At 38.4% G+C, this 226,028-nt stretch carries 255 protein-coding genes, 20 tRNA genes, 1 rRNA gene, 2 other RNA genes and 6 pseudogenes (2 of these 284 running past the window's edge); 150 read left to right on the top strand and 134 right to left on the bottom strand.

All coding sequences use genetic code 11. From position 1 onward, the window contains the following. The 14 genes from IC007_RS07825 to IC007_RS07890 form a co-directional block, all read right to left on the bottom strand. A protein-coding gene (locus tag IC007_RS07825) for an elongation factor EF-2 (RefSeq protein ID WP_054844941.1) crosses the window boundary here: on the bottom strand, positions 1-935 show its start. Its footprint begins 1,279 nt before the window's first position; the window shows 935 of its 2,214 coding nt (coding positions 1-935); its start codon is at positions 933-935; the stop codon falls past the left edge of the window. 89 nt (positions 936-1,024) lie between these two features. Beyond that, complete coding sequence (gene xpf / locus IC007_RS07830) at positions 1,025-1,726, bottom strand: 3'-flap repair endonuclease Xpf (RefSeq protein WP_054844940.1); 702 nt, start codon at positions 1,724-1,726, stop codon at positions 1,025-1,027. A 35-nt stretch (positions 1,727-1,761) separates the two neighbouring features. Continuing rightward, entirely contained in the window at positions 1,762-2,142 is a 381-nt protein-coding gene (locus tag IC007_RS07835) for a prefoldin subunit beta (protein WP_054844939.1), read from the bottom strand. Next, positions 2,120-2,374 (bottom strand): KEOPS complex subunit Pcc1, encoded by a 255-nt coding sequence (locus IC007_RS07840; RefSeq protein WP_054844938.1) that lies wholly within the window; start codon positions 2,372-2,374, stop codon positions 2,120-2,122. Before IC007_RS07840 ends, IC007_RS07835 begins: the two co-directional genes overlap by 23 nt. A gap of 494 nt (positions 2,375-2,868) precedes the next feature. After that, positions 2,869-3,081 (bottom strand): 50S ribosomal protein L37ae, encoded by a 213-nt coding sequence (locus IC007_RS07845; RefSeq protein ID WP_054844937.1) that lies wholly within the window; start codon positions 3,079-3,081, stop codon positions 2,869-2,871. Then, positions 3,074-3,925 carry an exosome complex protein Rrp42 gene (gene rrp42 / locus IC007_RS07850; protein ID WP_054844936.1) on the bottom strand — a complete coding sequence of 284 codons (852 nt, stop codon included), beginning with the start codon at positions 3,923-3,925 and terminating at the stop codon, positions 3,074-3,076. The genes IC007_RS07845 and rrp42 overlap by 8 nt, the downstream gene beginning before the upstream one ends. A gap of 1 nt (position 3,926) precedes the next feature. After that, positions 3,927-4,664: an exosome complex exonuclease Rrp41 gene (gene rrp41, locus IC007_RS07855; protein WP_149528590.1), complete on the bottom strand. Its 738-nt coding sequence runs from the start codon at positions 4,662-4,664 to the stop codon at positions 3,927-3,929. Beyond that, positions 4,630-5,373, bottom strand: a complete 744-nt coding sequence (rrp4, locus tag IC007_RS07860; protein WP_054844935.1) for an exosome complex RNA-binding protein Rrp4 — start codon at positions 5,371-5,373, stop codon at positions 4,630-4,632. The genes rrp41 and rrp4 overlap by 35 nt, the downstream gene beginning before the upstream one ends. Before the next feature lie 6 nt (positions 5,374-5,379). Beyond that, positions 5,380-6,078 carry a ribosome assembly factor SBDS gene (locus IC007_RS07865; RefSeq protein ID WP_054844934.1) on the bottom strand — a complete coding sequence of 233 codons (699 nt, stop codon included), beginning with the start codon at positions 6,076-6,078 and terminating at the stop codon, positions 5,380-5,382. A 9-nt stretch (positions 6,079-6,087) separates the two neighbouring features. Further along, complete coding sequence (gene psmA, locus IC007_RS07870; RefSeq protein ID WP_054844933.1) at positions 6,088-6,816, bottom strand: archaeal proteasome endopeptidase complex subunit alpha; 729 nt, start codon at positions 6,814-6,816, stop codon at positions 6,088-6,090. Between the two features lie 148 nt (positions 6,817-6,964). Continuing rightward, positions 6,965-7,411, bottom strand: a complete 447-nt coding sequence (locus IC007_RS07875; protein WP_054844932.1) for an Rpp14/Pop5 family protein — start codon at positions 7,409-7,411, stop codon at positions 6,965-6,967. Then, positions 7,408-7,962, bottom strand: coding sequence for a hypothetical protein (locus IC007_RS07880; RefSeq protein WP_054844931.1), 555 nt, complete (start codon positions 7,960-7,962; stop codon positions 7,408-7,410). Before IC007_RS07880 ends, IC007_RS07875 begins: the two co-directional genes overlap by 4 nt. After that, positions 7,910-8,374 carry an RNA-binding domain-containing protein gene (locus tag IC007_RS07885; protein ID WP_162204960.1) on the bottom strand — a complete coding sequence of 155 codons (465 nt, stop codon included), beginning with the start codon at positions 8,372-8,374 and terminating at the stop codon, positions 7,910-7,912. Before IC007_RS07885 ends, IC007_RS07880 begins: the two co-directional genes overlap by 53 nt. Before the next feature lie 4 nt (positions 8,375-8,378). Beyond that, positions 8,379-9,026 (bottom strand): 50S ribosomal protein L15e, encoded by a 648-nt coding sequence (locus IC007_RS07890; protein ID WP_149528591.1) that lies wholly within the window; start codon positions 9,024-9,026, stop codon positions 8,379-8,381. A 63-nt stretch (positions 9,027-9,089) separates the two neighbouring features. Between IC007_RS07890 and IC007_RS07895 the strand changes: the two genes are divergently transcribed. Continuing rightward, positions 9,090-10,292 (top strand): redox-regulated ATPase YchF, encoded by a 1,203-nt coding sequence (locus IC007_RS07895; protein ID WP_149528592.1) that lies wholly within the window; start codon positions 9,090-9,092, stop codon positions 10,290-10,292. On the opposite strand, the gene spn is transcribed toward IC007_RS07895, so the two are convergent. From spn to IC007_RS07990, 18 genes are all read right to left on the bottom strand, one after another. After that, positions 10,276-11,481 (bottom strand): bifunctional sugar-1-phosphate nucleotidylyltransferase/acetyltransferase, encoded by a 1,206-nt coding sequence (gene spn / locus IC007_RS07900; RefSeq protein WP_054844929.1) that lies wholly within the window; start codon positions 11,479-11,481, stop codon positions 10,276-10,278. The genes IC007_RS07895 and spn overlap by 17 nt on opposite strands. Beyond that, entirely contained in the window at positions 11,453-12,079 is a 627-nt protein-coding gene (locus IC007_RS07905; RefSeq protein WP_054844928.1) for a 30S ribosomal protein S3ae, read from the bottom strand. The genes spn and IC007_RS07905 overlap by 29 nt, the downstream gene beginning before the upstream one ends. Before the next feature lie 9 nt (positions 12,080-12,088). Further along, positions 12,089-12,787, bottom strand: coding sequence for a tRNA (cytidine-2'-O-)-methyltransferase TrmJ (gene trmJ, locus IC007_RS07910; RefSeq protein WP_149528593.1), 699 nt, complete (start codon positions 12,785-12,787; stop codon positions 12,089-12,091). Next, positions 12,781-13,359 (bottom strand): HemK2/MTQ2 family protein methyltransferase, encoded by a 579-nt coding sequence (locus IC007_RS07915; protein ID WP_054844927.1) that lies wholly within the window; start codon positions 13,357-13,359, stop codon positions 12,781-12,783. Before IC007_RS07915 ends, trmJ begins: the two co-directional genes overlap by 7 nt. Beyond that, complete coding sequence (locus tag IC007_RS07920) at positions 13,323-13,922, bottom strand: 16S ribosomal RNA methyltransferase A (protein ID WP_054844926.1); 600 nt, start codon at positions 13,920-13,922, stop codon at positions 13,323-13,325. The genes IC007_RS07915 and IC007_RS07920 overlap by 37 nt, the downstream gene beginning before the upstream one ends. Before the next feature lie 44 nt (positions 13,923-13,966). After that, positions 13,967-14,617 carry a DUF655 domain-containing protein gene (locus IC007_RS07925; RefSeq protein WP_054844925.1) on the bottom strand — a complete coding sequence of 217 codons (651 nt, stop codon included), beginning with the start codon at positions 14,615-14,617 and terminating at the stop codon, positions 13,967-13,969. 42 nt (positions 14,618-14,659) lie between these two features. Then, on the bottom strand, positions 14,660-15,001 hold the full coding sequence (locus IC007_RS07930) for an Rpb4 family DNA-directed RNA polymerase subunit (protein WP_054845193.1): 342 nt from the start codon (positions 14,999-15,001) through the stop codon (positions 14,660-14,662). 13 nt (positions 15,002-15,014) lie between these two features. Beyond that, positions 15,015-15,326 (bottom strand): 50S ribosomal protein L21e, encoded by a 312-nt coding sequence (locus IC007_RS07935; protein WP_054844924.1) that lies wholly within the window; start codon positions 15,324-15,326, stop codon positions 15,015-15,017. Positions 15,327-15,595: 269 nt separating this feature from the next. Further along, positions 15,596-15,695: transfer RNA gene (locus IC007_RS07940), tRNA-Leu, on the bottom strand. Positions 15,696-16,208: 513 nt separating this feature from the next. After that, a tRNA-Leu gene (locus IC007_RS07945) sits at positions 16,209-16,293 on the bottom strand. A gap of 36 nt (positions 16,294-16,329) precedes the next feature. Next, positions 16,330-16,439 (bottom strand) — tRNA-Ser (locus tag IC007_RS07950). Between the two features lie 39 nt (positions 16,440-16,478). Next, the gene (locus IC007_RS07955; protein ID WP_149528925.1) at positions 16,479-17,390 is read right to left on the bottom strand and encodes a spermine/spermidine synthase domain-containing protein; all 912 of its coding nucleotides are present in this window, start codon (positions 17,388-17,390) and stop codon (positions 16,479-16,481) included. Further along, positions 17,387-17,572 (bottom strand): 50S ribosomal protein L37e, encoded by a 186-nt coding sequence (locus IC007_RS07960; RefSeq protein WP_084739562.1) that lies wholly within the window; start codon positions 17,570-17,572, stop codon positions 17,387-17,389. The genes IC007_RS07955 and IC007_RS07960 overlap by 4 nt, the downstream gene beginning before the upstream one ends. Positions 17,573-17,578: 6 nt before the next feature. Beyond that, positions 17,579-17,803, bottom strand: coding sequence for an LSM domain-containing protein (locus IC007_RS07965; protein WP_054838660.1), 225 nt, complete (start codon positions 17,801-17,803; stop codon positions 17,579-17,581). A 55-nt stretch (positions 17,804-17,858) separates the two neighbouring features. Beyond that, positions 17,859-17,945, bottom strand: a tRNA-Tyr gene (locus IC007_RS07970). A gap of 53 nt (positions 17,946-17,998) precedes the next feature. Then, a complete protein-coding gene (locus tag IC007_RS07975) occupies positions 17,999-18,457 on the bottom strand; it encodes a zinc ribbon domain-containing protein (RefSeq protein ID WP_054845192.1) in 459 nt (152 codons plus the stop codon). 327 nt (positions 18,458-18,784) lie between these two features. Continuing rightward, a tRNA-Ile gene (locus IC007_RS07985) sits at positions 18,785-18,858 on the bottom strand. Positions 18,859-19,248: 390 nt separating this feature from the next. Then, on the bottom strand, positions 19,249-19,944 hold the full coding sequence (locus IC007_RS07990; RefSeq protein ID WP_054844923.1) for an FKBP-type peptidyl-prolyl cis-trans isomerase: 696 nt from the start codon (positions 19,942-19,944) through the stop codon (positions 19,249-19,251). 246 nt (positions 19,945-20,190) lie between these two features. Here IC007_RS07990 and ahcY point away from each other — a divergent pair, with 246 nt between their 5' ends. Then, positions 20,191-21,432, top strand: coding sequence for an adenosylhomocysteinase (gene ahcY, locus IC007_RS07995; protein WP_054844922.1), 1,242 nt, complete (start codon positions 20,191-20,193; stop codon positions 21,430-21,432). Between the two features lie 280 nt (positions 21,433-21,712). Beyond that, positions 21,713-21,880: pseudogene (locus tag IC007_RS08000) on the top strand (putative integrase); the annotation flags it as partial. 21 nt (positions 21,881-21,901) lie between these two features. Here IC007_RS08000 and IC007_RS08005 read toward each other — a convergent pair. Beyond that, positions 21,902-21,974: transfer RNA gene (locus IC007_RS08005), tRNA-Val, on the bottom strand. Between the two features lie 33 nt (positions 21,975-22,007). Beyond that, positions 22,008-23,927, bottom strand: coding sequence for a beta-CASP ribonuclease aCPSF1 (locus IC007_RS08010; RefSeq protein ID WP_149528594.1), 1,920 nt, complete (start codon positions 23,925-23,927; stop codon positions 22,008-22,010). Positions 23,928-24,003: 76 nt separating this feature from the next. Between IC007_RS08010 and IC007_RS08015 the strand changes: the two genes are divergently transcribed. Both IC007_RS08015 and IC007_RS13835 read left to right on the top strand, forming a co-directional pair. Next, positions 24,004-25,059: an NAD(P)-dependent glycerol-1-phosphate dehydrogenase gene (locus tag IC007_RS08015; protein ID WP_054844921.1), complete on the top strand. Its 1,056-nt coding sequence runs from the start codon at positions 24,004-24,006 to the stop codon at positions 25,057-25,059. 124 nt (positions 25,060-25,183) lie between these two features. Further along, positions 25,184-25,339: pseudogene (locus IC007_RS13835) on the top strand (putative integrase); the annotation flags it as partial. Positions 25,340-25,375: 36 nt separating this feature from the next. Here IC007_RS13835 and IC007_RS08025 read toward each other — a convergent pair. From IC007_RS08025 to IC007_RS08055, 7 genes are all read right to left on the bottom strand, one after another. Beyond that, positions 25,376-25,450 (bottom strand) — tRNA-Val (locus IC007_RS08025). 88 nt (positions 25,451-25,538) lie between these two features. After that, positions 25,539-26,006, bottom strand: coding sequence for a RecB-family nuclease (locus IC007_RS08030; RefSeq protein ID WP_054844920.1), 468 nt, complete (start codon positions 26,004-26,006; stop codon positions 25,539-25,541). Next, on the bottom strand, positions 25,999-26,952 hold the full coding sequence (locus IC007_RS08035) for a DNA cytosine methyltransferase (RefSeq protein WP_054844919.1): 954 nt from the start codon (positions 26,950-26,952) through the stop codon (positions 25,999-26,001). Before IC007_RS08035 ends, IC007_RS08030 begins: the two co-directional genes overlap by 8 nt. After that, positions 26,933-27,466: a transcription factor gene (locus tag IC007_RS08040; RefSeq protein WP_149528595.1), complete on the bottom strand. Its 534-nt coding sequence runs from the start codon at positions 27,464-27,466 to the stop codon at positions 26,933-26,935. The genes IC007_RS08035 and IC007_RS08040 overlap by 20 nt, the downstream gene beginning before the upstream one ends. Next, the gene (locus IC007_RS08045) at positions 27,459-27,995 is read right to left on the bottom strand and encodes a tRNA methyltransferase (protein ID WP_149528596.1); all 537 of its coding nucleotides are present in this window, start codon (positions 27,993-27,995) and stop codon (positions 27,459-27,461) included. The genes IC007_RS08040 and IC007_RS08045 overlap by 8 nt, the downstream gene beginning before the upstream one ends. Then, on the bottom strand, positions 27,992-29,059 hold the full coding sequence (locus IC007_RS08050; protein WP_054844918.1) for a GTPase: 1,068 nt from the start codon (positions 29,057-29,059) through the stop codon (positions 27,992-27,994). The genes IC007_RS08045 and IC007_RS08050 overlap by 4 nt, the downstream gene beginning before the upstream one ends. Beyond that, positions 29,056-29,556 (bottom strand): multiprotein bridging factor aMBF1, encoded by a 501-nt coding sequence (locus tag IC007_RS08055; RefSeq protein ID WP_054844917.1) that lies wholly within the window; start codon positions 29,554-29,556, stop codon positions 29,056-29,058. Before IC007_RS08055 ends, IC007_RS08050 begins: the two co-directional genes overlap by 4 nt. A 73-nt stretch (positions 29,557-29,629) precedes the next feature. Here IC007_RS08055 and IC007_RS08060 point away from each other — a divergent pair, with 73 nt between their 5' ends. Genes IC007_RS08060 through IC007_RS08070 form a run of 3 tightly spaced genes read left to right on the top strand, consistent with a single transcriptional unit; the run spans position 29,630 to position 32,041 of the window. Continuing rightward, positions 29,630-30,817 carry a proteasome-activating nucleotidase gene (locus tag IC007_RS08060; RefSeq protein ID WP_149528597.1) on the top strand — a complete coding sequence of 396 codons (1,188 nt, stop codon included), beginning with the start codon at positions 29,630-29,632 and terminating at the stop codon, positions 30,815-30,817. Next, positions 30,814-31,326: a PUA domain-containing protein gene (locus tag IC007_RS08065; protein ID WP_084739558.1), complete on the top strand. Its 513-nt coding sequence runs from the start codon at positions 30,814-30,816 to the stop codon at positions 31,324-31,326. Before IC007_RS08060 ends, IC007_RS08065 begins: the two co-directional genes overlap by 4 nt. Beyond that, entirely contained in the window at positions 31,316-32,041 is a 726-nt protein-coding gene (locus IC007_RS08070) for a proteasome assembly chaperone family protein (protein WP_054844916.1), read from the top strand. Before IC007_RS08065 ends, IC007_RS08070 begins: the two co-directional genes overlap by 11 nt. Here IC007_RS08070 and tgtA read toward each other — a convergent pair. Then, the gene (gene tgtA / locus IC007_RS08075) at positions 32,003-33,499 is read right to left on the bottom strand and encodes a tRNA guanosine(15) transglycosylase TgtA (protein WP_054844915.1); all 1,497 of its coding nucleotides are present in this window, start codon (positions 33,497-33,499) and stop codon (positions 32,003-32,005) included. The two genes, IC007_RS08070 and tgtA, sit on opposite strands and share 39 nt — an antisense overlap. Further along, a complete protein-coding gene (locus IC007_RS08080; RefSeq protein WP_054845190.1) occupies positions 33,496-33,933 on the bottom strand; it encodes an Lsm family RNA-binding protein in 438 nt (145 codons plus the stop codon). Before IC007_RS08080 ends, tgtA begins: the two co-directional genes overlap by 4 nt. Positions 33,934-33,988: 55 nt before the next feature. Between IC007_RS08080 and IC007_RS08085 the strand changes: the two genes are divergently transcribed. Next, positions 33,989-34,372 (top strand): DNA-directed RNA polymerase subunit G, encoded by a 384-nt coding sequence (locus IC007_RS08085; protein WP_054844914.1) that lies wholly within the window; start codon positions 33,989-33,991, stop codon positions 34,370-34,372. 16 nt (positions 34,373-34,388) lie between these two features. Here IC007_RS08085 and psmB read toward each other — a convergent pair whose 3' ends face one another. The 3 genes from psmB to IC007_RS08100 are packed head-to-tail and all read right to left on the bottom strand — an operon-like array spanning position 34,389 to position 36,666. Beyond that, on the bottom strand, positions 34,389-34,976 hold the full coding sequence (psmB, locus tag IC007_RS08090) for an archaeal proteasome endopeptidase complex subunit beta (RefSeq protein ID WP_149528598.1): 588 nt from the start codon (positions 34,974-34,976) through the stop codon (positions 34,389-34,391). Positions 34,977-35,009: 33 nt separating this feature from the next. Beyond that, positions 35,010-36,284, bottom strand: coding sequence for a histidine--tRNA ligase (gene hisS / locus IC007_RS08095; protein WP_054844913.1), 1,275 nt, complete (start codon positions 36,282-36,284; stop codon positions 35,010-35,012). A gap of 4 nt (positions 36,285-36,288) precedes the next feature. After that, complete coding sequence (locus tag IC007_RS08100) at positions 36,289-36,666, bottom strand: hypothetical protein (RefSeq protein WP_054844912.1); 378 nt, start codon at positions 36,664-36,666, stop codon at positions 36,289-36,291. A gap of 57 nt (positions 36,667-36,723) precedes the next feature. On the opposite strand from IC007_RS08100, the gene IC007_RS08105 reads away from it, so the two are divergent. Then, positions 36,724-37,227 (top strand): TFIIB-type zinc ribbon-containing protein, encoded by a 504-nt coding sequence (locus IC007_RS08105; protein WP_054844911.1) that lies wholly within the window; start codon positions 36,724-36,726, stop codon positions 37,225-37,227. 353 nt (positions 37,228-37,580) lie between these two features. Beyond that, a complete protein-coding gene (gene thsB / locus IC007_RS08110; RefSeq protein WP_054844910.1) occupies positions 37,581-39,233 on the top strand; it encodes a thermosome subunit beta in 1,653 nt (550 codons plus the stop codon). Positions 39,234-39,255: 22 nt separating this feature from the next. Here thsB and cedD read toward each other — a convergent pair whose 3' ends face one another. The 7 genes from cedD to IC007_RS08150 form a co-directional block, all read right to left on the bottom strand. Then, on the bottom strand, positions 39,256-40,875 hold the full coding sequence (cedD, locus tag IC007_RS08115; protein ID WP_054844909.1) for a DNA-translocating ATPase CedD: 1,620 nt from the start codon (positions 40,873-40,875) through the stop codon (positions 39,256-39,258). 32 nt (positions 40,876-40,907) lie between these two features. Then, positions 40,908-41,288 (bottom strand): hypothetical protein, encoded by a 381-nt coding sequence (locus tag IC007_RS08120; RefSeq protein WP_149528599.1) that lies wholly within the window; start codon positions 41,286-41,288, stop codon positions 40,908-40,910. Positions 41,289-41,290: 2 nt separating this feature from the next. Further along, a complete protein-coding gene (gene urm1, locus IC007_RS08125; RefSeq protein WP_162302174.1) occupies positions 41,291-41,572 on the bottom strand; it encodes a Urm1-like protein in 282 nt (93 codons plus the stop codon). Further along, positions 41,541-41,783: a 30S ribosomal protein S17e gene (locus IC007_RS08130; protein ID WP_149528927.1), complete on the bottom strand. Its 243-nt coding sequence runs from the start codon at positions 41,781-41,783 to the stop codon at positions 41,541-41,543. Before IC007_RS08130 ends, urm1 begins: the two co-directional genes overlap by 32 nt. A gap of 10 nt (positions 41,784-41,793) precedes the next feature. Beyond that, entirely contained in the window at positions 41,794-42,942 is a 1,149-nt protein-coding gene (fbp, locus tag IC007_RS08135; protein ID WP_149528600.1) for a fructose-1,6-bisphosphate aldolase/phosphatase, read from the bottom strand. A gap of 42 nt (positions 42,943-42,984) precedes the next feature. Then, entirely contained in the window at positions 42,985-44,787 is a 1,803-nt protein-coding gene (locus IC007_RS08140) for a ribosome biogenesis/translation initiation ATPase RLI (protein WP_054844905.1), read from the bottom strand. A 482-nt stretch (positions 44,788-45,269) separates the two neighbouring features. Further along, positions 45,270-45,344, bottom strand: a tRNA-Arg gene (locus IC007_RS08150). Between the two features lie 41 nt (positions 45,345-45,385). On the opposite strand from IC007_RS08150, the gene rpiA reads away from it, so the two are divergent. The 6 genes from rpiA (at position 45,386) to rnpB (ending at position 48,087) form a co-directional block, all read left to right on the top strand. Next, positions 45,386-46,093 carry a ribose 5-phosphate isomerase A gene (gene rpiA, locus IC007_RS08155; protein ID WP_084739554.1) on the top strand — a complete coding sequence of 236 codons (708 nt, stop codon included), beginning with the start codon at positions 45,386-45,388 and terminating at the stop codon, positions 46,091-46,093. Further along, positions 46,068-46,409, top strand: a complete 342-nt coding sequence (locus IC007_RS08160) for an SWIM zinc finger family protein (protein ID WP_054844904.1) — start codon at positions 46,068-46,070, stop codon at positions 46,407-46,409. Before rpiA ends, IC007_RS08160 begins: the two co-directional genes overlap by 26 nt. Before the next feature lie 145 nt (positions 46,410-46,554). Continuing rightward, positions 46,555-46,869 (top strand): transcription elongation factor, encoded by a 315-nt coding sequence (locus IC007_RS08165; protein WP_054844903.1) that lies wholly within the window; start codon positions 46,555-46,557, stop codon positions 46,867-46,869. Further along, positions 46,835-47,593, top strand: coding sequence for a phosphoglycerol geranylgeranyltransferase (locus IC007_RS08170; RefSeq protein ID WP_054844902.1), 759 nt, complete (start codon positions 46,835-46,837; stop codon positions 47,591-47,593). The genes IC007_RS08165 and IC007_RS08170 overlap by 35 nt, the downstream gene beginning before the upstream one ends. A 6-nt stretch (positions 47,594-47,599) precedes the next feature. Next, positions 47,600-47,776: a preprotein translocase subunit Sec61beta gene (locus IC007_RS08175; RefSeq protein WP_054844901.1), complete on the top strand. Its 177-nt coding sequence runs from the start codon at positions 47,600-47,602 to the stop codon at positions 47,774-47,776. A 9-nt stretch (positions 47,777-47,785) separates the two neighbouring features. Continuing rightward, an RNA gene (rnpB, locus tag IC007_RS08180) (RNase P RNA component) lies at positions 47,786-48,087 on the top strand. Here rnpB and IC007_RS08185 read toward each other — a convergent pair. Continuing rightward, entirely contained in the window at positions 48,076-48,585 is a 510-nt protein-coding gene (locus tag IC007_RS08185) for a DUF367 family protein (protein WP_054844900.1), read from the bottom strand. The two genes, rnpB and IC007_RS08185, sit on opposite strands and share 12 nt — an antisense overlap. A 52-nt stretch (positions 48,586-48,637) precedes the next feature. Here IC007_RS08185 and IC007_RS08190 point away from each other — a divergent pair, with 52 nt between their 5' ends. Together IC007_RS08190 and IC007_RS08195 are read left to right on the top strand one after the other, a co-directional pair. Further along, positions 48,638-48,889, top strand: a complete 252-nt coding sequence (locus IC007_RS08190) for an Lrp/AsnC family transcriptional regulator (protein ID WP_054844899.1) — start codon at positions 48,638-48,640, stop codon at positions 48,887-48,889. 6 nt (positions 48,890-48,895) lie between these two features. Beyond that, complete coding sequence (locus tag IC007_RS08195) at positions 48,896-50,227, top strand: tRNA(Ile)(2)-agmatinylcytidine synthase (RefSeq protein WP_149528601.1); 1,332 nt, start codon at positions 48,896-48,898, stop codon at positions 50,225-50,227. A gap of 6 nt (positions 50,228-50,233) precedes the next feature. On the opposite strand, the gene IC007_RS08200 is transcribed toward IC007_RS08195, so the two are convergent. Then, entirely contained in the window at positions 50,234-51,184 is a 951-nt protein-coding gene (locus IC007_RS08200; protein WP_232048877.1) for an alpha/beta hydrolase-fold protein, read from the bottom strand. Positions 51,185-51,338: 154 nt separating this feature from the next. On the opposite strand from IC007_RS08200, the gene IC007_RS08205 reads away from it, so the two are divergent. Further along, a tRNA-Ala gene (locus IC007_RS08205) sits at positions 51,339-51,412 on the top strand. A 9-nt stretch (positions 51,413-51,421) separates the two neighbouring features. On the opposite strand, the pseudogene IC007_RS13840 reads toward IC007_RS08205, so the two are convergent. After that, positions 51,422-51,514: pseudogene (locus tag IC007_RS13840) on the bottom strand (putative integrase); the annotation flags it as partial. 608 nt (positions 51,515-52,122) lie between these two features. Between IC007_RS13840 and IC007_RS08215 the strand changes: the two are divergent. Together IC007_RS08215 and IC007_RS08220 are read left to right on the top strand one after the other, a co-directional pair. After that, positions 52,123-53,307: a Cdc6/Cdc18 family protein gene (locus IC007_RS08215; RefSeq protein ID WP_054844897.1), complete on the top strand. Its 1,185-nt coding sequence runs from the start codon at positions 52,123-52,125 to the stop codon at positions 53,305-53,307. Continuing rightward, complete coding sequence (locus IC007_RS08220) at positions 53,285-53,812, top strand: endonuclease dU (protein WP_054844896.1); 528 nt, start codon at positions 53,285-53,287, stop codon at positions 53,810-53,812. The genes IC007_RS08215 and IC007_RS08220 overlap by 23 nt, the downstream gene beginning before the upstream one ends. Here IC007_RS08220 and IC007_RS08225 read toward each other — a convergent pair. The 4 genes from IC007_RS08225 to cyaB are packed head-to-tail and all read right to left on the bottom strand — an operon-like array spanning position 53,788 to position 56,561. After that, on the bottom strand, positions 53,788-54,720 hold the full coding sequence (locus IC007_RS08225; RefSeq protein ID WP_054844895.1) for an acyl-CoA thioesterase: 933 nt from the start codon (positions 54,718-54,720) through the stop codon (positions 53,788-53,790). The two genes, IC007_RS08220 and IC007_RS08225, sit on opposite strands and share 25 nt — an antisense overlap. Positions 54,721-54,731: 11 nt before the next feature. Then, on the bottom strand, positions 54,732-55,250 hold the full coding sequence (locus IC007_RS08230) for a nicotinamide-nucleotide adenylyltransferase (protein ID WP_054844894.1): 519 nt from the start codon (positions 55,248-55,250) through the stop codon (positions 54,732-54,734). Then, positions 55,205-56,035, bottom strand: a complete 831-nt coding sequence (locus IC007_RS08235) for an SAM hydrolase/SAM-dependent halogenase family protein (protein ID WP_054844893.1) — start codon at positions 56,033-56,035, stop codon at positions 55,205-55,207. The genes IC007_RS08230 and IC007_RS08235 overlap by 46 nt, the downstream gene beginning before the upstream one ends. Continuing rightward, positions 56,019-56,561, bottom strand: coding sequence for a class IV adenylate cyclase (cyaB, locus tag IC007_RS08240; RefSeq protein ID WP_054844892.1), 543 nt, complete (start codon positions 56,559-56,561; stop codon positions 56,019-56,021). Before cyaB ends, IC007_RS08235 begins: the two co-directional genes overlap by 17 nt. 2 nt (positions 56,562-56,563) lie before the next feature. Between cyaB and IC007_RS08245 the strand changes: the two genes are divergently transcribed. The 6 genes from IC007_RS08245 (at position 56,564) to IC007_RS08270 (ending at position 61,732) form a co-directional block, all read left to right on the top strand. Then, positions 56,564-57,580 carry an NOL1/NOP2/sun family putative RNA methylase gene (locus IC007_RS08245; protein ID WP_054844891.1) on the top strand — a complete coding sequence of 339 codons (1,017 nt, stop codon included), beginning with the start codon at positions 56,564-56,566 and terminating at the stop codon, positions 57,578-57,580. Next, positions 57,559-58,092 (top strand): hypothetical protein, encoded by a 534-nt coding sequence (locus tag IC007_RS08250; protein ID WP_054844890.1) that lies wholly within the window; start codon positions 57,559-57,561, stop codon positions 58,090-58,092. The genes IC007_RS08245 and IC007_RS08250 overlap by 22 nt, the downstream gene beginning before the upstream one ends. Before the next feature lie 55 nt (positions 58,093-58,147). Then, the gene (gene radA, locus IC007_RS08255) at positions 58,148-59,128 is read left to right on the top strand and encodes a DNA repair and recombination protein RadA (RefSeq protein ID WP_149528602.1); all 981 of its coding nucleotides are present in this window, start codon (positions 58,148-58,150) and stop codon (positions 59,126-59,128) included. A gap of 72 nt (positions 59,129-59,200) precedes the next feature. Further along, positions 59,201-59,695 (top strand): HIT family protein, encoded by a 495-nt coding sequence (locus IC007_RS08260; RefSeq protein ID WP_054844889.1) that lies wholly within the window; start codon positions 59,201-59,203, stop codon positions 59,693-59,695. Between the two features lie 5 nt (positions 59,696-59,700). Then, the gene (gene ilvA / locus IC007_RS08265; protein ID WP_149528603.1) at positions 59,701-60,918 is read left to right on the top strand and encodes a threonine ammonia-lyase; all 1,218 of its coding nucleotides are present in this window, start codon (positions 59,701-59,703) and stop codon (positions 60,916-60,918) included. A gap of 16 nt (positions 60,919-60,934) precedes the next feature. Next, positions 60,935-61,732 (top strand): prephenate dehydratase, encoded by a 798-nt coding sequence (locus IC007_RS08270; protein ID WP_232048878.1) that lies wholly within the window; start codon positions 60,935-60,937, stop codon positions 61,730-61,732. Here the strand turns inward: IC007_RS08270 and IC007_RS08275 are convergent. The 5 genes from IC007_RS08275 to IC007_RS08295 all read right to left on the bottom strand — a co-directional run bounded on the left by IC007_RS08275 (position 61,709) and on the right by IC007_RS08295 (position 67,326). Further along, positions 61,709-62,686, bottom strand: coding sequence for an Lrp/AsnC family transcriptional regulator (locus tag IC007_RS08275; protein WP_054844887.1), 978 nt, complete (start codon positions 62,684-62,686; stop codon positions 61,709-61,711). The genes IC007_RS08270 and IC007_RS08275 overlap by 24 nt on opposite strands. 42 nt (positions 62,687-62,728) lie before the next feature. After that, entirely contained in the window at positions 62,729-64,135 is a 1,407-nt protein-coding gene (locus IC007_RS08280) for an NAD(P)/FAD-dependent oxidoreductase (RefSeq protein ID WP_149528604.1), read from the bottom strand. Position 64,136: 1 nt separating this feature from the next. Then, complete coding sequence (locus tag IC007_RS08285; RefSeq protein WP_054844886.1) at positions 64,137-65,150, bottom strand: adenylosuccinate synthetase; 1,014 nt, start codon at positions 65,148-65,150, stop codon at positions 64,137-64,139. A gap of 125 nt (positions 65,151-65,275) precedes the next feature. Beyond that, positions 65,276-66,325: a formate--phosphoribosylaminoimidazolecarboxamide ligase family protein gene (locus IC007_RS08290; RefSeq protein ID WP_149528605.1), complete on the bottom strand. Its 1,050-nt coding sequence runs from the start codon at positions 66,323-66,325 to the stop codon at positions 65,276-65,278. Next, a complete protein-coding gene (locus tag IC007_RS08295) occupies positions 66,322-67,326 on the bottom strand; it encodes a formate--phosphoribosylaminoimidazolecarboxamide ligase (RefSeq protein WP_149528606.1) in 1,005 nt (334 codons plus the stop codon). Before IC007_RS08295 ends, IC007_RS08290 begins: the two co-directional genes overlap by 4 nt. Positions 67,327-67,394: 68 nt before the next feature. Here IC007_RS08295 and purB point away from each other — a divergent pair, with 68 nt between their 5' ends. The 4 genes from purB (at position 67,395) to tes (ending at position 71,647) form a co-directional block, all read left to right on the top strand. Further along, positions 67,395-68,747: an adenylosuccinate lyase gene (gene purB / locus IC007_RS08300; protein ID WP_149528607.1), complete on the top strand. Its 1,353-nt coding sequence runs from the start codon at positions 67,395-67,397 to the stop codon at positions 68,745-68,747. Positions 68,748-68,770: 23 nt separating this feature from the next. Further along, positions 68,771-68,844 (top strand) — tRNA-Thr (locus IC007_RS08305). Between the two features lie 22 nt (positions 68,845-68,866). Next, entirely contained in the window at positions 68,867-69,820 is a 954-nt protein-coding gene (locus IC007_RS08310; RefSeq protein ID WP_054844885.1) for a thiamine-phosphate kinase, read from the top strand. A gap of 69 nt (positions 69,821-69,889) precedes the next feature. Then, positions 69,890-71,647, top strand: a complete 1,758-nt coding sequence (gene tes / locus IC007_RS08315; RefSeq protein WP_054844884.1) for a tetraether lipid synthase Tes — start codon at positions 69,890-69,892, stop codon at positions 71,645-71,647. An 18-nt stretch (positions 71,648-71,665) separates the two neighbouring features. Here the strand turns inward: tes and IC007_RS08320 are convergent, their stop codons facing one another. From IC007_RS08320 to IC007_RS08350, 7 genes are all read right to left on the bottom strand, one after another. Next, positions 71,666-72,298, bottom strand: coding sequence for a dihydrofolate reductase family protein (locus IC007_RS08320; protein ID WP_054844883.1), 633 nt, complete (start codon positions 72,296-72,298; stop codon positions 71,666-71,668). 204 nt (positions 72,299-72,502) lie between these two features. Continuing rightward, a complete protein-coding gene (locus IC007_RS08325; RefSeq protein ID WP_054844882.1) occupies positions 72,503-73,021 on the bottom strand; it encodes a hypothetical protein in 519 nt (172 codons plus the stop codon). 74 nt (positions 73,022-73,095) lie between these two features. Then, the gene (gene agl16 / locus IC007_RS08330) at positions 73,096-74,163 is read right to left on the bottom strand and encodes a glycosylation protein Agl16 (protein WP_084739552.1); all 1,068 of its coding nucleotides are present in this window, start codon (positions 74,161-74,163) and stop codon (positions 73,096-73,098) included. Positions 74,164-74,565: 402 nt separating this feature from the next. Further along, on the bottom strand, positions 74,566-75,279 hold the full coding sequence (locus IC007_RS08335) for a phosphoribosyltransferase family protein (protein ID WP_054845188.1): 714 nt from the start codon (positions 75,277-75,279) through the stop codon (positions 74,566-74,568). A gap of 81 nt (positions 75,280-75,360) precedes the next feature. Then, the gene (gene gatB, locus IC007_RS08340; RefSeq protein ID WP_149528608.1) at positions 75,361-76,779 is read right to left on the bottom strand and encodes an Asp-tRNA(Asn)/Glu-tRNA(Gln) amidotransferase subunit GatB; all 1,419 of its coding nucleotides are present in this window, start codon (positions 76,777-76,779) and stop codon (positions 75,361-75,363) included. 5 nt (positions 76,780-76,784) lie between these two features. Further along, positions 76,785-77,435, bottom strand: a complete 651-nt coding sequence (gene upp, locus IC007_RS08345) for a uracil phosphoribosyltransferase (protein ID WP_054844880.1) — start codon at positions 77,433-77,435, stop codon at positions 76,785-76,787. A 3-nt stretch (positions 77,436-77,438) separates the two neighbouring features. Further along, positions 77,439-77,681, bottom strand: a complete 243-nt coding sequence (locus tag IC007_RS08350; protein ID WP_054844879.1) for a 30S ribosomal protein S28e — start codon at positions 77,679-77,681, stop codon at positions 77,439-77,441. 68 nt (positions 77,682-77,749) lie between these two features. Between IC007_RS08350 and IC007_RS08355 the strand changes: the two genes are divergently transcribed. After that, positions 77,750-77,923, top strand: a complete 174-nt coding sequence (locus IC007_RS08355) for a 50S ribosomal protein L24e (protein ID WP_084739550.1) — start codon at positions 77,750-77,752, stop codon at positions 77,921-77,923. Between the two features lie 8 nt (positions 77,924-77,931). Then, the gene (gene ndk, locus IC007_RS08360; RefSeq protein WP_054845187.1) at positions 77,932-78,354 is read left to right on the top strand and encodes a nucleoside-diphosphate kinase; all 423 of its coding nucleotides are present in this window, start codon (positions 77,932-77,934) and stop codon (positions 78,352-78,354) included. 126 nt (positions 78,355-78,480) lie between these two features. Here ndk and infB read toward each other — a convergent pair whose 3' ends face one another. Continuing rightward, positions 78,481-80,280 (bottom strand): translation initiation factor IF-2, encoded by a 1,800-nt coding sequence (infB, locus tag IC007_RS08365; RefSeq protein ID WP_149528609.1) that lies wholly within the window; start codon positions 80,278-80,280, stop codon positions 78,481-78,483. A 102-nt stretch (positions 80,281-80,382) separates the two neighbouring features. On the opposite strand from infB, the gene IC007_RS08370 reads away from it, so the two are divergent. From IC007_RS08370 to IC007_RS08405, 8 genes are read left to right on the top strand one after another with little or no spacing between them, the layout of a single operon-like run. Continuing rightward, entirely contained in the window at positions 80,383-81,660 is a 1,278-nt protein-coding gene (locus IC007_RS08370) for an NAD(P)-dependent malic enzyme (protein WP_054844877.1), read from the top strand. A 53-nt stretch (positions 81,661-81,713) separates the two neighbouring features. Continuing rightward, positions 81,714-81,968: a DNA-directed RNA polymerase subunit H gene (locus IC007_RS08375; protein ID WP_054844876.1), complete on the top strand. Its 255-nt coding sequence runs from the start codon at positions 81,714-81,716 to the stop codon at positions 81,966-81,968. Further along, positions 81,965-85,357 (top strand): DNA-directed RNA polymerase subunit B, encoded by a 3,393-nt coding sequence (locus IC007_RS08380; protein WP_149528610.1) that lies wholly within the window; start codon positions 81,965-81,967, stop codon positions 85,355-85,357. Before IC007_RS08375 ends, IC007_RS08380 begins: the two co-directional genes overlap by 4 nt. Beyond that, positions 85,350-87,998 (top strand): DNA-directed RNA polymerase subunit A', encoded by a 2,649-nt coding sequence (rpoA1, locus tag IC007_RS08385; protein ID WP_149528611.1) that lies wholly within the window; start codon positions 85,350-85,352, stop codon positions 87,996-87,998. Before IC007_RS08380 ends, rpoA1 begins: the two co-directional genes overlap by 8 nt. Before the next feature lie 2 nt (positions 87,999-88,000). Further along, positions 88,001-89,176, top strand: a complete 1,176-nt coding sequence (gene rpoA2, locus IC007_RS08390; protein WP_054845186.1) for a DNA-directed RNA polymerase subunit A'' — start codon at positions 88,001-88,003, stop codon at positions 89,174-89,176. Between the two features lie 6 nt (positions 89,177-89,182). Next, positions 89,183-89,500 carry a 50S ribosomal protein L30e gene (locus IC007_RS08395; protein ID WP_054844875.1) on the top strand — a complete coding sequence of 106 codons (318 nt, stop codon included), beginning with the start codon at positions 89,183-89,185 and terminating at the stop codon, positions 89,498-89,500. Position 89,501: 1 nt separating this feature from the next. Next, positions 89,502-89,933, top strand: coding sequence for a NusA-like transcription termination signal-binding factor (locus IC007_RS08400; protein ID WP_054845185.1), 432 nt, complete (start codon positions 89,502-89,504; stop codon positions 89,931-89,933). Between the two features lie 10 nt (positions 89,934-89,943). Then, the gene (locus IC007_RS08405; RefSeq protein ID WP_054844874.1) at positions 89,944-90,387 is read left to right on the top strand and encodes a 30S ribosomal protein S12; all 444 of its coding nucleotides are present in this window, start codon (positions 89,944-89,946) and stop codon (positions 90,385-90,387) included. A 2-nt stretch (positions 90,388-90,389) separates the two neighbouring features. On the opposite strand, the gene IC007_RS08410 is transcribed toward IC007_RS08405, so the two are convergent. Next, a complete protein-coding gene (locus IC007_RS08410) occupies positions 90,390-90,845 on the bottom strand; it encodes a bifunctional nuclease family protein (RefSeq protein ID WP_054845184.1) in 456 nt (151 codons plus the stop codon). A 73-nt stretch (positions 90,846-90,918) separates the two neighbouring features. On the opposite strand from IC007_RS08410, the gene IC007_RS08415 reads away from it, so the two are divergent. From IC007_RS08415 to IC007_RS08435, 5 genes are all read left to right on the top strand, one after another. Then, the gene (locus IC007_RS08415) at positions 90,919-91,503 is read left to right on the top strand and encodes a 30S ribosomal protein S7 (protein ID WP_054844873.1); all 585 of its coding nucleotides are present in this window, start codon (positions 90,919-90,921) and stop codon (positions 91,501-91,503) included. Positions 91,504-91,547: 44 nt separating this feature from the next. Then, on the top strand, positions 91,548-92,855 hold the full coding sequence (tuf, locus tag IC007_RS08420; protein ID WP_054844872.1) for a translation elongation factor EF-1 subunit alpha: 1,308 nt from the start codon (positions 91,548-91,550) through the stop codon (positions 92,853-92,855). A gap of 53 nt (positions 92,856-92,908) precedes the next feature. Then, on the top strand, positions 92,909-93,217 hold the full coding sequence (gene rpsJ / locus IC007_RS08425; protein ID WP_054844871.1) for a 30S ribosomal protein S10: 309 nt from the start codon (positions 92,909-92,911) through the stop codon (positions 93,215-93,217). Between the two features lie 38 nt (positions 93,218-93,255). Further along, positions 93,256-93,338, top strand: a tRNA-Ser gene (locus IC007_RS08430). A gap of 51 nt (positions 93,339-93,389) precedes the next feature. Then, positions 93,390-93,466: transfer RNA gene (locus IC007_RS08435), tRNA-Met, on the top strand. A 2-nt stretch (positions 93,467-93,468) separates the two neighbouring features. Here the strand turns inward: IC007_RS08435 and IC007_RS13845 are convergent. Both IC007_RS13845 and treZ read right to left on the bottom strand, forming a co-directional pair. Further along, entirely contained in the window at positions 93,469-93,627 is a 159-nt protein-coding gene (locus tag IC007_RS13845; RefSeq protein ID WP_232048880.1) for a hypothetical protein, read from the bottom strand. Continuing rightward, a pseudogene (treZ, locus tag IC007_RS08440) lies at positions 93,624-95,159 on the bottom strand (malto-oligosyltrehalose trehalohydrolase); the annotation flags it as partial. The gene IC007_RS13845 and the pseudogene treZ, both read right to left, overlap by 4 nt. Positions 95,160-95,256: 97 nt before the next feature. On the opposite strand from treZ, the gene IC007_RS08445 reads away from it, so the two are divergent. From IC007_RS08445 to IC007_RS08460, 4 genes are read left to right on the top strand one after another with little or no spacing between them, the layout of a single operon-like run. After that, on the top strand, positions 95,257-96,192 hold the full coding sequence (locus tag IC007_RS08445) for a DUF1464 family protein (RefSeq protein ID WP_232048881.1): 936 nt from the start codon (positions 95,257-95,259) through the stop codon (positions 96,190-96,192). After that, a complete protein-coding gene (locus IC007_RS08450; RefSeq protein WP_054844869.1) occupies positions 96,174-97,067 on the top strand; it encodes a nucleotidyltransferase domain-containing protein in 894 nt (297 codons plus the stop codon). The genes IC007_RS08445 and IC007_RS08450 overlap by 19 nt, the downstream gene beginning before the upstream one ends. Beyond that, positions 97,027-97,953 (top strand): triphosphoribosyl-dephospho-CoA synthase, encoded by a 927-nt coding sequence (locus IC007_RS08455; RefSeq protein WP_054844868.1) that lies wholly within the window; start codon positions 97,027-97,029, stop codon positions 97,951-97,953. Before IC007_RS08450 ends, IC007_RS08455 begins: the two co-directional genes overlap by 41 nt. A 1-nt stretch (position 97,954) precedes the next feature. Further along, entirely contained in the window at positions 97,955-98,386 is a 432-nt protein-coding gene (locus IC007_RS08460) for a metallophosphoesterase family protein (RefSeq protein WP_084739548.1), read from the top strand. A 13-nt stretch (positions 98,387-98,399) separates the two neighbouring features. Here IC007_RS08460 and rimI read toward each other — a convergent pair whose 3' ends face one another. After that, positions 98,400-98,906, bottom strand: coding sequence for a ribosomal protein S18-alanine N-acetyltransferase (gene rimI, locus IC007_RS08465; RefSeq protein WP_054844867.1), 507 nt, complete (start codon positions 98,904-98,906; stop codon positions 98,400-98,402). 44 nt (positions 98,907-98,950) lie between these two features. On the opposite strand from rimI, the gene coaBC reads away from it, so the two are divergent. Continuing rightward, positions 98,951-100,177 (top strand): bifunctional phosphopantothenoylcysteine decarboxylase/phosphopantothenate--cysteine ligase CoaBC, encoded by a 1,227-nt coding sequence (gene coaBC, locus IC007_RS08470; RefSeq protein WP_054844866.1) that lies wholly within the window; start codon positions 98,951-98,953, stop codon positions 100,175-100,177. Between the two features lie 31 nt (positions 100,178-100,208). Then, a tRNA-His gene (locus tag IC007_RS08475) sits at positions 100,209-100,282 on the top strand. Between the two features lie 30 nt (positions 100,283-100,312). On the opposite strand, the pseudogene IC007_RS08480 reads toward IC007_RS08475, so the two are convergent. Then, positions 100,313-100,474, bottom strand: a pseudogene (locus IC007_RS08480) (putative integrase); the annotation flags it as partial. A 395-nt stretch (positions 100,475-100,869) separates the two neighbouring features. On the opposite strand from IC007_RS08480, the gene glmM reads away from it, so the two are divergent. From glmM to IC007_RS08495, 3 genes are all read left to right on the top strand, one after another. Then, positions 100,870-102,234 (top strand): phosphoglucosamine mutase, encoded by a 1,365-nt coding sequence (gene glmM, locus IC007_RS08485; RefSeq protein WP_149528614.1) that lies wholly within the window; start codon positions 100,870-100,872, stop codon positions 102,232-102,234. Position 102,235: 1 nt separating this feature from the next. Continuing rightward, entirely contained in the window at positions 102,236-102,619 is a 384-nt protein-coding gene (locus tag IC007_RS08490) for a Trm112 family protein (protein ID WP_054845182.1), read from the top strand. Between the two features lie 67 nt (positions 102,620-102,686). After that, entirely contained in the window at positions 102,687-103,109 is a 423-nt protein-coding gene (locus tag IC007_RS08495; protein WP_054845181.1) for a DUF2153 domain-containing protein, read from the top strand. 52 nt (positions 103,110-103,161) lie between these two features. Here IC007_RS08495 and IC007_RS08500 read toward each other — a convergent pair whose 3' ends face one another. Continuing rightward, positions 103,162-103,635 carry a hypothetical protein gene (locus IC007_RS08500; RefSeq protein WP_054844865.1) on the bottom strand — a complete coding sequence of 158 codons (474 nt, stop codon included), beginning with the start codon at positions 103,633-103,635 and terminating at the stop codon, positions 103,162-103,164. A gap of 16 nt (positions 103,636-103,651) precedes the next feature. After that, entirely contained in the window at positions 103,652-104,335 is a 684-nt protein-coding gene (locus tag IC007_RS08505; RefSeq protein ID WP_054844864.1) for an orotidine 5'-phosphate decarboxylase / HUMPS family protein, read from the bottom strand. A 92-nt stretch (positions 104,336-104,427) separates the two neighbouring features. Here IC007_RS08505 and pyrG point away from each other — a divergent pair, with 92 nt between their 5' ends. After that, positions 104,428-106,026, top strand: coding sequence for a CTP synthase (gene pyrG / locus IC007_RS08510; RefSeq protein WP_054844863.1), 1,599 nt, complete (start codon positions 104,428-104,430; stop codon positions 106,024-106,026). On the opposite strand, the gene IC007_RS08515 is transcribed toward pyrG, so the two are convergent. Then, positions 106,010-106,285 (bottom strand): ArsR/SmtB family transcription factor, encoded by a 276-nt coding sequence (locus tag IC007_RS08515; protein WP_054844862.1) that lies wholly within the window; start codon positions 106,283-106,285, stop codon positions 106,010-106,012. The genes pyrG and IC007_RS08515 overlap by 17 nt on opposite strands. Before the next feature lie 144 nt (positions 106,286-106,429). Here IC007_RS08515 and IC007_RS08520 point away from each other — a divergent pair, with 144 nt between their 5' ends. Together IC007_RS08520 and IC007_RS08525 are read left to right on the top strand one after the other, a co-directional pair. Next, positions 106,430-106,693: a U6 snRNA-associated Sm-like protein LSm6 gene (locus IC007_RS08520; protein ID WP_054844861.1), complete on the top strand. Its 264-nt coding sequence runs from the start codon at positions 106,430-106,432 to the stop codon at positions 106,691-106,693. A 32-nt stretch (positions 106,694-106,725) separates the two neighbouring features. After that, positions 106,726-107,940, top strand: a complete 1,215-nt coding sequence (locus IC007_RS08525; protein ID WP_054844860.1) for a methionine adenosyltransferase — start codon at positions 106,726-106,728, stop codon at positions 107,938-107,940. On the opposite strand, the gene IC007_RS08530 is transcribed toward IC007_RS08525, so the two are convergent. From IC007_RS08530 to IC007_RS08540, 4 genes and pseudogenes are all read right to left on the bottom strand, one after another. Beyond that, positions 107,914-109,734 carry a DUF460 domain-containing protein gene (locus IC007_RS08530; RefSeq protein ID WP_149528615.1) on the bottom strand — a complete coding sequence of 607 codons (1,821 nt, stop codon included), beginning with the start codon at positions 109,732-109,734 and terminating at the stop codon, positions 107,914-107,916. The genes IC007_RS08525 and IC007_RS08530 overlap by 27 nt on opposite strands. Before the next feature lie 2 nt (positions 109,735-109,736). Continuing rightward, positions 109,737-110,330 (bottom strand): RIO1 family regulatory kinase/ATPase domain-containing protein, encoded by a 594-nt coding sequence (locus IC007_RS08535; protein WP_232048882.1) that lies wholly within the window; start codon positions 110,328-110,330, stop codon positions 109,737-109,739. A gap of 15 nt (positions 110,331-110,345) precedes the next feature. Then, a pseudogene (locus tag IC007_RS14205) lies at positions 110,346-110,603 on the bottom strand (hypothetical protein); the annotation flags it as partial. A gap of 30 nt (positions 110,604-110,633) precedes the next feature. Further along, on the bottom strand, positions 110,634-112,358 hold the full coding sequence (locus IC007_RS08540) for an Rqc2 family fibronectin-binding protein (protein ID WP_054844858.1): 1,725 nt from the start codon (positions 112,356-112,358) through the stop codon (positions 110,634-110,636). A gap of 312 nt (positions 112,359-112,670) precedes the next feature. Between IC007_RS08540 and IC007_RS08545 the strand changes: the two genes are divergently transcribed. The 4 genes from IC007_RS08545 to IC007_RS08560 all read left to right on the top strand — a co-directional run bounded on the left by IC007_RS08545 (position 112,671) and on the right by IC007_RS08560 (position 115,266). Further along, positions 112,671-113,168, top strand: coding sequence for a Mut7-C RNAse domain-containing protein (locus tag IC007_RS08545; RefSeq protein WP_054845180.1), 498 nt, complete (start codon positions 112,671-112,673; stop codon positions 113,166-113,168). Beyond that, entirely contained in the window at positions 113,107-113,748 is a 642-nt protein-coding gene (locus tag IC007_RS08550) for a TIGR00296 family protein (RefSeq protein WP_054844857.1), read from the top strand. The genes IC007_RS08545 and IC007_RS08550 overlap by 62 nt, the downstream gene beginning before the upstream one ends. 73 nt (positions 113,749-113,821) lie before the next feature. Then, positions 113,822-114,517, top strand: coding sequence for a protein disulfide oxidoreductase (pdo, locus tag IC007_RS08555; protein WP_054844856.1), 696 nt, complete (start codon positions 113,822-113,824; stop codon positions 114,515-114,517). Positions 114,518-114,585: 68 nt separating this feature from the next. Then, positions 114,586-115,266: a hypothetical protein gene (locus IC007_RS08560; protein WP_054844855.1), complete on the top strand. Its 681-nt coding sequence runs from the start codon at positions 114,586-114,588 to the stop codon at positions 115,264-115,266. On the opposite strand, the gene dcd is transcribed toward IC007_RS08560, so the two are convergent. Continuing rightward, complete coding sequence (gene dcd, locus IC007_RS08565; RefSeq protein WP_054844854.1) at positions 115,250-115,768, bottom strand: dCTP deaminase; 519 nt, start codon at positions 115,766-115,768, stop codon at positions 115,250-115,252. The two genes, IC007_RS08560 and dcd, sit on opposite strands and share 17 nt — an antisense overlap. A gap of 123 nt (positions 115,769-115,891) precedes the next feature. On the opposite strand from dcd, the gene IC007_RS08570 reads away from it, so the two are divergent. Continuing rightward, the gene (locus tag IC007_RS08570; protein WP_054844853.1) at positions 115,892-117,673 is read left to right on the top strand and encodes an ATP-dependent DNA ligase; all 1,782 of its coding nucleotides are present in this window, start codon (positions 115,892-115,894) and stop codon (positions 117,671-117,673) included. A 37-nt stretch (positions 117,674-117,710) separates the two neighbouring features. Beyond that, on the top strand, positions 117,711-118,691 hold the full coding sequence (locus IC007_RS08575; protein WP_054844852.1) for an MBL fold metallo-hydrolase: 981 nt from the start codon (positions 117,711-117,713) through the stop codon (positions 118,689-118,691). Here IC007_RS08575 and IC007_RS08580 read toward each other — a convergent pair. From IC007_RS08580 to IC007_RS08640, 13 genes are all read right to left on the bottom strand, one after another. Then, positions 118,679-120,295 carry an alkaline phosphatase family protein gene (locus IC007_RS08580; protein ID WP_256202463.1) on the bottom strand — a complete coding sequence of 539 codons (1,617 nt, stop codon included), beginning with the start codon at positions 120,293-120,295 and terminating at the stop codon, positions 118,679-118,681. The genes IC007_RS08575 and IC007_RS08580 overlap by 13 nt on opposite strands. A 10-nt stretch (positions 120,296-120,305) precedes the next feature. Then, positions 120,306-120,563: a hypothetical protein gene (locus IC007_RS08585; RefSeq protein WP_149528617.1), complete on the bottom strand. Its 258-nt coding sequence runs from the start codon at positions 120,561-120,563 to the stop codon at positions 120,306-120,308. 7 nt (positions 120,564-120,570) lie between these two features. Continuing rightward, a complete protein-coding gene (locus IC007_RS08590) occupies positions 120,571-121,257 on the bottom strand; it encodes a uroporphyrinogen-III synthase (protein WP_162204956.1) in 687 nt (228 codons plus the stop codon). Continuing rightward, positions 121,202-122,089 carry a hydroxymethylbilane synthase gene (gene hemC, locus IC007_RS08595; protein ID WP_054844850.1) on the bottom strand — a complete coding sequence of 296 codons (888 nt, stop codon included), beginning with the start codon at positions 122,087-122,089 and terminating at the stop codon, positions 121,202-121,204. The genes IC007_RS08590 and hemC overlap by 56 nt, the downstream gene beginning before the upstream one ends. Beyond that, entirely contained in the window at positions 122,086-123,339 is a 1,254-nt protein-coding gene (hemL, locus tag IC007_RS08600) for a glutamate-1-semialdehyde 2,1-aminomutase (RefSeq protein ID WP_149528618.1), read from the bottom strand. The genes hemC and hemL overlap by 4 nt, the downstream gene beginning before the upstream one ends. Continuing rightward, the gene (gene hemB / locus IC007_RS08605; protein ID WP_149528619.1) at positions 123,336-124,346 is read right to left on the bottom strand and encodes a porphobilinogen synthase; all 1,011 of its coding nucleotides are present in this window, start codon (positions 124,344-124,346) and stop codon (positions 123,336-123,338) included. The genes hemL and hemB overlap by 4 nt, the downstream gene beginning before the upstream one ends. Further along, positions 124,276-125,571 carry a glutamyl-tRNA reductase gene (locus IC007_RS08610; protein WP_149528620.1) on the bottom strand — a complete coding sequence of 432 codons (1,296 nt, stop codon included), beginning with the start codon at positions 125,569-125,571 and terminating at the stop codon, positions 124,276-124,278. Before IC007_RS08610 ends, hemB begins: the two co-directional genes overlap by 71 nt. Beyond that, positions 125,534-126,226, bottom strand: coding sequence for a precorrin-2 dehydrogenase/sirohydrochlorin ferrochelatase family protein (locus IC007_RS08615; RefSeq protein WP_054844847.1), 693 nt, complete (start codon positions 126,224-126,226; stop codon positions 125,534-125,536). Before IC007_RS08615 ends, IC007_RS08610 begins: the two co-directional genes overlap by 38 nt. A 36-nt stretch (positions 126,227-126,262) precedes the next feature. Then, entirely contained in the window at positions 126,263-127,315 is a 1,053-nt protein-coding gene (fen, locus tag IC007_RS08620) for a flap endonuclease-1 (protein ID WP_084739544.1), read from the bottom strand. Continuing rightward, the gene (locus IC007_RS08625) at positions 127,306-127,542 is read right to left on the bottom strand and encodes a hypothetical protein (RefSeq protein WP_054844846.1); all 237 of its coding nucleotides are present in this window, start codon (positions 127,540-127,542) and stop codon (positions 127,306-127,308) included. The genes fen and IC007_RS08625 overlap by 10 nt, the downstream gene beginning before the upstream one ends. A gap of 4 nt (positions 127,543-127,546) precedes the next feature. Further along, complete coding sequence (locus IC007_RS08630) at positions 127,547-129,841, bottom strand: CDC48 family AAA ATPase (RefSeq protein WP_149528621.1); 2,295 nt, start codon at positions 129,839-129,841, stop codon at positions 127,547-127,549. 64 nt (positions 129,842-129,905) lie between these two features. Further along, on the bottom strand, positions 129,906-130,181 hold the full coding sequence (locus tag IC007_RS08635; RefSeq protein ID WP_054845177.1) for an elongation factor 1-beta: 276 nt from the start codon (positions 130,179-130,181) through the stop codon (positions 129,906-129,908). Positions 130,182-130,191: 10 nt separating this feature from the next. Continuing rightward, positions 130,192-130,392, bottom strand: a complete 201-nt coding sequence (locus IC007_RS08640) for a zinc finger domain-containing protein (RefSeq protein ID WP_084739542.1) — start codon at positions 130,390-130,392, stop codon at positions 130,192-130,194. Between the two features lie 58 nt (positions 130,393-130,450). On the opposite strand from IC007_RS08640, the gene pth2 reads away from it, so the two are divergent. Then, complete coding sequence (pth2, locus tag IC007_RS08645) at positions 130,451-130,813, top strand: peptidyl-tRNA hydrolase Pth2 (RefSeq protein ID WP_054844844.1); 363 nt, start codon at positions 130,451-130,453, stop codon at positions 130,811-130,813. Continuing rightward, positions 130,810-131,955, top strand: coding sequence for a tRNA pseudouridine(13) synthase TruD (gene truD / locus IC007_RS08650; protein ID WP_054844843.1), 1,146 nt, complete (start codon positions 130,810-130,812; stop codon positions 131,953-131,955). The genes pth2 and truD overlap by 4 nt, the downstream gene beginning before the upstream one ends. 6 nt (positions 131,956-131,961) lie before the next feature. Here the strand turns inward: truD and aspS are convergent, their stop codons facing one another. Together aspS and IC007_RS08660 are read right to left on the bottom strand one after the other, a co-directional pair. Then, on the bottom strand, positions 131,962-133,251 hold the full coding sequence (aspS, locus tag IC007_RS08655) for an aspartate--tRNA(Asn) ligase (protein WP_149528622.1): 1,290 nt from the start codon (positions 133,249-133,251) through the stop codon (positions 131,962-131,964). 4 nt (positions 133,252-133,255) lie between these two features. After that, positions 133,256-133,768, bottom strand: coding sequence for a transcription elongation factor NusA (locus tag IC007_RS08660; RefSeq protein ID WP_173569897.1), 513 nt, complete (start codon positions 133,766-133,768; stop codon positions 133,256-133,258). A 60-nt stretch (positions 133,769-133,828) separates the two neighbouring features. Here IC007_RS08660 and IC007_RS08665 point away from each other — a divergent pair, with 60 nt between their 5' ends. Next, on the top strand, positions 133,829-133,999 hold the full coding sequence (locus IC007_RS08665; protein WP_084739538.1) for a 50S ribosomal protein L40e: 171 nt from the start codon (positions 133,829-133,831) through the stop codon (positions 133,997-133,999). Here IC007_RS08665 and IC007_RS08670 read toward each other — a convergent pair. Further along, positions 133,996-134,556 carry a nucleotidyltransferase gene (locus IC007_RS08670; RefSeq protein WP_054844841.1) on the bottom strand — a complete coding sequence of 187 codons (561 nt, stop codon included), beginning with the start codon at positions 134,554-134,556 and terminating at the stop codon, positions 133,996-133,998. The genes IC007_RS08665 and IC007_RS08670 overlap by 4 nt on opposite strands. A gap of 54 nt (positions 134,557-134,610) precedes the next feature. On the opposite strand from IC007_RS08670, the gene IC007_RS08675 reads away from it, so the two are divergent. From IC007_RS08675 to IC007_RS08700, 6 genes are all read left to right on the top strand, one after another. Continuing rightward, positions 134,611-134,717: transfer RNA gene (locus tag IC007_RS08675), tRNA-Cys, on the top strand. 38 nt (positions 134,718-134,755) lie between these two features. After that, complete coding sequence (locus IC007_RS08680) at positions 134,756-136,387, top strand: thiamine pyrophosphate-binding protein (RefSeq protein WP_054845176.1); 1,632 nt, start codon at positions 134,756-134,758, stop codon at positions 136,385-136,387. A 238-nt stretch (positions 136,388-136,625) separates the two neighbouring features. Next, positions 136,626-137,420: an Lrp/AsnC family transcriptional regulator gene (locus IC007_RS08685; RefSeq protein ID WP_054844840.1), complete on the top strand. Its 795-nt coding sequence runs from the start codon at positions 136,626-136,628 to the stop codon at positions 137,418-137,420. Positions 137,421-137,982: 562 nt separating this feature from the next. After that, entirely contained in the window at positions 137,983-139,578 is a 1,596-nt protein-coding gene (locus IC007_RS08690; RefSeq protein WP_370685806.1) for an MMPL family transporter, read from the top strand. A gap of 64 nt (positions 139,579-139,642) precedes the next feature. Continuing rightward, on the top strand, positions 139,643-139,906 hold the full coding sequence (locus tag IC007_RS13850; protein WP_370685235.1) for a hypothetical protein: 264 nt from the start codon (positions 139,643-139,645) through the stop codon (positions 139,904-139,906). A gap of 249 nt (positions 139,907-140,155) precedes the next feature. Continuing rightward, a complete protein-coding gene (locus IC007_RS08700; protein ID WP_084739598.1) occupies positions 140,156-140,386 on the top strand; it encodes a putative integrase in 231 nt (76 codons plus the stop codon). Here IC007_RS08700 and IC007_RS08705 read toward each other — a convergent pair. Together IC007_RS08705 and IC007_RS13340 are read right to left on the bottom strand one after the other, a co-directional pair. Further along, a tRNA-Val gene (locus IC007_RS08705) sits at positions 140,346-140,418 on the bottom strand. The two genes, IC007_RS08700 and IC007_RS08705, sit on opposite strands and share 41 nt — an antisense overlap. A gap of 35 nt (positions 140,419-140,453) precedes the next feature. Beyond that, positions 140,454-140,618, bottom strand: a complete 165-nt coding sequence (locus IC007_RS13340) for a hypothetical protein (RefSeq protein WP_162302126.1) — start codon at positions 140,616-140,618, stop codon at positions 140,454-140,456. Positions 140,619-140,751: 133 nt separating this feature from the next. Between IC007_RS13340 and IC007_RS08710 the strand changes: the two genes are divergently transcribed. Together IC007_RS08710 and IC007_RS08715 are read left to right on the top strand one after the other, a co-directional pair. After that, positions 140,752-141,063, top strand: coding sequence for a hypothetical protein (locus tag IC007_RS08710; RefSeq protein ID WP_054844839.1), 312 nt, complete (start codon positions 140,752-140,754; stop codon positions 141,061-141,063). Positions 141,064-141,090: 27 nt separating this feature from the next. Next, entirely contained in the window at positions 141,091-141,987 is an 897-nt protein-coding gene (locus tag IC007_RS08715) for an NAD(P)-binding protein (protein WP_054844838.1), read from the top strand. Here IC007_RS08715 and IC007_RS08720 read toward each other — a convergent pair. Both IC007_RS08720 and IC007_RS08725 read right to left on the bottom strand, forming a co-directional pair. Further along, the gene (locus IC007_RS08720; protein ID WP_149528623.1) at positions 141,950-142,741 is read right to left on the bottom strand and encodes a carbohydrate kinase family protein; all 792 of its coding nucleotides are present in this window, start codon (positions 142,739-142,741) and stop codon (positions 141,950-141,952) included. The two genes, IC007_RS08715 and IC007_RS08720, sit on opposite strands and share 38 nt — an antisense overlap. Next, positions 142,719-143,003 carry a hypothetical protein gene (locus IC007_RS08725; protein WP_054844836.1) on the bottom strand — a complete coding sequence of 95 codons (285 nt, stop codon included), beginning with the start codon at positions 143,001-143,003 and terminating at the stop codon, positions 142,719-142,721. Before IC007_RS08725 ends, IC007_RS08720 begins: the two co-directional genes overlap by 23 nt. A gap of 140 nt (positions 143,004-143,143) precedes the next feature. Here IC007_RS08725 and hxlB point away from each other — a divergent pair, with 140 nt between their 5' ends. Next, entirely contained in the window at positions 143,144-143,731 is a 588-nt protein-coding gene (gene hxlB, locus IC007_RS08730; protein WP_370685209.1) for a 6-phospho-3-hexuloisomerase, read from the top strand. A gap of 127 nt (positions 143,732-143,858) precedes the next feature. Beyond that, positions 143,859-145,649: a DNA import protein CedB gene (cedB, locus tag IC007_RS08735; RefSeq protein ID WP_054844834.1), complete on the top strand. Its 1,791-nt coding sequence runs from the start codon at positions 143,859-143,861 to the stop codon at positions 145,647-145,649. Here the strand turns inward: cedB and IC007_RS08740 are convergent. Continuing rightward, positions 145,643-146,071 carry an ATP synthase mitochondrial F1 complex assembly factor 1 gene (locus IC007_RS08740; protein ID WP_054844833.1) on the bottom strand — a complete coding sequence of 143 codons (429 nt, stop codon included), beginning with the start codon at positions 146,069-146,071 and terminating at the stop codon, positions 145,643-145,645. The genes cedB and IC007_RS08740 overlap by 7 nt on opposite strands. 50 nt (positions 146,072-146,121) lie before the next feature. On the opposite strand from IC007_RS08740, the gene argC reads away from it, so the two are divergent. The 16 genes from argC (at position 146,122) to IC007_RS08820 (ending at position 157,404) form a co-directional block, all read left to right on the top strand. Then, positions 146,122-147,174: an N-acetyl-gamma-glutamyl-phosphate reductase gene (argC, locus tag IC007_RS08745; protein ID WP_054844832.1), complete on the top strand. Its 1,053-nt coding sequence runs from the start codon at positions 146,122-146,124 to the stop codon at positions 147,172-147,174. A 1-nt stretch (position 147,175) separates the two neighbouring features. Next, complete coding sequence (locus IC007_RS08750) at positions 147,176-147,970, top strand: [LysW]-aminoadipate/[LysW]-glutamate kinase (RefSeq protein WP_149528624.1); 795 nt, start codon at positions 147,176-147,178, stop codon at positions 147,968-147,970. Next, positions 147,963-148,385 (top strand): HTH-type transcriptional regulator LysM, encoded by a 423-nt coding sequence (gene lysM, locus IC007_RS08755; protein ID WP_054844831.1) that lies wholly within the window; start codon positions 147,963-147,965, stop codon positions 148,383-148,385. Before IC007_RS08750 ends, lysM begins: the two co-directional genes overlap by 8 nt. Positions 148,386-148,450: 65 nt before the next feature. Then, positions 148,451-148,621: an alpha-aminoadipate/glutamate carrier protein LysW gene (gene lysW/argW, locus IC007_RS08760; RefSeq protein WP_054844830.1), complete on the top strand. Its 171-nt coding sequence runs from the start codon at positions 148,451-148,453 to the stop codon at positions 148,619-148,621. Beyond that, a complete protein-coding gene (gene lysX / locus IC007_RS08765) occupies positions 148,618-149,466 on the top strand; it encodes a lysine biosynthesis protein LysX (protein WP_149528625.1) in 849 nt (282 codons plus the stop codon). Before lysW/argW ends, lysX begins: the two co-directional genes overlap by 4 nt. Then, positions 149,463-150,629: a [LysW]-aminoadipate semialdehyde/glutamate semialdehyde transaminase gene (lysJ, locus tag IC007_RS08770; RefSeq protein WP_054844829.1), complete on the top strand. Its 1,167-nt coding sequence runs from the start codon at positions 149,463-149,465 to the stop codon at positions 150,627-150,629. Before lysX ends, lysJ begins: the two co-directional genes overlap by 4 nt. Further along, a complete protein-coding gene (locus tag IC007_RS08775; RefSeq protein WP_054844828.1) occupies positions 150,577-151,623 on the top strand; it encodes an N-acetyl-lysine deacetylase in 1,047 nt (348 codons plus the stop codon). Before lysJ ends, IC007_RS08775 begins: the two co-directional genes overlap by 53 nt. After that, on the top strand, positions 151,599-152,384 hold the full coding sequence (uppS, locus tag IC007_RS08780) for a polyprenyl diphosphate synthase (protein ID WP_054844827.1): 786 nt from the start codon (positions 151,599-151,601) through the stop codon (positions 152,382-152,384). The genes IC007_RS08775 and uppS overlap by 25 nt, the downstream gene beginning before the upstream one ends. Positions 152,385-152,421: 37 nt before the next feature. Then, positions 152,422-152,808, top strand: coding sequence for a 30S ribosomal protein S8e (locus IC007_RS08785; protein WP_054844826.1), 387 nt, complete (start codon positions 152,422-152,424; stop codon positions 152,806-152,808). Further along, on the top strand, positions 152,805-153,077 hold the full coding sequence (locus IC007_RS08790; protein WP_054844825.1) for a signal recognition particle subunit SRP19/SEC65 family protein: 273 nt from the start codon (positions 152,805-152,807) through the stop codon (positions 153,075-153,077). The genes IC007_RS08785 and IC007_RS08790 overlap by 4 nt, the downstream gene beginning before the upstream one ends. Before the next feature lie 42 nt (positions 153,078-153,119). After that, positions 153,120-153,222: transfer RNA gene (locus tag IC007_RS08795), tRNA-Lys, on the top strand. Between the two features lie 183 nt (positions 153,223-153,405). Then, positions 153,406-154,539, top strand: coding sequence for an acyl-CoA dehydrogenase family protein (locus tag IC007_RS08800; RefSeq protein ID WP_054844824.1), 1,134 nt, complete (start codon positions 153,406-153,408; stop codon positions 154,537-154,539). Positions 154,540-154,667: 128 nt separating this feature from the next. Next, positions 154,668-154,756: transfer RNA gene (locus tag IC007_RS08805), tRNA-Lys, on the top strand. Between the two features lie 151 nt (positions 154,757-154,907). Beyond that, positions 154,908-155,630, top strand: coding sequence for an A24 family peptidase C-terminal domain-containing protein (locus IC007_RS08810; RefSeq protein ID WP_054845175.1), 723 nt, complete (start codon positions 154,908-154,910; stop codon positions 155,628-155,630). A 75-nt stretch (positions 155,631-155,705) separates the two neighbouring features. Next, positions 155,706-156,581, top strand: a complete 876-nt coding sequence (locus tag IC007_RS08815) for a hypothetical protein (protein WP_149528626.1) — start codon at positions 155,706-155,708, stop codon at positions 156,579-156,581. A 10-nt stretch (positions 156,582-156,591) separates the two neighbouring features. Continuing rightward, positions 156,592-157,404 carry an ABC transporter substrate-binding protein gene (locus IC007_RS08820; protein ID WP_054844821.1) on the top strand — a complete coding sequence of 271 codons (813 nt, stop codon included), beginning with the start codon at positions 156,592-156,594 and terminating at the stop codon, positions 157,402-157,404. On the opposite strand, the gene IC007_RS08825 is transcribed toward IC007_RS08820, so the two are convergent. Next, positions 157,384-157,935 (bottom strand): hypothetical protein, encoded by a 552-nt coding sequence (locus tag IC007_RS08825; RefSeq protein ID WP_149528627.1) that lies wholly within the window; start codon positions 157,933-157,935, stop codon positions 157,384-157,386. The genes IC007_RS08820 and IC007_RS08825 overlap by 21 nt on opposite strands. On the opposite strand from IC007_RS08825, the gene cimA reads away from it, so the two are divergent. Both cimA and IC007_RS08835 read left to right on the top strand, forming a co-directional pair. Then, on the top strand, positions 157,922-159,538 hold the full coding sequence (gene cimA, locus IC007_RS08830) for a citramalate synthase (protein ID WP_054844819.1): 1,617 nt from the start codon (positions 157,922-157,924) through the stop codon (positions 159,536-159,538). The two genes, IC007_RS08825 and cimA, sit on opposite strands and share 14 nt — an antisense overlap. Next, a complete protein-coding gene (locus IC007_RS08835) occupies positions 159,535-160,440 on the top strand; it encodes a 4-hydroxybenzoate octaprenyltransferase (RefSeq protein ID WP_054844818.1) in 906 nt (301 codons plus the stop codon). Before cimA ends, IC007_RS08835 begins: the two co-directional genes overlap by 4 nt. Positions 160,441-160,699: 259 nt before the next feature. Here the strand turns inward: IC007_RS08835 and IC007_RS08840 are convergent, their stop codons facing one another. Beyond that, a complete protein-coding gene (locus IC007_RS08840) occupies positions 160,700-161,632 on the bottom strand; it encodes an NAD(P)/FAD-dependent oxidoreductase (protein WP_054844817.1) in 933 nt (310 codons plus the stop codon). On the opposite strand from IC007_RS08840, the gene IC007_RS08845 reads away from it, so the two are divergent. Further along, entirely contained in the window at positions 161,627-162,289 is a 663-nt protein-coding gene (locus tag IC007_RS08845; RefSeq protein WP_054844816.1) for a type 2 periplasmic-binding domain-containing protein, read from the top strand. The two genes, IC007_RS08840 and IC007_RS08845, sit on opposite strands and share 6 nt — an antisense overlap. Here IC007_RS08845 and IC007_RS13345 read toward each other — a convergent pair. Further along, positions 162,286-162,426, bottom strand: a complete 141-nt coding sequence (locus IC007_RS13345) for a hypothetical protein (protein WP_156303704.1) — start codon at positions 162,424-162,426, stop codon at positions 162,286-162,288. The two genes, IC007_RS08845 and IC007_RS13345, sit on opposite strands and share 4 nt — an antisense overlap. 93 nt (positions 162,427-162,519) lie before the next feature. Between IC007_RS13345 and IC007_RS08850 the strand changes: the two genes are divergently transcribed. The 6 genes from IC007_RS08850 (at position 162,520) to upsB (ending at position 169,532) form a co-directional block, all read left to right on the top strand. Further along, a complete protein-coding gene (locus tag IC007_RS08850; RefSeq protein WP_149528628.1) occupies positions 162,520-163,626 on the top strand; it encodes an RsmB/NOP family class I SAM-dependent RNA methyltransferase in 1,107 nt (368 codons plus the stop codon). Positions 163,627-163,891: 265 nt separating this feature from the next. Beyond that, entirely contained in the window at positions 163,892-165,766 is a 1,875-nt protein-coding gene (gene upsX, locus IC007_RS08855; RefSeq protein ID WP_149528629.1) for a protein UpsX, read from the top strand. A gap of 25 nt (positions 165,767-165,791) precedes the next feature. Beyond that, on the top strand, positions 165,792-167,192 hold the full coding sequence (locus tag IC007_RS08860) for a type II/IV secretion system ATPase subunit (RefSeq protein ID WP_054844812.1): 1,401 nt from the start codon (positions 165,792-165,794) through the stop codon (positions 167,190-167,192). Beyond that, the gene (gene upsF / locus IC007_RS08865; RefSeq protein ID WP_370685798.1) at positions 167,182-168,669 is read left to right on the top strand and encodes a membrane pilin protein UpsF; all 1,488 of its coding nucleotides are present in this window, start codon (positions 167,182-167,184) and stop codon (positions 168,667-168,669) included. Before IC007_RS08860 ends, upsF begins: the two co-directional genes overlap by 11 nt. 26 nt (positions 168,670-168,695) lie before the next feature. Beyond that, positions 168,696-169,130 carry a pilin subunit UpsA gene (gene upsA / locus IC007_RS08870; protein WP_149528631.1) on the top strand — a complete coding sequence of 145 codons (435 nt, stop codon included), beginning with the start codon at positions 168,696-168,698 and terminating at the stop codon, positions 169,128-169,130. Positions 169,131-169,133: 3 nt separating this feature from the next. Further along, entirely contained in the window at positions 169,134-169,532 is a 399-nt protein-coding gene (upsB, locus tag IC007_RS14210; protein ID WP_084739533.1) for a pilin subunit UpsB, read from the top strand. Positions 169,533-169,536: 4 nt separating this feature from the next. Here upsB and IC007_RS08880 read toward each other — a convergent pair whose 3' ends face one another. Next, entirely contained in the window at positions 169,537-169,821 is a 285-nt protein-coding gene (locus tag IC007_RS08880) for an SSO5209 family protein (RefSeq protein ID WP_054844807.1), read from the bottom strand. A 141-nt stretch (positions 169,822-169,962) separates the two neighbouring features. Between IC007_RS08880 and IC007_RS08885 the strand changes: the two genes are divergently transcribed. The 4 genes from IC007_RS08885 (at position 169,963) to IC007_RS08900 (ending at position 175,261) form a co-directional block, all read left to right on the top strand. Further along, entirely contained in the window at positions 169,963-170,670 is a 708-nt protein-coding gene (locus IC007_RS08885) for an endonuclease III domain-containing protein (protein ID WP_054844806.1), read from the top strand. Then, the gene (locus tag IC007_RS08890; protein ID WP_054844805.1) at positions 170,618-171,208 is read left to right on the top strand and encodes a ParB N-terminal domain-containing protein; all 591 of its coding nucleotides are present in this window, start codon (positions 170,618-170,620) and stop codon (positions 171,206-171,208) included. The genes IC007_RS08885 and IC007_RS08890 overlap by 53 nt, the downstream gene beginning before the upstream one ends. 89 nt (positions 171,209-171,297) lie before the next feature. Further along, positions 171,298-172,599, top strand: a complete 1,302-nt coding sequence (locus tag IC007_RS08895) for a glycosyltransferase family 2 protein (RefSeq protein ID WP_232048885.1) — start codon at positions 171,298-171,300, stop codon at positions 172,597-172,599. Positions 172,600-172,639: 40 nt separating this feature from the next. Next, entirely contained in the window at positions 172,640-175,261 is a 2,622-nt protein-coding gene (locus IC007_RS08900; protein ID WP_370685211.1) for an ATP-dependent helicase, read from the top strand. On the opposite strand, the gene IC007_RS08905 is transcribed toward IC007_RS08900, so the two are convergent. The 3 genes from IC007_RS08905 to IC007_RS08915 form a co-directional block, all read right to left on the bottom strand. Further along, positions 175,178-175,525: a hypothetical protein gene (locus IC007_RS08905; protein WP_149528634.1), complete on the bottom strand. Its 348-nt coding sequence runs from the start codon at positions 175,523-175,525 to the stop codon at positions 175,178-175,180. The two genes, IC007_RS08900 and IC007_RS08905, sit on opposite strands and share 84 nt — an antisense overlap. Positions 175,526-175,762: 237 nt before the next feature. Continuing rightward, positions 175,763-176,665 carry a CBS domain-containing protein gene (locus tag IC007_RS08910; protein ID WP_054844801.1) on the bottom strand — a complete coding sequence of 301 codons (903 nt, stop codon included), beginning with the start codon at positions 176,663-176,665 and terminating at the stop codon, positions 175,763-175,765. A gap of 24 nt (positions 176,666-176,689) precedes the next feature. Next, entirely contained in the window at positions 176,690-177,400 is a 711-nt protein-coding gene (locus IC007_RS08915; protein WP_054844800.1) for a DUF2192 domain-containing protein, read from the bottom strand. Between the two features lie 59 nt (positions 177,401-177,459). Here IC007_RS08915 and IC007_RS08920 point away from each other — a divergent pair, with 59 nt between their 5' ends. Beyond that, complete coding sequence (locus tag IC007_RS08920; RefSeq protein ID WP_054844799.1) at positions 177,460-177,852, top strand: hypothetical protein; 393 nt, start codon at positions 177,460-177,462, stop codon at positions 177,850-177,852. Here IC007_RS08920 and IC007_RS08925 read toward each other — a convergent pair. Beyond that, positions 177,826-178,194, bottom strand: coding sequence for a helix-turn-helix domain-containing protein (locus tag IC007_RS08925; RefSeq protein WP_084739527.1), 369 nt, complete (start codon positions 178,192-178,194; stop codon positions 177,826-177,828). The two genes, IC007_RS08920 and IC007_RS08925, sit on opposite strands and share 27 nt — an antisense overlap. A gap of 51 nt (positions 178,195-178,245) precedes the next feature. On the opposite strand from IC007_RS08925, the gene IC007_RS08930 reads away from it, so the two are divergent. Next, positions 178,246-179,127, top strand: a complete 882-nt coding sequence (locus IC007_RS08930) for an MDR/zinc-dependent alcohol dehydrogenase-like family protein (protein WP_054844798.1) — start codon at positions 178,246-178,248, stop codon at positions 179,125-179,127. Here the strand turns inward: IC007_RS08930 and IC007_RS08935 are convergent. Next, positions 179,102-180,319 carry an aminotransferase-like domain-containing protein gene (locus tag IC007_RS08935; protein ID WP_054844797.1) on the bottom strand — a complete coding sequence of 406 codons (1,218 nt, stop codon included), beginning with the start codon at positions 180,317-180,319 and terminating at the stop codon, positions 179,102-179,104. The genes IC007_RS08930 and IC007_RS08935 overlap by 26 nt on opposite strands. Before the next feature lie 35 nt (positions 180,320-180,354). Here IC007_RS08935 and IC007_RS08940 point away from each other — a divergent pair, with 35 nt between their 5' ends. Continuing rightward, on the top strand, positions 180,355-181,137 hold the full coding sequence (locus IC007_RS08940; protein WP_054844796.1) for a nicotinamide mononucleotide deamidase-related protein: 783 nt from the start codon (positions 180,355-180,357) through the stop codon (positions 181,135-181,137). A 64-nt stretch (positions 181,138-181,201) separates the two neighbouring features. Here the strand turns inward: IC007_RS08940 and pheT are convergent, their stop codons facing one another. Genes pheT through IC007_RS08955 form a run of 3 tightly spaced genes read right to left on the bottom strand, consistent with a single transcriptional unit; the run spans position 181,202 to position 184,900 of the window. Continuing rightward, positions 181,202-182,818: a phenylalanine--tRNA ligase subunit beta gene (gene pheT, locus IC007_RS08945; RefSeq protein ID WP_054844795.1), complete on the bottom strand. Its 1,617-nt coding sequence runs from the start codon at positions 182,816-182,818 to the stop codon at positions 181,202-181,204. Next, positions 182,812-184,215 (bottom strand): phenylalanine--tRNA ligase subunit alpha, encoded by a 1,404-nt coding sequence (pheS, locus tag IC007_RS08950; RefSeq protein ID WP_149528635.1) that lies wholly within the window; start codon positions 184,213-184,215, stop codon positions 182,812-182,814. Before pheS ends, pheT begins: the two co-directional genes overlap by 7 nt. A 4-nt stretch (positions 184,216-184,219) precedes the next feature. Next, a complete protein-coding gene (locus IC007_RS08955) occupies positions 184,220-184,900 on the bottom strand; it encodes a metal-dependent hydrolase (protein WP_054844794.1) in 681 nt (226 codons plus the stop codon). Between the two features lie 55 nt (positions 184,901-184,955). On the opposite strand from IC007_RS08955, the gene map reads away from it, so the two are divergent. The 8 genes from map to rpl7ae all read left to right on the top strand — a co-directional run bounded on the left by map (position 184,956) and on the right by rpl7ae (position 191,415). Then, the gene (gene map, locus IC007_RS08960) at positions 184,956-185,864 is read left to right on the top strand and encodes a type II methionyl aminopeptidase (RefSeq protein WP_149528636.1); all 909 of its coding nucleotides are present in this window, start codon (positions 184,956-184,958) and stop codon (positions 185,862-185,864) included. Positions 185,865-185,908: 44 nt separating this feature from the next. Continuing rightward, the gene (locus IC007_RS08965; protein WP_054845174.1) at positions 185,909-187,045 is read left to right on the top strand and encodes a DUF1512 domain-containing protein; all 1,137 of its coding nucleotides are present in this window, start codon (positions 185,909-185,911) and stop codon (positions 187,043-187,045) included. Continuing rightward, positions 187,045-187,239, top strand: a complete 195-nt coding sequence (locus IC007_RS08970) for a hypothetical protein (protein WP_054844793.1) — start codon at positions 187,045-187,047, stop codon at positions 187,237-187,239. Before IC007_RS08965 ends, IC007_RS08970 begins: the two co-directional genes overlap by 1 nt. A 31-nt stretch (positions 187,240-187,270) precedes the next feature. After that, positions 187,271-187,364, top strand: a 5S ribosomal RNA gene (rrf, locus tag IC007_RS08975). Positions 187,365-187,422: 58 nt separating this feature from the next. Continuing rightward, positions 187,423-188,595 carry an HD domain-containing protein gene (locus tag IC007_RS08980; protein WP_149528637.1) on the top strand — a complete coding sequence of 391 codons (1,173 nt, stop codon included), beginning with the start codon at positions 187,423-187,425 and terminating at the stop codon, positions 188,593-188,595. Continuing rightward, positions 188,592-189,287 carry a phosphoglycolate phosphatase gene (locus IC007_RS08985; RefSeq protein WP_149528638.1) on the top strand — a complete coding sequence of 232 codons (696 nt, stop codon included), beginning with the start codon at positions 188,592-188,594 and terminating at the stop codon, positions 189,285-189,287. The genes IC007_RS08980 and IC007_RS08985 overlap by 4 nt, the downstream gene beginning before the upstream one ends. Beyond that, the gene (locus tag IC007_RS08990; RefSeq protein WP_149528639.1) at positions 189,259-190,974 is read left to right on the top strand and encodes a glutamate--tRNA ligase; all 1,716 of its coding nucleotides are present in this window, start codon (positions 189,259-189,261) and stop codon (positions 190,972-190,974) included. Before IC007_RS08985 ends, IC007_RS08990 begins: the two co-directional genes overlap by 29 nt. Positions 190,975-191,037: 63 nt before the next feature. Beyond that, positions 191,038-191,415 carry a 50S ribosomal protein L7Ae gene (rpl7ae, locus tag IC007_RS08995; RefSeq protein ID WP_054845173.1) on the top strand — a complete coding sequence of 126 codons (378 nt, stop codon included), beginning with the start codon at positions 191,038-191,040 and terminating at the stop codon, positions 191,413-191,415. Between the two features lie 233 nt (positions 191,416-191,648). Here the strand turns inward: rpl7ae and IC007_RS09000 are convergent. Continuing rightward, positions 191,649-191,778, bottom strand: a tRNA-Trp gene (locus tag IC007_RS09000). Positions 191,779-192,100: 322 nt separating this feature from the next. Between IC007_RS09000 and lysS the strand changes: the two genes are divergently transcribed. Beyond that, positions 192,101-193,582 carry a lysine--tRNA ligase gene (lysS, locus tag IC007_RS09005; protein ID WP_149528640.1) on the top strand — a complete coding sequence of 494 codons (1,482 nt, stop codon included), beginning with the start codon at positions 192,101-192,103 and terminating at the stop codon, positions 193,580-193,582. Here the strand turns inward: lysS and IC007_RS09010 are convergent. Next, on the bottom strand, positions 193,563-194,654 hold the full coding sequence (locus tag IC007_RS09010; RefSeq protein WP_054844792.1) for a site-2 protease family protein: 1,092 nt from the start codon (positions 194,652-194,654) through the stop codon (positions 193,563-193,565). The two genes, lysS and IC007_RS09010, sit on opposite strands and share 20 nt — an antisense overlap. 98 nt (positions 194,655-194,752) lie before the next feature. Between IC007_RS09010 and IC007_RS09015 the strand changes: the two genes are divergently transcribed. Beyond that, positions 194,753-195,301, top strand: coding sequence for a DUF1122 family protein (locus IC007_RS09015; protein WP_054844791.1), 549 nt, complete (start codon positions 194,753-194,755; stop codon positions 195,299-195,301). After that, on the top strand, positions 195,264-196,313 hold the full coding sequence (locus IC007_RS09020) for a radical SAM protein (protein ID WP_054844790.1): 1,050 nt from the start codon (positions 195,264-195,266) through the stop codon (positions 196,311-196,313). The genes IC007_RS09015 and IC007_RS09020 overlap by 38 nt, the downstream gene beginning before the upstream one ends. On the opposite strand, the gene IC007_RS09025 is transcribed toward IC007_RS09020, so the two are convergent. Further along, complete coding sequence (locus IC007_RS09025) at positions 196,272-197,288, bottom strand: mRNA surveillance protein pelota (RefSeq protein WP_054844789.1); 1,017 nt, start codon at positions 197,286-197,288, stop codon at positions 196,272-196,274. The genes IC007_RS09020 and IC007_RS09025 overlap by 42 nt on opposite strands. A 19-nt stretch (positions 197,289-197,307) precedes the next feature. Between IC007_RS09025 and IC007_RS09030 the strand changes: the two genes are divergently transcribed. Together IC007_RS09030 and IC007_RS09035 are read left to right on the top strand one after the other, a co-directional pair. Continuing rightward, positions 197,308-197,766 carry a GNAT family N-acetyltransferase gene (locus IC007_RS09030; protein ID WP_054844788.1) on the top strand — a complete coding sequence of 153 codons (459 nt, stop codon included), beginning with the start codon at positions 197,308-197,310 and terminating at the stop codon, positions 197,764-197,766. A gap of 265 nt (positions 197,767-198,031) precedes the next feature. Beyond that, positions 198,032-200,101, top strand: coding sequence for a 3'-5' exonuclease (locus IC007_RS09035; protein WP_162204948.1), 2,070 nt, complete (start codon positions 198,032-198,034; stop codon positions 200,099-200,101). Here the strand turns inward: IC007_RS09035 and dnaG are convergent. From dnaG to IC007_RS09055, 4 genes are all read right to left on the bottom strand, one after another. Continuing rightward, on the bottom strand, positions 200,091-201,299 hold the full coding sequence (dnaG, locus tag IC007_RS09040) for a DNA primase DnaG (protein ID WP_054845172.1): 1,209 nt from the start codon (positions 201,297-201,299) through the stop codon (positions 200,091-200,093). The genes IC007_RS09035 and dnaG overlap by 11 nt on opposite strands. Positions 201,300-201,304: 5 nt before the next feature. After that, positions 201,305-202,384, bottom strand: a complete 1,080-nt coding sequence (locus IC007_RS09045) for a tyrosine--tRNA ligase (protein ID WP_149528641.1) — start codon at positions 202,382-202,384, stop codon at positions 201,305-201,307. Between the two features lie 52 nt (positions 202,385-202,436). Further along, on the bottom strand, positions 202,437-202,676 hold the full coding sequence (locus IC007_RS09050) for a hypothetical protein (protein ID WP_232048886.1): 240 nt from the start codon (positions 202,674-202,676) through the stop codon (positions 202,437-202,439). A gap of 118 nt (positions 202,677-202,794) precedes the next feature. Further along, positions 202,795-203,196, bottom strand: a complete 402-nt coding sequence (locus IC007_RS09055; protein WP_054844785.1) for a secondary thiamine-phosphate synthase enzyme YjbQ — start codon at positions 203,194-203,196, stop codon at positions 202,795-202,797. Between the two features lie 51 nt (positions 203,197-203,247). Here IC007_RS09055 and IC007_RS09060 point away from each other — a divergent pair, with 51 nt between their 5' ends. The 16 genes from IC007_RS09060 to IC007_RS09135 are packed head-to-tail and all read left to right on the top strand — an operon-like array spanning position 203,248 to position 214,166. Then, positions 203,248-204,540: an AIR synthase related protein gene (locus tag IC007_RS09060; RefSeq protein WP_054845171.1), complete on the top strand. Its 1,293-nt coding sequence runs from the start codon at positions 203,248-203,250 to the stop codon at positions 204,538-204,540. 10 nt (positions 204,541-204,550) lie between these two features. Beyond that, a complete protein-coding gene (locus IC007_RS09065; protein WP_054844784.1) occupies positions 204,551-205,039 on the top strand; it encodes a 30S ribosomal protein S13 in 489 nt (162 codons plus the stop codon). A gap of 5 nt (positions 205,040-205,044) precedes the next feature. Continuing rightward, positions 205,045-205,602: a 30S ribosomal protein S4 gene (locus IC007_RS09070; RefSeq protein ID WP_054845170.1), complete on the top strand. Its 558-nt coding sequence runs from the start codon at positions 205,045-205,047 to the stop codon at positions 205,600-205,602. Then, a complete protein-coding gene (locus tag IC007_RS09075) occupies positions 205,586-205,984 on the top strand; it encodes a 30S ribosomal protein S11 (protein WP_054844783.1) in 399 nt (132 codons plus the stop codon). Before IC007_RS09070 ends, IC007_RS09075 begins: the two co-directional genes overlap by 17 nt. 27 nt (positions 205,985-206,011) lie before the next feature. Next, positions 206,012-206,812 (top strand): DNA-directed RNA polymerase subunit D, encoded by an 801-nt coding sequence (locus IC007_RS09080; protein ID WP_054844782.1) that lies wholly within the window; start codon positions 206,012-206,014, stop codon positions 206,810-206,812. Further along, entirely contained in the window at positions 206,809-207,165 is a 357-nt protein-coding gene (locus tag IC007_RS09085) for a 50S ribosomal protein L18e (RefSeq protein ID WP_054844781.1), read from the top strand. Before IC007_RS09080 ends, IC007_RS09085 begins: the two co-directional genes overlap by 4 nt. After that, complete coding sequence (locus IC007_RS09090; RefSeq protein ID WP_149528642.1) at positions 207,165-207,626, top strand: 50S ribosomal protein L13; 462 nt, start codon at positions 207,165-207,167, stop codon at positions 207,624-207,626. The genes IC007_RS09085 and IC007_RS09090 overlap by 1 nt, the downstream gene beginning before the upstream one ends. Then, entirely contained in the window at positions 207,623-208,033 is a 411-nt protein-coding gene (locus tag IC007_RS09095; protein ID WP_054845169.1) for a 30S ribosomal protein S9, read from the top strand. The genes IC007_RS09090 and IC007_RS09095 overlap by 4 nt, the downstream gene beginning before the upstream one ends. Positions 208,034-208,039: 6 nt before the next feature. After that, a complete protein-coding gene (locus IC007_RS09100) occupies positions 208,040-208,240 on the top strand; it encodes a DNA-directed RNA polymerase subunit N (protein WP_054844779.1) in 201 nt (66 codons plus the stop codon). 11 nt (positions 208,241-208,251) lie between these two features. Beyond that, the gene (gene rpsB, locus IC007_RS09105) at positions 208,252-208,932 is read left to right on the top strand and encodes a 30S ribosomal protein S2 (RefSeq protein ID WP_054845168.1); all 681 of its coding nucleotides are present in this window, start codon (positions 208,252-208,254) and stop codon (positions 208,930-208,932) included. Beyond that, positions 208,929-209,777, top strand: a complete 849-nt coding sequence (amrB, locus tag IC007_RS09110) for an AmmeMemoRadiSam system protein B (RefSeq protein ID WP_054844778.1) — start codon at positions 208,929-208,931, stop codon at positions 209,775-209,777. The genes rpsB and amrB overlap by 4 nt, the downstream gene beginning before the upstream one ends. After that, entirely contained in the window at positions 209,758-210,432 is a 675-nt protein-coding gene (locus tag IC007_RS09115; protein WP_149528643.1) for a hypothetical protein, read from the top strand. The genes amrB and IC007_RS09115 overlap by 20 nt, the downstream gene beginning before the upstream one ends. Next, positions 210,390-211,082 (top strand): amino acid kinase family protein, encoded by a 693-nt coding sequence (locus tag IC007_RS09120; RefSeq protein ID WP_162302127.1) that lies wholly within the window; start codon positions 210,390-210,392, stop codon positions 211,080-211,082. The genes IC007_RS09115 and IC007_RS09120 overlap by 43 nt, the downstream gene beginning before the upstream one ends. Continuing rightward, positions 211,075-212,196 (top strand): type 2 isopentenyl-diphosphate Delta-isomerase, encoded by a 1,122-nt coding sequence (gene fni, locus IC007_RS09125; protein WP_084739524.1) that lies wholly within the window; start codon positions 211,075-211,077, stop codon positions 212,194-212,196. The genes IC007_RS09120 and fni overlap by 8 nt, the downstream gene beginning before the upstream one ends. Further along, positions 212,196-213,191 carry a geranylgeranyl diphosphate synthase gene (gene gds / locus IC007_RS09130; protein ID WP_054844774.1) on the top strand — a complete coding sequence of 332 codons (996 nt, stop codon included), beginning with the start codon at positions 212,196-212,198 and terminating at the stop codon, positions 213,189-213,191. The genes fni and gds overlap by 1 nt, the downstream gene beginning before the upstream one ends. A 21-nt stretch (positions 213,192-213,212) precedes the next feature. After that, complete coding sequence (locus IC007_RS09135; protein ID WP_370685236.1) at positions 213,213-214,166, top strand: MraY family glycosyltransferase; 954 nt, start codon at positions 213,213-213,215, stop codon at positions 214,164-214,166. A 3-nt stretch (positions 214,167-214,169) separates the two neighbouring features. Here the strand turns inward: IC007_RS09135 and IC007_RS09140 are convergent. Beyond that, a tRNA-Ser gene (locus IC007_RS09140) sits at positions 214,170-214,253 on the bottom strand. Positions 214,254-214,468: 215 nt separating this feature from the next. After that, positions 214,469-214,775, bottom strand: an RNA gene (ffs, locus tag IC007_RS09145) — signal recognition particle sRNA. A gap of 202 nt (positions 214,776-214,977) precedes the next feature. Between ffs and IC007_RS09150 the strand changes: the two genes are divergently transcribed. Further along, positions 214,978-215,050 (top strand) — tRNA-Asn (locus IC007_RS09150). On the opposite strand, the gene IC007_RS14215 is transcribed toward IC007_RS09150, so the two are convergent. Beyond that, on the bottom strand, positions 215,012-215,197 hold the full coding sequence (locus IC007_RS14215; protein WP_149528930.1) for a putative integrase: 186 nt from the start codon (positions 215,195-215,197) through the stop codon (positions 215,012-215,014). The two genes, IC007_RS09150 and IC007_RS14215, sit on opposite strands and share 39 nt — an antisense overlap. 356 nt (positions 215,198-215,553) lie before the next feature. Here IC007_RS14215 and IC007_RS09160 point away from each other — a divergent pair, with 356 nt between their 5' ends. From IC007_RS09160 to IC007_RS09170, 3 genes are read left to right on the top strand one after another with little or no spacing between them, the layout of a single operon-like run. Next, a complete protein-coding gene (locus tag IC007_RS09160) occupies positions 215,554-217,335 on the top strand; it encodes a cbb3-type cytochrome c oxidase subunit I (RefSeq protein ID WP_054844771.1) in 1,782 nt (593 codons plus the stop codon). Between the two features lie 48 nt (positions 217,336-217,383). Continuing rightward, positions 217,384-218,430, top strand: coding sequence for a hypothetical protein (locus tag IC007_RS09165; protein WP_054844770.1), 1,047 nt, complete (start codon positions 217,384-217,386; stop codon positions 218,428-218,430). A gap of 9 nt (positions 218,431-218,439) precedes the next feature. Continuing rightward, positions 218,440-218,625, top strand: a complete 186-nt coding sequence (locus IC007_RS09170; protein ID WP_054845166.1) for a hypothetical protein — start codon at positions 218,440-218,442, stop codon at positions 218,623-218,625. A gap of 73 nt (positions 218,626-218,698) precedes the next feature. Here the strand turns inward: IC007_RS09170 and IC007_RS09175 are convergent, their stop codons facing one another. Together IC007_RS09175 and IC007_RS09180 are read right to left on the bottom strand one after the other, a co-directional pair. Next, positions 218,699-219,436, bottom strand: a complete 738-nt coding sequence (locus IC007_RS09175; protein ID WP_054844769.1) for a TatD family hydrolase — start codon at positions 219,434-219,436, stop codon at positions 218,699-218,701. A gap of 50 nt (positions 219,437-219,486) precedes the next feature. Beyond that, a complete protein-coding gene (locus tag IC007_RS09180) occupies positions 219,487-219,651 on the bottom strand; it encodes an AbrB/MazE/SpoVT family DNA-binding domain-containing protein (RefSeq protein WP_054837654.1) in 165 nt (54 codons plus the stop codon). A 249-nt stretch (positions 219,652-219,900) separates the two neighbouring features. On the opposite strand from IC007_RS09180, the gene lrs14 reads away from it, so the two are divergent. Together lrs14 and IC007_RS09190 are read left to right on the top strand one after the other, a co-directional pair. Next, complete coding sequence (gene lrs14, locus IC007_RS09185; RefSeq protein ID WP_054846903.1) at positions 219,901-220,290, top strand: Lrs14 family HTH-type transcriptional regulator; 390 nt, start codon at positions 219,901-219,903, stop codon at positions 220,288-220,290. A 42-nt stretch (positions 220,291-220,332) separates the two neighbouring features. Then, positions 220,333-220,725 (top strand): PadR family transcriptional regulator, encoded by a 393-nt coding sequence (locus IC007_RS09190; protein ID WP_054846902.1) that lies wholly within the window; start codon positions 220,333-220,335, stop codon positions 220,723-220,725. On the opposite strand, the gene IC007_RS09195 is transcribed toward IC007_RS09190, so the two are convergent. Continuing rightward, positions 220,722-221,069, bottom strand: a complete 348-nt coding sequence (locus tag IC007_RS09195; protein WP_054846901.1) for a hypothetical protein — start codon at positions 221,067-221,069, stop codon at positions 220,722-220,724. The genes IC007_RS09190 and IC007_RS09195 overlap by 4 nt on opposite strands. Before the next feature lie 133 nt (positions 221,070-221,202). Here IC007_RS09195 and IC007_RS09200 point away from each other — a divergent pair, with 133 nt between their 5' ends. Continuing rightward, positions 221,203-221,454, top strand: a complete 252-nt coding sequence (locus IC007_RS09200; protein ID WP_054846900.1) for a SelT/SelW/SelH family protein — start codon at positions 221,203-221,205, stop codon at positions 221,452-221,454. Between the two features lie 200 nt (positions 221,455-221,654). Further along, positions 221,655-222,419 (top strand): enoyl-CoA hydratase/isomerase family protein, encoded by a 765-nt coding sequence (locus tag IC007_RS09205; RefSeq protein WP_149528645.1) that lies wholly within the window; start codon positions 221,655-221,657, stop codon positions 222,417-222,419. On the opposite strand, the gene IC007_RS09210 is transcribed toward IC007_RS09205, so the two are convergent. Continuing rightward, complete coding sequence (locus IC007_RS09210) at positions 222,420-223,439, bottom strand: ABC transporter permease (protein WP_054846899.1); 1,020 nt, start codon at positions 223,437-223,439, stop codon at positions 222,420-222,422. Then, entirely contained in the window at positions 223,432-224,163 is a 732-nt protein-coding gene (locus IC007_RS09215; RefSeq protein WP_149528646.1) for an ABC transporter ATP-binding protein, read from the bottom strand. Before IC007_RS09215 ends, IC007_RS09210 begins: the two co-directional genes overlap by 8 nt. A gap of 398 nt (positions 224,164-224,561) precedes the next feature. On the opposite strand from IC007_RS09215, the gene IC007_RS09220 reads away from it, so the two are divergent. The 3 genes in view from IC007_RS09220 to IC007_RS09230 are tightly spaced (at most 32 nt apart) and all read left to right on the top strand, a layout consistent with a single transcriptional unit that may run on beyond the window. Further along, positions 224,562-225,047 (top strand): NTP transferase domain-containing protein, encoded by a 486-nt coding sequence (locus tag IC007_RS09220; protein ID WP_232049053.1) that lies wholly within the window; start codon positions 224,562-224,564, stop codon positions 225,045-225,047. Between the two features lie 15 nt (positions 225,048-225,062). Next, positions 225,063-225,815, top strand: coding sequence for a DUF1614 domain-containing protein (locus IC007_RS09225; RefSeq protein ID WP_054845948.1), 753 nt, complete (start codon positions 225,063-225,065; stop codon positions 225,813-225,815). 32 nt (positions 225,816-225,847) lie between these two features. Continuing rightward, a protein-coding gene (locus IC007_RS09230; protein WP_149528648.1) for a thiamine-phosphate synthase family protein crosses the window boundary here: on the top strand, positions 225,848-226,028 show its start. Its footprint extends 374 nt past the window's final position; only the first 181 of its 555 coding nucleotides appear in the window; the start codon lies at positions 225,848-225,850; the stop codon falls past the right edge of the window.

Raw genomic sequence — 226,028 nt, forward strand, 5'->3', positions numbered from 1 at the left:
GTAGCTACAAGACCGGCGTGAGGATCTACCTTCATGTCAGTTATCATCAACACAAGTGGACCATTGGGATCAGCGTTAAGCATTGCCTTAGCTATTTCGTTATCTAAATCTCCTTTCCATATCTTGGGAATTCTGTACTTTTGGGCTTCTATTGGATTAGGTACGAATTGAATTACAGTATCCAAGAGAGCGTCATGAATTGGAGAAACCGAAGCTAGTTCCTGCAGTTTAGATTTATCAGGAGCTGTGTAGGCATCATAGACAGTCTTGAAATTAACTCCTTTCTTCTGAGCCATTGGCAAGGAGAATCCCCATTTATCTTTTGCAGAACCGAAAACTACTGTTCCTTTAGCAGGATCCACAGTCCACTTTTCCTTATACTCTGGTTCAGCGTAGCTACTTATCATGTTATTTACTTCTGCTATGATGCTAGTTAGCTTTGGAACCATTTCGTCCTTTCCGAGCTTAAGTTCTTTTATTAACCTGTCTATCTTATTGACGAAGAGTATTGGTCTTACTCTTTCCTCTAGACTCTGTCTGAGCACTGTTTCTGTTTGGGTCATAACTCCTTCTACTGCATCAACTACGACTATTGAACCATCTAGTACTCTGAGACTCCTGGTAACCCTCCCGCTGAAGTCTACGTGTCCAGGGGTATCAATCAGGTTAATGACGTAGCCTTTATTGTCCATCTCGTGGTAGAGGCTGACGTTAGCTGCTTTTACCGTAATCCCTCTCTGCTGTTCTACACTTAGATAGTCTAACGCTAATGCTTCTCCTGCAACCTTAGGTGATATTATTCCCGAAGCCGCCAGTAGAGTGTCGCTTGTAGTGGTCTTCCCGTGATCAACGTGAGCTATTATACCTATATTCCTAACCCTTGTCCTATCCTTCATTAGGCCTAGGACTTGGTCTGCTGTCTTATAACGTGGCAAAACATCTCACCACAATTTCTGGGTAGATTTAAGTTGTCTTATATTAAAATGTAGTGGTAAAAATCATCAACAACTTTGCCGTTAGGTCTTCACATGAAATCAAACAAAGATTTACTTTGATTGTCTTCTCCTAGATTATCTCCATTTTTCTTAAATTTTTTATGTATTATCGAGTACATCATTTCCGCTCTTTTTCTACTCCCTAAGGCTTTCTCTAGCTCTGATATAGAAGCATTACATACTTCTTCTATCGAGTTAAATCTTTCCATAATCTTCTTTGCCATACTGTTCCCTACGTTCGGAAATGACTCTAATACGTATTCCTGAAAGTCTTCTAACGATGATAATTTCCTTTTATCATGGATAGTAATGCTGCGAGAATTCAGTTGTTCCTCCTGTAATTTCTTGGCTATCTTTATTAATATTTCAGCAGTTTCTTCCTTTGATGCAGAATAAATAACATTTAGTTTGAAATCAATAATTGAAGATACAACAGCCCCGTTTATGGCCTTCCACTTTTCTGTCACTTGCTTTACTCTTTCTAGACTCCCTTCAACTAGAAGGAAGGACGTAGGATAAGTCTGGGTCAGCCTCTTTATCTGGTCGAAGAATCTTTTGTCGAATATAGAATTTATGAGATCCATTGCGGCTTTTCTTTCAACTGCTACGCCGTCTGCTACTACATAGTCACCTACAGTTAGTTGTTGCAGTATTACCATAACGCCTTTCTCCTTAAGTAAAGAAGGAATACCACTTTGAATTTCTCTCTCATCAACGTAAATTCTTAACATTAAAAATAATTAAGGGTTTAGAGTAGATATAAAGGTTAGGCTTTAGTTACTCCTCCACCGGATTGAGGATAATACCTTGACAACATATCATTTATCTTTGATTGAAGGTCCTCCAGCTGCTTTCTAAGTAGACCTTCTTGTTTTTGATAGGCCTTAGATCTTAATTCTAATAGATCCTTGCGGTCGTTCAGCTCAGACTCAACTTTAGCTTTCTCTGTTTTTACGAAAATGTTTCCTACTATCTTGTATAAGGTAGCGTCAGCAGGCAAAGACGATAGCTCTTCCAGCACCTTATTAATCTCTTTCAATTCTCCCTCAACTACAGCTTTCTCCTGTAGCAATTTATCTAATTGATCCTTTAATTGCTGAAACTTTCCTAACTGAGTTTGCAGTTCAGGGGGTAATTTCTCTGTCATTTTTTTCTACCTCTTCTAAAGACTGAAGTATCGTATACAACCATAGTATATAAGAGTTGAGTATGGCTCTTGACCGGGTTATTGTATCCGCGTCTATCCTAATAGTCAAGCCTTTGTTCAATGATAATTCGACCAGCCCTTTATCGATTTCTTCTTGATTGATCGCCTTATACAAGAGTTCTGCCATATTTGGATCTATCTGCCTCAAAGAAATTTCAATCCTTGGTCCCATAATCACTCTACCTTAGTGTCAAACTCATTATCGTCTTGGATTCGTCTTCATTAAATCTTACTATACAATCGTCATCCTCTTTATGTACCTTTACTTTGACAGATGCGCTTTCACATAATACAGAAGCACCCATATCTATCATAAACCATTTTACACGTTCACATCCGTCTTCTATGCTATCTATGCATACACCTCGGTAATTGTAATGAGGACTTCTTTCATTTCTATCTGATAGAAGAGAAAGCCCGGCGATATCAAAAAAGTACTTCAACTCAAAATTATCTAAGGAAAAAAGTTTCAATGCGGATGGGTTTCCCATCTTGCTCTCTATTATGCAAAGAAAGTTGGCACCTAGGCGTTGAGAAGTTCGCATTATCGACTCTAAACTTGACCTTCCCCTGTTTAGTTTTATTGAATCAGGGAATATCAAAGACAAATAGTTCTCTAAAGACCTGACTCTACTCCCTGCGTCCCTGGAGGTAGTAAAAATTAGTTTAATACGGTGTGTATGCAAGACCAGCCCATTTGGTACCGCATTTCTTGCAAATCCAAATTCCTGATGCAACTCTCTTTACGCTTCCGGTAGTCTTACAGTAAGGGCATTGATGGTCTTCATACCTCTTCTCCATTATGGCATTCCAAGATTTCCTCAAGCTCGCCCCATACTTGGGACCAAACCTTCCCGCTATCCTACTATCCTTACCCATGTTTCATCTCACCAAAGTCTATTCCTAATAGGTTTTTAAGTTCTCCGAATAGCTTTTCGGCCGTTGATCTAGCCATATTTTCTGCATTATTAATTTCATCAACCGAAAAGGTTCCATTTCCGCTTTTCTGCATTCCGACTATCCTGAAATCAGGAGTATAAGAGATAGATATCTTTGCATCAGCTATGCTTTCCTCCTCCAAGTTAGGATCTACAACAAGGAACTTGCCTATTTTGGCAACTGTCACTGAAACTACTGGATAATTGAGCGGAAACTTCTCGTTTTTCTCTTCCTTATTTATCGATATCCCGTTATCGCCTTGTATTATTGAAGGTAGTTTCGTATCATAAAGTGCACAGATAGAAGCTAAAGTACTAGCATCTAAGACATTACCGCTATAATTAAGGATGTATATATCGACCCAGGCTGTCCATATCTGTTTACCAGGGACTAAAACCAACCTCGTTAGATCCACAGCCTTGGAGTCTCTCAAACTTCTATCAACAACTCTAGCTAACTCTATTGCATTTTCATCTGGAGGACCTGGTTCGAAGGTTTCATATGCTAATGGAAGAAGTTCTACATTAACTACCAGATTACCTTGATTGGGTGTATCTTGGAACGGTTCTTCTGTTTCTAGCTTGACTCCTGCTAGAACCATCGTTTCCCCCAATTTAAGGAGGCATGACCCATCAGCCTTCTTAGCATATCCTAATGAAGCTTGGATGTTCCTATAATCTCCTAGTTTCCTTCCGTCAGTTCTGCTTCCATGCTCCAATATGTTTAAGATTGATTCTCTCTTTATTGCAGGTATTATGTTCTGATTTGAAGGAGTTATTGACATTTCATTCACCTTCTTCCTTATACTCTGAGAACCTGCTCCTCAGCGCATTTTTCTCCATTTCATAAATCTGATTTATTCCTTTTATAGCGAGATCTAATCCGCTCTTAAACTCTGACGGAGTCATATTCCCGTTGATCTGAAGTAGGGTTATCTGACCTAAAGACGGCATCATAGCTACAGGCATGTCTGCTTCTCCCCACATGTCCTCGGGTTCATTTAAGTCTAGAACTAACTGGCCGTCAGCCTTTCCTACAGCTACACCTGCTATAATGTCTTTAACGGGTATTCCAGCATCCGCAACTGCAAGAGACGAAGCCATCAAAGCAACTAGTCGGGTACCAGCGTCAGCTTGTAGAACCTCAGCGAAAACATCTATAACTGACCTTGGAAATTGCTCAACTAAAATGGACGCTTCTAGTGATTCCCTTATTACCTTAGATAATTCAATTTCTCTCCTGCTAGGAGCAGGATTCTTCCTTTCATCTGTAGAAAACGGGGTCATATGATATCTAACTCTGAGGACAGCCCTATCTGGGAGTGCGAGATGCCTTGGATGCATCTCGCGCGGACCGAAAACTGCAGCTATTATCTTCGTATTCCCCATTTGAACTATCGCAGAACCATCAGCGTTCTTTAAAACGCCTAGCTCTATAGATACGGGTCTCATTTCATCAAATTTCCTTCCGTCAGTTCGTCTTCCGTCCTCAAGAATTAACTTTGGTTTCTGCATTTGAAGCACTCATACCACCTGCCTTTTCTCGTATTAATTGCTTTATCTTATCTGTAAGACCTTTAATATGTGACTCTGCCTCTATTGTTCTAATCGCAAAGATCAACAACTCTTCGGATACTTTCGAGGGACATTTAGCGAGAAGTCTACCGTTTTGTGTCACGAAAATGTTACAACCGGTTTCGGATGACAAAGTATCAATCATATTGCGACCCTTGCCTATAATTCTGGCTACTTTATTAGGCATGAAGTCAATTACTATCCCTGAATTTATCCTTCCCAATTCCTTTCCACCCTTAACCGAGAGAATTGGATCAGTAGTTCTATCGAATTCTTCTACCTTAGCTATCACATAGTCTCCTACATCCATGAATTTCCTTATCTCCTCTCCTGAATTAACTGGGCGACCTAGAAGAGAAGAAGCTGGAAGATAAGCCGAATATGGCGCCTTTATATCGGTCGTCCAACCATATGGCTCTATATCTTTCACTAGGGCTATTACTATGTCACCTACCTTTGGATAGTAAAAAGATCCTTCTAATGGAATTACCTCAAAAGAGTTCTCTTTGACGTTCACCATGCCTACTACTGTAGAAATGAACTTCTCTCCTACTTTCAGAAAATAAGGAGACCAGCTTAACCTGAAGTCCCCCTCAGCTATGACGTCCCCTGGAACAACTATAGACCTGCTTTCTACTAGAATTTTCTGTTGGCTCAAATCCTTTCACCTAAATTGTAGCACTTTTACTTCTACATCTCCTTTGGTTAAAGAATTCAACTTATCAATAACTTCCTGTTGCGCCCCTGCAGGTATCTCTAGTTCAGCTATAAGAGTACCATCTCCTAACCATTGTGTCTTCTTTACGTCGCCTAAAGATGAAAGAGAGGACTTCACCTTAGCGCCATACTGAGAAGGAACGCTAATTTGAAGCAATGCTCTAGCAATCTTTATAGGAATTACCTTAGTTATCTCTTTAACTATTTGCATTGCTTGAGCTTCAATCTCTTTATCCATGTCTATATGTACCTTAGCTTGCTCCATTGCGGCTTCTATTCTATTTGGAGGGATAGGCAATCCAGTCTTTGGATCGACTGCGTTCCTATGGATGAAGTCTATCACTTGTTTCCTCTTTGTCTCTAAAAGCTCCTTTCTTTGTTCTGATGTAACTGGAATTTCCCCTTTACGCAGTATTTCCTTTATAATAGTATCGTAGTCTAACGTTCCAAACACTTTCTTGAGAGAAGAAGGAGAAGCTTTCTGACCTTTCTTAATATCTTTATAAACTGTATCAGAAACTACTATATCAGAAATACTTATAGATTTTCCGTTACGAAAATCAAAAGCTTCTTTTGGTTTAACCAAAATTTCGAATTTCTCACCGTGAGATTCATATCTCACCGTTACAAGGTTCTCTTTTGTCATAAATGTTTATCACCCAAGCTTCTGGATGTATGATTGTCTTTCCTCGAAACTACTCTTCCTAAAAGTCCCTGTATCTGCAGAAGCTATACCCAACTCTACTGTATTTGGTGTTAGCTTCTCTCCTGGCTTCTGAACTACTTGTAAAGCCCTGAGTGCTAAGATCACCGAGTCCTCAAGGTTTAAATCTGGCTTGTAATTTTTCTCTAGATATTCAGTTGCAGCTGCATCTCCTTGGCCTATAGCTATAGCTTGATAAGGAGTAAATTGACCACTTGGTTCGGTTAAATAGAGTTTTGGAACAGTCTTATCTATGCCTGCAATCAGAAGTGCAACACCGAAAGGCCTCACTCCTCCATGCTGAGTATATGCTTGTTTAACGTCTGATATTAATTTAGTTAAATACGCTACGCTTATCGGTTCATCATAGACTAGCCTATGCTGTAACGCGTTGGTCCTTGCATAGTCTATGAGTATTCTCCCATCCGAAGCTAATCCAGCGAAGCTACAGCCTATATGATCATCAATGATGAAAACCTTCTCTATGTTGTCTAAATCCAGTAGTCTCGACTCCTTTTTTTTCTCACTAGCTATAACAACTCCACTATTTGTCTTTATTCCTAAAGTAGTCCAACCTTTCTTTACAGCCCCAAAGGCGTAATCGACTTGGTAAAGAGATCCGTCTGGAGAGAATATTGTTATAGCTCTATCATATCCCATTGCTGCTGGGCCTAAAGCCAAACCATTAACACCGAGTTCTAATATAAGTCCGCTTTTTAAAAATCTTGTTCAGAGAGCACTCACCAAAGATTCTGATTTAGTACTTACATAAATTTGACGGGGTCAGATCGTCGCAGAGGTCATCATTCTGCAGTCTGGAGCGGTGTCATCACTTAATCCCAATGATATATTTCGCCTTTTTTAAACTTCCCGTAGTCTTTGTAGGGATTAATAGAACTTTTGATTCTCCTATCCTTTTTATTAAAGGAAGGCTTGCAATAACTGCCTTGTATCCAGTTCTAGTAGTGGAGATTATTCCTTCTCTTTTATTAATCGAAAAGAAGATGACTCGTGGGTTAGCAATATCTAACCAAACATTACCTAATAAATCCTTCAGTGATGATCTTACCGCCTGCTCTATATCACCAGATGATATAGGCTCACCTTCAATCACGATATTGAAAACAATATATCTCTTAGCTTTAACCAATTCTTTGCCGTTTGGAATGTTTACCATTTCGAACGTGTATCTTCTATTATTCCTAAATTTTAAGATTAAAACTGTGATTGACAGTAGCCAGATAGTAAAAGCTATGTCTAAAATCGTCTGTATCATTCATCCTTCAAGAACAGTTTAAATGGCTCAATTAAAACCCATCTGTAAGCCATAGTCTCAGAAGCTCCATGAAGTATAAGATAATCTATTTTAGATAGAACTGGCCAAAGTTCGTTGAACTCGTTTGCATATGAAGAGAAAATCATTGGAAAGCTCCATCTATATCCCCAAGAGATTGCTCTGTTTATGACAAATGAGCTGGACTTCAACGATATTTCTAAAATTTTATTATTAATATTTATTAAATTAAGCATGGCCTTTCTAAAAATTCTTATATTACTGTCATCTATGCTAATCGCTTTTATATCAGATTCTAAGATGGAAAATCTTAACGTATCTATATCATGTGGTTTAGAGAACAAAATTATGTTTTTATCCCTCTTCAAAATATTTCTAAAATTTTTTATATCATTCTTCATTAATGTATATCTTCTTTTAACATGATCAGGTATATTTTTACCTCTTTCTTCGACTATACCAGCGTTATACCCTGCAATTTTAAGATAACTTAGCAGTTCCTGTCTCCTTATGTAAGGCTCTATTGCTAGCAATTTGCTTCAACTCTTTGGTTACCTCTTTAAACGGTTCATTGAAAGAGACTATGACCCTCACAACGTCATTCCCTTCTTTAAGAGTAATCTCCTTTCTCCCTACGAGGTACTGTTTATCGAAACGCAAGTAAAGTTTGGACTTATCCATCCTTGTCGACAAAGTTGTTACTATAACTATCATGTCTGTAGAAGAAATTTTACTTACAATCTCTTCGAATATCGTACTAGCTGAGGATTTTCCAAATTTGTATTCCAAAAGGGTAATGTAGTTTCCAAAATGGCCTTTTACCTTCTCTAACCTCACATCTGCTTCTTTCACTGACGGAAAAAGATCTTCTATTGAAGTTTTTATTTTATCTAGATCCTCAGTTTCATGACAGAAAACTGATATCGTTAGTGAAGATATTTTCATTTCCTCACTTTCCAGGTATCTTGTATCTCTGTATTCTGTTGAATTTGCTACCCTCATGTCCCTTTCTTTCTTCACGTTCTTCCTGCTTTCTCTTCCACTTATAATTCACTGTACCTCTTATTCCTCTTGTTTTCCTCAAACCTCTAGCTTTCTTACCCGCTGAGGTTAAACCTCTAAACACCCTCCCTCTGTTTGCGGGATTCTGGAGCCATGATAGATTAGGATCTGCCTTTATCACTGGATGATCTGGATCTACAGCTATTACCTCGTAATACTTATAAAGAGCGTCTTTAGCTACAAGATAGCTTCCTAGGATCTCAAGGTTAGGATACTTTCTAGCTACTTTCTCTTCGGCTATCCACCTATATCCTTTGGAAGGAGAATATCCATAAACACCCATTCTCTTAGGCCTTCTTCCAGAATTTGGTCTAATTTTGTTCGATCCTCCCCTTCTGACCTTAACTCTAACTGCTACAAAGCCTTGTTTTGCTTTATACCCTAGTGACCTAGCTCTATTAAGCCTGGTAGGATGGTCTATCCTTAGAATCGAGGGTTGTCTTCTCCATTCTATAAGCCTTTTCTTCACAACGTCTTTTTGCCAGCTCTCTCCTTGCCATGTGTTCTCTATGAAACTGTAAAACGATGAAACCATCTTCCTCTACCTAGCAACTTCACCACATCTAATTAATAAAGGTGTCCTCTATCTGAGTCTTTAATGATAACCATTGGATTAGTCGGGAAAACCAACGTAGGTAAGAGTACTTTCTTCTCTGCATCAACAATGGTAGATGTAGAAATTGCCAATAGGCCGTTCGTAACTATCGATCCTAACGTGGGAATGGGATACGTTAAATCTAAATGCGTCCACATGGAATTCGGGGTTAAGTGTAATCCAAGAAATTCTATTTGTATAGATGACTTCAGATTTGTTCCAGTTAAAATCGTAGACGTTGCAGGACTAATTCCTGGAGCTCATGAAGGAAGAGGCCTAGGGAATAAATTCCTTGACGATTTGAGGAAGGCTGACGTTCTAATCCACGTCATAGACGCTAGTGGTTCCACAAGTGAAGAAGGCTCTCCAGTAGAACCAGGTTCTAGAAACCCAGAAGACGACATATTATTTATAGAAAACGAACTGGATGAATGGTTCTTTTCAATAGTTAACAAGGACTGGAACAAGTTCGCTAGAACAGCGGATTTGTCGGGAAAGGATTACGTTGACTCACTTCTATCTAAACTTTCAGGTCTTTCTATAAATAAATTACAAATAATTGAAACTTTGAAAAAGGCTAATCTAGAGAACCTCAAGTTAATGCAGTGGTCAGATGAGGATATAAGGAGGTTCAGCAAGACCTTAAGGCTTATTTCGAAACCTATAGTAATTGCTGCAAACAAGGCAGATATTCCTATTGCAAAGGAAAACATTTCTAAGCTAAAAGAAAAACATGAGTTGGTAATTCCAGTCAGCGCCAACTCAGAATTAGCATTGAGGAAAGCATCAAAAAACGGTGTAATAAAATATATACCAGGAGAGAAGGACTTTGAAATAATTGGAAATATAACTCAAAAGCAGAAAGAAGCACTAGAGTTCATAAAAAATAAGGTAATGGATCCCTACGGTAGCACTGGTGTTCAGGATTCCATAAACGCTGCAGTTTTCATTGCTCTGAAGATGATTTTGGTTTATCCAGTGGAGGACGAAAGGAAACTTACAGACAAGAACGGAAACATCTTACCTGATGCACTCTTGATTAAGGATGGATCTACGCCACGCGATTTAGCAGGAGAGATCCACAGTGACCTAGCTAAGGGGTTCTTATTTGCAATAGATGCCAGAAAGAAAATGAGAGTAAGCGAAGATTACAAGCTAAAGATGAACGATGTAATGAAAATAGTTTCAACTATGGCCAAGGCTTGAAGAACTCTCCTTTCTGAACGTCCCTGTTCACAATTGCACCAGGATAAATTCTAGCGTAAGATCCTATTTTTACTCCAGGGAGGATAGTTACGTTTATGCCAGTTCTAGCGTGACCGCCTATTATAGTACCCAGTTTCTTTCTGCCTGAAGTTTCCATCTTTCCTTTTATACTCATTTTAACGTCATTCTCATCAAATCTTAGATTTGCTATTAAGGTTCCTGCTCCCAGATTCACATCTTCACAGATTACGCTGTCTCCAACGTAGCTTAGGTGAGGTACCTTAGTTCCTTCCATTATTACAGACCCCTTTATTTCGACGGAAGCCCCAGCTTTTGTGCCGCTGCCCATAACTGTTCCTTCTCTAAGGTAAGAATGCGGTCCTATAACTGAGTTTTTCCCTATGTATACAGGACCTTCAATGTATGTTCCTGATTTCACTACAGCTCCTTTCTCTATTACGACCTTACCTTTTATTATAACGTTGTTTTCTATCTCTCCATCAATTCTGGTTTCTATTCTCTCAAGTGCAAGACGGTTTGCTTCTATAACATGCCAGGGTTTTCCTATATCTATCCAGAAATCGTCGTACTTGATCACCTCCATCTTAAGACCATCCTTCACCGCAGTGTTGACCACATCGGTAAACTCCATCTCTCCTCTGGACGATGGAGATATTTTATCGACATAGTAAAATATCTGTTTAGATAGTTTATAAATGCCAGCATTTATTAATCTAGATGGAGGGTTTTCTGGCTTCTCAATTATCGATAATAGAAAACTATCATTAATTGAAAGAACTCCGAATTCGCTTGGATTATTTACTTCCTTCCCGACTATAGCATTATCGAAATTAGCTAATTTTTGTAATAATGAAGGATTATAAAAAACGTCTCCGTAAACGAGAATGAAATCTTCCATTGTGGGAAGGGATGAAAAGGCCGTAGCTGTACCTCCTATACCGTCTTTTTGCTCTATGACGTGAACATTATAGCCATTTAGAAGTGAAGATACCATCTCTTTATCCTGACTTCTCACTACAACATACAATTCGTCTGCAACACGTTGAAGGTTTTCAACGTGCCAAAGAAGAAGAGGCTTATCTAAAATAGGGACTAGTGGCTTTGGCCTAGTTTCTGTTATGGGGTGTAGCCTTTCACCTTTACCCGCTGCTAGCAATACTGCTTTCATTTACCAAAGATTGTTTATCAGGAACTTTAAGGAGTTTCGTTTTCTCAATTTCTACTTTCCTTAACGGATATATTTTCTTGCATGCGTCGAATAGATCGTTAGCCATCTTACCAAACACCACAGACTGAACCAGATCATCGAAGGTCATCTCAGAGGCCTCCTTTACTATTAAGTCAGCCATTATTTTCCTTATTGCACTCATCTGAGAACGATGACACTTATATGTAGTCAACGCAAGACCCTTAATCCTCATCTGATATCCGTCCTTTGTCGTTACATCTACTATAGCGTTAACCTTGGAGCTTTTTCTCCTTATTAAAGACCTAGTATAGTCCCTGGATAACTCATGCCCATAAAATCTGGAAAAGACCTTATCTCCGTTCACAGTTGCAGCTTGGAAGTAGACGTGAATGTGAACTAAGCTGAAGTCTCCAGTAAGATCATAGAGAGTAGTCTCCACTTTCCTTTTCGGCACATATCCTGCTTCTGTGGCAGGTGTTGATCCTAAAGGTACTTCTCCGAACATTTTAGGAGCTATTATAGTGAACCATTTCTTCATTTTCCATTTATCTTTAACTGCTGTTCCCTTCGAAGACATTTCATTCCCCTATTTATCCTCACCACTATACACTAGGGTAACATAAAGTTTTCTCAGAAAATGGACCACTGCTCTAGCTTGATCATTATCCCTTATACCTCCCACTAGTGTCCTTTTCATTGCAACGTACATTTCTGTGCTTTCATCCGAAGGCTTTATAAGCTCATAGATTGTCCTGACGTATCTGTCAATAAGTCGTATATATTTACCATTTACTACAGATACAGATTCCCTTTTCCCATGGTTGTAGATCTCATATAGCACAATTCCTACTGCATGAGAGAGATTAAGAACAGGGTAATCTGGGTTTGCAGGTATGTGGAGAAGCATATCAGCTTTCATAATTTCGTCCCTAGTTAGACCTACACTTTCTCTACCAAATATAATCGCTGTATTTTTAATATTTGATAGAAAGTCATGTATCTCCCATGGCTTCACAGATCTTCTTAGCATGTCTTTCTCAGTATCTGCAATACTAGACGTTGCTATTCGAAGATCTAAGTCTTTCAATGCTTCGTCATAGGAATTGACTATTCTCGTTTTCCTTTCTAGGTAGTCTACCCCTTTAGCTGCAAACGGTTTAGCGTTCTCAACGCTTGCTAACGGGTTAACCAGGACTAGTTCATCAACCTCAAAGTTCTTGCAAAGCCTTGCTATAAACCCTAAATTATAGTCTCCTTCTGGTTCTACAACCACTATTCTCAGCATTTCACAAGCTCTAAACCGTAAAGTGTCTCCAAACCTATTTGTTTTTCACGTTTAGATTTAACCCTGAGACCTCTCTCCTTGATCTTAGACATAATCAAATCTTCGTCAGACAAAGACGAAAAAATTATATAAAGTCTAGATGCATCTATTTCAAGGAATCTGAGTAAGGGCTCTGCTCCACTCTTGCCTCCAGACCAGCTGAATTGGATCCAAGTATCGTATTCCTCAAAAGGTAAGTACGGAGGATTGAAGATAGCGACGTCGAATTTGCCTTCTCTTAAAGGAGAAAACATGTCTCCGTTGATTACGTCTATATCGACATTATTAAGCCCTGCAGAACAAAGAGTAGACTCAGCAGCGAAAGGATTTACATCTACTGCAATTACCTTACCTCCACTTTTAGCAGCAAATATAGATAGAATTCCTGTTCCTGAACCGATCTCAATAACTTTCTCTCCTTTCTCCACTTGGATCAAACTGAGAATGAGTTCCGTGTCCTCTGCAGGTTCGTAAACTTGGTCGTCAAGACACAGTCTTATCTTATTAAATTCAATAATTCTTCTACCTGCCATGGCTTAAATTCCCTTACGTGAAGTTCTGAAGTTGACGTTTTATTGCATAAAGATGATGCTTTCCTTAATGTTTTATTCCTGAACCTACCAACGCAATTCAAGATCCTAGTGACTTCATCGTCATTCTTCCTTACCCTGGTGAACACTGTGATTACTGAGTACACCCTCGGTGCGGGCGTGAAGGCATTGGGAGGAATTACCTCCTTTTCTTCTATGACAAAGTAGTAGTTAGAAATTAGTGAAATGCTATTCGTGTAGTTGATCAACTTGTCTGCAAAGTCCTTCTGAAGTATCATCACAGCCCTCTGGAACTCCAAAGATGAGATCTCAAGGAGAAAGTCTCTGCTTATATAGTAAGGAAGCGAAGCCACTATTTCTCCCCTTCTAACAGGAACGTCCCTAGCATCTGCAATAACAAGGTTGTTGTTCTTCAGATCTTGTATAAACCTCTCATCTATCTCCAGGCAGATGTCTGGATTAATCAGCCTTGAGATCCTTCCATCACCGCACCCGACTTCCAACAATGGGCGCGCGTTAGAAATATAAGAAGTGAATTTTCTCATGAAATACTCTGAAGAGAGAAATACTTGCGAATCCTTTATTTCCCTTACCTTACTCTCTTTTCAATATATCCCACGTATTTCACTTGTTGCTCTGGGTTCCTTTTATTCTCATCTGAAGGAATCGCAAACGGATATACGAATAAATAGTATTTCTCTTCACCCTGCATTTCTTTTATTATCCTCTCAACTAGCAACCCTTTGACGTCTTTGATCCCGGTTCTATCTTCTATGTCTTTATAGCTCTCAAACGGTTTTCTCTTTCGTTCCTCTAGGAAAGTCCTTAACGTTTTCTTACCTATAGAGGGTATCAATTCAAGTGAATGTAACCTCAATGTTAAAGGCCCCGCGTTATTGAAGAACGTGACTATTTCCTGTTCCTTGTCAGTTAGTATGGTGGGCAACACTCTCTTCAACGAGTCCCTAGCTACTGTAGTTAAGTCGTCATAACTTATATTTAGGTCGAATAGAACTCCGTTGTCTTCCCTCAAATCTATCATCTGCTCTATCTGAATTTCCTTGCTAATATCCTGAACTAGGATTTCAGAAAGCGTAAAGAAGTCCCTTCCTACTGCTTGTATTATAGGCTTATTTGAGTGAAATTTATGTTTATCAAGAGGATTTCCTTCTCTCATGTAGTCTAACACATATACTATAACGTCCTTAGGACCCTCCTTGTGATACCTTCTTCTCTGCAATTTAAGTACCCAATTACAGAAATGAATTTTAAAAGTAAAAACTCAACTCTTCAAATGCTTCTTAACTAACTCTATGATTTTCTCCACTTGTTCCGTGGTGTAAGTCTTTGAACTATCGATAGATAAAATGCTTCGTACTTCGTCCGTTGACAGCGGACATATACTTGCTATCATAGCCCTCAAATCTTCCCTACTAACGACTTCACTAAGTTCATTAACCAAGGCCTCCGCTTCTTCTGCTTCACATTTTTCAACATGAGAAAGATAACTAACAGTTCTTTGAAGAAGGTTAGAAGGTTCCTGCATATTTTCCAGTGCTTGAGAAAGCAACTTTTTAGCTACAGAATATGGAATAAAGTGCTCCTCTAATATGTGAGAAGACAAAAAACGCACCTCCTCAATTCTTCATAACTCCCTTGAAAGTTTCGAGGTGTTCGGGTCTCACAATTATTAGTTTCTCTTTGTCACCTAGATTCACTTTCACTTCATATGCCCTACCACGTTTGCCAGCTATTACCCCTACTTTCCCATGATATCTACGATGGGGCATACCGTAGTGGAAAGAGGGATTTATCTTTATAGAAACATATTCACCCTCGGTATATTTCTTCATTATTTTGCTGAGAGGTGGTATAGATCCCTTTTCCTTTATATTCTTCTTTAGGAGCTTCCTAGTCCTAGTCCTGTAACCCTTAGAGTGCTTAACCATAACTTTTCACCTGATATGATGAATGCAACTCACAATTAAGATTTTTGGAGAAAGAGCGTGTTGGTATTTAAGAAGTTTGCCTTCAACGATATCTAGAAAATAGATAATATATTTTTAAAAAAACAAATATAAATTCATTTCTAAGCTGATTGTCATCCTTGCACTCCTCTAGATTTCTAATAACCTAAGTAGCTCAAATCCCTAGAAGGGATGGATAGTTTTGCTAAATTCTAATGGAAATTAATAGTAACAACATACAATTATTTTCATGCGGGGGGTGGGATTTGGACCCACGCAGGCCTTCGCCAGCGGATCTCTTATAAGGGGATCTTAAGTCCGCCCCCTTTGACCAGACTCGGGAACCCCCGCTCATCATAAAAATGTTTAGTGACGTTTAAATGTCTTTTCCTCTAAACCGATTAACGCTGATCCTCAATTTCGAGACTGATCCAAGTCATGGTATAAGGCTAGCGTCAAAGACTAACAGAAAGGTCGAAGGGATGAGCGCCTTTGTGAGATTATATGCTTAGAGGCTCATGTCAACTATGACTGTCCACGAGCCCCGAGGTGGAATCCTTATGTGGGCTTTACTCATAAGAAATCCCTCAGTTTAATTCATGGCATTCTTGTTAACTGATTGTAATTTTGTCTAGTAGGTCAATCAACGCGTTTGTCTTGGAACGAATGTCTGTCTCATCATCCATCAAATTATCTTCCTAGGAAACTTTGCCTCTGACTCATGAAGAGTTTTGGTAATGCTTTACGCTAAGTAAAGGCGTAAAAGTGACCTTAATAACCTAAGTAGCTCAAATCCCTAGAAGGGATGGATAGTTTTGCTAAATTCTAATGGAAATTAATAGTAACAACATACAATTATTTTCATGCGGGGGGTGGGATTTGGACCCACGCAGGCCTTCGCCAATAGGGCCTGAACCTATCCCCTTTGGCCTAACTCGGGCACCCCCGCCCATCATTAATAAGAGCGATGTAAATAAAAATGTAACGCCGGGGACGGGATTCGAACCCGTGTGCCTCGTAGAGGCAGTAGGTCGCTTGCTTTCCTAACGCTGGAGGTCTCGAGCCTACCCCCTTAAACCGCTCGGGCACCCCGGCACATCTATTAAATCTTCTCAAATCTTTTTATTATTAACCTTATGCAGGAACATATATAGGATCGGCTTCCGTGGAGATTCTGGTATTTTCTGCCACACTCTTCCTTATATTTTTAGGAAGGGAGAACAACGAAATGTGGGTATCCGAGTCGTACCACCTCAATGGAGAGTTTATCCTCGACTTGATTCTGTTCTCTATTTCAGCCTTAGAAAGGGATGAAGGATCAGCATCGTCTGAAGCGTAAACGAACCCCCAAAGCCCATCAAAAGATGCTATATAAGTATATGAAGCAGAAACTTTGGAAAACACTTGTTTCAACGTAGTGTAAATAGCGGAGTACACTTCTAAGGAAAAGGAAGGAGAGGTAGCCTGAGTTACTATCCCTCCGCGCTTGTTCATGACTTTCTTTAAATCTTCATAGAACTCTTTCGTATAGAGTTTATAAGACGTTGATCCTTTTAGTGGATCGGTTAGATCTAAAATTACTAGATCGAATTTTTGGTTTGTCTTCTTAATGTAATCTAAACCATCTCCTATGATGAGTTCCGTACGATTGTCATCAAATGAGCCCATGTGCCACTCTTTCAGTTCGTTCTTTGCGAATTCTATAACTTTCTCGTCTAAGTCTACCATGACCGCTTTTTCTACGCTGTTATACTTTAATGCTTCCCTAAGAGTAGCTCCTTCTCCACCTCCCAGTATCAGAACAGATTTTGGAGATGGATCCAAAGAGATGCCTATTGGATGAACTAGGCTTTCATGGTAAACGTGCTCATCATATATGGTGGATTGCACTTTACCGTCTATTATCAGACCTTTGCCGAACCTAGTGAATTCTACAAGCATGACAGATTGATATTGCGTCTTTTCCTCTGCTATGACTCTCTTTATCTCATGACCATGAAACTCGTAAGGGGTCTGCCATTCTATAAGCCAATGCCAACTCATTATACTAACCTTATGCCGTTTACCTTCTTGTTCTGCCAACTATAGCGTCTTATTCTTTTGCTCTTTCCGAAACCACATGCTGAACAGTAATGTTTTTGCGGGTTATACGAATTCCTTCCACATCGTCTGCATCTTATATGTGAAGCTCCTCTATTCATTTTACCGAAAGATGGAGTACCTTTCATTGCAGATCACTGTAAAGGTGATATGAGAATAACGTTATCTCCTCTTATTACCATAGTGCCCAGTTTCCTTCCGCTACCATCAGGCTGTATCTCCTCTGAATCAGATAGAACTAAATTCATGTGCTGATCATAGCTTTTCAGTGTTCCCCTTACCTTCTTATCGCCCTTCAGTTTTACCAGTACTACATTGTTCAAGGATTCTGCCAATACCTTATGAGCTGTTTCTGCCAAAAACATACACCTAAATGAGTTGATTAAACATTAACTTAAAAGTTAATCTGTGAAGTCCCGCCGCGGGGGCTTGAACCCCGGACCACCCGGTTCCTACAATCCATCTACAGCCGGGCGCTCTACCAGGCTGAGCTACAGCGGGACTAAGTGATAATCATGTTCATCTTATAAAAAAATTTTCCTTTAACTTTAGCTCTACATGAGTTTAGCTCCGCAGGAGCTACAGAACCTAGATCCAGGAGGAAGTGGGGCTCCACACTGAGGGCACTTAGCCTGAGTCTGCGGTTGGGGCATCATTGGTTGAGTCTGTTGGGGCATCATTGGCATGTCGAATAGCCCGTCATTTATTTCCTTATCTACTGTCTTCAACAATTTTCTATCGAGCAATTCGCGCCCTAAAGCGCCCATATGCTCTTCCTCAATTACAAGCCTGAAGTCATTAGGAGTTCCGGCTACCCTTACTATCGCTTCTTCTACGTGATGCATATGACCCTTCTTAGTTGCCCTTATCATATAGTCTGCATATTGACCTGCCTGCATTGCTGGCATCATAGGCTGAACCATTGATTCCCATCCTTCTGCAACGAAGATCGAGTTTATCTCCTGTGCTAGACTTGCTAGATTTACGTAACGACCAGAATAGACTTTCTCCATAACAAAATTGTTACGGAATTCATTAAAAAGCTTAAACAGTTGGTCCATATAATTGATTAAAATAATATTATACTTTCTAAATATAATAAAATGCTCTTTAACAACTGACGCAAATTATAAGTTTTTAAAACAACTTACTGATAACAAGGTCGTAAGCAATAAGACTTTCACATTTAATGAAATCAAAATAAGGGAGATCAAGGGGAAGTATTATGTTTACACAAAAGAGTAATAGAAAAAAGTGATATAGATAGGGATCACTACTTATATCCTTTAGACGAGATCGCGAAAACATTAGTAGGGACTTTAGGAGCTATTTCCCTAATATGGGCCCGCGGGGGTTCGGACCCCGGACCACCCGGTTATGAGCCGGGCGCTCTACCTGGCTGAGCTACGGGCCCACGAAACTTACATACATTTTCATCTTTTTTAAAAGTTACGCCTTCTAATGCTTTATGTATAGCTTCCTTTTCAGACGTTAAATCTAGGCGTTCACATTAAAATTCTAAATTAGTAATTTAGCTAAAAGAAAGCTTTGCGCAGACCTTGACAAGAATTGAAGCAGCTAACAAATCAGCCTCCTAGTTCTCCATGTCTCCTAGACTCTTATATAATTAAGAAAGACTATTTATAAAAAAGCAGCTTGGAAAAGGAATTAATTTTCCCAATTATTTTAAATGTTATAGAGAAGATTCCATAATCATAAAGAAGTGACGAAACACTGCTACAAAAAGCTTATTATAACAAAATATATTTACAATTCAATAGATTAAATATTACCTTTTAAGAAATTATTTTAAGATTGAAGAGTCAAACTCTTCTTCATACAACACTGCGTGTTCTGGTAGGACAAATTTAACTATGTCCTTCGCTGCGACATATTTTAGTAGTTGTATATTTTCTACTAGAAGTAACTCCTTTGGCATAGTTAGCTTGACTTTCTTCTCTGTGGACATATCTACCCCGATCTTCTCACCTGACTTTTTGAACCATTTACCTAGAATTGCTTTTACCTTATCCTCCTGGGACTCTATCAGTTTCTCTACTTTAAAATTGTATATTATTGTTTTATCTGCAAGAGGATGATTTAGATCCAGTATAACTCTACCTCCACTTACGCTCTTAACTGTAGCCAGTCCACCTTCATTCAACCTCAAGACCATGTTAGGATAAGGATTTATACCTTGCCTCTTTAGTTCGGAAAGCGAAACGATCTTTATTTTAGTTGGATCTCTGGTTCCATATGCTTTCTCTGGAGGAACCTCTATTGTTTTCTCTGCTCCAACTTCTGCATTATATAAAGCTTCCTCTAACCCCTTAACTACGTCTCCTTGACCCAGAATTATTAAGGTAGGACCATAAGTCTTATCTTCTCTATATATACCTTCCTTTTTTGCTTCCTCCTCGTTTGTTGTATCTATCACTTCACCACTATCCTTTACCTTTTCAGTATAGTCGATGAGAAGAAAATCTTTATCCTTAAACATTAAAACCCCTTTCACAACTATAGGGTGTGAATTTAAAGTTTGAGCTATTTATGTCTTAAACCAGTACTTTATAATTATCTATTTATCTCATAAAAAGGAAAGTTAAGATAGAAATTATTTTACTTATTAGATATTGTATAATTAACTATTATAAGATCTACTCATCAGACATAAAATAAGTTAACAAACGCGAGGCAGAACGTAAATTTACGCAAATTTTTATCCATAGATAACCTTTACGGTACCATGTACAAAGTAAAAGACATAAGCTTAGCGGAACAAGGATCTAGACAAATAGAATGGGCAGAACTACACATGCAGACCTTAATGAAAATAAGGGAAAGGATGTCTAAGGAAAAACCTCTCTTGGGAATCAAAATATCTGCAGTTCTTCATGTTACGAAAGAGACCGCAGTGTTGATGAGAACGCTTCATAATGCTGGAGCAGAAGTGTATCTAGCAGGAAGTAACCCACTTTCCACTCAGGATGATGTAGCAGCTGCCCTAGCTCAGGACGGAATAAACGTGTTCGCTTGGAAGGGAGAAAACGAAAAAGAGTACTATGATGCTATCGAGACCGTAGCTAAGATTTCTCCAAATTTAGTAATGGATGATGGAGGGGATCTCCATGCCTTGATTCATGATAAGTTCTACTCTCCTAACATAATAGGAGGGACCGAGGAGACAACAACCGGAGTGGTAAGGCTAAAGGCTATGGAAGAGAGCGGTGTCCTAAAGTACCCCGTTATCGCAGTAAATAATGCGTTCACTAAGTACCTCTTCGACAATAGGTTCGGAACAGGTCAGAGCGCAATAGACGGAATATTGAGGGCAACAAACATAATGATAGCCGGAAAGGTTGTGGTGGTTTCAGGCTACGGGTGGGTCGGAAGAGGAATAGCGAGCAGGATGAGAGGTATGGGAGCTAGAGTCATAGTTACAGAAGTGAGCCCAGTGAGAGCCTTAGAAGCAGTGATGGAAGGATTCGAAGTCATGCCTATCAGAGAAGCATCCAAGATAGGGGATATTTTCGTCACTACTACAGGAAATATTAATGTTATCTCTGTAGACGATATAATGCAAATGAAAGACGGTGCGATTCTAGCGAATGCAGGACATTTCAACGTCGAGATCGATGTAGAAGGTCTTAAAAGGGCAAGCAAAAATGTAAGGAACATCAGACCTTTCACAGACGAATATTTATTGCCTAACGGGAAACGTGTATATCTTTTAGCAGATGGAAGGTTAGTTAATCTGGCCGCTGCAGAAGGACATCCAAGCGAGGTAATGGATCTCAGCTTTGCCAACCAAGCACTCTCAGCTGAATATATCGTCAGAAATAGGAATCTCAAGAAAGCAGTGTATAACGTCCCTGATGAGATAGACAACCAAGTCGCAGAACTAAAACTTTCAGTTATGGGAATAAAAATTGATCAGATGACACAACAACAGAAGGAGTACTCAAAGCAGTGGAAATACGGCACATAATTAGCATAAATGAAAACATCCTTCTTTTATTTTTTTCTATATGGATTTAAAAATAGCTTACCAAAGGTTAAAAAGGAAAACATTTCTTTCATACTCATATAATAATTAGAAACACAGTTCTTCCAGTAATACAATATATACTATACAGTTATTATTTATTACATTCAAGATATCTTAATTAATAAAAAAATAAATATTCTCCAAAAAAGCTTAGCACTATTAAGTTAACATATTATTAATTCTTTTTAAATGTGTTCTGGCAACCGTAGTACTAGGCAAAATGAGGGAAAAACAACGCCATTATAAGTTCGGGGATTACATCTTGAGGGAAAGGAAAGGTAGGTATTACGTTTACAAGCTAGAGTATGAAGACGGTAACGCAAAGGAACGTTACGTAGGTCCTTTAGCCGACGTGGTGAAATCATACGAAGAATCAAAGAGGAGTGGGGGTGTGGGGGTATCCCCCACATGGGCCCGCCGAGATTTGAACTCGGGATCACCGCCGTGTCAGGGCGGCGTCCTAACCACTAGACTACGGGCCCAGTGAAATAGAGTAGAAGACTTCATATTAAAAATTAAGCTACCCTGAGACTGTCGAGTATACTTGGAGTATAGACATTAGGTCTATAACCTATTCTCCCTCTATCTGAACGTATAAAACTGCTAAATCTAGAGATTGACTCTGCCTCTCCATGGTTTAGTATAACATTTCTTGGTCTAGGATTTATATTCCTCAGAAAAGAGACTAATTGGTTTCTATCCGAATGACCTGAAAATCCGTCAATAACTTTCCTCTCCATTCTAACTTCTATATTCTCCACACGTCCATCTCTATTTATTATACTGACAGGAGACTGACCATCTCTGACCTTTCTACCTAGTGTGCCTTGAGCCTGATAACTGACAAAGATTATGGTGTTCTTAGGATCTGGAGCCATTGTCTTAAAGAACTCTACCGCAGGACCTCCGTTCAGCATGCCAGATGTAGCTAATATTATTGAAGGCTCACCAGTTGCTATATCTTCCTTGAATCCATCTATTCTCTTAAAGAGCTCTGAGGTGAACGGATTTTCATCTTTATAAAGTATCTCTTCTCTCACTTCTCTGCTTAACATCTCAGGGTATGCGTTATGTATTGCGGTAACTTCATCAACGAGTCCTGTGACATAGATAGGAGCTTGCTGTATCATTTTGTTTTTCATCATATAATTAATTATAAGCATGATTTCCTGTCCTCTTCCAACAGCAAGTACGGGTATTAGGACTCTGCCGCCTCTGCTGAGGGTATTATTTATCACATTCATGAGTTGAGCTTCTGACTCTTCCCTATTCGACTGTTCCTGAACTCCATATGTCGTTTCCATAATTAGTGTGTCGACCTTAGGAAAATCGGAATTAGCTCTATCTAAAAGTCTGGTCCTAGCGTACTTGAAATCACCAGAATACACTATGTTATGAGTTCCATCTCCTATGTGGAGATGTGCCATTGCGGAGCCGAGTATATGCCCTGCGTTATAGAAAGTTAACCTTATGTCAGGGGCAATATCCGTCACTTCTTCATAATCGAGAGTAATCGTATGAAGTAGCTCTTTCCTTACCTCTTTTGCAGAGTAAGGTCCAGGTCTACCTTCCTTCTCAGCTATGTCTAACCCATCTAACTGCATTAAAGCCATAATATCTCTAGTTGGCGATGTGGTGTAAACAGGACCTTCGTAACCGTATTTAAAGAGATATGGTATCATCCCGCTATGGTCCATATGAGCATGGGTTATCACTACCGCATCTATGTCCTCTAGATCAACCTGATCGATATCAAGTTTTGGGAATAACTTCTCTCCTCCATTTACACTAGGGTTCAAACCTACGTCAAGAAGGACTTTACTTTCCGGAGTCTCCACTAGAACAGCTGATCTTCCAACCTCCATAAATCCGCCCAGCGCTGTGATTCTAACATATCTGTCCTTGAACAGAAGTTCTCTATGTATTCTTTCTCCAAATGAGTGTAGTATATCGGATCTATATTCAGTTTCACTATATAAATGCTCCATAATATTATCTAGAATCCTTGATCTGATGGGTGGTTCCCTAATTATCACTGCTCTCCAGAAAGTGTCAGAAAATATTCTCTGCTGTATGGAACCGCCTTTCCCTATTACGAGCCCAGGTTTCTTAGCCTTAATCAGAACTTCTCCAAGGTCGTCATCGAACTTGATGTCAGATATTTGAGCCTCTTGTGGGACTTCGTTCTTTATTATTTCCTTAGTCTCATCTTTATCCTTTCTAACAGAAGGGTCTGCCTTTATTACTAGCCTTTTTTTAAGCTCTTTTGCTATTTTCCTAACCAGGTCGATCTTTTCTTGTGCCATTGCGGGTTTCTTTACGTATATTGCTATCTCAGGACCTTCAAACTCAATCCTAGATATCTCGAGCTCTTTAAGCCCTTCATATATAGTTGATATTATCCTTATTCTGTTGCTTGAAGCCAACTTATTCACCAACTACAAGAAGTAGAATTCTTCTTCCAAAGATCTGTAACTTTTAATATTTAAAATCTTCCTTTAAATGCGAGAGATGGATCTAAAGGAACATATCATCAATCTTCCCAGAAAGGTTTACATAGGCAACAACATACTAGAAGAGCTTAGCACATACTTCGCCCAGCTGAATTTAGGTTCTCCCTTCCTTTTCGTTACTGGACCTTATGTAGGAAAATCTATCACGAAAAAAGTATTGGAAAGCATACCGCAGAATAAGGAATTCGAAGTTATGACAGTGGACAACGCTACTTTAGACGATGTTTACAACACCGAGGAAACTGCGAAGAGAATTGGTGCTAAAGTAATAATAGGGATAGGAGGAGGGAAAAGCATAGACGTAGCGAAATACGCAGCGTATAAAATTAACTCAGAGTTCATGAGTATTCCTACAGCTCCTTCTCACGACGGAATAACTTCTCCTTTCGCCTCAATAAAAGGTCTAGGAAAGGCTGTCTCTGTGAAGGCTAAAGAGCCCGTAGCAATAGTTTCGGATATCGAGATAATTAGCTCAGCTCCCAGACGTCTCATAAATGCTGGAATAGGCGATACTGTTGGAAAAATGGTAGCTGTGAAAGATTGGAAACTCGCCTCCAAGTTAAGGGGGGAGTATTACGGGGATTATACGGCATCTTTAGCTCTCATGTCTGCTAAACATGCTCTCATGTGTACTAAGATAATTGAAAAGGATGTACAATCTGGAGTGAGAATACTGATGGAAGCCTTGATAACTAGTGGTGTTGCCATGGGTATGGCGGGGAGCACTAGACCTGCTAGCGGTTCTGAACACCTATTTGCGCATGCTATAGAAATGATGAAACCAGACATAGCACTTCATGGAGAGCTAGTAGGCATAGGAACGATAATGATGGCGTATCTGCACGGGATAAGATGGAAGAAGATAAAGAGAGCACTAATGTCGATCGGTTTCCCGGTTAGAGCTAGGGATTTGGGAATTCCAGATGAGATGATAGTCAAGGCATTGACAATAGCACACTCCATAAGGCCAGAAAGGTATACCATCCTGGGAGATAGGGGCTTAACGTGGAGATCTGCAGAGAAAATAGCACAAGTAACTGGAGTTATAGACTAATTTTAATAATAAATTCTATAATATAAAAATTTTTCACTTTAATGTGTATATAGTCATTTATTTTAAATTTAACGTGTTACCAAGCCTTATAAACGCGTTGTAATAACATAATACAAACCTGAAAATGAGGGAAAAACAACGCCGTTATAAGTTCGGGGATTACATCTTGAGGGAAAGGAAAGGTAGGTATTACGTTTACAAGCTAGAGAATGGAGGCGGTGACGCAAGGGAAACTTACGTAGGACCTTTAACTGACGTGCTGAAATCATACGAAGAATTAAAGAGGAGTGGAGATAGTAGGGGGTACCCCCTACAGTGGGCCCGTCGGGAGTTGAACCCGAGACCTCCGCCTTGTAAGGGCGGCGTCCTAACCAGGCTAGACCACGGGCCCTCAACTACATTCTATCTAACTGTCTTTTAATATTAATGGTATTTATGAGTTACGTAGCTAAACACCGTGTTTAGCGATTAAAGAAATATTATTGAATTTTCAATATCCCTGCTGCAATAGAAGAATAGATAAAGGCTATGAAAAGACCAGTAGGTCCTATGTCGGATTTAACATAGGGTATTTTTACGTGATTGCCTATAGCCTGCTCAGTTTTCTGAAAATCGTTTTCTATCCCATTAAATATTAATAAAACTCTCTTACCTTCCATTAGTTCGCTTTGATTAATTTCTTTTTCAGCAAAAGATGATATTAGTAATATTTTATCAGGCTTAATTAGTTCTATTACGTCTTTAAGATCTGGTAAGACCATTACAGTCTTACCTTGTTTATATGATATTTTCATTACCTCAGGGATTCCAGCTTGAGCCGCAGTACCGCCTACTTTACTCATTACCAACCCGCTAATTGGAGGAGAGAAAGCATAGACTGCCTTAGCGAAGTCTATTAGTTTTTGTACACTTGCTACGTTATGTATACAGACATACAATTCATCCATTCAATGCACCCAACACTTCCTGTGCAATCAGAGATGATAAGACTACTGGAACGGCTTCTCCGACCTGATTGTACTGATCGTCCCTGCTTCCAACGAACACATGGTTATCTGGATATGTCATGAGTCTGGCTTGTTCCCTAACCGTAAGAAATCTATTCAAAAAGGGATGAACAAACCTAGAGTTACCCATTACTGTTGGTGCAGGCTCGTATGGGTTTAACCTTATTTTCGTTGGAATACTCCTTCCGTTACTTCCTCTAAACATAGTCATATAGTCATCGAAATCTAATTTGCTTATTTCCTTTAGCTTCTTTTCGTCCAGTTCTTGGATCTCATGATTTGGAACATCATGCCTGTTTTCTAAGTCTCCTATAGCTTCCCAAACTGTAACTTTTCTCGATAATTTAGGCTTAATTGGTATATTAGAGATGAACACACGTGAACGTCTAGACGGACTTCCTAATTTATCTGCCTCTAGTAAGTTAAGGTAAACGTCTTTAAACCCTGCCTTCATAAATTCGTTGAGTATTGCTTCCTTCAAAGACGGAGTTCCTATAATTGCTTGTACATTCTCCATAACGAAAATTTTAGGAGATAGACCTTCTACTAGCCTGATAAATTCTAGTGTTAGAGAACCTTGCTGATCCTCATATAATCTGTCTAAAGGATTTGTCATTCTCATAGGATTAGCTGCAGTAAAGGGCTCGCAGGGAGGGCTGCCTATCACAACGTCTGGGTTACCCCCTATAAGATATCTTATATCACTAGCTGAGATATCCCTTATGTCCTCTTGTAGAACTACAGCATCAGGAAAGTTCAAAGAGTAAGTTTTTGATGCTGAAGAGTTTATCTCTACAGCCAACTTTATCTCGAAACCTGATGATAATCTAAATCCTTCTGCAAAGCCCCCAGCACCAGAAAATAAATCAACTATCTTGAGTACCATTCTTAGTCTCTTCGTTGATTTCCTTCTCAATTGCCTTTATTTTTTCTGATAGAAACTGTTTCACTTTGTCTGAGTCATAATATTCAAGCGGAGTTCCACACCTAGGGCACTTAAATTCGTTCTCAAATGCTTCCTCAAAGGAATATCTGTTCATATCCCTACTGCATATGTAGAAAGTGTTACTACTTTCATATTCTAGTCTACTTTGCAACTTGTTAAGTATTTGCCTTTTCCTCTCCATGAGGATTTCGTTTATGTGATCTAAGTTTGGCTTCCAGAAGTAAATATACCAGCCTTTTTCTTTCTCTCTAGTTCTCCTTGAAACTACAAATCCTTGTTCCGAAAGGGAGTAAAGTCTTTTTCTTACATCATTGACTTTCATATTTAGCTTACTTGCTATCTCGTCGTCAGTCATCTCAACTCCTTCTTCTAATAGAAGTCTAAGAACAGAAACTACGTCATCTCCTAATAGGCTTTCAGCCAAATCTATAAATAAATCTTCACTATCAACCATTTTTCACCACCTTTTTGCCAACCTCTTGAGGAATAATCTTTAGCCTAGAATCCTCAAATGTATTATATAACTCCCGCCCTTTATATAATCTATCTAAAAACAACGCTAACGCTGCTATCTCCGAGTGAGGCTGGTTCCCTACAGCTAAATTATAGTCAACGTTGTGATAATACCATCCGTCTACCTTCTCTGAACCTACTATGACTAACATAGGTTTTTCTATTTTCGATATTTCATCAATTCTTTTACATATATGCATTCCATACATTGTCAAATGAATTACCAAACCTCCTTTCTCCCTCCATAGATCCACCACTGACTTTCCGTCTTTCACTGTTTCAACTTTGAAATATGATTTCCCTCCCCAAATTTCTATTGCTTTATCCACGGATGAAATTAAGTTAGGATCTTCTCCTTCTATGTATACCCCTTTCGCTCCGAAGGCCCTGGCAACTAAGACAACGTGAGTTGTGACACGTTTGTCTCTAGCAGGTCTATGACTCAGCCTAAGTACATAAATATCTTTCAGCGGAAGGTTAGTTTGAATATCTCATCCCTCAGTTTATTCAAGTTCATTCCTTTTAGAGCTGAAACAGGAATTATTGATTCGATTGGACAATAAATCTCACTCGCAACCTTTACTATTATCTCTTCCTTGTTTTGAAGGTCCTTATCCATCAGCTTATCTATCTTATTTAAAACAACTAACATAGGCTTGCCTGATATACCTATTTCTCTCAATGTATAAATGGAGGATCTAAGGTATTCTATGAGGAGAGACTCTTCTAGGGTAGAGTCCATCACTAGCATGAGAGAATTAGCGTTCTTAGCCTCGGAAAGCGTGACAAAGAACGCATCGACAATTTGTGGTGGGATAGCTCTGATGAAGCCGACCGTATCTACTAATATTACCTTCTTCCCATCTCTCGATATCGAATATCTTTTAGGACTCATGGTAGTGAACATAGTAGAGTCAACTTTCTGTAATAGTCCCGTCAATGAATTGAACAACGTAGTTTTACCTGCATTTGTATACCCAACTATTGCCATACTTGGGATACCAATATTCTTTCCTTTCTGAATTAAAGACTCTTTGAATTTTTTAAGTGATTCCAAATCTTTTGTTATTTTTACAGCTCTTCTATTATAAAGTTTTATTAATGACTCAACTCCATAAGTTCCAGCACCCAATGGACCTTGCTGCTCAGTGATTTTAGTTTTCGTATATGACTCTTTGAGAATAGGTAACTCATATTTTATCCTGGCTAACTCGATCTGAAGTTTAGCTTCTTTAGATCCAGCATGCTGAGCGAATATTTCGAGTAAGAGCAATGTCTTATCTAATACTTCCTTCTCTCCAAGTTCCCTTTTCAAGTTAATGAAATTTCTAGGCTTTAGGAGATCGAAAACTATCACTGCATCGATGTTTTCGTCCTGCTTAATGGAGCATAACTTATCCTGTTGTATGAAATATTTGGGATTTGGACGCTTGGGTAACTTGTACTTATCAAGGACAAGAAATCCAGCTCCTTCAGCTAGATCTTCTGCTTCGTCTTGGAAATCCGGATCTGAGAAGATTACAGCTTTTTTCACTTCCTCCCCTCTCTAATCCTCACGATGTCGCCCAATGTTAATTCGTCTTCTCTGTCACCCTCAGCTCCATTATTCTCTACTGGAACAATTAATTTGACACCTAAAATTTTTTCTATTGACTTTGCTTGATCTATAGTAGGCTTTAGTTTTCCAAGCTCGAACCTTTTTACTATGTTTTCAGACACCTTTAGTTTCTGAGCCAACTGAAACTGGGTCATTTTCATTCTCTCTCTAGCTTGCTTGATTAATTTGTAATAATCATCAACTATTTCTATATCCTCACTCAAATTATATTTTGGCTTAGATACAAACGCGTTGGATACAAACTGTTTTGGTTTGCGGACTTCCTGCTTCTGCGCAGGCTTGGAGTATTTCCTTATCTTAGAGTAACAAGAATCACATACGGTAATAATGCTCCCTTCATAAAGCACGGTAGTACCTTTGCCTCTTATTGGTTCTCCACATAGCTCACAGTATTCCCTATCAGAGGTTTCCATATAGTAAGTAATGGAAAACCTTACTATTAAACGTTTTTAGGGGAACGATGACAATAATCTTTATTGGTTGAAGTTGTCAGGATATATTGATGTGATAAAGGAAACTCGAAACAATCATAACGTTAACGATGAAACTTTGGATAGACTATTACAAGAGAAGATAAACTCTTTGCAAATAGAAATTGAGAGCCTTAGGAAGGAACTAAATTACTACAAGGCTGAAATGGAGAAATTACTAAGCCCTCCTTTAATAGAAGCTACGGTATTAGACGTAATGGATAATAACAGAGTTCTGGTTAGGAGCTCTTCCGGACCTAACCTTTTAGTAAATTTATCCAATAACATAAAGTCCTCTGATATAAAACCTGGAATGAGCGTCGCCCTTAATCAACGTGGCTCCACCATAATAGAATTGCTAAAACAGAGGGATGACCCTTACGTTAAGTCGATGGAAATAATAGATAAACCTAATGTTACCTATGAAGAGATAGGAGGCTTAGAAGACCAAATAAGAGAACTGAGAGAGGTGGTGGAACTTCCAATAAGAAAGCCAGAGCTTTTCAAAGAAATAGGAATAGAGCCTCCAAAAGGTGTATTATTGTTCGGACCTCCAGGTACTGGAAAGACTATGCTAGCTAAAGCAGTAGCAAATGAGAGCAACGCCACATTCATCCACGTAGTTGCATCAGAGTTTGCACAAAAATTTGTAGGAGAGGGAGCTAGAATAGTAAAGGAAGTATTTGAGATGGCAAAAAAGAAGGCTCCCTCAATAGTTTTCATTGATGAGATTGACGCAATAGGAGCTAAGAGGATTGAACTAGGAACAAGTGGAGAAAGGGAAATACAACGCACATTAATGCAACTATTATCAGAGATTGATGGATTTAAGGCACTTGATAACGTTAAGATAATAGCTGCTACTAACAGGATAGACATTCTAGATCCGGCTCTACTTAGACCTGGAAGGTTTGATAGATTAGTTGAAGTTCCCCTACCTAATAAGGAAGGGAGAAAAGACATATTTAAAATTTACACACAGAAGATGAAGATAGAAAATGATATCGACGTTGATGTGCTAGCAAGCTTGACGGAAGGATTCAGTGGTGCAGATGTTAAGAACTCCTGTGTAGAGGCGGGGTATATTGCTATACGTAATGATAGAAATACAGTTACAATGAACGACATGTTGGAAGCGATAGAGAAAATACAAAAGAAAAAATCTATAAACAAGGGTAGCGAACGAAAAGAGAAATTCATATGAGGGAATTTCTTACACCGCCTGAAAGACCATCGAAGTTTGACTTAAATTACATCAAAGGAATAGCAGAATACCAGTTCGGTCATGTTGCTTCTAATTTGCTTTTTCAAAAAAATAGTTTTTTTATTAGAAGATCTATAAACACACAGAAAATAAGGGAAGTTTTAACTGATTCGTATGAGCTTTTCCTTGTGCTTAGAGCACAGACTTCACTATTTTCATTAACCACGGTAAGTGCTAGGGTTCTGTTAGATGGACTTCAAAGACCCAGATTTAGAGTGGTGGTCATGAACAGCGTCAAGGATTACATTAAAGTTGGTCAAAATGTCTTTTGTAAACATATAATAAGCGCAGATCCGGGTATAAGAAGCGGAGATGAGGCAATAGTGGTCGATGAGGAAGATGAACTGATAGGAGTAGGAAGAGCTAAAGTATCCGGATTAGAAATGAATCAGATAAGAAGAGGAATGGCGGTAAGCATGAAAAGAGGTGTAATAAGAGATGAAGACTAAGATTCTATTAAAGAAAGTGGATCCTAGAACTCTAAGAGAAAGCGTTTTCATAACCGGTTTTAGAACCATTGGAGAAGTGGGATATCTAGCTACTAGACATTTAGTCTTAAAATTAGGGATGAAAAGGATAGGTTACATAATAACTCCACGTTATAAGGATGTAGCGTTTTTAGATGATTATGGAGTAGCAACTCCTTTTGAACTGTTTTTTGATGAACAAAACAAGATCATAGTACAGTTAAATCATTTCCTACCATCTCAAAGAGAATGGTCAGACTTCACGCGATCCACAATAAAGTGGTTGAAAGAAATAGGAGTTAAAGACTCCATTGTTATAGGAGGCTTAGACAAAAGATACAAGACCGGTCAGGATACTTTTAGATGGCTAAAGACGTCTTCGAGCAAGAATCAGCTTGATTCCCCCCTGATAGAAAAACAGCTCCTCATGGTAGGTCCGTTGGCTCTGTTCACTGCTTACTCTGAGGTAGAAGATTTTCCTACCACCGTGATATTACCTTATGCTGAAAGGGATATAACTGATCCCGCTGCTGCAGCAGTAGCGATAGAGGCAATAAATAGCTTATATGGCCTCCATGTTGAAGTTGATGAATTATATGAAGAAGCTAAAAGGATAGAGGAGGATATAAAGAAACAGCTAGAGGCTTTCCAGAGAGAGTCAGGTAGAGGAAAGAGCACCGATAGACTCTATATGTAACTCATCACAGTTTACCACGTTAATTTTCTTGTATTTTTTGTTAGAAAGAAACCTCTCTAATTTCTGTAACATGTCCCTCTTTACCTCATCGTCTATTGGTTCAGTCATCTCAAACTGAGCTAAAGGATACGAATCAGACCAATATATAGGAATTACACCAAAAAATGGAACTATAATGAAAATATCTTTGCTTTCCCTCAATGATGAAGAGATGTATTTCCTCACCGTTTGGTCTTCCAAAAAGGGTCTTTCCAATCCGTTATAACATATTAAAACTGCCTGGTCACTTCTTGGCTCATAAGAATCTAAGTTTCTCTGGTAGCGGAGTATCTCAGGCCTTTTGACAGAGTCGATATCAAAGAGAAATATTCCTTTACCAGTAGGTTTTATTCCGTTATCATACATCTCCAAAATATCATGATGCATTAATATTTCCTTGAAAGCTGAATACAAAGCGGGATGACTTCTAGACTTCTCTTGAAGATACTCAAACAATCTACCTTCCTTTATAGCTTGTTTAGTTGAATTTATCTCAGATTTTATAGTATATAAATTATGAATAGCCAATAGCCTAGTTCTCTCTTCTTCATCCATCTCCAGCAAATCCTTTGGAGTATATCTTGAACAGACTTCACAATTACACAAAAAGTAGTCCATTTCTTCTAATTTCAATACTCTATCTCTTGTAATATACCTATTATCTCTAGCATAAAGTATATACGACGCTGAATCAAAGGAATCTACACCTAACGCAACTGCAAATGGTATCATATGAGGAACTCCACCTCCAAAGAGATGAAGAGGGTAACCTCTGTCCAATACTTTCCTGGCTGACATTATCATTGCGACTACAGTTTTATAATCATAGTCTTGTAATAATACTGTAGGACTACCTAAAGCCACGAACTTAAACTTGTCCTTAAATTGAAAGTGAATTGACGCGGATCTCTCAATGAGATCTAGATATTTACCACCCTGAATTGGGTAAGTCCAAATAATATTGTCATTTACTTCTTTATAGGCTTCTTTTGCTCTCTTTATAGTTTCTTCCACCGATGTTTCGGCTTCTTGTCTGTCATCCGTATCTCCAGTAGGAACGTCGAGGATAACTCCTATATCTGGATTTATATGATTCTCAAACTTAATTATGGAATTATTATCAGCTTCAATGTCTCCATATTGCAATATTTGGTACGCCCCACTATCAGTCATTATTACTCCGTCAAAATTAAACTCTGTATGAATATTATTTATATTATTCTTATATTTATAAAGAAGATATGCATTTGTAATGAAATTATTAAAACCTATTTTCTTTAATGTTTCTATATCTATATCTACTCTAATTGGATGAATTACAGGAAAGAACACAGGCGTTTCAAGTTTTCCATGCTTAGTTTCCAATTTTCCTATCCTTCCGGCTAGGTCTTCCTCCTTTATTTCAAAATCTCCTATCATTGACTAACCTCCTTCTTTCTTTTCGAGATATAGTCGTTATAGATCTCATAAACTCTTTGAGCTAGAGGCCCAGTTCCTTCTACTCCAACCTCGCTCACTTTTATTCTATCCATTACTGTTAAAATTCCTACATCTTCATAAATTTTAACGTCGCCTGGTCTCAGATTCAGATCTTTCTCTAATTTTTGGCCGAACTCTTTGACATCAAATGTTGGAGGATTCTTTATTTGAATTTCTTCTATAACATTTCCATTTATAATTATTTTATAAAAGCTATTTTTTTCCGAGTCTTTGGCATCTATAAGAGTAATCAGAAAAGGATTCAATTCAAATGAATAAAAGGTACCCGTATATGTTTTAGAGTTAGTTAACCTGACTGTGACAGTTTTATCTAATATAGAATTGAACTCTGATAGTATCCTTCTAGCAGACATTGATCTTCCCACTAACGTTAATAATTACCAGCTATTTATAATGAGATGATCCACGTTGCTGAGCGAAGCTGATAGCATCAATGAAGAATGTAAAGTAGTTTCAGTAAATAAGACCGGCTTAAAGGGGAATTTAGTAGTAGAGCTATCATGCGATAATAAAAAAATCCTTTTTGATATAATAGAAAGTATAAACAATTTTAAGCCAGACGAGAAAGTAAAAGCTATAATTAGCAAGAATAGACCTGAATTTGGAGCTGAAGATTTTTGCGGACATGGATATATAGTAACACAAAAGAAAAATGAGGAATCATTAATTACTATAATATCTTTGTTTGGCTTATTGATAAAGGTAATTGAAGATAAAAACTCTAATTTTATGAAAAAAGTAAACTTAAATATAATGGATCATATATATTTCTGCGTTAGAAAGGAAAAATAGATAAGAAAAATAATTGTTACTGATTCACAAATTTTTCTGTAAATCCTTTACTGTCTATTGCTAGTATATCAATTCCGTCTCCTGATGTTATATCTCTCTCTATAGAAGCCCTAACTGCCTTCTCTGCTATTTCTATTGCTTGTTGAGTAGAGATCCCTTTGGAGTAATTCGATTCTAGCACACCCACAGCAGTCCTTGCTCCGGATCCTACGGCTGCATAGTCGTCCTCTATCAAGCTTCCTACAGGGTCCATAATAAATAGTTGAGGTCCGTTTTCATCTATTCCGCCAAATATTATCTCTGAAATAAACGGCATCATTTTATACTGATAAAGTAATGTAGACAAAAGTTTAGCTGCGGATTTTACAGAAATTTTTCTATTATTGGATAGCTCATAGTATTTTATTTCTACGTTCATTATTCTTGTCAACGATTGTAGGTCTCCATATATTCCAGCTCCAGCAATTCCGAATTGACCTACTTTGGCTATCTTCTTAGCTTCCCTGCTAAGCACATATCCGCCGTAGCTTAACCTTCTTTCAGAAGCTAATACTACTCCATCTGAAGCTTTCAGCCCTATCGCAGTTGAAGGTAATTCTTCCATTTAGAACACTCTCATTCTACTTCTCTTTGCCTTTTATAACATTTGTTTTAATACCTCGATTAGTCTGGTCACGTCTATCGTGCTTTGGGTTTTCTTAGCTAAATCTCTTATTGTTACCTTATTTTCTTGTAACTCTTTCTCTCCTATAATAATCATAAAATTAAATCCTTGTTCTATATAGAAAGGTATTGCCTTAGTTAATGTTAGTCCTTTTATGTCAATATCTACTATATAATTTTCTTTTCTAAGAAGAGATGCTATTTTTATGGAGAATTCAAAAGACTTATTATTTATATTAAAGATAATTATTTTAGGTTTTTCTGGTATTTTTATATAATTTCTTCCAGCTAGAATTGTCCTTTCAATTCCTACCGCAAATCCTACAGCTGGAGTTTTTGAACCACCATAAAGTTCTATAAGCTTGTCATATCTTCCACCTCCTGCTATGCTAAAGGTTACGTCAGGAGATTTCACCTCGAATATTATCCCTGTGTAATAGGCTAGCCCTCTAACTAAGCCCATGTTTAGTTTAACCGGTATTCCCAAAGACTTGCAGTTAGAATATATTGAGCTCAGATATGAGAAATCGTCTGAGAACTGATGATACGTTTTCACCATTTCTTCAAGTTTGGACTCTGATATTTCACCAGCACTGAGGATATCAAATATTATATCTGCATTTTCTTTGTATTTCGATGCGCTTTTGTTGATTTCTTTTAGTGCATCATCTAGAAATCCTTTATCTATCAAATGTAATATATGTTCTTGTGCTTCTTCTGGAACTTCCATGCTTTCTAAAATCCGTCTTATTAATCTAATATTGTTAAGATTTATAGAAATTATTTTATTCATACCTATCTTATCATAAAAGTTGTAAAGATCATTTATTACTAAAATATCTGCGTATGACCCTTCTGCTCCTAATACCTCCACTCCCGCTTGCCTAAATTCTCTATACCTTCCATACTGGGGTTCATCATATCTATATACGGTACCTATATAGTAAAGTTTCACCGGTTTTGGCAACGATTGGAGTCTATCGAGATAAACTCTCGCTATTGCAGGAGTTATCTCAGGTCTAAGTGTAAGCTCTCTGTCTGCCTTATCTTTAAAGGTATACATGGTCTTTCTGAGCTCTTCTCCTCCCTTTATCGAGAAAAGTGAGAAGTCTTCTATTACCGGAGATATTACTTCAGTGTAATTTGCAGACTCCATGACCTCCCTGAAGAAATTTTCAAGATATACTATTTCCTTTGCCTCATTACCTACATAGTCTTTCATTCCACGAACTGGCTCTGTCTTTATCATACGGTTATCTAATTAGCCTTGCCTCGCTTATATTATAATAAGTGATATCTCCGTATTTATCCACGAGTGCGACTAGTACTTCTAGGTTTAGAGACTTAGACCTCGAGATAACATCTAAAAGTTTTGTTGGAGATATTTTCTCCGCCTCGTTTATCACAAGTATTATCGCTTTGCTCTTACCTTCAATTTTCCTATCTTTAATTATAAGGGTCGAATCATCATACCCTTTACAAACAACCTTTCCTTTCTGTTTAAGATCTACGTAGACCGCTAGTCTATCCCAGTTTATCCCTGAGATATCCTCTGCCCTAATTTCTTTCCTGTTTATAAGTTTTTGAAAGATGTCTTCCTCTCTTTTTACATTTTCGATATGGTCACTCACACTAGATCACGTTATATATCTTTACAGTTATATCTAGTTAAGGTCTCCTATAGAAACATGGATATCGACAAATGCAACTTCTGTGGTTCAAATAAACTGAGATGGGATTATAAAAACGGAATAATAGTATGTGAGGACTGTGGTACCGTGATTGACGACAAAATCTTCGATGGTACGTCCCCGTTCTTGGAAACAAAGATCAAGCCTTCAAATTACCTTGAGAAAAGTAAGGAAAGGGAATTGAAACAAAGAACTATTAGAAGTTATGAATATATTAATAGCAGAAAGAGTATAAATAAAGTTGATAATTTATACTTAAAATCTCTCTTTAATTTTGATAGAGAGCTTTATTTCACTTATCTCAAACTATTAGAGAATGGGATATTAAGCGGTAAAAAAATAAAAACTAGAATAATTATCACAATTTTCTTTTCTAATAGGAGAGAAGAATATGAGAAATATTTGAGGTATTTCAATATTACAGAAAAGGAGTACAAGGATACTCTCTCACATTTAAAATTAAAGGCAAAAATAAAGATAATAGATAAATTAGTTCTATAATAAAAATTTCATATCCTGAACATAAAATATATTAGCATAAAAGTAATCTAGTGTTTTTACGGCTAGGTGGCATTCCAGGCGATTCAGGTTTCCATTGCAAATTATAATTATGGTAAAAATAGATTAAATAAAGGAAATTGTCAAGCATGAATCCTTACCCAGCTCGCATGAGAGCGTTCAATTAAATTTATTCTGTTTCGATAAATAGACTGAATTCACAATTGGCGTATGAATGGTCGGGATTTCGGGTATTTCGTTTTCGTTCCGTTAGAGCAGACCTTAAACTAGCGCCTATATCAAGAACAAACTTTTTATATAAGCATTTTCTAAGGATGTGTGGAAGGTGACATAAAATGGCAACTGCTACAGTAGCTCAAACCCCTGAAGGAATTCCAGTTATAATTTTAAAGGAAGGATCAAGCAGAACTTATGGAAAAGAAGCATTAAGGATAAACATAGCCGCGATTAAGGCTGTACAGGAGGCACTAAAGAGCACTTACGGTCCACGTGGAATGGACAAGATGTTAGTAGACAGTCTAGGTGACATCACAATTACTAACGACGGAGCAACTATAATGGACAAGATGGATTTGCAACATCCCGCAGCTAAACTCCTAGTACAGATAGCTAAAGGACAGGATGAGGAAACTGCAGATGGAACTAAGACCGCAGTAATTTTCGCAGGTGAATTAGTTAAGAAGGCTGAGGATTTATTGTATAAAGAGATACATCCGACTATAATAGTGAGCGGATATAAGAAGGCAGAAGAGATAGCATTAAACACTATACAAGAGCTCTCTGAGAAGATATCAGTAAATGACACTGATGCTTTAAAGAAGGTAGCTATGACTTCGTTAGGAAGCAAGGCAGTAGCTGGAGCTAGAGATTACCTTGCAGATGTCGTAACTAAAGCTGTAACACAAGTTGCAGAATTAAGAGGAGATAAATGGTACGTAGATCTAGATAACGTTCAAATAGTAAAGAAGCACGGAGGTAGTATAAACGATACACAAATGGTATATGGAATAGTAGTAGACAAGGAGGTAGTACATCCTGGAATGCCTAAGAGAGTTGAAAACGCTAAGATAGCATTACTAGATGCGTCTCTAGAGGTAGAAAAGCCAGAATTGGATGCCGAAATAAGGATAAATGATCCAACTCAAATGAAGAACTTCTTAGATGAAGAGGAGAAATTACTAAAGGAGAAGGTCGACAAAATAGTTAGTACTGGTGCAAATGTTGTAATATGCCAGAAAGGGATAGACGAAGTAGCCCAACACTACCTTGCTAAGAAAGGAATCCTAGCAGTAAGAAGAGCTAAGAAGAGCGATCTAGAGAAGCTAGCTAGAGCAACTGGAGGAAGAGTAGTTTCAAATGTAGATGAACTCTCAGAGCAGGATCTAGGTTTCGCAGCATTGGTAGAAGAAAGAAAAGTCGGAGAGGATAAAATGGTATTTGTAGAAGGTGCTAAGAATCCTAAAGCAATAAGCCTACTCATCAGAGGAGGATTGGAGCGTGTAGTTGACGAAACCGAGAGGGCTCTAAGAGACGCTCTAGGTACGGTTGCAGACGTAATAAGAGATGGAAAGGCCGTAGCCGGTGGAGGAGCAGTAGAAATAGAGGTAGCTAAGAGGCTTAGAAAATATGCTCCTCAAGTAGGCGGAAAAGAACAACTGGCAATAGAAGCATACGCTAATGCAATAGAAGGATTAGTCATGATACTAGCTGAAAACGCAGGGCTAGACCCTATAGACAACCTAGTAAAGCTAAGAAGCCTCCATGAAAACGAGTCTAACAAATGGTATGGTCTCAACTTCACTGCTGGAGCCCCAGACAACATGTGGAACGTGGGAGTTATAGAGCCAGCTATGGTGAAAAGCAATGCTATAAAGGCAGCTACTGAGGCTGTTACTCTGATACTCAGAATAGATGATATAGTAGCTGCAGGAAAGAAGACAGGCGGTTCTGATAACAAGAAAGGAGAAGAACACCACGAAGAGGACTAAAATTTTTACTCTTTGACTTTTTCTATCTATTACAGTTACTCTCTATTTTTATTATAATAGGATTCTTAATATTTGGGGCTGATAGTATAGCTTCTCCTACATCTAATTTATCTAAGGATGAAATCATCTTATCATCTAAAGACAGAGAATCCTTTATCGACTTCTTATCAATGTCTGATTTTATAGAGTGAATTATCTTAATATTTGTATTTTTCATAATTTCACTCGATAATGAAGATGGAGATTGTGAGATCACACAAAGGGAAACTCCGTATTTACGAATCTCAGATATTAACCTATCAGTAAAATCATTTTTATCTGCAAAGTAATTATGAGCTTCATCTATCACTACCATTGTCATCTTTGTAGTCTTCGCTTCGATGTAAAAGTCTGAAATTAGTTTCATAATTAGAAGTCCATAGAGTTTCCTTAACCTCATGTTCCTAATGAAACTGAGGTCCACTATTGTAAGTCCGTTGAAGAAATTACCTAAATTGTCTACCGTTAAACCGTCATGAGAAAAAATTTCTCTACCCTCCTTACCTAACAGAATGAAGAATTTTCTAGCCAATGCGTATTTCACGTCCCTTATCCAGTTTGACGTTTCCTCTATGCTTCTTAGGATTTCTATTAAATTTTTAAAGTTTAACTCTGGAGACTTTTTCAATTTATTAAGAACAGTATACAGTAAAAATCTTTGAGGATCCGTAAGTTGCATAGTATCCCCAAAGATTTCTACAGCGTCATTAATATCTTTGGAAATTATTGAATTTAAGTCTATTCTAAGGACTTTATTTGCATTATAAAGAGTGTAACTTACATTGTTTGGTATGGATCTTGAATACTCACCATGCCAGTCTAGAATAACTACATCTACATTTTTCTTGAGAACTTGAAGAGACAGATGACATGCAGTGGTGCTCTTACCAGACCCTGTTGTTCCGAATATTCCTATATGACGAGTTACATCCTTAAGATTTATACCTGTATTGCTAGCAAGATCATTTTGCACTCTACCTAGAGGTATATCATAGTCGAAAACTAAAGGCTCATTTGACACAGCACTAAATGTCTTTTCTGGAGCATAGAGGTATGGCACATTTCCGAACAAGGAAGGAAGAGGTACCGGAGTGGAAGATATTGACGTAGGAATAAGTTCTAAATGCGGTGATATGGCTTTTGCTATATTCTTTATGTCAGTAACCTCTTTCTCGATTTGATCCTTTTCTAGTTTAGGTTTACATGACTTAAAAACAATTAATGCAGACCCCATTTTGCCGTTCGATATAGAAGTTGTGAAGACATAATGAAAGTCTCCTTGCCTTCTAGCCAGGGACATCCCCAGCTTTCTAATTTCGTCTTCAACTAGACTTCTTGAAGAGAGATCTGTTTTACCAATTATCCTCAGAACTTCTCCACAAAAACGATCGTCTTGAGTAATTAAATCAAATATATTTGAGTTTATACTAATACTATTTAGTCTAATAACTCTTCTATTCAGTATAATAGCAATAGGAATAAGAAATAGAAGAGGAATTATAATGTATACAAAATATTTTGGAAATAAATTAGTATATCGATATACAAGGATCATAATAGATAGGGATATAAGAACTAGTGGAAATATCCTTCCTTTTTCCATAATGTGGATGTATAATAATAATCTAGCTACAGTTAAGCGAAAGTTATTGCATTTAAAGTCAGACGTATCCTATCTTCTCGAGTCAACGGTGAAACTCCATCCTGATCGCAGCTTAACCTACAGGAATTACACTTTATCAGATAGTTCTCGCCTGGTATATTTATTTTGGACGATGAGATTGCGTCCTTAATCTGCGGTGAAGAGGTAAGGAGCATTAGGAAAAACATTTCAGGACTTCTAACTCTCATCCTGTTTAGATATTGAATAGATCTAAAAAATATATAGCATGACTGTGCTAAAATTATGTCACTAGGTAAGTAACCTAAAACCTGAGATACGTTTTTCCCATCATACGTCGATAAGGAAGAGATCTCTTCCTTCCTGTTTATTTTTACCTTTGAAATAGAAATCATTATCATCCACCGTGGTTTACGGGAATAAATCTAACTTCATCGTTACCAGAAAGGATTTTTTCATTTAAGGTTTTGCCAAAAAGCCTGATATCCTTACCATTTAGTAATACCAAGATGCCCGGTCTTATTCTTCCAGAAGAATCTAAAATAACTTTAGATTTATCCAATCTTGATAATATTTCAAAAAGAGATCCATCTTCTGCAATAAGAGATTTCCCGAAAAAAGAAACTAAAGGACCTTCAAATACAAATTTAGGCATAGCTTTCTGTTTCCTCCTCTTCAATTGACTCTTGAGCTGCAGCCTTGTTCTTGGCTTTACTATAATACCTAGTTAAATATCCAGCTAGTCTATTTCTTACTACTTTAGATTCAACTGTTACTACTTTCTTAACCAATTCTTTGTTTTTCTGGTAATCGCTCGTCACATCTTCTGTATATTTCTCATATATTAATTCTGCCATATGCTTTATATCCTTAGTATAGACTGTGCCTATAGCCCAACACCTATTCATTACTTTCAGTAGATGTATATATGCTTGCCTTAGCCTTTTTAGATCCTTCTTCCTTGGTAAATCTGCCCTTTAATCTCTCCATGACCTTTGGAAGGGTCGTGTACTCCATTACTTGTGGCTCTAACCTATGAGGCATGAATGGACCGTGTCTGCGCATGTAATCAGCTATAATATTAGCGTTTCTTCTCACCTCGTCGAATGCAGGGTCATCAAATAGATCTGATGGTCCTACTAATCTTCCATTCTTTAGGTTAAAGCCAAGTCCTACTAGTCTGGGTGGTCCATCAAATCTTGTCGCTCTAGCATCTTTCTGAGATACAGGCATCAATGGACCGTAATGACTACCTCTCATCCATCCAGCAACTAGATAGGGAACTGTAAATGCTTCTAAAGTCTCTCCTAACGCCGGTAGACCATGCTGAACTCTCACTATCATTGCAGGGTCGTCCTTTCCAACATATTTACCTGCTATCAAGTTCAATCTCTCCGTAGTTACTACTGCAGCAAGCATGTTGTCTTGCTTTCTATAGATTCTTCTTACAATGTATCTATCGGGAGTCCCTATTAATGCCAACAAATCGTATGATTCTTCTGGTGTGTTAAGTGCAATTGATTCTCCTTCATAGACATCCAGAACTTCAAATTTGAATCCGTCATGCAATGCTGGATCTATGACTAAGCCTGCAGTATTAAACGGGTCAGCGAACATCTTATATAGAGGTAAATTGAATGCTCCAGGCTCAGTTTTGTCAGCCATGAAAACTACGAAGGGTTCTGAAGGTCTTTCTTCTATTTCCATTTCAGCTATTCCAGGTCCCATACCTTTTAAATTGCCAGAGAAAGAATCTGAAAGAAGATCTTGACCAGCAGCGTATAGACCTAATTCCTTTGCCTTGTTAGCAGCCTCCTTTAAAGCATTCCATACAAGCTCATGTACTTTTTGATCTAGTTCACCTCTATTATGTGAGATTATAAACTCCATATCATCCCCAACGAAAGTAGGATAGAAGTCGTTTATTATGCCTTGCTTCTTTCCCTCGGATAGAACCTTAGTCGCAACCGCAATTGTATCAGGGTGAACCATGTGATGGCCTGCTAGAGAGCCAATATCGGCTTTTAACACGCTGATAGTAGATTTCATCTTGAATAAAGGATGAGAATTATAATCTAAAAACTTTTGCTCTTATGAGGAAACTTTAGCTATAGAGTAATATTCTCCTTTTTCCTTCTGTAAACGATCTAAGTAACTGTCGAGTTTATTAACACGAGGCCTTCCGGTTTCAGCGTCTCTTCTGAAAGTTATACCAAGCTCTTTGAGGAAAATATTCATTCCCTCTTTAATAGAGAAGGGCCCTTTCGCTTCTCCTTCAATTGAAGGCGTTCCAGAAAATACTAATATCCTATCTGCAATATAATCATGAATCGATAGATCGTGTTCTACCACAAATGTAACTGACTTTCTTTCTCTTGTAATTTTCTTTATAGCTTTTGCTACAACATATCTCTCTTCTACGTCAAGGTAAGAGGAAGGCTCGTCGAAGACGTATACATCAGCGTCTCTCGCTAACGCAGCGGCTATGAGAAGCTTTTGGAGTTCCCCTCCGCTGAGATTGTTGACAACTGATTCGAGTAATCTATGTAATCCTAATCTTCTTATCACTTCTACATAAAACCATGATGAATTAGAAAGAACGTCCTTACTTACATTCTCAAGATAATCCTTAACCGTTAGATCACTATTCGGAGATATAACTTGGGGCTTATATGAAAGTCTTAATTCGTCAGGTATGACTTCTCCTACATCCGGCTTGTATTCTCCTACTAATATTTTTACAAATGTGGTTTTACCTATTCCGTTAGGTCCTACTATTCCTATTATCTCTCCCTCTCTAGCCTTACCACTGTTAATTTTAAGCTTGAAGCCTGAATTGTCCTTATAAATATCACTCCATATTATTTTTTCTTTAACTCCTTTAGCAAAATCTAATTCAGATAATTCCTTTATCACAAAATCTATTTTGTCTTGTCTTATTTTCATATTTTCTGCTGGAAGGAAGCCATTCAAGAAATTGTTTATACCAACCCTTGCAGAATAGACTTTAGAGACTTTACCATAAATACTACCTTCTCCATAAACAATATTTAGAAAGTCTGCAAGAAAATCTAAAACTACCAGATCATGTTCCACCAAGACTACATATTTGTTCTTAGTCAATTCTCTTATTGCTTTGGCCATGTTTGTTCTTTCTCTTACGTCAAGGTAAGAGGAAGGCTCGTCGAAGACGTATACATCAGCGTCTCTCGCTAACGCAGCGGCTATGAGAAGCTTTTGGAGTTCCCCTCCGCTGAGGACTTTGCAATCTTTATTCCAAAAACGTTCCATTGAAAGAAGGGTTTTTATTTCATCTACCTTACCTCTTTGGTCAACCTTCGTTAAAACTTCTGCTACAGTACCTTTAAGAAACCTCCCAGCGTATTCTACATATTGTATTTTATGAACTACTCTTATCTCCTTTGAATAAAGATCCTTAAAATATGAATACATCTCTTTTCCTTTAAATCGTCTTAAAACTTCTTCTTGACTGGAGGGACCTTGAGTATCACCAAAATTAGGAATAAGTTCTCCAGAGATAATCTTCAACATTGTAGTCTTTCCAGTTCCGTTTTTACCTAAAATTCCTGTAATAAATCCCTCTTTTAAAGTCGGTATTCCGAATAACTTGAATCCGTTTACCCCATAACGATGAATAAGTTCTCCCTCATATTGATCTGGAAGGTTAATTACCGTGATTGCCTCAAAAGGACATTTCTTTACACATATACCACATCCTATGCACGTTTCTTCATATATAACGGGCTTACCTTTTACAATTTCAGCCAACTCTATTGCTTTACCTCCGGATCTGTCGATAGGACAGTATGAAATACATTCTGTGCTACATTTATCTGGTTTACAAAAATCATAATTTATGACTGCTAGCCTCACACTTACCACCAAAAATATTTATGTTTAAAAATAAAAATTAATTATAATTTTCTAAAACTCGTCTTCTTCCCAGTCATCATCTAAATCTTCATCATCTAAATCTTCTTCTTCCCACTCTTCTTCTTCCCAGTCTTCCTCGTCCCAGTCCTCTTCAAACATTAGATGACCACAATTAAACCTCAACAAACGAAACTACTTTATTTTTTTCTATTGTTAAGCCTTATGCTATATGCAATAACTGACTAGATTTCTTACACTCTTCTATCATTTCTTATAGAAGTATTTTATGAACATATTGTTGTAGGATGAACAGTTTTTTAGTAAGAAAATTTTAATAAAGAAACAAACCTTTACGACAACTTTATAGTAATAAGTAAAGCTACTTTACTTAAGAAAACTCTGTATGGGGTTCCCTTAAAAGGACCCTGCCTGGCGTTATTTTAATTATAGTAGAAATCTCAATTGATAACCAGGAAAGTTAGCGGATCCGCCGGGATTTGAACCCGGGCTCTAGGGCTCCGGAGGCCCTCGCTTTGTCCTAGCTAAGCTACGGATCCCATTCAAGATATATATTCCTTGTTTATATAACTCAGTTGATATGGTAGATTTAAAAGAGAAGCTGGCTTCCTATTCAATAGATCTTTTAAATAATAAGAGAGTAATTGGAATTGGTACTGGTAAAACTGTAAGAGCTTTGATAGAAAGAATTTATCAAAATAAAGATAAATTTATCGATAAGTTATTTATAACGTCCTCTATAGATTCAGAGATAAGGCTCAGAGATCATGGTTTCAATGTAATCTCAATTTACACTGGTACAAGACCGGAGATATATATCGATAGCTTTGATCATATCTTCTACCTAGACCAGATCGACAAGTCCGTAATGATAAAAGGGGGAGGAGGAGCCCTATTCAGAGAGAAAATATTAGCTACTTATTCCAATTACAGGGTCTACATCGGGGAAAGCTCAAAAGTAGTTACCAACGAAACTATCATTAGAGTACCCATAGAGGTATTGCCTTTTGCTCAAGGATATGTCATGGATTACCTCAAGAAGAAAGAGATTTCGATAAAGCCACGGGAATCAGATAGCAAGATAGGAACCATATTTTCGGATAACGGAAACATGATTCTTGATATTTACATCAACTCAGATAGAAACTTATGCGAGCTCGATTTGGAATTAAAGAGAGTTACTGGTGTACTTGAGACCGGTATATTCTGCAACAACCTAATTGATAAAGTAATCATAGCAAATAACGAGGATGAAGTGAAGGTTGTCACAAGAGAAGAAAATACATAGACATTACGCTGAAAATATAGTTAAAATTATAGATAAAAATTCAATATTATCTGTTTATATCTACATGGGCAAAAACGGTTACGATTACTTAATGAGCAATAAGTCTTGCTCCTGTAAGTCATTTTTGTTCAATTCTGTATTTAAAAATAAATCTTACTTGTGTTATCATTTAAAATATTTAGAAAATGCTGAGGAAAAAGACGAAATCAGGACGATTTATTTAAATAGTAATGATTTTTTATTAATAATAGAAGAAATCTTTTCCACTGGAAAATCTTTAAAACTAAGGAAGGAGTTGCTAAACGGGAATAGCTAATGTCGCTCAATGTAGTTGAGATAGTTTTCATAGCATCAATTGTAGCTATATTCATAACCTTTGCCTATGTAATTACTGTAGATTTAGTTACGCCGGAAAAGAAAGAAAGTTCAAAAAAGAAAAAAACTATTAAAGGTAGGTTATAATGGGAGGTAAGAGGAAGAAGAGGACTAAACCGATTAGAGTTAGACCAAAGGTTCCTAGTACATTTGAATGTCCACGGTGTGGGAAGGTCAGCATAAACATTAAAATTAAAGATGGCGTTGCAAATGTAACTTGCGGTTCTTGCGGACTTCACGCAGAAATAGAAGTACCTCCAGTTTTTGATAATGCTAATGCGTACGGAAAATTTCTAGACATGTACTTAGAAGGAAAAATTGAAATAAATGAAGAGGAAACCAACATAGACGAGGAAGAGGAAAACCATGAAGATGAAAGGAAAAGTGAAGAATTACATTGACGAGATGTTACATGAAAAAAGATCTTTGCATTTTTCTTTGATAGATCCAGACAAGATTAGATCTATAGATGAACTGTCTAGGTTGTCAAAGCAGCTGTATGACGCTGGTACAGACGCGTTTCTAATAGGAGGTACTCTAGGAATATCGAAAAGCGAGCTTGAGTTGTGCTTAGATATATTAGAAGATTTTGAAATTCCAAAAATACTTTTTCCAAGTAATATTAACATAGTTTCAGAAAAAGCTGACGCTGTACTTTTCATGTCGCTTCTGAACTCAGATGATATCTATTATGTAATCGGGGCTCAGGTGATGGGCGCCCCTATAATTAAGAAGAACAAGTTAGAACCTTTATCTACAGCTTACATAATAATAGGCCACGGTGGTACAGCTGGTCACATAGGAAGAGCTAGAGTGATACCATTCGATAACTTTGAACTTGCCTCCGCATATGTAATGGCAGCCGAATTCATGGGGATGGATTTCGCTTATCTTGAGGCTGGATCCGGATCTCCTGAGACAGTTAAACCTGAAATGGTATCCGCTGTGAAGAAGATATCTAGAATAAATTTAATAGTAGGTGGCGGAATTAGAAGCGAAGAAAAAGCCGAGAAAATAGCTTCCGCAGGAGCTGACATTATAGTTACAGGGAACGTTATAGAGAGTAATATAGAGAACGCGACAAAAATTATAAGGCGGATAAAACAGACAAAGAGTATTGAGTGATGCAAAATGCCAGCATCTAAAAAGAAAAAAGAAAACATTCCCCTTTCGTCTATGGCAGGACTAATAAGATACTATGATGAAGACATAGAAAGAATAAAAATAAACCCTAAGGCAGTAATAATTGCAAGTTTAGTAATGATAGGTCTTGTTATAGCGCTAACTAAACTACTTCCTACACCTTAAATTTTTTAAGGGCCACGGTAGGGGACAACGGCCGAAAGGCTGAGGAAACTCCGGCCTCCAGCTCAATAGGAGTTTCGCTATGAAACAAGGGGAGATCCCTTGGCTACTGCACAGAAACGTAACGGCTAGCTCTCAAATGAAAATGATCCAATTTTTCAATATGTGAATGTTGAAAATAGGTGAGAGGGAGCTGGACGTCTGAAACGGCAGGCCTCCTCGGAGCAAGTAGGGGGAAAATGATAGGAGCTTGATTCCTCCTGAAACGCATAGCCAAATTCCCCTGTACAGAAGCCGGGTTATTACTGGGGCCCTTTACCTATAATTTTATTCATGACTTCTTTCTCTATTTCCTTTATTTCCTCCTCATTTTTTTCTACATATGAATTCAGTAACTCTTTATTAAGTGTTAGGAATGTATCACCCCATTTAAATAAACTAAGAAGAGACTTAGCTATTTCTACTTCCCCTATGATATAGAACGATGCAGCTACTGCCTCTATTGACGAAAGTTTGAAAGGCTTTGCATAGTTCACCGGGTTCCCAGCTAGAAGAAAAGGGAGCCTTCTTCCGCTTCTTGTATATCTTTGGAAGAAACTTTCATCGGATTGGTTCCATGAACTATCTATAACAGTAATCCCAAATTTCTCAATTACGGGTTTGTCTTTAATCGAAAGGACTCTATCTACCAATGGATTTAGGATTATTCCGTATACTCTCCTGGTTTTTACTGCTAATCCTTTTCTAATCATTTTCTTTGCAGTGTTCTTTGAAGGGTCATCCTGATTAAACTCCAATACGTAAATTTTCATAAATGCCGTAAAGTTCATATAACCAAAGTTGTATTAAAACTACTGGGAAAAATTGCCTTCTGCAATAGTCCTCATAAACACGGATCCAGGTGGAGAACAGGAAGTTTTTGATAAACTAGTATCACTAGAAGAGGTAGTAGAAATAGACATAGTCTACGGCGTTTATGATCTGGTCGTGAAAATACAGACGAATGATACAGATAAATTGAAAAGTTTTGTAACTAATACAATAAGAAAGTTACCTAAAGTTAGATCTACGTTAACTATGGTAATAATGGAGGGAAAGAGCTTAGTTAAGAAATGATATCTCATGGAAATAATTATAGGTGTTGATGACCACGACTCCACCAAAGCTGGATGTACAACTCATTTTTCTGTCTTATTAATGAGAGAATTGGCGAAAAGAGGTTTCGAAATAAAAGAAATTCCTAAATTAGTTAGGTTAAATCCGAACTTACCTTGGAAGACGAGAGGAAATGCAAGTGTAAGTTTTAGCATAGAAGTTACAGAAGATACTGACATTATACTAAAAATAAAAGAGATTATAGAGAACCTTTCATACAAGTACGTGACTGAGATCTCTAAAGGATTTGAGATGAATAGGAAACCTGGATATGCACTAGCTAAAACGAATGACTTGATAGGTGTCAAGGATGACATCGAGAGATTCTACGAGATGGCCTTATCCGATGTCGTAACCACTGACTTAGCAAAGCGTTTTGCCAAGAACAGGAATATAGTTGTAGGTGGTGATAGAGGAATTATCGGAAGCATAGCGTCAATGGGTTTTCACGGAGATTATTCCTTTGAGTTACTTACTTATCGAATCAAAGATAACTGGGATAAAGAAAGGATCTTAGATAAAAACTCAGTAATTGGAGCAGATATAAAGCTATTTCCGAAAGTCTCTTCAAATTACGACTACTTTAAGGATGTTCCTCTGATTTTATCTCATGGTACCGATCCTGTTTTATACGGATTAAGAGGAACTACTCCTTACGTGTTACTTGAAGAGATGAATTTAGTGAAGGCATATGAGGCAATTGATTTTTTCATGTTATTTAAGACGAATCAAATGACAGATGCCCATATAAGGAGAACCGGAATTAATTTCTATCAGACTACTAAGATAGAATTCAAAGTTAGTTCTATAAAGGTCCTTGAGGGAGGACATGTCATAATTAATGGATACGATTCCCCTGTCGTAGTATATAAAGAGACAAGGGAGCTAAACTCCATGTCTAAAATACTGAAAAATGGAGATGTAATAGAAGTAATAGGATCTGTTAAACCTTCATATAATAACACTAAGATAGTTGAAGCTGAACGGATCAGAGTAATTTCATTAAATGATATGAGGGAGGAAGTTCCCACATGTCCTAAGTGCGGAAAGAAAATGGAATCTATCGGGAAAAATAAGGGATACAAGTGCAGAAGATGTAAGACATTCTCTAAGGAAAAAGATAATATAAAAATTAAAAGAGATCTCTCGTTGGAGGTCTATCAATCTTCTCTTTATAGACATTTAACCAAACCGATCTTTCTAGAACTTCAACATATTGACCTGAGAGTAGAGAAAGATGTCATGGACAAGATATTATCAGAGATATTAGAAAAAGATATATCTATAAAACTAGGCTAGCGCCTTCTATCTATCCGATAATTTTTCTTCTAAGAATGGTAGAGAATATTCATACCTATTAGAATTTCCAAAATGCCCTCCACTGAATTCTTTAAATTCGTGAGATATGCCTATCTCGGACATCCTTTTATGCAAAGTCCTCATTCCTACAAACAGATTATACTCATCTTTATTTCCGACATCAAGGTAGATTCCTTTCATTCTCTTGAGTTCGTCCCTGTAGTTTACTACATTCTTTGCTGGATCATAGGATAGCCATTTTTCCCAAATTTCCCTTCTAATCCCACCAGTTTCTAAATCAATAGGGAGATCCGCATAGAGATCATTTTCAGGATTTGGAGAATAAAAATAGGCACTGCCTATCACATTAGCAGCGCAGACTTCATTGTCGGCAATTTCTTTACTATTAATTACACCTTTCAACCATTTAGTCGGATTAATTGAAGCAAATAGTTTTAATGTACAGATAAAGTCTTGGATATACATATATTCAAAACAACTATCTCCGAAATGCATAGCAAAACCTTGAATCAGATCTGGATGTCTTACTGCAATTGAATAAGAGCCGAATCCTCCAGAGGACTTACCAAATAAACCTACAGCTTGAATATCATATCTTTCCTTAAAGTACGGTATTATTTCTTTTACTATGAAATCTTCATACCTTCCAAGGATCGAGGAGTTGAGATATTGATTTACATAAATTCTAGTCTTAAAATTAGGATTTATTACAATACTATTCTTTAACTTTTTTGTCGAAAATAGCTTTTCTATTATCTGTCCAAATCTATTAGAAACTGTAGGTTTCCAATTAAGTCCTGCTAATTCTATAAGGAGAATTGGTCTCTCCTTAGATTCACGAGGGAGTAACGTGAGAACCTCTCTTTCTGTAGGGTCACCCATCATATTATCCTTTAAAGCCTCACTTTCGATTTTTTCAATCGTATACTTCAGCATAACGCATCTTCTTTGTATGAGTCTTTATTTTAATAAATAAAGATTTTTTCAAGTTTCAAGATAAAGAAAAATTTCTTTCATTAACAAAGAGAGTATGGTACTAATCACCGATAGTCAATCTTATTATGCTTATGAATTAATTGTTTCAAGAAGAGGGCCGGTAGCTCAGACTGGAAGAGTGCCCGGTTGGCATCCGGGAGGTCCCGGGTTCAAATCCCGGCCGGTCCATACTAGGGGGACCCCTAAGACCCCCAATGCTATTTTCACGACCTCGTCTAAAGGACCAACGTAATGATCTCTCCTCTTACCACTTGAGTCATTCTCTACCATATAAACATAATACTTCCCATAGACTTCCCTTATTCTAATATCACCAAATTGAAAGTCTTATTACCCATTATCTTGTTATTGGTACGTTATTTTAAAAGCCTTGATAATTATCATGTCGTGCTCTGTAGCTAGAATACTTACATATAATAATTATCTATCTAATAATGTAAAATATTTGAACCTTTTTGATCTTATCTAACCTAACTAACATGTCTAGAATATATACTAGATAAATAACTAGGTAAAAGTTAACCTAATGAAACTCTTGTAGATAAATATTAACTTTTTTGAGAAAATTTTAATTTATTACATTTTCTCTATAAGTAAGAACATCAGAGGGACCCCTCTATTTCCATTGGAGATTCTTAAGAAAAGAATTTCGTAGAGAGTCTCAACTTTATACAAACTGTTTTAATTCTGTTATAGATTATGTGTAGAGATCCTTGTATCATTACTGATCTCGAAACTCCAGTAGAAAGACAGGGGTAGGACAATATAATAATATATCTTCTCTTTCATAGTTGTTTCCAGTGGAAATAGAGGGGTATTTTACTCCCCAGTAAAATGGAGTACATCTTTTAAGAATATTGCGATAACTCCAATTATGAATGAGCGACATTATAGATGAAGTTTTGGAAAACATAAAGAAATCTAGCATCTTCAAGAATAGAGAATATCTTCTTCCAGACTACGTTCCAGACCAGTTACCTTATAGAGAAAGGCAGATCAAGGAAATCGTAAGCGTGATGGTCCAACTCTATAAGGGAGAGAGACCAGGAAATATTTTCATTTACGGGTTAACTGGAACAGGAAAGACTTCGGTAACGAAGTTCGTTTTGTCAAATCTTCATAAAAGGATTCCGGACAAATTTACATATGTCTATATAAATACAAGGCAAAGTGATACGCCGTATCGCGTGATAGCTGATTTCCTTGAATGGCTCGGAGACAAGGTTCCATTTACGGGGCTATCGTTGGCCGAGCTCTATAGAAGGTTAGTTAAATCCCTAATTTCGCTAAGCAATAACGTAGTCGTAGTCCTTGATGAGATAGATGCTTTAGTAAAGAAATATGACGATGATATCCTCTATAGACTCACTAGAATAAACTCAGAACTGAACAGAAGTAAGGTTTCAATAATAGGCATAACCAACGACATACAATTTATTGACATCTTGGATCCTAGGGTAAAAAGTAGTCTGGGAGAAGTGGAGATCGTATTTCCACCTTATAATGCGGAAGAGCTTACTCAAATTTTGAAAGTCAGGTCATTATCAGCGTTTCAGGAAGGGGTAGTGGACGATGTAGTTATAGGTTTATGTTCGGCTTTGGCTGCAAGAGACCATGGCGATGCTAGAAGGGCATTAGATCTTCTCAGGGTAGCAGGAGAGATAGCAGAAAGAAAAGGTAAAAACAAAATCAGCGAAGAAGAAGTTCAGGAGGCCAGAAGTGAAATAGAAAAAGACAGAGTCCACGAGGTGGTCTCTACTCTCCCTTTTCACTCTAAGCTAGTGTTAGCGTCGATACTCATCTCTAGCGAAAAAATGAGCACCGGGGAAGTTTATAATCAGTATGTCTCTCTTGCAAAGAAGTTGAAAGTAGAAGTGGTAACTCAGCGAAGAGTCAGCGATATAATTAATGAATTGGACATGATAGGGATATTGAACGCTAAGGTGGTTAACAGGGGAAGATATGGAAAGACGAAAGAGGTGACACTAGCAGTGGATAAATTCCTCGTTACAAAAATATTGAGGGAGAGTGACCCCAGAATTGCTAGTGTCTGGAGTAGATGACGGATATTTTCCTTTGAGTTATAAAAGGAAATCAGGAAAGGCCCCGTTAGTAAGTGTTACGTTTTCTAATTATGCAGTCCAAGACGTAGACTTCGGTTTTGTGACTGTGGACGGTGAAGATGCTACAGACGTGTTTAACTCCTTGCATAAAGGTGAATTCACAATAATTGATAGCGTAATCTGTGGCGGATTTAACTATATTAAGGCAGCAGAGAATTATATATATTTTTTTGGAAAAAAACCAAACACAGAAGCTATATTTAATGCATTGAAGAAGAACTTTGGGAGTGACGAAATGAGGATAGAAGTTATAATGAATGTACTAAAAAATATTACTAGAATTCCAACAAAGAAGGGGACAGTCTATATTAATACTGATCTACAACTGAACGTTGCAAAAGAGATTATAGAATATTATCAAGTTTTCGTTAAATATCCAGAACCTATAAGGCATGCTCATATAATAGGTCGTGCCATTGGTCAGTTACACGTAAATGAACTTTGAACCGCTTTGGAGTCCTTTATTCTTTCTTCTCTTTCCTTTAGTCTAGCCTCAAATCTTCTCTTCTCTTTCTCAGTTGAAGGCGTTATTTTCTCTATAGGCCTAGGTTTGTTATTTTCGTCGATAGCAACGAAAGAGAACACAGTATTAGTTACCAGCCTCTTCTTTTGTTCAAAGTAATCTATCGCGAAGACCTTTCCTCCTACATCTAGTGAGGTGTTTCCAGTATATTCTACTGCCCCTTGAATTTCAAGTATATCTCCTACTTTCACAGGAGTCAGGAAATCTGCGTACCCTGTAGAGACAGTGAACACGTTTCCCTTAGAGTACATCTTGGCTACTACTGCCATAGCCTCGTCTAGCATTGTATACATTTTTCCAGCATATAGTATTCCATTTCCAAACGCATGTTCAGGATAAATTGTCCTTGTATAAGATCTAGAAAACGTCATATCACTCAAGATGTCTTCATTATCTAGCATTGCCTGCTTTCTCCTTTGTAATCTCTTCTCTCTCCTCTTCTCGCTCTCCTCCCCATTACGAAAACCATCAATATTTATTTTCCTAGGTCTGTTTTGCTCATCTGTGGCAACCAACGTCATGTAACTGAAAGCACCGAGCTCTTCCTTTTCCTTCCCTTCCTTGCTTATACAACCTTTAACTCTGACTTCAATTGAAGTGTTCCATGCGCCAGTGACCTCAGCCACGACTCTTACTATATCTCCTATTCTTGCAGGTTTAATTAGAAAAATGGAATCCACGGATGCTAATAAGTAATTTCCTTTGCTTACTGATGACATTAAAACCCCTGCAGTATCTACTAACCAATTCATGTATATTCCTCCGTGTAATGAACCGAAATGATTAGTATGCCAAGGGAAAACATTGTAGAAAGTTTCTAATTTATACATTTCCTTAAACCTCACTTATCAGTTCCGACTATCTCTTTTAATCTTTCATCTCCTTTTATTGACTTTATAAAAGAATATGTACTTTCTGAAACTAGATCCTTCCATTCTCCATTAGTAATGATTAATTTTCTGATTAAAGTTGAATTGTATTTCTCTCTATCAAAAGCCGGTGGAATCATTGTTTTATATCCAGCTTCTTTAAATATTCTGATTACTAGAGGGTTTCTAGCAAAGAGTATTGAAAAAGAAGGAACATACATTCCTACGTGGTATGCCCAAATGCTATTCATTAGAATATCTGGTATTGGTATTATCATAATTCTTGTGAGGTCTATTCTATTCTCTTCTAATGTCTGACGTATCATCTCTATTCTTTCTCCTGCAGTAAACGGATTAGTCAAAGTGTGGCTCTCCTGAGCACTGCCTACTAACACTATCAGCTCGTCTACTTTTTCAAGGCTCCACTTTAAAACCCCTAAGTGACCTAGGTGGAAGGGCTGGAATCTCCCTGGGTATAGTCCTCTAAGCATATCTCATCTCCTTCTGAAGTTTTCAGAGTATGATAGGCACTTCCCTTATTAATTCCTATTTCAAGAAACCCATACCCATTGCTATAAATAATCAGTTGATTCTCTTCACCGTAACCGAAAGTCCTCTTTGAGGTTACTTTATATTTTAATCCTTTAACATTTATTTCGTATATCTGATTTTCTTTCACTTTAAATTCACGTGAAGTGATGCCAAGCGTAACATTCCCGAAATTATCTACATAAACGACCTTAGTCTTTAATCCATAATTGATTTTCTCATAATATTTTAATTCATACTTGTATAGATCGTTTTGGCTCTTAACATCTCCGAAAGCTTCAGTCTCTACTCCCGTTGATAGAAGAGCTGCGGAAACAGCAAATATATCTCTTCCATGAAACGTTTTAGAGATTTCCTTAGAAAGGAAGACTTTGGGATTATTTATTTTCCTTATTTCTACTATTCCGTCTTCAATTATAGAAGGATAAAGAACTCCGTTATCTGGACCTATGAAAAAGTAATTTCGTGTCTTCACTAATAACGCATCTCTTTCAGTCCCTACACCTGGATCCACGACTACAAGGAAAACTGTTTTTCGTGGAAAGAATCTGTATCCAGTATAAAGTAAGTATGAAGCGCTCTTAACATTAAACTTTTTCGAGTTTCCACTTAAATATGTGATATTAACATCTTTGTTAAATCTTCTTATTGTACCTTCCATAACCCCATTGTAATTATCTGAGAGACTGAAATCCGTAAGGATAGCTATGTTATTTGCTCTTATCATAACCTCTCAATAGAAGTTCTAGATAGGAGATATTTGTTACTTCCCCTTTTATTTGGAAATCATCTATGAATTTCTGAAAGAAGTCCTTCAGTTGACTCTCTGTCACATCCTGTCCTTCAACTTCTACGAAATCTCCCAAACCTTCAACTCTATCTAAAGAAATAATATAAGAGTCTATTTTGAAGTTCTTTCTAGTCTTCTTCACTGTAAATGCTTTATATAATCCAATTCTCTCCATGATTATGTTAATGTTTTGTACGTCCTTTTCGGATATTCTAACTGTTATTTCCTCTCTGCTCTTTCCATAATTTCCTGTTTTCGGGCCTTTGTATGTCAGTTCATATTCGTTGTTAGACTTCCTTAACCTTACAGCTTCATCTGAATCTTTGAAATCTCTGTATTTGTAGTTAAAGTATATATCCTCTTGGACTTCTTCGTCCAGTTTTACTGATCTCCTTTCAAGAAGCTTTTCCAGTTCCTCAAGAGAGGGAGATTTAAGCTTTAGCTTGACTTCTCTTTCTATCATATATGGTTACTACACCAGAGGATTACTTAAGACGTTATGAAAGAATTTTCGATTATAGCTCTTTGCAATCGGATCCTTCTTTGAGCAGGAGATTTCATGTCATGGATTACATGGTATCTAGGTATTTAGAGATATTTAGAGAAAAGGAAGAAGCTTCATACTTTCTGGAGAGCTGTAGTTTTCCCTTAAAGAAGACAATCAGGTATAACTCATTAAGAGTTTCTAAATCTACTTTTGAAAAAATAATGAAAGAAAAACGGTTTCAATTGAAGATGATAGAAGATGTAGAAATAGGATATGAGGTGATTAGATCTCCGAGTAAACCGTCGCTTGGGGCATCCCTAGAGTATTTAAAAGGTTTCTATCATATTCAGTCCAAATCCTCTATGATACCCCCTCTGTTACTCTCCCCATCAGTAAAGGACTCAATCTTAGATATGGCAGCTGCTCCGGGGAGCAAAACATCGGAAATAGCACAGCTCTTGGGCAATGGAGGATCTATAGTAGCTCTAGAGAAATCAAGAAGGAGAGTTAAATCATTACTAAGCAATATTAATAGATTAGGAGTTTTAAATACTATAATAGTTAGAACAGACGCTATTAATCTTACAAAAACTCCTCTCAGGTTCGATGAGATCTTGCTAGATGCACCTTGTTCTGGAGAAGGGATAATCTATAAAGATCAGTCAAGGAGAAACAAGACATCTCCTACAGATCTTAAAAGTTTAGCTTTGAATCAATTAAAGCTTGTTAAGGCGGCTTATGATTTATTAGATAGTGGGGGAAGGATGGTTTACTCGACATGCAGTATAGGCCCTGAGGAAGGGGAATTCGTGGTCAACTATGCAGTTTCGGAGCTTGATATGAAAGTTGTGAAATCAAGTAAATTCAGTTTCTCCAGTGGCATAACGGATTTCAATAACGTCAAATTCGACGAAAGTGTATCGTCTTGTATCAGGATATATCCACATCTGCATGGTTCTGAGGGGTTCTTTATATGTCTTCTAAAGAAAGATTAACCTTTGAGAAGCTTTCTAACAAGAAGTTTATTTCTATCCTAAAAGAATCTATAGATCAATATGAATGTGAGGTAGATGAGAATATTTTCGCAGACAAATGTTTCTTTATAGCTCATTCAAAGTTCGATCAAATTTTTATGATCAAGTATAATAATAGGAATGAAGAATTTTTAAATGGCTTTAGTAAGATAGATCTTTCTCCTTATAGTATAGGAGTTCCTGTACTAAAATGGCACAGAAATAAGTTCTTTCCTACAATTTCTATGGGAAATATCTTAGCAAAAATATGTAAAAATAAAATTACATTAGATGAATCAAAAGTTGAAAAATTGACCTATGGAAAACCAGTTTTAATTGATAGAAAAATAGAATTTAGAGATGGAATTGCCGTAGATAAAAATGGCGACTTTATATCGTATGTAACACTATTAAACAAGAAAAATGGGATCAAGATAGTTACAGAAGTAATACCAACTTTAGATGTAGGATGGTATTTAAGAGAGGGTGGATAAATATATTAGGTTATGGGAATTATTTTAAGTTTAACTTCGGTGGATGGTGATTTAAATGGGAGAAGTTCAAGAGAATACAAGTAAGAAGAGTATTAAATCTATAGAGGAACTTTCAGGAATCAGCCAGAACATAATTAATAAGCTTCAGGAAGCGGGATATCCTACTATAGAGTCTATAGCTATAGCATCAGCCCAGGACTTAAGCGTAGCAGCAGGAATACCTCTAACTACAGCTCAAAAAATAATAAAGGAGGCCAGAGAATCTCTCAATATAAAGTTCAAAACGGCTCTCGAAGTTAAGAAGGAAAGACTAACTGTAAAGAAAATAACCACTAGCAGCCAGGCTCTGGACGGCCTTTTAGGAGGAGGAATTGAAACGAGAACAATGACAGAGTTCTTTGGAGAATACGGGACAGGAAAGACACAAATTTGCCATCAAATAAGTATTAATGTTCAACTTCCTATGGAGAAAGGCGGATTGAATGGAAAGGCAGTATATATAGATACTGAGGGTACTTTCAGATGGGAAAGGATTGAAGCCATGGCAAAAGGCCAAGGTTTAGATGTTGAACAAGCAATGAACAATATTTATTTCATAAGAGCTGTAAATAGTGATCATCAAATGGCTATAGTTGACGAGTTACAGGAAAAAATCGTTCAGGATCCTTCGATAAAATTAGTTATAGTAGATTCTGTAATGGCTCAGTTCAGAGCGGATTATACGGGAAGGGAAAATTTAGCTGCTAGACAGCAAAAATTAAACAAACATCTCCACCAACTCACTAAGTTAGCCGAAATGTATGATTTAGCTGTAGTTATAACGAATCAAGTAATGGCTAGACCAGATATGTTTTACGGAGATCCTACGACTGCAGTAGGCGGACATACTCTATATCATGTGCCAGGGATAAGACTTCAGGTTAAACGGAGTAGAGGAAGTAAAAGAATCGCAAGGATGATAGATGCCCCTCATCTACCCGAAGGAGAAGTGGTATTCGAAATAACAGAAGAAGGAGTAAGAGACTCTCAAGAATAGACTCGACTAACTTGGTAATATTCCTTAGCAATTCGTAAGAAAACTTTAATCTATGTTGATTCTTAACATGTTATGCAGAATTTATGGGCTCCATGGAGGTCAACTTATATTCAGAACGCCTCTAAAAATACTGAAGTGAATGACTGTCTTTTCTGTAGGGTAACGCGTGAAGATAACGATAAACGAAACTATATTGTAAAGCGAAGTAAATTTTCTTTTATGATATTAAACGCGTATCCTTATAACACAGGTCATGTAATGGTAGTTCCTTATAGGCATGTTCCATCTATTGATCTTTTATCTGACGATGAAGTTATTGACTTATTTCATTTAGTAAAAGATAGCATGAACTCAATCAGAAATTCCTATAATCCGCACGGTTTTAACATAGGAATAAACATAGGCAGAGTCGCCGGAGCCGGCATAGAAAACCACGTTCACGTTCACATAGTTCCTAGATGGAATGGTGATTCTAACTTCATGCCGGTCGTATCTAATACAAAGGTAATTTCTGAGACTTTAGAAGACACATACGTAAAGTTATCAAAGTATTGGGAAAAAGAATGATCAATATGAAATACTTGGAACTATTTGATAAAATAATTGACGCAAAACAAAGAGTTTCACCTTACATTCATGAGACGCCCATCGAGTTTTCCTCTACTTTTTCCAAGAAAACAGGAAGTAATGTGTTCTTAAAACTAGAGAATTTTCAGAAAACTGGATCTTTTAAAGTTAGAGGAGCTTTCAATAAGCTTCTCTCAATGTCACCGAGTGAGAGGGCTAAGGGTGTAATTGCCGTATCTGCAGGAAACCATGCACAAGGAGTAGCTTACGCATCATCAACTCTTGGGGTTAAATCGACCATAATAATGCCTGAAACTGCGCCTATCTCAAAATACTTAGCTACAAGATCCTATGGAGCAAATGTGATTCTTCATGGGAAGTTCCTTCATGAGGGAGTAGAGAAGGCTAATGAAATTATGAGAACTACAGGAAGCATATTCATTCATCCCTATGACGATATTAACGTAATAACAGGTCAAGGAACCTTGGGATTAGAACTTCTTAGTGTTTCTCCCGATATAGTAGTAGTTCCAATAGGAGGAGGTGGGTTAATATCAGGAATAAGTATAGCACTGAAGGCTAAAAATCCTAACATCAAGATAATAGGTGTTCAAACCACAGCTTCACCTTCCATGAGAATCTCTAAGGAGTCTGGAAAACTCATTTCGGTTGAACCCTCTTTTTCTGTTGCAGATGGTATTCTGGTTAAGACGCCTTCAACACTAACATTTGACATAATTAATGAGCTAGTAGACGATATAGTTTTAGTTGATGATGAGGAGATAAGTGAGAGTATATTCCTCCTTGCCGAAAGGTCAAAGGTGATGGTAGAGGGAGCCGGAGCAGCTTCTTTAGCAGCCATACTTAACGACAAGATAAGGATTCCTTCTGCTAATTCTAAGGTAGTTTCAATTATAAGTGGAGGAAATATTGACATGAGTCTATTTGTAAATATTATAGAAAAGATGTTGTATATATCTAAGAGAGTAGTAAAAATAAAGGTAATAGTACCGGATAAGCCAGGATATCTTAATAAAATCCTAAGTAACGTGGTCAAGGTCAGAGGTAATATAATAGACATCGTTCATGATAGAATAAGCAGTGACGTTCCTCCAGGATTTACAAAAATATACATTACATTTGAGGTTCCTAGCAGAGAGAACATAAATTCCTTCGTAAATGAAATGGTGAGTGAAGGGATAGAGACTAAATTTGTTGAATAAGAGGTTTTGAGTTTTGGTGGTAAACTCAATATGTTTTCTTGGTCCTATAGGCTCATTCTCTCATCAAGCAGCTACTATGATCACTGGTGAGAAAGAACTTATTCCGAAGGGCACAATCACAGATGTATTTAATTCTATAAATGATAAAGAATGTCATGAGGGTTTAGTACCAATTGAGAACTCTCTTGAAGGCCCGGTAAATGAAACCTTAGATAACTTATTTTATAAAAATCTATTTATAAATTTAGAAATAGAGGTTCCTATTAATTTAGTTTTAGCGTCAAAAAATGATAAATTTAATATAGTTTATTCTCATCCACATGCAATTCAAGAATGCAGAGATTATATTGTAAGGAAATCTCTTGATAAGGTAATCCCAGTAGAGAGCACATCCAGGGCTGCAGAGCTGGCCTCTGTTGATCCCAACGCTGCTGCTATATGTTCTGAAATGGCTGCCAGAATCTATAATCTTAGAATTTTGGACAGAAATATTGAAGATAATGTGAATATAACTAGATTTTTCTTAATTTCTAGGAAAGAAACCAAAGAAGGAAACAAGTCTAGCCTCATTTTTACCGTACCGCATACGTCGGGTTCGCTCTATCACGTATTAGGCAAGTTTTATGAGGAAAAGATAAATTTAAGCATGATTTACTCTAGACCATTAAAGAGCATTCCATGGAGATATTATTTTTATGTAGAATATGAAGGAAACAAAAATGAAAGGCTCTTAGAGAAGCTTAGAGAAGTAACAACTTCATTGAGCTTTAAGGGAAGTTATTCCAAATTTTTAAATAACAATTCCGGGTTTTAGATTATCTAAACTATAAAGCATCATGTAACTTTTGGCCGATGTAACTTCTACTATTTTTCTTGCAGAAGAATAGATTACCTCCTTATCTTTTCCATGAATCATAGCATAGCATAAGTAGTCCCATTCTTTGTCAGCTTCTCTAAGTACTACGTGGGTAGCTTCTCTTACATTGGAGGCTATGCTTCTACAACTTTCCTCTAGGTTATCGGACGTAATTAGAACCATTGCATTCTCTCTTATTCCTACTTTATCTCCGTTTACCGTAGCTCCGTAATCTTTAATTACATGAAGCTTCTTTAGCCTTAAAATCAAATCTATAAGTTCTTCTTCGTTCTTACCAACTCTCTCGGCTATCTCTTTAAATGGTCTATCCACTAGAGGAAGAGGATAGGATAACTGCTTGAGCATCTCCTTGTCTATACCTAGTTCTTCTGCTGTGGGTATATAATCAGGCGTTACTTCGTTCTCCCCGCTCATGGATACGCCTCTAATTACGTCATACTTTACACTTAATTTGAGATTTTTCTTTGAAAACAAAATCACGTAGTCGTCGCATCCCACTTTTCTCAGAATCTCTCTAACTCTTTCTGCCAGTCCTTCTTTGCTATAATCTTTTATGACAAACCATACGTTAAACCTTGGATGGTCTCTTACAAAGTTGTGTGTAATTTCTCTGATTCCTAATGCTAATCTCCTAAAAGATTCCAAGTTATCTTGAGAAATGTTCGATGCTACTAAAGCTCCTACCATGCCTTTACTTCTAAAATTGACATACATTCCTACTCTCTTTATAATCTCATTATCTATAAGATATTTTATCTTGGATATGACTTCATTTTCAGTTAAATTTAGGTCTCTTCCTATCTCTAAGAACGGTCTCTCTGAGATTGGGAAGTTATACTGTAATTCCATAATCAGCTTATAATCAATTTCTGAGAGCGTAGTCGAACTCATAATAAGTTATATTACTGCTTACTCTAAAAACAGTTTTCTTGCTCAGCTTAGAATGCCAAGTTTGAGGAGAATTCCTCTTGCCGCTAACACACCTGTTGCTGCCGCTACGTTTATTCCTCTGGATAGGCCTGTACCATCTCCTGCAGCAAACAAGTTATCTATTACTGTTTCCATGTTTCTGTCTACTACAGCCTTCATACTATAGTATTTTATCTCTGGAGCATATAACAAAGTGTTAGACGAATAAATCCCTGGCGCTATGTTGTCTAGTCTCTCTAAGCCTTCTACTAAGTTACTTATTACTCTATAAGGAAGTCCCATGCTTATATCACCTGGAGTTACATCTCTTAAGGTAGGTTTCACTGTAGATCTTTCTATTCTTTCCCATGTACTTCTTCTTCCCTTTTCAAAATCTATGAGTCTCTGAAGGATTGGCCTTTCTCCTCCCAATCTGGTCATCAATCTCGCTATGCTTTTTCCATATTCTATAGTATCCTCAAGGGGATCGGAAAGCTTTATTGTAGTTAGAAATGCAAAATTTGTATTATTACTCTTTCTATCTGCGTATGTTTCTCCATTTACGCCTATAGTTCCGTCATCGTAAACTTCCTTCATTATGAACCCTCCAGGATTTACACAGAAAGTTCTTACTTTGTCATCGTATTTCTTTGAGTACATTATTACCTTCGGATCCCAGACAGCCTTAGTTAGCTCCTCCGTAACGAATTTTTCAGTTTCTACTCTCACTCCAATATCCAGAGGACCAGGAACCATATCTAATCCGAGTTTCTTAGCCTGATCGAAGAACCATTTAGCTCCAGCTCTACCAGGGCCAGCCATAACGATGTTTGATTCTATTTCCCCTTTACTAGTCTTTATAGAGAACTTATTCCCTACCTTCTGTATTTCCATGACATCTGTAAGTTCCCAAACCTTTACCCCTTCACTTTCAACGAAGTTAGTCATGTTTTCTATTACTATCGGTGTCTTATCTGTACCTATATGTCTCTGTCTTATCGGTACAAATTCAGCTCCAACCTTCGCAGCTTTCTTCTGTACCTCTAAAACTTTCTCCATGTCGGGTTCGAAAAGTCTATCTTTCGGTGCCCCGAATTTTACTAGGACATCATCGACATAATTTATCAGGTTCTGCGCTTCATCCCAACTTCTGACTATCTCTTGTAGTTCACCTCCTATATCGGGTCTCAGATTTATTATTCCGCTACTATATGTTCCGGCACCTCCTATTCCGTAAGTTATGTGGCATGGATTACAAAACGTACATTTCTCTTTTGGAGACATCAGAGGGCAAGTCCTCTTCAGAGCTCTCACTCCTTTATCTATCAGGACAACATTGTACTTCTTTGATGCTCCACTTATTGCCATCTCGTAAGCTGTGAAAAGACCTGCAGGGCCTCCACCTACGATTACAACATCAAATTTGTTCATGTCACTCACCTATCTTCTCAAATCTAAGATCTATGATGTCCTCAGAGTCTTCTCCCGTTCCAATTAACGTTATAGGAGTTTTCAGCTCGGCCTCAGTTAACTCTATCCATTTCTTAGCCTCAGGAGGAAGTTTATCATAACTTCTTACTTTATAAGCCTCCTTAAATAGAGCATCTATTTTAGTTATTGCTACTTGAGTTGCCGAATTAATTCTTATGGATTCTTTAGCTAGCTTTATATTGAAGGATGATACTCTTCTGGGTCTACCAGTAACGGTTCCAAACTCCTGCAATCCTTTCTCTCTAGCTTCCTCTTGTGACATTTCTCCTTCTAAAGGTCCCCCTCCTACTCTAGTCACAAAACTTTTGAATATAACGATGACGTCTTTCACATATTTAGGACCTACTCCTACCTCACTTAAAACTCCTGAAGATGTAGTATTTCTGCTTGTTACAAATGGATAATTTCCGTGATATAGGCTTAGAAGGAAACCTTGCGTTCCTTCGACTAAAACCTTTCCTCCATTTTCTAAGGTGTTTATTGTGACATCTGGTACATCAACTAAATAATTTTTCAGGGCCTCATACTCAGACGCAAGCTTCAATTTCCTTAGAATCCTAGCACTCTCTGCATACCCTACTCCCTGACCTGTACTACCTATTACTTTCATGAGATATTCATCTTTTCGTTCTTGTTCTATCTCCTGTTCGGTAATTATACCGGTATGTTTATCTACAAGTACCCTGCCCTGGGTCTCGGTTTCTTTTATTTCGTTTAACAAAGTGTCCAGAGAAGTTATTGCTCCAGGTCCCAAAGCGAGTTTGGTAGATTGACTTAAGAAGGATGAGGGTAATATTCTAAGCTTCCATTTTTTATCATGGTATATAATGGTATGACCAGCGTTTACTCCCCCTGTTCTTATTGACAATGAGGGTTTATCTTTTAAACCTAGATAAGATACGACCTTACCTTTGCCCTCATCTCCGTAAAAACCTCCTACTACTATATCGAGCATTCAAATCCATTTCGATGTGATTGAGCTCATGTTATTTAAATATAAGCTATCCTTATCTATAATTATAAATATGATATTTTCTTCTATATAGTCTTCATTAATGTCGCTAATTTATCATGATAGAACTATGTCGTTATTTCGTGTAGAGAATTCTTTATTATCGCTTCTTTGATTTCTATACCAATTCTTCTACCTAAACTTATAGGTTTTCCAAAATAGAACTTTGAATATTGACTGCCTATTCCCATGTACGCATTAGTACCTCCTCCGATCCTGGGTGCAACGTCATAAACTACAAGGTCCAGATCAGGAGTCACCATTACTTGTAAAGTGAATGGTCCGATTATCCCTGGCCTTTCTAACTTTATTGTCGATTCTACAAATTTTTTACCTATATCAAAAACTTTCTCCAATAGACTTTCTCTTATAGTCACTGGTATATGGCCCACTTCTATTAGTCTGGGTTCTTTTCTCATTTTGAGCTGTATCTCAGCTGGAAGCCTATAGAATCCATCCCAGTCGCTCTGAATCCTACGATCTATACTCAATAGCTCCAGTCTGTCTTTCATTTTACTATAAAAGTAATTCAAGTTGAAATGTGCTCCAAGAACGAACTCTTCTATTACCATATGTTTTCTACCCTCTTCATCAATAATTCCTAATTTGGTAAGTTCATTTATTTTATTATCGAAATCTTCCCTATTTACTGCTATGAAAAATCCTCTTTCTACTTTCCTCTTGGCTTCAGGCATCTTTACCATTACAGCCCCATCTATTTCGTCTTCCTTCAAGGTCTTCGGTCTCCTTATTCCCCCGTCGTCAAGGATTCTGTAATAGTTCTTATTGCCTTCTCTTTCTTCCCACCTTAACATCATTTTATTTCCGAAAAATTTCACCTCCATTTTCTCTATGGTGTCATACCCTAGATACACCGCCATGCTTCTGTTAGGCACAATTAAAGAGTTCATTTCAATTAATTTTCGTTGAAATTCTAATTCTGCTATATCTCTATATTCATTTAGTATAAAGCAATAATCTATTATGCCATGGAACTCCTTGTATGCTGCTTCTCTTCCTTTTTTGCACAGAGCTATAGTCTCAAATCCTTCGTCTTTTACGCCATCGTAAACGTCGAGTGCGGAGTGACTAGCTACTGAAGCTACTCTATAGTTCATGTTAACACCATGTTTAGCTTGTTGTTTATAACAGCATTCTTTAACTCCCTTGCGATTCTTCTACCCATACTCATGGGCTCGTTCCAGTAAAGCCAACTATATGGGCTTCCGTTAGTATACAGATTAGTTCCAGCGACTATTCTTCCAGAGAACTCAAAGACTACGATCTCCCCTTTATCTGTAACTACCGATTCCAAACAGAAAGGTCCTATCATTCCTGGGCTTACTCTTTCTCTTACGTTTTTAACAAAGTTATTAGCATATTCTAACGCAGTGGGGAGAAGGCTTTCTCTAGCTACAGCAGGTATGTTTCCTACTACTACGAATGTAGGCTCTAAAGATCCGTATGAAGAAGGTAACCTTCTGAGACCATCAACATTCGTTTCATATCGTATATCGATTCCAAATATCTCGGTTCTATCTAGAAGTGGGCTATAGAAAAATTGGAAATACATAGGAACTCCTACTACATATTCTTGGATAATTACGTCTTCCTCAGAATTTATTTCCTTTTTATTAATCAATTCATCTATCCCTTTTCTAGCTTCTACTTTATCTCTAGCTAGAAAATAGCCGCGCCCCCCTTTAGCACCAGGAAGCTTCACTATGACTAACCTATCAACGTCTTCTGGTCTTTCAAACGTTTCAGGAATTTTGATGTCGGATGTTTTAAGCAGAAACATCTTCTTGTGCTGATTTCCTTCCCACTCAAATATATTTCTATTCCCAAAAATTTTTGTGGTGATTTTATTTACTCTTTCTTGCCCCAGATATTCAACTAAACTTCCATGAGGAACCAGAACGGATTCCTCATTTCTGTTTATCAGATCTACAGCCTCGTCTATTTTATCGAATGATAAAACAGTGTCAATAAAGTTAAACTGTTTATAAAAACCCTCTCTTTTTCTATCTGTAATTACAATAGTATTAAACCCCTCCATTTTAGCTCCGTGAAGTATCTGAAGGGAGGAATGGCTTCCTATAGTAGAGATCGACTTCATGTTTATGAGATAAGTCTCAAATATAATAAGGTTAAATTAGTGAGATGTTGCTTTAGTTTGTTGTTAATATGGATGTATGTCCTTTAGATTGGAGATATGGAAGCAGGGAGATAAGAGAAATTTTTGATAAAGAAAATGTGCTGAGAACAAGGCTCAATGTTGAAGTTGCTCTGCTTAAAGCACTAAGGGATGTAGGACTGGTTTCAGAAGCAGATGTTAACATAGTGGAAGGTAAGATTGCTGAGGTGAAATCAAGTGAGGTCGAAGATTTGGAATCGAAGCTAGGCCATGACGTTATGGCAATGGTGGTTACCTTAGCCCAGAAAAGCGGAGATGCAGGTAGGTTTGTACATTTCGGGGCTACTAGTTACGATATAGTAGACACTGCAAACGCTATTCTCTTCAGGCAAGCCCTAAATATAATAATACCCAAACTAATGAAAATTCTAGATATTTTAGCAAAATATTCTAATAAATATAGAGATATAATAATGGTAGGAAGAACTCATGGGCAACACGCTCTTCCTATTACTTTAGGTTTCAAGTTTGCTAATTATCTTTATGAGTTTTCTCGCTCATTAGAAAGGATTAATGAATCAAAGGAAAGGATCATAAGGATAAAAATGGCAGGTGCAGTAGGAACAATGGCTGGATGGGGAGATAAGGGTATTGAGATAGAGCAATATGTATCTAAATACCTTGGTATACCAGCACACGTTATATCAACACAAGTAGCTCCTAGAGACGGTTTTGCAGAGATTATTTCTGATCTCGCTATTCTTACAGCTGTAGGAGAGCGTTTCTCGCTGGAGGTTAGAGAACTGATGCGACCTGAAATTAGCGAGATTGGAGAGGGGGTAGGAGAAAGAGTTGGAAGTAGCACTATGCCTCAAAAAGAGAACCCCGTAACGGCAGAGAAAATAACTGGCCTCTCTAGAATAGTCAGATCATTTGTCTCTGCTTCAATTGAGAATATTCCGTTATGGCATGAGAGAGATTTAACTAATAGTTCCTCAGAAAGAATTCTAATTTCACATACATTTATAATCGTAGACGAGATATTAAATAGTTTAATAGAATTATTAACTAATCTAAGATTAAATATAAACAATATGGAGAAAAATCTTCAATTAACTAGAGGCCAAATAATGGCTGAAAGCTTGATGGTAAACTTAACTTTAAGGGGAATGGCAAGACATGAAGCACATCGTTTAGCTGGCGAAATCTCAAGAGAAGTGAGGAGATCAGGATCCTCATTTCTTGATGCTTGCCTGAAAAGGGAGGAAGTAACTAGGCTCTTCACAGAGAAAGAACTAAAGGATATTCTTGATCCTAAAAATTACTTAGGGGAATATAGCAAACTAATTGACAGAAGTATAGACTATTATAACAGAGTCAAACAAGAAGTGAAACAAATTTAAGAGCAAATGTCATAAATTAAATTGCCGCTGTAGCTCAGCCCGGTAGAGCGCTGGCCTCGTAAGCCAGTGGTCGCGGGTCCGAACCCCGCCGGCGGCTCCTTTTAGATGGCTGATGAATAATGAAGCTGAAGGATATAGGAGAACACAGATATATTGAGGAAAATGTGAAAAAATATTTAGATATAGATAATATGGACGATGTTTTCTTTAACGATGGAAGTACATTTAAGGTGGATGGATTTTCCCTTTCTTACAAATCTGAAGATATGAGCTTCTACGATATTGGTTGGAAGGCAGCGATAGCTACTTTCAGTGACTTGATATCTGCAGGTTCATCTCCATCTTTTGTTATGTCTTCTATAGGAATTAATCATGAGATGGATGACACGGTTTTAGAGGAAATCCTCAGAGGTCTCTCAGACTGTGTTAGTTATTATAGTGCTAGATATGTAGGAGGTGATCTGAACAACTCTCCAGCTGGTGGATGGATAGATGTAGTGGGAATAGGAAAAAGAAGAGCTTATCCTACATTTGAGCCTAAAAAGGGGGATCTCTTAGTTTTGACCAATCCATTAGGCTATACTTCTTTATATTTTTTAAGCAAATTTATATTAAAGCTAGAATTACCTCAATATCTGTTTTTAAAAGCTTTAGCGAAAATAAGACATCCATTAGTAAATAAGCTGATATTGAATGTTCTATCATCGTTATCCGGAGATCTAGTTTACTCCACAGATGTGAGTGATGGGCTTTTGATATCCATTGATAAAATAAGTAAACGTTTAAATATGGGAATTGAAATGAGCAGCTTCGGAATTGAAGAGAATATTTTGAATTATTTGAAGGCTATTACACCAAAAATAGATCTTATTGACATATTGAGATATAGTGGGGAAGAGTTCGAAACCATAGTTGTAATCCATGAGGAGGCTAAAGATCGGGCAATAGATTTGATGCGTAGTTTTGGACTAGATCCGCTGGTGATAGGTAAGCTCTCGGAAAGCAATGACGTCACTTTTAATGGTAACAAAGTAAAAATTACAGGATGGGATAATTTCAGAGGTTGGTTTTAACTGTAGCTACAATACAAAGAGTGAATATTCTTATATACGATTAGCAGAGTTAATGTAAAGTAGATAGTTATGGCTCAAACAACTGCAGAAAACAACGAAAAGTTTAGGCTATTGCCAGCTCCTTCATCATTCGATGAGGGCTCTGTAAAGTTTGGAGATAGAGAAATAAAAATAGGTGGGCCTTTACCAAAACTTTCATCAAACGAGAAGTTAGTAAGAGTAACTCATTCTTTGTGCCCTGCATGTTATAGGCTTCTTCCGGCTACCATATTTGAGAAAGAGAATAAGCTCTACATAAGGAAAATCTGTCCAGATCATGGAGAGTTCGAGGATCTTTACTACGGAGACGTAGGGATGTACTACAAGTTTGATTATTGGGAGTATGAAGGAAAAGGGCCTAAAGTTCCTTATGTGGATCTGAAAGCTCCATGTCCTTATAACTGTGGACTATGTCCAATGCATCACCAGCACTCAGCTCTAGTGAATCTAGTGATTACTAACAGATGCGATCAGTCGTGCTGGTATTGTTTCTTCTATGCTGAAAAGGCTGGGTATGTATATGAGCCCACGCTAGACCAAATTTCCTATCAAATAGATCAGCTAAAGAAGCAAGGTATAACTTTGGTTATACAAGTTACTGGTGGTGAACCAACACTTAGGGAGGACATTCTAGAAGTTCTAAAGATATTGAGAGAGAAGGGTGTTAGGCACGTACAACTAAATACATGGGGAGGTACATTTGCGAAAATGTACATGGACGATCCGGATAAGGCAATAACTTATGCTAAACAATTGAGGGAAGCAGGAGTTAATACCATATACATGAGCTTTGACGGAACCAACAGAAAGACCAATCCAAAGAACCACTGGGAAATTCCTTACACATTTGAGGTGTTTAGGAAAGCAGGAATGACAAGCGTAGTCCTAGTTCCCACTGTAATTAAGACAGTGAATGATAATGATTTAGGGAATATTGTTAAATTTGCAGCTAAAAACCTAGATATTGTAAGAGCAGTGAACTTCCAGCCAGTAAGTTTAACTGGAATGATGAAGAGGAACATGAGAGCTAAGTTTAGAATAACTATACCAGAGGTTCTAAGAGACATCGAAGAACAGACAGACGGCGAAGTAACCAGGGACAGTTGGTATCCTATAGGAACGTCTGTTGTATTTTCAAGGATAGTTGAAGCACTTACTGGTAAAGAGCAGTTTGAAATGGCAAATCATCCTTCCTGCGGTGCAGGAACATATATTTATGTAGAGTGGAAAGGAGGAGAACCACATTTCATTCCAATATCTAAATTCATAGATTTAGAGGGACTTTTAGAGTATCTTAAAGAGAAGTCTGAGGAGATAAGGGAGGGCTCCAATAAAGCATGGGTAGGTATGAAGGCATTGCTTAACATTAGGAAGTTTATTGACAAGGAAAAAGGTCCCAAGGACTTCGACGTGTACAAGATGCTATACAACGTCGTAATAAACCACAACTACGAGGCTTTAGGAGAGTGGCATTACAGGACGCTATTCTTAGGAACAATGCATTTCATGGATCTCTACAATTACGATGTTCAGAGAGTCATGAGATGTGATATCCACTACGCATCTCCAGATGGCAGAGTAATACCATTTTGTACATATAACGTTCTGAACGATCTCTATAGAGATAAGGTATTGAGAGATTACCAGATACCTCTTGATGAGTGGATAAAGGTACATGGTTCTAATAGCTTAGGTGAGTCTGTGAAATACAAGAGAAAGGCTACTACATTAGAGCAGGGAGATCTCTACAAGATAACTTATAAAGGATTCGTAGATTCTATAAGCTAAGGCTAATAGAATTATTTTTCATGATTCATGTTTTTTATATATTAAATGAATTTCATTTTTGCATTCACATACTTTGGAATCATATAGCACTAGTTCCTTTATTTCGTCGTTTTGAAATCCTTTTCCTTCAAGCAAGCTAGTTCCATTACCGAAGAGCTTAGGGGAGATAGTCACTCTCAATTCATTGAAGCAGTTTTCCTCGATAGCTCTGTATATAGTCTTTCCTCCACCTTCTATGAGAACTTTTCTTATGCCTCTTCTATAAAGGTCCTCCATAATCAAGCAGATCGAAGTATTCTCTAAAGTTACGACTTCAGCATTGTAAGGAATTTCAGCCTCACGCTTATCGGTATAAATAATTGTCTTTGGAGGCTGTGTAAATATGTTTAAACTATTGTCAAATTTAAGACTATGTGATATTATAACCCTAATAGGATTTTTATTACATTTTATATCTCTGATTGTTAACAATGGATTATCGTGTCTTACTGTGTTTCCTCCCACAATCACTGCATCCGAATCACATCTTAGCATCATCTGTCTTCTTTTGTCGTATGGACAGCTGAGCCTACTGAAACCAGAAGCTGAGGCTATTCTCCCATCTATACTCATAGTACTGAATATAATTATATACGGTAATCCAACCCTCATATCTTAATTTCACGTGTTTTAAGTCCCTTATTAGTAACTTTTAGTTCCTTAAACCAGACTCTAATTTCACATTTATCCCTATAATTACAACTTAAACAACAATTATAGCATACATCTAGTTTTTTTATCTTGCAATACTTTATTACTGTATACCTTCCACATGAGTCGCATTGCTCTTCAAAGATCATGATTTTATAATCGAGATTACCCTTTTATGCATGTCTCAATAGTACATAGGGTCTTTCTGGGCAGAGGGGACACATCAGTTATCGTCCCAGAAAAGACAATATCCTTAGTTGCAGCAATAATGTGAGGAGACGCTAAGTGATAAGCTAGCTTCAGCGTTAATTCATTTTCTAATTCATAACTCTTATCTCTAATCTCCATGTTAACTGGGGCAGGTGGTATTTCCCCATTCATTCCCTTTCCAGATCTTACCATTTTTGCAATTAGAGAGTGCGATATTATTATGGGAGTGAAAACATTATAGATCACGTTAGCTCCGCCAGCTTCTCTTTCGTCATTGCTTAATAAAATGAAGTACTTTAGCCTCTTTTTATCGCCGAGTAACGTCATAATACTATTAATTATATAATTAATAGCACTTCCATTACCGCTATCTATTAGAATGAAATCTCCATCTTTATCCTCTACTAGATAAACATTATAGTCTCCTAACTGCCTCAGTTCTATCATGAATGTACCTTTTCCTATTCTAGCCAAACTCATAACAAGAGATAGAATAATTATATAAGTTAAATTCTATCTGGGAAACAATTTGACAAACACTTTCTTTGTTATTTTTTGAGACTTTCTTCATAAATTGTTTTTATATTTGTTGCTATATTTCTCCATCTCCAATTTTCCGTCCCAGTTTTAGAATTTATACTTAATCTTTCTCTCATCTTTTCATCCTTTAATTTCTGTACTGCTTGGTAGAACTCTTCACAGTTGCCTACGACGAACCCATTGTATTCATGTTTGATTAGGTGAGAGAAAGCTCCGACAAAGTTTCCTACTATTGCGGGAACTCCTCTCACTAACCCCTCTCTTATTACTATAGGATCGGCCTCCATGGTTGACGTTAATACTAACGCTAAAGCGTTATCTATATAAGAATATTTTTTATCATCTTCTATTCTTCCAATATACTTAACTTTATTTTCTAATTTAAGAGACTTTATTGTATTGTTTATTTCTTCCATATAAGTTGTTTCTCTAATATCACCAGCTAACAAAAGTTTTATTCCGTCTATTTTTTCCATACATTTTATACTAAATAACTGATTTTTCTCTCTTGAAATTCTAGCTAAAAATAGGAGATAAGGCTCATCTAATGGACGACTCTGTTTAGGTAACTCAAAGGCTTTCTCCTCCACACCGTTACTTACCACCTTTATCTTCTCTTTGGGAAATCCCATCTTAGTCATGGAGTCTCTTTCCCATTCGCTTACAGCTATTGTGAAGGACGTATTCTTTACAATCTTTTTCTGAATCGATTGTATAATCTTATTTCTCTGCTTAAGAAATGAATCGTGTGGAGTGAAGATTTTCCCTTCTCGATGAGATCCCAAGAGGAACAATGAGGTAGAAAAGTTCCATAACGAAAAAAGTCTAGCCATATTATGTACATGGATTATGTCTGCACCATTACCAGGATACCATGTGTAATCGTGTCTTATTATTTCAATCCCATCTACGTATTCTCTCCTCTCTAGGCTCCTCTTCTCTGTGTAGGTGTTTCTAGTTGTATGCACAACTACATTAATTCCTATTTCCTTCAAAGCCTTACTTAAGTTCAATACATGAATTTCAGTTCCACCTCTCACGGGATAGAAAAGAGGCGTCACCATAATTACATCCATTTTAATTCATATCTTATTGTAAGTTCTGTTTACCTAAGTTTTTATCTCAACGTGAGTTAAGGGGACGAAAGAGTCCTTCTGTGATTGTAGGCCTATGTTTAACTATTAACTATAATATCTATATATATAAATAAATAATCAATATATAAATATATTAAAAACATGAGGGACGTAAGCATTATGAGATACCTTAGAGTGAGAGTATATGCTATATGTCCTTACTTCAGCTATGAGCCTATTGGCACACCACTGACGTATATTAAATGTTAGCTTCTGAAGACCTTACTCTATCTTATATCTGTACCATCGTGCTATGATAAGGTGCTCCATGACGTTGAGTTCCCCATATGTTAGACTAGTTCATTAGGAAAGCAGGTAGCTCAAAAATGAAGAGTTTTAGGTCTAAATCCTAAATAATGTTATTATCTGAAATTTATTCTCTAATTCGGGAGGAAGTTTATGTCCACTAGCGATTATTATTGCTCCTAATATCTTAGCGCCAGCACGTGATGCTAAGTTATACAAGGCAGTTAGAGTCTTCCCTGACCTTAAAACGTCATCTACTAAGACTACTTTATCATTCTTCTTTATGAGGTCTTCCCTTAGATAAATCGAGCTTACGACACTGTTACTTTCTTTTACATTTTCCTCCAAGTATCTTAGAAATGTAGAATCTTTATGTTTCTTTGCTATTATTAACGGAATATCGTAAATAGACGCTACAATTGTTGCAAAGGGTAACCCGTTTGACGCAATGCCGACTATTTTGTTTATATTATCATTAATTTTAACTCCTAACGTTAGGCTAAGGTGTAGTTTTAGTAAAGTAGGAAAGAACAATAAATTTGAAACATCAATGAACCCATCATCAAATACTTTTATTTGATTTCTGAGTATTTGTGACATAGTTAATTTTTCTTTTATCTTTGTTATAATCTCAGCTGCTTGTTTCTCACTCGGTATTCTATTGCCATTTACGTATCTGCAAAGTAAACTTTCTTGTACATTAAATATCTCGCTTAATTCCTTATATGTATATATTGTTTTTAGTTCTTGTAATAATTCTATAGAAATTAGCCTTCTCCTCAAGTTATCTTCCTTGTTCTGAGAAAACATATATATCACAGCAAGGCAACAAATAATTTGGATGTACTAGATTTTAAGTGCTGATCTATGAAGATAGACCCACGCTGTGAACTACTTTAGCAGTTTCTCTTTCAGTAGTTTGTTGGTAAGTTGTGGATCTGCTCTTTTGTTGGTCTTCTTCATTACCTTTCCGACCAAGTAATTGATTATTCTTGGATCTTCTTTTGCCTTAGATGCTGCATCCTTCTCTTCCTCTATAACGCTATTTATCACATTCTCCAGGTAACTCTCATCAGATATTGCGATCATTCCTTTCTCATTTATAATTTCTTCTGGATCTCTTCCTGTTATTACTACATCAGGAAGAATTTCCTTTAATATCTTTATCGTAATAACTCCTTTATCCATTAGCTGTAGTAGTTTTACTATATTTTGAGGTGTAGCTTTGCTCTGAACTACTCTGATATTTCTTTCATTTAACCTTCTGAGAAAATCATTTATAAGGAGGTCGGCTAGTTTCTTATACCCTGGATAGAGCTTGCAACATTTTTCAAAGAAGTCGGCCAGTTGTTTGTCCGAAACAAGTATTGATGCTTCATAACTGTTTATTCCATATTCTTTCATAAATCTTGAAATTCTAGCGTCTGGAAGTTCTGGCATGTTACTTTTTATTTTAGTTATTAATTCACTGTTTATTTCGAAAGGTGGAAGATCAGGGTCAGGGAAGTATCTATAATCCTCGTCGCTTTCCTTTGATCTAGTTGGAACCGTTACCCTTCTTTCGCTATCCCAATGTCTAGTTTCTCTGGCTATCTTAAAACCCTGAGATAATGCAGCTCTTTGTCTGGCTATCTCGTAATCTATGGCGTCTTTTATGTCTCTTATAGATCCTATGTTCTTAACTTCTACCCTTTCTCCTCCTTCAATTGAGACATTAGCATCAGCCCTCATACTCCCTTCTATGTCACAATTACAAACTTCCAGATGTTCCAATATGTTTCTTAGTTTCTCCATAAATTGCCTAGCCTCCTCAGAGGTCTCCATATCTGGTTCCGTCACTATCTCTAAAAGTGCCATCCCAGATCTGTTGTAATCCAATAAAGTATATCCGCTTGATAACATAGATCCTGTAGGATAGATAGTCTTTGCAGGATCTTCCTCAATATTTATTCTCCTAATTCTTATATTTTTCTTTTCATTTAGATTTATTTTTCCATTTCTAGAAATTGCTAAACTCCCTATTCCGTCATACTGTGAAATTTGATAATTTTTAGCCATATCTGGATAAAAATAGTGTTTCCTTGTAAATATCAATCTATCTGCTATTTCGCAATTTAGAGCATTGGCTACCATTATAGCTTTCTCTAACGCCTTTTCATTGGGTACGGGTATGGACCCAGGCAGACCTAGGCATACGGGACAGACAACCGTATTGGGATCCTTGCCGCCGTAATCAGACGGGCAACTGCAAAATAGCTTTGTATTTAAAGAAGTTAGATGGACATGTACTTCTAAACCTATCTTAGGCATTTTAATCACCCAAAAGCTCTATCTCCAGCATCTCCTAGACCGGGAAGTATATAACCTAAATTATTCAATTCTGGGTCTATACTGACAGTGAAAATATTAACAGAAGGGTAAATCTCCAAGATTCTTCTGATCCCATATACAGATCCTATAACAGATGCGATATATACTCTCTTCGGGTTATGACTTTCAATTATTTGGAGAATTTTAATCATAGTACTTGCTGTAGCTATCATAGGATCAGCTATTATTACATTGTCAATGTCTTTACGAATTTTTGGTATTTTCTTATAAAAGATTTCCACGTCCATTTCTTTTGGTACCGTATTCCCTTCCGTTTCTTTCCTGCTAGCTGCTATTACTCCCTGTCTCGCTGCTGGAAATGCCTTAAGAAGACCCTCTACTAGAGGGTTAGCAGCTCTCAGTATATTGATTATTACAATGTTCTCAATATCATAAATTTCTATTCCATAAGCTTTAACTTTAAGTGGTGTGGTTACTTCTGTTAGTTTAAAGTCCAATGTATTGCATATTTCGTATCCAAGTATTCTTCCTAATCTCACCATATTTTTTCTAAAATTAATTTGATCTGTAGAATAATCTCTTAACTTAGTGAGAATATGTAATGTGAAAGGTTTTTGAACTAAAAATAGAGGCATGTTTTACCTCTTTGTAGTTAACTTTCTGGCCTCTCTTTCTGTTTCCCTTAAAATAAGTATGTCTCCTAGTCTAACAGGACCTAGCACGTTTCTTGTTAGTATTCTTCCTTTATCTCTTCCCTCTAAGACCCTGACCCTTACTTGAGTAACTTCCCCGGTTACTCCAGTCTTAGCTAAAATCTGGATTACTTCTGCCGGAAAGCCAAATTCTTCTATTATTGAGCCAGACTGTTGTTTTTCGCTCATGTTTGATCCTTATGAAATAGGGAACATTCGACTTAAATACTTGCCTCATAATTTTTAGTTGGATAAGGATGGAATGTAGCTTTTGTGGTAAAACTATACCCAAAGGAACTGGTATGCTATATGTGAAAACTGATGGTACTCTACTTTGGTTTTGTTCTAGTAAATGTAGAAAGTATATGCTAAAGTATAAGAAAGATCCCAAGAAGCTAAAGTGGACTTCCAGCTATATGGGAAATAGATAAGCGCTGTGATGGAAATGGAAAGAACCTTCGTTATGATAAAGCCTGACGCAGTGAAGAGAAATTTGATAGGTCAGATAATTTCGAGGTTTGAACTCAGAGGTCTAAAGATAATAGGAATGAAGATGCTTAAGATGGACAGGGAAACTGCAGAGAAACTATATGCGGAACATCAAGGAAAACCTTTCTTCCAAGAGTTAGTCAGCTATATAACTTCTGGACCTGTTGTGACTATGGTCATAGAGGGAGACGGCGTGGTTCAGCTAATCAGAAAAATGATAGGTAACACTGATCCTAAAGAATCTCCGCCTGGGACAATAAGGGGTGATATGGCTCTCTCTAAATCTGAGAACGCTATCCATGCCTCAGATTCCCCCGAGAAGGCACTTAGGGAAATGTCTATTTTCTTTACGGAGAAAGAACTCCTTCAGTAAGATAACTTAAAACGAATATCATTACTTATAGCTTAAGATGTTTTATTAATATTTATTGATTAAATCTTAATGTTAAATTTTTATGGTCTATGGCTCGAACCTTTATTCCTTTTTTCCTCATCATTTCTACAAGTTTACGTTAATACCGTATAAAGGATCTTCTTTTCTCTTAATTTCTATTATCTCTTTGATTACCTTCTTCATGTCGTCAGTGATTATATCTTTATACTTTTCGGTAAGTACTTCAAGATCATCCTTTGGAACATCCGTATATAAAACGTCTCCCTCGTCTATTTGCCTTCCTATCATTAAGTTTCCTTTTATGGATACAGCTACTTCCATCCCTACTGATGCTTTTTCGACGCTTTTCTTATTATCTTGAATTTGTAATACTTCACCTACCCTTTTTCCATCTTGTTTGATTAATGGGGATTTAGACTTCACAATTCCTCCTTGTATCTCGACTCCTACAATTACGGGATCGCTTCTTCTAAAGACGTATCCTGGAAGAATTTTAAACTTTCCAGGCAGAATTAGTGTCTCTAATGTTTTTCTCTTTTCACTATTCTTTATATCATCAATATATTTCTTTATATCTTCTATTAATTGATATATTATATCATCATAGATTATTTTGATATTACCTACATCCAATCCCGTCTGTGTCTTAACTCTGAACGCAGCTATTATTCCATATTCTTTCTTCTGTTGTGCAACGATAGAGGCTTCCATTAGGTCTCTCTTAGAAATGTTTCCTATATCAGCAACTCTAACCGGTATATTTTCCTTGTTCAGTGCAGTTACTATAGCTTCAAGAGTTCCTAGACTATCAGCTTTGACTACTATTCCCTCTACACTGTTATAAAACCTCACTTGTTTTAATTCTTCTTCTATTTTGTTTTCTATCTCTTTTAAGTTACTTTCACTGTTGACTGCGTAGATAGGAGACCCCGCTAGAGCGTCTTCTAGCCCAGGAGCGGATATCTTAACACCAGCTGCTGCATAGACTTCGTCGATAGAGGTGAAGTCGTACTTGCTTAATTTCATATCTTGTAGTGGTTTGGGAACGAAAATTCCTCTTATCTTTGTAGTTATAATTCCATTAACCCCTCCAAGGACTATCTGATCGTTCTTTCTAAGTATACCATCATATAATATAACGTCTATTGTATGACCTAATCCTAAATCTTCTTTTACTTCCAAAATCACTCCCTTAGCTGGACCTTCGGCAAAAGTTAATCTCTCCTTCATGAAACGTTGGGTTAACCCGGCAAGAAGAGCCAAGAGATCAGGAATTCCCTCTCCAGTCTTTGCAGAGACGGGTATTATTGCAACGTTCTTTGTGAAGTCCTTTATTCTATCAAACCTATCTGCGTTAAGTCCGGCTTGGGCTATCTGTGTTACAATATCATATACTTGATTATCGAGCCTATTTTGAACATCCTTCTTTTGTTTCCCTATCGTCTCCAAGAAAGGTTCATTTTCAAATGGCTTCCATCCTGGTATTCTATCTATTTTGTTTGCAGCTACCAAAAAGGGAACCTTTCTTCCTTTTAAAATATCTATTGATTCAAAGGTTTGTTGCTGAAAGCCTTCATTTATATCAACGACCAGGATTGCTATGTCAGCTATGCTTCCCCCTCTTTTTCTAAGGTTGGAAAAATACTCATGCCCAGGAGTATCTATGAACAAAAGCCCCGGTATTTCCAGTTTTACTTGTAACATTTTCTTAAGTTTCTCAGATAGTTTTTCTATGACAGAGCTAGGTACGAAACTAGCACCTACTTCCTGCGTCATCTCTCCAGGCTCTTTCCTTACCACGGCTGTTCCTCTTATTTTGTCAAGTAGAGTCGTTTTCCCATGATCGACATGACCTAGTACTACCACTATCGGCTGTCTTAGTCTCTTAGCTTGAGCTTCTTCCATTGAGAATCACCAATACATTCAAGCTAGACAAACTAGATATTGAGTTTATTATGTAATGGGAATTATTTATAATCTGCACTAGGCTTATACATTTGATTCTATATGGTTGATTTCGATAAGGAAGCCTTAGATGTCTCAGCTAAGTATAAAGGGAAAATTCAAGTAACTCCAAAAGTACCAGTTAAGTCCTTACAGGACTTTGCAATTCTTTATACTCCCGGTGTCGCAGCAGTTTCGAGGGAAATACATAAAGACACATCGAAGTCGTTTGAGTTGACTTATAGGTGGAATTCTATCGCAATAGTGACTGACGGCACGAGAGTTTTAGGCTTAGGTGACATTGGACCAGAGGCTGCAATGCCAGTAATGGAAGGAAAATCATTGCTTTTCAAGTATTTAGGTGGAGTAGACGCAGTACCTTTGACTATAAATACCAAAGATCCAGAGAAAATAATCGAGACTATCAAGATTTTAGAGACTTCCTTTGGAGGAATAAACTTAGAGGATATAGAGTCACCTAAATGCTTCTATATATTAGATAAATTAAGAGAGGAATTAAATATACCTGTTTGGCATGACGATCAACAGGGAACTGCAGGGGCTACTCTGGCAGGGCTTATAATAGCGCTAGAACTAACTGGTAGGGATCCTAAGAATACGAAGATTCTGCTCTATGGGTCAGGAGCAGCCAATATTGCAACCGCAAGATTACTAAATTCCTATGGTATACCTTATGGCAACATGATAATGACTGATTCTCTTGGTCCTCTTTATAAGGGTAGGAAGGACGAAGAAGAAATGAAAGTAGAAAACGCGTGGAAGTATGATCTCTTGCAGAAGACAAATAAAGACAACATTACTCAACTGGAAGACGCATTCAAAGGAACAGATGTGTTAATAGCAGCTTCTAAACCTGGACCAGGGACTATAAAGCCAGATCAAATTAGGTTAATGTCGAAAGATCCTATAGTCTTCGCTCTAGCTAACCCAGTCCCTGAGATATGGCCTGAAGAGGCTAAAAAAGCCGGAGCTAAGATTGTAGGCACCGGAAGAAGCGACTTCGAAAATCAACTGAATAACTCACTTATATTCCCTGCAGTATTTAGAGGCGCGTTAGATGTAAGAGCTAAGACAATAACAGATGAAATGGTAATAGAAGCTGCAAGAGAATTGGCCTCTCACGTCAGGAGTAAGGGTGCATCTGAAAACTACATCATTCCTAAAATGACAGAATGGGAAGTGTATCCGAAAGTAGCTGCTGCTGTAGCTAGCAAAGCTCAATCTCAAGGTATAGCAAGGAGAGCTATTTCTTTTGATGAGGAAATAAAGAACGCCAAATCTCTTATAGAGGAAGCTAGAAAGATAATGAACTTGCTGTGATAAACTCTTAAATGCTGGTTCTCTTTCTTTAAGATACATTTCTTGGTGAACTCATGAGAGCATCTTCTAGTAAAAAAATAGATCCACGTATACATTATCTTGTACCCAAACATGAGGTATTATCAATAGAGGAAGCTTTCACTATAATGAAAAACCTAGGCATAAAGCCAGAAGACCTGCCATGGATAAGAGCTTCAGACCCGGTAGTTAAATCGATAGGAGGAAAACCAGGAGATATTATTAAAATTACCAGAAACAGTAAGCTTACTGGAACTTCGATAGCATTAAGATATGTTATAAGTGGGTGAGTACAACGTCACAAACTAACTTAACTATAGACGAAAAATGGGTCATAGTAGAGGCTTACTTTAAGGCTAACGGTTTGGTTAGACAACATCTGGATTCGTTTAACGATTTCATTAGAAACAAATTACAAGAGATTATAGACGAGCAAGGTGAGATAGAAACCGAGATTCCTGGCCTGAAAGTCAAACTAGGTAAGATACGAATAGGAAAACCGAGGCTGAGAGAAGCGGATAGAGGGGATAGAGATATAACTCCAATGGAGGCTAGGCTAAGAAATCTTACTTATGCAGCTCCTTTGTATTTAACAATGATACCTGCAGAAAATAATATAGAAGGCGAACCGTCCGAAGTTTATATAGGAGATCTCCCGGTCATGCTTAAGTCTATAGCAGATCCTACTTCGCAACTATCTCCAGAAAAACTAATTGAGATAGGTGAAGATCCAAAAGACCCTGGAGGTTACTTCATTGTTAACGGATCTGAAAGGGTAATAGTAACACAGGAAGATCTGGCATCGAACAGAGCCTTAGTAGATAACGGAAAATCTAGCTCTAATGTTACACATACTGCGAAGATAATTTCCAGCACTTCAAGTTATAGAGTTCCCGTAACTATAGAAAGAATGAGAGATGGAACTGTTCAGATATCATTCTCAGCCGCGCCTGGAAGGATACCATTTGCTATCCTAATGAGGGCTTTAGGAATAAATACTGACCGTGACATTGTTTACGCTGTCTCCCTAGATAACGAAGTGCAGAATGAGCTTCTACCTTCCTTGGAACAAGCAAGTTCAATAAATAACACGGAGGACGCTCTTGATTTCATAGGCAATCGTGTAGCAATAGGTCAAAAGAGAGAGAGTAGAATTCAGAAAGCTGAACAAATTATAGATAAATACTTCTTACCTCATATTGGCACGTCTCCTGAAGACAGGCTAAAGAAAGCCTACTATCTAGCATCAAGCGTATCTAAGGTAATTGAGCTTTTACTTGGGAAAAGGGGACCAGACGATAAAGATCACTATTCCAACAAGAGGCTAAAGCTAGCAGGGGACTTGTTCGCTAGTCTATTTAGAGTTGCATTCAAGGCTTTCGTGAAAGATCTGAAATATCAATTAGAGAAGTCCAAGGTAAGAGGCAGAAGGCTAGCTCTAAATGCTCTTGTTAGACCTGATATAATTACTGAAAGAATCAGGCACGCTCTCGCCACAGGAAACTGGGTTGGGGGTAGGACTGGAGTAAGTCAGCTATTGGATAGAACTAACTGGCTTTCCATGCTAAGCCATCTTAGAAGGGTTATATCGTCTTTAGCTAGAGGACAGCCTAACTTTGAAGCTAGAGATCTTCACGGTACTCAATGGGGAAGAATGTGTCCATTTGAAACTCCAGAAGGTCCTAATAGCGGTCTAGTGAAGAACCTTGCATTAATGGCGCAGATCTCAGTAGGAATAAATGAGTCTATAGTAGAAAAGGTGCTCTACGAATTAGGAGTAGTTCAGATCAGTGATGTGATAAGGAAAATAATAGAGGAAGGAGAAGATCAAGAAACTTATTTAAACTGGGCAAAAATTTACCTTAACGGAAGGTTAGTAGGTTATTATCCTGATGGGAACGAGCTTGCGCAGAAAGTACGTGAAAGAAGAAGATCTAATGAATTAAGCGATGAAGTGAACGTTTCATTCATTTCTACAGAATTTATAAATGAGGTTCAGATAAACTGTGACTCGGGCAGAGTTAGAAGACCTCTAATCATAGTTAAGGACGGCAAACCTTTGGTTGATAAAAATGATGTGGAGAAATTAAAAGCTGGAGAAAAGACTTTCGATGATTTAGTAAAGGAAGGAAAAATAGAATATCTTGATGCTCAGGAAGAAGAAAACGCATATATAGCAATTGAACCTGAAAACTTAACAGTAGAGCATACACACCTAGAAATATGGGCTCCATCAATTCTTGGAATAACTGCGTCCATAGTGCCATACCCTGAACATAACCAGTCTCCAAGGAACACATATCAATCTGCAATGGCAAAGCAAGCCTTAGGTCTATATGCAGCCAATTATCAGTTGAGAACAGATAGTAGGGCCCATCTTTTACATTATCCCCAAAGGCCTTTAGTGAGCACGAGAATTTTAGATGTGATAGGTTATAATGAAAGGCCTGCAGGCAATAACGCTGTAATGGCGATAATGTCCTATACTGGATATAACTTAGAGGACGCAATAATAATGAACAAAACTTCCGTAGAGAGAGGAATGTATAGATCGACCTTCTTTAGACTTTACTCTACAGAGGAAGTGAAATATCCAGGAGGTCAAGAGGACACAATAGAATTACCTGAGGCAGGAGTAAAGGGCTATAAGGGAACAGAATTCTACAGGTCTTTAGAGGACAATGGTATAATTCAACCTGAAGTTGAAGTTAAGGGAGGAGATGTTCTAATAGGCAAGGTAAGTCCACCCAGATTTCTACAGGAGTTTAAGGATCTATCTCCAGATCAATCTAAGCGTGATACTTCAATAGTAACGAGACACGGAGAGGTAGGAATAGTAGACCTTGTACTTGTCACGGAGACTTCAGACGGTAATAAGCTGGTGAAGGTTAGGGTTAGAGACCTTAGAATTCCAGAGATAGGTGATAAGTTCGCCACAAGACATGGACAAAAAGGAGTAGTAGGAATGTTGATACCGCAGTATGATATGCCCTATACTACAAAGGGGGTTGTTCCAGACGTTATATTGAATCCTCATGCACTACCTTCCAGAATGACATTAGGTCAACTTATGGAAGCCGTAGCAGGGAAGTACGCTGCATTAACTGGAAATAAAGTAGACGCAACTCCATTTTATAAGACCCCTGTTGATAAACTCCAGGAAGATATATTCAAGAGCGGCTTCCTTCCCAATGGAATGGAAGTAGTTTATGATGGAAGGACTGGGCAGAAGGTGAAATCGAATGTATTCTTTGGAGTAGTCTATTACCAGAAACTACATCATATGGTAGCGGATAAGTTACACGCTAGAGCCAGAGGTCCAGTTCAGATTTTGACCAGACAGCCTACTGAAGGTAGAGCAAGGGAAGGCGGTCTAAGATTTGGTGAAATGGAAAGAGATTGTCTAATAGGTTACGGAACAGCGCTGTTAATAAAAGATAGGCTCCTAGATAATTCCGATAGATCTACAGTTTACATTTGTGATCAGTGTGGCTATGTAGGTTGGTACGACAGATCTAAAAACCGTTATGTATGCCCCGTACACGGAGACAAAACAAATCTATACCCTGTAACTATATCATACGCTTTTAAGCTCTTAGTACAAGAGCTGATGAGTATGGTGATATCACCTAGACTTGTTCTGGGCGACAAGATTTCCTTAGGTGATACGAATGAGTGAACATGAAAAAGTAATAAGAAAAATAAAGTTCGGAATAATCTCTCCAGACGAGATAAGGAAGATGTCAGTTACAGCAATAATTACATCTGATGTCTATGACGAAGACGGAACCCCAATAGAAGGAAGTGTCATGGACCCAAGATTAGGAGTTATAGAACCTGGGCAGAAGTGTCCTACTTGCGGGAATACTTTAGGAAATTGTCCAGGTCACTTCGGTCATATAGAGCTAGTACGTCCTGTGATACATATAGGCTTTGTAAAACACGTTTATGAATTCCTAAAGGCCACATGCGGAAGATGTGGTAGGCTCAAATTACCTCAGGACGATATTCTTAAGTATGAACGTATTTACAATGCTATAAAGAACAGATGGCCTTCAGCTGCGAAGAGGCTCAACGAACATATAAAGAAGACAGCAATGAAGGCTAATCAATGTCCTCATTGTGGAGCTAAGCAAATAAAAATCAAGCTGGATAAACCTTATAATTTCTACGAGGAGAGGACAGAAGGACTTCAAAGACTTACTCCGTCAGACATTAGGGAACGACTTGAGAAAATACCAGACTCAGACGTAGAGCTAATGGGATATGACCCAAAGACGAGTAGACCAGAGTGGATGGTTCTCACAGTTCTCCCAGTACCCCCTGTGACTATAAGACCATCAATCATGATTGAGAGCGGAATTAGGGCAGAGGACGATCTAACTCATAAATTAGTTGATATAGTCAGAATAAATGAAAGATTGAAGGAGAGTATCGATGCAGGAGCACCGCAACTTATAGTAGAGGATCTTTGGGACCTGCTACAGTATCATATCTCAACATACTTCGATAATGAAATCCCTGGCTTGCCACCATCTAAGCATAGGTCAGGAAGACCTTTAAGGACAATGGCACAGAGGCTGAAGGGCAAAGAAGGAAGATTCAGGGGAAATCTTTCTGGTAAGAGAGTAGACTTCTCTTCTAGAACTGTAATCTCGCCTGATCCAAACATAAGCATAGACGAGGTAGGTGTCCCTGAACATATTGCGAAGATGCTCACAGTTCCAGAGAGGGTAACTAACGCAAATATTGAAAGGATGAGGCAATACGTCATAAATGGACCAGAAGCATGGCCTGGAGCTAACTATGTAATAAGAAACGACGGGAGAAGGATAGACCTTAGATATGTGAAAGATAGAAAAGAATTTGCGTCAGCCCTTTCTCCAGGCTTTGTAATAGAGAGACATCTAATTGATGGTGATGTAGTAATCTTCAATAGACAACCTTCACTACACAGGATTTCCATGATGGGACATAGAGCTAGAATATTACCTGGGAGGACGTTCAGGCTAAACATATTGGTATGTGCTCCATATAACGCAGACTTTGATGGTGACGAAATGAATTTACATGTACCTCAGTCAGAAGAAGCCATAGCCGAAACTAAGGAGTTGATGATAGTACACAGGAATATACTCACACCAAGGTATGGAGGTCCTATAATGGGAGGTGGACAAGATTACATAAGCGGGGCTTATCTACTGACCGTGAAGACAACCCTACTAACCAAGGAAGACGTAATGAAGATATTAGGGGTAGTAGACTTCCATAAAGATATAGGAGAACCTGCAATTCTCTCTCCTAAGCCTCTGTATACTGGTAAGCAAGTGGTAAGTTTATTCCTTCCAGACGACTTCAACTTCCACGGCCAGTCTAATGTCTCAAGCGGACCCAGACTTTGCAAGGATGAGGACTGTCCTCACGACTCATACGTAGTTATAAAGGAGGGTAAATTGCTGGAAGGGGTGTTCGATAAGAAAGCCATAGGTAATCAACAGCCTGAAAGCATTCTTCATTGGCTACTGAGGGAATACCCAGAAGATTATGGACTGTGGATAATGGATAATTTGTTTAAAGCTTTCCTTAGATTTATCGAGATTCAAGGTTTTACAATGTCTTTGGATGACGTCACATTACCAGCTGATGCGACTAAGGAAATAGCTGAACAGTCAGATAAGGCTAAGAAGGAGGTAGAGAATTTAATTTTACAATATAACGAGAGAAAATTGGAACCAATACCTGGAAGAACATTAGAGGAAAGTCTTGAAAACTACATATTAGATGCTTTGGATAAGCTGAGAAATTCGGCCGGGGAAATTGCTACCAGGCACTTAGATCCATTTAACTACGCTTACATAATGGCAAGAACTGGGGCTAGAGGAAGCGTTCTCAACATCACTCAAATGGCTGCAATGCTGGGACAGCAGTCTGTTAGGGGAGAAAGGCTAACAAGGGGTTACATGCACAGAACTCTACCTCACTTCAAACCTTATGATATATCACCTGAAGCTAGAGGATTTGTCTATTCGTCCTTCAGAACCGGATTGAACCCAGTTGAAGTATTCTATCATGCAGCAGGAGGTAGAGAAGGTCTAGTTGATACTGCGGTTAGAACTTCACAGAGCGGATACATGCAGAGAAGGCTTATAAATGCTTTATCTGACCTCAGGGCGGAATATGATGGAAGCGTCAGAAGTCTTTACGGAGAATTGATTCAGTTAGCTTATGGTGAAGACGGAGTGTTTCCGATGCAGAGCGCTCATGGTAAGTCGGTAGATGTAAATAGGTTAATAGAGAGAGTAGTAGGGTGGAGGAAATGAATATGACTCCTGAAATTGAAAATTATCTAAAAGAGAGGCTATCTCAACTAGAAAAAATAGTTCCTCCTAAAATACTTCAGGACATAGAGAATGGCGTAAAGGCTAGCGATATAGATTTAACAAAAGAGGAAATAGATAAAATACTAAATCTTGCTATAGACGAATATGAGCGTGAGTTAGTGAATTCTGGAGAGTCAGTCGGAGTAGTTGCAGCTCAATCTATAGGAGAACCAGGGACTCAGATGACTCTGAGAACTTTCCATTACGCCGGTGTTAGAGAACTTAACGTTACTCTCGGTCTACCTAGATTAATAGAAATAGTTGACTCAAAGAAAACTCCTTCTACTCCAATGATGACGATTTATCTAACTGACGAGTATAAGACCGATCGAGACAATGCTTTAGATGTAGCAAAGAGACTCGAGTATACTAGAGTGGAGAACGTAGTAGGTTCTACGAGCATCGATATAGCTTCTATGTCAATAATTTTTGAATTTGATAAAGATATGTTATCAGATAAAGGTATAACATTAGATGATGTGAAAAAAGTCCTTTCCAAATTAAAGTTAGGAGATGTAACTATTGAAGATGTAGACGAGAATTCAATTTCAATTACGTTCAATGATGTAGATAGCGTAACTGCTTTGTTTAAAATGAGAGAGAAGATATTGAGTGCTAAAATTAAAGGTATTAAAGGAATAAAAAGGGCAATAGTACAAAAACGAGGAGACGAATTTGTAATTATAACTGATGGATCTAATTTGGAGGGAGTACTTTCAGTTAAAGGTGTAGATCAGAGTAGAGTTGAGACTAATAATGTCCATGAAGTGGAGGAAACGTTAGGAATAGAGGCTGGTAGAGAAATAATTATTAAGGAAATTAAAAGGGTGCTAGATGAACAAGGCTTAGATGTAGATATAAGGCATATAATGCTTGTAGCTGATATTATGACAAGAACTGGGATCGTAAGACAAATAGGTCGCCACGGAGTAAGCGGTGAGAAAACTAGTGTATTAGCAAGAGCAGCTTTTGAAGTAACCGTGAAACATCTACTTGACTCAGCGGCAAGAGGGGACATGGAAGAGTTTAGAGGAGTAGTAGAAAACATTATAATAGGGCATCCTATTAAACTGGGTACTGGTATGGTAGAATTAATGATGAAACCAAGTTTAGGGTGATATGTTATGTCTCAACAGTTAACATTTGAAGGGGAATTGAAAGTCCTCTTAAAGACGGGAAAGGTAGTAATTGGATCAAGGAATTGTCTCAAGATGTTAAAGACGGGAAAACTAAAAATGGTGGTAGTAGCTTCTACATTGCGCAGTGACATAAAAGATGATATAATCTATTTCGCTAAAATTTCTGGCATTCCTTTTTATGAGTATGGAGGAAGCGGATGGGATCTTGGGACTTTAAGCGGTAAGCCTTTCATGGTATCTGCTATGGGGATAGAGGATGAAGGCAGTTCTAGGATACTCGAGATAGGAAATAGGGGTGAATGAGCTGCCTGAAATAAGGCTAACTCCAGAGGAAATGCGATATATTTCTTTATTTCAGGATATTACTAAAGCTGCAGTTAAGGATTGCATTATAGATCAGGAGAATAATAGAATAATATTTCTTGTTGATAGCAAAGATATGGGTATGGCTATAGGGAAGAGTGGAATTAATGTAAAGAAATTAAAGAAATCCCTAGGAAAAGACGTTGAAATAGTAGCTTTCAGCGACAATCTAGACGATATGGTGAAATTTCTCATGTCTCCTGCGAGGGTTAGAAGTATAAGGCTGGTGAACAGTGATTCTAAGAAATCAGTTTACGTTACTGTAGATCCGCAAGATAAGGGTATTGCAATAGGCAAAAGCGGAAAGAACGTTGTAAGGGCTAAGCTAATTTTAAAGAGGTATATGGACATTGACAATGTGGTAATAGTTTAAGGTGGAGTGAATGGCAGGTAATAAGTCACCAAAGGGGATTTATGCAGCAAGGAAGTTGAAGCTTAAGAGGTTAAGATTCAGATGGAACCAAAGGAAGTTTAAGATAAGAATGCTGGCTTTAAAAGAAAAGTTTGATCCACTTGAAGGGGCACCGATGGCTAGAGGAGTAGTCCTGGAAAAGGTAGGTATAGAGTCTAGACAGCCCAACTCAGCAGTAAGAAAGTGTGTCAGGGTTCAGTTGGTTAAGAACGGTAGAGTAGTCACTGCTTTCGTTCCTGGAGACGGTGGAGTTAACTTCATTGATGAACACGATGAAGTGGTAATTGCAGGGATAGGCGGGACTTTAGGGAGGTCAATGGGAGACCTGCCGGGAGTCAGGTTTAAGGTAATTATGGTAAACGGAGTTTCGTTGGACGCATTGTATAGAGGAAAGAAGCAAAAGCCCTCTAGGTAATTCTACTCTTCCCCGTTTCTATTTTCCCTTTCTTGTTCATCTACTAACTCCTTTTTGACGTAAATTGGTTTTTTAGTCAGTAAGCCGAGGTAAATCGCATGGCTCGGGATCATCCTTTTTTCTATCAAGATGGAGTTACCAAAGTTTATTTCTATTGTTGCTGAATAAACTCCAATTTTATCATTTAAATCGTTTATAATGACTCTATTTATATGATTCTCTAAATCCTGTCTTAGTTCTGGAACGAAATTGAGGATATCAAATATATTTTCTCTATCATCCAAAACTCCGTCCTTATTGTTTAATTTTCTTATAGCGAAAACAATTTCTGGGGTGACATTAGATAACATGAACTGTCTATTATCTTCTAAGTAGCATATTATAGCAGGTGAATTATAAATGGGTATAAAGAACGCATCTATGTTTATGACTTTCGATAGGTTTTCATTGTTATTCATACTCTCCATATTCACCTTAGTCTTTCATAAACTTAAATATCCAGCCAATTGACTTATAGTTTGGTAAGAGTAGATGGAATCAGCGGAAATCACGCCCGTTTCAATAAAGGTTTTTGGAAAATGGGATACTAAAGTAGAGATTAGGGATCCTAGCTTAAAGAGATATATTCCATTAATGCCGACCTATCTACCTCATTCAGGAGGCAGGCATGAGCATAGGAGGTTCGGAAAATCCCGAATATCGATAGTAGAGAGGCTAGTCAATAACGTAATGAGACCAGGTAGAAATAAGGGTAAAAAACAACTAGCATACAATATTGTTAAAATGACCTTTGATATTATCCATGAGAGAACAGGAGAAAACCCTTTACAAGTGCTTGTTAGAGCTATAGAAAATAGCTCTCCACGTGAAGAGGTTACTAGAATAATGTATGGAGGAATAGTGTATTATGTTGCAGTAGACGTAGCTCCACAGAGGAGGGTAGACATGGCTTTGAGACACTTAGTGACAGGAGCTAAGGACTCTTCTTTCAATAATCCTAAGCCTATTGAAGAAGCACTTGCAGACGAGATCATAGCAGCTTTCAATAACGATAACAAAAGCTTCGCAGTAAAGAAGAAGGAGGAAATAGAAAGAATAGCTCTAAGCTCTAGGTAAATTTTTATTACCTGCAGTATAGAAGGCTTAAGAGTGTGTGATAAATGTCGCAAAAGCCTCACCTTAATTTGATCGTAATAGGGCATGTAGATCACGGTAAAAGTACGTTAGTCGGAAGGCTGTTAATGGACAGGGGTTTCCTTGACGAAAAGACAGTGAAAGAAGCCGAGGAAGCAGCAAAGAAGCTTGGGAAAGAAACTGAGAAATACGCCTTTCTTCTAGATAGACTTAAGGAAGAGAGAGAAAGAGGCGTAACAATAAACTTAACTTTCATGAAATTTGAGACTAAGAAGTACTTCTTCACTATTATAGACGCTCCCGGGCATAGGGACTTCGTCAAGAACATGATCACTGGCGCAAGTCAGGCTGATGCTGCAATTCTCTCGATTTCAGCAAAGAAGGGTGAATTCGAGTCTGGAATGAGCGCAGAAGGACAGACTAGGGAACATATCATCCTAGCTAAGACTATGGGAATTGATCAGATGATAGTAGCAGTAAACAAGATGGATTTGACTGATACTCCTTACGACCAGAAGAGATTCAATGAAGTTGTAGACACTTTGACAAAGTTCATGAAGGGATTCGGTTTCAACATGAGCAAGGTCAAGTTCGTTCCAATAGTAGCTCCAACTGGGGAGAACGTAACTAAACGCTCAGAGCATATGCCATGGTATAATGGACCTACAATTGAAGATTGTCTAGATATGTTAGAAGTCCCTCCGAAACCCGTTGACAAGCCTCTGAGGATTCCAATTCAGGAAGTATACTCCAAGTCAGGTGTAGGAACAGTTCCAGTCGGAAGAGTAGAAACTGGTGTGCTTAAAGTAAACGACAAGATAGCTTTCATGCCCGCAGGAAAAGTAGGTGATGTGAGATCAATAGAGACCCACTATACAAGAATAGAGAAAGCTGAACCAGGAGACAACATAGGCTTCAACATTAGAGGTGTAGATAAGAAAGATATAAAGAGAGGAGATGTAGCGGGTCACCCAGATAAACCTCCAACAGTAGCTGATGAGTTCACAGCAAGAATAATAGTTGTATGGCATCCAACAGCTCTTCCCGAAGGTTATACCCCAGTCCTCCACTTGCACACGGCTAGCGTAGCATGTAGAATATCTGAGATAGTATCAAAGCTAGACCCTAAGACCGGTAAGGAAGTAGAAAAGAATCCAAAGTTCATAAAGCAGGGAGACGTAGCTATAGTTAAGATGAAGCCAATAAAGCCTTTATGTGCTGAGAAGTTCAATGAGTTCCCAGCTTTAGGAAGGTTTGCAATGAGAGATATGGGTAAGACAGTAGGAGTAGGAGTTATAAACGATGTAACTCCCGCAAAAATAGAAATCAAATAAAGGGAAGTATAATCTTTTATTTCCCGTTTTCTTTTTAGTTGAGGTGCAATATTATGCCTTCTAAAGCCAGGATTAGACTTTGGAGTACCAATGTAAAAGATCTTAACTACGTTGTAGGACAAATAAAGAACATAGTGGATAAGACAGGGGTTAGCATGAGAGGTCCAGTTCCCCTACCAACTTCTACAATGCAAGTTCCGATAATGAGACTTCCTCACGGCGAGGGACATAAAAAATGGGAGAAATGGGAGATGAGGATGCATAAGAGAATCATGGATATAGCTGCAGATGAACGAATAATGAGACAACTCATGAGAGTAAGAGTACCAGAAGATGTATATATAGAGATCGAATTGATCTGAAAAAACGTTTTAACCTCTATTACATTTTTTAAAGGAGTGCCGGGATGCCCGAGCGGTTAAGGGGGTGGCCTGGAGAGCCATTGGGGGCAACCCCACACGGGTTCGAATCCCGTTCCCGGCGTACGTCAAACTTTTAAGCGTTTACTACATTCTACACTTGGCGAGGTAAAATAGCGAGGTAGGCCAGCCTGGTAGGCCGCAGGGCTCATAACCCTGAGGTCCCTGGTTCAAATCCAGGCCTCGCTACCATTTCAATTAATGTGCTTGTCTCCCTCATGGTGTATTCTTGTCCATTTTCCTGTATTTTCCCGTGTTTGAAAAGTGGTTTTCCCTCTTCTTTTCTCACCTTTAATTCTTTGGAGAAGAAATTCAACGTACATCTTATATTTCCCCTTTGAAATTGTATCCATCCATCTCCGTAACCTATCTTGACTTTTCTATCGCACTTATTAGTAATGAAATTCCTCCTTATACTGATCAAGGTTATGTAAGCACTCAGTAACTCATTGTCAATCTTCCAGCTTAGTTTAGACGACATGAAAGTTGATTCAGCTTGTGGATCAGTTGTCTGTCCATTGTCTTTTTTCCTTCCTTCTCTTACTCCTTGTATTATAGAAGAATCTGAAAAGTCAGAGAAATATAAAAATGGATTAGTTTCTCCGTACTCTTCCCCCATGAATAACATTGGGATATAAGGCGAGAGAATGTATAAGGCAGCCATCGCTACGTTCTTCTCTTTATCAACAAGAATCGAGATCCTCTCTCCATTACCTCTATTCCCTACCTGATCATGATTTTGGATGTATACTATGAAACGACATCCGTCCAAATCGCCTACCTTAGCGCCGAATACTTTATCCCTGAAAGGTGAGTAAACTCCATCATAAACAAAGACGTCATTGAGGCTCTTAATTACGTGATCTAATTTCCCAAAATCCTGATAATATCCATCTCTCTCTTTCGTAACATAAGAATGGATTGCATGATGAAAGTCATCAGTCCATTGAGAATCTATACCATAACCACATTGAGCCTTTTCCCTCACTATCTTGGGATCGTTTAAATCACTCTCAGCTATAACAATTTTACCCATCTGATGTACCTTCTCAGCTATTTCTTCAAGAATGTTAACTGGTGACATGTCGAAAATTGCATGTATAGCATCCAGCCTGAAACCGTCAATGTCAAAGTATTTGATCCAATACTCTACATTAGATAATATCATTTCCCTTACCATATCGCTGCCTTTGCCATCCAGGTTGAAAGATAACCCCCAAGGTGATCTGTACACAGAGGAGAAATAAGGACCTAATTTACCCAGGTAGTTCCCTTCAGGCCCAACGTGGTTGTAGATAACGTCTAACAGGATAAACATGCCTCTTTTGTGAACTTCATCTACCATCCTCCGGAAGGAGTAAGGTCCGCCGTAAGAGTTCTGAACGGCGAATAGGAAAGTCCCATCATATCCCCATCCTCTATTCCCTGGGAACTGACCTATTGGCATTATCTCTATTACGTTTACTCCTAGTTCCTTTATGTAATCTAATTTCTCTATCACCCCGTCGAAGTTTCCCTTTTCTGTAAATGTCCCTACGTGTACCTCGTAAATGACCATGTCGTCTTTTCTGATATTCCGTTTCGAAAACCTTTCCTCCAGATCTATGACTTCAGAAGGTCCATGAACACCTTCAGGTTGAAATCTGGAGAACGGATCTGGAATCTTCTCGCTCCCATTAGTTTCTATTAAATATCTAATTCCTGGTCTGAAGTCAGCCTCTCCTTCAAAAATACCTCTGTCTTTTCTATCCAACTCAATTTTAGTCCCATCTGTCGTGATTATAGATATCTTATTTATATTAGGAGCCCAATAAGAGAATTCAATTTTATTCCCAACTTTTTTATGACCGAATAGCATCACTAAACATGAAATAATCAGCTCCATGTTACTTAAGTTTTGTAAAGGTATGCCAAGATATAGCTACTCTTTTATATGAAAACGAATTACGATCATCTAAATGATGATATAAATAAAACTATGATTGAGTGATATAGCGAGGCAGCCACTGATGTTATTTGCGGGAGTTGATCCAGGAAGTGAGAGCTATGCTTTCTCTATCATTAATGAAGTTGGAAATCAGGTTTCATATTTCGAGATTCCTACGCAGTCAATACCGCATTACTCTCTTTCTGCAGTGCGTAGGCTTTTGGATTACAAGCCTTACTGTATAGCTCTACCTTCAGGCCATGGTCTTCCCCTCGTCAGGGGTAACCAGTTAAACGACGAATATATAGCACTTCTCACACTTTCAAAGTCTAAGGAAGGCCCTCTTCATTCGATATTGAATGCGTTCAGGTTCATGATAATTAATTCCTTCACTATTCCCTCCGTTGTAGAAATTGAATCGGTTCCGATTTACAGGAAGATATGGATAGATATGGGTACAGCAGACAAGGTAGCATCAGCATTCTTTTATAGGGCTTACTTGTCGCTTTCAGACTTCGTGCTTTTAGAGATGGGTAGACACTTTTCTTCCATAATGGTAGTCAAGGATGGTAAAATCATAGACGGGTTTGGAGGGACCGTGATACCAGGTCTAGCTTCGCCTGGAGCCATAGATGGAGAAGTTGTCTATCTGCTTAATAAGGCAGGAATTTCCGTGGATAAAGAAACTATTTATTCAGGTTCAAACGAGGAAAGATCAATAGAGATCTTAGAGATGATTTCTTCTTCCCTTGCCCATAAATACGATAGCAAAATAATAGTCTCTGGTCCTGCTAAGGATAAGATATCTATCGGAGAGAAAATGAACCTTCCTTTTAAAGAAGCAGCTATTGGATCTGCAATGATAGCGTCTGGGATATGTGGATACGCTTATAGAGATTACATTGATATGCTTAAAAGTAACGGTAATCCTGTTTCGTTCATGAGGTTGAAGGGATGGGACGAAGTTGTTTCTTGGATAAAGACGTTGTGATAGATAAAGAAGGGAAAGGCATCTTCCAAGTCATAACGAACTATGATACAGCCAGGATGGGTTTCGTTTTCGCAATGCTGAAATATGAAAGAAATCAAAGCGGGTTGTGGAGAGGATACAGTAGAGTTCTGAAGAACTACGGGGTACATAATCTTGTTAAATTACCTCAAAAATTTGAATATCAACCATGTTTAGATGTAAGTTTTCCTATAGTCTATTCGTCAGAGATAGGAAAGCATCTAAAACCAGAAGAGGGGTTAGATAAAGTAATTAAGGGAAGAGTTAAGGAGGAGTTCTCAGATGTAATACTTTCCATAGTGGATACTGTGGGATCTAGCGGACTAGGGATCGGAGGATCTATACTTACTGGTTTATATCATGGGAACTCCGACATAGACGTAATAGTATATGGAAAGAGATCCTTAGAGGTTTACTTTTCCATGAGCCTCACGCCTGACAAGGAGTGGATCATCGAGACCTCTAGAAATTACGGAATATCATTAGAACAGGCCAGAGAGCTTTACGATCCTAGAAGAAGGGGAATTATGATGGGTAAAAAGGTCTCAGTAAACTTCGTTGATGAGAGAACCCAAAAGCTGTGTGATAACGTTTGCGTACAGAAGGGTAAAGTTAGCTTTGAAGCTTCAGTTGAAAAGGAACAAATTGAAGCTCTGTTCTATCCTTCCATAGTCAAATGCGATGGAAGCTCAGACTTGAAGATAAGTGAGATAGTTTCTTACGAAGGAATTTTTTCGTCTCTCCTATTTAATGGAGGAAGATTCCATGTTGAAGGGGTCTTGATGGAGTGCGATGACGGGAATAAGGTGATAATAGGTGACAGGAACTTTAGAGGAAATATTAGAAGAGTTATGTGAGGAGGTCTCTCTAATTCTAGCTTCGTCCTCTTTAGAGGAGGCGTTAGTGAACAAACCAGGCAATGCGTCACGAAGGAAGGACATAAGGTCGGTAACATATATCTCGGTTCAGCAGAGTTCACTCTATCTCTCGTCAATATATAAGAAGGCATGTGTGATGGGGTATGCAGGCAGAGGCAAACCAATTTTCTCTCTTCTGGATCCAGCTAGATTCAGTTCCATTTTTGGCAGAGGGTTTGCGTTATTCGGTACCGCCATAACTCTTTTGCCGGTTTCCTTTGCGGCAATTCAGGTATCGAGCATAGACGAATTGATGGGAAAACTCAAGTCGCTAGTTCTTCTTCTTGACGAAAAGGAAGGGGAAGCTTTCATTCTCTCGCTCAGGTCAATGAATCCGTCATATAAGGGTAGATTAACGGGAGATATGGACATCGGCTCTATAGAGGGCAAGACCTTACGTGAAATTCTGCTTTACTCTTCTAACTTCGACGAAGTAGCAAGGAATATTGTTCATGGATATTACCTAACTTATCTGGGGTATAATGCGATAAAAGAACAAAAATGTGATTCCTTTGAACTGAACGTAAGACGGGCGTTCTTCAAGGTACTATCGTCTCAGCCGGACACTTTGATCATGAAGAAATACGGGGCCCATGTATCAATCGAAATATCAAAAATGGCATCTCATATGAGTGAGTGCCCCTCCTGCGAGGAAATTGAGAACATGGACAAATACATGACGGAGAACGGGTTTAACCCTGGATCCACCGCAGATATAATAGCCTCTTCAATAGCTTTCTATCACTTAGAGAGGTGGTTCAGAGATAAGGCTATTGATGGTATCCGGCTTCCCCTGCCTAAGGGGTGCGATAGAGCAGGTAAATAGGTTGAACTTCGATGAGACAATAGGCCTTGGGGATATAGAATGTCCTCAACTCTTCAGAAACTTCCACGGAATACTTGGAGAGATGGACTCAGTGCATACATTCAAAGAGATGGATAGAAAAGGCATGCTCATCAAGGACCGCTTTTCTGTACTTTCGATAGACTTCTCAACGCATTATGTGATGTCTCACTTTCCACCATTAGGGTCTCACACCGGAAACATAATCGGAAAAGAGGAGGGTAACTCCAAAGTTACTGCGTCTTTGCTGAAAAATAAACCCAAAATTCTATTTCACGGTCATAGCGAGGCACAAGGAATAGGTGAGATAATGGGAACTACTGTTGTATCTGTAGGAAGTCTTCTACGAGGCCATTATGTTATATTTGAAACTGATAACTTAGCGTTTGAACTCGGCAATCTCACATTTTCTTGAAATTATCATGTTTTTAAAGGAGTGAAGCTGCCATCAAATAAGCGTCTTCGCCGTCAGCGTAATATCCCCTCAAGAGTTTGACTTTCTTATATCCGTTCTTTTCATACATACCGATGGCATTATCATTGCTTACTCTCACCTCAAGGTAAACCTCTTCTGCCTTGTATTTTTCTTTCATAGCTTTCATAGATTCTCTGAGGAGAGCAGTTCCTATTCCCATCTTTCTGTAAGGACTTTCTACAGCTATGGAAACTATGTGCCCTTTCTTTACAATTGAAGGTATTTGCTTGAAGTTACTGAAGCCCCATTCTATTCTAGGCATAACGTAACCAACCACATTATAATTTACAAGCCCCACAAAGAACGCTAACCCGTATTCCTTCAAATGTTCTACGAAGAAGTAATGTGGATAGTTTTCTGGTAGCGAGTCTCTGTTAATTCTGATTATTTGTTCTACGTCGTCCATTCTTGCGTTCCTTATTGTGAAGGACGAGCTTTTGTTGAATTCTGCAAACTCCACAGATTACGTTTTTATTGGAAGCTAATATATATGTGTCTGATCCAATGGTACACCCTTCTAAGAAAATATTGCAAAGCAGAGGTCAATTATTCGGTAAACGCATCGTTTTGGGAGTAACTGCCAGTGTTTCCCTGTATAAGTCTTTGGATCTAGCTAGAGATTTGATGAGAAATGGGGCCGACATACACGTTGTCATGACTAGGGCAGCAGCGAAGCTAATTTCCCCCGAGATGTTTCGTTGGGCAACGGGGAACAACGTCGTGACAAAAATAACTGGAGAGATAGAACACGTGGAGCTCTCAGAGATGGACTCGATGGTAATAGCCCCTGCTACGATGAATACTTTAGTAAAGTTAGCTTACGGTATTTCCGACAACTCAGTATTACTGACTGCAATGAACTTTCTTGGAGAAAAGAAGACGGTATTTGTTGTCCCAGCCATGCATTTATCTATGTATCAGACTAACCAGTTGAATGAAGCAATACAGAAGCTTAGAGAAGACGGAATTGTAGTGCTTAAGCCTTACCTCAGAGAAGATGTTGCGCATTACCCAGACATTCCTCTAATGACTTGGGAAATATCCAGCGTATTGTTGAGAGGAAAAGACTTATCCAATTATAAGATCTTGGTTACTGCAGGTCCAACTAGAGAGTTCATGGATCCTGTGCGATTCATTAGTAACCCCAGTAGCGGAACTATGGGTGTAGCTATCGCTAATGAGGCGTACTTTAGAGGTGCTTCTGTTAGGCTTGTTCATGGACCACTGTCCACTCATCTGTCGCCTGTGATGTGGGACAGGAGAGAAGTTAGGACTACTCAGGAAATGATGGAAGAGGTGAAACGTGGGGTAGAAGAGGGATTCTCTATAGTGATACTAGCAGGCGCTCCTGCCGATTTCTCTTTCTCTACCAAGTTTGAAGGTAAGATAGATACCCATGGAGAAATCCCTAAGTTAGAGTTGACTAAAACTCCTAAGATATCTTCTGTCGCAGTAGGTAAAGCTTTCGTTGTTGGCTTCTCAGCAGAGACTGTGAACAGTGAGGTAGAGTTATTGGAGAAAGCCAAAGCTAAGATGAATAGACACGGCTTTGATATCATCATTACAAATAACGTATCGAGAAGCGACATAGGCTTTAACTCTACTCAAAACGAAGTTACGGTCATTACTAAGAAGAGACAGATCAAGCTTGATAAGGATGATAAAGTAATTATAGCCAGAAGAATTTTAGATATAGTAAAGGACGAGGTAGAAGAAGGTAGAAGAGTTTAAAAATTATTAAGAAGTTAGTTTTAATGGCGTGGCTCGAGTAGCTCAGCTTGGGAGAGCGCTGGGCTGTGGACCCAGAGGTCCCGGGTTCAATCCCCGGCTCGAGCCCTGTATTAGGGGGGTACCCCCTAAGACCCCCGATTTCAATTTCTCGTAAGTTTGAACCACGTCAGCTAAAGGACCAATGTAACGTTCCTTTGCGTTACCGTCCTCATACTCTAGCTTGTAAACGTAATACCTACCTTTCCTTTCCCTCAAGATGTAATCCCCGAATTTATAGCGGCGTTGTTTTTCCCTCATTTTCACGCCTAGTATTATGGTTGTCAAAAAAACACGTTTATAAAAGTTGGCAACACGTCAATTTTTGCCTACAAAAAGTATAGTTGAAATGAGATAGAAAAGAATCCTCAGTAGTAATAGTAAAAAAGTAGTATTACTTATCGTAATCTGTAAAGTGTGAAATGTGCTATGATATTGCGGGTCATTCAGGAGTCAATCACGAATTCAGTTTATTTATCGAAATAGAACGAATTTAATTGAACACTCTTACATGGACTGGGCAAGGATTCGAGCTTAACAATTTCCTTTATTTAATCTATTTTTACCATAATTACAATTTGCAATGGAAACCTGAATCGTCCATACTGGATGAAAAGCTACAATACCCTTAAAAGTTTCAGTATAAGTACTAATATATGGGTAAATTATTCGGTACTGACGGAGTAAGAGGTATTATAAACAAAGAGTTAACAGTGGATTTAGCGCTTAAGTTAGGCAAGGCAATTGGAACTTATTTCGGTAAAAACTCTAACGTTATGATAGGTAGGGATGCACGAGCAGGGGGAGACATGTTCATGAGGGTCGTTGAAGGCGCGTTGCTTAGTACTGGAGTCAATGTGTATGAAGCTGGATATGGAGCTACTCCTGCTTTACAGTACGGAGTGAAGACATTGGGATACGATGGTGGAGTGATAGTAACTGCGAGTCATAATCCTCCAGAATACAACGGAATAAAGGTACTTTCTAACCAAGGTATAGAAATAGAGAGGGAAGAAGAGAAGAAAATAGAGGATATATACTTCGAGGATAGGTTCAACTCCTCGGATTGGACGTCGCTTAAGTACGACGTGAGAAAAGAAACTAGGGTTCTTGACACTTATGTTAAGGGGGTCCTCTCTCACGTTGACGTCGAAAAGATCAGAAAGAAGAACTACCGTGTTCTTATAGACTCAGCTAACAGCGTAGGTGGATTGGCAACCCCGATTGTCGCTAGGGAACTCGGATGCAGGGTGTTCACGCTGAACGGTAATTTGGATCCTCTATTTCCAGCCAGATACCCAGAGCCTACCTTCGAGTCCATACACGATACTGCAGAGGTAGCTAAAGTACTGAAGGCAGATCTTGGCGTGACTCATGACGGCGACGCAGATAGGGCAATCTTCATAGACTCACAAGGTACAATACAATGGGGAGACAGGAGTGCATCCCTTCTCTCTTATTGGGCACATGTGAAGAATCCAAACCTACCTCCTAGGGTATTCACGGCGGTCTCCAGCTCCAGTTTGGTGGAAGAATTTCTCTCGAAGTTCGGTCTCGAGGTAAGGTGGACTAAGGTAGGAAGTGTTGATATAGCCCACACTTTGATGAAAGAGAAGGGTGTAGCAGGGTTCGAAGAAAACGGGGGCTTCATGTACCCTCCCCACCAGTACGTAAGGGATGGGGCTATGTCAATGGCTTTAATGCTTGAACTCATGGCGAGCGAAAACGAGTCCTCAGCTTCACTTTTCGACAGATTACCCAAATACTATCTAGTGAAGACTAAGGTAAGGCTAACAGACAACATCGACGTTGAGAAGATATATAAAGAAATTGAAGATAAATACACTAACTCTGGTAAAATATTAACAATTGACGGAGTGAAAGTTACAGCTAGCGACTATTGGTTCCTTGTAAGAAAGAGCGGTACAGAACCGATAATAAGGGTTTTGGTTGAGGCTAAGGATCAATCAAAAGCTTCAAAAATAGCGGAGGAACTTGTGTCCTTCGTAGGTGGAAGCTGAAGTGAAATATAAATTAATGGACGTCCTCGCATGTCCTATTTGCAAGAACTTCCCGCTTAAATTAAAGGTATTTTCTGAGAAGGAGGTAGAGAGGATGATAGAAGGTAACAAGCCTCTCTGTGAGCTTTATTGTTCCTTCAAAGACGTGGCAGTCAAAAGCCTAGAGAACGCTCCATGCGAAGAGTGCATCAGAAAGGAGATAGTGGAGGGCATAATAGTCTGCGAGAAATGTGGGAGATGGTATCCCATAGTCGATGAAATACCTAGGATGTTGCCGGACGGACTGAGAAAGAAGAACGATGACATTAAGTTTCTCAGGGAACATGAAAAATATCTTAGTGAAGATGTGAAAACTAAGGGTCTTCCATTTAACCTTTCACAGTGATTGCGAGTTCAAGGAATGAAACTAGTATTTATTAAGTGTGAAGCAGATAGTCTATCTGGTGTCTAGTTTGGAAAATACATTCCTTAATAACTTGGACGAATGGATAAAGATGCAAAAGAACCTTCTAGCAACCCTGAAGGACATGGAGAACAAACAGCCCACGAGCGACATGGACAGGCTAGATTTAGTTTTGGCTTCCAGGACAGCGTTTCAGCACATGATAAGGACTTTGAAGGCCTTCGACCAATGGCTTCAAGATCCTATGGTTATAAGGCATATGCCAGAAGAGATGTTACAAGACGTGAAGAACAATAGCTGGAAGCTTTTGGAACAACTATTGGAGCTCGATATAAGGCATACTAGTCAATTTAGGGAGCTAATAACTAAGCTTGGAAAAGACGGAAAGCTTGATCCGTTAATTTGGGCTCGTGTGGTTGCAGAAGAAAATCAACAGCCACAAGAAAGAAGAAGTCCACTTTCCACTATCTAATTAGTATAACTTTTTATGTTATATATTATTTTTAAAAATTTATTTCAGTTTCTTATCTTCTTCCATTCCTTAGCCTTCTTTCATTTCTCATCTTTAGATTATATTCCTCGTCAATAGCGTTCACTTTCACTTTCAAGTCATTTATCATAGAGTCTAACTTGGACTTCAGCTCTTCGTCAATTTGAGACTTTTCTAGGAACTCTTTGCCATCATTAGAAAGAGATAATTTCTTTGTCTTCAGATCGTTTTCGACGAAACCTAGGTATAGTAAAGAAGTTATGTCTTCTTTCAATGAATGGCTGAACGTGTTGTTACCTATGTTATTGAACTCATATCCTAGGTCTAGACCTTTCTCTTTCATTTCGGCTATGAGCGTAGTCAACGCTTTCTCCGATACTCTTTCCATTCTATTAATAATGTAAAGAAGATTAAGCTTCCTCTTATCTTCGTTGACAATTGTGGGGTTTATTACTTGTTTACTCGATATCTTCAGATCCTTGGATTTCTGAGTAGGCTGAGAAGACACTTAATACACCTATTACCTATTGTCTTTTCTCATTTATTATGTTAACTATCTCAGCGGTAGCAGAGTACGGATCGCTTTTCCTTGTGATAGCTCCTCCTACGACAAAGATATTTATAGGTAAATCTATGAGAGACTGTATCCTTTCCTTGTTCAGTCCGCCGGCGACAGAAACAATCACATTCATTTCTGAGATTTCCTTGATCTCCTTGGTCATGTTTGCTACAGTTATACCTCGTGTTTTCTGTACATCTAGACCTACGTGAAGTCCTATGATATCAACGCCAAGGGATTTAAGTTGTTTCGCTCTTGAGACTACGTTTTCCACGTTAATCAGGTCCGCTTGTACTAATATCCCAAGCTCAGATGCCTTCTGTACTGCAGATCTGATTGTAGAATCGTCCATTATGCCTAGAACTGTCATGATGTTAGCTCCACCTTCCTTTGCTACAATTGCTTCCACATCTCCTGCGTCTGCTGTCTTAGTATCAGCAAGCATAATTCTATCTCCTACCGTTTCTTTGATTTTTCTCATGCCTTCAATTCCGCATGACTTTACCAGGGGAGTTCCTACTTCTATTATGCTAGCTCTTGCCTTCACCGAAGCCTCAGCAACTTTGATTGCGTCCTCAATTCTGATAAAGTCCAACGCTACTTGAAGGTTCTTTCCTTTCTTTAGGGAATCGAATAACTCGCTCTTCATACGCCTAGTGAATTCTACATGTTAATAAATGAAGCTATCAATAAATGACTTTTTATTTTGTGGATTAATTCCTTCATTACTGTGGTTATTGAGTGGCAAAGTATATTGTAATAACGGGCGGAGTTCTATCAAGTGTAGGGAAAGGTACAGTAGCTGCTTCAATAGGGATGCTTCTGAAGAGAAGGGACATTAAGATCACTGTAGTCAAGGTTGACCCCTATATAAATGTGGACGCTGGAACGATGAACCCTTACATGCACGGTGAAGTTTTTGTGACAGAGGATGGGTCAGAGACTGACCTTGATTTAGGGCATTATGAGAGGTTCATCGGTATAAATGTAACTAAATACAATAACATAACCGCGGGAAAGGTTTACTTTGAGGTCATAAACAAGGAGAGACGTGGAGAGTATTTAGGCCAGACAGTACAGATCATACCTCATGTAACTAGAGAAATAATATCAATGATAAAGAAAGCTGGGGAGGTTAACAATGCAGACGTTGTCATAGTGGAAATAGGAGGTACTGTAGGAGATATAGAAAGTCTGCCATTTCTAGAGGCCGTGAGGCAAATGAGACTAGAAGAGGAGGGAAACTTGATCTTTGTTCATGTGGCTCTGGCTCCTTACATGAAGGTTACAGGAGAGCTGAAGACAAAGCCGCTACAACACAGCGTCCAAGAATTGAGAAGAATAGGCATACAGCCTGATATCATTATTGTTAGATCTGAGGTATCACTAGACCCTGAAAGCAAGAATAAAATAGCTCTCTTCACAAATGTGAAACAAAGTCTAATATTTTCAAGCTACGATGTTTCAACTCCATATGAGGTTCCGTTAATACTCGAAGGTCAAGGTCTATCATCTAAGATCCTGAACCTTTTGGGACTTCCAGACGGTGCGGTCAAATTAGACGATTGGGAAAGTTTTGTATCGTCATTAAAGGACGGAGAGAAGGAAGTAAACATAGTCTTGATAGGGAAGTACACTAAACTAAAAGACACTTATATGAGCATAAGGGAAGCATTGCTTCACGCAGGGGCTTTCCTGCACGTCAAACCTAAACTCATGTGGGTGGAGTCCACTGACATCGAAAACAACGATGACAAACTGAGAGAGATAATGAAAACCGCTGACGGGGTCATAGTTCTACCAGGCTTTGGTGCAAGGGGAACAGAAGGAAAAATAAAGGCCATTAATTACGTCAGAGAGAACGACATACCTTTTCTCGGGATATGTTTTGGCTTTCAGTTAGCTGTTGTAGAGTTCGCAAGGAATGTTCTAGGGTTAAAGGACGCTAACAGCACTGAGATTAATCCTTCAACTCCAGATCCAGTTATAACGCTTTTAGACGACCAAAACAGAGCTACCCAAGTAGGAGGAACTATGAGACTCGGATCACAAAAAATAATATTAAAGGAAGGCTCATTAGCCAACAAAATTTATGGTACTAACATAATAACTGAAAGGCATAGGCATAGATTCGAGGTTAATCCGAAATACGTTGATTCCATTCAAAAGGCCGGTCTCGTGATATCTGGTGTGAGTGAAAATGGCTTAGTTGAGTTCATAGAGCTTCCAGGAAAGAGATTCTTCATAGCTACACAAGCGCATCCAGAATTTAAAAGTAGACCTATGAACCCTTCGCCTATTTATGTGAGTTTCCTAAAGGCATCTATGAGAGATCAATAATTATTCTTTCATATTTAGATTTTACTATTTTTCTTATTCCTTTTATTCCATTTTCGTATTCGCTTATTATTAACCCAGCTTCCTCCAAGCTCGAGATATGATTACTTATATTACCCTTACTCATTCCTAACTCAGCGGTCAATTCACTTATGCTCATAGGTTTGTTGTTGATAAGCTTTATGATATTTATTCTGCTTATAACTGAAAGTGAGGTAGCTATCTTCAGTATATCCTCTGGATCCTTTACAATCAATTCCATACTTTGAACTGTTTCAGTTTAGAAGAATTATGTCATGGCCTATAATACAACTCTTATCACGTCATGAAAGGCCTCATCTCTCTAAGGAAAGAAGCTTTAAATTGGAACCCGTAATTTTTAATACCATACAAGGGATGAAGAACTGTGCAGGCAAAAGTCGAAAATCCATTGAAGAATTTAAGAATGGCAATAAATAAGTTAGTATTAGTAAAACTGAAGGACGGTTCTGAATACATGGGGAAGCTAGAGCAGACCGATGGTACAATGAACATAGTGCTTAGAGATTGCAGCGAAATGAAAGAGGAGAGTGAAGATCCAGTGGCAAGCTACGGGAGAGTTTTGATAAGAGGAAGTAATATATTGTTTATAAGTGTTGATTATGAAAGCATAGCGGAAAAATCGAAGTAAGTAATTTAAGCTAAAACATTAAGGTGCTTCAAATGAAAAATATTAACGTTCAGTTAAATAGGACTGTAGACATAAACTCTTTAGAAGTAGAATTAGTAGAGAGAAAAGGGACGGGTCATCCTGATTACATTGCCGATTCAGCTTCAGAAGAGGCTAGTAGAAAGTTATCTCTTTATTACCTAAAGAAATATGGCGTAATTCTACATCATAACCTAGACAAGACTCTGGTAGTTGGAGGACAAGCTTCTCCAAAGTTTAAAGGAGGAGATGTAATACAGCCGATTTACGTTATAGTTGCAGGACGTGCAACTACTGAGGTTAAAACTAGTGATGGAGTTGATGAAATTCCTGCAGGTACGATAATTATAGATAGTGTCAAACAGTGGATAAAGGAGAACTTTAGATATCTGGACCCAGAAAAACACGTCGTAGTGGATTACAAGATAGGTAAAGGTTCAACTGATCTAGTAGGTATATTCGATTCGAATAAGACTACCCCTCTTTCCAACGATACGAGTTTCGGAGTAGGCTTCTCTCCTATGTCGAAGCTGGAGAAAACAGTGTTCACAATAGAGCGTCAGCTTAATTCTAGAGAATACAAAGCTAAATTACCTGAGGTAGGCGAGGACATAAAAGTCATGGGACTACGTAAGAACAAAGACATAGAGATAACCGTAGCTGCAGCTACAATAAGCGAGCTAATAGAGGACATGGATCACTACATCAATATAAAAGAACAGATAAAGGAAACCGTAAATTCTATAGCAAGTAAAATAGCTCCAGATTATAACATCAAGGTTAATATTAACACTGGTGACAAAGTAGATCGTAACATAATATACATGACAGTAACTGGTACTTCTGCAGAACACGGCGATGATGGAGTAACTGGTAGAGGAAATAGAGGTACTGGTCTAATTACTCCAATGAGGCCGATGTCTTTAGAAGCTACAGCTGGAAAGAATCCGGTTAATCACGTAGGTAAAATCTATAACGTAGTAGCTAACTTGATAGCAAATAAAGTAACAGAGGAACTTTCGGAAGTTAGGGAAGTTCAAGTTCAAGTTCTAGGGCAGATAGGAAGACCCATAGACGATCCTCTAATAGCGAACCTCGACGTCGTAACTGTAGATGGAAAGATGAATGGCAACTTGAAAAATGAAATTTCTGGAATAGTTGACGAACAGTTAAGCTCTTTCAGGAAGATAACAGAGCTCATACTAGAAGGAAAAGTTACCATGTTTTGATCTTGAATTTCTATACGATTCTATAAGATCTTTTAGGTTAATTCTTTTTGAATTTTCTATTTCCATTTCCTTGGAGAGCACCTTTAATGCTTCAGCAGTTTCCTTTGTGATTATAGCTATTTCTCCGTTAAAAAATGGAATCAGTGATGGATCTATCTCCTGATCTAGGAAGAATAGTTTCCCGTCTCTTATCGTGGCATAGGGACATTTGTCATAAGGTATCACTAGGGTATCGCCTTTCGCTAGCTTAACGATTAAGTCGTTAAGCTGATCTATCTTTAGTTTACTTTCATTAAGCTTGTTTTCAATATAGTTTATTATTTTCTCTTTTTCAGCCAGTTGTAGTTGCAGCTCGTAAATTCTTCTATCTCTGTCTATCTCTTTTCTAGCATTGATCTTTATCTCTTCAATTTGTCTCTCTAACAACTCCTTCTCAGCTATCAAAGAGGATATAGTTCTACGATATCTCATGTTCTCCAGCTTAAGGATATTTATTTCCTCTTCGTTTCGTTGAGAGTCTACATGCTTGATTTGCGGTACTATCTTAGTTTCATTCTCGTCATTAAGCTGTCTGTCTATCTCCCTTTCTATACAGGAAGATATTGAATCCCCTCTTATCATGCAGTCAAAGACCTTTTCCGTGTCAATGTCTATTTCCAGCCTAGATAGGAGGCTCTCTGCTTGTCTCAGCTTGTTTTCTATCTCATGATATGCTCTTAGTGCAGCTGAAAGTGAGTCTCTGGTGTGGGCATCTAACACTTTAACTCCGGTTTTCCTTGAGTATGCTGAAACTGCCTCCTGTTTCTCCTCTGCAGACATCTCCCTTTCGGGAACAAACAACTTGCATCCTAAGGCCGAGGCTATTTTCTTCACGGTGTCTGGTACTGGGTTCACGTCAGTGGCAACCATGATAGGGGTACCATAGTTTGAGATTATACTAATGATTTCTTCCCTATCTATACTTCTCTTAGTGTCAAGCAGAAGAAGTTTCCCGTGTACGTCAAGAATAGCTATTCCCACCTCTAACCCTGGATCCAAGCCAACTATTGTCCTCCTTTTCGGTTCATTTTCTTTCTCATTAAATTCTATTTTATTTTTATAGACTGGTCTTATATCAACTACTACGTCGTGTCCCTTCATTTTCTTTATTATACCGTAGAGCCTCTCCCTGGGTGAGTAGACAGTGAACACAGCTCCCTCGATTCCAGCCCTAGTTCTCCTTATTACTACATCGTAATCGAATCCGTTCCTATCGAGCTTCTCTTTTACTTCGCGTGCAACTCTGAGTAGAAGGCCTCTAATGTGTCTTTTGTATCTGTTCTGGCTCATTCCTCCTGGTCCCAAGTTCCTTCCGCGTGCTACTATTATCTTAGTTCTCCTTTCCACTGGGTTTATTACCTTTCCGTACCCTTTCATTGCGAGGAGACAGTTAACATACGCTGTACGAAGCGGAGATAGCTTAGAGTTGTTTTCTATAATTCCATTTTCAAAAGCTAAGTCCTTAACGCTCTTGAACTCCCCTTTATTGAAGGTTGTTTGTACTATTCTAGTATAGTCAGGAAGTAACTTTATGAAATTTATAACTTCTCTATCTGTCTCTCCTAGTTCGTAAATATTGTCTATTGCTATCTCGTCTGCTCTCAACTCCCATGCTAACCTTATTATTCTACTCCTGGGCGCAAACTCGCTCTTTTCTAAAATTTCTCCTTTATCATTTATTATCACTGTAGCGTAATGAGGTTCTCCTTTAGATGGACTTTCTCTAGGCTCTATATCTATTCCAATTATTATCATCTCTAATCCCTAATATACGACAAGGTATCGTTAATTTCCCTATTAATATCGTATTTATTTCTAAAGAAGTCTAATATATGTCTTATGTCTTTCTCTAAGCTGTCTTCCGAAGCCCTAGAAGCTTGAGGCCAATCTATTACGTAAGGAATATTCCTCTCTGTGTCCATAACGACGTTATAAGGACTAAGGTCGTTGTGAGACAATTTGCAGTAAACGTAAGATATCCTGATAGTGGATAAGATATCGTCTAATACTCTAGAAGGTTCAAGTAGATCTGTCTTAAACAGGGGCTTTCCGTTTATGTATTCCATAGCAACCGCATTTACGCCTAGACCTAAAGGTCTGGGTACATATGCCCTGTTTTCCCATAGGCATGCAAGAGCGTTGTACTCAGATTCAGCGTTTTCGATTGACAACCTAACCCAACTTTTTCTTCCCTGTAAAGTTCTCTTCTTTCTCCTCAATGTTTTATAACTGGTTTTACCTATTCGGTGGAACTTGACTACTATCGGGTTCTCATCGAAATCGTAACCCATGTAAACTACACTCTCCTTTCCTTCTCCAATTACGGTAGACAAACTTTTCAATATTTTCATTTCATACAATTTTTTAATTGATAAAACATCTATTCCACTAAATGTTATTTTGAAGGAGTCTTTTCCTAAGTTTTTTTCATGATAAATGAGTTTTAATTTCAGTAGTTTAGAAAGATAGAAATCAAGTTGTGATGGATTTAGGTCAATCTCTTCTTCTATGATATCCTTAGGGATTAGTTCGTATGAGTCTGAATTATTGAGCAATATCTTCAGCAGATAAAACTCATGGGGACCTACAAGCGAGGCTCTATTAGATAACGGAACTATAGGCATGTTTATGGTATAAATTTCACCTTGAAGGTTTTATGCATTTTCTCTGATTATCTTACTTTTCCCTGGTAAAATTTTTATAATCTCGTTCTTAAGACCGCCTGACCCAGTAATACCCTCTTTCGTTAGTATCTTAATTATCTTAGATGAAGCTTTTTCCTGGTCATCTTCACCAGGCACGATTTTAACTACGAACTTAGAACGTGCCTTAACGGCCTTATCTGAACCTACCAAAAGTCTCATTTCGTTTGTGCTCTTCTCTTCCAGCCCTAACCAAAGCTCTAGTTTCACGTTTTTTATGAAATTCTTTTTACCGTAAATCATGAAAGAGCCTTTAGGGAGATATTCACCTACAGGAGGGGACTTACTGACTTGTTCCCCTTTAACCCAGAACACGTCTATTGAGCCTAACCCCTCTTTCCAAGCCTTAGAGTAACACGCCGATATTATTGAAGCATCGTAAATATCGTCCTCACTCACTTCCGCTCCATTTGATTTGATGATAGTTGCTGGAGCTCCGTGAACGTCAGCATGAAGGAAAATGTCGTTATCTTCAAGCATCTTCTTAACCAGGCTCTCGTTTTGGTCTACATCCCTCCCCGCAATGACTAAAAAACCGTTTCTGGTTATGGTCCATCTATATTTCTCATACCACTCTTTCTCTCTAATCTTTATTTTGCTTGATTCTTCTTTTTGCTTTATAGAAGCTTCTAAATTGTTGAGCCTCTCCTTGAGCTCAACTGTGATCTCTTCTGCCTTCTTAGCCTTTGCTTCAAACTCTTTTGCTTTATCAAAATAAATTGAAGCGTTCTTGTTGGGATTCAGTCTGGGATTTAACGTGATTTCTATACCGTCTATGTTTGTTACAACTGAGTTTTTTTCCTTATTGTTATTTATAATGTCCTCTATTTTTACATAATTCTCTAAGATTTTTCTTCCTGTCTCTCGAAGCTTCTCTGCTTGTTTGTTGTATTCGTTTATTTTCTCATTTATTTCATTTAGAGTGGAAATTAGCCTACCTTTCTCCTCGTTTAATTTTTGAGTTGATTTACTAACTACCTCTTCTTTTTCAATTTTTGTGAAATAAGTGTCCAATGCGTCATTGAAAGAATCTGCTTGGGCACAATCCTCTACTTTGATTGGAATTACCGTGTCCTCTTTTACACAAGGATATATGTGCCCTTTTTTAATGTTATCTTCCAACTGCTCTACTACTTTCTTACCTTCTTCTATGTCAGTTACTCCTAGAGCCTCTATTATTTCTGACGGGACACCTAAAGCCGAAGGTAGCGATTGTTTCTTCGGAACGAATTGCGGAGGAGGTGAATAAATCTCTCCTTGTTTAATTTTTCTATCCTTAAATTGTTTAACTTCAGTTGAGAAAATGATCTTGTTGTTCTCATCAGTTACCACAAGAACTCCTCTAGGTAATAGCTCAACTATTACTTGTTTGCCGTTACTTGTTTCTATCAAATATATTCTTTCGTGACCTAATAATTTAGTGGATTTTATGAAGGCTTCTCTAAGCAAGGTCCTTAAGAACGAAACTTGTCCATTAGTTTCTCTATCAACAGTAAATTTTGTAAAATGTATCCTCTTGCCGGGCTGAATTATCAAATCCTTGTCTCCATCTTTGCAGTGCAGATGAAACAGGAAAGTATTATCGGATTCCTTCGTAGTGTATATGTTATCTATTCTACATCCTTCAAGTCTAGACTTATTTTCTATGTCCCACGCTAATAAGTCAAAATAAGTCATAGAACTTTTCCTTTGCACTTAAAACACCTACTATCGATTATTGATTGTGAATAGCTCGGATAAAATCTTGCTACTGAGAGGGATTCTAGGCCTATTATCTGGAGTGGTTACATTGGTTTTACCTAATTATACTGTATTTTTAATTTCAATTATTGTTTCATATTCAATTTCAGTGGTAGTATCTAAGGTAGTTTTCAATGTACAAGGGAAATGGGATACTTTAGGTAGAGGAGTAGTTACGCTTTTGCTTTCATGGTTTCTCACGGTTTTAATAATTTATAATTTCATACATAGTTAACTGTGAGAGATATTATGCAGAGGCAAAGTTTCATAGTCGACGCGATGTTGGGGAGGCTAGCTAGATGGCTGAGGATTCTAGGTTATGATACCTATTATAAGAACGATATTAAGGATTGGAAGATTCTAAAAATTGCAGAGGAAACTAAAAGAATAATAATTACAAGAGATAGGGGACTTTGTAACAGAGCTAAAAAGAAGGGTTTACCTTGTGAGCTCATTCAACCTGGAATAGGCATAGAAGAAATGTTAGTTCAATTAGCTAATAATTGGAAAATTGATTTAACTCTTGATATGGCAGCTACTAGGTGCCCAGAATGCGACTCCATATTAGAACAAATGGGAAAAGACAGATGGAAATGCCCCAAGTGTTCAAAGGAGTATTGGAAGGGAACTCATTGGATTACTATGCAAGAAATAATTATTAAGGCTAAGGCAAAAGTCAACACCAATGGAGAAGAACCTGATTTCGCTAGAAGACTTAACGTTAGACATAGGAACTCAGTTAGTTAAGTTAGCACGTAATTCTATAAAGAGAAAATTAGGTTTGACGGCAAGCGAGTTAACTCTAGATCCCGTCTTGGAAAAGAAGGGTATGGCGTTTGTAACTCTTGAGAAGAATGATACTTTTAGATCGCTTAGGGGCTGTATCGGTTACGTACAAGCGGTCTCTTCCCTAAAAGATGTTGTCGAGCGGGCTGCTGAGGCAGCAGCTTTCTCTGACCCTAGATTTCCTCCTTTGAGCAGAGACGAAATAGACGATATTATAGTCGAGGTTACTGTCCTAACTAGTCCTAAGGAAATCATAGGGGATAGAGAAAGTCTTCCAAGTCAAATTGAGATAGGCGTTGATGGTCTAATAGTGGAAAAAGGTATACTCTACAGTGGACTTCTGCTACCTCAAGTTCCAGTCGAATATAACTGGGACCAAGAGACCTTCCTTGCGGAAACTTGTATTAAGGCATCTTTAGAGCCAGATTGTTGGTTAGATACGCAAGTGAAAGTAAAGAAATTCTCTGGAAGAATATTCAAGGAAGTCAATCCTAACGGGGCAGTATATGAAGTTAATCTCAATAATATTATAAAGAGCTAGTTAAAGTGATAAAAAGATGAACAAGAATAATTTTTAAGCCTATGTGCGGTAGAATAATGTACATGGTGTTAAAATGGAACAAGAATATGCAGAACTATTTAACGATGACGTAAAGAACGCGCTACAAGACGCTCTAAAGGATATGAAGAACAATGTAGATGTATATGTTTTTATTGACTCAGCAGACGAGAATTGTCAATATTGCGACTTGACAGTTAAATTCATGAACTTTGTTGCTGATTCCTGTCCCAAAGACGAGAACGGATCATCCAAATTGAAAGTGCACGTTTTCGATAGGCAGAAAGACAAGGAAGCGTTTACTGAATATGAGGTGGAAAGGGTTCCTACTGTAGCTTTAGAGAAGGGTAAAATAAGATGGACTGGAGCACCTCTCGGAGAAGAAATACGAGCTCTGGTTGAGACTTTAGTTAGGATATCCCAAGGAGAAAGTGGTCTCTCTCCAGAGACTGTAGAGGCAATAAAGAGCAAGATAAATGGGAAAGTCAAGGTAGAAACGTTAGTTACACCTTCATGTCCCTACTGCCCTTACGCAGCTTTAATAGCTCATATGGTAGCATATGAAGCTTGTAAGCAAGGCAAGTGTAATGTAGTTTCTGACGTTGTAGAGTCTTATGAGAATCAAGACATAGCTGAGAAATATCAAGTTATGTCAGTGCCTACAGTTGCAGTCAACGAAAGTGTAGAGTTCATAGGTGTGCCTACTGAAGAGAATTTCGTTAACTCTTTAGAGGAAAAACAAAAGGCATAAACGCATAACAGGCTCCTTTTTCAATATTTAAGTTATACTTTTTTATGTAGGGGCTTAAAACATTGAATATGAAGACGCTTATTTTGAAGCTTAGTGATGACGAGTATAAACGTCTTGAAGATGAAGCTAGGAAGGAAGGCTATGTTCTGTTATCAGATTATGTTAAACACGTGTTGTTCTCTCCTTCATCAGCTGATTTACCTAATTCCCAAAAGATAGAGAGACATATTCAGGATATGATCAATCCTTTCACTCAACAGATCGATGAGGTAAAGAGAAAAGTAGCAGACATAATAGAAAGAGTAGATCAGATGGAAGATCTCCTGAAAAGTCAAGATAAAGAGAAGGTTGTTGAAAAACCAGCGGAAAAGGACGAACAGGACGGAAATCAAGCAGGGTTCTCTCAGCAGCAAGTTAAAAAGAAGACGGTGATAGACTTCTTACAAGAGAGAAAGGTTCTCTATGAGAGCGAGATGAAAGTAAGAGATCCTGATGCTGTTTTCAGTAAAATACGATCAGCTGACTTAGCTGTCATAATCTCCACAACTAAGGGAAGAATAGCGATAGAGAAGAATTTTCTTCAATTATTCACTAAAAAAATAGCTGAAATCCGTGCTAAAGACGTGGATGAGGCTTCATCCAAGCTTAGTGATAACGAAAGAAAACTCTTCAAGACTTTAGTAAGCGTTGGCCTCATATATTACGATAACGAAAAGAGTTCATGGATAATGGTTACTGCGAAAACTTAGGTAATGTAACTCCTTTCTGGGTCTGATATTTTCCGTCATAAGGCCTTTCAACTGGTGTAAGTGTCTTTGCGAATATCAGATGAAGAAAGCGAGTTCCTGCCCTCATTTCTATGGGAAACTGGGAACCAATTACTTCTATCGTGAGCTGTCCCTGAAACCCGGCGTCTACTATTGTAGGAGGTACGAATAACCCAAGGCGTGCAAACGATGACCTAAGGTTAACGAAAGCCATGACGTCGTGTGGAAGTTTTACGTATTCCTTAGTGACTAGAAGGACGTGTTCGTTAGGCTTTATGATGAAGGATTCTCCGCTCTCCTTATAAAAGAAGTCCTCTATTGAAGAAGATGGCGTAAATATCTTGTCTGTATTTTTGAACCTTGCAACTTCTTCCCCTACTCGAAGATCAACTCCATTTTCACGGACTGTATCTTTTTCAAGAGGGTCTATTTCTATCCACTTTTTCTCTAGGTAATACTTTAAGTCGCGATCACCAAGTATCATTTAGATGGAAGTTGTTTCGCTTAACTTAAAAGATATAGGTCTCTCAGAGTAACTCTGAGTCTTCATCGATCTGATACTTTTTCCTCATCATGTTATAAGTGGTTCTAAGACAAATAGTATATCATGAACTTTAAACTCATAGCAGAGTATTTCGACAAGTTAGAAAAGATTTCGTCTAGGATTCAATTAACAACACAGCTGGCCGAGTTGTTCAAATCTTCAGACCCAACGATAATAGACAAGGTGGTCTATCTAGTTCAAGGTAAATTAGGTCCTGATTTCGCTGACATTCCAGAGTTAGGAATAGGAGAAAAATTTCTCATAAAGGCATGTAGCTTATCTACGAGAGTTCCTGAAAACGAGGTAGAGGAATTAGGAAAGAAAACTGGGGACTTGGGTCAAGTAATTTTCGACTTAAAGAATAAAGAAGATAAAAATGATATTCTTTCGTTTTTAGGAGTCGAAAAATCGGCTAAAGCATTGACTGTAATCGAGGTATATGACACTTTACTTAAGATAGCCATGCAAACTGGAGAGAAAAGTAGAGACATGAAAATAGGTCTATTAGCAGGTCTTTTACGAAAGGCAACTCCACTTGAGGCTAAGTTCATCATAAGGTTTGTGGAAGGTAGGCTGAGAGTTGGTATCGGTGACTCTACTATTATAGACGCTTTGTCGGAAGCCTTTAATGGTAAAGCCGAACTTATAGAGAGGGCATACAATCTAAGAGCTGATCTAGGCGAGATAGCGAAAATAGTTGCTGAGAAAGGAGACGCAGAGCTATCCAACATCAAGCCTAAAATAGGAATACCAATAAGGCCCATGTTAGGCGAGAGGCTTCAGGACCCAGCAGAGATACTAAACAAGTTAGGAGGGAAGGCACTAGCAGACTATAAATATGATGGAGAGAGAGCTCAGATACATAAAGAGAAAGACGAAGTGAAGATATTTTCTAGAAGGATGGAAGATATCACTTCACAGTATCCAGACGTGGTTAACATGGTAAGATCGTATTTAACATTAGACAATACCATAGTTGAAGGCGAAATAGTAGCAGTAGATAAAATCTCTGGAGAAATCCGTCCATTTCAAGAACTAATGCATAGAAGAAGGAAAAACGATATTGATGCTGCAATGAAAGAATATCCCGTTAATCTATTTCTGTTCGATTTGATGTTTGCATCGGGAGAAGACTACACTAACAAGCCTTTACTAGAGAGAAGAAAATTGTTGGAATCTTCTATAAAAAATAATACGGATGTTAAGATAGCTAAGTATATTATTACAGATAATGTAGACGAAATAAGGAAGTTTTTCCTTCAGGCAATTTCAGATGGGGCAGAAGGGTTGATGTTGAAATCTATTGCAGACTCCAGTATATATCAGGCTGGAGCCAGAGGATGGCTCTGGATAAAATTTAAGAAAGATTATCAAAGCGAAATGGCTGATACAGTAGACTTGGTGATAGTGGGAGGCTTCTACGGTAAGGGAAAGAGAGGAGGTAAACTGAGCTCATTACTGTTAGCTAGCTATAATCCTGAAACGGAGTCTTTCGATAGTGTCTGTAAAGTCGCCTCAGGGTTCACAGACGAAGAATTGGATATGATCCAGGGGAAATTAGGTGAGATTAAACGCAACTCGAAACACCCTAGAGTTAATTCCAAACTAGAGGCCGATGTCTGGGTGGAGCCAGTGTATGTTATTGAAGTAATAGGTGCAGAAATAACACTCTCACCTCTACACACATGTTGCTTTAATAAGTTTCAAAGTGATGCAGGTCTATCGATCAGATTTCCAAGATTTATAAGATGGAGAGAAGACAAATCTCCTGAAGACGCTACAACGCCCCAGGAAATTATGGAAATGTATAAATCTCAAACGAAACGATTGACTCAAGTACCATGAAAGAAACATTTTTCACGGATTTCAACAATGTTTCCTAGTGCTTCCTAAGATATTGAAAAACGGTGCCATTATTTTAGGCGAAAATTTCGTTGCTGATGGTTTCGACGAAAAACCATTTAGGATAATTTCCCATTTTCACGCTGACCATATAGGAGAACTGTCGAAAAGTATTTCTAAGAGTCTAGGACTGGTCGCCACCCCGGCTACATTAGAGGTTCTCAATTTGGATTTCAATATTCCACCAAGGAAGACATTTGCAATAAATTACGGTATTCCTACATATTTTGATAACGAAGTTTTAACCCTAGAGAAGGCAGAGCATGTTTTCGGTTCATGTCAAGTATTAGTAAAGTTAGAAAATGGGACAACAATAGGCTATACAGGAGATTTCAAGAATCCACTAAAAGGCACTCCGATACTTAAGTCGGATGTTCTAGTTATAGAGTCAACTTACGGTAGCGAAAAGTATAGAAGACGCTTCAAGCACGAGGTTGAGGATCTATTTTACGGCTATGTAAACGATGCTCTGACCCGTGGTCACGTGACAATTTATAGCTATCATGGAAAGGCTCAAGAGGCAATGTTATTGTTGAGACAGTCGGGAGTAATAGCTCCTTTCATTACTCAAGGGAAGATGATGAAAATAACGGAGATAGCTAGGAAGTACGGTTACAAAATAGAGGATGTGTTTGACTCGTCTAGTGAAGAGGGGAAACAAGTGATGAAAGATGATTGGTATATTGAGTTCAGACACTATAACGAGTTCAAGAAGAGATATAGTAGAGGAACTAATTTCGTCCTTTCTGGATGGGAATTTGGATCGGCAGTAAGAAGAATAGATCCAAACAGCTACGTTATTTCTTTCAGCGACCATGCAGACTTCGATGACCTTTTGTATTACGTTGATAACTCACCAGCCTCCATGATCATTGTAGATGGAGGGAGGAAAGGGCATGCTAAGGAGCTAGCAGAAGCGATAAGGACGAAACTAGGTAGGAAATCTACTTATATGCCGTAATTAGCTAAGACCTCTGTCAGTGCCCTTCCATCGCTTTTAGCGTCCATATTATAAATCTTTAGAATAGTGGGCATTATATCTATTATCCTACAATTCACTTTTAATCCTTTTTTAAAATCCTTTCCATGCATTAAAATAACCCCGTCCATGTCTTCGGCTCTATAATATCCATGATCTGCGGAGGATGTTCTGTATGGGACTACGCTCTCTATGATATCGGTATTCCCTATCTGAGAGGAAATAGAATATCCCTTAGTTACTCCCATAATCGCTATATCTGCTTTTCTGTCCTCTGCTGGAACTTCATTGGCATAAATTGATGTGAATATTCTGACTCGTGATTCAGGATCTTCCAATGACTCTAAGTTCCTCATTATATATCTTATTAGTTTTGGAAACTCCTTTTTACTAACGATTCCATATTTTTCTCTATTAACTAGGTTGATCCTTATTATACCTCCACCGCCGTAATATGCCTTCGTTCTTTTCCAGTTTATTCTATCCCCCTCTAACGAAAGTAAATTTATTCTCTCCAAAAATTTATTTAAATAGACTTTCTTTCTAACTTTTGCTATCCCATGGTCAGAGCAAATTATTATGTTGTCTCCCATGGACGAATGTTCCCTGACAAACTCGTCTCCTAGCTGGTATGCGCGCCTTATATGCTCCGTAGCTGTAGCATCGTCTATTCCATACAGCAAATGTTGAAGGTTATCTATCAAAGGTAAGTATGTAATTGCGAAGTCCCAGTCGTATTTGTTTAGAACGAACTTAGAATAACTTAGAAAGAATTGAAAAGCAAAGAACACTGTTTGCATGTATTCCTCTAAGTCTATGATTCCGCTTGATAGACCGTGGTAATCTCCATCTAAAATCATTCCTTCTTTTATTGAAACGTTTTCCCATACGTCCTTTCCTAACTCTTTAACGTTATACCACTCCTCGTTGTCGAAAGCTGGAGGTAAAATGTAGACCTTGTTGTCCTTCTGGATTGCTCTCGTAACACCGATAAGCTCTTTCCTTTTACATGTGGCTTTTATTAAAAATGGGTTGCTCCATTTGCTCTTCTCCAACTCTATTTCTTCCTCCCCTTCAGGTGAGGGGTAATGCAGTGTACATAGATCATCGTGGCAAAGTAATTTCCATTTACCTTCCATAATCCAGTTCTCCCCTTCATTTATCAGGAATCCTCTATCACAACCTTTCATTTTTGCTCTATAAGGATCGAAGAGAATCATGTTTTCTATTTTCCATTTATCAGGAAGAGATTGTGGTGCAGAAAGAACTATGCTCTTATATCCTTTCCTTGCCAAGTGAGCCCAAACCGGATCTTCAATTAAGGAAGCACTAGAAAATGCTGATAAAGGTTTGCTTAGAGGTCTATTTTTAATAAATATCTTAGGTCCAGTAACCCCATTATGTTCTGGTTGCTTCCCAGAAAATAGGGAAGCTAAAGCAACAGGGGTGATTGATGGAAATACGCTTTGTAAATTTCCGAAAACACCATCTTTCATGATTTCATATAAAAACGAAAGGTCTTGCTTCAGATCCATCATTATGTGAAATGAAGCACCATCTAACACTAAGAGAAGTGCCTTTCCCAAAAAGGCGCACCTATTTGTCGTAGACTTTCTTCTCTATGTCTTCCCTAACTCCAGAAGGAGATATCATATTGACGTGTGACCTTTTGATGTTGACTTTTTTATCAAAGCTTATCGCAAATTCGAAGTATCCTCTCTCGTTTCTGAATTGGCCAAAAACATCGTATCTATCTTTAAATTCTTGATAATATTTTATATCTAAATTATTTACATTAGTATAACCTAATTTAGAGAGAGCTTTTCCTGTTAGGTCTTTAATAATTTCACTCATTTTTGCATTACCTCATGTTTTCAAGAAGTTTCATTATTCCTTCTATACTATGCTCTTTACTCTCAATTATTTTTACCTCTTTCCTCAAAGCCTCCGTAGTGAAAGGGCCTATGCTGATCACAGAATAGTTGCAATCAGGAGAAATGTATTTCGAAACAAGTTTGGTTATCCCCGCACTTGTCAAAACTATTATATCTGGAACGCACTCTTCAAGCTGTTTTTTAGCCTTTTCTAAATTTTCATCGTCCACTCTTACAGTATATGAATAGATTTCTTTATAAATTATTTTAGATGATAGATAATTTCTAAGATATTCATTTCCTTTATCGCTCCTAACTACGATGAGAGATTTTACACCATCCTCTAGCACTTTTTCTGCTAAGGAACGGCTATCGAAAGTCCTTGGAATTGTAGGTTCAACTCCTTTTCTTTTGAGTATTGACGCAGTTTCCGGTCCTACAGCATAAACTTTCATTGATGCTGGTATTTCAAAATTAAAACAAACTGTGGCTCTCTCACTCATGAAAGCTATAGCTTCATAACCAGTTATATTAATATTATTAATTTCATTGCAGTAAGTCCTTTCAACAGAGATATTAATTATTTCATATCCATTTATAGGAGGAATGGTTTTATCGTCAGGCCTGAATGCTAATACCAGTTTTTTTCGCTTCCTCTCTAAGTCTCCTTGCAAGAAGCTCACCTGCATCTTTAGGTTCTTTGCTTGTACTCATTGCAACGCTTAATTTAATCTTAGGTGTATAGATCGTACCAATACCTTCAAGTCTATTTCCGTCTTGGTTGAAAAGTATTCCAAGGGAAGAATTGCAGCCCGCGCCTAAAGCCTTGGAAGCTTCTCTTTCAGCTAAAGCTTCGTTATAACTTTCTTCGGAAGAAAGATTTCTGATTATAGTTTTAATTTTGTCGTTATCGCGTCTGGCAACCACAGCAATTATTCCTTGATTAGGAGCAGGGGTAAGATCGTAAGGGTCTATTTCCTTATACTTAACGTCTAACTTAAGCCTTCTTATTCCAGCCTCTGCTACAATTATAGCATCAAAATTCCCTTGCTGTAACCTTAAAATCCTCGTGTCCAGGTTCCCCCTCAACTCTTTCACAGTTATTAAAGGGTTGACGAAGTTGACAAAGTTACGTCTGCGTTGACTGCTTGTTCCTAATGTCTCTCTCTCCATTTCATATACGGAGACGTTCCTTGGGCTCACTATAACGTCTAAAGGGGATTCTCGTGGTAGAGTTGCAACTATTTCAAGTCTATTGTCTAAATCGCTTTCCATATCTTTCATGCTGTGAACGGCAAGGTCTGCCTCTCCTTCTAAGACTTTCTGGTTCACTTCCTTCTCAAATACGCCCTTCCCCAGTTCTGCTACTTTTTGTGTACTAAATACATCTCCTCTCGTCTTAACTTCGAGAAACTCTACCTCATATCCTATTCCCTTAAGGTAATCTATCACTAAATTGGCCTGGGCTCTACTCAGTTTGCTTCCTCTGGCTGCAACTCTAATCATGCTAATTCTCCTAATACTTTCTTAAATTTATCTATAGTAATATTAATAACCTCATCGTTATGCGATGTGGAAGTGAAAATGGTCTCTAATTGGCTTGGAGGTATGAAGACTCCTTCTTTTAACAACATTTCATGGATCTTAAGATATAACGCTCTGTTTGTGATTTTTGCATCAGAGGCGTTCTTTACATCTTTAACACCTAGAAAGAACTGGAACATACTTCCTATTCTGTGAGTTACGTGCTCTGTCTTTATCATTTGATCTATCTCGTCCGCAAGGACTTCTGCGGCTCTATTTATCTCCGTATATGGGTTTTTGTTTTCAAGTTCTTCTATAGTTGCGATTCCTGCTGTCATAGAAAGCGGATTTGCGTTGAACGTACCTGCATTAAATACACTCCCTGCAGGGGTTATGCTTTCCATGATTTCCCTCTTTCCTGTTATAGCTCCAATAGGTAATCCACCACCTATTATCTTACCTAATGTAGTTAGGTCTGGGACTACCTTAAATAGTGACTGAGCTCCTCCTATATCCAGTCTAAATCCCGTAATTACTTCATCGAAAATAAGTAAAGAGCCGTATGTCGAAGTGAGTTCCTTTACTCCTCTTAAAAATCCATCCTCAGGCGGAATTACTCCGTAATTTCCCATAACTGGCTCTAGTATCACTGCGGCAATATTTTCACTTTTAAGTCTCCTTTCCACACATTCTAAATCATTATATTCACAAACAGTTACAGTTCTAACTACTTCTTCCGGTACACCTTTGGAAATTGTTATGCCATATTCTGATACCGCACTTCCCGCCTCTATTAGAGCATAGTCGTGAGCACCATGGTAGTTTCCGTTAAATTTCAGAATCTTCGTTCTGCCGGTGAAACCCCGTGCTAGCCTTATAGCGTTCATAGTAGCTTCGGTCCCGCTGTTAACGAACCTAACTTTCTGTGCTGAAGGTATGTGATTTATGATCTTCTTTGCAAGTTCTACCTCTATTCTCGAAGGTGTACCATAGAGCCATCCTTTGTCCACTTGCTCTTTTATTTTCTGTTTTACACGCTCAGGCGAATGTCCCAGAATTAGAGGACCGTAACCTAGAACATAATCTATTATCTTCTTGCCATCCTCTGTAATTAAAAATGGCCCTTCTCCCTTCGCTGTAAAGAAAGGAGATGGTCTGACCAAAGCTCTAACTGGGCTATTTACTCCTCCAGCGAATAAAGAAAGCGCTTCCTTCCACAGTTCGTAACTCAAAACACATCACCTTCTTTCAACCATTGCATTATTTTATTTGCATAGTATGTAATAACTATGTCAGCTCCAGCCCTAAAGATAGATGTAGTAACTTCTAGTACAGACCTTTTTTCATCTATCCATCCGTTTATCGATGCAGCCTTAATCATGCTATACTCGCCGCTTACATGATATGCAGCTAACGTGTAAGAAGGAAAATTTCTTTTCACTTCTGATATAACGTCTAAGTACGTATGCGCAGGTTTTACCATAACAATGTCAGCTCCTTCTTCTATGTCTAAATAAACCTCCCTCAATGCCTCCTCTTTGTTACGAGGATCCATTTGGTATCCCCTTCTATCTCCAAATGCAGGTTTGGAATAAGCTGCGTCCCTGAAAGGACCATAGAAGCTAGAAGCGTACTTAGAACTATAAGCCATTATCGGTATATCCTCATAACCATTTTCATCTAAGGTTCTTCTTATCTCGCCAACCACACCATCCATCATACTAGAAGGAGCTATAACATCTGCACCAGCTTTAGCTTGGCTTAACGCTATTTTAGCATGTAACTTAATGCTCTCGTCATTATCCACTTTATAAGAACTTCCGTTAACCCTTACAATTCCGCAATGTCCATGGGAAGTATACTCATCCGTGCATTCATCGGTGATGACTAACACCTTATCTCCGAAGGTTTCCTTGATTATTTTTGTAGACCTTTGAATTACTCCGTTAGAGTCCATAGCTGAGCTCGCTATGTCATCTTTGTATTTAGGTATACCAAAAAGAATAAATTTATTTATGCCATTTTCAATAGATAATTCAATAAATTTTATCAGTTTATCATTAATTGGATATCTATAAACGTCTGGCATAGATGGGATTTCCTCTGGGGAAGAGATATCCTCTTTTATGAAAACTGGAAGTACAAGTGAATCCTTCCTGATATAACTTTCAGCCGTCAGATCTCTCAGGAGTTTCTTTTCTCTTAATCTCCTCGGTCTTATCGTCGGGAATGTGACCATAGTTAAATACATCGATTAGAAAGTTAATGTATCTTCTTTCGTCGTTTTCCACCATTACCTTTATGTTTTTTATTAAGGGCTCTAAACCCTTGTTTATAATCGATTTAGACATCACGTCAAGCACTTCGTCAATGTCCTTATCTACATTGATGTTTCTCTTCTCCAGTTCCCTCTTAGCCTTTTTTACTTCTGTTTCTCTTACTCTTTCTACATTACCTAAGATTCTAGAAATTATTTCATTTTGTTGCTCTTTTATATGGTCTATCATGAATTCTTGAACTCCCTCTTCGACTATTTCGTCTATCTTAGGTAACTCCTCTAATCTATTTGCCATATTAAGCATTGAATAATCCTGAAGGTCGGTGAGCGTGAGTACGTTTTTCCCATAAAACAAAGAGGGAACAGACAAGTCTACTAGAATTAAAGGTCTATCGCCCTCCAATTTAATTTGGTTTCTTATGCCTGAAACCGCTGAAATGACCACGTCAAAGTCAGAGACCCTTGAGAAATCTAAACTCATAGAGTTATAGCCATATTTCTTACCTAATTCTTCCGCCTTGCTTAGTGTCCTATTCATTATGGTAACGTTTTTTATGCCTTCCTTGTAGAGAAGCTCAGACATCTTGGAGCCTATCTCTCCTGCTCCTATCACTAGAACGCTAGCTTTTTCAAGATCATTTATAACACTTTTAATTTTATCTAAAGTAAGGGAATATATTCCCACCTTTCCTTTCGAGATGTTTGTTCTACTCCTAGCGTTACGACCTACCCTCAAAGCTCTTTCAATTAACCTTTCTATCTCTTTATCCATGATCCCCATTTTTTTAGACTCTAACATAGCGTTCTTTATTTGATTGAGAATTTCGTATTCGCCGACTGCTATGGAGTCAACGCCACTTGCAACGTAAAACAAATGTTTAATTGTCTCTAGACCATTTTTTATAATGCTTTCATGTCTCTCAAGTTTACCGTTATGTATCGAATAAATATGTTCTAGAAGGGACTCTGCTACATGTTTCGCGTTTTCGCTGTGTATGTAAATCTCAACTCTATTACAAGTTTGAAGTACGAAGAATCCTCCTTTAACTAGCTCATGTATTTTTTTAATTTCACATTCATTTAGATAATAGTTATGTAAGTATTTTATTCCTACATTTTTATAAGTGAAAATTAAAGCTGAGAAATTATCATTCAATTGATCCTCTATTTTCTTCTTGTCGAGCATGCCCCTCACCTATTAATTCTTTAGCTCGTTCAAGTGACCTTGTGATATCATCTGTTTTTGCAAGGTTCCTGAAAGACTCATCGTTGAAAATGACATGGTATAGATTATACCTTACTTTCGGGTCTTTTACGTTTTCCTTCAAGAAAGATTTAACGTAGGTCATAGACTTCAAGAGGTTTACCATTTCACGTGAATCAGCAATTTCTATTACTTTTTTTAATAATTCTTTTGATACTAAACTAGAATTTCCAAATGTAGTAATCGCGATACCAAAGTTATCGTTAACGGACGATATGGGAACTATGAAGTCTGATGATTCCCTATCAGAAGGGTTGTTGCACAGCTTTCCCAGGAATCTACTAATTTTGCAAACTTCTCGGTTTAAGTCATGATCGCTTGTAGCAGATATTATAATTAAAGAGTCCCTTATCACATTTGGAAGGTTTTCCAGCGTTACTTTCATTTTCACTAATGACAGATTATTATTATTTTGACTCTCTCTTATTAACTCTTCTGAAAAATTTTCACTAATTACTTTAACTGGAAATCCAGCTTTAGCCATCTCTTTCGCTCTAATAGTTCCCACTGTACCTCCTCCAATTATGGCTACTTTAATATTGCTAGTACGCAGGAAGATGGGAAAGAAATAACTCATATAAGAACTTACGTTTCTCCGTCTTTAAATACTAGGTTAGAACCACTTGTCGAGTCCAGTCTGCCTTTCCATGTTTTTGCTTATCTTCATTCCCTTATGAAGCCTGGCTATACCATTAGCTACTCTATCTTCATTAAAGTCGTGTTCGTTAACCAGGATTTCCCTTATACGATCTTCATTAGGGTTCTCCATTTCTATTGTAGAGTTAGGTTCGCTCACTTTAGGATCTAGAAAAAGCTTTCTAATATGCTTATAATCAAAGTCTATATCTTTCTCATCTAAATCTTTCCCTATTGCATTTTCGATGCTGCCATATTTCTTTATAATTTTTAGAGCTGTCTTAGCTCCTATCCCTTTTACCCCTTCTGGGTTGTAGTCAGTTCCTACCAAAATTCCTATGTCTATTAGTTGTTCTCTAGATAGTTCCAATTTTTTGGCTAAGGTCACGAAATCTATAAATTGAGGCGAAATATCAACGTAAACGTCTTTGTTAGGAAGCTTTCTTTTTCCTGATAGGGTCAGATTCCTTACCAATCTGTCAGCGCCGAAAAGCAATGAGTCATAGTCTTGGCTTGCGGATGCCCACGTGTAACCTTTATGAGTTAAGTATGCCGCCTCCGCTTCACCTTCAGAGGGAGCCTGTAATACTGGTATCCCCATAGCTTGGAGTAACTCTTTACTTTCTTCAGCGACGGCATTTGTAAGTCTAGAAGACATTTGGGCATATTTCTTCATTGACCTGATCTCTCCCTCTTTCCTTGCTTGTTCATATTTTTCCATAGCTTTCTCTTTAATTTCTATTCTACGGCGTAACTCAGCAGATTTTTCTTCTGGCGGTTTTCCGTCAAATACATATACTGGAATAATACCTGACTCTACTATATTTATTGTTCTATAAAATATTCCGCTAAGGTGGCTAGTAGGTCTACCTTTACTGTCCATCAATGGAGTCCCATCTGTTTGCCTTATAGCTGCAAGAAACTGATATATTGCATTATATGCATCTATAGCTATCTTTTTTCCCTTCAATTCATTAAAGGATATATCTCTAGCTATATCCTCTACTATGTCTGAAAGATCTACTCCGATTCATAATCACCTAAATAAGTTATCATTCTGGTATCTTCTTTTATGAGAGAAACTGAAATAATTCCTCTCATTTCGAGGGCCATTAAGGCCTTTAAAAAATCTTTATGTGATACTTCATATTTCACGCTTTTTTGAACTTCCTTGTATAAATCATCCTCAACTATTGGGGCATTGAGTTTCCTTACTTTTTCCATAATTACATAAGATATAGGTACTTCCCTCCACATGCTATCACGTGAAAGTACTCGGCTTTACTATCGCCTTGGGTAATTGTTGTCTGGCTTTCTCTAGCCAGTTTTGGTAGAATTGTATCATATCCTGTGTTACGGAAGGCTTTATCTTTGACATTGCCTCTCCGAAGTGCTTTGGTCTGACCTCTACTTTGTTCTTCATACACTCTCTTACTTCCTTATCTTTGCAATCCTGGTTCTGTCCGCACTTCTCTGTTGCAGTATCGATGCATACTCTCATTGACTCTCTTACAGCCCTCATTGCGGCCTCTCTTACTAGCGCAGCTATATCTGCTCCCGTATATCCATCAGTTCTATTAGCTATTTCATCTAGGTCAGTATCAGGGCTTAAAGGTATACCTCTGCTATGAACTCTTAGGATATCTTTCCTTGAGCTGACATCTGGAGGAGGTACGTATAGCAATTTTTCAAATCTACCGGGCCTCAATAGTGCTGGGTCAAGTATGTCTGGTCTATTGGTAGCAGCTATTATAATCACGTTTTCCAGTTTTTCTACTCCATCCATCTCCGCCAATAATTGGTTTACTAATCTTTCCGTTACTCCGCTATCGTAGGACGCTCCTCTCATTGGTGCTAGCGCGTCGATTTCATCGAAGAAGATAACTGCAGGAGCGTACATTCTAGCTTTTCTAAATATTTCTCTGATTGCTTTCTCGCTTTCACCTACCCATTTTGAAAGTACCTCAGGACCTCTAACAGCTATGAAATTAGCACCACTCTCCGTTGCTACTGCTTTTGCTAGCATGGTTTTACCGGTTCCTGGAGGTCCGAAGAGAAGTATACCCTTAGCTGGATCTATTCCTGCCTTCTCATATACTTCAGGGTATTTCAGAGGGTATTCTACTACTTCCCTTAACTCATCCTTGAGCTCCTCGTGTCCTCCTACGTCCGTCCACTTTACTTCAGGGATTTCTATGTAAATTTCTCTAAGCCCACTCGGAACTATTTCTTTGAAGGCCTTCATGAAGTCGTCCATTGTGACTCTCATAGAGTCAAGTACTTCAGCAGGTATCTTGTCCTGGTTTAGGTCGATCTTAGGGAGATATCTCCTCAGAGCGTACATTGCAGCTTCCCTCACTAATGATGCCAGATCCGCACCAGTGTAACCGTGAGTCATATCGCTGAGTTTCTCCAAGCTTACGTCGTCAGATAGAGGCATGTTTCTGGTATGTATCTGGAAGATCTCCATCCTTCCCTGCTTGTCTGGGAGAGGTATTTCAATTTCACGATCAAATCTACCAGGCCTCCTTAGTGCTGGATCCACCGCGTTGGGTCTGTTAGTAGCAGCTATTACTATTACGTTACCCCTATTCTCTAGACCGTCCATGAGTGTCAGGAGCTGTGCTACAACCCTTCTTTCTACTTCGCCTATCACTTCATCCCTTTTAGGTGCTATTGCATCTATTTCATCTACAAATATTATTGCAGGCGCGTGTTTCTTTGCGTCCTCAAATATTTCCCTCAGTCTTTGTTCGCTTTCTCCGTAGAACTTGCTCATTATTTCAGGCCCGTTTATGGAGGTAAAGTAAGCGTCAGTTTCATTCGCTATAGCCTTAGCCAGTAACGTCTTACCTACTCCTGGTGGACCGTAGAGCAGAATGCCTTTAGGTGGTTCTATTCCTAGTCTCTTGAAGAGCTCCGGATGCCTTAAAGGCAACTCCACGAGTTCCCTTACTTTCTCAATTATTTCCCTTAAACCTCCTATATCCTCGTATGTCACACGAGGATACTTAGTTTGTTCAACTGGTTTATCGGATATGTTAATTATCGTTTCATCATTTACAATGACTATTCCTGCAGGTTTGACTTGTACAACGGTGAATGGGATGGCTTGCCCTAAGACGGGTATGAGTACAGTATCACCTTCCACCAAAGGAAATTCCTTCAGCCTCTTCTTTACATAACTTACGAAACCTGGGTCAACACTAATGGAGAAATTGGATGGGGCTAATTTAACCATAGACGCTTGTTTGACTACTGCCTTTCTGACTATTACCTTGTCTCCTATGGAAACGCCTGAGTTCTTCCTAGTTATTCCATCCATCCTGATTATATCCCTTTCCCCTATCATATCGTCCTGGCTCAAATGCCACGCTATTGCAGCTGTCTTCCTTGTTCCTTCTATCTCGACTACGTCACCGGGCTGTACATCGATTTGTGCAAGTAGCTCAATATCTATTCTTACTTTTCCCCTGCCGACGTCTTTCTGTCTAGCTTCTGTAACCTTAAGAACTAGCTCCCTCCTGGGAGGCCTTTGCTCTTCGCTAGCGCTCAAACTTGATCTCCAAAGAAATATATGGCTTCGAAGGTAATAAGAACTTGTGTATCAAAAGATTTATTTAGAACCCTAGTCTTGTCATTCCAACAACTTCGGCGTGGCTTACTCCTTCAACGGAGCTTGCAGTATCTTCTAAGAAATCAGTTCCTCCTTCGGTCTGCTCTGGCATTTGTATATACAAAACAAGTGAGTTCAGGCCATAAGCTATGGGTTCAGTTTCTTTCTTTACGATCTTGTACCCCTCGGGTAATTTCGAGGCTATGCTTTGATAGATATTATCTAAACTTACCTCGTCTCCATCAGGAAATACTTTTAAGACTACTAAGAGTTCTGTCATCTTTATCACCTTAAGGTCCTTTGAAACCGCATTTAGGACAAGTGTACTCTACAGTTTGCTCTCTGCATAAATAATCTCTGATTATAGTTACTTCTCCACAGTTTGGACAAGTGAACTCAACACCTCTTTCCTTGGGATGCAATAATTTCCCGCAACTAGAACATACTAAAGGTTCAACTTCATCCCTAATGCTTAACTTAATTGATGACATGTGTTACAGCCCTCAGGTAAATTAATATTAAGCATATTTATGTTTACTCTATCGCTCTATCATGAAAATGGTAATCTTGGTAAGAACGGATCTTCAAATGGGTAAGGGTAAGATAGCAAGCCAAGCGGCTCACGCTGCAGTGTCTTTAGTTATTGACATATTGACATATCATAAATCAACATATAAAGAATGGCTTGACCAATGGATTATGGAAGGTCAGCCAAAAATCGTAGTGAAAGTAGCCTCGGAGGGAGAGCTTATAGAGAGAATTAACAAGGCTAAAGCGGAGAATCTTCCTACTACTATGATTCATGATGCAGGGAGAACCCAGATAACCCCGGGTACGCTAACATGTGGAGGGATAGGCCCTGCACCAGATATGTCAATAGATAAGATAACTGGTGATTTGAAATTACTTTGAAGCCGAATGAAATCGATTTAGCAATAGGTATGGAGAAATATTTCTTCGATTGGACGGAAGTCAAGATGAATATATCCCGTCCAGAAGGTTTCAAAGTAACTGAAGAAATAGATGATAAAAGCTGCGAATCGTGGAAGGGCCTAGAAAACGGCAAATATGCTGTTTTTCTTCTGACTAAAAAAGGAAGGGATCATTTTTCAGTTATGAGGGAAATTAACCTAAATTTTAGATCCAAAATCAGCTATATAGGAATAAAAGACGCTAATGCAGTGTCGTCACAGTTGATTTACGCTGACGCACGGTCTTTCTCTAACATACCTCAATTTTACGAAGCAGAGGACGGTTCGTTTACCATGAAGTTCGTTGGGTTTGCAAATGAAAAACTTCCTCACACAGGAAATTTTTTCTCAATTACGGTGGAAACTAAATCTAATGACGAGTTGCAGGAAATGAAACAGAGAATTCTCGAGATTTCAAAAGAAGGCTACTTGCCTAATTTCATCGGTTATCAACGTTTCGGAACTCGCAGGCCAATATCTCATGTGATAGGTAAACTACTCTTGAAAAGAGAGTGGGAAAAGGCGTTTAAGTGGATTATAGGATTTCCGTTTTTAGCTGAGAACGAAAAGATAAGGAAAGTAAGATCAGTTTTTCACTCAAGCAGAAGAGATAAAGTAAGAGAATTCCTTGAAGCGTTTCCTTCTTCCTCTTTCTACGAAAGAAACTTGTTAAGAAATTACGTTATCACGGGGAGCTATTACGAAGCTCTAAAAAGATCTTCGTTGCCATTAGATATCTACATTGACGCTTTTCAAGCATACATTTTCAACAGATACCTATCTAGACTTATGGGCGAAATAAAAGACAAGGAATGTGTAATAAAAATGCCAATTTATTTCAGTGGCTGTGATGATTTGTGCAAGGAACTCTACGAGGAAGAGGGAATAGATAGGGGAATGCTTACAGGCGTATTCAAGGTGAAGGTAAGAGAACTCCAGAGAAAAGCATTCATGAAAGTTAGATCCGTGTCATTCAGTGAGGAAAAAAATAGACTTATCATAAACTTTTCCTTACCCCGAGGTTCATATGCCACAATTTTCCTGAGGGAACTAAGCCATACAAACCCGTTGATGTTTACATAGAAGGATTTAAGGTACGAGCCTCTTTTTATCTCTAGGGAAAGGCACTATTTCCTTAACATTTTGAAGACCCGTTAGCATTAACATTAGTCTTGATAGACCCATTCCGAAGCCAGCGTGAGGTGGCATTCCGTAATCGAACCATCTGAGGAAGAATTCAAAACTGGAAGGATTTAGTCCCCTAGCCTTGAGAGCGTTCTCTAAGACTTCTCTTCTATAGTTTCTGCTACTTCCTGAGACTATTTCTAAGAACCTGAATATGAGGTCAAAGCTCTCGCTTAAATCGCTGTTTTCATTCTTTGCTCTAGTATAGAAAGGTCTGCTTAAAGTGGGCCAATCTGTAACGAAATAGAGGTCTTCTTTGAGTTCTTCGTTTAGAACTCTAAGTTCAGGTGTTCCTATATCATCTCCGAATTTCAGATCTATACCTTTTCCATTAAGTATTTCTAACGCCTCTGAGTATGTTATTCTCTTTAACGGAAATCTCACTTCTGGTAAGCTGTAATTTAAAGCCTTGAGTTCATTTTCGCACTCGCTTCTAACTTTTTCTAGAATATTACTGATTATGTCTTCTAAAGTATGCATAACTTCATTATAATCTGAGAATGCCATCTCAACATCCATGCTTACAAACTCCGACAAGTGGTATGGTGTGTCTGAATCTTCTGCCCTCCATGCGGGAGCTATCTCAAAAACTCTCTCCACTGCACCAGCCATTAATTCTTTATATAACTGCGGACTCTGAGCTAGAAAAGCTTCCTTTCCAAAGTAAATTACTGTGAATAATTGAGCTCCGCCTTCTGTTCCAGTAGCTATAAGCTTAGGCGTGAAAATTTCATAGAAGCCTTTTTTATATAATGTCTCTCTGAATGCTTTAACTGCAACTGACTGGATTTTAATTACTGCATTCATTTCTTCTCTTCTGAGATCAAGAAGCCTCTCCCTTAGTCTTGTATCTAGATCCGCTTTCACCTTTCCTGTCACATCAAGCGGTAAGGGAGATTTAGCTTTGCTTATTAATTCTAGCTCTTCTACGTGTATCTCTGCACCCCTAGGAGCCCTTTTGTCGGCTTTTACTTTCCCTTTAACCTTTACCACGGACTCCTGCGAAAGTTCGTTCGCTAATGAGAAAGAAGGAGAATCCTTTGCCAGAACGGCTTGGCCTAGCCCAGTCTTATCTCTTATTAAGAGAAATTTCTTTCCCCCTAAATCTCTAACGTTAAAAATCCACCCAGCTATTTCAACCTCCTTTCCTTCAAGTTCGGGTCCTATTTCTGAAACAAAGTGAGTCCTATACATTTTTTTATTCAACCCTTATGCGTACAGCAGTAGAATGGATTTTTGAAAGTGCTGATTCTAAGATCCCTGCTTCGGCTGGTAACATTCTCCTCTCGGATCTTGATACCCGTATGACGTATTGCACTGATCCATCAGGCAACCAAACAGTGTTCACTCCTAATACCCTTGCAGGTGAGAGAAGTTGCATAGCACTGTTCTTTATACTATTAGTTTTCTCCAAAACTCGCACTTTAACCTTTAATTTATCTTGTAGAACCTTGGCCACCTTTATCCATTTCTGTTGGTTCATTGATGGACCGCTATTTACTAAAAGAATTACTAAATGATTCAACTTAATGGCCTTATCATAAGCGGAATCTTTTAATTCTTTAAACTGAGACTCCTCCAGATCTAGTAACATCTTTATGACTTCTACATCAAAGTCATTCACTTTTCCTTCATCAAGAAGAGATTGACATCTATCACAGAAAAGACCACTTCTAACGCAAACATAATCTAGAGGTATCTTCATTCTGATCCACTCCGTTTACCGCAATACTTTTGAATATGAGCTAATATAGTTATGCAGGGAATATAAATGCCTCTTACAGATCCGGAAAAGCTACAAATAGTTCAGAAAAGAGTGTTTATTAAGAAGGTATGTAGAGAGTGTGGAGCTTTAAATTCAGTGAGAGCGACAAAATGTAGAAAATGTCACAGTACTAATCTTAGGTTAAAGAAAAAGGACTTACCTACAAAGAAGAGTTAAAACTTTATCCCTATGCTGTTTAGCCTTTCCTTTATACTTTTCGAATTTTCCTCGAAATGCTCTACATGCTCAAGTAATATCTCTTTATTTATCACGATTTTTCTTTCACCTACCATCTTAACTATCTCTTTCAATTCTCTCTCATCCTCTTCTCTGAATGCGTTAGCCTTCAGTAAAATATAATCTTCAAGTAGTATTATTTTTGCACTAAAATCTCCTATTTTTTTCTCTGTTGAACTTTCTATCACTATAGGAGGTACAAAGAAATCTTGAATGTTCTCGTACAAGTCTATTTGGAGTTGATCGTCAGCTATAGGAACTAGAAACCTGGGTGTATCTATAGGTGTCTTTCCTAAATCCCATCCATGTCTCTGGGAAAAATCATCTATAACATCTTCATCTGTAAAGACGCTTATAGAAGTTAAGAAAACATCTATATCGCTTTCGACATTTTTACGCCCAAGCGTTACATCGAGTACCGTATCACCTATTATAACGAAGTCTGTAAGAGAACTTAGTTCCTTCAATACATCTCCTACTTGAGCTAGCTGGATCATGGATACTAACTACGAAACAGTTTTAAAACCTTTATTCTATATTTTAAATTGTATGCCGGGATAGCCAAGCGGTAAGGCGGCACTAGCCCATCGTTAGCGCTAAGGGCCGCAGTGGGTGGTTGGTCACCCGTTTATCGAGGGTTCAAATCCCTCTCCCGGCTCTAAAGGTTTATCTAATAGAATGATAATACTACAAAAGATGAGTCAGCCTAAGAGAAAGGAGGAGACGCTAGGGCGTGAGATGAGCGGGCATGAGGCTCTAGCATGCGTCCTCAGAGAAATTGGAATAAAGGTAGTTTTCTCAACGTTCGATTTACCTAACTTCATAGCCGAAGCTCTAAAATCTAAGGAAATCAAGGTAGAGAGTTCGCCTACAGCAAGAGGGGCTGTGTTAATGGCAGACTCTTTCGCTAGGGAGAACAACACTACTGGTGTAGTCATACAGATTCCCGGTTCTGGCCTTTTACAAGCAGTAGATGTCGTTGCACAAGCGTTTATGGACTCTGTTCCTCTCTTGTTAATATCATCTATGAGGTCATATAGAGACGCAGGGAGAGCTAGGATTGGTGAGCTAAAGACCAATGACGATTTATCAGCCGTTTTTGCTCCAATTACAAAATTTAGAGATAAGATAATCAGTATAGAGGAAATTACAGTTAACATAGAAAAAGCTAACAAGGAATCTCTAAGCAATAGAAATAGACCTTCATACATCGAGGTTGCTGAGGACCTTTTCAAACTTAAAGCATACCCATTGTCTACCGCTGGGCAGAAACCAGAGAAGAGAACTCCCGACAAAACTACTGCAGCTAAGGTCGCAGAGTTGCTTCTAAACGCTACAAGACCGGTCATCATAGCAGGCTACGGAGTTGTTGCCAGTGATGCTGAGAAAGACCTGAGAGAGCTAATAGAATTACTTGATATTCCTCTAATTTCTACCTTTAGAGCTAAGGGAGTAATACCTTCTTCTCATCAGCTTTATGCAGGGGAGGGGATAGGGTTAGTTGGAACTCAAGAAGGTAATAGAATACTCGAGCAAGCAGATGTAGTTGTTGCTCTGGGTACTAGGTTAGACCAGTTATCAACTGGGGGTTGGACCTTCAAGATTAAGGGTAATTTAGCACACAACAACATTGATGGAGAGGATGTAGGAAAAACCGTAATGCCTCAGCTCCCGATAGTAGCAGACACGGGGCTTTTCGTGAAGGAAGTACTTAATATAGTGAAGAGCAAGGTTAAGGACAAAATAGATAGGGATATACGAAAGGAAATTACGGTATATAGGAAGGGAATAATTCTAAATTCTCACGCCGACATCTGGCCGTTTGACGTTATAAGACTTCTCTCTCAGCTTAAGAACTACTCCAAGGTATTTGTTGACTTAAGTGCCACTACGATAGATTCGGTTAGGCTACCTATTGAAAACACAAAAAGTTGGTTTACAAGTACGTCTATGATTCAAAGAGGACTGGCACTAGGTGGAGTTGCGCGCTCGATCGATTCTAGAACTATAGGTATAACCGATATTAAAGGGATAATTGAGAACTTGGAGCTACTTCAGAGCAGGATTGATAAATCTAAGGGCAAGCTTTTAATATTCAATGATGGGGGTTCTAACTACATTGACACATCTAGATCCGATGTTCCGTTCATAATGAAGTCAGAGACATCTTATCAATTAGACTCTAAATTAGAAAAAGGATTAGGGGCAATTACAGTGTCTAGTTACTCAGAGCTTAAGGACGCTCTTAAGGAGGAACAGGAAAAATTGCAAGTATTAAATATCAAGCTTGATGTGGACTTTTCTTCTATTGTTTTGGAAAGAGCATGAAAAAGGATTGGTTGCTATAAAACTCTGCAACTTAATGAGCTGAAAGTATCAACCCAGAGGTGTTGATCAGAGTAAAACTATTAATTTCATCTTACCCCTTATATCTAGATTTTTCAATTAAAGATATAGAGATTGCCAGAAGAGAATATTACGAAGTTCTTTAATTACATTGCAATTGCCTACCTTCTAATTCCAAAGGTTAGAGCACTTTTAGAAAGGATTCCACTAAGCTATATTTATGGACGACGTTGACAGAAAGATAATTTTCCATTTGCTTAAAGATGGGAGAATTTCTCAGAATAAATTAGCAAAATTACTTAACATTTCCTCACCTAGTATTAACGAGAGATTCAGACGATTGATTAAGGAGGGAGTAATAAGGGGTTTCAAGCTGTTTATAAATCCAAATACATATGGAAAATATTTCGTATATGTGGCATTTCCAAATCTGAGAGATATAGAAGACGATAGGGTATTCGTTAAATTTAGATGTTTAGAAAACTTTGATGTTTACGGGATAGAGGCTGATAATCTATCTGAAATAGATCGAATAATTCAAGATTTTTCCCTGAATTTAGGAAGTCCCATTATGAAGTATGCTCCTACTCAAAAACTTACATTAATGAAGAAAAATATAGCTAAAATTTTATCTATTCTTTCTGAAAATCCTAGAGCAGAAATAGGAGAGATAGTACTGAAGTTGAATTACAAGGCAGAAAAAATAAGAAGAATATTATTGGAATTGAACGAAACAATCAAAATCGTCCCTGAAGTCGATCTAATGAAAGCTGACTCGATACTTTTAGGAATATTTAGTAGAAGACTTTACGAAATTAAACACTTCACTGTTCCTTGTTCTATAATTACCATTGATAATACCTACGGTGATGGTGTGGAAGTATGTTTTTCTGGTGATATCAAAGAAAGTAAAAAGATAGTTGAGCTAGTTAGAAGAGTCGACCCATATGCCCAAGTTATGGTAATTCACGAATACTCAATTAGAGGTATAAAAATTTTCCTAGCTAGTGGCTAGAAAGCTCTTTTCATCATAAATATTACTTTAAATCTCATGGTTTGGAATAATATAATCAAGAGACGTAAGCTCATAGTAATAGTCTGGATTATAATCATTTTCTTGATGATAATCCCTGCACTAAATTATAATAAATTCATAACTTATAATCAGCAAAATCCTGCACTTCAAAACAGCGAGAGCTATATTGCTGATAAAATATTATCGCCTATAAGTAATGATACCTTAATTTTAATAGTTAAACAGAGCCCATATAATGTATCACCAAGTAATATTCTAAAATTTCAACAGAATGTAGAAGAATTACCTTACGTATCGAAAATAGAATCTCCTTTCTCAGATTATATAACTTTTCTGTCAGCCGTAAACCCATAATAACACTTTTGCATATCAGTATGTTGAAAAGAACGGACTTAAAGGCGCTCCATCTTTCATTTCGGAAAAGTACATAAGTAAGGATAATTCTACTTTTATTATATTTATAGTTTTTAATGTATCTAGTAATTATTACTTAGCTAATGGAGAAACAGTCTCCCAATACGATTACCCACAAATAGAAAAAATAACCTCAAATTATTTTAATTCCTTCTATATAACGGGTAACGGAGCAATTCTTTATGATACTCAAAGCGTAACATCTAAAAGCGGATTCGCTTTTGGTTTGATTTTCGTAGTTCTAGCGATAGCCGTAGGAATTACCTTATACAGCTATAGAGCCTCAATTCTATCATTACTTTTCATCTCAATATCGACGCTAATAGGATATTTAGCAATTGTAATGGCAGGACTGTTAATAGGTTCTGTAGATTATGTAGTGAATTACACTTTAACCGCAGTATTAATAGGAATTACTACAGATTATTTAGTATTTATACTAAGCAGGTACAAGAACGAACTTTCGATAGGCAAATCAGATAACGAAGCCAGTCTAGAGACTGCGAAGAGAGCTGGGAAAACCGTGTTAATAAGCGGATTAACCGTAGGCCTCAGCTTGTTAACATTCTCATTAATTCCGGGTTTCTTATCTTGGGGAGTCGTCTTAGTAATTTCAGTCTTAATTACTGTAACGTTTATAGTTACATTCGTTCCCTCAATAATCTCTATAATAGGAAAGAAAATTTTAACCAATTCAGAAATTAGAGAAAATAAACCAATTAGAAAATCATTTTTCTATAGAACAGCTATAGCTTCCGTAAAACACAAGTTTCTAGTTATAGGAATTATCTTAGCTTTTGCAATTCCTTCCATTTTGTTTTTTATAAACCTACCTACTACATATAATATTCAATCCGGTCTGCCTAATAATTTACCAAGTGTTCAAGGGTTAAATTACCTTGAGTCTAAATTCGGTTCTAATTATATTTTCCCAATATATATAATAACTAATAATACTAATAATCTAAATAATATATCTAGTTACCTTCTAACCGTGAAAGGAATGACCGGCGGATTCGGTCCTTTCTTACAAGGTAACTCAACCGTTAATAATAATATTTCTGAATTTAAAATTGGTAATTATTATTATGTGCTTTATTCTAACTATTCCCCTTATTCTTCTGAAGCTATAAATTTAGTTCAACACCTAAGACAAAACAAGGACTTAATAGTAGGAGGATTAACATCTACTATAATAGATCAACAGAGGGTAAATGGAGTCTATTATCCTCTTCTAGAAATTCTCATAACCATTGTTGCAGCTGCTGTGATAGGGTTATCTTTCAAATCTATTAAATATGCTTTAATTTCAATCTCAGGTGTTATAATAAGTATTAGCTGGTCGACTGTATTACTTTATCTTATTTCAACAACCTTGTTACATCAACAGTTGATATATCTGATTCCTATAATATTATTTGTTATACTGATGTCATTAGGGAGCGACTATAGTACTTTCATTATCTCCATTGTAGAAGAGGAGTCCTCTAAGGACGTTAGAGAAGCCGTCCCGAATGCGTTTTCAAAGACTGGTAAGATAGTGACTTCTTTAGGAATAATTTTAGCTATATCTTTGGGTGTTTTAGCGTTAATACCAGTAGGGTTTTTGGAACAATTAGGAATAGCTTTTATAGTTGCTATAATATTAGATACTTTTATTATTAGAAATTTCTATTTTCCTGCAATGCTGTCTATATTAAAAAATAAAAACAATCAATTATAGTCTAAGGTAGTTGCTGGAAGAACAACGCTCTTACTATGGAACTTATGCAGATCCTTTAGCTGACATGGTTGATACTTACGAAAAAGTGAAAGAGGATAGCAGTGGGGGTGGTAGGAGGTACCCCCCTACAGACGACTATGAGATCGTGGAGTGGGTTTGGCTAACGCCTTTTGGCGAGTTGAAGAGCGACTACGTGGAGGTAAAGCTAACCGACGATAGTAAGAAGTCTTTCATATATAATAATAAGAAATTCCCGCCGGGCGTTTATTACCTAATACGGCGTAACGGAAGAGAGTCGTTAGTTAGTGAGAGCGTATTGAAGCCTTAAACGTTTTTCTCTACCCGTGTACTTTTATTTGAGCGTCCCCTTCACCACAGGGAAGCACGTTACTTTTTAGGGCGAATTGAAAGATAGTCGTGATAGACTTTGTTTACTGAACGTGGTACTAACTCAGTTTGTCTTGGCACTGAGGAATCTTTGCCGTCTCATTTCAACTCCACGTTTTTTGTAGGCAAAAATTGACGTGTTGTCAACCCTTATAAACGCGTTTTGGCAACCATAATACTAGAAGTGAAAATGACGGAAAAACAACGCCGTTATAAGTTCGGGTATTTCATCTTAAGGGAAAGGAAAGATCGGTATTACGTTTACAAGCTAGAGTATGAAGGCGGTAACGTAAAGGAACGTTACATAGGTCCTTTAACTGACGTAGCCGAAACTTACGAGAAATTGAAAAAAGAGGAGTGGGGGTCTGGGATACCCCCAGTGGGCCCGCGGGGATTTGAACCCCGGATCACTGCCGTGTGAGGGCAGCGTCCTAACCACTAGACTACGAGCCCATTATGTTTTTCTCCACAGAAATCTTCTTTCATGCTTAATATAACTTTTCCGGCACTTCAATTGATACACAGTATCCGTTGAAATCTGCCATATCTGGATCTATATCTACTGCATGAATTTTATCGTCTATTTCGTTTAGATCTAGAAGGCTTGTTGTAAAATCAGGATAAAGTGAAGCTGCCTTTTTTAAGATTTTCACCGCTTCATCCTTGGACGAAGAACAACCAAATATAGCTGATCCATTCAATATAATTGAACCTAATTGTGACCTCGTAATATCTACCCCATCCCTTTTAAAGAAATGGAGTGTAAGCTATATTTTTGATTAGCATATGTTTACAATTAAAGTTATCTTTGGTCCGTCTGGAGACTTAGGCGTACTAAAGGCGTTGTATAAGAGGCTTTCTCTGGAGAACTACAGTAAAATGGCTTTAGATATAGAGTTTAATCTGCTATATGACGATAACCCAGAAATAATAATAAGCGAGAGGCAATATAAAGTCCCATTCTTAAGTGAACTGGAAATAGATGAATTTATAGACCGTTTACTTAAAGGAGAGGAAGTGGCCGATAACTCTATGATTGAACTTCCAGTAACTAACAGGCAATACCCTCCACCTCATGGTGTTGCAACAGCTTTTTGAACCTTCAATAAGGTTGATTTTACAACTTTGATCTTAAGTAATGCAGTTATCGGCGGTGGGTTGACTGGACTGTTAATTTCCGTAAATAGAGGATATACCGTAATAGAGGAACAACCTCATGTAGGAGGAGTTCTTTCTACATTTCAACTTGACAACATAAGTCTGACCTTAGCTGTTCCTTTGGTGAATACTAGATTAGATTTTCTAGAACAATATGGCGCTAGATTCAGGCAAATTAAGTTTGATATTAGCATTAACAAGGAGAAATATTTTGCAGCGAAGATATGTCCTTTTTGCGATGAAATCCCAGACTGGCTCTTTCCAAAGAGCGAAAACATGTTTCTAATTGAAAATGTCTCTACAGTGTTATCGAACATCGAGAAGAAAGTTCATATAATGAAAGATAGCGCCAAGATAATAGATAAAAAAGGAATTTTAACTAAATATCATGGCTTAATACAGATTGAAGGAGATATAATAAATACAACTTCTATTAGATTATTTCTACGCGATCGAGGCAAAGACGTCTCAAATCTGAAATATAATAATGCTTTACTATCAGTTTTTATAAGTAAAAAGAAAGCAGATCAAAATTTTATCAATTTAGAAGGTGGATCATCCACATCGTTTTCTCACGTTTATCACATAAACGACTTTCCAAGTGCAGGACTATCATCAATTTACGTTTACTCCTTTTTCGATATAAAAGATAAGATTATAGATATATACAGATTATTGTCAGATCTCAGGAGAGAGAAGATCCTAAACTACGAAGACATCATTTCTCAAAGAAGCAAGGTTATTAGCGAAGCTATTCTTTACGGTTCTCCCGAAAACACGGAGGATTACATTTTTGAAGGTAGATTAGGGAGATGGAGGAACTACTCTATAGAGCAAATAGTAGAGAAATATTCTCATTACTAAATTTATCTGACAATTCTCCCGCCTTTTTAACTGCATCGCTTATTTCCACCCTGCTCAACCTCAACGCAAAGTAAGAGCCTATAAGGAAGTCTCCGTTACCAATCTCGTTAGGGCCTATAACTGTAGGATTGTAATAGTACGATTTATTATCGCTTGTAAGTAATTCAAAACCATCATGCCCATATGAGATTAATATCTCTCTAAAACCAAATTTAAAAATGGTATGTAAATTATCATAAATGGAATTTATTTCATCTGAGTTTCCATGAAGAACTAGATAACTTTTTGATACAGGGAACTCAGGCTCAGAAAGCGATACTTCCATATTTTCCTTGCAGATTCTAGAGAATCCCTGAATATCTATTGCTATAGGAATTTCTATTCTATAAATACTTTCTCCATCTATTTCTCTACAAACAGGGTTAAGCAGAACTCCGATTCCGTCATTCGGAAGTGCATTAATCTTTGGCCCGCTTTTCAAAAGCTTTACCTTCTTCTTTCCATCGCTAAGCGTTTCTATTTTAAAATAAAAAGTATTTTTACCCAGTATTAATTTATAAATAAAATCTTCAATTAATTTTAGACTAAAATGGAAATCGGATCCTCTTCCTACTATTAGGCTAGGAAGACCTCCACCTCTTATAATTCCGAGAGTAGAAAACAGAGCAGGCCCACCAGGTCTTTCATTATTTTCATAATTATCTATGGTAAAGCTGGACATAAGAACGATATTATTCGTTCTCGATTTCCTCATCCTCACTCTCCTCAACTTTCGTTTCATTTGCTCTTGTCATTTTCTTCTTCCACAGTTCATACTTATGTGCTTGCATATGTCTCTTCATATCTTCTAAGTTAAAGAAATATGAACTATATGTAGGGAGCTCGCCTCTTTTACATTCTGGTGAGCATAACGGACAGACATAGAGCTTTGAGGACGAATCATAGCACACATCAACTTCTTCCTTGTCTATGGTTGTTTTCACTATTTTCCACGAAGGATTCCATCTTGTAGACATAAGTTAATAGTAAATGCCATTGAGTATATAACTCAACTCGCCCTATCAGAAAAAGCTTTAAATTTTTAAGCAGTATAATGAAGGCAGGCGGTTAGATTTTGTCAAATTCTTCTCAAAATTTGCCCCTCGCTACCAAAACCATGTATGATATAGCAGAGTTTATACTTAGAGCCGCTCAGTCAATAAAACCAGAACAAGTAAATAAGATGGTAGAAGAATTGGAAGATTTCTATAAGAATCATCATGATAGAAAAGTCCTTGTAATGGGAGCAGGCAGAAGCGGTCTTGTAGGAAGAGCATTTGCTATGAGACTTCTTCATTTAGGATATAATGCTTATGTTTTAGGGGAAACAATAGTTCCAGCTATAGGAGATAAAGATCTAGTTATAGCAATATCTGGTTCAGGTAGGACAAAGCTGATATATACTGCAGCAGAAGCCGCAAAGGAAGCAAAAGCTAAATTAATTGCTATAACGAGCTATGCAGATAGTCCATTAGCAAGAGTAGCTGATGTAGTAGTTGAAATTCCTGGAAGGACTAAATATTCTAAGGGAGAAGACTACTTTACGAGACAAATATTGGGCATAACAGAACCTTTAGCTCCGTTAGGAACACTTTTTGAGGACACTACACAGATATTCTTAGATGGAATAGTTGCCGACTTAATGATAAGACTTAAGAAAACCGAAGAAGACCTACGTTTAGTTCACGCCAATATAGAGCTATAACGTGTCAAAAATGCACTTTATTGCATTTATATCTCTTATCTTCAAAATAAGCTAAGTTATATGTAAAATATTGTTCGTTTTACTTTCACTCCCATCTGCGTGTCATTAAATTCAAAGTCATATTATTATGATTACCGTAGACAAAGAGAAGTTGCTATTTATTTCTCTGCTTTTGCTCGGATTTTTTGCTATCTATTCATTTTTTTCATCTACGTATCTTGCATCTGTTGTTTCAATAATATCAATTGTTTTACTTATTATCTTCTTTAAGTATCAGCATAACGAGAAATTAAGTATAACAGTTGACAGAAATCTCATTCAACTCAACAGGAACTCATATAAAGCCGTACTGGTCGTAGAGGACATCCGTGCAGATTATAGAGACTTTACTGAAACTTCATTAAAATCTAAAATAGCTTCGTTCTACAAAATTATTGGAACCGTAAACGGTGTAGATTTGATACTAAGGAAAATACCTATCGATAAAACAAAATATTTAGACTCTATTGTATCAAATATACAGAACCTCAAGGTAATCTTGGAAAACGATCCCTCTAATGAGAAAGCGAAAAGGAAGGTTGAGGTTTTAACTTCAATTCTTTCAAAAATTGAAGAAGGAGAAGTCCCGTTCAGATATCAGATGTTTATTTTAATATCATCAACTGATAAGGGTACAGCCTTAGAATCTGTTAGGGTAATCAAAAGAGGTCTAGAGGCAATAGGTATAAGGTGCAGAGAAGCAGACGAAAAGGAAACACAGACTGTTCTTTCAAGCTTGATATATCCTGTAAGAAAAGAAAAAACCAAGGTCACTACTTCTTTTCATATTCCTTTTATGACCCCATTTTCTATAGAAAAGGAGCCTAACTTTGACCTAATAGAGTCAGGAATACCTATAGGAAAGGAAATCATACATAATAAGCTAATTTTCTGGAATCCGTTTTTAACTTCAAATAGACATGCAATAGTTATAGGACCTACCGGTTCTGGTAAAACTGAATTTCTGCTGTGGCTTGGTTCTCTTTATAATCTAAGTCTAGACTCATCAGTTGTATTCTTCGATATAAAAGGTGATATAAAGAAAAGATTAAGAGAATATAAATTGCCTTTTAAAGTTATAAACCCATTAGTTTACTCTGTAGGATCTTTTCAGGAATGGAGTGTTCCTGATGAGATAAAAGTGCTTCAGTTGGAATCTGTAATATCTGCATCATTCAGACTAAATCGTGTGGAATCATCTATTTTATATAAGCTCCTTAGGGACTCAGTTAATGGTAGGATTAGATCATGGAAAGAAATGAAAAATCATGTAAGGGGTTCAATTGAGAATTTTGACGAGCAAAACTTATTTGAAAAAATATTCGATATACTGGATTATATTGAGCCATCGTCAAACTCTAATGGTGACGTTCTCTCAAGGTTGGAGTACGGAGGAATAAACGTTGTGGATTTAACATTAATAAAGTCCGATGAATTAAAAAAATTTATAATATACACGGTCATTCTTAGAATTTATAACAAGTTTTCTCAGAAAATTACTGATGAAAGTAATAGAATTGCTATTATTGTCGACGAGGCGTGGACGTTACTTAAGGATGAAAACTCTACTTATTCGATAATTGCAGACATAATAAAGAAAGGCAGAGGCCATGGAATCTCAATTATTATGTCTTCACAGAATCTAGAGGATCTTGGAGAGAACCTTCCTATCTATATAGACAATTCAGGTCTGCTTGTAGTGTTAAATAATGGTGATAAAGAGTTCTGGAAGGAAGTCAAACGTTTCATGGACATCAATGATGAAATTTTATGGAATACAATAGAATACTTAGGAAAAGGAGAGGGCGTAATTAGATTTCTGGGAGATCCGAGGCCTCTAGTAGTATCTCTGTTCAATTTCATTAAAGAATCTCACTGAGTTGTTGCCCTTTCTAGAATAGATTGCAAACCAGCCTTTATTTTACTAAATATTATATCATTATTTACATTTCTAATTATTATCTCTCGTAATTCGTCTTTGTCTATATTTATGTCGTAATCTATCTTGCTAATAATTTTCTCGGAGTCCAAAATCTTTGAGAGAGCGGTGATGTAGACTTTAGATATGTTCTGTCTAGCCTTGACAATTACCTTGACTACGGGCGGGGTGTATATCACATCTGCTACTATTTCGCCCCTTTTATTTTTTATATATTCTAATGTTCCTTTAGTTCCCTTTATAGAAGGCATGTAACCAGACTCCAGTATGCTCAAAAGGTATTCATAGAGCTCTAATTCTTTTCTTAAAGAGGATATCTTATTCTCTAAAAATTTTCTCAGTTCTTCGATATCAGATTCCATTCAAAGGTATACTAATAGTTTAAAACTATTTATAATCTATATTGGTTTTAATGGAATCCAAAGTTAGAGTTGCCGTAATTGGAGGTTCGGGTTATACTGGGGGAGAGTTGCTAAGGCTCCTATCTATCCATCCACATCTTGAGATAACAGCAGTTACGTCTAGAGAATATGCAGGTAAGCCTATATCCCTCGTTCATCCAAATTTGAAGGGTTTTTTATCGATAAGCTTTTCAGATTTAAATATGGATAAAATTACTGAAAAGGCAGATGCTGTTTTTCTAGGCCTTCCACATAAGGTATCAGTCAAGTATGTTCCGGATCTAGTAGAAAGGGGAATGCGGGTAGTAGATTTGAGCGCCGATTTTAGGTTAAAGAACTCTGAACTGTATAAAGAATGGTATGGCTACGAACATCCATATCCAGATCTGCTACAGAAGTTTGTTTACGGTCTTCCAGAAATTCATTATGAAGAATTAAAAAATACCAAACTAATTGCGTCTCCTGGTTGCAACGCTACTGCTACGATCCTTGCTTTGGCCCCGGTAGTAGCTTCAAAAGTAGTAGATTCTAACAAATTTGTAAGTGATGTGAAAGTAAGCAGTAGTGAAGGCGGGGCTAAACCATCGGAAGGTAGTCATCATCCAGAGAGACAGAACGCAATAAGGCCTTATGATGCTGAGGGACACAGGCATGCTGCAGAGGCGGAACAGGAACTTTCACTGCTCGCTAAGGATAAAATAAAGGTTAGTATAGTTCCTCACGCTGTGAGTAGTGTAAGGGGAGCTTTAGCATCAGCTCATACGTGGGGAGAAGTAGATGATATGACTCTCTGGAAAAATTTAGCCTCATTTTACCGTGGTAGAAAATTCATAAGAATAATAAGAGGAAATATTCACCCCTATCCTGATCCAAAGTACGTAATAGGTAGTAATTTTGCAGACGTGGGTTTTGCTACAGAATCTAGAGTAGGAAGGATTACGATGTTTTCGGCTATAGACAACTTGGTAAAAGGTGCAGCCGGCCAAGCGATTCAGGCATTTAATCTATCTGTAGGTCTGGACGAAGATGAGGGACTGAGAATACCACCCCTGAGGCCTGCCTGATATGATTGTAGTAAAAACTGGAGGGAGAGTAATAAAGAACAATTTACAAAATTTGATCAAGAGTCTATCAAAAGTAAATGAGAAATTCGTTTTAGTTCATGGAGGAGGCGATCTGGTGACGGAATACTCAATGAAGCTAGGCGTGGAGCCTAAGTTTGTTACCTCGCCTGAGGGGATACGTAGCAGGTATACTTCCAAAGAAGAGCTTGATGTTTTCATTATGGTTATGAGCTGGATTAATAAAAGAATAGTTACTGGCTTGGTGAATCTCGGTAGAAATCCAATAGGAATCACGGGCGCAGATGGAAAGATGGTAATAGCTCAAAGGAAGAAAAGAATAGTTATTATAAACGAAAGAGGAAAGAAAATGATAATTGAAGGCGGATTTACGGGGAAAATAAAAGAAGTGGACTCAGTGAAGATCAACTCACTTTTAGAGCATTTTGACAGCGTAGTAATGTCTCCGTTAGCAGTTGATGTAGAGGAAGGCAGTATGCTCAATGTAGATGGAGATCAGATGGCTTATGCTCTGTCTACTTCCTTAAAAGCTGAATACTTAATACTATTAACTGATGTAGAAGGTGTGAAATTGAACGATACAGTTCTAAAAGAGATATCAACTACTAAAAGTAAGGAAATAGTAAATCAAATTGGTCCAGGTATGAACAGAAAGGTACTTATGGGGTTAGAGGCTGTGGAGAACGGCGTTAAGAAAGTAGTGATCTCCTCAGGTATTATAGAAGATCCTATATCTAACGCTCTATCCGAAAATGGGACGGTGATACGTAATGGCTGATGTAGATGAGAATGACCAGCGTATACTAGAAATACTGAAGAAAAATGCGAGAACTCCATACACTCTCATTGCTAAAGACCTAAAGGTAAGCGAAGCAGCCATAAGAAAGAGAATTGAAAAACTAATACGTATAGGTATTATTAAGAGATTTACTATAGACTATGAGTTAGCTAATGAAGTTAAGGCTATTGTGATGGTAAAGTCTTCTCCTCAAATACCTACACCTGAGATCTCGAAGAAGATAGCTAAAACTCAGGGAGTAGAAGTAGTTTATGAAACTACTGGAGACTATGATATAATAGTTGTTGTTCGTGGAACAAATATCTCGTCCATAAACAGAACCATAGACGAAATAAGAAGCATTCAGGGAGTAATGGGAACGAACAGTACGATAATACTTAGAACATGGTTCTAGAATGAAACCATTTTTTATGAAAAAGCTTTTTCTCCTTGCCGTGGTTGGTTAATTGGGTTTCGAATATGGTCGTCTTGAAGTGTCCAGTCTGTGGAGGAGATGTTACAGTTGAAGATGATGCTTTGCCAGGAGAGTTGGTAGAACATGAATGTGGAGCTCAGCTTGAAGTTGTAAAGAATGGAGATAAGTTATCATTAAAGCTAGCAGAACAAGTAGGAGAGGATTGGGGAGAGTGAAGGTAGGTATAGCATACGACCTACCAAGATGGGAAGAGAAGAACATTATTCAGGAAGCGAAGAATGAGGGGCATCAAGTTATTCCGTTTTATTCCAAGCAAGGTATTTTTTATTCAGACTCAAATATTGATATAGAAGCAGACCTCTTTATACAAAGGAACGTTTCTCACAGCAGGGCGGTTATGACTTCGTTCTTAATAGAGAGTCAAGGAATCCCTATAGTTAACGACTACGTGACTCTCATAAAAAGTGAGAATAAGGCTTTCACTACTTTCATTCTATCAAGAGCCGACATAAAGACGCCTAGAACTGCAGTCAGTATGGAAAAGGATATGGCTCTTTCGTCGGCCTCTACATTAGGATATCCAGTCGTAATAAAACCGATAGAAGGAAGCTGGGGCAGAATGATAGCGAAGGCACAAGATGAGGACTCCTTGAGAAGCTTCATGGAGTACCAAGAGTTCACAAGTATGTATTACAGATCAATTTATTATATTCAAGAATTTGTAAAAAAACCTGATAGGGACATAAGGATATTTGCTATAGGGGATGATGCACCAGTCGGGATTTACAGAGTAAACCCTAAAAACTGGCGCACAAACACTGCCCTCGGAGCTAAAGCGGAACCGCTTGCTATTGACGCTGAACTAAGGGAGCTTGCCCTGAAGGTTAAAGACAAAATAGGAGGATTCTTTCTCGGAATAGATGTGTTTGAGGATAAGGAGAAAGGTTACGTTATAGATGAGGTCAACGGAGTGCCAGAGTTTAAGAATACTGTAAGGGTTACCGGTTTTAATGTATCAAAATATCTTATTACCAAGCTAATGGAGTGGTATAAGAAATGATGAAGTATCTAGAACTTTATAAAAGTAGAGGACTGTCCATAGTTAAGGCTAAGGGTCAATATGCTTGGGATAACGAAGGAAATAAGTTCCTGGATCTTCATGCGGGGTACGGAGTAGCATTCCTAGGTCATAGGAACGATAAAGTTGTTGAGTATATCAAAAAACAACTGGACGAAGTAATGTCATTAACTACGGCCTTCGACACTCCCATCAGGGAGGAAATGCTGAAGGAACTTGATCCATTAAAGCCGGACGATATGCCATATGTTTTCCTTCTAAACAGCGGTACGGAGGCAGTAGAATTCTCTTTAAAAATAGCTAAAAAAATAACTAAGCGTAAAAAGCTGGTTGCGTTTAAGAACTCTTTTCACGGAAGAACAGCGGGATCGTTGTCTGTAACTTGGAACAAGAAATATAGAGAACCCTTTGAGCCTCTAGTAGGTCCAGTGGAGTTCTTGGAATACAACAACGTCGATGCTCTCAAATCCATAGGTGATGATGTTGCAGCCGTTATTGTAGAGCCTGTTCAAGGGGAGGGAGGAGTAATACCAGCAAGGTTAGATTTCATAAAAGCTATAAGAGAAATAACGAAAGATAAAGGAGCTTTTATGATAGCTGATGAAGTTCAAACTGGATTCGGAAGAACGGGGAAGGTTTGGGCGTACCAACATTATGGAGTAATACCAGATATCGTTGCCTCGGCTAAGGCTATAGGAGGCGGATTTCCGGTGAGCGCTGTTTTCGTGCCTGAATGGATAGCACAGAAATTAGAGGAGGGCGATCACGGGACTACTTACGGAGGCAATCCCTTAGCTGTAGCTGCAGTTACTGCTGCGGCAAAGGTAGTTAAAGAGGATAATGTTCCAGAGCAGGCAGCTACGAAAGGTGATATGTTTATGAAGTTACTATCTGAAGAGCTTGGAGCCCATAGATCGGTAAGAGAAGTAAGAGGAAAAGGACTTATGATAGGAATAGATCTTAAACTGAATCCAGGTTTAGCCATAAAGGTACTTCAGGACAATAAAGTTCTATCTCTTAAGGCTGGTATTACTACAATCAGATTCTTGTCCCCGTATTTAATTACGAAAGAAGATATGGAGTGGGCTGTAAATGCAACTAGAAAGGGAATCCTTGAAACAGAAGGCAAGACAAGTTCTTCTTAAACTTGCCTCAGTTTACACTCCTTCAGGAGAAGAGGAGAAAGCTAGTAACGTTATGAAGGAAATAGCAGACGATTTATCAATTCCTCTAGTGGAAACTGAGAGTCATTCCTATTATCTAAATCCCGGCTCCGATTTCTTGCTTGCATCTCATATAGATACTGTGCCCGGCTTCATAGAACCTAAGGAAGAAGGTGAAACTGTATTTGGACGTGGAGTTGTAGACGCAAAAGGTCCACTCACTAGCATGATCTTAGCTGGTTGGTATTTAAAGCAGAGAGGAATAGACGTTACTGTAGCTGGATTATCTGATGAGGAGAACAAGAGCAAAGGAGCAAGAGAACTCTTAAATTCAGGGAAAAGGTTCAAGGCTACTATAATCGGAGAGCCATCGAACACATCTGACATAGTTATTGAATACAGAGGTGTAGCTCATTTCGACGTTGTGTGTAACGGCGTAGGAGAACATGCTTCTTCCTCTTCTACGAATCTGTTGCTCGAGGTAGCAAGGAAACTCTCAGAAATCTCAAACCTACCATCAAGTTACGACTCTCCATCCTTAGTTCCTACCATTATGAGGTGTGGCGAAGCAATGAACGTTACGCCGTCCACATGTTATCTTCATTTTGATTGCAGGTTTTCCGTTTCTTCTAATTATAACGAGATCCTAGAGAAAGTCAAAGAAAAATTTAATCTATGTGAAATTAAGATAGTGGAGCAAATACCTCCCGTGAAGGCTCCTATATCTGCTCTAGTGAAGTCGTTGCAACGTTCTTTATTGAAGCAAGGTCTTAAACCTAGATTAGTTAAGAAAGCCGGTACCAGCGATATGAATTTACTGGCTCAGATTTCCGACGAAATAGTAGCATATGGACCTGGGGAATCCAAGTTGGAACATACAAACTTTGAAAAAATAAACTTGGAAGAAATATATATATCTGTTTCCTCCTATGTTAACACGATAGAGGATCTATGGCAAAAAATGGGAAAGAAATGATATTCAGACCTATTTATAGCGTTTATGAGAAATTTCTATGGAACCAGATAAAGCAAGGTCCATTTCCTAAACATGTTGGGATAATACCGGATGGAAATAGACGATGGGCTAAACTAAAGGGAGCTCAAATCGAGGAAGCTTATCTTAACGGTTACAGGAAATTACGGGAAGTTCTGATTTGGCTGTTGGATATGAATGTGAGCAACATAAGTGTTTTTGCCTTATCCACAGAAAACTGTGAAAGGAGAAATAGAGATGAACTCAATATTGTATTACGTTATATCAAAAAAGGTTTGGAAGATCTTCTGACTGATGATTTAATTCGAGATAACGAAGTGAAAGTAAGTGCTATAGGCAAACTGGAACTCCTTCCTGCAGATATGAGATCTATGATAAGCAACGTCGTGGAGAAAACATCTAATTACTCTAAGAAAAAGCTTACTTTGGCTATATGCTATGGAGGAAGACAAGAAATTCTAGATGCTGTAGCTAGGGTTCTCAAAGAGTATAGAACATCGAATATGGCAGAACTCAAATTAGATGAAGAAACATTCAAGAAATATTTTTATGACAGTGAGCTTAGCGATATAGATCTTGTAATAAGAACATCTGGTGAAGTCAGAATATCGAATTTCTTATTATGGCATATGGCCTACTCCGAGCTATTCTTCTGTGACGCTTATTGGCCTGATTTCAGGAAGATAGACCTATGGAGGGCAATTAGATCTTATCAAAAACGGAAGAGGAACTACGGGGCTTAAATTTTTATTAAACGACCAAATATCATCTTGATAATTTATGGGATTTTATCAAGGAAATGACTTGAGAAAGATTACAGGAGGAATGAAGGGTAAGAAAAGGGACAAAAGAAAGAGTGAGTTAGGTGGCTCCCCTACTTACACCGTGTTATCGGACGAAGAAATTAGAGTTAAAGAAAGAACTATGGGAGGAAACACGAAAGTAAAGTTAAGATATGCTGTTTATGCCAACGTGATAAATCCTGCCGATAGTACAGCAAAGAAGGTGAAAGTATTGGGTGTTATCGCAACTCCTGCAAATAAAGAACTGGCAAGAAGAAGAATTATAATAAAGGGAGCTAGAATAAATACTGAACTAGGAGAAGCGGTAGTCACATCCAGCCCCGGTCAAGATGGGGTTATCAATGCGGTGCTAGTTAAGCAATGAGCACTAGAGATTTCAAGGGAGAAAAGATAATTATTTGGCCTTCTTACTTTTTGGCTGAAAGTAGGAGTAAGGGAAGGAGATCTCCTAAAATTAAATGTTCTCTCGAAAATGTAATTTCTGTTTGCAAAAGCTTGGGTCTAGAACCAGAATTCCTTCAGGATAAGCAATTTCCTAGGTCAAGAAAGTATAAAGGAGCTATAGTGGTAAAGAAACTTCAAAGTAAAAGAAAAACTATTAAGTTAATAACAGATTCTTTGAGGAAAATCTAGGAAGGGATTACTTTTTATACTAAGATCTTAACATTCTTTTGTGGGCCCGTAGCTTAGCCAGGTAGAGCGACGGGCTCTTAACCGCAAAATCTGGCTAGGTGGAGGTACCCGTAGGTCCCGGGTTCGAATCCCGGCGGGCCCGCCACACCCTCATTGGTCTATGACTTGGATTAGAGGAAAGTTGTGCGGTTACTCTTATATTTAAAAAGGTGATTACTATTCTGCCTTTCATCTCTACGACTAATTGAAGCACGTGCAGGAGAGAGTAAGTACTTCTAACTAATGCTAAACTTTAAAGCAGTTTATACTTTTTATATAAACGATCTCTATGTACGAATTATCAAAAGAAGTGGAGGAATACCAAGCAAAAGTAAGAGAATATTCACAGACTGTAGTTAAAGACTATGCCAAGCATATGGACGAAACTAACGATGGAGGAGAGAAGATAGTCCAAGATATGGGGCAAAGAGGATTGTTAGGAATGAAGATACCACCAAGCTTTGGAGGATTGGGACTGGGCGAAACTGCCTTTGCAATAGCTACAGAGGAGCTTGGCGCAGAAAGTGGAGGGGCTTCTCACAGTCTTCATACGCAACTCAATGCTCTTCAGCTTTTACTTTCGGTAGGAGGAGATAGTGCTAAAGATTGGATAGAGGCAGGAAATAAAGGGAAGGAGATATACGCTGTAGCTTTAACAGAACCAGCAGCTGGATCAGACTTAGGAGCATTTCAAACCACTGCTAAACCCGATGGCAATGAGCTTCTAATAAACGGTGAAAAGATTTTCACGAGTGCTGGATCTTTCTCAACTAAGATGGTGGTTTTGGCTAGGACTAGCGGGAATGTAGGCGATAAACAAGGAGTTTCACTTCTTCTTATTGATTCCAAAACCCCAGGGGTAGAAGTGCATAAGCTTGACTTAATGGGAATAAGGGGGGCAGGAGTATCATATGTTAAATTCAATAACGCTAGAGTCCCTAAAGACTCTATAATAGGAAAGGAAGGTGACGCATACAAAGGAGCTATAAAAGCTTTGATGGTGAGCAGAAACGGATACGCTGGAATAGCTGTGGGAATAGCCAGAGGTTCATTGGATGAAGCAGTTAACAGAGCTAATGCCAGAAAGCAATTCGGTAAAGCATTAATTGACCAGGAATGGATAGGTTTCAATCTAGCTGACGCTTTCATAAAAGTAGAAGCCGCGAGGCTTCTTACAATGAGAGCTGCATATCTCTTCGATAAGGGAAAGGAGGCACTCTCAGAGGCTTCCATGGCAAAGTATTACGCTGCTACAGTGTCTGCAGAGATATCTAGGCTTGCGTTACACATCTACGGTGGCCATGGGCTTACTAGAGGATCAAAGGTAGAGAGACTTTACAGAGACTCCAAAGTAATGGAGATAGCAGAGGGCACTAATGAGATGCAACTTATGGGAGTATCCAGAATGCTAAGAAAACAATGAAGAAAATATTTATCTTATTTTTAAAGTAATTTTCAATATACAATGATTTTTTACTAGTAGCATTAAAGTCTTCTAGCATTACAAGTTTCTAGCATTAAGTTTAAATTCGTTCAAGAAAGAAAAGGTTTGGGCCCGTAGCTCAGCTAGGCAGAGCGGCGGGCTTTTAACCGCTGGAGAGACCCGTAGGTCCCGGGTTCGAATCCCGGCGGGCCCGCCACACCTTCTCCAGCTTTTCTATCTTGATAATATCGTTTTCCTATTCAGTTAGCTTTTTAAGATCTAAGATCTTCTTTGATAAAGTAGGGGTATCTAGTCCTCAGACTGCCCCTTAGAGGGTTGAGTGAGGAGGACTTCCTGCCGTGATTTGGATGGATGCGCTGAATATTTTGCAAGTTCTTCTTTCTCTAGTAATGCTTGCACATACTTCATATCTTGACATAAAATATAGAGAGGTGAATCCGCTAATATGGGTTTTTTACTCTCCTCTAGTTATATTTGGTTTCTTAAATTTTCATTATCTTAATTTATTTCTCTTCGCATATTCATATATAATTACATCGATAGTAATACTAGTCTTTTACTATCTATCACTTTTAGGTGGAGCTGATCTATTTCTTTTAATAATACTCAACCTAGCAAACGCACATATGAACACATTGATGGGAGATTCATTTCTAATCAGTGAAGGAATAGAGCCATTAATCGTTCTTATATACTCACTAGTTCCAATAACCATAGCTGGCCTCATAAATGTATTAAGAAATTATAGATATACCCCACAAAACTTTAATCTAAAAAATAGGCTTCTTCTAGCCTTTTCAGGAAAACAAATCACAGTAAAAAAATTTCTGGGTAGTAAATTTGTATTTCCTCTAACAGAAATTGATCCTGAAGGGAAAAAGCAAATTAGGCTTTCCTTCTCTATAGATGAAGACGATTCGGAATGGAGGAAAAAATTCAAGGAACTCTTAGACAGTGGAGTCTTAAGAGAGGAAGATAAAATATGGGTAGCATGGGGAGTTCCTGTAATTCCCTTTATACTCCTGGGTTATTCTGTACTTTTGATTATAGGTTTTCCTCCTTTTTTATAGAATTAATTGATAAAGGCGTTTAAAAGGAAATAGAGTGTAATTAATGATGCATTGTTTATTTCGGAAATTTCGATCGTGGGGAAAAAAGGAAGTGCGACTTTCAAGAGTGTGTTTGAAATAATGGATGATCTAGGATATCTCATAACTTATCCTACGAAAGCGAACGTTATTATAGTAATAGGTTCGACAGAAACCGCAATAAAATATTTCAATAAACTAAATCGACGAAAAAATCGTATTCTGATATCAATTTCAGAAGATGGATCTTATGTCATTCCTTTGATAGGAGAGACCAGAGGTGGTTCACTGTTAGGTAGTATGATCTCGGATTTACTAGGGGCAGAACTTGTATTGACTTCGTTTTTCTCTCAGAATGTAATATCTACCCTGGATGAATTTTTATGGGTAAATGGACTAAAAATAATTAACCCAGAGACTAAATCTGCTGTTAATAGAACTTTGAGGGAAGAGAAAAAAGTAAGGATATTAGTGGATTGCAAATGCATGGAGCTAAAAATAAATGATGGATTTGAAATAGTGAAAGAGCTAGATAAAGCTGATATAATAGTAACTAAAGATTACGAGAAGTACATTGGTACTGGTAAGGCTATATTAAAGCCCAGGGAGATACTATTTCCTATCTGGTTTACTAATTCAACCCCACTAGAGACCATAATATATTCTATTTTCACTACTATGAAGTCTGCCTTCCTCTTTGAAAAAAGGGTAGATAAGCTATTCGTTCCTCAGCATACAAATATGAAGTTCCTTGATGGAATAACCCATGTATTAAGAACTGACGTATGCAAGCTCGATGTTGAAATGTACACCACAGACGAGAATGATTACATGGAATTATGTTCTCATATTCTCTCTAGAAATGGGGGGAAACTATTGCTTAAACCAAAGAAAAGAGCCATGGGAGTGATAACCTGCTTAGGTATCAAGTAGGTAGGGTTCAATGGAAACCAAGAGAGTCTATAATCCCTTATTAGACGAGAGAATTCTCCTTCCCTTGAGAATATCAAAAATAGTGTCTCTTGATCCCGGAGCGACAGAGACAATATTTATGTTAGGTCTTGGTCATCTCGTTAAGGCTACTGACGCATTCAGCTATAGACCACCAGAGGCAAAGGCCCTTCCGAAGATAGGAAGTTACACTCACGTAAATTACGAAATGCTTGATCAGATATCCCCAGACGTGATCCTTACATCCTATGGTGCTCAAAAGAATCTCGTGAAGAAGCTCATTGAAGAAGGCTATGCTGTTTATCCTCTTCCAGTCCCTTATAGTTTGAATTCTATCCTTGACAATGTGATACTCATTAGCAACGTTTTGAACGCCCAGCATCTAGCTATGAACCTGCAAAGGAAGCTAGTTTCAATTATTAGTCAATACACATGTTTCTTGAGGAAGAGTGTAAAAGTATACGTAGAATTTGACCTGGGTGGCCCCATAACCATCGGTTATCCTACTCACGTGACTCACGCACTTCACATTTTAGGTGTTAGGAATGTCTTCGATAATTATTATGATGCGTATTTTGAACCAGATTATGATGTCCTACGTAGATCAGATCCAGATATTGTGATTTATGAACCCAAGAGGCTTACAGAAAATGAGAAGGTAAGGTTCATAGACAGCATCAAGAAAAGGAATTTAGATTTTCTTTTAGATAAAAAAATAGTTTTCTCTTCGGGTGACTTCTTAGCCCATCTTGGACCAAGTTTCATTACTCTGGGCTTACCATGGCTAGCGTCTGTTCTTTCTTAAGGAGATAAGGAATAGAATTAGTCCGATTATAGCCAGTACTGCGCCTAACGACATTCCTATTTCTAGTACGGTCTGGTATATTCCTAAACCTGAGTAAAACCTATTTATGAAGGATCCCTGGAAAATTCCATAAGTAAATCCTACGTTGTAACTGTTATTTGAAGTATCTAAAAGATAGATGGAGTACTTCCCAGGAGGCAGAGTCTCAGTAAAGTCTATGGCATTAGTTAGAGAATTTCCATTTCCTACTACAGTAACATTCACTTTATCGTTTTGATCATCTATAAATGCGATTAACGTGTTATCGTCTTTAGTAACGTTTATGTTAGCTACGAGAACCCCTTTCCCTGGCGTCAGGCTAATTTCTTTAAAATTTGAATGAAAAGTGTTCTCAACTGTGGCATAGCTAGGATAATAGAAAGGTAATGATAATTCTAATCCTAACAGGACTAGGAATATTAGGACTCCAACCCCGAGCAGTTTAAGCCCAGATGATCTATCTTTATTATCAAACCTTATAAATCTCTTCAATTACATTCACCTATGTTCGGTGTTCAAGAAATCCGTTGTTGAGGTATTAGATACAACATTAAGAGATGGTTCTCAGACAGCCAATATAGGTTTTACTTTAAAGGATAAGATACGAATAGCCCAGGAGCTAGATCAGTTAGGGATAGACTACATAGAAGGCGGATGGCCTGGATCGAATCCAAAGGACAAGGAGTTCTTCATGAAAATGAAGGATATATCTCTATCTAGAGCAAAGATTGCTGCATTCGGAAGCACGAGAAGAAAAGGGATAAGACCTGAAGATGACGTGTCTCTAAATTCAATTTTGGAAGCAGACGTTGATGTGGCAGTACTTTTTGGAAAGTCATGGGACCTCCATGTAAGAGATGTCATTAAGTCGAGTCTAGAGGAGAACCTGGAAATAGTATACGATAGTATACATTATCTAAAAGAGCATGGATTAAAAGTCATTTTTGATGCAGAACATTTCTATCAGGGCTATAAGGATAACAGAGAGTATGCAATGAATGTACTGAGAAATGCTGAGAAAGGAGGTGCAGACGTCATAGTATTAGCCGATACAAATGGAGGAACTACGCCTATTGAGGTGTTCGAAGTAACTAAGAATGTTAGAGAAAATATATCCTCTAGGCTGGGAGTCCATATGCATAACGACATAGGATGTGCTGTAGCGAATTCTTTACTAGCTTTGAGTGCTGGAGCCACGCATGTACAAGGCACTGTAAACGGGCTAGGGGAGAGAACTGGTAATGCAGATCTTATACAAATATTGCCTACAATATACTATAAAATGAAAATGATGGTTCTAAATGGAGAAGAAAGTATGAAAAAACTGAAGCAAGTCTCCAAGTTGGTTTACGAACTAGCTGGGATCAATCCTAATCCTTATCAACCTTATGTGGGAGAGAACGCTTTTACTCATAAGGCAGGAGTTCACGTCGATGCAGTAATAAAAGTTCCTAGAGCGTATGAGCATTTAGACCCGACTCTTGTTGGGAATAACAGAAAATTTGTGATATCAGAATTATCTGGTACATCTAATCTTCTAACATATCTGAAGAATATAGGAATAGAGATAGACAAGAAGGATCCGAAATTGAAGAAAGCACTTGAATTGATAAAGGAGAAAGAGAACATGGGATACAGCTTTGACATAGCCCCGTCTTCCGCTGTGCTCATAGCTATGAAAGCTTTAGGCATTTATTATCCATTTATAAAATTAGATTACTGGAAAGTGATAGGAGAAAATAGTGGTATGTCTATAGCGGTAGTTAAGGTCAATTCTAACTTAGAAGTATCAGAAGGTGTAGGTCCAGTTCATGCGCTTGACAAAGCGATAAGGTCTGCTCTAGTTAAAGTGTTCCCAGAAATAGCTTCAATAAGACTTACAGATTATAGAGTAATTTTGCCAGGAGAAGTAAAGAATACAGAGAGTTTAGTAAGAGTGACTATAGAATTTTCTGATGGTACGAACATGTGGAAAACTGAGGGCGTTTCAACGAATGTGATTGAGGCTTCTGTAATAGCCTTAATAGATGGGCTAGACTACTACCTCCAAGTTAATAAGAAAATAAAAGGAGCTCTCTCTTCTTTAGAAGTGTGAATTGGGATCCTGGAGGAGCTTCACAAAATAGAAGCAAGTTTTATGTTCTGATGAGGTTTCTAAGGATAGAGCAAACTCTTTTTAGCTTGCCTATGGCTTACCTAGGCGCTTTTGTAGTTTTAAGAAGAATACCTTCAATATATGATTTAGTTTTGATTTTCTCAGCTCTATTCTTTCTAAGAATAGCTGGTATGACTAACGATAATCTAGCTGATAGGGAAATAGATTCACGCAATCCAAGAACCCGTACTAGACCACTAGTTACTGGAGTGATATCTGTAAGTGAAGCGAAGGTCATGATAATCATTGGACTAATAGGCTTCTTTGTTTCTGCATATCTAGTTAATTTTTGGGCTTTCCTCCTTTCTCCTATAGTCGCAGCTGTCGTAATGACTTATCCTTATATGAAAAGATTTACAGCGTTTGCAAACTATCATTTAGCTTCTATACAGGGGATAGCAGTATTTAGCGGTGCTGTAGCAGTATTAGGGCAAGTGTATAATTCTTTACCACAAATTATTTACGATGTTCCATGGCTTTTCGTACTGTCCACAATATTCTGGGCACTGGGATTCGATCTTTATAACCATATTCCAGACGCAGAATTCGACAGTCAATTAGGTCTTCACAGCTTTGCTGTGATGTTGGGTAGTAATGCTTTGAAATTCGCCGGACTTAATCAGGTAGGCTCAGTCGTACTAGCTTTCTTTGCAGACTATTTATATAATCTAGGTCCAATAGGCTTTCTGTCAACAATTCTTCATGGAATTATAATGGCATATGCTTACTATTTGGCTTCTAGAGGAGATTTTGGAAGAGCGTTTTATTATAACATTTATTCTTCTATAGTTCTTGGTTTAGGCGTTGACATAGACATAGCTTTAGGAATACCCTTTTTATAACCCGTAATGTTCTACATAGTTATATATCTAGTCATATAAAAATTAATTTCTATTTCTTAAGTACAGAGATAGATATAATTAGAAATAATTAAGTATAATAATACTTAGTTTTGTTGATCCTGAAAGTTAAGGCAATTTGAAACGTAGACTAGAAAAGAGAAACTACTTTAACCCCTTCACTATTATATATGTTCTAGAGATATCTAGGGTCCCTTCAGGCGTAAGCCCCCTGAATACCCCCGGGTCCCTAGGTATCTCTCTAGAGTCTATATAGGAATCCCATATTTCCTTTACTAGAGACGTAATGTTTCTCGATGAATCTCTTCATCAATGCCCTTACCCTCGATGTCTTTACGCTTTCAAAGTTTCCTCCCCAAGGTATATCACTTCTAAAATGTATAGCTTTCCCTCTTCCGGTATCTATTATATTTATTAATATAGGTTTAAAATTATCCTTAGTTTTCCCGCTTAGATGTTTACCGATGAAAACTCCGCTGCGCATAGCAAGCTCTCCCGTTCTGGGCCATTTTCTTATTAAATCTCCTACGGCATAAATATCCTTTTTTATCTCAAAATTGGTTTTATAGTCGAACTCTCCTACTTCCTCCAGAGGCTGGCATTCTGGAATTACGTCATCAGCATTCTCTACTATCTTTATTTGAGCTTTCTCCATCTCTTCTTTGACCACGGAGCTAATGTTCTTTCCTGCCCAATTGAGTAGATCCCCTGAATAACTCACGTTCTTCCCGAGTCTCTTAAGGTAAAATGCCAACTGAATTGCTACAATTTCATCTCTCCAAGATTCTGGTTGTATCGATAGATTGTCTTTTTTAAACAGAGTATCTATAGATTTAATTATCTTACCCTTGTTACATCCTAAGGCAATGATCATAGCATCAGGATTATCAGTTGTTCCATCACTGAACTTAACCTCTTTCCTTTCGATATCAATTTCTTTTACTTCATTGATATTCACAAAGTTTATATTGCTAATGTAATTTGCCCCGTTAATTATGTGCTGTAAGTAAGCAGTGTAGAAAGTAAACTTATTGGAATTAGATATTAATTTTTTATTAATATTTGCATTTAAATTATAAAAAGCATTTAGGCCAGAATATCCTCCGCCAAGTATCGTAACTCGCATTTCCAGATAGCTTATATTATAGTTCCTTCTTCTTTTGAAGTTGTGCAACTAAAAATAGGCTATTCTGACGATGAAGAACTAAAGCCGATAATTCCGTTACTTGAGGGTGAAGTACAAGGGGAAATAGAAATAATTCCTGTTAAAATTAGGACGGATGAGCTCAAGTTCAAGTTGAATGATTTAGATCTGTCATTTATTCCTTTACCTATTATTAACTTTGTAAATAATATAAAGATAGTGACTAATGGAGCTGTAGTTGTTGAAACACTAGGTCTTAAAAAACTAAATGATAGTCCAGAAATATCAAGCGTATGTGTTAAAGGAAGTAACTCAACAGAGTATTATTTGTTAAGGCTTTTATTACCTCAGAAGATTCAACCAGTTGTTTCAGACCAATGTAAAGGAGATTCGATAATAGCATTTGAGAACTACGATGTTTCTCTGGACTCTATTTGGAGAAGATATTGCCCCTCATGCCCTTTAGTGCTTAACGTGATAGGGTCTTCTAGGCTAGATTCATCAACTTTAGCTAAGGTTAAAGTTTTATTTAGAGAATCAGCTAAATTTCAGGAAGAGAAGGGTATAGTAACTAAGTACTCTAAAGAACTCGGATTGAAGGGAAGGGAAGCCATAAGGACCTTCTTCGATCTATGCAATAAAAAGAAGATTTGTAATATAGATTTTAGAAATATAGAGATTTTTTAATTCTTTGTAGAAATGACTATCTTTATCATCCTTATTAGGATATAAATTGAGGGTAGTAACAACGCCTCAACTACATTTAGCTCTGCTATAGGTAAAGATGAAACCATAAGGGCTATTGATATCTCTAAATCCTTCATATATAATATTGGGTTGTTCTTAGATAAATTAGAAACCTTAAATGGTTTCGTATGATATCATTCAACTGAGCTTTGGTATTATGGGGGTCGTAGTTGGCTGACTGGAGAATTACGTTTCTTAGGTCGCTTCTTTTTTATATAGAGAAAGGATATCCGTTGAGCGTATCTATTGTTAAAGCTAAGGAAGACTCTAAAATCAAAGGTATAAACTGGGACTTAATAGAGGAGGAATCTAGGGATATAATTCTGAATTTTTTCTCACTTTATGGTAGAAAAAGAAGCGAAAAAGTAGATTACTGGATTAAAAATAAGGAAAGGATATCTCCTTCATTGCCTGACTGGATGGAGAAAGAACTTTCGGTCTATCTTGATACCAAACTTCTGGTATCATCTCTAAGGAAAAGAACCTTATGGCTGAGAGTAAACACGTTGAAAACTAGCGAGGAGAAGACAGCGAGGGAATTAGAGAAAAACGGAGTTTTAATAGAGAGAGATAAGGATTTCGAGTTTTTATATAAGGTAGTGGAGTCTAAAGTTCATGTCTCCTCGTTAGATCTAGTTAAGGACTTTCGCGTCATAATTCAGGATAAGGCGAGCGTGGCAGTAGTAAATGAACTAGAGGCTGAGGCTGGTGATGAACTAGTCGATCTGTCGTCTGCTCCAGGGAATAAACTATCCTTATTTGCTATGCTGACAGAGAATAAGTTTAAGGCAATTGCATTAGATCTGGATCAAAAGAGATTAGAAAAGGAGAGGTTATTTCTAAAAAAGGCTGGAGTAGATCTAGATCGGGTTTCCTTTGTTCTTCACGATTCAACCACATTGGCTATGAGGTCTTTGGTAGCTCAAAAGGTTCTTTTGGACGCTCCATGCTCTTCATCTGGTATGATCTATAACGATCCGTCAATCTTGCTGTCACTTAAAGACAAAACAAAAGTGGATTTTTTCTCGAGAATTCAGAAAGAGATATTAAGATCTGCTGTTCAACGCCTTTCGCCTTATTTGATGGTTTATTCCGTATGTTCTATCTTTCCCGAGGAAGGAGAGGAAATCACAGATCTCTTCTCAGATTTTTTAGTACCATTAAGGAAAAAATACTCTCACCCATATAGAGGATTTAAGTCTGTGCAATCTACAAGACTCTTTCCTTTTTCGGAACAAACAGAAGGATTTTATATAGCTAAGTTTAAAATACAATAAAAGAAGTACTTAATATTATATTTATAAATATTTTTAATTTATTATTTATAGTAATATAATCATTTTATATCTGAAATGCTAACATTTGTTTAACTAAATGACTTTATAGTATCGGTATATACTCTGTCGTAAATTAAAATTATAATATAATATGAAAATACCAGATATAAAATATGAGAAACTTATTAACATTCCAGATTTAATTTCTGTATCTCTTACTAGATTTGGGAACACAGTCTTTCTTAGAACTAATTCTAATCATACTATGATAGACATCGATGAAGTTGATGCAAGAGAATGGGTTGTAAAGGTAGGTGACTCTTTTCATTATTATGAAGGTAATAAAATAAAGAGGAAAGAAGAAACAGGAAGAGACATATTAGACTTCATTACTATAGATGGTGAGATCAATAAGGTCAGGAAAGTTGGAAAGAAAGTAGAAATAGCTGGAAATATATATGACCTCTTTGAAAGGAAGCTAGACAGAGCTGTATTTTCTGATAAACAGAAATTATTTCTAAGTTTTAATAATAAATTGCATTCATTTGATTCTCCTTTGTACTTTATTTTAGGGAATAGCGTTATTTCTTTACTGTATGAGGATTATAACTTGCTATTTGATTTTATCTCTTCACGAAAAGAGATCTTTAAGGACGGATTGATGCATCTCAGCATAAAGGAAAATGTCGGTGTTGATTCCAAAGGAAGGATTTACATTGATGACAGTCTGGTAGGTATCTGTAAAAAAGAATACATTAGCTTTATTGGTAAATTAAATGGAAATAACGTGTTATTATGTGGGAACGAGATAAAACAATATATGGGAGGCTCATGGTATAATATTGGTGTTACAAATAATAGTGACAACGTCAAAGCAAATGGAGAGCTTCTAGCTTTCGTAAATGATGACATGCTACACGTCTTCAACATAGATTTAGTTGAAATTGGAAAATTTGTTGATGTAACAGGATTTGATATTTCATCTAAAGAAGTTTACATTTTAAAAAAGAACAAATGGTACGGAGTTCTAGACTTATTTCCTATTAATGAAATAACTGTATTAAACAGTAATATAACTTATTCATCTAGTCTTGTGATTTCTTATCCGCTTCTCTCTCGAATTAAAGTAACTCCAATTAACGGGAGGATAACTAGCCTAGATTTAGAAAAATGTCAGGTTCATATAGATCCAGTTAATTTTGATAATAAAATTAAACTAAAATTAGATTCAAATTTTTACTCATTTGATATAGAATTTCCAGTAAATGTAGAAAAGGTTTCAGTTTCCTTAGTTAGACCGACCATAGTAATGGGACCAGACGGTTTTAAAATATTGAAAGCTCCTCGCTCGAATTCTTACATGAAAGCTAATTTGAAGTATATTTCATCCATAGAAACTAAGCTAAAAATACAGATAGGGAATTTAGAGAAAGATATTCAATTAGAAAAGGGAAAATTTAATGAAAAAATAATTATTCCATTAAACTTAGATAAATTGGATCACGAAGTAGTCAAACTCTGTACAGATAAGAACTTCTGTAAAGAATATGTTATACCAATCAAGGTATTAGATTCTACTGGTGCTGAAATTAATAAAAAGATAAAGATAAGAAACTCATTTGTAGAAATAGAAGAAGACCGTAAGCTGGATCTATTTGAACAACATCAAATAACAGCTAGATCCATTTCCGTTTACAAGAGTATACTTAGGGCAAGGGTAGGAGATATCTTGAATTTAGATGGTAAGGAAATCAAGGTTGAACCCGGACTTAGGAGGATATTTATATCTCAGGAAAACGAAACCAGAGAATTCTTGATAGAAGGAGTGGAAACTCCGTTATTGGATTTTTCGGCTAAAATAGAAGGAAATGATCTTGTCTTATCTACTAAACTAAGCAGAAAGGCTGGAATGGAAATCATTTACTGTAGCGACGACTGGAGGGACCTCGTGGAAGGAAACGCAGCCATAAAATTGAATTTATTGCCAGAATGTTCGAATCTGATTGTAAGTCTTTATGATGGTGATCTTATCTGGAGATATAATTATAATTTAGATTTAACAGTATCTTCTTTTATCAAAACTGCATATCTAAATTCCATTAAAATTAAGCAACATCTAGAAACTTTCGGAATCCTCTGAAACCTTTATCTATATTTTTTGTTTTATGGGAACAATATTATCCTATAAGGTTCTATCAGTTACCGTAAACATTGAGGAGGGAGAAGTGCCGATATATAAAGTGGAAGAACCTTTGCTCACCCAGGAAGAAAAGGACATATTAGATTCAATGTTGAGGAAATTTTATGTAGATACAACTGTATTAGATTTTAATCATCTAATAAAATATTTTTCTGAATACGATCTAAATCAAGATAGTTATGAAAAAATCCTCTACTATATCAAGAAAAAATTCTTATATGGTAATTTAACTATCCCAATTCTTGATCCTGAAGTTGAGGAAATAGAATGCAGAGGATATGGGTATCCTGTGACTTTGGTTCATAGAAGAATAGAGAGATATCCTAGAATATTAACAAATATAATTCCCCGATCTGAAGAAGAGGTAATAAATAGCATAGAAAATTTAGCAAATAAATCAGATAAATCAATCAGTTTGGCAAAGCCATATCTAGAATTTTCATTGCCTGAAGGACACAGGGTCGCTGCTACAGTATCAAAGGAAATAAGCTTGCCTGGTTCTACATTTGACATAAGGAAGTTTCCTTTTTCTCCTATTTCTCCTATTTCGATGTTGAGGAACAATGTCTTTACTCCGTTATTTTTTGCCTATATTTGGTTTTTATTAGAGTTCAAACCGTTCCTGATGGTTATAGGACCTACGGGAACCGGTAAAACGACTTTCCTTAATGCGTTATTAGGAGTCACTAATCCATTATATAAAATTGTAACTATCGAAGACACGCCGGAAATAAATCTCAACAAAGATAACTGGGTTAGGCTTTTCAGTAGGACTACATTACAATCAAGTTACGACGTATCTCTATTTGAGCTATCTAAATTAGCGTTAAGATATAGACCCGATTATTTAGTGATCGGAGAGGTAAGGGGGAAAGAGATAGAAGCTCTAGTGCATGCTTCAGCTTCTGGACACGGTTCAATGGCAACGTTCCATGCTGGAACCCCTAGAGAGGCGATAACTAGAATCTCAAGCTTACTTACACCAGAGATGGCGAAGCTCTTTTTACAGAACCTATGGGGTGTTATAGTCCTAGGATCAAGGAAAGGTAAAGACGGTATTAACAAGAGGGTCGTAGTATCATTTTATGAAACTTCAGTAAGTAAGAAAGTGAAGTTTAGAAAAGTGTTTAGTTGGTCAAACGAGAAGGAAAGTCTAATTCCTATTTCGTCAGAAAACCTGATAAGGGTCTCTCACAGACTCGACTTCATCTCAAGGACCTATGGTATTTCCGCTGACGAGATAAAATCTGAGATCGGTAGAAGGGAGAAGTTACTTCATGAGTTATTGACAAATAACATAACCTCTTCAGAAGAAGTTTCCTTACACGTTAAAAAGTTCTATTTAAGTGGTTATAATGTTAAATAATATTATTCGTAGGATATGTAATTTCTATAACAAAAAGCTAGAAAGAGATTTGATGCTGACTGGGGACGATATTTCAGAATATTGTAAAAAATATAAAATATATTTCTTAATATCAGTCACAAGCATATCTTTGATAATTTTAGGCTCAATTTACATATATCACGACCTGATCTTTACTTCTCTGATACCGTCGCTTCTTCTTCTAAGTCCTTTGCTGAGGGAAAAAATAGCCAAAGACGAATTTCTAAAGGCACTAGAGAAGGAAGTTCCTATTTTCTCCGCCTATCTTTATGCCAATTCATTATTAGGAAAATCTCTCTATCAATCTATATTAAATTTGAAAGATTCGAAGATTCTAAAAGGAATTTCAAAGGAGGCTATGCTGTTAGAGAAAAATGTTAGAATGAGAGGGTTAACTTCAACCACAGCTATCTTAGAGAGGTCGCGTCTGCATAGGAAGGACGCGCTAGGGAGGATTTACTCTGAGTTTATAGACACAGAGTTAGTGGGAGTCTCAACTAACCAGAGAGCCAAACAGAGCCTGGAGAAGGTAATGGGAGAAATGAAACAGAATCTCAATTCTTATGTACAAAAGTCAGTGGATCTTTCGGAGGTGATGTTCTCCTTCTTCTTGCTATTTCCTATTATGTTAACCTCATTTCAACTGGCATTCGACAAGAGTATTAACTTAGTTCAGGTAATAACACCTTTAATATCATCTCCAGTATTCTATTTAATAATCTCTAGTTTTCAACCTAGTAGTGATTACATTTTCAGTTTTAGCAAAAAAGTGATATTAGGTGTAGCTGGTGTCTTGGTGATATCCTCTATTTTGCTTCTCAAGTATCTAGGACCGTCTTTGACATTGATGGTAGCAGTTCTCGAGTTGTCAATTGTTTTTTATCTACAGCTTAGAGTAGCGGACTCATTAACTTCTAAACTTCCTGCGATACTGGATAAGATATCTGACTATTCTAGAGTTGGCTATGGGTTGAGGTCTTCACTTCAAAGAGTTATAAATTCAGAGAATATAGATTTAAGAACTAAGAAATACCTTATAGAGTTCCTTAAAAATCTCGATAATGAAAGAGAAATGACGACTCCTTCTTGGACTTTTAATGCAACATTAGATTTACTAAGGAGGATTGACACTTTAGGTTATGTAGACACGAAGGTTTTCTCAGAATTGTCAGCAATAATTCAAGAAATGTTAAACATGAGATCTTCGATGCAGTCTAATTTGCAGCTGTTCACTGTGATCTCTGCAATAACTCCAATCCTCTTTCATTTTACTTTGTTCTCTTTCTCCTTCATGGCTAGCGATAAATACGTTCTAAACCAATTAGTTAATGTCTATACTATAGTGATAGAGATTTTATACTCCAAGATCTCGAAACTCACGCTGTTCAATTTCCCTTTGGTACTAGTCACTACGGTTATATCCATAATACTTTCGTTTTTCTCACTTCCACTTTAAGAAGAGACTTAAATTAGGTGAAAAACTTGAAAACCCTGAAAAGGAGGAAAGCGATTTCCTCTATGTTAGGAACAATAATGGTGATATCAATAACTCTAGTCTTAGGAGGTCTCCTATACGCCTACTCAACGGGAATGTTCGGTAACTTAACTCACCAAGTGGATATTTCCCCTAGTGTCACTCTGGTTGTGAATCCGACGTCCAATTCTGCGTATGTGGACTATAGCTTCGCTAATGACGGTAATATACAAGTAGTGCTCAAGTCCATTAGTGTAGGAAACTCGACATTCACTTTAGGATCAAACGGTCTAACTCTCAATCCAGGTCAGTCAGTTCAAGGATCTTTATCGTTATCAGGTAGTTACTCAGCAGGTAGCTACTACACCGTGACCATTTCAGGAGATACATCCTCGGGTCAGCCATTCAGCGAAACATTGAGTGTCCCTGCAACGGTGGAATGAGCCATGCCGGCTCGTAAGGCAATTTCATCCGTTTTTTCTTCTTTGATCGTCGTTGCTGTCACTCTCTCTTTAATTCCTCCATTGATGATTTATTTTAATCAAGCTAACTCATCCGAGTTAAATATATCAAATAATATGTATCGAGAAGAGCAAAATATGCTATTGACTAAAATATCGTTAATAGATACTGGAAATAATATGAATCAACTGTATATTTATAATTATGGAAATTCAGCTGTCAATATATCCAAAATTTTCATTAACAAAGTAGAATACAAGGTTTCTTTTTCATTGCCGGAAAACGGTATGGTGAAATTATCATCTCTTGTAAATTTCAGCAAAAACGTTAATACTGTAGGTATTTGTGCTAACGGAAACCTCTACGTATTTTATGTTAAATAATGATTTAGCTTCCAGCTTCAAGGGAATTATTTTCTTTATGTGTTTTGCTTATTGTCATTTCTACATTGTAACCATTCTCCAGTCCATCTAGTATCTCTGCTCCTTTCTTAGTCAGTCTGTATACCTTATGAGATCCTCTAGAGTATATTGTCTCTATCAATCCTAATCCTTCAAGTATATGAAACATAGATAATATCTCGTATCTAGGTAGCCCACTCTTAGCTACCACGTCTCCAGGATTAACGTGGCCGTCCCTTATTGATTGTAAAACTACTTTTAGCTCGTACATCGATTAAGTCTCTTTATTTCCCTTATTTTTTAAGACTTTCTGCCCTTTGGTTTTGTGTCATGTTCACTTATAGATTTCTGTAACGGGAATGTATACCTTATTTACGGAACATTTTTAGTTTTGCCTGAAGTTGATCTCTTCATGAATTGTGAAGGAAGCGAGATTTTCGATAGACTTTCCGAAGAGTATCATATAGACTCTAAAGACTTTGTTGCATTCGATGTGTGGATCTCCTCCAAAGACCCATTCAAAGTTCTAGTCGCCACTATTCTTTCACAGAATACCACTGATAAATCTACATACAAATCGTTTAAGACCCTTGAGGAGAAGGTAGGTGTAGAAGTGAAAAAAATAGCCGATGCAGATTATAACTTAATATCAGAAAGTATACGTTTTTCGGGTCTCAATAACTCTAAGGCAAAAAAACTGAAGGAGATAGCTCAAATTTTATTGAAAGAGTATCATGGAGATTTATGGAACATCTTGAACGAATCACCGGAAACATCAAGAAAGATTCTAATATCCTTGCCTGGAGTGGGAGACAAGACCGCTGACGTCGTTCTACTTACTTGTAAGGGGTATGAAGCATTTCCTGTCGATACTCATATACGTCGAATAGCTGTAAGACTGGGAATAGCTAAAGAACGAGAGACGTATACAGTAATATCGAATAGACTAATGACTCTTTTCCATGGCAAAGACTTTCTAAAAGCACATCATCTGCTCATAACACATGGGAGGAAGACTTGTAAGGCGAATAAACCTTTATGTCAGATTTGTCCTATTAATTATTGCTGTGAGTTTTACAAACGAAAAGATAATCAAGGTAGGAATCAACAAGCTGCTTAGACATGAGGATATAAACTTTCAAAACCTCGAAAGGTCTATCCAAGAGATAATCAAAACGAGAAAGGTTTCGCCTATAGTTGTTGACTTAAGTTCCTATCTAGTTGTTGATGGGCATCACAGGCTCGCAGCATTGAAAACGCTTGGTTATGACATGGTACCAGCGTTTCCCATTGATTATGCAAGTCCTTCAGTGAAAGTTTATGGCTGGATGAGACAAATTTCCCCATCAGGCCAAGCTAAGGACGTAATAAAAGAGTTTCAATCGTCCGGTAAATTCTGTGCCGAATATGAAAACCTTAGAATATGTGAGGATTCCCTTTTCTCTTTGTATTGGAAGCTTGACTACATCGAAAACTATATGATGAAAATTGGCTTCTGCGTCACAAAAAATCAAGATCGTGGGCTTAGAGTTCCACCTTTGACAAAAGAGTATATTATAGAAATAGCAAAGAGAGGAGTCTTATTCCCTCCCAAGAGCACTAGACACACATATGACTTTATTATTCCCAAATATTTAATCCCTATTGAATGTCTTTAATAGATTTCGTAATACAGACCTTTATATTATTGATACCTTCTTTGGTTCTATTGAATCAAGTTTGGTTATACTTCCTGCATAAGAAATCTATGAAGTTATTTTCAAACGTTCAAGTGAATGGCAATTTCCCTCTCCTCTCTATAATAGTACCTACTAAGGGAGAGAAAATTGAAACTATATTAGGTCTTTTAGATAATGTAAAGAATTTTAAATGGGATCTATCAAAAATTGAGATAATAATAGTTTCAGATGATTCAGAAGAATTTGTAAATGAGTTGAGAAAAGCTATAGCTAAAGAGAATGTACAATTTAATGTTAATGTTTTTAGAAGAGAACGAAAGCTAGGATTTAAAAGTGGTGCCTTGTCTTATGGGCTAGAAAGGGCCCATGGAGAACTTGTAATAACGTTGGACGTAGACTCTAGACTAGACCCAGAATCGATCTATAGAGCATATATGAGAATGATCTCTGCCGGGTGTGATGCGGTATCTTTAAAGTGGATAGGGTATACTTCAGATAATTCTATCCTAGCTAAGGCTCTACTAGTATCTACAAAACTTGGTAGTTTGACTATGCTGCTCGGTAGGCATGCAGCAGGTTTTAATGTGTTCCCTGTAGGTTCTGGAACACTCTATAAGAAGAAATGCCTAGACGACGTTGGAGGGTGGGATTACAGAATGATACAGGACGATTTAGAGATAGGTACAAGACTAATGAGCAAGGGTTATAAAATATGTGCTAGTGATTCTCCTATATTCGTAGAGGTTCCAAATAATTTTGTTTCATTTTTTATACAACAGACCAGATGGGCTATGGGTACGACAGAAGTTTTGAAGAATAGGTTTAGATACATTCTCTTTTCTAAGTCGTCAATAGCTAAGAAGTTAGAAACTATACTTTATCTTTCTCAGTATTTTCCTATAGCATTTACTTTCATAACATCTATTTTTCTTCCTTTTTTACCTTTCTTTCATGTTGCAGATCCGTTGTTTTCTCCTTTGTTTCTTCTATGGATTGCCTCAGTAGCTGTATATTCATTAATTTACATAAAGATTGCAGAGGAGACTAATTTCTCACTCTTTGATTCAATTAGGTCTTTGGGCAAGGTATCAGCGTACACTGTCGCAATTTCTCCCTTTATCACGATAAGTCTCATTAAGGGCTTCATGGGTAAGAGAACCTATGTTGTGACGCCTAAAGGAAAAGTATCTGATCCTAATAAAAAATACATAAAGATAATCTCTATTATTGGTACTATAGGTATTTTATTCTTGACTGGTGGAATTTTTCTTATTGTAAGCAGCTATTACCTTGTAGGACTTTGGCTTTTGTATTACGCAGCTGGGTATATTTTCACTGCATTCTCTTATGTAAAAGAGCTAGAATGTTAGTTTATAATTTCACCAAGTTTAATCTTCTTCCCAAATGACTGTGAGTTACGCTAACTTCGAGAAGGAAGACAAAGTTTTCTCGATGTTGAGGCCATATGTGTCGACGTGGCTCAAAGAAAAATATGGAGAGTTCACACCACCGCAGAGGGCTTCAATTCCACTTATAAAATTAGGAAATAATGTCCTTGTCTCCAGCCCGACTGGGAGCGGAAAGACCCTTTCAGCTTTTCTTGGCATTTTGGACACGCTGTTTGAGCTTGGAGAGAAGGGCCAACTAGAGGATAAGGTGTATGCAATTTACATTTCCCCATTAAGGGCCCTGAATAACGATATGAAGAGAAACCTTCTATCACCCCTTAATGAGATCAAAGAAAGGGTTCCTAATCTGCCTCAGATTAGGATAGGAGTGAGAACTAGCGATACGTCTTCTTACGAGAAACAGAAAATGGTGAAGACGCCTCCTCATATTCTAATTACAACCCCAGAATCATTTGCGATATCCATGGTTTCCCCCAAGTTCAGTGAAAGGCTACAAGATGTGAGATGGTTAATAGTAGACGAAATTCATGAAATAGCTAACAGTAAGAGAGGTTCTTATTTATCTGCTATGATAGAGATATTTCAAAATCTAATAGCAAAGCAGGAAATTACAAGAATAGGCTTGAGCGCCACAGTATCTCCCTTGGACAGTATTGCTCAGTTTCTTGTAGGGAAGAACAGAGATTGCAAGATAATCGATGCTAGGTTCGTAAAACCGGTAGATTTGAAAGTGATCTCCCCGGTCAGAGATTTAGTTCATGAGCCTGAAAGTAAAATTGAGGAAGGCATATATAATTCTATACTTGAAGAAATAAAAAAGCATAGAACTACTTTGATCTTTACTAACACGAGACATGCAGCGGAGAATGTGTCATATAAACTTAGGAGAATAGCGAAGATTAAAGGACTTTTCCCAGAGGACTCGATAGAGGCTCATCATAGTTCGCTAAGCAAAGAAGTGAGACTCGAAGTAGAAGAGAAGCTAAAACGCGGAGATCTGAAAGTAGTTATTTCATCTACCAGTCTAGAGTTAGGGATAGACATAGGTTACATTGACGTTGTAATTCTTTTAAGTAGCCCTAAGAGTGTGAGCCGTCTGCTCCAACGTATAGGGAGAGCCGGTCATCACATAAGGTCTATAAGTAAAGGAAGGATGATTGTGGTAGACAGGGACGATCTTGTAGAATGTAGCGTATTAGCACAGTTAGCCAGAGAAAAGAAGATAGACGCAGTTCATATACCTAGAAATCCTTTGGATGTGCTCTCACAAGTCATAATAGCATCTACAATAATTTCGAGGGGAATTCAAAAGGACAAGCTTTACGATATCGTAACATCCTCTTATTCATATTCTACACTTAACAAAGATGATTTCGATATGGTTTTAAATTATTTATTGGGAGAATACGGGCTGGAGCAAAGGAACGTATATTCAAAGATAGGACTTGACGATAACGGAAACATAAGGCCAAAGGGAAGCATGAGAATGATATTTTACATGAATAGCGGAACTATCCCCGATGAGGCCGTGGTTCCTGTCATGACTGAGAATGGTAGGTATGTAGGTAACTTAGAGGAAGAGTTCGTCGAGATGCTCACTCCAGGGGATGTGTTCGTATTGGGAGGCAGAACGTATCAGTTTCTATCTAGCAAGGGCCTATCCGTAGTTGTTAAGTCTGCAGAAGGTCAAAGGCCTACAGTTCCTAGCTGGTTTTCTGAGATGCTTCCTTTAGCTTATGAGTCCGCATTAGAGATCGGAAAGTTCCGTAGGGAAGTCAAAGAGATGCTGGATAGAGGCGATCCTAAAGACGAGATAGTAAATTGGATATCTAAAAGGCTGGATATAAGTAAGTATGCTTCCATTTCAATTTACTATTATATAGCAGAAATGTATTATTTCACTAATGGTATAATACCATCAGATAATAACATCTTAATTGAAAAATTTGATGATGAGGACGGAAGACGAAACTTCATCTTCCACGCTTTATATGGAAGGAGGACACTGGACGCCTTATCTAGGGGAGTTGCACAGATAGTTACAAGGGATCTCGAAGAAGACGTCAAACTATCAGTTTTAGATAACGGTTTCATAATAACTCTTCCTAGGAAGACTGACTACGAAATAGAAAACATCTTTGAAAAACTAGATGTAGAAAGATTCTATGAGGAGCTTAGCGACGTGATCCTGAGAACCGAAATGATGCGTCGTAGGTTCAGACATTGCGCCGAAAGGTCATTCATGTTACTGAGGAGGTATAAGGGGCATAAGACAAACCTTGAGAGAAGACAAATAAATTCAGAGGTTCTGCTTAGTGTTGTAAAAGACCTAGGAGGTTTTCCAGTGCTCAAAGAAACTATAAGGGAGATCCTAGAAGACCATATGGACATACAAAGGGCTATTGAAGTTTTAAGGAAGATAAAGTCTAATGAAATACATGTAACCGTAATTGGACCGAATACTATACCAAGCCCGTTCTCTCATTCCATGTTATTGAAGGAGCATTATGATGTAGTTTTAGCCGAGGATAAGAGGAATTTAATGAAGAAGCTTCACGAGTCTGTCATAGAGTTCTTGAGAGAGAAAGGAGTTAACATCGATCTTGACTACACTTCCGTGTAAGATGAAACCTTCAATACAATTTCTCCCAACGATTATCCAAGGTTCTTTCCATGCATTCATGTTCTCAATATCTTTTTCACTTGGATAACATATTCCACTCAGATGGGTATGAAAAAGAGCCTTGAGTTTTTCGACGCCTCTATCTTTCAATATACTATATAACTTAATATAATCACAAATAAATTCATGATCATTAGTAGCTATATTCTCAATTTCTATGATCTCATCATCCATTATTATTCCACATCTCTCTTTTTCAACCATCCTTCTTGTCATTGTGTTCATAATTTAATGAGTATATCTGTCTGGTAATTTCGAAAAACATAGACTATTGTCTTTGAGATATCTAATAATAAGCTTGAAAAGATTATTTTTAAGAAATGGCTTTAACCTAGTTAATATTTCATTAGGCTAAGATTTCTTAAGGGGGAGTAAATGGCTATAGATGTAATCATAATGTAACATATACTGTATTAGAAAACATACGTCATAATATTCAGATTAAGGAACCCATAAGCCTTCTAGTCCAGCTATCGCTTTTAGTATATCCGTCCTAGTTACTATTCCAATAGCTCTACCATCAGAATCTAACACAATTAATCTTCCTACATTATAAATTATCATCTTTTTTATCGCATCAAGTATATCATCTTCGCTAGATATAGTTATAACTTGCTTCTTCATGTAATCTGATACCTTGGCTTCAAAATTTCCTTCAAAGAAAGCTTTTATTATATCAGCTGTAGTTAATATTCCTAGAATTTCTTCGTTCTCTCCTAACACCGGTGCTCCTCTTATTCCTTCCTTGTACAAGTTTATTGATGCTTCCTTTAGAGTATAAGATGGTCTAAGAGCCACCAACTTCTTGGAAATTAAGTTTTTCACTTTCTCTTTAGGTATGCTTATCATCCTCTTTACATCGATTACTATTTCTCGGCTTTTCTCATCTAGATGAAGCAAAATACCTTCTATTACAAGTCTGCTGTAGGGAGTCGGCCCTAGTCTTACTGGATCTCCTACCTTTAGTTTTCTTAAATCTCCATCTATTTCGAGCAAAACCTTGTTTGCTAAAGGGTTTGTTATATCTAATATTTCAATATTGTTTATTTTTATATCAGTTTCTATCATTCCCTTGTATAGGTTTAGCTTATCATAAATAGGGGTAATGACTGGGTTCTTTATCACTTCATAAGCTTTCAACGTTGGCATGTATCCCCCATTAGGTCCTGGTTTAGAATCTATTAAACCGAGAACCTTCAAGCTTAATATTATATTTCTTACAGTTCCTTCATCCTTATTTATAACATCAGCTACTTCCTTGCTCTTAATCATCTTTTTGTTTTTAGTATAGAGATCCACTAGGGCTAGCAATATTTCCCTCTGAGTTGGCGACAGATTTTGCATCGTTAATTATAATTTGATAGTTTCTTAAAAATTTCTTTGTGGCACCTTGACGCCTAGAGCTCTATTCAATATCCTTTCTTTTACCTTAAAGACATTGGACGATATAAGGGCCACATAGTCTTCCCTTGGTAAAGGATAGTCTATCCCAATCCTTATCGCTATTGCCTTCTTAGTTGCAATGAAGCTGTACTTGTCCTTTATTTCCCCTTCAGCGATGGATTCTGCCAACTTGAACGCGGTGTAGAACCTCGCAAAGCTCTTAGCCGTATGCTTTATTTCGTCCGTTTCAGAGAGAAACAAGTTTCTCAAATCGGTTATTAGTTCTTCTTCCTCAGCTAATGAGAAGATAACCATGGTGAAGAGTAACCTAAGAGATCTGGCCAAAGAATCTTTACTCTTCTCAGCTAAGTTGAATGCCTCCTCTGGTGTTCCTTTTCTAATCACTCTCTCAATTTCCTCATAATTTTTCTCTATATAGAATATCCTATTGAATAAATCTGGCATTTCTTGATCCAATCCCAAGCCATATTTTCCTATCACGTAAAGGCTAGATAGTTCCTTATCGTATACATCATTAGCGTTAAATCCCCTAAATGGCTGTATATGGTCTTCCTTATAACGTTCCTCTAAAAGAGTTTTTACTCTTTCTCTATCATAAACTACTGGGTTTTGTGATATAATACTCCATACATCTGTTAGTGTCTTTACCTTTGGCTTGTAGATGTCCTTCACCATGTCAATCTCTCTTCTATATGCTGGTTTGCTTAAAAAGGATTTGAGTTAAGTCAAATCACATGAGCACTTTAGAAGAAAATCTAAAACCAAGCATTGTTTTGTTGTCTACCTCAGATTTAGAGATCGAGGTAAAGGAACTTAAGGAACAGATTCGGAACCTCAAAGAAAACAGCGACGCTGAACATCTGAAAATAGAAGAGAAAATTGACGGAGTGATAAGAGGGTTAGCATGGCTCAACATTGCTAAATCTCAAGGTATGTGGAAGTCAAGAACGTGCAGGTACATGGATAATGACGCATGCTCAGCGTGGAATGTGAATGAGCCTGAGAAATTGGGGATTCCCGCTGATGCTGTGACGCTAGAGCAGAACGGTAATAAGAGAATATCTGTGTTGAAGTTTCCAGAGTTATGTATATCCTGTCCTCTATACGAAGCCAAAAGAACTCAATAATTCATTCGTTTCTGCTTCTTTCAATACTTCCATTAATTTTTTAAGATCTTTGTTATCTTTGAGGCTGGAAACTTCTACATTCTCTAAGAACTCCAAAAGACTGCTCGATAGATCGTTTAATATTATATCGTTGATCTTCCTTCTTTCATCTTCTTGTGCTATGGAGTACGCTCTTTTCAGGACCGTATCGCTCGGATGCGTAACGTTATTTATGTATTTAGTTATAAGTGCTGGAGAAACTCCTAATTCCAACGCTAATTCTTTTTTACCCCTTCTTTCTAGTAATAGTGAAATTATATCTATGCGAGCATCTTTGCTTAAGTTATGAAAAATTCTTTCCATGTTAAGAAGTACCCTTAAAACTTTTAAAAATGAAATAAGGTAAAGTGTAGAATGAAGTCGTTAGTTTTCGACCAAGGTATTATACCAAAGGACATCCCTGCAAAACAAGTCGGAAAGAATCAGGTTGCGATCAAACCTTGCAGAGTGCTCATATCTTCAATTGAAAATTCTATCTACTTAGGTCTACTATGGGTTAATCCGTCTACAGTATTAGGAAGTATAGGGATGGGCAAGGTTGCGGAAGTTGGAGTAGAGCTGGATCCCAGTTTAAGGGGCAGGAAAGTGCTAGTCTCTCCTTATTCCTCTCAAGGAGGGATAGGAACTGAAATAGATGGTCTACTGACGGAGGAAGCTGTCATACCTTACGACGCGATAGAAGTTCTGCCTAATGATATAGGGGAAGAAGCGGTCTTACTTCCTTTCATCACGTTCGCCAGGAAAGTGAAGGAGAAAGTAGGGGGAGGAAATCTTCTACTGATAGGAGGAGGTCTATTTTCGCTGACTGTCTCCATCCTTCTTTCGGATCAAATGAGCAGTATAGGTCTTATCACAGAAGAGAAAGCTGGAATGTTTAGGCAGTTCGGCGTAGAGGACATTAGTAATTTAGAAAGGAAATGGGATTACGTTATCATTTCTACAATGAGGACGTGGGCTAGGTTTGTATCTCCAAGTCTAATAAGGGAAAAGGGTAAAATCTTCGTCCCCAACATAATGAAGAGCTGGCCGGTTATAATGTCACCAGAAATGGAGAAAATCAATATAAACGATATAAATGAAGAGGATTACTTTATATTACGTAAAAAAATCAACCTAAAAACCTTAGAGCAGTTCTTAACTTTCTCTGACGACTTTTCTACCGCAATACCGTCATCTGGTCTTGGCACGATTGTGAGGACCGACATAGCTTTCAAGAGGCTGATAATTCTTCCTTAATGACCTTTCCAAGAGTCTCAATCCCTCTTCTGAGTTGTTCCTTGGAAGGATAGCTGAAGTTCAGCCTCATCGTGTTCTTTCCGCTGTAATCATAGTAAAAGCTCGATCCTGGTACGTAGGCTACTCCATTTGCCATGGATTTTTCAAGCATTTTAGTTGTGTCTATTCCCTTAGGTAGCCAAGCGAAAACGAACATTCCTCCAACGGGCCTGCTCCATTTAGCTTCCTTAGGGAAGTTCTCCTCTATGGCTTGCAACATCACGTTCCTTTTCTCTATGTACGTATTCTTAACCTTTGGGAGGTTATTCATGATCACTCCACGTTTTATTGCCTCTCTAGCTATGTACTGGGACAGCGTGGGCGTATGGAGATCCACGTTTTGCTTGTAAATCTCCATCTCTTTTATTACGTCCGTTTCAGCTACAACCCAACCCAGCCTAAGACCTGGCGAGAGAATTTTACTAAACGTGCTGGTATATATTACTCTCCCTTCTTTATCCAAAGCCTTTAAAGGAGCTGGAGAGTCACCCTCGAAGACTAAGAAGCCGTAGGCGTCGTCTTCCATGATTATAAAATCGTATTGTGAAGCCAATTCAAGGAGTCTCTTTCTGTCCTCTAGTTTCATTGTAGTGCCAGCTGGATTCTGCGCGGTCGGTATAACGTAAAACATTTTAATTTTCTTATTTTCTTGCTTCATTTGTCTTAATTTTGTTTCTAATTGATCTAAATTCGTTCCGTTCTTTGGATCCACATCTATTCCAATAAAGTTTGGTTGCCTTGCTCTCAGTATGTTGAGGGCTGCCAAGTAAGACGGGTTCTCCACTGCTACATAGTCTCCTTTGTCGATGAAAATGTTGAAAATCATGAATAAGGCTTCTTGACTCCCTACAGTTACAAAGATGTTATCCTCAGATATCGAGGAAATTCCTCTCATCTTAGATAGATTTACTAATTCTTTCTTGAAACTTAATACACCAGATGTGGTAGAGTATTGTAATGCTTGGGCAGACTCTTCCTTTATAACGTCATCAGCTATCCTCCTTATGTCCTCTGCAGGAAAGGTTGTGGGGTCTGGTAGTCCTCCTGCTAGGCTTATTACCTCCCTTCCTTCAGTTAGCTTTAACAAATCTCTAATTTCCGACGTCTTCAATAAGGAGGTATCTTTGCTTAGAAAAGGCTGATAGTTCACCATTGAATATTTTAGTGAATACTGCCGTTTATAAATTCGTGGAAACGAAAGCTGAGATCATTTCAATAGGCAATGAAGTAGTGAGTGGCAGGACTGTGAACACCAACGCTTCTCATATAGCATGGAGATTAACGTCTATGGGTTTCTTTGTGAAAAGAATAGTTTCAGTTAGAGACGAAGAAGACGAGATAAAAGACGCCTTACTTGATTCTATAAGGAGAGGCGCTTCTTTGATCGTGACTACGGGGGGATTGGGCCCTACTTATGACGACAAAACTCTAGAGTCTATAGCAAAGGCTCTTCAACTAGATCTAGAATTGAACGAAGACGCATTGAAAATGATTGAGGCTAAATACAGATCAAAAGGTATTCCTTTAACCGAGGATAGAAGAAAGATGGCCTTACTACCAAAAGGTTCTATTCCCATAGAAAACAATGAGGGTATAGCTCCTGGCGTGATTATAGACTACAAAGACTCTCAGATCCTCTGCACTCCTGGAGTACCAAGGGAAATGGAGGGTATCCTGGAGACGTTTCTTAAGGGATATCTTAAAAGTAGGCCTGAAACTTCCTATTATGAAGAGTCATTCGTTGTTTCTGGCATAGGGGAATCCTCGATATCTCCACTTATTAAAGAACTAGTGAAGAAATACAACCTTTACATCAAATCACACCCTAAAGGAAAGGAGTTACAAGATCCTGAACTGGAAATTCAGATAGCAGGGAATGGGCAACTAGATGAGATAAGGAGGAGGGTAAAGGAATGCAGAGAGGAAATGGAAAAGGCCATCTTGAAGAATAATCTTAGCAAAAAATATTAATGTTTTCTTAAATAATACGAGACTGCTTTACACTACAAGATAAAAATCTAAGCTAAATTATCTTTCAAAGAAAATGTTTCATTATTTTAGAAAGGCTAATTTCTGCAGACACCACAGGATATTGTATTCCGAACTTATCTAAGAGCTCTGGAGACACCTCGCCTAGTTGTCCTACCTCTTCATTTCCTATGACTATTGATGCCGACCTTCCGTTGATGAAATATGGCGATTCTTTTCTGATATAAGATGGTTGAAATCCTAAGTTTAATAATACCTGATGTAAAGGAGCTTGTATGTCTTCGTAATTAGCTTTGGAGTCCATTATAGCTAGGGCTAGTCTCTTGTCATTTCTGTACCCTGTATCGCTCTCTTCGTCCCTAACTACTACGTCAGCGCTTTCGAATATCCTTATGGGGAACCTGGAGCTCTGGTTTCTAGATAAGAAATCCATGAAGACGGGTATCAATGAGTTTCTCACAGAATTATATTCTTCTGTTATAGGATTAGCGATTGTTACATATTCTCCAGTAAGATATTCTTTTCTAGTTAATACGTAAGTGAAAACTTCAATGAAGCCTGAACCTAAACAAAGGTCCTTCAATGACCTTTCTAATAATGTTATGGTTTCAAGGCTACCTCTTTCATGAACTGACAATTTTGTAGGCTCTATTCTTGAATATCCATACATCATAGCAACGTCTTCAGCTACATCCTCATCCCTTGATATGTCAACTCTGTATGGTGGTATTCTGAGAGTTTTACTGCTCAATTCAAAGTCCATTCTATCTTTAGCCAGAAGGTGGACTATCTCCTTATCGCTTAGTCTGATTCCTAAAACTTCTACGATATTTTTGGTATTTACCTGAATTTTTCTTCTCTCCATGAACTTGATATTTAAATTGGACTCAAGCTTAACCGAATATATTTTTCCTCCACCTTCAGCCAAGTTTGAAGCTATGATGTTGATAGTCTGTGTCACTGCGTCTAGTGAAGTACCCGTAACGTCTATGAATAGATCACTTGTTTTCTCTGTGACCCTAGTATGTTCGGAGTTTATGACTGGAGGTATGCTCATTACCTTTCCATTTTCCTCTATAACTGAAGGAATAACTCCTCTTTCCCAGTCAGTAGATAGGTTGCCGTATTCCTTCCCTTGCAACGTGCTTGAGAGCACTTCCTTTACCTCCTCTTCGTGAGCTTCTCCCAGCGGTATGAACTTGTAATTTAACGGAATTTCCTTATAAAATATAGTTTTGCTCTTAATTTTACTAAGGTCATGTATACCTATTGCGACTTTCTTCCTTTTTCTTCCTATCGTTCCATGAAGTTTCTCTTGGAACTGTATAAGTTCTCTCAATGATTTATCGTCTAGCTCAACGTTCTTGACGATGGTTGCGATGGCATAAGGTCTTCTCTTTACGTTGCATATTTTCATTACGTAGTCCGAAGGATTAACCTCATAGACGGGCTCTCCCAAAGATATCTCTTTCAGCCCTTCTATAGCCCTCTTGATACCATCAGAGGAAAAGAGATCAGGTCTGTCAGCGTTAACTTCTATCTCTATATCGTCTCCAATTACTTTTGATTCTGATTTCAGATTAAACAGTAAATCCTCTAGCTCTTTCTCATCAACTTTGAGTTTTCTAAGTAATCTGTCCCTATCAAGGTTGATTGTTACCATCGTATATCTACCTTCCTTTGTCTTAAGAATTCAATATCATAAGAATATAATTTCCTCACGTCATCGACCCCTGTGTACAACATGGCTAATCTCTCTATTCCCATACCCCATGCCCCAGCCCTTTCCTTGACGTGTACTGTTTCAAGTATCTCTGGTCTTAGCATTCCAGCTCCGCACAGCTCCACCCAACCAAGCCTCCCTATCAACCCGTATGCTTCGACACTGGGTTCCGTGAAAGGGAAATACGCAGGTTTAAATTTAATCTTCTCAATCCCGATTCCCTTGAATATCTCCTCCAACGTGCCAAGTAACTCCTTAAAGGTGAAACCATCCTCTATTATTAATCCATCTAATTGGTGAAACTCAAGGATGTGAGTCGCGTCTATTGCATCTGGTCTGAAGACCTTACCTATAGTGAAGGACTTGAATGGAGCCTTAGGTCTCTTTGCCAAAGTCCTTGCAGTAGTAGCGGTAGTATGGCTTCTCAGGAGCAACCTCTTAGATATTTCCTGGTTCCATTCGTATTTCCACCATGTTTCGTGCATAGACTTCACTTCCTCTACTAAGTTCTGATCCATCGGTTTTCCCTTACCTTCTATGGCAAAGCTATCGTGGATCTCCCTTGCGGGGTGGTCTTGAGGCTGGAACAGTAGATCAAAGTTGAAGAACTCTATTTCTACATAATCCGTTATAACTTCCTTGAACCCCAAGCTGACCATTACATCCTTTAATTTTTCAAGGAAAAGCTTAAAGAAATGTTTTTTCGCCACCGGGTAAAATGGGGGAAATGCCTCAACATTGAAAGGTCTGAAATCCTTTTTCTTCCATTCCTTGCTAAGGAGAACCTCATGGGTCACGGCGTTCAAGAAGTCCTTGGTCTCTACCTTTTTAATGAGAGATACCTTAGATGTAATCCTCCTGCTTCTTTTTAGCAACCCTCTGCTTACCAGAGTATCTATTTCAGGAGAGTGTCTTGAGGGATCAATTAGCGCCTCATATTCTGGAGATCTATAACTGGTTACTTTCGGTACGACCTTCCCATCCTTTATTTCAATTAAATTTTTTCTCTTAGCCCACGTGATCGCTATTGAAAAATCTTTCCCCATTATCTTTTTGATTTCGTCGACTTTCAACTGATTTCCTTTCAATACTTCATTAATCAAAATATCCTCTGGTAACCCTTTCTCCCGTCTTAACTTTCCCTCTTCTGTCAGATCTACTTGGTCTATCTCTTGTGTCTCAGTGTTAACTATGCCCTTGGATTTAAGTAATTCTAGGAGACTAAGAACTGAATTGTGATCCATCCCTAAGTCTTTGGAGATCTCTAAGGAGGTGACTTCCCTCGACGGCTCCTTAGACAAGTAATCTACTATTTTCCTCTCATTTTCGCTTAGCATGGTGTTACAGCTCGATTTCTTGTCCAGGATAGAGAACCAAAGGTTTAAATCCTTTCTCCTTCACGTAATTCTCAAAATCTCCTACGTTAACGTTTATGAGATCCCATGTATTGTAGTGAATTGGTATTACCCCCTTCCTAGGTTTCAGCATTGTAGAGGCTATAGAAGACTGGAAAGGATCCATTGTAAACCTTCCTCCGCTAGGAAGTAATACGTAGTCAGGAGAGAACAACTCTCCTATTAGTTTCATATCTTCAAATAGTCCGGTGTCTCCGGCGTGATATATTACGTTATCTCCAGTGTTTATGACTATCCCTGTTGGATCCCCATGTTCACTTGAGTGCACTGCTTTCGTAAGTGCCATCTTTATTCCTTCTACGTCTATGTAACCTCCTACGTTAGCTGGTATCATTCTCTCCCATGGTATTTTATATTGATTGTTAAGGAAATTCTCTAAATCCCATGTTGCTATTAATTTAGATTTATCGTTATTCTTCATCAGTTCTATCGCGTCTCCTAAATGGTCGTAATGGTCGTGAGTAATTCCTATTATGTCTGCACCGTAGAAATCTTCTAAGGGAAATTTATTTAACGGGTTATCTTTTATTAACGGGTCTATTAAAATTCTTAATCCGTTAACTTTTATTTCTGTTGCTGCATGACCTAACCATCTAAGGCTTGTCATGCTATAAAATGACTCAAGACAAAGATTAAAGTTTAGAGAGAACCAATTCAGAGATATGAATGACGAAGAACTAAAGAAGGTACTTGAAGCTGGCAGAATAGGAGCCAGAGCTAGAGAAGCGGGAGCTAAGTTAATAAAAGCAGGGGCGAAGGTATTAGACGTTTGTGAGGCAGCGGAAAAGATAATAATAGAAGCAGGAGCTTTTCCTGCATTTCCGTGTAATTTATCTATCAATTCAGAAGCTGCTCATTACAGTCCTTTGATAGGAGACGAAAAGGTGATACCAGAAGGTGCAGTAGTGAAGTTAGATATAGGTGCACATATAGACGGCTTCATATCAGATACCGCAGTAACTGTTAGCCTTGAAGACCGTTATGAGAAACTGTTAGATTCCTCAAGGGATGCTCTGAAGTTTGCCATAATGAACTCTAAGGTAGGAGCTAACATAGGGGATATAGGTAAAGTCATAGAGAAGACAATTAAGATCAATGGTTTTAAACCAATAAGGAATCTAGGAGGTCATCTCATAAAACGTTACGAGCTTCACGCTGGAGTTTTCATACCTAATGTATACGAAAGGAATGCCGGAACTCTACAAGACGGTAATACATATGCTATAGAACCCTTCGCGACCGATGGTGCGGGAATGGTAATAGAAGGGAAGCAGATAACTATATATTCGGTGAGAAGCGTCGACGAGAAGGGACTGAACGACGTGGAACGTAAATATCTTTCCGAGATCTTTCATAGGTTTAATTACCTGCCCTTCAATGAGAGATGGTTAAAGGATATTGGAAGTGCAGACGAAATAAGGTCTAATTTAGTTTCCTTGTCGAAGAAAGGCAAACTATACGGCTACCCAGTCCTGATAGAAGCCAAGAAGGGAATTGTAGCACAGTTCGAGCATACAATTTACGTCTCTAAGGATAACTTGATAGTTACCACAGATGTCAACAATTCTTGAATAAAGTTTAATTTGTGGAAGTGAGAGAAGACATAAGATACAACATGAGTATTTTAATAGCACTTGCATCAAGTAGCAGTGGTTCATCGTCTTATGTCTATTTGAACACTTTGTTCTTCGTCGCAATATTCCTATTTTACATGTTGCTAGCTTTGCCAGGGCCAGGTACCAAGATTAACATGATGTTTCTATCTAGGGGTATAGAGGCACAACTTAGCCAAATAGAGACCTATCTGAAGGACTCTAAGAAGAAAATGCAGGAAGTTTTAGCTTCAAAGGGGGTTCAGAAACCAGATGAAGTGATAGATAGAGTTTCAGAAATCTTCACGATAGATCCAGTCTCAGTTGAGCCCACAGATATAATAGGAAGAATGAGGTTGATGTTAAGAACTACTGAAGACAAGATAAGGGACATAATGGAACTTTCAGCTCCTAACATTGACCCCGTTACGAGGAGTAAGTTAGAAGTCTCTGCAGAGGTGGTTAATACACTGAACATGATCCACAAAGTAATAAGGCACTACCTCTTGTCAGCTAAGAAGACAAATAGCATTTTCATTCTCTATCAGCTCCAAATGGTTGTTCCACAGCTAGTTAAGTTATCTGAAGCTTATTCTAAGGCCATGAACACCTTTATGAAAGGGATACCCGTTGGGGACTCTCTAGGTCCTTTAGTTGCTGCAAATCTCCTGATGAACTCTCAAAACAAGTGGAATCCAAGCAGGGATACTGTAGCAGGAGAAGTGGAATACGAAGACAGGAAGTTAGTAGTAGTGAAAGCTGAGGGGCCAATGGCAACAGTGGGAAGGCCCGGAGAAGCGGTAGCAAACGTTATAGAAGAATACAAAGGCAACGTTAAGAGAATAATAACTATAGACGCCGCGTTAAAACTCGAAGGGGAGGATACAGGTAGTGTAGCTGAAGGTACGGGTGTAGCGATGGGAGATCCAGGACCTGAGAAGATAGCAATAGAAAGAGTTGCAGTGAAGTATGGAATTCCTATAGATGCTATAGTTGTGAAAATGGGGATGGAAGAAGCTATAACTGAGATGAGAAAGCCAGTCTTTGATGCTTCCTCTAAAGTTATGGATATGCTAAGGAGAATAATTCAAGAAAGAACTAAACCTGGAGACCTAGTAGTTGTTGTAGGAGTAGGAAACACTTCTGGGGTGGCTCAGTAATGTCGTCAACCCAACAAAAAGAACAACTAAGCGTGTTCACCGTCATAAAGTGCAGGACATGTGATTATAACAACACAAGAGCCTTTATGGAAGGTGACTTCGTTTTGAAAGAAGTAGGGAAGTGTGAAAAGGACGGAGGCACTCTTTACATCGCTGGAATATATGCAGTAAGTCAGGGAAAGGACAATAAATAGCTTTTTTAATGCTGGTTCAGCTTATACTTTGCTACCCGGTCATAGTAGACGGGCAAACACCCGGACTCATCTCGAACCCGGAAGTTAAGCCGTCTACGTTGGTAGGGCGGTGGATTCCGAGAGGATCCGCAGCCCTGCCGAACCGGGATGGCTTTAAAGCTGAATTTTTATCTTAATTTACTGATGAAGAAAGTTTTTGACGATTTGCATGGTTATGTTAGTCTGGACGACGTTGAGGTAAGGATACTTGACCATCCGCTTCTTCAGAGACTTAGACGCATAAAACAGACAAGCTTAGCGTTTATGGTTTATCCAGGGGCGGTTAATACTAGGTTTAGCCACGCCATAGGAACGGTCTATTTAACATCTAAACTCGGCGAAATTCTAGAAGATAAAGGATTTGTTACGAATGACGAAATAAGGAAGCTGAGACTCGCAGCACTACTTCATGATATAGGTCAGTTTCCATTCTCCCATTCTCTAGGAGGTTTCTTCATGTCTAAAAATTTCTCCAATTCTGACTTTGGAGATATGCTGATTTCCTTAACTGACATAAAGGACATTCTTAGTGAAGGAGGGTATCCTTACAAGGAAATTAAGGATATTCTGTGGGGAGGTAACAGCTTGAGGGGAGTAATAGATAGTGACGTTGACGTTGATAGAATGGATTATCTGTTACGCGATTCTAAGTACAGTGGGGTTCAACTCGGGAGCATAGATCTTCAACGTTTAATGGATAACGTGAATTATGAAGATGGTAAGATAAGGATCCATGAGAAGGGGCTATATAGCGCAGAAAACTTCTTCATAGCTAGGCTTCATATGTACCAGGCTGTGTATTACCACAAAACGATAGTTGGATATGAACTGCTGGTTAGAAAGATTTACTCAGACATGATCGAAGAATGTGAAGTTCCGGGCACTCCCGGAGAACTGAGAGAAATAGTACAGGGAAATGGAATCTTCATGTGGGACGATGAATGGGTTTATTCAAGGCTTTACAACTGTTACTTGACCACAACTAATGATACGCTCAGAGAGAAAATATGGAACTTCATTAACAGAAGAGGACCAAAGATGATATACGACGAGCCATACCCGCAGACGGGAAAGAATATTCACGATATTCTAGAAAAACTGGAATCTTCTAATATACCAAAGGACTCTATATATCCTATAGAAGAAGACATCTCAATTATAGATAAGAAGAGGATCTCTTTTATTAGGAAAACTGGAGACGAATCGACAATAGACGAGATGGGGTTTTTACTTAAGTCAGTGCCAGCTAGACTGTCAATAAATAGAGTATACGTAGATGCTATATTCGCTCCTAAGGCAAGGGAGATCATACCTTGATCAAGGTAATCCTCTTTGATTTGGATGGCACTTTAACGATCGATAGAAATAGTTATTTACTAGACCTCGATGCACTCAATTCAATTAGGGATTTGCAAAGTCTTGGCGTTAAGGCCTTCTTGGTTACCGGCAATTCATATCCGGTTTCTAGAGGGCTCGCAACATATTTAGGTATGGATGGAGTTGTTGCAGAGAACGGTTGCGTAGTTTATGCTGGAGAAGAACATTTTCTTTGTAAAGAAATAGACCACATTATAGTTAAGGAGTTTGAATCCAAGTTTGGACTCAAGGGTAGTTGGCAGAACAAATTCAGGAAATACGACTTCGGTTTCTATCCTCCGCAGATTACCCCTCCTATGGAGGAGTGGGCCTTAGAGAACGGGTTTTCATTGAAAACTAGCGGGTATGCGCTCCATTTGAGTTATAATAGCCAAGGTAAGCTGATTGGAGTGAGGAAACTGCTGGATCTGTTAAAATTGGATGAAAAAGACGTAGCTGCTATAGGCGACTCGCTAACTGATATAGATATGATGAAATTAGCTGGTGTGAAGGTCGCGGTAGCTAACGGGGACGACGAACTGAAAGCTATAGCAGATTTAGTAACTAAAGGGAAAAGCGGTGAGGGTGTAAAAGAATATATTATGAGCATAGTCAATGCTTTACATGGAAGAAATCAGAGAACTTGCCCGTAAATATGCCCTTCAGAATGCTTATACTCATGGAGGTAAAGCTCAATCTGGATCAGTAGTAAGCAAGATTTTTGCCGAAAGACCTGACCTGAAGACCAAGGCTAGAGAGATCGTCTCCATAGTGAATGAAGTTACAACCCAAGTAAACTCCATGAGCCTAGAAGATCAAAGGCACGAGTTGGAGGAGAAGTATCCTCATTTACTAGAAAAGAAAAAGGAAGAGAAGGAAATAAAGACCCTTCCAGAACTTCCTAACTTGAGGGGAAAGGTAGTCACTAGGTTTGCACCCAACCCTGACGGGCCGCTTCATCTAGGTAACTCACGTGCAGCTATAATATCTTACGAGTATGCTAAGATGTATAAAGGGGACTTCATCTTAAGGTTCGATGATACAGACCCGAAAGTGAAGAAGCCAATCAAGGAAGCGTATGGCTGGATAAGAGAGGACCTGAAGTGGCTTGGTATTTCGTGGACGGAGGAGTTCGCAGCATCATCGAGGTTCGAGAGATATTATGATGTAGCGAAGGATCTGATTGAGAAGAGTTATGCCTACGTGGATACTTGCAATAAAGAGACATTCTTGGATTTTTCTATGAAAAGGATCTCCGAACCGGAATGTCTTCACAGGAGTTCCCCGAAGGAGAAAAACCTAGAGTTATGGGAACAGATGCTCGAAGGTAAATTCAAAGAAGGCGAGGCTGTACTTAGAATAAAGACCGATATGGACGACCCAGATCCTTCTCAAAGGGATTGGGTAATGTTTAGGGTCATCAACACAGAGGAGAACCCTCATCCGCTTACTGGGAACAAATACACGGTATTTCCGACCTACAACTTCGCTACTTCAGTAGATGACCACGATAAGGGAGTAACTCACGTCTTCAGGGCAAAGGAGCACATGTCTAACTCACTTAAACAGAAGTGGGTCTTCAACTATTTGAACTGGGAGTTCCCAATAGTCATGGAATTCGGAAGACTTAAGCTCGAAGGCTTTATGATGAGTAAGTCTAAAATAAAGGAGATCCTTGAGAAGGGAGTTACGAGAGACGACCCTAGATTGTCGACGCTAGCCGGTTTAAGGAGGAGAGGAATACTCCCTGATACTATTAAGGAAATAATAATCGAGGTGGGTTTGAAGACCTCTGATGCTACGATAAGTTTTGATAATATAGCAGCAATAAACAGGAAGAAATTAGACAAGACTGCAAAGAGGTACATGTACATACCTAAAGATAAGGCAAAATCTATGAGGATATCAGGCATGTCTGGTTGTATAACTGCTAAAATCCCATTTAATTTCTCTAATCCTAATGAATTTAGAGAGATAAAGGTATGTGAAGGAGACGAAATTATCTTGGACTCAGACGACGCCAGAGAAGGAAGGCATCTGAGACTAATGGATCTCTGCAACGTGAGAGTGGAAGGAGGCAATCTGGTATATGAAAGCAGGACTTTAGAGGAAGGTAAAGCTAAAGATGCGTCTATAGTACAATGGGTTAAGTCGGCTGAGAGTTTTCCTATGATTTTAAAGAAGTACAACGGCAATGACGAAAGGGAAGAGCGTGGCTTTGCTGAGTCTTCCATATCATCCCTTAATGTGAACGATATTATCCAATTCTTCAGGTACGGTTTCGTTAGGATAGACGAGAAGAAATCCGATATTATGGTTGCCATCTTTTCCCATGATTGAAAAACTTTTATAGGAAAGAACACACGTATGAAATGCGCGACCTAAAAGGTGAGGATGAGCGCTATGTCTAAGCCAACATATGTAAAATTTGAAGTACCCCAGGAGCTTGGGGATAAAGCTCTAGAAGCAATAAGAAAAGCAAAAGAATCAGGTAAAATAAAGAAAGGTACAAATGAGGCAACTAAAGCTATAGAGAGAGGACTTGCTAAATTGGTGGTAATTGCCGAAGATGTACAACCTGAAGAGATAGTTGCACATCTTCCTCTTCTCTGTGAAGAAAAGAAGATACCATACGTCTATGTCAGTAATAAGAAATCTCTAGGAGAAGCAGCAGGCCTTCAAGTAGGTTCTTCAGCAGTAGCCATAGTAGATCCGGGAGAAGGTAAAGACGTACTTGATGAAGTTATAAAGAGAGTAAATGAGATAAGAGGTAAGAGCTAAATAAAAGTTATTATTTACTAGTTTTTTGTGGTTCTATTTTTAATTTATATCGTTATTTCTACGCTAATATTTCCTTCCTTTTAGTTCTTGAGGTTTGTGAAAATTGTCTAGTAATCTTCTGTGTTCATTCAAGGCAATAAAATTAGGTTTCTTACTACGTTCTTCAGCACTACTAGAAATAAGGTCATATATAACTAGTGTTTTAGAATTGAAATCATACTGGGCTTATTTAATGGGCCCAGAGGGATTTGAACCCCCGACCACTGGGTCTCTCCGTTCCAGATATAATTCATTCCCCTTTAGGGGTCTTCAGACCCAATGTTATCTGGAGCCCAGCACTCAACCTGGCTGAGCTATGGGCCCATTATCGATCACGGACTAGAATTAAGTATTCACTTACCTTTTAAAAATTTTTTGACGTGCAGTAGGAGTTTGTATGCCTATTCAGGTCTCTTAAACAACGTGCGAAAAAAAAACGTAAATTCCATACTTCATCAGACCTTAAGAGCCAAGGTAGGTATAAGTCAGTTCATGGATTATGACCTTAAAACGAATTATCAGGTAAATTCGTCTTGCCCTTTATAGACTGAGCAAGTGTAATCTAAGGTTAAATTCGCAATAGATTAAATAGCATCTAGATAACACAGATATTCTTTAATTTTGCATCTAGGCATATGACTAAGTCATGAAGTGGGACGAAAGAAGAGTCGAGATAATTAACGAATTGAAGGAGAAGGGCATTCAACCTTACCCTCATAAATTCGAATTCACTAACACCATACAAGAGCTCAGGTCTATAGCTAAGGAGAAAGGCAATCCTTCAAGTCATGATCCGTTCCTTTACGGTATTTCCACCGTAGGAAGGGTAGCCAATATAAGGAGGCACGGAAAAGCGGGATTTGTAGACATATTCGACGAAGGCGAGAAACTACAACTTTATCTACGTGTTAACGAGTTAGGCGATCGCTATGAATGGTTCATGAAATACATAGGTAGGGGAGACATAATCGGAGTGAAAGGCGATCTGTTTTATACTATGAAAGGAGAGCTATCGCTCTTAGTGAAAGAGTTCTCACTCTTAAGCAAAGCATTAATAGAACCCCCAGACTGGACTACTTTAACTTCCGAGTTTAGATATGCCCATAGATACGTTGATTTCCTCTATAATGATAAAGCCAGAAACGCTATGATGGTAAGGTTCACATTGGAACGGGAAATAAGAGAATTCCTGTATTCCAGAGGGTTCATCGAAGTCGAAACTCCAGTAGTTCAGCCAGTTTACGGGGGGGCATTGGCTAAACCTTTCAAGACTCATGTGAACTATCTTGACGAGGACTGGTACCTCAGAATAGCGTTAGAGCTTTACCTGAAAAGGTTCATCGTTGGTGGTTTCAATAAGGTTTTCGAAATAGGGAAAGTCTTCAGGAATGAGGATATAGACGTCACCCATAACCCAGAGTTTAGCCTTCTAGAGCTCTACTGGGCATACGCTGACTATAATGACATTATGGAGCTGACAGAATCTCTCATCAGAGAGACCTTCAAGAAAATATTATCTACTGATACAATAAAGTATAATGGAAAAGAAATCCATCTAGAAAATAAATTCAAGAAAATCTCCATGCATGATTCCCTTAGTGAAGCTTTAGGAAAAGACGTGGATTCCATATCCGACGACGAGTTAAAGGAATTGCTGAGACAGAACCAGCTTAAACCCAGAGGATGTCAATACGTCAGAGGGCTGATGATAGAGAAACTATTCGACAAGCTTGTGTCAAATAACCTGCAAGAGCCTACGTTTATAACAGATCACCCAATAGAGACTACGCCTCTATGCAAGCCACATAGGTCCAAGCCGGGGATGGTAGAGAGGTTCGAGCTATACATCGCAGGCATGGAAATAGCTAATGCCTATACTGAACTTAATGACCCAATACTTCAGGACAAGCTCTTCAAGGAAGAACAGGAGATGTTCAAGAGAGGAGACCAAGAAGCGCATCCATATGATAAAGACTTCATAAGGGCGTTAAGTTACGGAATGCCTCCGACAGGAGGTCTGGGTATAGGCATAGACAGACTTGCGATGCTAGCTACGGACAACATAAGTATAAAAGAAGTAATACCTTTCCCCATGATCAGTTCCAAGCTCATCCAAGGAGATGATTAGATAGTAGTATGGTATAAACGAAAACCAAGATCAGCAGAGCTTGGAAGTACAGGGAAATTTTTTCTCCGTTTGATCCAAGTGCCCTCTTCAACAGCTCAGTAAATATCTTTCCCCCATCGGTAATAACTAGGGGCGCTCCATTAAATAGAGCAAGGCTAAAGTTGATCGTAAACATCCAGAAGATGAACGTGTAGACGTCAATCCAGATAGAGGGTATATCATAAGTTACGTAAACCCCTAGGAAATGGTTCGGTGTATTTATAGTGATAGTCTCCTCCGAGCCGTTAGCTAAAAGTATAGTATAACTGTTTTTAGTGTTTTTATCTAGGTAGTTACCTAACTGATAAGGGCTATTGACTGTTTGTCCGTCTATTGCTTTTATTATATCTCCAGAGGAAATGGATGCGTTGTAAGCCGCTGAGTCTTTCATTACACCTTCTATTAATACGCCCTGAGATACTAATGACGGGAAAAATAGGGTCAGGGGGAAGAATATAGCTGCCAGTATCAGGTTCATTGCTATACCTGCAGCTATCACTTTGACCTTTTTTGACAACGTGCTCGAATTGAAACTTTCCTCGTCAGGTTCTACGAAAGCTCCAGGAAATATACCTAAGAGCAGGATGCCTCCATTCCTCACCTTTATACCATTAGACGTTGCAGATAAGGCATGCATGATCTCATGTAAAGCAACCGAGATCCCCAACGCTAGAAGAAGGAAGGGAGTTTGAGAAAGTGATATCGTGACGCCCGGTATTATTGGGGTCAGCGAAACCGCTGGCTGGGAAGACGGATGAGGTACAATAAATTCTGAAATAATGTAAAATATTAGTATTATACCTCCTAACATAGAAATTAAAGATAATACTATTGCCGCTTTCTCGTAATATCTATAACCTTTGCTCAGAGATATTGAAGGAAACCAGATATCCCTGACCTTTGACTTATACATCAAAAGGAAAGGTATGGGAACGTTTAGTCCGAACTTCTCAAGCCTTTTCCTGGCTAAATAGAGAAGCGCCCAAGCCACAAAGAATAGTAAGACTATCGCTATTATTTCTGCTTCTATCATAAGTGATGTCTCTGCGTTCCAAAGTTTAAAATCTCTCCGAAAGAGCCTTTTTATCTCATAAAAATGTTTTTGAACGAACTCTCTTTATATTTTCCCTGATGATAAAAGGCAAGATAGGAGGGTTAGAGGTAACTTGCTCTGAGTCTAAAAGAACTCACATAAGGGAATTATTTTACTTCACGCTCTTCGTTGATAACATTCAGGTCGCCAAGGTCTCCTTCTTTACTGGTAGAGAGTATTACCCACCTTGGATAGAGCTAGACTATGACCCATGGTTGAGGAAGAGGAATCTGGAAACGGATCTCTTCAAACTCATCTATGAGAAACTAGACTGTAACGGAAAGTTGTTCGTTACTTACGATAAAGACAAGGAAACTGAAGGGATGATACTGAAAGGCTATTCCGCTGTCGACACACCCCTCGGTAGGTCGATGCTTGAAGCCGGATTTACATGGTTCAAGACTTGGTATATTCCAGAGGGAGGAAACGAAGGTTCAGCCAAGATTCAGGGGAACAAGAGTTGTAACCTGGAGGACTCCGTAAGGCAATTGAGAGAGCTTCTAGATGACGTTAAAACTGAAGAAGTTAAACAGATAATACTGAAGAGAATTGACGATATCAGGAAATCCAGAGATAACACTGTATAATAACCCTCTACCCAAGGGTTGTGAACTTTGCAGGCTAGGATCTAAGTTGGTAGTTTTCATATCTGGCGAGTGCGGTGATTCATGTTACTATTGCCCAGTGAGCTCTGAGAGGTTCAACAAGGACAAGATGTTCGCTAACGAGATGGAAGTGAAAGATTTGATGGACTACATTTACGAGAGCTACAGGATGAACGCATTAGGTGCTGGAATTACTGGAGGCGATCCTATCCTGGCTTTGGACAAGGTCACAGAGCTTATTGGAATGTTCAAAGAGGAGTTTGGAGAATCATTTCACATACACCTCTACACTTCGGGCAGGTATGTGACTAACGATGTTCTGAAAGAATTGGTTGGCGTTGGGCTAGACGAAATAAGATTTCATCCTCTGAAAGAAGAATATAAGGAAGCTATTAGAAAAGCGTTGAAATACGATCTAGATGTAGGGATAGAGATACCCTCTATTCCAGGGGAAGGCGAGAGAACCGTAGAACTGGTCAAGTGGGCTAAGAAAGAGGGCGTTAAATTTGTGAACCTAAATGAACTTGAGCTCAACGAGAGGAATTTCTTCCAACTGAACTCTAGAGGGATGAAGGTAGCTCACGGAATAACAGGAGCTAAAGGGAGCTATGAAAATGCTAGAAAAGTAGTAGAGGAATTTAGAGAGGACAAGGAAATTACAGTTCATTATTGTAGCTCAGTTTACAAAGACGTTGTTGAAACCAGAACTAGGTTTTTGAGAACCATCAGGTTCTCATCTAAAGCGTATGAAGGTTTCACAGGCGAGGGAACTGTAGTTAGAGCCATATTAAAAGGAAAAGTGGATGACCTGACTTACGGTGAGAAGATAGGGAATGATCTGTATTCATTTTATCCCGAAGTTATAGATGAGCTAGTCTCAAAGTATGACGTCAGCGAAGTCAAGATAGTGGAGGAGCACCCAGACAGTAGGAGACTCAAGGTTTCCGAGAGGCTAATCTATTCCAAATCTCAGCAGGCAGGCTATTCCTCCTAAGTTCCTTAATTCATAGTAAGCAGGAGAGTCTTTAGGTACCAGTATAACCCTTCCTCCTTTCTTTGCAGCGTCCTCCAAGATCATTTGGTATTCCTGTTTTCCCTCCTCCGTCTCCTTCATTATTAACTCAGAGAGTATCACCAAAGTCTCCACAGCTCCCATTTCGACGGCTTTCTTTACCTCTTCCTTGCCGTAAGTGGCTAACCTGGACCCCTTGGCTATTAACTCGTTTATTCTATCCATCTGCTTTCTTCCCTCTGCTATCTCGTAGTCACGGATGAGCTGGTCTATCATGTCTCTTCTTAACAACTCGTTGAGTCCCGTACGACCAGGAGAATTCACATCATCTACATATATTTTGTATTTCTTTTCCAGCAATTTGGAAACTTCTAATTTAAAAAATCCTGGTCCTGCAATTAGGATAGCATCTGGAGACAATGAAGACGAGTATGATTCTATTTCTTTAGCTATCTCCTGTGCGTTTTCCGTCAAACTTTCTTCGGGCTCTGGCAAAGATCTATCAGCGAGTATCTTTATCCCCTGTACCATTGGTACGGCTATCAAATATTCGTCAATATCGACAACAGCTATCAGGATCTTTGACTTTCTTTCTGCCTGATTATAGATTTTGTCAAGTTCATATTTCTCCCATTTCCTCACTATGGTTAAGTCATCTCCTATACCCAAGTTTATGGTGTGATGAGAGCCCTTCACGCTATACCTCTCTGGAGCGTCTAGGACTATGCCGTGTATTCTCAGTCTGTTCGTGAACTCTTGAAACTCAGTGCGTTCAACCCTTAGGGTTATGATCATTGGAACTCTTCTGCTGTTATCCCCCACACTTACGTCCCTCAAAGTCTTAGCTATTACTTCGTCGTCCTTTCTCAGAACCAAATAGAGTAGCCATAAGTCGTCCTCTGTATCTATATGCACAGTCAGGGAGTCTTGTTTCTCGTCAAATTCTAATATTCTCACATGGAACTAAAGTGGAAAATTGGTAGTTATACTTGACGCAACGGAAGGAGATCTAGCTAAGATCTACGAAATCGAAGTTCAGTCATTCGACCAGCCTTATTCATTGAAGCTGTTGAAAGCTTACTTATTTCTCTCTGAGGGCTTGTATATAGTAGCAAAGGAACACGATGAAATTTTAGGATATGCGATAGGATTAATACAGAATCGATTTAAGGGCCACGTTATATCAATAGCTACAGCCAGAGGAGCTAGGAGAAAGGGAATAGGCTCGGCCCTACTTCAGGAGCTCAATTCAAGGTTCGTGTCTATGGGCTCTACGTATTCTTATCTTGAAGTAGAAGTGAAGAATAGAGACGCTATAAGTTTCTACTCGCACAATAAGTACCATATATCGTATACAAGAAGAAATTATTATGGAAAAAACAGGCACGCTTTCATAATGATTAAGTTACTGAAGGGGAATTACGATCTTGACTAATGATCTACACGTAATATTAATGTCCACTACGCTTGAAAAAAGGAATTCTTTGAAAAACAGAGGGAAAATGAGGTGCGTAGTACCTTCTACCTTATATCTTTAAAATGATAGAAGTAGGCACATTCCTTTTCAAAAAGGTAAATAAAACAAAGAAGAGTGAACTGTCACTGATAATAGATTTTATTTTGTTAGTTCCTCTAAGGGCTTTATGCTGAAAGAATTTTTTGTATTAGACTTTTCATACGAAAACGATCCTCTCCCAAAAGTGTACATTTGGGCAATCTCAGAGGATGGAAAAAGGAGCTTATTAGTTAAGGATAACTTCAATCCTTATTTTTACGTACTTCCGAAAGCAGAAGAGAACCTAAAGGAGAGGATATTATCCTTGTCAAATAAGAACTTTAGAATAATAGACGTACAAGAGGTAAACAAACCTTATTTAGGTAGAGACACTAAATTTCTCAAGGTAATATGTGATACTCCTAGTGCCATAAGGTATCATAGAGATGCTATCTCGAAGCTTGACTCTGTTAAGGGAATATATGAGGCTGACATAAGGTTTTCAATGAGGTTTTCAATAGATTCAGAGATACTTCCTTTCACTTGGATCGTCGCTGATGTAGAACCTACAGAAAACATGGAATTCAGGGTTGATAACGTATACAACGTTTCTTCAATTAAACCGAAAGTTAGGGAAGACACACCTGAATTGATGTTTATGGGTTTTGAACTATCCATTGACAGCAAGTATGGCTTCATAAACCCCAGAAGGGATCCGATTTCCTCTTTATGCGTAAACCTAAATGGGAGAGAACAAAGGTTCGACAATGACGGAGTGGACGATACAAAGCTAATAAAGGACTTCGTCTCGTTTGTAAAAGAGAACGATCCTGATATTATAGCTACTAGAAGTTCCTTTCAATGGAGGTACATAATAGAAAGGGCTTCTTTCAGGAACATAAGGCTTGACGTTTCGAGGAAAGTAGGTGAGGAAGTATCCTCTGGGACTTACGGTCATTATTCGACTCCTGGTAGGTTGAATATAAACATCAATAAGTTTTTGCAAAATATCTTGAGGTTAGGATATGTAGAGTCACATAAGGATATTTACGCTTATTTCGGTATTCCTGATAGTCAAGGTCAGTGTGAGTACGGAGGAAATTTGCTAGGTGAGATTATCAAGCTTGGTATGGGGCTCTCTAAACAGTTCGGAATGCCTATGGATCAATTGTTTTCAGCCAGTATGTTCTCAGCAATTGAATGGTACCTAGTGAGACAGAGTGTCGGACTCGGTCTCATAGTACCTAACAAGCATGATTCCGTTGCTAGGGTCGAGCCTAAGAGCAACATTACCGAATCAGTTGGAGGGTTATTTGAAGATGTGAACGGTTTCTTCTTCAATTTTATGCCACTTGAAATGCTTGAATCTTATAACATAAGCCCTGAAACAGTAGAAGGCGGAGTTGAGACTAAAGGGTTTTTACCTAGTGTTTTGCCTTCACTATATAAGCAGATAGAGTCAGAAGCTAGGAAGAATTTCGGGGTTAGAGCGTTAAAGGATCTAACAACTACCTTGAGTAACAGTGTCATAGAATACTTCACATGGTCTGGGTCTAGATGGTTCTGCCCTCAGTGCAGGAAGAACCTGGAGAAATTGATTCTTTATGAAATGAAGAATAAGGTCGAGACCATAAAGAGAAAAGGGGCATCAGTTCTGTTCGCTAGGGGAAACGTGATATTAGCTAAGGGGATAGACGAAGTCGAAAACACAATTAAAATTAAGTATAAGAGAGTAATTATAGGGGATGATTTCTTCATCGGTTTAGATAACGATAACGTTATAGATCCTCTAAGCAGGGCCTTTCCTTACGGAGATTGGTCTGAGGTATCTAAGAAAGTTTACGTAAACATTGTAGATAAACTCCTGAAAGAGAATCCGGACTTAGCTATTAGAGAAGCGAGGGATGAGATAAAGAGAATTAGAAGGGGAGAGTTTGAGGTAAAAGAAATGATAATCTGGAAGGAAATAGATAGAGACCTCTCAGTGTATAGACAGCCTTATCCGTTATTCGTGGTAGCAGCGATGAAAGCCAATAAGCAAGGCGGTAGCATAAACAGAGGAGATAGAATAGGGTATGTCGTCTGTGAGGGAGCAAGAATGCAGGACAAAGTCGAACCTTTCTTTATGGTGAAGGATAAGAGAAGGATAGATAAGGAGTTTTACGTGGAAAAACAGATAATACCATTAGCTATGCGAGTTTTAAAACATGTAGGAGTGAAAGAAAAAGACTTGAGAGAGGGAGGATTCGATATATCAAATTACTTTAGGAGGTGAAGAGATCTGAGAAAGTGAGTAATGTGACGTTCTTAGGTCTCTTATTGACTCCGCCTATTCTAGCTCCCGCTATTAATTTCACGTTCTTTTCGCTTGCAAGGTCGAGTAATCTCTGAGTTATTACTCCATCAAACACTATATACAACACTTTTCCGTCTTCTGCAGTTTCAAGTTTCGGTATTATGTCTCTAACTTGAACTTTCTCTATCTGCTCCCAGTTGTTTCCGTACATAACCCCCTCTAAGGTTCCGGGTAATTTCTTGATTTCTTCTAAAATTTGCGGTGGGATTACTATCGGGACTTCAGTTTTCTTCTGTTCTGTCTCTTGGACTACGGCTTGTACAACACCTTGGGAAGATTCAGCGAGCTGAACTGGCATTTCCTGTCTCTTAAGGTACTGTTGAAGCGGTACCATGTTCGATAGTGCTTTAGCTATTTCTTTCCCTGTAAGTTCCTCGACCTCCCTTCCTACTGGTGCTCTAGCTACGTAGTCTATCTTTACGTTATGGCTCTGTAGTTCCTTAAGGATTAGATCTCCACCGTGATCTCCGTCGACGAATGCAATTACTACCTTCTTGTTTTTGCTAAGTGATATCAGTGAGTCTGGTATCTTAGAATTAGCTCCTCCTACTGCTACAGTGTTTCTGTATCCATATCTCAACAAGTTTATTATGTCAGCCCTTCCTTCTACAATTATTAACGTAGGATCTTTCTCCACATCAGGACCAGCAGGAAGTCTATCAGGACCGAATTCTATTATTTCTCCAACCTTTACTGCTGAGCTTATTTCATTCAGGACTTCCTTTATGTCCAAGTTCTTTTCCTTGTTCCATACCGTTAGGATATCCTTAGCACGGTCTATTATCTTCTTCAGTTTCTCGGCCCTTATATCCTCTACTTCTACCAATTCGAACTTGGAATTGTAAGGTCCTACCTTCTCTACGCTTTCTACCATTGACGCAATTAGCGCTGTTTCTATTCGATCTAGATTTGAAGGTATTATTACTTCGCCATCAGCTCTGTTCCCCTTAGGGTAGATCTCTACGGTTATTCTTCCAAGTCTTCCCTTGTCTTGCAGTTCCCTTAGGTCAAACTCATCTCCAAACAAGTTTTCAGTTTGACCGAAGATTGCGCCTATTACGTCGGTTTTCTCGACTATTCCGTCAACTTGAAACTTAAGTTTTATATTATATTTCAAACTTATCACCTTGTGATATTTTTACTAATTTTTGCAACTATTTCTTGCATTTCTGGTTTACTGTTGAGCCTCTGCCTCATAGGCTCTATTATTTCATTTAGTTTTCTCGCTGTTGCCTTCTTTAAATCCATTGGATGAAGTTTGCCTTCAGCGAACAACGATTCGAGTTCATTGTAAGTTTTGACCTCAAGATCTCCTCCATATTTTTGATCCCTTTCTATCTTTAGTGAATTAAATTTAGGAAATATTATGAACTTGTTTATCTGTAAAATAGGATTATTTTCAACTACTCCTCTAGGGCAATAGGCTGCCATTATTTTGGACTCTACAGAGTCTGCAGGATCATTGATGAAAACAGCATTTTCCGGCTTGGACTTGCTCATCTTTATATTCGACATGAAGTCTTCATCATCTGTAGGTGCATTCATCCTTTCTCCACCTTGCAATCCAACTAGCAAGGGAGTATGAAGTGATATCACCTTCTTAGCTCCCATTTTTTCCGATAGGTCTCTTGCTAGCATGTGAGCTTTCCTTTGGTCTGTCCCTCCCAAAGCTATGTCTAAATCCATGTAGTAAATGTCTGCAACCTGCATGGCAGGGTATATCAGTTTCGAAGTGTCTATTTCAGCCTCTTCTGCATTCCTTCCCATTATGGTCATTGCCCTCTTCATTCTCGCTAAACTGGTATTCTTGGAAATCTTTATCACGAGCTTCCAATAATCCTTGTCTCCTACCAAGTCCTCGGCGTCTACTACGTTGATTTTGCTTCTGTCTATTCCAAAAGTTTCAAGCACGTCAACTGCGTACTTTCCTGCCTCCTTTATCAATTGAAGATCTCCACCGAGCTTATCATTGATCCACGCGTGCCAAGTAGCCTCCAATAAGTTCATTTTTACGTCAGCTTCGGTAAGGTCTTTCACCTTCTGAGCCCAAATGAGCCATCCTATGTGGAATAGGCCGCTAGGCTCGAAGCCTATGTAACCTTTGAGTACCTGACCGCTTTCTAGTTTTTGCTTCAGTTCCTCAGTGGTTACGATTTCTTCTAGATTTCTTGTAATCAATGATAATCTTTCATCAGGGTTCATTGTGATTTTCCCCAAAACTAAAAGAAAGAAGCAGATTAAAAATAGTTCTAATTTATGAGTCCTCCATTGCCTGCCTCAAGAAAAGTAGGATAGGATGTTCATCTCCTAGCCTATACTCCAAGTCTTCATATATTACATCAAGGTCTATTTCGTTCATTACAGCAGTTTTTATCAGTTCTTCCGTGAACAGGTAAGAGTTAGCTACTACTTTTTCCTGGTCTTCGTTAGTTTCTAATTCTTCCCTTATCCTCGATTCATTTCCAGTAATAAGGGAAGTTAAATAATCATTCACTATTTTCCTTATGCACTGTCTATCTTGACATTCTGATAACTTTTTAAAAGGAGAAGATCTTAATGCTGGTGGCAATATTTATCAGGTAAATGAATGTGTATTACTGGTAAAAAAATACTCATTCACCTATTACCTTTATAGAGATGTTTCTAGTCCTGGGTCCATCAAATTCAAGGAAAATTATTCTCTGCCATGTTCCTAGATCTAACTTTCCTTCAGAAATGGGAACTACTCTTGAGTTTCCTATAATGGAAGAGATCACGTGTGCATGACCATTGTTGTCCATGACATTATGCTTAAATTCGCCTTCAGGAGGAACAAGCTTCTTAGACCACTCGAGATAGTCAGACATCAACCCCTTCTCTGCTTCGTTAACTATCAACGCACACGTTGTATGTTTTGAAAAAATGTATGCTACTCCTTCTTTTACGTCTATCTTGCTCTGAACGTCTTCAGTTATATCAATACTTTGAAACTTGGAAGACGTCTTTACAGTAAGGGAGAAAGTTTTGACCTGCAAGGTAACCAGCTTAGAGATTTATTTTGAGTAATATAAGTGAACATGGACGAAATGGATCTAGAAGGAATAGCGAGGAAACTGTCCCATGATAAGAGAGCTGCAGAAGCTAAACTGGAGGAAGAACTCTCCTTCTACAAGGGAAAGGAATTTCCAATAAGGGATATCTCTCACGCTGTGATAACCGAGGTCGAGCATTCGCTAAAAGCTTCCAAGTACGCTTACAACGAAATAGGCTTACGCGCTGGCGAGGCAGGTTTAGGTTCCAGAGGAGTCGGAGATCACATTATACACGAAGCCCTCTTCAAGATAAGCGGGAGGTCTTTGAGCTCTTTTGACGACGCCGGAATAGCGGAAGACGTGGTAGTCTCTGTCGATGGAATACACTCTAGGCTCAGTTATTTCCCTTTCCTAGCAGGTTTTCATGCGACTAGAGCAACTCTCAGGGACATCATGGTGAAAGGCGCTAGACCTTTAGGTGTGCTCGTGGACATACACTTATCTGACGATAGCGACATCGGTATGCTCACCGATTTCGAGGCCGGAGTTTCCTCTGTTACAGACTTTTTAGGGATAAAAATCCTTGCAGGAAGTACGTTAAGGATAGGAGGAGATCTAGTAATAGGAGAAAGGATAAGCGGTGGGGTAGCTTCAGTAGGTAAGATAGGGAAGAAATCTTTCCCCAGATCTAATGTGAGAGAAGGTAATTCATTGGTTCTCACAGAAGGGAATGGTGGAGGTACTATCGCTACTACTGCTATATTTCATGGGTTTCCCGAGGTTGTAGACTCTACCTTAAGTCTTAAGGACATTGAGGCATGCAGGATAGTAACGAACTACGTTTCAGATAAAGTAGATTCCATGACCGACGTCACAAACGGCGGAATCAGGTCCATATCGTCAGAGATTAACGCTGGAAGGGAATCTAGTAAGGTCACTTTACAGATCAATAAAGATTCGTTTAACTCCATGATAAATCCCACAGTTAGAGATATGTTAGACAAGCTATCAATCGACCCGCTGGGGCTATCCATAGACTCTATTCTGATTTTCACTGATTATCCAGACGACGTAATTGCAACGTTGAAATCTAATGACATAAACGCATCCGTAATAGGTGAGGTCAAAAAGTTCAACGGCCATAACATAATATCATATGAAGGAGAGCCCTTAACAGAGAACTTTAGAGAAAGCCCTTACACTCCGGTTAAAAAAGTGATAGGAAACTGGTCACCTTATCCTTTGAACGAGATAAGGCTGAGGGTCGATAAAGCCATCTCTAAGTCGCTCAAGATGAAGGAGGAGACATTGAAAAACTTAAAAAGAGGAAATGCATACACGATCTAGTTGATGCTTAATGAGCCAACAGTTTAAGTACGTTGTGAGAATGTTTGGCCAAGATATAGATGGCACTATGAAACTTCCATATGGATTAGCAATGGTGAAAGGAATAGGTTATAATACAGCTAGAGCAATAATAAGGAATTTGGGCTTCGATCCTCATCTTAGACTAGGAGAGCTTTCTGACAGCGATCTGAAAAAAATAGAAGAGCAGCTCGAGAGCAAGGTAATTAAGGGTCTTCCAGTATGGATGTATAATAGAAGAAAGGACTATGAGAGCGGGAACGATTTACATTTAGTTACATCAGATCTGATATTTTATGCTAGGAACGATATAGAGAAGGAGAAGAAAATTAAGAGCTGGAGAGGTGTTAGACACTCTCTTGGTCTGAAAGTAAGGGGTCAGAGAACCAGAACTACTGGAAGGTCTGGATATACTATAGGTGTAACAAGGAAGAGAGTTGCACAGCCAACTTCAAGTAGTTCTACTCAGAAAAGTGGGTGATTAGAATGGGAGATCCTAAGAAGAGCAGGAGGAAGTGGGAAGGTCCAGGTCATCCTTGGATAAGGCAGACCTTAACTGAGGAGCAGACTCTAATGGGGAAATATGGACTCAGAAACAAGAAGGAACTATGGTTAGCCAGAACGTTTACCAGAAACCTTAGACATCAAGCTAGGTCTCTCTTAGCTTTGCCCCCAGCAGAGAGGGCAGTGAGGGAGAAGCAACTGATAAGCAGGGTTTACAAGTTAGGTCTAATCCAGAACGAGAACGGCACGGTAGATGACATACTAAGCCTTAATGAGAAGAACGTGCTGGAGAGAAGGCTTCAGACGATAGTGTTTAACAAGGGTATGGCACGTTCAATTTATCAAGCTAGACAACTGATAATACACGGTCATATCTCCATAGGAGGGAAGAGAATAACTTCCCCTGGATTCCTTGTTTCGAGTGATGAGGAGGGTATGATAGAGTTCTACGCTACGTCACCTTTTAAAGATAGACCTCCAACAGTAGTTCAGTCCGAACCTCAATCAGAAGTAGGTGATCAGAATGTCCAGCAGGCGTGAAATTAAGTGGGGCGCAGCTCACATATACGCTTCTCAGAATAATACAATACTCACTATATCTGACATAACCGGGGCTGAGATAGTCGCAAGGGCTTCTGGCGGTAATGTTGTTAAGGCAGACAGGGAGAAGCCCTCCCCTTACGCTGCAATGTTAGCTGCGAACAGGGCAGCTGCAGACGCACTAGACAAGGGAATAATGGCAATTCACATAAAAGTAAGAGCCCCTGGCGGATATGGAAGCAAGACTCCTGGCCCTGGAGCCCAACCTGCAATAAGGGCCCTATCCAGATCAGGTTTCATAATAGGAAGGATTGAGGATATAACTCCTGTACCTCATGACAGCATTAGAAGACCTGGAGGAAGAAGAGGAAGAAGGGTATAAAGAAAGCAATTAAAGAGGTTTTTTGTTATGTCTATAACCAAACTTTCTGGTGATTCTAACAGGCTGGAATTAGTACTAGAGGGATATCCCCTAGAGTTCGTGAGCACAATACGTCGCTCTTTAATGTTGGAAGTTCCAGTTATGGCAGTAGACGAAGTCTACCTCTTAGACAATAGCAGTCCTCTTTATGACGAAATGATAGCTCATAGGTTAGGTTTGGTTCCTCTACTCAGTGATGATGCTTTAGATTCCTATAAAAGACCTGAAGAATGCGAGCAATGTTCATCTTCAGAATGTGATGGCTGTTATACGAAGATCTATCTTGAGGCTTCAGCTGATGTCTCTCCTAGGATGGTCTATTCCAGCGAGATCAAGACGGACGATCCCAGCGTAACTCCGGTTTCCGGGGATATACCTATTGTTATGCTAGGACCTAAACAGAAAATATCTTTGGAGGCTAAGGTCAGGCTGGGCTATGGAAAGGAGCATGCTAAGTTCATCCCTGTATCAGAGGCTGTGAGCAGATACTTCCCTATAGTTCAGATCAAAGACCAATGCACTGAAGCATATAAGGTATGTCCAGAAGGGGTATTCTCAATTGAGGGAGATAAGCTAGTGATTAAGAACGAGCTTTCGTGCACTTTGTGTGAAGAATGTTTAAAGGTATGCGGAGGGAAAATAGCAATTTCTTATGATCTGAACAAGTTTATCCTACAAGTTGAGGGTGTAGGTTCGTTAAAGGTAGAGAGAATTTTATTAGAGGCTGGAAATAGCATTTTAAGGAAGTTGGAAGATTTTGAAAAGAAGTTAGATCAGGTGAGCTCATGAAAAGAACCGGAAGTACGGATATGAATATAAGGAAGCTTTTAGTCTCTTTAAAGGAGCATGAGAAAGCTTTCTGGAATTATGTAGGAGAAGAAATGGATAAACCAAGGAGGAAGATGACAGAAGTGAATATTTACAAAATAAACTCGATGACTAAGCCTAATGACATAGTTGTAGTTCCTGGAAAAGTTCTTGGGGTCGGTTTCCTAGACCATCCCGTTACAGTAGCGGCTTTGTCTTTCTCTAAATCTGCACAACAGAAAATAAATCAGGCTGGAGGGAAAATCATGTCGATTAATAAGGCATTGGAGGAAATAAAAGACTTTAAGAATAACAATGTGAGGTTGATGAAATAATGTCTAGTCAGACTTCCTCATCACAAGCCTCACCTTCAGTTGTAATTGATGCTGATGGTCAGATATTAGGAAGGCTCGCGACTAACGTAGTGAGGTTACTGAAGGAGGGAAAGAAAGTCGAAGTAGTTAACGTAGAAAAGATAATACTTAGCGGACCTAAGAACAGGGTATTAGCTTCATACACTCTCATGTTTGATGTTAAGACACTATTTAACCCGTACACTAACAGCGTCATAAGGCCAAGGTCTCCGGAGAGGATATTTAAGAGGACAATAAGGGGTATGCTTCCTAGAGGACAAAAGGGTATGAGAATGTTGAAAATGGTGAAAGCCTACATTGGAGTTCCAGAGCATTTAGCTAACAAAGAGAAGATCAAGCCCTCTACTTCAGACGGAGCTAGACTTAAAGGTAAGTTCGTTACACTGTACGAAGTATCTAAGAGCCTAGGGTGGAAAGAATGAGCCAATCCGAAACTATAATATCATACGGAAGAAGGAAGATGGCATCTGCTAGGTGCTACTTAAAGAAAGGTAAAGGAAGAGTATTCTTTAACGATATACCCATTGATATATATCCTAATGAGATGATCAGGTTAAAGATAATAGAACCATTGATGTTGGCAGGAGATAACGTAAGAGGAACTCTTGATTGCTGGATTTACACTGCTGGAGGGGGAATGATGGGTCAAGCAGACGCTGGAAGGATGGCATTGGCCAGAGCTTTGGTCAAATACACTGAAAGCGACGAACTTAAGAATATATATAGGGCTTATGACAGAACCATGCTTGCTGGAGATCCCAGATCAACAGAGTCAGAGAAGTGGATGAGATATAGTGCAAGGAGATGGAGGCAGAAAGCGTACAGGTGATTTAGAATGATAATTCCAGTAAGGTGTTTCACCTGCGGGTCACTCATAGCTGATAAATGGTCGATCTATGCCAGCAGAGTCCAAGCTGGAGAGAACCCTGGTAAGGTGCTTGACGATCTGGGCGTAAAGAGGTACTGTTGTAGAAGGATGCTTCTTTCACACGTAAACATAATTCAGGAAGTAATTAATTATACCAGACCCGTATAATGGTGATACAAATGAGCATGAGAGATGAAAAAGGTTCTCAGCTTAGCGACGCTGAGAAGGAAGAGTTGAAGCTAGGAGAGAAAGGTGCAGTCATAGAATTACTTGTACCTCTTGAGAATTACCTTTCCGCCGGTGTTCACATAGGGACACACACCTCCACTAAGTACATGGAGAAGTTCGTTTATAGGGTGAGGCCTGAAGGACTTTACGTTCTTGATGTAAGGCGAATAGACGAAAGGCTTAGAATAGCTGGAAAATTCCTTGCCAGGTTCGATCCAGCCTCTATAGTCGTTACAGCCACCAGACCTTACGCGTTTAGACCTTCTCAAAAATTCGCTGAAGTAATAGGGGCTAAGGTAATCACAGGAAGAATGATACCCGGTACTTTCACTAATCCTTACCTCGAATCATATATAGAGCCACAAGTTGTCGTGATATCTGATCCTAGGACCGACACGCAAGCAATAAAAGAGGCAGCTGACATGGGAATACCTATCGTAGCTTTTGCAGATACTGACGCAAAGATAGACTTCGTTGATCTAGTAGTACCTGCAAACAATAAGGGAAGGAAGTCCTTAGCATTGTTATACTGGATACTAGCTAGGCAGATCCTGAGAGAGAGGAAGGAGATAGCAGCAGACGCTGATTTGCCTGTCTCTGTTGACGAATTCGAGGTGAAGCTAGCTCAATGAAAAGGCTCCCAGCTGTATCTGGGAGTTTCTATGAGTCTGAACCAGAACAGTTAAAGAAAAGGATAGAGTGGTCTTTTCTACATCCTATAGGTCCTGGTTCTCTTCCTAGTATTGGAGAATCAAAGGAAAAGGAAAGACTAACTCCTTTTTTCATTGTCCCTCATGCAGGTTACATTTATAGCGGTCCAGTAGCAGCTCACTCCTTCTATCACCTTGCGGAGGAGGGTAAGCCAGAACTTTTCATAATACTCGGTCCAGATCACAATGGCTTGGGTTCCATGGCCTCTGTATGGCCAGAAGGTGAGTGGGAGACTCCTCTTGGCAAGGTGGAGGTAGATAAGGAAGCGGTAAATTTCATGCTTTCAAATTCTGACGTCTTAGCACCTGACGAGAAAGCTCATATTTATGAACACTCCATCGAGGTTCAACTTCCCTTTATTCAGAACTTCTTTGGGTCTTTCAAGTTCGTTCCAATTTCTGTCACGCTTCAACTTCCTGAAATCTCAGAGAAGCTTGCTGACGTAATAGACGCATATATTAAAGAGAGCGGAAAGGATATTGTTGTTATAGCAAGTAGCGATCTTAACCATTATGATCCATATGATCTTACGAACAAAAAGGATCAGCTTGCAATAGATAGAATAGTCTCCATGGACTACAACGGACTTTATGATACCGTAGTCACTAAAGATGTTACAATGTGTGGGTATTCCCCTGTAATGGTCGCAATGATTTTAGCTTCAAGGAGAGGAAAGAAAGCTAAGATACTGAAACATGCCAATTCAGGAGATACTTCAGGCGACAGATCAGCTGTAGTTGGTTACCTTGCCGCAGAGTTCCAGTAAAGTGAAATCTCCTATAGTAATCGCAGGAATACCTATCTCAGGGAGTAGAAACCCAGTAGTTACTCAGATTTCCTCTTTCGAGTTAGGTACACCCTTGGAGAAGGTAGTAGATTTCATCAAGATAATGGAGGAAGCTACTGGTTTCTCATGTAAAGTGAACCCTAGAGGCTTATCCAACTCTCCGCTCGCCACGTCTTACGTTTTCTCCACGCGCGAGGTAATAGAGAGTTTCATCAACTGTGGAGTTCCAGCGACAGTAGAAGAGATGAACGAGATAGCATATGAAATAGACGGACTGTTATTCCCTGACGATAAGGACATGTTGAAGGCCCTTAGGTTAACTATGGAGATCGGAACCCCAATCCTTTTTAGGGAAGGCGACGAAGCAGTTCCCATAGGTAATTCTTTCTCAGCTAGGTCTATCGCATTTCATCCTAGAGATACACCTAACTTCGTTGATAATTCTCTTATCCATTTGGTTGGTATTACAGCAATAGAGATCAGTCAGAAATTGTCTGAAAACGATGTATCTAGTCTATTTCGATTCGAGAACGGAGTCTGGAGTGCGGTTTATTCTTTACCTGTTCCAGAGATGAGTATGGTGAAGTGGTCGTGGGATCTTCAGGGGGCATCGCTTATAGAATTGTCAAGATAGGCGGGAGTGCGATAACTTGTAAGGATGTACCTTACTGTTTCAAGGTCAGTGCGGCGAAAGAGATAGCTAAACAGATTGTCAAAGCTACCTACCATGGTATCGCCCCGATTCTCATTCATGGTGGGGGAAGCTTTGGGCATTATGAAGCTTCAATTGTGGATGAAAGAACTGTGCCCAGAACTAGTCACGCAATGCTGACTCTAAATTTCCTGGTGAACTCCCTGTTGATAAAGAGTGGTCTCAACACTTATCCCGTCCCTGGGAAGTTCTTTACTGTAGACGTGACAAAGTCAATAATTAGACAAGGGATGATCCCTCTTATCTTTGGGGATATCTTGCCAGAAGGTAAGGTAATTTCAGGCGATGACATAGCAGTAACTCTAGCCAGAGAACTAGACCTAGGTATCGTCTTCGTCACTGACGTAGAGGGAATTCTAAACCAAGGCAGAATAATGGATTGCGTGGATAACGACAAAGCCTTTCCAGTAATGAAGACTGTTAACCCTGATGTTACCGGAGGAATTCTTGAGAAGGTGAGGAAAATACTCAGAGCCGAAGTGGATGCCGTGATAACTAGCTACAGAGATGAAAATATATTACGTGCAATGAGAGGAGAAAGGGTAGGTACAAGAGTGGGTAAATGTGGTTGAAAATGACGTACGTCATCTTATAAACAGGAAGCTAGAGCACGTGGAAGTTACCGTATTCGGAGATGTGAGTAGAAAGACCTACACGATGCTTGAAGACGTTACTCTAGTTCATCAAGCTTTCCCTGGAATTTCGCTGGAGGAAGTGAACACTAAAGCTAAGTTCTTGGGGTTCGACGTGAACGCTCCAATCATGGTTACTGGGATGACTGGAGGGACGCCAGAACTGGGTAAGTTCAACGGAACTATCGCATCTGTGGTCGAAGAGCTTGGACTGGTCATGGGTGTTGGAAGTGAAAGAATAGTGATAGAGAACCCTTCTTCTGAAGAGTCCTTTAGGATAGTCAGGAGAAACGCTCCCACATCTCCTCTAGTTGCTAACGTTGGTATGCCTCAGATTTCGAGAGGATATGGCCTAAGGGAATTAGAGAAAATAGTTTCCGTAATAGAGGCTAACGCTTTGGCCGTACACTTGAACGTAGCTCAAGAGGTATTTCAACCAGAGGGGGAGACAGATTATCAGGAGGAAGTCCTGGGGAAATTGAAGGACCTCTCCTCTCAAATGGGAATCCCTATAATACTTAAGGAAACTGGATGCGGTCTCTCCATGGAAACTGTGAGGAAGTTCTCCAGCTATGGCTTTCATAACTTCGATGTTTCAGGACAAGGTGGGACAAGCTGGATAGCCGTGGAGAAGATTAGAGGAGAGAGAAGGGGAAATTGGAAATCAAAGAGTGCTTCTCTTTTCTCGTCATGGGGAATACCGACTGCTGCCTCAGTGATAGAGACTAAATGGGCAGACCCTGCTTCTTTCGTGGTGGGGAGTGGTGGTGTCAGGAATGGTCTCGATATAGCTAAGGCTATAGCTTTAGGGGCAGACATCGGAGGATTTGCCTTACCTGTTCTTGAAGCCTCTTTGGAGGGGAGAGACGCAGTGAAGCAGTTTCTTTCCGAAGTTGAGTTTCAGGTTAAAGTAGCGATGCTGATGTCTGGTTCCAGGGACGTTTCCTCTCTGAAGAAAGCCCCTATTGTTATACTTGGCAGTTTAAAGGATTGGATGGAGTCCAGAGGAATAACCTTTTCAACATACGATAAAGTGAGAAAAGGAGGATATTGATGTTACAAGACTACTTCAATGAAGTGATAAATCAAGTGAACAAGACAATTGAGAAGTATCTTTCTAACGCTCCGTCAGGCACTTCTTCTCTATACGAAGCTTCCAAACATCTCTTTTCCGCCGGAGGAAAGAGACTTAGGCCTTTGATCCTGGTCTCGTCTTGTGATTTCCTAGGAGGAGATCGTTCTAGAGCAATACTTGCAGGCTCAGCAATAGAGACCCTTCACACGTTTACCCTCATACATGATGATATAATGGATCATGACTTTTTGAGGAGAGGCCTTCCTACAGTTCATGTAAAGTGGGGAGAGTCAATGGCTATATTAGCAGGAGATCTCCTGCACGCTAAGGCATTTGAAATGCTGAACGACTCGTTAGAAGGCGTCAATGAGACCCTCCATTACGAAGTGATGAAAACTTTCATTAACTCAATAGTTGTGGTCTCAGAAGGGCAAGCTATGGATATGCAGTTTGAAGGTAGAAACGATGTAACTGAAGAGGACTACTTAGAGATGGTGAAGAAGAAGACTGCATACTTAATAGCTACGTCATCAAAGATAGGTTCCTTAATAGGAGGAGCTGGCCCAGATGTGGCTGACAAGTTCTTTCATTTCGGTATTTACCTAGGCATAGCGTTCCAGATAGTAGACGATATAATAGGGATAACCTCGGATGAGGCTGAGCTAGGTAAGCCTCTTTTCAGTGATATAAGGGAAGGGAAGAGAACTTTGTTGGTAATAAGGACTCTAAAAGAGGCCGAGTCAAGAGAGCTCGAAGTTCTGAAACAAGTTCTGGGGAATAAAAATGCATCCACAGACCAGCTCAAAGAGGCGTCCCAAATAGTAAAGAAACACTCTCTGGAATACGCTTATTCTCTAGCTGAAGAATACAGATCTAGGGCTATTTCCAGTCTAGACGGAATTCAGCCTAGGAACCAGGAGGCTTATGAAGCTCTCAAGTTCGTATCGGAATTCACGCTGAAGAGGAAAAAGTGACCATCTTTGGAATATTTTCTCATTGATCTAGTTATTGCTATAGCAGTAGCGTTTCTGGGGACTTTCTTCTCTACTAGATGGGTCATAAGTGAGGCCATGCGCAGAGGCTTCACTGGGAAAGATATCAACAAACCTGACAGAAGGGAAGTAGCTCAACTAGGAGGGATCGCGATACTAGTCGGTTTCGTGGCCGGGTCATTCACGCTCATGATAGCTTTGAAATCTCAAGAGATAATACCAGCAATACTACTTTCTGCACTTCTCATAGGTTTCTTGGGATTGGTCGACGACGTTTTCAACGTCAGGCAATCACTTAGAGCCTTCCTGCCTATTGCAGCAGCTGTACCTCTTTCTTTGTTTAGCTTAGGTCATTCAGTTATTTCAATACCGTTTATAGGACTGGTTAATTTTGGTATTGTGTATTATATCCTCATAGTTCCTGGTGCGTTGACTATAACTAGCAATGCCTTCAATATGTTAGAAGGTTTAAACGGTCTAGGTAGCGGAATGGGTGTGATAATGCTTTCCACCTTAGCCGCCATAGGTCTGAAGAGTACGGGTCCAACCCATATTGCAGGAATACTAGCTCTGGTGACCGACTTCGCCTTCTTAGCATTTCTTCTCTTCAATAAATATCCAGCAAAGATATTCCCTGGAAATATAGGCACTTACCTAATGGGTGCGATAATAGGAGCTATAGGGATAGCTGGCTACATGTTCACAGCCCTAGCTCTCCTTTACGTCCCTTATGTAGTAGAGTTCGTACTTAAAGCAAGGACTAAGTTTAAGGGAATTTCTTTCGGCAAAGTGAGAGAGGACGGTACTCTATATTGGGATTCTAAACCTAATTCCTTAACTCACGTTGTGATGAGGCTTGGTAATTTCAAGGAATACCAAGTTGTCACCGTACTATGGGGGATAGAGGTAGTTTTTGCGACAATTGCTTTCATACTGCAGACAACCGTAATAACGTAAGTACGCCGAGGACGGGATTTGAACCCGTGCGAGGTTTCCCTCATCGGCTTAGCAGGCCGACGCCCTACCAGGCTAGGCGACCTCGGCGTTAGATAATATGTTATCATGAATTAAAAATTTTCCCTAAAGATAGTTCATGATAAACCATTCAATGTTCCACGGGGTAAAGATACATCATGTATAACTCATGTATTCTTTGAGCTTCCTCTATTAACATAGAGAATTTACATCACTTTTTAAATGCAATAGTATTTTTATACCCAATAGTTTATAATTTTAAATCCTCTAGAGTGAAAATTTAAAGGTCGGCCCTCGTACCTCATATGCTCAGGGGCTGATAGCTTTTGCCCCATCCCTGCTCAAACCGGAGACCGATGAACGCTGATACCCGGGCACGGCTGCTCCCTTCCGGACCTGACCGCTTCCCCCGGTAAACGTAGTATCTCTCTTCTCTCCAGAAGAGAGATCTACGAATATCTTGCCCCATCGGGCGGCTATCATCGATGAGGATGGAACTATCAGTCCATGAACATCTGAGGCACGAGTTTCTGGTGCCCACTTTACGCCCTTGGGTAATGGAGCTGGCGAGACTCCCACCCTTCCCGACCAAAGAATATTTGTGCTAAGCTATTAATGAAACTATCTACCACTTTAGGCATTTTCACTACTTTTAACTCGCTTTCAAATCTAGAAAATCTTTACACAGAATATAAAAATATCTGTGCCTTGTTAAATGAGGCTATAAAACGTTTGGCTTTTCTTTGCGTTACGATAACTTTAACTATTATGTATATCTAACTTTTCTAGGCTTGCCAGAGTAGCTCAGCTGGAAGAGCGTCCGGCTGTTAACCGGACGGTCGGAGGTTCGAGTCCTCCCTCTGGCGCTTTTGGGACATACATATCCCACTCTTCTTTAATTCTTTGCAAGATTTCCCCAGACCATTTGAAGGATCTACGTAACGTTCCTTTTCGTTATCAATATGCCTGTCATCTGCCTTGTAAACGTAATACTTGTTCTCTTTTTGATGTATCTTGTATTATCCGGCTGAGATAACTCTATGACTTGCTAGCTGCCCTCTCTTTCGCTCAAATAAGCTTTTAAGCACGGGGTTATGTGCTGTTTAGACGTTGAGTTAAAAAGTATGGCGAGAACTCTTCAGTATTGCAATGAATTCAATAAATCATGAAAAAGTTATATCATATTATTATAATTACATCTCATTTATTTGCATGCCTTAGTTGTACTTGCTTCTACATCTGTCATTAATAGTTTTATTTTTTAAATAAATATTCTTAAAAAATACGATAAACGCTGTTAATTTGAAGTACCTTGTATTTTAGAGCTAGATCATATATTTACGAAACGTGAGACTAATGTAGATCGATTATGGGCTTAAAGGATTTGGTAGTATCGCTTTTCCAACTGGACAAAGATTGGACTACTAGAATAGTTATGGGAATGCTAGTAATGAGCGTAATATGGGGACTTCTTGGAGTCATTGACGCATTGATGGTAAGAATACAGGAGGCTATGTGGGGAATTTCAGCTACACTGCCTCTTTCACCTCAGGAGTATTTTGCTTCGATTACACTTCACGGTGCGAGGGATTTATTCCCGTTCGCTCAACAGCTAGAGTTCGCTCTATTCATTTTCTTTACTATAAAGCTTCTCAATATACAGCCTAGAGCCAAGTGGCTTCTTAATATTGCCTTCATAGCAATAAATATTTCCCCAATGTTCATGGAAGGTCCTATAGTCATCACAGGACAACCAGGATTTGATAACTACTTCCCTTCAACTTCATGGTATTATCTATCTCCTTTAGGAATACCAGGCTATTCACAATACGTAGCTAGCATCACTTGGTATATAGGTTGGATCCTACTGGATAGCTTCACTTATCTAGCCGGAATTTGGATAGTTTACCATTATTATTTAGCTACGAAACAACTTAAGGAAAAGCTTCCCGTTGTTCTTGTTTTCTTCTTGATGGACACTCTCCTCTACATGATAGGTTACAGCGGAGTTACGGTAGCAGACGTATGGGATGTCTTAGCGTTCTATCACATAACTGGGCTGGACGTAATAGCTAATCAAGTAGCGTTTTGGATATTCGGACACGCAATAGTATATATGGCATGGCTACCAGCTGTAGGAGCGTTGTATTTGCTTATACCCGTACTTGCTAACAAGCCTCTCTATAGCGATAGAATGGGTAGAATCTCTGCGCTACTCTACTTGATTTTCTCTAACAACGTGCCAATACACCATCTTTACATGGTTAATCTTCCGTTAGATCTGAAACTGCTTCAAGAAGCACTGACATACGCCGTTGTAATACCATCTATGATGACCTTCTTCAATCTGTGGGCAACTGCGAAAGGTGCACAAGTGAACCTGAACCTCATGACAGCATGGTCTGTCACATCTTTTGCAGGAGCCATAGCTGCAGGTGTCACCGGGATATCTAACGCTACGATTTCCTTCGACGCGATAATCCATAACACAATGTATGTTGTAGGTCACTTTCATGCTATGATACTGTGGTCTATAGTTCCTGCAGCTTTCGCTGTGCTCTATTTCATGATACCGATGATGACTGGAAGATCATGGTATTCAAGGTCTTTAGGGTGGATCCACTTCGTCGGCTACATGATAGGTACATCTCTTCTAATATTGGGATTCGAGATAACTGGATTCTCTGGACTCCTGAGAAGAACCGAGATCTATCCGCTCACTTCACCTGTCATAGAGGGCGAAGTCATGGCCACAGTGGGAGCGTTCATAGCAGACTTCGCTACACTGCTTTGGTTCCTGAATCTGGTGTTAACGCTAGTTAAGGGAGAGCCAATGAAGAGCTGGAACAGTGTACCAGAGCTTATAAGCGAAGTTGCAATGAGCTTTAGCTATTCTCCTAAGTTAAGTTCATTATCCTCTATTAAACTAACTAAATCAATGCTGAAGCTATTTCACACTAAGCCGAAGAAAGGGCTAGGAAAGGACTGGTCTCTGGGGATACTGGGAGCTTTCCTGATAGTGGTCAGCACAATACCTTTAGCACTAGCCGGAGATTTCTATACAGCAACTGGATGGATATGGATATTTTTACTTACATTGGGAATAGTGATCACATCTATATTTACCCTTAAGGCAGCTAAGACAATTTAGTTTTTTTAAAGAAAAGTTTTATTTGCGTCACGTAAAAGGTGAAGAGATATGGACAAAAAGGAAAGATGGGAATTAACATGGGTAGTTTTCGTGCTTGCTCTGTTCGTTATTGTTGGTGTCGCTACGGCTCCCCTTGACGGAAACGTAGGAGGTGTGCCGCAGGAGATAAGCCAAATTCCTCCTAATGCCAAGGTCGATAATGTTCTGGTGACTGCTTACCAATACTACTTCAATCTGTCAGAACATGGTCCAGATGTGAACTCTGTAGAGGAAATAGGGAACACTACTAATGACTTCTACTATAACATCTTAGTTGCACATCCAGGAGATTGGATGAATCTGACAATGGTTGCCGGTCCGGAGACAGCTACAACTAATTTCTTCTTCCCTCTATACGGGGATAAGATCACTGACGTTCAGATAGTTCCAGGCCTCACCGGGTATGCAGTATTTCCTGTTCCCAATGAAACTGGTGTGTACACTTTCGTTAATGGAGAATACGACGGGCCTTGGTTTAGCTACCAGGAGGGCAACATGATTGTAATACCTACCTCAGGTTATTCTTCTCCTGCTAGCATCTCTAAGTACATCACGACGACTCATGAGGCTTTTACTTCAGCTTTAGTCGGAGACCCTTACAATCCTCGAATCTACGTGGAAAATAGTACCATGTCTCCTAACTTGTATGTAGTAGCTGACGACTATAACGTTCTAAACGGAACTATCCCTGGTCCTACCTTCGTTGTTAAAGCTGACTCTAGTATAAGTCTGAACATGTACGTCCCAACCCCTAAAGGTGATCACAACTATCTATATAACTATTCAACTACCGGTAAGGCAGCTCCTGACAAAGGTATAGTTGCTGGTATATATGCAGTGTGGTGGAACGGAACGATAACTCCTGTTGAGACCTCAAATCTGACCTACAATAGTCACATGGAATTCACATTCAATGCTAAGGCTCCTGCCTACCTCTATGGAGTTATATATCCAGTCTTCTATAACTACGACCTAGACGGTATGTCGAGTACATTGACCGGTGAGCAGATGGGTTATGTAATGAGCTTATGGGGCACAATAATAGTTGAATCATAGGTGATTGGAGTGGTAAGTTTCTTCAAGCTTTTAGGAATAGGTTACATATTTGCTATACTCCTCCTGTTATGGGAAATTGGAGATATCGCGTTTCATGCTGCAGCAACGCCTTATGTGCTGCCATTTACGATACTGGCTATGATAGGTTTCCTAGCTTTCTTCTTATTCGTGTACTTCGCTCCTCAGGAGGGGTAAAAGACAATTCTTATTTTTTAAAAAATGATTATATATATATATATCTACTTTGTTATTTGGTTCTCTTAATCTTTTAGTATGATTTATTTAGAAATCTTCTAAAGTTCTGAAATATAATTTCTTCTATTTCTTTTGTATCAACTCTCCATAACGTGGAAAGGGCTTCTAATGTCACTTTAACGTTACAGGGTTCATTTCTATCACGTGTAGGACCCAGAAAAGGTGAATCCGTTTCGGTAAGCACTCTCTCTTTCGGTACGTTGAGAGCTACGTTCTGTCTCTGCTTGTCCCTAACTATCACTGGTGGGAAGGAGATATATCCTCCCATTTCCACTATTTTCATAGCATTCTTTACACTTCCTTCGTATGCATGAATATCAAATCTCACCTTGAATGATGCTATGATCTCTAGGAAATCTTTAAGCCCTCCTCTCACGTGTACTACTACTGGTTTATTTTCTTTCTCTGCTATTGACAACAGTATTCCCAGAATTTCCCTTTGTACTTTCCTCTTTTCTTCATCTTTTATCCAGTAATAGTCTAGCCCTATCTCGCTGATTATTTCCGCTTTACTGGCTAGAGAAGTGACACGGTCTATTTCCCCTTCAGGATCATCATAGTTTATGTTTTCAGGGTGTAAGCCTATTGCAGGTATAACGTTGCTATACTTGGCCACAATCTCCAGGACCTTTAAGTTGTTTTCATAATTGATTCCAGCATCTACTACAATAATATTGCATTTCTTTAATATTGAGTCCCTATCAGAGTTAAACTCTTCGCTGTCTATATGCGAATGGACGTCTATAAGCATCCCAAAAGCAATAAAAAAGATTTGAAATAAAAATCTTTTAAATAATCAGCTTACTTCCAAGGTTCTTTCATTATTTGGATCTTTACTACTCCTTCTCCGTCATCAAAAATTACTTTTACTAGATCACCTTCTTTTATCTGGAACTTCTGCCTTACCTTCGCAGGTATTGTGACCTGGTAGTTTCTTGATACCTTAACTATCTCTTCGACACTCACTTAGATCACTAAGTTATCATATTACTAGAACTACTATATAAAACTTTCTAATCACAGTAAAAAATAATGAGTAAGCTATAAGTGAGTATTAAGCCAGATTAAGCTAGTATTATGTACAGTTATGTACTGAATCATTCATTTATTTTTGTATAATAGTTTCATGTTAGCTTAACACATTCAATAGATTCTCTTGTTCTAGTCGGAAAAAATTTTTATAGTGGAATATTACATTCTTAAATTGTGGCATAAATGTCCGAAACCCAATTATCGTCTGGAACAAGAATAAAGCTTCCTTCAGGTAAGGATGCGGGTCTAGTAGATATCCTATCCTTTTGCTATGGATTGTCTGAGACAGATGTAACTGTTCTCCTAGCTCTCATGAGAGGAGATGCTAGAGGAACAGAGGAGCTTGAGAGCGACCTTAAGTTGTCCAAAGCTTCAATTAACAGAAGTTTGAACAAGCTTCTCGAAATGGGCTTAGTAATGAGAATAAAGGAGCCAGGAAACAAGGCAGGTCGTCCAAGATATCTTTACAAAGCTAGGGACTACAATGAGCTGAAGGGTAAAATGCTCTCTGACATCAAGGAATGCTCAGACAAGATGGCTGAACTAGTAGAGAAAGAATTCAGGCCTCTATAACCTCAAGAAAGTTATTTTTCTCTTGAAAGCTATCTTCTTTTAATGAGTTGGTTTCAGAAGAGAGGGCTGAAACAAGTTATCTTGAACGTTTTAAAGGACCATGAAATGACAGGTTCACAAATAATAGATGAAGTGGAGAGGCTTACGTTAGGTATGTGGAGGCCTTCTCCTGGTTCTATTTATCCCGCGCTGGATCAACTTGAGCAGGACGGTCTCCTTAAGATAAGCAGAGTAGAGGGATGGAAAAAGTACTATGAACTTACTAAAAAGGGGAGAGAAGAGCTAGGTAAGTCAGAAGGGGGAGGAGTTAATGATGTAGTCTCACAGTTGGAATTCGTTATACGTTATCTCATAGAGAACAGCGATAAGATAGATCCAAAACAGAAGATAAAAATAAATCAATTAATAGATGAATTGAGGAACTCTCTATCTTAGAACTCGTTCTCAGCATACATTTCTTCTTCTAAGTCATCCCTTGTAGATTTCTTAATTTCCTCGAAGTGTTCTTGTATTTCCTTCAAGTTAGAATATTTCGATGGGATATATTTTATTCTTCCATATGACATATAATAAGAACCTGGGCATAGAAACCCTTCCTTGACGATTATAGCATCTGCGTCTAAGCCCAATATCAGATCCATTGTGGCTTCCTTGCTACCTAGTCCCTCATTTTCATATTGTTCAATCTCTTTCTTTTCTTCGTCTATTACACCTATTAAATCAGCCTGATCTAATGGCTTCAGGTTTTGTTCTTTATCATATGTTACAGCGATTCTCATTAATTCTATTAACGAATGCTTAGGTTTTAAGTTTGTTTAATAGTTCCTCAAGGTTATTTTGCTTAGATAGCTAAATTTAATTATTTTAATATCTAGTTTATAAAGTTTTTAAGGACACTGGGGAAAGAGAGTTATGCCAAAAACCCTCAAGATAATTTATTGTAGGCCATGCGGCTACATCGATAAGGCCCTTGATCTTGCAAGAGATGTACTAAGCTATTTTCAGGACATAGAAGTGGTTCTTTCCCAAGGTGAGAAAGGAATTTTCGACGTTTACTTAAATCAGAAACTACTATTTTCCAGATACGAGGAGAAGAGGTTTCCAGATAACCAGGAAATACTGAAGAAGATCTCAGAGGAAACAGGACTTAATTCTAGAATCTGAGTGGGCATATCTTTCATCACATCCCTCGAAAGTTTTCCTTTTTATTTCTTTAAAATTCATTTTTGACTTGTTTAGAACGTTCTTTCAATTATACCGTATTATTAGATGCCCTTCTGATCTGTAGCTCAAACTCTATTCTTAAAATTCGACATATTGTTTTTATACGTTAAACATCAGTGTTCAATTGTAGTGATACGAAAGTGGTGGTTAAACTCGAGAGTTACGGTAACTATTCTGTTTTAAAGTTTAATACTGGAGGAAAGTACAATCTTTTTAACATAAAATTTATGACAGATATGATTGATGTACTGAGCAACGTCGAGGAAGATAGAATATCAAGGTTCTTGATCATTGAAGGTGAAGGAAATTTCGGTACGGGGGCAGATATAACAGAGTTAAAGAAGGCTAATGATGACCTAGAGTTCGCCAGGACTTTCTTCAATTACATGAGGCAGATTTATGAGAAAATAATGACCGTCCCCAAGATAGTTATAGCTCTTCCTCAAAACATAGCCTACGGAGCATCAATGGAGATGTTGTTAGTCTCGGACTTCGTCATAGCTAAGAACGGGACGAAATTCGCTGCACCCGGTGCCAAGCTGGGAGTGTTTCCGCCAGTTCTAGTGAGTATAGGTCCATCAATAATAGGCTATCAAAACGCCAGAAGACTTGCTCTAACTGGGGAAGAGATAGACGCGGATGAGGCGATGAGGATAGGGTTAGTGAACTACGTTTCAGAGGATCCCATGAAGACTGCCTCCGTTTTAATGGAGAAAATGTCTGTCATGGCACCTACATCACTCATATGGATGAAGAAGAACCTAGACTCTAGAATGAAGGATATGTTATACGATGCGTTTGAGGATCTAGTAAACCAAGTTCAAAGTGATAACGCAAAGGAGGGAATATTGGCTTTCATAAGCAAGACTAGACCTTCGTGGATACCACAACAGAAATCTAGCTGATCACAACCCCGTCTCTCTCAGTCTGAGAAGTCTTCCTGCCACCACGTTAAGAACTATCGTTATTGCAATGATAGAGAACACCAAAGATAGGTTTGGTGCTACATTGTAAACAGTCAGATCTCGTATTACAGTATCTATTAATGATAGAGGCTGATACTCTGCGAAAGGTCTCAGAAATGACGGGAAAGCTGATATGGGGAAGAAGGCGTTGCTGAGGAACATTAAAGGAAAGATTAGTGCGCTCACTACGCTTTGCGCTACGAAGAGCTTCTCCTTAGGTGTCAGCCCGTATATTACAGCTCCTATTGCACCGAACATCATTGTAGAGATCACCAAGAAACCCAGGAACGCTATTCCAGCTATAGGTATGAACCCGAAGAATATCCCTGTTATCAGAACTGCAGAAGTAGAGATCAACGTGATGATCACGACGTAAAGTATGAGGGAGACTGACCACTCTAGACTCCTGAGAGGAGAGGCTGCAAGTCTATCAACTACCTTGTCCCTGTAATATCCAGATGCTATGCCTATTAAGCCAAATAATCCATTTGATAATGAAACTATCCCTATAATTCCAGATATTAGGTAGTCGTTAAATGTGTAGTTGCTTGTAACTTTAGACGAGAAAGTAACGTTCGGCTCCAATAGGGCTTCCTCCACTATAGCTTTAAGTGAAGGAACCAGGGGTTTGTCCTGAAGATTGGTGAAGACGTCTATTGTTCTGCCTTGATTAGTTATGTTAACGTACATGTACCCTTGCCTCATGGCATCTTGGTAATTAACTCCGACTACACCGGTGAAGATATTAGAGTCGTTCAGTGCCTTAGCTACCTCTTGAGAATTGTAGCCGTTAACGCTAACAGTTATATGTATTGCGTTTCCTATTCCACCGAAAACTAGGGGGAAAAGGATAGCCAAAACAACTGGGAAGAATATTATCCAGAAAAGGGCGAACCTGTTCCTGAGGTTATCCTTCAATATCGCTTTCGTCGTGTTAGCTATGTTTCTTACTTTAACCATCAGATTCACCCTCGAGGTTTTTCATGAGTTCTAAGTAAGCTTCCTCTAAAGTTTCCTTCTTAAATTCGTCTATAATCTCTCCTGGTTTACCTCTACGAACTACTTTCCCGTCGTATATAACAACGACCGTGTCAGAAAGCTTCTCAGCTTCGTCTAAGTAATGGGTTGTGAGAAATATTGTTATGCCTTTATCCCTCAATTTCTTTATGATTTCCCATAGAGACCTTCTCGCCTTAGGGTCTAAGCCCACAGTAGGCTCATCCAAGAAGAGAATCTTGGGCTGACCTGAAATAGCTGAAGCTAACCCAACTCTTCTCTTGAAACCTCCTGATAATTCCCTTAACTTTTTGTACTCGTATTTCCTTAGCTCGAACATATCTATGAGCTCATCTATGTTTATATCCTTGTCGTAAAGGCTGGCGAAGTACTCTATGTTTTCCCTTACAGTCAGGTCGGAGAACCCCTGGAACTCCTGTGGCATTGTGCCCACTTCCCTCAAGATCTCCCCGCAGTTTCTGGGGATTTCCTTATCTAGTATCTTGATTTTCCCCTTGTCTGGTTTAAGGATACAAGACATGATTTTCACGGTTGTGGTCTTACCGGCACCGTTAGGTCCGAGCAAAGAGAAGATCTCTCCACCCTCGACTTGAAGGTTTAACCCTTTGAGTGCTTGTGTACCGTTCCTGTATGTCTTCCATACGTCATACATGTCAATAGCTAACATTATATTCTATTCTCATGTGCTAACTTAATTTAGCTTTCTTAAGTTGATACTTCCTTTTCAATGGATGTTGGTGTCATAATTAAGAAGAGTTAAAAGAGGTTTTCTCTTTGAGTATAAAGATCCATGAAGGAAAAGGTTAAATGATTAGGGAAGATGTTCGCTGATATTGAAAGATGCAGTTCTTATTTCCGCTCAGACTATAAAGGGTAATATGAAATTACATAATAATTCCTTTCGAGCTCTTAATTTATGAACTGATGCCTGCCTTGGCTTTTAAGGTCTGAAGAAGTATAGTCTAAATTAGATTATTACTGAGATGGTGACATAAACGTGGGTTTTCAAGATATTTTTAAAAAAATAAGAAAGTAGCCTAAAATGAGGCTGAGAATTTGAGGGTTGTGATCATGGCTGGAGGAAAAGGCAAAAGGCTTTCAATGATTAAACCTCTATTGACAGTATGCGGAGTCCCGATATTGAAACTCATAGTAGACTCTCTTTCTCCCCATATCGAAGTATGGATAGCTACAACTAATGGACATCCTGTGGAACGTTTCGTAAGAAATTACCTTGGCATGGAGAATTTTCTCATTTTCACCAGAGGTTTAGGCTATGAAATTGATGTAATTCAAGTGGTAGAAACTTTAGGTTTTCCCCTCATAACTGTACCTGCCGACTCACCTTTTCTGACATGGAGGGATATAGAGCATCTGATCGAAGAGTGTAGGTCTTCCCTCTGTTCGCTCAAAGATAACAAAGGTTTCACTGGGATAAGCTTCTGGAGAGATCATGGCTATTCAAAATATTTTCAAGACGTAAGCATAGATCATGAGATACTTAACGTGAACGACTGGAACGCTTTTTTACAGGCTAATAAAAACTGTTAAGGAGAGAGTATTATTATGGGCGATGATAACAAGAGGATAATATTTCTCATACCTTTCAGAGGGGCAATGTCGATACTGCTCCACCTTATTATGGGTATTTTCATAGTATTCCTTGCAGTTAGTTACTTCGCTGAAATCTTTTCCTATATCGGGTTACCGCTTTACCTGAGCTATGCATTAGGAGTGGAAATATCTTTCCTTAGCTTACTTCTGAGCCCAATTAACATAGTGATAAAGAAGGTCGAAAACAACGTGTTCTCAATACAACAAGACGTTGTATACTTCTTTGGAATACCGATCGTAGTCCCAAGGGCATTTTCTCAGAGGACATATACATACATAGCACTTAATGCAGGAGGAGCTATCCTTCCTCTAGCTACTACTCTATTCCTGTTACTATCCCTTCACCATCCGCTTTCCTTATTGTTAGTGTTGTTCGAAACGTTAATAATAATTCTAGCCAGCAAATCGATAGCCAGAGTTATACCAGGGGTAGGTGTAGTCATGCCACCTATAGTCCCTTCTTTGATATCTTCAATACTGAGCTATGTGCTCTTCGTCACAATTCATCCTATTCTCGTTCCTTTGTCGGCATACATCAGCAGTGTGCTGGGTACTCTCATAGGAGCAGATATACTTAACCTAAAGAGGATGCTTCAAGAAGCTAGACCGCAAATGATAAGTGTAGGAGGTATGGGGACTTTTGACGGGATATTCATATCAGGTCTCTTGTCTCTAGCCATAGGTACTTTCTTGATTTCGTTATGAAAAGTTTTAACTCAGATTTCTCCTTAAAACACATGGAAGCTAGTCGTCAAGAAGTCCTTAGGAGGCTGAAAGAAGCTGCAGATCTCTTCATATCGAATCCAAGGTCCTCCCTCCTTATACCAGAGATAAGAACTAACCTAGGTTACGCAATTCCTGAGGCTAGAAACGTGGAAGATGTTGCCGCAATACCAGGGAGGATCACGTGCGCCTTTG

The organism is Sulfuracidifex tepidarius (assembly GCF_008326425.1).
Classification (GTDB): domain Archaea; phylum Thermoproteota; class Thermoprotei_A; order Sulfolobales; family Sulfolobaceae; genus Sulfuracidifex; species Sulfuracidifex tepidarius.

Coding starts and splice junctions, on each gene's coding strand:
- IC007_RS08925 (WP_084739527.1), bottom strand. CDS start 178,194: ATGGAAAGAATTTTTCATAACTTAAGCAAAGATGCTCGCATAGATATA.
- IC007_RS09090 (WP_149528642.1), top strand. CDS start 207,165: ATGTCTAGTCAGACTTCCTCATCACAAGCCTCACCTTCAGTTGTAATT.
- IC007_RS08215 (WP_054844897.1), top strand. CDS start 52,123: ATGAGCGACATTATAGATGAAGTTTTGGAAAACATAAAGAAATCTAGC.
- IC007_RS07960 (WP_084739562.1), bottom strand. CDS start 17,572: ATGAAAGGTACTCCATCTTTCGGTAAAATGAATAGAGGAGCTTCACAT.
- rpoA1 (WP_149528611.1), top strand. CDS start 85,350: ATGAGTGAACATGAAAAAGTAATAAGAAAAATAAAGTTCGGAATAATC.
- IC007_RS08585 (WP_149528617.1), bottom strand. CDS start 120,563: ATGAGTGAAATTATTAAAGACCTAACAGGAAAAGCTCTCTCTAAATTA.
- rpl7ae (WP_054845173.1), top strand. CDS start 191,038: ATGTCTAAGCCAACATATGTAAAATTTGAAGTACCCCAGGAGCTTGGG.
- IC007_RS08785 (WP_054844826.1), top strand. CDS start 152,422: ATGGGATTTTATCAAGGAAATGACTTGAGAAAGATTACAGGAGGAATG.
- IC007_RS08275 (WP_054844887.1), bottom strand. CDS start 62,686: ATGAGTTCGACTACGCTCTCAGAAATTGATTATAAGCTGATTATGGAA.
- IC007_RS08505 (WP_054844864.1), bottom strand. CDS start 104,335: ATGAAGAGCGAGTTATTCGATTCCCTAAAGAAAGGAAAGAACCTTCAA.
- IC007_RS08800 (WP_054844824.1), top strand. CDS start 153,406: ATGTACGAATTATCAAAAGAAGTGGAGGAATACCAAGCAAAAGTAAGA.
- IC007_RS08290 (WP_149528605.1), bottom strand. CDS start 66,325: ATGAACTATAGAGTAGCTTCAGTAGCTAGTCACTCCGCACTCGACGTT.
- rpoA2 (WP_054845186.1), top strand. CDS start 88,001: ATGACTCCTGAAATTGAAAATTATCTAAAAGAGAGGCTATCTCAACTA.
- IC007_RS08880 (WP_054844807.1), bottom strand. CDS start 169,821: ATGTACGAGCTAAAAGTAGTTTTACAATCAATAAGGGACGGCCACGTT.
- ndk (WP_054845187.1), top strand. CDS start 77,932: ATGGAAATGGAAAGAACCTTCGTTATGATAAAGCCTGACGCAGTGAAG.
- IC007_RS08120 (WP_149528599.1), bottom strand. CDS start 41,288: ATGATTTCTATTTCAAAGGTAAAAATAAACAGGAAGGAAGAGATCTCT.
- aspS (WP_149528622.1), bottom strand. CDS start 133,251: ATGTATAGGACTCACTTTGTTTCAGAAATAGGACCCGAACTTGAAGGA.
- agl16 (WP_084739552.1), bottom strand. CDS start 74,163: ATGGATGTAATTATGGTGACGCCTCTTTTCTATCCCGTGAGAGGTGGA.
- IC007_RS08375 (WP_054844876.1), top strand. CDS start 81,714: ATGAGAGCATCTTCTAGTAAAAAAATAGATCCACGTATACATTATCTT.
- IC007_RS08410 (WP_054845184.1), bottom strand. CDS start 90,845: ATGAATAACAATGAAAACCTATCGAAAGTCATAAACATAGATGCGTTC.
- cyaB (WP_054844892.1), bottom strand. CDS start 56,561: ATGATAGAAAGAGAAGTCAAGCTAAAGCTTAAATCTCCCTCTCTTGAG.
- IC007_RS07885 (WP_162204960.1), bottom strand. CDS start 8,374: ATGAAAATATCTTCACTAACGATATCAGTTTTCTGTCATGAAACTGAG.
- lysW/argW (WP_054844830.1), top strand. CDS start 148,451: ATGGTCGTCTTGAAGTGTCCAGTCTGTGGAGGAGATGTTACAGTTGAA.
- IC007_RS08525 (WP_054844860.1), top strand. CDS start 106,726: ATGAAAAATATTAACGTTCAGTTAAATAGGACTGTAGACATAAACTCT.
- IC007_RS13845 (WP_232048880.1), bottom strand. CDS start 93,627: ATGGATACAATTTCAAAGGGGAAATATAAGATGTACGTTGAATTTCTT.
- IC007_RS08260 (WP_054844889.1), top strand. CDS start 59,201: ATGCAGAATTTATGGGCTCCATGGAGGTCAACTTATATTCAGAACGCC.
- gds (WP_054844774.1), top strand. CDS start 212,196: ATGTTACAAGACTACTTCAATGAAGTGATAAATCAAGTGAACAAGACA.
- IC007_RS08990 (WP_149528639.1), top strand. CDS start 189,259: ATGGAAGAAATCAGAGAACTTGCCCGTAAATATGCCCTTCAGAATGCT.
- IC007_RS07845 (WP_054844937.1), bottom strand. CDS start 3,081: ATGGGTAAGGATAGTAGGATAGCGGGAAGGTTTGGTCCCAAGTATGGG.
- hxlB (WP_370685209.1), top strand. CDS start 143,144: ATGTATGATATAGCAGAGTTTATACTTAGAGCCGCTCAGTCAATAAAA.
- upsX (WP_149528629.1), top strand. CDS start 163,892: ATGATAGACATCGATGAAGTTGATGCAAGAGAATGGGTTGTAAAGGTA.
- IC007_RS07840 (WP_054844938.1), bottom strand. CDS start 2,374: ATGGGACCAAGGATTGAAATTTCTTTGAGGCAGATAGATCCAAATATG.
- IC007_RS08625 (WP_054844846.1), bottom strand. CDS start 127,542: ATGTGGAGGGAAGTACCTATATCTTATGTAATTATGGAAAAAGTAAGG.
- tuf (WP_054844872.1), top strand. CDS start 91,548: ATGTCGCAAAAGCCTCACCTTAATTTGATCGTAATAGGGCATGTAGAT.
- argC (WP_054844832.1), top strand. CDS start 146,122: ATGGAATCCAAAGTTAGAGTTGCCGTAATTGGAGGTTCGGGTTATACT.
- IC007_RS08725 (WP_054844836.1), bottom strand. CDS start 143,003: ATGTCTACAAGATGGAATCCTTCGTGGAAAATAGTGAAAACAACCATA.
- IC007_RS08860 (WP_054844812.1), top strand. CDS start 165,792: ATGGGAACAATATTATCCTATAAGGTTCTATCAGTTACCGTAAACATT.
- thsB (WP_054844910.1), top strand. CDS start 37,581: ATGGCAACTGCTACAGTAGCTCAAACCCCTGAAGGAATTCCAGTTATA.
- IC007_RS09200 (WP_054846900.1), top strand. CDS start 221,203: ATGCCAAAAACCCTCAAGATAATTTATTGTAGGCCATGCGGCTACATC.
- rrp42 (WP_054844936.1), bottom strand. CDS start 3,925: ATGTCAATAACTCCTTCAAATCAGAACATAATACCTGCAATAAAGAGA.
- IC007_RS08545 (WP_054845180.1), top strand. CDS start 112,671: ATGCAGAGGCAAAGTTTCATAGTCGACGCGATGTTGGGGAGGCTAGCT.
- IC007_RS08970 (WP_054844793.1), top strand. CDS start 187,045: ATGTCGTCAACCCAACAAAAAGAACAACTAAGCGTGTTCACCGTCATA.
- IC007_RS08920 (WP_054844799.1), top strand. CDS start 177,460: ATGAGCACTTTAGAAGAAAATCTAAAACCAAGCATTGTTTTGTTGTCT.
- IC007_RS08065 (WP_084739558.1), top strand. CDS start 30,814: ATGAGGGAATTTCTTACACCGCCTGAAAGACCATCGAAGTTTGACTTA.
- IC007_RS08550 (WP_054844857.1), top strand. CDS start 113,107: ATGGAGAAGAACCTGATTTCGCTAGAAGACTTAACGTTAGACATAGGA.
- upsF (WP_370685798.1), top strand. CDS start 167,182: ATGTTAAATAATATTATTCGTAGGATATGTAATTTCTATAACAAAAAG.
- map (WP_149528636.1), top strand. CDS start 184,956: ATGAATGACGAAGAACTAAAGAAGGTACTTGAAGCTGGCAGAATAGGA.
- IC007_RS07835 (WP_054844939.1), bottom strand. CDS start 2,142: ATGACAGAGAAATTACCCCCTGAACTGCAAACTCAGTTAGGAAAGTTT.
- hemB (WP_149528619.1), bottom strand. CDS start 124,346: ATGGTCACATTCCCGACGATAAGACCGAGGAGATTAAGAGAAAAGAAA.
- IC007_RS09165 (WP_054844770.1), top strand. CDS start 217,384: ATGGACAAAAAGGAAAGATGGGAATTAACATGGGTAGTTTTCGTGCTT.
- IC007_RS09160 (WP_054844771.1), top strand. CDS start 215,554: ATGGGCTTAAAGGATTTGGTAGTATCGCTTTTCCAACTGGACAAAGAT.
- ilvA (WP_149528603.1), top strand. CDS start 59,701: ATGAAATACTTGGAACTATTTGATAAAATAATTGACGCAAAACAAAGA.
- IC007_RS09175 (WP_054844769.1), bottom strand. CDS start 219,436: ATGCTTATAGACGTCCATTCGCATATAGACAGCGAAGAGTTTAACTCT.
- psmB (WP_149528598.1), bottom strand. CDS start 34,976: ATGGAAGAATTACCTTCAACTGCGATAGGGCTGAAAGCTTCAGATGGA.
- IC007_RS08885 (WP_054844806.1), top strand. CDS start 169,963: ATGAATTGTGAAGGAAGCGAGATTTTCGATAGACTTTCCGAAGAGTAT.
- IC007_RS08930 (WP_054844798.1), top strand. CDS start 178,246: ATGAAGTCGTTAGTTTTCGACCAAGGTATTATACCAAAGGACATCCCT.
- IC007_RS13345 (WP_156303704.1), bottom strand. CDS start 162,426: ATGAAGGATTTAGAGATATCAATAGCCCTTATGGTTTCATCTTTACCT.
- IC007_RS09060 (WP_054845171.1), top strand. CDS start 203,248: ATGGATCTAGAAGGAATAGCGAGGAAACTGTCCCATGATAAGAGAGCT.
- IC007_RS08635 (WP_054845177.1), bottom strand. CDS start 130,181: ATGACAGAACTCTTAGTAGTCTTAAAAGTATTTCCTGATGGAGACGAG.
- xpf (WP_054844940.1), bottom strand. CDS start 1,726: ATGTTAAGAATTTACGTTGATGAGAGAGAAATTCAAAGTGGTATTCCT.
- IC007_RS08820 (WP_054844821.1), top strand. CDS start 156,592: ATGGAAACCAAGAGAGTCTATAATCCCTTATTAGACGAGAGAATTCTC.
- IC007_RS09225 (WP_054845948.1), top strand. CDS start 225,063: ATGGGCGATGATAACAAGAGGATAATATTTCTCATACCTTTCAGAGGG.
- IC007_RS08665 (WP_084739538.1), top strand. CDS start 133,829: ATGCCTCTTACAGATCCGGAAAAGCTACAAATAGTTCAGAAAAGAGTG.
- IC007_RS08035 (WP_054844919.1), bottom strand. CDS start 26,952: ATGGTACTCAAGATAGTTGATTTATTTTCTGGTGCTGGGGGCTTTGCA.
- IC007_RS08245 (WP_054844891.1), top strand. CDS start 56,564: ATGGTTACTACACCAGAGGATTACTTAAGACGTTATGAAAGAATTTTC.
- IC007_RS08740 (WP_054844833.1), bottom strand. CDS start 146,071: ATGGAATCTGATATCGAAGAACTGAGAAAATTTTTAGAGAATAAGATA.
- IC007_RS09080 (WP_054844782.1), top strand. CDS start 206,012: ATGTCTATAACCAAACTTTCTGGTGATTCTAACAGGCTGGAATTAGTA.
- IC007_RS09075 (WP_054844783.1), top strand. CDS start 205,586: ATGTCCAGCAGGCGTGAAATTAAGTGGGGCGCAGCTCACATATACGCT.
- IC007_RS08790 (WP_054844825.1), top strand. CDS start 152,805: ATGAGCACTAGAGATTTCAAGGGAGAAAAGATAATTATTTGGCCTTCT.
- ahcY (WP_054844922.1), top strand. CDS start 20,191: ATGTACAAAGTAAAAGACATAAGCTTAGCGGAACAAGGATCTAGACAA.
- IC007_RS08355 (WP_084739550.1), top strand. CDS start 77,750: ATGGAATGTAGCTTTTGTGGTAAAACTATACCCAAAGGAACTGGTATG.
- lysS (WP_149528640.1), top strand. CDS start 192,101: ATGAAGTGGGACGAAAGAAGAGTCGAGATAATTAACGAATTGAAGGAG.
- IC007_RS09070 (WP_054845170.1), top strand. CDS start 205,045: ATGGGAGATCCTAAGAAGAGCAGGAGGAAGTGGGAAGGTCCAGGTCAT.
- IC007_RS08905 (WP_149528634.1), bottom strand. CDS start 175,525: ATGGTTGAAAAAGAGAGATGTGGAATAATAATGGATGATGAGATCATA.
- dcd (WP_054844854.1), bottom strand. CDS start 115,768: ATGATACTTGGTGATCGCGACTTAAAGTATTACCTAGAGAAAAAGTGG.
- tes (WP_054844884.1), top strand. CDS start 69,890: ATGGCTCAAACAACTGCAGAAAACAACGAAAAGTTTAGGCTATTGCCA.
- lysM (WP_054844831.1), top strand. CDS start 147,963: ATGGCTGATGTAGATGAGAATGACCAGCGTATACTAGAAATACTGAAG.
- IC007_RS08640 (WP_084739542.1), bottom strand. CDS start 130,392: ATGTCATCAATTAAGTTAAGCATTAGGGATGAAGTTGAACCTTTAGTA.
- IC007_RS08415 (WP_054844873.1), top strand. CDS start 90,919: ATGGAATCAGCGGAAATCACGCCCGTTTCAATAAAGGTTTTTGGAAAA.
- IC007_RS08775 (WP_054844828.1), top strand. CDS start 150,577: ATGCAACTAGAAAGGGAATCCTTGAAACAGAAGGCAAGACAAGTTCTT.
- IC007_RS08935 (WP_054844797.1), bottom strand. CDS start 180,319: ATGGTGAACTATCAGCCTTTTCTAAGCAAAGATACCTCCTTATTGAAG.
- IC007_RS08370 (WP_054844877.1), top strand. CDS start 80,383: ATGGTTGATTTCGATAAGGAAGCCTTAGATGTCTCAGCTAAGTATAAA.
- IC007_RS09065 (WP_054844784.1), top strand. CDS start 204,551: ATGAGCCAACAGTTTAAGTACGTTGTGAGAATGTTTGGCCAAGATATA.
- IC007_RS08080 (WP_054845190.1), bottom strand. CDS start 33,933: ATGTCTGCTAGAAGGATACTATCAGAGTTCAATTCTATATTAGATAAA.
- IC007_RS08965 (WP_054845174.1), top strand. CDS start 185,909: ATGAGTATTTTAATAGCACTTGCATCAAGTAGCAGTGGTTCATCGTCT.
- IC007_RS09210 (WP_054846899.1), bottom strand. CDS start 223,439: ATGGTTAAAGTAAGAAACATAGCTAACACGACGAAAGCGATATTGAAG.
- IC007_RS07915 (WP_054844927.1), bottom strand. CDS start 13,359: ATGGCAGGTAGAAGAATTATTGAATTTAATAAGATAAGACTGTGTCTT.
- tgtA (WP_054844915.1), bottom strand. CDS start 33,499: ATGATAGGAGATTTTGAAATAAAGGAGGAAGACCTAGCCGGAAGGATA.
- IC007_RS08055 (WP_054844917.1), bottom strand. CDS start 29,556: ATGGAAACCTCTGATAGGGAATACTGTGAGCTATGTGGAGAACCAATA.
- purB (WP_149528607.1), top strand. CDS start 67,395: ATGGATGTATGTCCTTTAGATTGGAGATATGGAAGCAGGGAGATAAGA.
- IC007_RS08195 (WP_149528601.1), top strand. CDS start 48,896: ATGGAAATAATTATAGGTGTTGATGACCACGACTCCACCAAAGCTGGA.
- IC007_RS08560 (WP_054844855.1), top strand. CDS start 114,586: ATGAAGACGCTTATTTTGAAGCTTAGTGATGACGAGTATAAACGTCTT.
- IC007_RS08250 (WP_054844890.1), top strand. CDS start 57,559: ATGTCTTCTAAAGAAAGATTAACCTTTGAGAAGCTTTCTAACAAGAAG.
- IC007_RS08070 (WP_054844916.1), top strand. CDS start 31,316: ATGAAGACTAAGATTCTATTAAAGAAAGTGGATCCTAGAACTCTAAGA.
- IC007_RS08030 (WP_054844920.1), bottom strand. CDS start 26,006: ATGGATGAATTGTATGTCTGTATACATAACGTAGCAAGTGTACAAAAA.
- rpsJ (WP_054844871.1), top strand. CDS start 92,909: ATGCCTTCTAAAGCCAGGATTAGACTTTGGAGTACCAATGTAAAAGAT.
- upp (WP_054844880.1), bottom strand. CDS start 77,435: ATGCCTCTATTTTTAGTTCAAAAACCTTTCACATTACATATTCTCACT.
- uppS (WP_054844827.1), top strand. CDS start 151,599: ATGGCAAAAAATGGGAAAGAAATGATATTCAGACCTATTTATAGCGTT.
- IC007_RS09190 (WP_054846902.1), top strand. CDS start 220,333: ATGAGTTGGTTTCAGAAGAGAGGGCTGAAACAAGTTATCTTGAACGTT.
- fbp (WP_149528600.1), bottom strand. CDS start 42,942: ATGAAATCTACTATCAGCGTGTTAAAAGCCGATATTGGCTCTCTAGCA.
- IC007_RS07935 (WP_054844924.1), bottom strand. CDS start 15,326: ATGGTTAAGCACTCTAAGGGTTACAGGACTAGGACTAGGAAGCTCCTA.
- amrB (WP_054844778.1), top strand. CDS start 208,929: ATGAAAAGGCTCCCAGCTGTATCTGGGAGTTTCTATGAGTCTGAACCA.
- IC007_RS08535 (WP_232048882.1), bottom strand. CDS start 110,330: ATGAAAATATTGAAAAGTTTGTCTACCGTAATTGGAGAAGGAAAGGAG.
- IC007_RS08530 (WP_149528615.1), bottom strand. CDS start 109,734: ATGATAATAATTGGAATAGATATAGAGCCTAGAGAAAGTCCATCTAAA.
- IC007_RS08515 (WP_054844862.1), bottom strand. CDS start 106,285: ATGGAATTGATTGTAAAGGATCCAGAGGATATACTGAAGATAGCTACC.
- IC007_RS08610 (WP_149528620.1), bottom strand. CDS start 125,571: ATGCTCGACAAGAAGAAAATAGAGGATCAATTGAATGATAATTTCTCA.
- IC007_RS08750 (WP_149528624.1), top strand. CDS start 147,176: ATGATTGTAGTAAAAACTGGAGGGAGAGTAATAAAGAACAATTTACAA.
- lysJ (WP_054844829.1), top strand. CDS start 149,463: ATGATGAAGTATCTAGAACTTTATAAAAGTAGAGGACTGTCCATAGTT.
- IC007_RS08910 (WP_054844801.1), bottom strand. CDS start 176,665: ATGCAAAATCTGTCGCCAACTCAGAGGGAAATATTGCTAGCCCTAGTG.
- IC007_RS08175 (WP_054844901.1), top strand. CDS start 47,600: ATGCCAGCATCTAAAAAGAAAAAAGAAAACATTCCCCTTTCGTCTATG.
- IC007_RS08720 (WP_149528623.1), bottom strand. CDS start 142,741: ATGAGGAAATCGAGAACGAATAATATCGTTCTTATGTCCAGCTTTACC.
- cedB (WP_054844834.1), top strand. CDS start 143,859: ATGATTACCGTAGACAAAGAGAAGTTGCTATTTATTTCTCTGCTTTTG.
- IC007_RS08540 (WP_054844858.1), bottom strand. CDS start 112,358: ATGACTTATTTTGACTTATTAGCGTGGGACATAGAAAATAAGTCTAGA.
- IC007_RS08570 (WP_054844853.1), top strand. CDS start 115,892: ATGAACTTTAAACTCATAGCAGAGTATTTCGACAAGTTAGAAAAGATT.
- IC007_RS08685 (WP_054844840.1), top strand. CDS start 136,626: ATGGACGACGTTGACAGAAAGATAATTTTCCATTTGCTTAAAGATGGG.
- trmJ (WP_149528593.1), bottom strand. CDS start 12,787: ATGCTGAGAATAGTGGTTGTAGAACCAGAAGGAGACTATAATTTAGGG.
- radA (WP_149528602.1), top strand. CDS start 58,148: ATGGGAGAAGTTCAAGAGAATACAAGTAAGAAGAGTATTAAATCTATA.
- IC007_RS13850 (WP_370685235.1), top strand. CDS start 139,643: ATGGTTGATACTTACGAAAAAGTGAAAGAGGATAGCAGTGGGGGTGGT.
- IC007_RS07890 (WP_149528591.1), bottom strand. CDS start 9,026: ATGGTTTCATCGTTTTACAGTTTCATAGAGAACACATGGCAAGGAGAG.
- IC007_RS07875 (WP_054844932.1), bottom strand. CDS start 7,411: ATGATACAGACGATTTTAGACATAGCTTTTACTATCTGGCTACTGTCA.
- IC007_RS08710 (WP_054844839.1), top strand. CDS start 140,752: ATGTTTACAATTAAAGTTATCTTTGGTCCGTCTGGAGACTTAGGCGTA.
- IC007_RS08225 (WP_054844895.1), bottom strand. CDS start 54,720: ATGTATAAATTAGAAACTTTCTACAATGTTTTCCCTTGGCATACTAAT.
- lrs14 (WP_054846903.1), top strand. CDS start 219,901: ATGTCCGAAACCCAATTATCGTCTGGAACAAGAATAAAGCTTCCTTCA.
- IC007_RS08335 (WP_054845188.1), bottom strand. CDS start 75,279: ATGTTTTCTCAGAACAAGGAAGATAACTTGAGGAGAAGGCTAATTTCT.
- IC007_RS08310 (WP_054844885.1), top strand. CDS start 68,867: ATGAAGCTGAAGGATATAGGAGAACACAGATATATTGAGGAAAATGTG.
- IC007_RS08230 (WP_054844894.1), bottom strand. CDS start 55,250: ATGCTTAGAGGACTATACCCAGGGAGATTCCAGCCCTTCCACCTAGGT.
- hisS (WP_054844913.1), bottom strand. CDS start 36,284: ATGATAAAGACAGAGCCAGTTCGTGGAATGAAAGACTATGTAGGTAAT.
- upsB (WP_084739533.1), top strand. CDS start 169,134: ATGCCGGCTCGTAAGGCAATTTCATCCGTTTTTTCTTCTTTGATCGTC.
- IC007_RS08955 (WP_054844794.1), bottom strand. CDS start 184,900: ATGACAAGCCTTAGATGGTTAGGTCATGCAGCAACAGAAATAAAAGTT.
- IC007_RS08295 (WP_149528606.1), bottom strand. CDS start 67,326: ATGAAGTCGATCTCTACTATAGGAAGCCATTCCTCCCTTCAGATACTT.
- IC007_RS08895 (WP_232048885.1), top strand. CDS start 171,298: ATGAAGTTATTTTCAAACGTTCAAGTGAATGGCAATTTCCCTCTCCTC.
- IC007_RS08015 (WP_054844921.1), top strand. CDS start 24,004: ATGGATCTAAAGGAACATATCATCAATCTTCCCAGAAAGGTTTACATA.
- IC007_RS08395 (WP_054844875.1), top strand. CDS start 89,183: ATGTCTCAACAGTTAACATTTGAAGGGGAATTGAAAGTCCTCTTAAAG.
- spn (WP_054844929.1), bottom strand. CDS start 11,481: ATGAAAGCAGTATTGCTAGCAGCGGGTAAAGGTGAAAGGCTACACCCC.
- IC007_RS09045 (WP_149528641.1), bottom strand. CDS start 202,384: ATGAACCCTGATGAAAGATTATCATTGATTACAAGAAATCTAGAAGAA.
- IC007_RS08285 (WP_054844886.1), bottom strand. CDS start 65,150: ATGCTCGATATAGTAGTAGGAGGTTTTTACGGAGATGAGGGCAAAGGT.
- IC007_RS08200 (WP_232048877.1), bottom strand. CDS start 51,184: ATGCTGAAGTATACGATTGAAAAAATCGAAAGTGAGGCTTTAAAGGAT.
- pdo (WP_054844856.1), top strand. CDS start 113,822: ATGGAACAAGAATATGCAGAACTATTTAACGATGACGTAAAGAACGCG.
- rpiA (WP_084739554.1), top strand. CDS start 45,386: ATGGTAGATTTAAAAGAGAAGCTGGCTTCCTATTCAATAGATCTTTTA.
- IC007_RS08320 (WP_054844883.1), bottom strand. CDS start 72,298: ATGAGGGTTGGATTACCGTATATAATTATATTCAGTACTATGAGTATA.
- IC007_RS08700 (WP_084739598.1), top strand. CDS start 140,156: ATGACGGAAAAACAACGCCGTTATAAGTTCGGGTATTTCATCTTAAGG.
- IC007_RS08680 (WP_054845176.1), top strand. CDS start 134,756: ATGAGTCAGCCTAAGAGAAAGGAGGAGACGCTAGGGCGTGAGATGAGC.
- IC007_RS09015 (WP_054844791.1), top strand. CDS start 194,753: ATGATAAAAGGCAAGATAGGAGGGTTAGAGGTAACTTGCTCTGAGTCT.
- infB (WP_149528609.1), bottom strand. CDS start 80,280: ATGGAAGAAGCTCAAGCTAAGAGACTAAGACAGCCGATAGTGGTAGTA.
- pheS (WP_149528635.1), bottom strand. CDS start 184,215: ATGCTAAGCGAAAATGAGAGGAAAATAGTAGATTACTTGTCTAAGGAG.
- IC007_RS08185 (WP_054844900.1), bottom strand. CDS start 48,585: ATGAAAATTTACGTATTGGAGTTTAATCAGGATGACCCTTCAAAGAAC.
- IC007_RS07990 (WP_054844923.1), bottom strand. CDS start 19,944: ATGTTTAAGGATAAAGATTTTCTTCTCATCGACTATACTGAAAAGGTA.
- IC007_RS08615 (WP_054844847.1), bottom strand. CDS start 126,226: ATGAGTTATTTCTTTCCCATCTTCCTGCGTACTAGCAATATTAAAGTA.
- IC007_RS08165 (WP_054844903.1), top strand. CDS start 46,555: ATGGGAGGTAAGAGGAAGAAGAGGACTAAACCGATTAGAGTTAGACCA.
- IC007_RS09100 (WP_054844779.1), top strand. CDS start 208,040: ATGATAATTCCAGTAAGGTGTTTCACCTGCGGGTCACTCATAGCTGAT.
- coaBC (WP_054844866.1), top strand. CDS start 98,951: ATGGTACACCCTTCTAAGAAAATATTGCAAAGCAGAGGTCAATTATTC.
- IC007_RS08040 (WP_149528595.1), bottom strand. CDS start 27,466: ATGGTTGATAGTGAAGATTTATTTATAGATTTGGCTGAAAGCCTATTA.
- cedD (WP_054844909.1), bottom strand. CDS start 40,875: ATGGAAAAAGGAAGGATATTTCCACTAGTTCTTATATCCCTATCTATT.
- IC007_RS08350 (WP_054844879.1), bottom strand. CDS start 77,681: ATGAGCGAAAAACAACAGTCTGGCTCAATAATAGAAGAATTTGGCTTT.
- IC007_RS09215 (WP_149528646.1), bottom strand. CDS start 224,163: ATGTTAGCTATTGACATGTATGACGTATGGAAGACATACAGGAACGGT.
- rpsB (WP_054845168.1), top strand. CDS start 208,252: ATGAGCATGAGAGATGAAAAAGGTTCTCAGCTTAGCGACGCTGAGAAG.
- IC007_RS08670 (WP_054844841.1), bottom strand. CDS start 134,556: ATGATCCAGCTAGCTCAAGTAGGAGATGTATTGAAGGAACTAAGTTCT.
- IC007_RS08235 (WP_054844893.1), bottom strand. CDS start 56,035: ATGATAAGAGCAAATAACATAGCTATCCTTACGGATTTCAGTCTCTCA.
- pheT (WP_054844795.1), bottom strand. CDS start 182,818: ATGGTAACAATCAACCTTGATAGGGACAGATTACTTAGAAAACTCAAA.
- IC007_RS09195 (WP_054846901.1), bottom strand. CDS start 221,069: ATGAGAATCGCTGTAACATATGATAAAGAACAAAACCTGAAGCCATTA.
- IC007_RS08915 (WP_054844800.1), bottom strand. CDS start 177,400: ATGGTGAAGGACATCTACAAGCCAAAGGTAAAGACACTAACAGATGTA.
- IC007_RS09085 (WP_054844781.1), top strand. CDS start 206,809: ATGAAAAGAACCGGAAGTACGGATATGAATATAAGGAAGCTTTTAGTC.
- IC007_RS09095 (WP_054845169.1), top strand. CDS start 207,623: ATGAGCCAATCCGAAACTATAATATCATACGGAAGAAGGAAGATGGCA.
- IC007_RS09010 (WP_054844792.1), bottom strand. CDS start 194,654: ATGATAGAAGCAGAAATAATAGCGATAGTCTTACTATTCTTTGTGGCT.
- IC007_RS08810 (WP_054845175.1), top strand. CDS start 154,908: ATGGATGCGCTGAATATTTTGCAAGTTCTTCTTTCTCTAGTAATGCTT.
- IC007_RS08980 (WP_149528637.1), top strand. CDS start 187,423: ATGAAGAAAGTTTTTGACGATTTGCATGGTTATGTTAGTCTGGACGAC.
- gatB (WP_149528608.1), bottom strand. CDS start 76,779: ATGCCTAAGATAGGTTTAGAAGTACATGTCCATCTAACTTCTTTAAAT.
- IC007_RS08280 (WP_149528604.1), bottom strand. CDS start 64,135: ATGAACAAATTTGATGTTGTAATCGTAGGTGGAGGCCCTGCAGGTCTT.
- IC007_RS07905 (WP_054844928.1), bottom strand. CDS start 12,079: ATGTCTTCGAAGGGAACAGCAGTTAAAGATAAATGGAAAATGAAGAAA.
- IC007_RS07865 (WP_054844934.1), bottom strand. CDS start 6,078: ATGACAAAAGAGAACCTTGTAACGGTGAGATATGAATCTCACGGTGAG.
- IC007_RS07895 (WP_149528592.1), top strand. CDS start 9,090: ATGATAACCATTGGATTAGTCGGGAAAACCAACGTAGGTAAGAGTACT.
- IC007_RS08405 (WP_054844874.1), top strand. CDS start 89,944: ATGGCAGGTAATAAGTCACCAAAGGGGATTTATGCAGCAAGGAAGTTG.
- IC007_RS07975 (WP_054845192.1), bottom strand. CDS start 18,457: ATGGAGAAAGTCTATTCTGGTCGTTACGTAAATCTAGCAAGTCTAGCA.
- IC007_RS07920 (WP_054844926.1), bottom strand. CDS start 13,922: ATGAGAAAATTCACTTCTTATATTTCTAACGCGCGCCCATTGTTGGAA.
- hemC (WP_054844850.1), bottom strand. CDS start 122,089: ATGATTAGAGTTGCAGCCAGAGGAAGCAAACTGAGTAGAGCCCAGGCC.
- glmM (WP_149528614.1), top strand. CDS start 100,870: ATGGGTAAATTATTCGGTACTGACGGAGTAAGAGGTATTATAAACAAA.
- IC007_RS08170 (WP_054844902.1), top strand. CDS start 46,835: ATGAAGATGAAAGGAAAAGTGAAGAATTACATTGACGAGATGTTACAT.
- IC007_RS08105 (WP_054844911.1), top strand. CDS start 36,724: ATGGATATCGACAAATGCAACTTCTGTGGTTCAAATAAACTGAGATGG.